The organism is Mucilaginibacter sp. OAE612 (genome assembly GCF_041806395.1).
GTDB classification, from domain to species: Bacteria; Bacteroidota; Bacteroidia; order Sphingobacteriales; family Sphingobacteriaceae; genus Mucilaginibacter; species Mucilaginibacter rubeus.
Genome location: NZ_JBGMUW010000001.1, coordinates 6,170,271 through 6,400,956, shown reverse-complemented (window position 1 = coordinate 6,400,956; position 230,686 = coordinate 6,170,271). Strand labels below are relative to the sequence as shown.

Here is a 230,686-nt window from a genome sequence, read left to right as displayed (position 1 = left end):
TAAAACGCGGTTTTGTGGGTGTAACCTTCACCGAACTTAACCCGGACGTAGCCCAAAAACTCGACGTAACAACCACCAACGGTTTATACGTGAACGACCTTGTACCGGGCGGCGGTGCCGAGCAGGCAGGCTTACGCAAAGGTGACATCATTGTTAAGGTTGAAGGTCAGCCGGTTTATGAATCATCTGATCTGCAGGAACGTGTAGGCCGTTTACAGCCCGGCGATAAGATCAATATTACTGTGCTGCGCGATGGTAAGGACAAAGATTTCGCGGTAACGCTTAAAGGAGATGCCGTAGCACCATCAAACCGCATCGCGGCGTCTAAATCGGCCGAAGAGCTGTTTAACAAACTGGGTGCAAGCTTCCACGCTTTAACCCCTGCCGAAAAAAACAGGCTGCATGTTAACGCAGGTGTATTGGTTACCCAGGTACGTGAAGGCGGTTTATTCGACGCTGCCGAAATACCCGAAGGCGTTGTGATCACCAGCATTAACAAGCTGCCGATCAGCAGTATCGAAGATATTGACAAGGCAATTGTAAAACCGATACAAGGCAACATTATCATTGCCGGTATCTACCCTGACGGTTCGCACTTTAGCAGCGCGTTCCCGGCTCAATAATTTTTAAAAGTGATTTTTGCATGTGAAAGCCCTGGTCTTTTTAGATCGGGGTTTTTCTTTTGGGGGTTATATTGGACTTTAGTAGTTTTATAACTTACATCGTCGCCCTCTTGGCCGGGCGGAGGCCAGTCACTTTTTCCTTGATGAAAAAGTAACCAAAAAATCAAGACAAAAAAATGCTTCCCTGCGCAAGGCCATACTCCCAGGCCCGCTTTTTTGTCGAGCCAGCGCACTTTTGTTTTGGAGATTATAATAACTTTTTCCCCTTATTAAACCCAACGTCTTCATCTTATTTCTTGACTCTTACCGCCTTGCTTCTTTCCCCTTACTGTCTTGCTTCTTTCCCCTTACTGTCTTACTTCTACCCCTTCCCATCGGCGATTGAGCGGGCCAATGTTGGTCAAATACAACTGAGGCCTGTTACCAGCCAACACACCTTAAAACAAATTAACCCCAAAACTCCATCCAACCCACCCGCTCCAGTTCCTTTTATCACGGATAAAAGAATGGTGCAGGTCCCGCACATAAGCATAACCATCAACGGGCGTACGCTGATCTGAATAAAGAAAATTTAACGAAGGCCCTGCGAAAATTGAAAACTTCCGGCTTACTTTATAAGTAAAATCAAGGTTGAACTTGTTAAGCTGATTGGTTTTTAACCAGGTGCCCTGGTACAGGTAACTTGAACCAATTTCGGTGTTGATAGCCAGGTGCTGCCCCAGTCCAAACTCCCGCCCGAAACCCAAACCAAATGAATATAATTTACTGTTGTCATCAACCCGCATACCACCCTGCCAAATGGTGTACAGTTTGCCGTTGCCATTTTTAAAGGCGAGGTTGATATTTTGAGTTTCGTTAGTGGAGATAGCGAGCTTATGGTAACCGCTGTTGATAATATTCAACAGCCCGATACTAAATCCCGAAGAAGTATCGGCTATGTTTACCAGCGCCAGTTGAACACCGGTGAGATGTTTGGCATAGTTAAACAATCCCGCCACCTGCAAGCCGCCAAACTTTTGCTGTGCTATATTACCAATCCCACCCAGTTGTAACGCGTCGGAATTTTTGCCTGCAATATTGCCTATCGCCCCTAACTGAATGCCCCTGACTGATCCGCGGGTATGGTTGTAAAGGGCTGACAGCTGCAAACCATTCATGTTTTGTTTTACGCTGTTATGGAGCAGGGCCAGCTGAATGCCCCGCACGTTACCCAGCACGTTATTGTACAAGCCGCCAAGCTGAATGCCATTTACTGAGCCGCCCACCACATTAAAGATCCCAGCTATTTGTACCGCGCCAACGTCGCCTTTATCTAAATTGAAAATAATGCCCATTTCAAAGCCATCAACCCCGGCATTATAGCCGCCTACGGCGTTGAGAGAAACCACATTTACTACCTGTCCGCTGAAGCTGCCGTGAGTGCTTACGCCCGGTATGGCCGAAGCCTGGAAAGGGGCCTGTGCAATTAACCCGCCGAGGTTGGCCGCCTGGATCTGTTGCTTGGTGGAGAGGAACAACCTGCCCAGCGAAGTATTTTCGACACCCGAATAATCGTCACTAAGGATATACCCCAGCAGGCTGCGTTTTTTCTTCAGGGTGGTGTCGGTGCTTCTTACGTTAACATCTGCTAAAAAAGTAACCGTAGTATCCTTATAAAACTCTTTGCTTATTGTTATGGTGATCGGCTGGCCTTCGTTGCGGACGGTCATATCAAAATGGCCCTCCTTGTCGGTCAATACCGATTGCAATTGTTCGTGCGAGTATACACTGGCATTGGGCAGGTTATGACCGGTTCGCTCGTCGGTTACGGTACCGCTGATGTTGTAATTGTCGCCCTCGGTAGCCGCCTTGTCGGTAACTATGGTGAGTTGGAGGGGTGCATATCTCAGGATAATAAAATTCTTCGATTCGCGGTACTCAAAGCGGTAGCGGAGCATGTGGTCAAGCACTTCTTTAATTGTCCAGTTATCAGCATTAATGGTAACCAGGCTATCGGTTTTTACAATGTTGCTGTTGTACGAAAAGTAGAAGTTGCCTTTTTGTTCGATGGTTTTAAGCACCGTGCCCAGTCGCATTTCGGTTACATGGACGGATATGTTTTTGGAAAGGATGGAATCGGCATGAGCGGTTAAGGCTGTAAGGAGCAGCAGGCAGATGGTATAGTTTAGGTAACGATGTAGTTTATACAACATAAAAAATCTAACGTGTATATTAAGTTATGTCATTGCGAGTGAAGCGTGGAATCCCGCAGCAATTATTCCACCACATCATTGCCTTGACGGCTTCCAACGGGCTGTCATGCTGAGCCTGTCGAAGTATGGCGGGCAGGCCTCTGCGCACGAGTCTTCGACAGGCTCAGACTGACAGGCCCTCTTTGTCATTTCACCTTCAGAGGCCCCGGATTTAAATCACTCAGCATGACAGCGCACCATATACAATATTTTACTTCAACACAATCCCCTTTTTCCCGCGCTCCACTTTGATCTTGAACGTTTCGGAGATCACCAGCAGCACCTGATCTAACGACTGATCTTTAAACACCGTGGTGATGGGCAGGTTGGCAATGGCTTTATTGCCGATAACTATGTGAGCCCCGTACACTTCATTTAATGAGCCAACCAACTCATTTAGCGGGGTTTCATCGCAAACCAGTTCGTGGGTTGCATAGTAGTTATATAAACGCCCTTTGATGCTTTCCTTAGCCTGCAGGCCATCCTTACCGGTAACCAATACCTTTTCGCCGGGATTGAGGTTTACGCTTTTTTTCTTTTCGCTTACGTTAACAATGCCCGTTTCAACAATAACCTGTGTTTTGTCATCGCGGCTCTTTACATTGAATGACGTGCCAACCACCCTAACCGTTACACCGTTCACCCTAATTATAAAAGGTTTTGTTTTATCGGGCGTTACTTTAAAAAACGCTTCGCCCAGCATAGTCACCGGGCGAATCTTGCCGGTAAATTTTTCGGGGTAAATAAGCGTGCTATGACTGTTCAGCGTAACTACCGAACCATCGGGCAGGGTTTGCGCGCGGGTTTTAGCTTCGCTCTCTATTTTAATAAAAGCGATGTTTCGGTTATCGTAATAATGGCTGATAGTTAACCAGGCTACAGTACAAATCAACAGTAATGATGCAGCTATACCCACCCACCAGCTGGTTTTCATTTTGCGAACCCGCGCCGGTTGGGTTGTAATTGGGGCAGCACTATTCAGCCTTTTCTGCAGCCGGAGATAAGCCGCATCTTCATCCAAAGTCTTAGTTGAAGCAATTTGCCGGCTCTCATCCCAGATCAGTTTAAAATTATCATATTCCAGCCTGTTAGCAGGCGAAGCGGCAATCCAGTTCTGTATAGCCTCCACCTCGGCGGGCGTAGCTTCGCCAACCAGGTATTTCACCAGCAAATCATCATCTATGGGCATACCGGTATAGCTCATACAAACCAATTAATTAGTAACAATAAAACAATGGGTAAAAACTCGGCCAGTTTTTGGCGCATTACCCGCAGCGCCTTGCCCATCTGGTTTTCGACGGTTTTGATCGATAAACCCATATGATCGGCAATTTGCTGGTATTTCAACTGCTCAAACCTGCTCAGCTGAAAAATGATACGGCATTGCTCGGGCAGTTCGCTCAGGGCTTTTTCAATGTGCTTCTGCAGCTCGGCCGTGAGCAGTTTTTTTGAGGCCAGTTCATCGCTGCCAACCTGTTCCATTTCATCGGCATAATAAACGCCGAAATTGGCGCGTACCTTCTGATGTTTCAAATAATTCAGGCTTTCGTTATGTACAGAGCGGTACAGGTAGGCCTTGATACTGCCCTCGGTTTTTAGCTGATCGCGTTTTTCCCAAATGCGGCAAAATACGTTTTGTACTACCTCTTCGGCCATTTCATCATCCTTTAAAAAAGTGTAGGCATAGGCGTGCAGACTTTTAAAGTGATCTTTAAAAAGCCGCTCAAAAGCTTTCTGGCTTCCTTTTTTAATTAAACCAATGGCCGTGCTATCGCTGTATTCCACTTTTAAGGTGTAGATGTTAGCGCTAAAGATAGCTTGTTTGGCCGTTAAATTCATAGCTCCCAAATGTTAAAAATAAATCAGGCCAGTTGGATCTGGATGGTGTATAACGAATGATGGATATCCACTTTGCTGCACACCCCATTGGTATAGCTGTAAAAATTGTAATTACCATCGGGCAGATCGATGTGGTACACATGCGGGCTCACCTGTTTAACCTGCAAAAACTGCTGAAAGTTATCGGAGTACACCTGCGACTGGTCGGCCGGTTCATGGCAGTACAGCAGCATGAGGTTGGCGGCTATTTGTTTTTGATCAACCGTTTTGCCGCATTTGCCTTCGGCGATGGTTTGGTAGCCTGAGGCAACAGCTTTGGTTTGGCGGTTGCATTTTTCTGAACCATTGACATTTCTGCACACCTGCGAACTCATGAGCTTGCCATTATTAAAAGTGCTCTCCTCCTGGATCTCCACCTTAATGCTAAAAATGAAGCGCATTTTTACTTCGGAGATCATTTTGAGGTACAGCTCATCACCCTGGCGCTTTTGATACAGGTTCATGTGGCCAACCACCTTGCCGCTGTGCAGCACATTGTATTTAACCGTTTGTTCCTGTGCCAGGGCGCCCACAGCGAGGCACAGCAAGGCCACCACCATAGCCGCCCATTTTAGCGGACCGAAGATATTGAAGGTTGGGAAAGTTTTATTTTGGAGGGCAGGCCGGATATATTTTTTAAATAACCAAATTATTAAAGCGGGTATCATGGGTTGTCATATTAAAGTGATTGAATAAAGCTTTTAACGCGTTTACTTTATTACAACACTCTAAACTTTTACCCCTATGCCTTTGCATTATTTTGTTCGATTAGTTAAATTACTACTATGCCTATATGCATTATATAATTTCAAATATATGTAAAAAAACGGGGGTCCCAATTTTTTGATTCCCCACGAAAAAATGAAAAAAGCACACCGCCCGTTTTTGCGAAAATAAGCGTGTCCCATTTTTTGAGTGTGAAAACGCAGAACATCTTTTTTATGAAACACACTGATAATCAAATAATTAATATTTCGACTGAAACAATGGTAAAACATTGATAATCAATTACTAAAACTTTTAGGAGTAAAATATAACCTTAATTGAGGCAGCGCCGGCAGAGGGATTTTTTTCGGTAATTTTTTGATGTTTTTTAACGAAAATGGCTTTAGGTGGTGTCGACTGATTGGGATGCTGACAATATAGTGCCACCATTTGGGCGAGGTTTAAGAGTTATTTTATAATAACCATTTTGCTGAAAATGATTAGCGGCTATGTGATATTTGCAACCGTTTGAAGAATGTACATAAACGAAGCCAAATCCATCCCACTATCGGCTGCCTCATTTGTATACTCCACACTTCCAAATTCATGAAAGGAATGATCAAGTTCATCATCCCAGGTGCCGAAATGAAGGTCGGGCAGTTGCCACTGATCTGCATAAAACCAGTGGTGGGATATGAGTTTCGAGCGGATTAAATCTTCCAATGCAGATAGCTCAATATTTTGCGGGTTATCAAATACAATACTGTTGAAGTTTTTGTAGCTACCGCCATCACGGTAGAGGTAGTAGAACTTGATGTTGGGCATCCGGCAAGGTATACCGAATGTGGGTGTTTGTCAATCGGAGATAAGTGAACTTTTACAGACTTGCGAAGATCTCGTTATGCAATTTTAAAAACTCCGCTTTGGGATAAAACTTCTTGGGTTCAAGGAGCGGCTTGCCATCTATATCGATAAAGTTTTGTTTGATAGCCGGTGTGTTTTTTTGAGTATAAAACTTGGGAGAAACTTTGATCCTAAAATCTTCTGTAACGGTTATCATGTGCCTATCAAAAGCTTTATCATGCAGCGCGTTTAAGGCGAAACCATTTTGCGGGTTAAGGCGATTGCCCTCGTCTTTACTCCACGGTGCTATGTGACTTGCGACCAACAAGCTTGGAATGGCGATGCCGGTAATACAACATTGGTTATTATAATTGGAAAGTACCGCTCCCCTGAAAATAGATTGATTTAAACGCACCTTAACCGACCGTGTAACTTCCCGCCCTTCACTTTCCTTGTATTCATCAAGGTTAATGGCATATAACTTCTCTACAGTTGTATGCTTCTTTTGGGCCAGCAATACTTCACCTTCCATATATTTTTCATCCCAGCGGTGCATGTACTCGTCCCAAACCTCCTTGTCCAGCTTACTGGCATTACTCATGCCTTTAATACTCCGCTGTTTTAAAACAGGATCTAAACTTGCGAAGTTCACCAACTTTAAAGCCACCGAGCCCGGCGTTCTGCCTATTAAACCGGCAAGTTCTATAATTAAAGGATTGCCTTGATGAATTTGGCCAAATAGCAATTTGGTGTACAGGTTGATGGCTAATGTTAGCTCATCTTTTGTCCAGAGTGTTTGGCCTTGTTTCATGGTTAAAAATTATTCGAGAAGAATTGACTTAAGATATTGGTTTCGTAATAATCTTTCTCTTTTATTATTAACAGCTTCTTTTGCCGCCAATTTATAGTCAGCCGGCGTATTATTTTCGAAATTATCCAGTTTTTCTTTCAGTGATTTTTCATCGAGTTTTTCAACAACATCGATGTTTTTTGCAAATAAGCTAATTAAAGAAAAAGCGTTGGCCTTATTTAGCCAATAAGATTTTTTCTTCAGTTTAAGCTTTAGTATTTTATTTGCTGCTCGTTCGAGACATTCTAAAGCAAGGTTTTTCTTTTCATAAGATTCGGAATATTCATTTAAATACCTTGTGACAAACTCGTTTCTGTTATAAAAATCACCAGTAAAGGTAGCAAGTATATTTAACGTAAACATCAAATGCACTTGTCTCGTCAATTCATAAGGAGTGAAAATCCCCTCGTTTAGAATTAACTCATTATAGTGTTTAACTTTTACACTTTTAGACCATTCAATGAATGAATTCGGTATTGTTGGGTCAAATTGAAGCGGAATATCAATGTCATCATCTTCATCGTCCTTATTAAACTTTATCTCGTTTGTGAGCAGTTTCGCAAGCAACATGAATTCAGAAGGAGCATATTCAGTAGATAACTTTTCAATTGCCGATAATGAGTAAAAAGTTCTGTTTAATCTCTGAAATATTTCTATTATTTCGGGTGCATCATTGTTAATGTCTAAATCAATAATTGGAACTTGGTATTTAAGAAAAGCTTCCTTTATATTTGGATCCAACTCACCAAAGGTCTTGCCTTCAACTTTAAATTCCCCTTTCACATATTCGATAATTGCATTCATTCTTTGTTGACCGTCAACAATACATGAAGTTGTGGACATTGTATTTAAATCAATGCTTCCTTTGGCGATAAAAATTTGGGGGAAAGGATACCCTAATAAAATTGTTTTTATAAAATCAATCTTATGAATTTGTCGCCATACTAAATTACGTTGAAAGTAAGGTGACATTATAAGTCTCCTGCTTTTAATTTCGTTTACAACGTCTATAAGCTCTTTAGACCTTACTTGATATTTTATCATATTTTTCTGTATTTCTTAAATATAGTTCAATGCTTTCAGCTTGTTTAAATTCAAAAAAGTATTCTGAAGCATAAATACAACCGGTTATGTTTTTGAACAAATCAAAATGCTCGTTCGACAGTGAATTGAAAAAATCGATGAGCCAATACTTATAATCGCAATCCGGCATAAAGACTGGATTAATATATCCTCTCATAAAGTTAAATTTAAACTGGTTCATTGAGGAGCGGCCTCTGTATAGAGGAAAGGCAGAAAAATCACTGTAACCTTTTGACACATCGTTAACAACTTCTGAAAATCTGTTGAATAATGGAAGGCTAATGATAGCAATGTCTAAATCCGAGTCTCCTGGAACAAATAACTTCTCTTTAAAAAAACTTATTCCAGTTTTACTTGATCCTGAAACTGCAATGCTTGAAAATGGAACGTCGAATTCTGCAGCAATTTTATCTTTAATATAAAACTCCTTGTCTCCATTATCTTTAAAAATCTCCGTATAATGAGATAAATATAGCTTTCTTGCTATAGCATTTATGTGATCTTTATTTCTTATGCTGGATTTAATTCCATCAATAGCACGCATAATTGAGGTTGGCGGTTATTTCGCCAATATAACAATAAGTATTATCAGTTAATTCTAATATCAAAAAAATGTGTTGGGACTATAGGCACAATAGAATTATGTGTTTTGCATTATCTCTTAAGATAAATTAGTTAATATTATTGTATTCTATATAATATTCAACCACGGCCACATCCGCCTCCGCCCAATCCAAAGCTAATAATTCATCTTTATGCAGCCACTTAAAATCAAGATGCTCTTTTAACACAATTTGCCCCGAAGTAATCCTACAAACAAAGGGAATTAGCTGTATGGTAACGTTAGGATATGGGTGTGTGTTGGCCGGCAAAGAGGCTACTATTTCCACATCCACATGAAGCTCTTCCTTAATCTCGCGGATGAGGCAGGCGCCGGCGGTTTCGCCGGGTTCAATTTTACCGCCGGGGAACTCCCATTTTAACGGTAGACTCATGGTGGCGCTTCGCTGGGCAGCGAAGACAAGTCCGTCGGCATTAACAATAATAGCGCATGTTACTTTGATCACGTTTCTAAGATAAGAGTTTGGGGAAAGAAACAAGACGACAATGTGAAGAAGCAAGACAGTAGAAGGAAAGAAGCAAGACGGTAAGAGTCAAGAAGTAAGATAAGAACCATGACATATTGTTATCAAGCCCTAAACAAAAACGCGCCGGTCCGACAAAAAAGCGGGCCTGGGAGTATAGCCTTGCGGGTGGAAGCATTTTTTTGTCTTGATGTTTGGTTAATTGCATCTAAGGTAAAGTAAAGTACTCCGTCCGGCCAACATAGCCGTTAACTTAACGAAAAACTCTTCAAAAGCAGGGAATGTGCGACTCCCCTCTTGAGAGGGGTGGAGGGGTGTGTTATTCTACGTGCAGCTTATCGCTTGTATAACACACCCCTGCTCCCGCTCTTTCCCACTACGCCCCCTCTCAAGAGGGGATTTTAAAGCGCATGTGCTAAATTAATCTCTTAGGTTAATGGCCCTCGCCCAGCCAGGAGGTCGACGATGTTTGTTAGTTACAACAAGGTTTAAACATAATGATGTATACCAATTTACCACGTCCTTTTCCACCCCACAAAACCAGAACTAAAATATGGAGCTTAGGATGTATGCCCCAAAACACTAAATTATATTCCCCGTTTATACCATATATTTTATTTACCATGGTATAACTTTGGTATCAAATGAATACATCGAAATATGAAAGCAATAATTTTAAAAGACTTTGGCGGGGTTGAAAACCTGGTGCCTGCCGAAATACCTGTACCAACCATAGCTGCCGATGAAGTACTGGTGAAACTGAAAGCCATCAGCATAAACCCCGTGGATGTTAAAACCCGCTCGGGGAAAGGCGTTGCCGGGCTTATTAAGGACGAGTCGCCGATTATATTGGGCTGGGACATTTCGGGCGAGATCACCGAAGTGGGCGCGGATGTTACCGGCTTTAAACCCGGCGACGAGGTTTTCGCCATGATCGCTTTCCCTCAAAGCGGAAAAGCCTATGCCGAATATGTTAAGGCTAAAGCCGATGAACTTGCACTGAAACCTGCCGGCGTCAGTCATGAGGAGGCAGCGGCGGCTACACTTGCCGCGCTTACTGCCTGGCAGGCTTTCCACACCAATGCACCTGTTAAACCCGGCGACCGGGTACTGATCCACGCCGCATCAGGCGGGGTTGGTCATTATGCCGTGCAGATAGCCAAACATTTGGGCGCCTATGTTATCGCCACTTCTTCGGCTGCCAACCGCGATTTTGTGTTGGGCCTGGGTGCCGATGAGCATATCGACTATAAGGCACAGCCCTTTGAAACCGCTACCGGCGATATCGATTTTGTGCTTGACACCATTGGCGGCGAATACATTGACCGCTCGCTGCAGGTGATGAAAAAAGGCGGCACTATTATAAGCATCGTCTCCGGCATGAACGAAACTGTTACGCCCAAAGCCAATGCACTGGGCATTAATGGCCACAACACCCGGGTAAAACCCAATGCCGAAAACATGAGCACCATTGCCGGTTTGCTGCAAAAAGGGATTATTAAATCGCACGTATCCAAAGTATTTCCGTTTGAGCAAATGGCTGAGGCGCATTTGCAGCTGGAAAGAGGGAGGACGGTTGGTAAGGTGGTGCTGACGTTTTAAATAAAAATATGTCATTGCGAGCGATAGCGTGGCAACCGCTTGCTGTACAGAGCCGGGCGTCAAGTCCGCTATTGCTCTTTTAAAAAACCGTAGTTGTATTTAACTAACATCGGCCCGCTCAATCGCCGCGGGTTGGCTGTTACGTTTTTCGCTGTTGTTTGTTTTTTTAAGGTGCTCAAGAGGGCTTCGCCGTCTGTCTTGACACAAAAGCAACCAAAAAGTCAAGTCGGCAGGAAGGCTTCTTTGCCGCACAGCCTTCGCCCGCTTGCCTTTCCTGCCTTTACCCTGCAAACCGGGCAGAACCACGGGCTGCAATTATTTTGCCCTGCTTCGCCCGCTCATGGCCTTCGCTTCTGCAAAAACTTGCTATGCCCCTGCAGCCGCACAAGGCCACCATTGTTCTGCCCGCTTTCGCCCGAAGCTTACCTGCTGACGGGAGGGGGAAAAGAAGCAGGACTGTTAGAATCAAGAGACAAGAAATTAAGGACGCCATCATGCACAACATCATGTCATTGCGAGCGCAGCGCGGCAACCGCACGGAAGCATGGCCGCTCTGTATAGTATGCGATTGCCTCGTCGCGCCTGGACTCATTCCCCTGCTGCTCCTCGCAATGACATATTGTTATCAAGCCCAAAACAAAAGTGCGTCGGCCCGACAAAAAAGCGGGCCTGGGAGTATGGCCTGCGGGGAGAAGCATTTTTTTGTCTTGATTTCTTGGTTACTTTTTCATCAAGGAAAAAGTAACTGGCCCCCGCCCGGCCAAGAGGGCGACGATGTAAGTTATAAACCACTAAAGCCCTTTCCTAACCTCAACGCCCTCCCACCAATGAACTACTGAACAAATGAACCAATCAATCCAGGTCCCCATTGCCAAAAGTATCTCCCTGGTTAATATCCCCGGTGTCGAAACCTTTTTTAAACCAGTACATCCGTTGGGCGCTGGTGCCATGGGTAAAACTATCGGGCTCTACATGGCCCTGTGCTTGTTTTTGTAATCGGTCGTCACCTATGGCGTTGGCCGCGTTCAGGGCTTCTTCAATGTCACCTTTATCAAGCACGTTTTTCATGGTTTTTTCGTAATGTGCCCAAACGCCGGCATAAAAGTCGGCCTGCAGCTCCAGTTTTACAGAAAGCTTGTTGTATGCGCGTTCGCTCAATCGCGACCGTGCCTGATCCATTTTTTGGGAGATCCCCAACAGGTTTTGCACATGATGGCCAACCTCATGCGCTATCACATAGGCCTGCGCAAAATCGCCGGCGGCACCGAAACGGTTCTTCAACTCATCGTAAAAGGAAAGATCAATATATACCCGCGAATCGCCGGGGCAATAAAACGGGCCGCTTGCCGAACTCGCCATACCGCAAGCCGATTTAGTATAATCCCTAAATAAAGTCAATCTCGGTTTTTCATAGGTTTTACCCATATCATTAAACAGCTTCGTCCAGATATCTTCGGTATCGGCCAAAACCACGCGCACAAATTTCTTGCCCTCATCTTCGGGGCCGTTATTAACGGTTTGCTCCTGCCGGGCCGGCTGATTGGTTGCTACCTGGTTAAACAACGCCGAAGGATCGACCCCGGTAAAAAAATAAATAGCGGCCGCTATAATACCAAGTACGCCACCGCCAATGGCTAATCTGCCGCCGCCACCACCACCGCGTTCATCATCTACGTTATCGCTTTCGCGTCTGCCAAACCATTGCATATGCCCCCCGGCCCCCTAAAGGGGGAGCCCCTAAGCACAATAATAAAAAAAGGCCTCGTTTGTTTGAACGAGACCTAAAGTTTTTTCAACCCCCTTGAGGGTACGAGCCGATTATTTTACAATCTCAAATACGGCCTGGATCTGGAAACTTAGTTTGATGTTTTTGAAACTGATATCCGAATCGCCAACATTGCTATCTGCCGAAGCTTTGAATGTCATCATATTGGCGGCATACATGCGCGGCTGCGGGAAGCTGCTGTTATCGCTTTCGGTAATATTGATAGCGCCGCCCAGCTTTTCACCAAGGGCAGCCAACAGGTAAGTTGCTTTATCGCGTGCGGCCAACAGGGCTTTGATTTTAAGGTCGCGCTTTAAATCGGCCATTTTTGAATAGTCGTAGCTTTCAATATTGGTTGATTGGATACCCTTAGGATCAATTTTCGACATGATCTGGTTAAACTTGTTCAGGTCGCGCACACGCAGGCCGTATTGTTTGCTGGCCAAAAAGTCGGGTGCTTTTTTCTTTTGATAGGTATTGTTCCAGGCTGATACATTGTTCACCGTAAAATCTGACGATGGAATGCCGGCATCTTTAACGGCTTTTTCCAGCTGGTCTTCCAGATCGTTAATGGCAATGTGCTTTTTGCCATCCATGTATTCCTGTAGTGATATGGTTATGTTTATAATATCAGGAGTAACCTCCTGCTCGGCAATGCCGGTAACTTCAATTTTACGCCTAAGGTCAACGTTTTGGGCAAATGCGCCAATGGTAGTTGCTAATAGTGCGGCAAGGATAAATAGCTTTTTCATGTGTATTTTATTTGATGTTATGACTAAGGTAACGTATGTTTAGTTTAATGTGTAACAGTAAGGCTACAATTAATTGCTAAGCCACTGGTATGCTTGTAAATAAACCGGCGGGTGGTTTTGTTTGAGGGGTGAAGTTAATTCCCTCCCTGGGGGGCACGTTGAAATGCGCGGTTGCAGGGAAGGGTTTCTTCGCTTTGCGTTAATAAAAACAGTTTAAAGAAATCCCTTCCTACACCTTCCCCTGGGAAGGAATCAAGCAGCCCCCACTTTTGATATATCGCCCCTCCCTTCAAACCCTTTACCTTTTTAATAGTTATACTACAACGCACTAATTTATTTGGTTATGAGATCGATATGGAAAGGTTCGATAGGTTTTGGGTTGGTGAGCATCCCCGTTAAATTATATTCGGCAGTACAAACCAGTTCGCTTGATTTTGATATGCTGGATAGCCGTGATCATGCACGCATCCGTTTTCAGCGGGTAAACGAAAATACCCACAAGGAAGTCCCTTACGATAAAATTGTAAAAGGCTATAAGCTTGATGAAGATTACGTGATCATGGACGAACAGGACTTTGAAGATGCAGCGCCCGAAAAAAGCAAGGTAATTGAAATTGAAAGTTTTGTGGACATTGCCGACGTAAACCCCATGTTTTACGAAACATCATACTACACCGAGCCCGACACCAAAAACAACAAAGCCTATGCCCTGCTTATCCAGGCACTTACGCAATCAAAAAAAGCAGGGCTGGCCCGTTTTGTGCTGCGCAGTACCGAAAGCCTTTGCATCGTTCACCCGCTTAAAAATGTACTGGTGGTAACCCGCATCCGTTTTGGACAGGAAATTCGTGGTACGGAAGATCTTAACCTGCCCGATAAAATTGAGGTAAGTAAAAAGGAACTGGATATGGGCCTCACCCTGATCAACCAGTACGCCGAAGATTTTGATGTGTCCAAATTTAAAGACGAGTATAATGATGAGCTGCTCAGGATCATCGAGGCCAAATCAAAAGGTAAACGCGCCAAAGTTAAAAAGCTTAAACCCCGTAAAACAGGTAGTGACGATTTGTACGACCAACTGATGGCCAGTTTAAAAAGCAAGAAAGGGGCTTAATGAAACCGGAAGTATGGAGTTGAAAGTTTTAAGTCTGTAATTGAATTATTCCTCAAAAAGAGTCAACATGTGTTGTTTTCAGAACTCATAATTGTACTTGTTTCAAAATTTATTCTTTTAGAGATAAAACACCATACTTACTCTCCAATAAATTATCCTAATAATTAATTTTATTTTTAAAAGAATAAATTTTGGCTTTGTGTTTGTAGTGTTTATTTCACAAAAACATTAAAACATCTATCATGGCAACTACTAAAGTAAAAACACCCGAACAAACTAATGATGTGCAGGAATCGGCACTGAATGAATTATTTATTGATGAATTAAAAGACATTTACTGGGCCGAAAAACATCTTACAAAAGCACTGCCTAAAATGGCTAAAGCGGCAACATCCGATGAATTACGCTCGGCTATCGAAAGCCACCTGGCCGAAACCGAGCGGCAGGTGATTCGTTTGGAAGATGCATTTGCTTCCATTGGCCAAAAAGCCGTGGCTGTAAAATGTGAAGCGATGGCTGGCCTCATCAAAGAAGGTGAAGAAATTATATCAGAAACCGAAAAAGGCAGTATTACCCGTGATGCCGGTATTATTTCGGCGGCTCAAAAAATTGAGCACTACGAAATAGCGTCATACGGCACCCTCCGCACGCTGGCCGGCGTACTGGGCTATGACCACGCAGCCGAATTACTTGATTCAACCCTGCAGGAAGAAAAAACCTGCGATAGCCTGCTCACTCAAATTGCCGAAGCCGGTATCAACCAGGCATCAAAAGCCGAAAAAGCTTAACGTTTATTAGTTTTTTAAGAGCGGTCGTGGGGGAATTATTCCTCGCGGCCGTTTTTTATTTGAGCGTGTTGTCGCTAATCGATGAACGTAGCGCACAAGATTTCTCCTCGTTATTCGTCGAGATGACATTTCACGTTATATTAAGCAGCACCAACCGTTAATTACATATTAATTAAAGCATTTCCACAAACAATAAGCGGCAAACACGGTTTACCAACAAAAAACCGACGCCCTATGAAACAATTCCTCCTGGCACTATTCGCCTTTTTATTTTGCTTTTACGATAATGTTTTTGCCCAGGATAAATTAGATGGCGTTTATGCCGGATGCGAGTTTTCGCCAAGTCCGATATTTGGAGGGGGCATGAACAGAACTGACGTTGCTATATTATTCAGACCTGATGGTACTTTCAATTCTTCGCTTAACAGTGCCGACTGGCAAACCAGCGTAAGCGGGCATTACACCATAATTAGAGGGGAAGTAACACTTAAATATACTAAAAGCTCATCTGTTTATGGCATAACCAAATATGGAAGCCTTTCCAATTATGCACATGAACTGTTTAAACTTCAGGGGAACATTATACCTCCGGGCTATTACTCGTTCATCAGCGCTATGGGCGGTGGCGGCGCGGCCTATGGTACAACTTATGTAGGCGCTTTAAGCACACAGGGATTGAATTTCGACGGCAAGGGGCATTTTAGCAATTCGCGCTATTCGGGCTCGGTTGTGGCCGGCGAAAATGTTGGCGGTGGCAGCTCAAGCAGCCGGGACGGCAGCGGAACCTACAAAATAAACAAGGGGGTACTTACGCTTACCTATACCGATGGCCATACCGAGCTACACAGCTTTTTTTGTGATATGGGCGGTAAAACCCGTATGGCTGTAGTTGATGGGCGCGTATTTTTTGTAGACAATGATGACAATACCACCGCTAACAATACAAAATCATCAACCGCGGCTAAAAAAACTCCCGAAAACTCCGCCGCAAATACAAGCAATGCCGCCGTGCCAAATGGAAAAACCTTGCTTTTAAAAGCCAATACCGCCCATGGAGGCGATAAACTGAATGCATTGAAAACCGCCCGGTTAACAGGTTCCGTTTCGGGGTTAAAAGTTGTTGAGCTGATTGATATTCCCAACAGCAAGGTACGCGTTGAAATATGGAAAAACGGCAAACCTGTGTCGGTGCAACAAACCGAAGGCAGTAACGGATGGCAATGGAGCAGCGGCAACAAATCCGATCTTCCGGCCAATAACGTTGCCGAGATAAAAACCGCTTTATACACCGGGGTTATTGGGTTACGCAGATCATCGCTTGATCAAATGCAGGTCATTAATACACAAAAAATCCCCGATAATGATATGTATACGGTTCAATGCAGGTTAAATGGCAACGAATACGTGTTTGCTATAAATAATCAAAACCAACTAATGGCTTACGGCTATAAGGTAGGCGACAAAACCCTGTTCGCTATGCTATCAGATCTTCGGCCGGTACAGGGTATTACCATTCCGTACCGTGAGGCCACAACAAGCGGCCAGCAAAAGCTCAATATTCAATACGAGAGCATGGATGTGAACCCGGTTTTAGACGGGCAAAGCTGGGCGGTACCTGCCGGAAACTAAATTCTATTTCAGGTAGATAATTTATTAGGCTTCAGGTACAGGTAATCATTCTTAAAATCGAGGATCATATTGAACCGTTTTAAAAGACCGTTCCCCAAATAGTTGATTTCAAAACCCATCGGGTTTTTATTGCTCAGCATAATGGCCGGCACATTACTAACAGGGAATCCATTGAGCCTGAATAGTGGTGTTTCTACAATCTTCATTTCATATTTTACCCCGCGCGGATCGCTGATGGTGGATGACTTGATGAGTTTAAGATCCCTGGGGAAATTATTTTTAACAGCCCATTCACTATCCAGGATCAATGACTGTTCGGATCCGGTATCCATAGAAAAATTGCCGGTATATTTTTTGCCGCCTATTTCAAACGTACCGGTAACATATGGGAACGAATGGATAAAACCAATCTTCGAGCGTTCATAACCGTTTAAGTTTTTAGGCATTTTATTACGGATGATGATACGGTTGTTATCATAATCAACCTCTACCTGTTTACCCTCAAACAGGTTCCAGCCAAAACGGCCATCCATTCCAGTCGAGGTTATGTTTGTGGGCAACATTTCCAGGTTATGCCAAACTGATGTGCCGATTTGCAGCTTCAAGGCTTTGCTCATTTCATTAAAATTCGGCTTTGCTTTACCGGCCAAAACATCAGCCTGGTTAGGCAGCAGTTTCGTTTTATTTAATATGGCATCCCTTGTTAAATGAAAGTCAAATGAGCTTAGATCAAAGTGAAGAGATAAAGTGTCGGTATCATTCATCACTGCCTTTACCGCAATGGCATTATAGGCTGTAAGTTTAAAGGGGATGGTGTCGCTTTTGTTGGGATTGATTTGCTGTTCATCCGCCGGCGGTATAGCGCTTGCTATTTGCGTATAACATGAATCCTTACCGTTAAGCAGGACAACGAAGTTATACCTTGTGCCGGGCTTAACCTTTACCCTTATCGAATCGATATCGGTATAAAATGTAACCCATTTAGTTTCCCGGGTCCTATCGGCAGTATAAATGTCCGGTCGTGTTTTTGGCGAAAGCGACCATGCATTTTTATCCAAAAATCCGCCATCATTGATGGCTACTTTTTTAGAAGTGGCTTTGATTACCGGCAGTTTCGACTGGCCAAACACAAGCCCGGCAGGCAGCAGGCAGATAAGCAGCAGAAAATATTTCATCGTTTTTATGAGGTAAGGTGCCTAAAGATACACCGGGAATAAATCTCTACAAAACACAACGTTAAATGAGCTGTATCTCCCCCTAAAAAACACAAAATCTAAAACTTTTCAGTGGTCACAGTTATTATACTAATATCTATGAAAATCATTAATTAAAACAAAGTATTATGAACTCACTCCTGTATATCATTGCAGTCATTCTTATAATAGGATGGGCAATCGGCGTATTTTTTACAACGGTAGGCGGCCTGATCCACATTTTGCTGGTGATAGCTATTATCGCGCTTCTGTTAGGCGTAATCAGGCGGTCAACAGCTATATAATGCTGCTGAAAATATAAAACTAACAGGCTATCTCCAAAGAGATGAGCTATCTGAACCTTGATTCGATTGATTTGCGGATTACCTGATAAAATCAGAAAGTCTTTAAATCAAACGGATCAAGGTTTTTTGTATACTTGTTTAAATCATCAGGGAGAAATTCTTAATCAGGGGAGAATCAAGGTTTGAAAAATATATACATTTTATTATTTATGGCAGTTGTAGCCACCATCAGCGCATGCTCGCCTAAAGTACAACCGTTCGCTGCCACTAATAAAGTATACCACACCCAAACTGATTCATTGGTTGAAGTGATAAGCCGCGAGCAGCCTGCCACGCTGGTTGACAGCGCGGGAGGCGCCATCCCTTCGGAGTGGGTTGGCACCGTGAATTTCAACCTGCGCAAGCCCAACTATGTCATTATACATTACACTGCCCAGGATTCGATTAAACAAACCCTCAATACTTTTACCCTGGTAAAGCCACAGGTAAGCGCCCACTATGTAGTAAGTAAAGACGGCAAGGCTTACCACATGCTTAATGATTACCTGCGGGCCTGGCATGCCGGCATCAGCAAATGGGGCAGTATTACCGATATGAACAGCTGCTCCATCGGCATCGAAATTGACAATAATGGGCATGAGCCTTTTAATGAGGTACAGGTAAAAAGCCTGCTGGCTTTATTGGCCCAATTAAAGAAAACCTACAACATTCCGCAGGCCAATTTTATAGGGCACCAGGATATAGCGCCACTGCGCAAACCCGATCCGGGGCCATTATTTCCGTGGAAATTGTTAGCACAAAAAGGTTTTGGGTTTTGGAGAGAAGAGTTGCTGGAGCTTCCGCCGGATAATTTCGATTATGCTACCGCGCTTAAGCTGATCGGTTATGATATCAGTAACCTCCCGGTAGCCATTGTTGCCTTTAAGCGGCACTTTGTACAAACGGATGAAACACCTGTTATGACCCAGCTGGATTTGAATATTCTTTATAATGTTTACAGGAAGTATTAGCCCGCAGGCTCTAAGGAGGAAGTGGAAATTGCTTTAGAAGCAACCTAACTTTTATCACATAAAATGAAAAAAATCACACCGCAGTTTATTGTGGAATTTATTGCAACTAATAATATTCCTTTTATTCCAACGCAATCCAGATTATCTATACCCATAATCTCAAGAATGTGTAGCAAGATGGAACATCATGTAAAATTTGGCGAGATAAAAATATGCGGCAAATTGATTATAGATGGGCATCACAGATACTTAAGTTCTTTGATCATGAATTTTGAGCTGGGACAAGTGGCGACTAACTTAACGTCGGCAACCAAAGAAACCCCATGGAACCAAATTGAGTTTGATGAAAATGATTGGGATTCTGCTGCAGGAATTGAACACCTAAATAGATTAGACGCGGAGTACAATAAATTAGAATTGGAATTTTTAAGACGAATAACATCTAATGACGAATAAGTAGTAATTTTGTATTATGTTGATTTTATTAGATATAGATGGAGTATTAGTCCCAGCAAACTCGTGGAAGAAACCTGAGTTTATGCCCGACGGCTTTCCCGTATTTAATTCAAGGGCGGTAAAGGCGCTTCAACATATTATAGCGGAAACTAATGCCTCTGTAATATTAACTACTTCACATAAATCGAAGTATAAAGTCGCCGAATGGAAAGATCTATTAAAGACGAGAGGGATTAGCCCTAAAAAGGTTCACCGACTGACGACAAATAGTTTAAAAAAGACACGTACTGAAGAAATATTGGAATGGTATAAAAAGAAACATCAACCGAGTCAAGAGTTTGTGATTATCGACGATGATAAAATGCTAAATGGATTACCTGAAAATATAAAACATAACCTTGTTTTAACCAGCCCATCGGTAGGGCTCACGGAAGATCTTGCAGAAGATGCCATTTCTATTTTAAGGAACAGGAATTTTACTTTTTCTTAATTAAACAATAATATAAAGCCTCGGCGCAATGCACCAGGGCTTTATTATGATCTTTTTTAACATGTCATGGGTGAAAGCTATCGCCTACGGTTCCACATTTTTATTTATTTTTAGGATCTGGCTCAACATCACCATGCAAATAGCACCACATCCTTTGCTTTCGGGTATCGTTAAGCACTATTTAATTATAGCGCATGATCAGCGTGTTCCCATGAATTATCGTCTGTTTTCTGACGGTAACCCAGGGATTGTATTTCATTTTAAAGCCCCCTTACTCCAATATAACCAGCAACATACGGTTACAAGCAAGCAACCCGGCAGTTTTGTTTACGGGCAAATAACCCGCTATAATGATATTATTTCGGCAGGTGAACTGGCTATGCTGATTGTGGTTTTGCAGCCTAATGCTTTGTTGTCTTTACTTGGTGTAGCCGCAAATGAACTAAATGACAATACCGTATCATTAAAAGACCTCTTCGGGCGGGATGCCCTTGATTTGGAAGACCGCATTGCAAACACCATTAACCTCCCTGCTGCGGCTGCAATTGCCGAACAATTTTTGTTGAACAAAATGGCTTCGAAAAGAAAACGTGCAGACATTACAGATCGGGCCATAAACATCATTCACGCAAACAAGGGTATTATTAACGTTAAAAATTTACTTGATGTGATACCCGTAACCGAACGGCAACTTGAGCGCAAGTTCGAGGAAGAGGTAGGTATTTCGCCTAAAAAGTATATTGACGCCGTTAAGTTTCAAACCTATCTTAAACAACTTCAAAAGCTATCTTCAATAAAAGAGCTAAGCTCATTGAGTTATGCCTGCGGATATTACGATCAGGCGCATCTCAATAATTTTTTCCGGCGGCATACTGGTGTTACTCCCCTGCAATACAAAGCCAATCACAATCTGCTGGCTATAAACTTTATGCCTCTTATTTAAATCGCATTTGTCGGTTTTTTACAATGCTTTTCGGTATGGCTCTGGTAGCTTTGAAAAAAAGTTGATCAGCGTATGGAAAACCTAATAATCGCCACTGCCCAGTTCGAAAACAGAAGCGGTGATAAAGCCTATAATTTATCAATTATTAAGCAAATGGCTGCCGATGCCGCCGCACAAGGTGCCAAAGCAATCGCTTTTCATGAATGCTCCATAACAGGCTATACCTTTGCCCGGAAACTTGATAAAGCACAAATGCTTGAGCTGGCCGAAGAAATCCCCGGCGGAGCGAGCATCGCTACATTAACAGAGTACGCCCGGCGATATGACATCGCTATACTGGCCGGTCTGTTTGAAAAGGACAAAGAGGACAACCTGTTTAAAGCTTATGTATGCGTTGATAAAACCGGACTCATTGCCAAACATCGCAAACTGCATCCATTTATTAATCCACATCTTTTACCCGGCACAGCGTATACCGTATTTGATTTATATGGATGGAAATGCGGCATACTGATTTGTTATGATAATAATATAATTGAAAATGTACGGGCAACTACCCTGCTTGGCGCACAGATTATTTTTATGCCGCACGTCACTATGTGCACACCATCAACCCGACCAGGCGCCGGCTTTGTTGACCCGAAATTATGGAAAGACAAAAGAACAAACGAGCAGGTACTTAGGCAAGAGTTCGACAGTCTTAAAGGCCGGCAATGGTTAATGAAATGGTTACCCGCCCGGGCTTATGATAATGCTATCTATACTGTATTTTCCAACCCTATAGGCATGGACGATGATCAGCTAAAAAATGGCTGTTCCATGATCATTGACCCGTACGGTGATATTATGGCCGAATGCAGATCATTAGACAATGAATTAGTTTTGGCCGAACTAACTCCTGACAAGCTAACCAAAGCCGGTGGCTATCGTTACATCCAGGCCAGGAAGCCCGAACTATATAGGGATATCATCGGAGCCGAACACGAAAGCTTTCAAAAAGTGGTTTGGCTTTGATATTGGCGGGGTGGTAGCCATATTATTAAAAACGTCATTGCGAGGTACGAAGCAATCCCAAACTATGCAGGGACGACCTGCTTATCTGGGATTGCTTCGTACCTCGCAATGACGCGTGTATTATTGGCGAATTAAGAAAATTTAATCAATCCACTCAAACTTAGTATAAGGCACAAGTACTTCCGGTACTTTAATTCCTTTTTCGGTTTGGTTGTTCTCTAACAAAGTAGCGACAATCCGCGGCAGGGCCAGCGCGCTGCCATTTAGCGTATGTGCAAATTCATTTTTGCCTTTTTCATTTTTATATCGAAGTTTTAATCTGTGGCTTTGAAATGTTTCAAAATTTGAAACAGAAGACACTTCCAACCATTTCTTTTGGGCCGCACTCCAAGTTTCAAAATCATGAGTTAATGCAGAAGCAAAACTCATGTCTCCACCGCATAATCGCAATATACGAAATGGTAATTCTAATTTCTCTAACAGGTTTTGCACATGAAGACACATTTTTTCATGTGCAATGTAGGATAGTTCTGGCTTTACGATTTGCACAATTTCAACTTTATCAAACTGATGTAGTCTATTTAAACCCCTTACATCAGAGCCATATGATCCAGCCTCTCGTCGAAAACAGGGAGTATATCCACAGGCCTTTATTGGCAACTGCTCGTTTTTTAAGAAAACGTCTCGATACATGTTGGTAATGGGAACTTCTGCCGTCGGAATAAGATATAACTCATCATTACCCACATAGTACATTTGGCCTTCTTTATCTGGTAGCTGCCCAGTGCCAAAACCGGATTCCGTGTTCACCATCAGAGGCAACATAAATTCTTTGTATCCTTCATTTTCTGCTTCGTCAAGAAAAAAGGCTATTAATGCTCTTTGAAGCTTGGCCCCTTTCCCTTTGTAAACGGGGAAGCCGGCACCTGTTATTTTAACACCTAATTCAAAATCTATTAAATTATACTTTGAGGCTAATTCCCAGTGTGGCTTTGCATTAACTGGCAAGATAGGATATAATTCATGTTTAAAAATTTCTTGATTATCATCTGCTGATTTACCAGTCGGCACAGAAATATGCGGTAAATTTGGAAGTAGTACCACTTTTGCATCAAGTTCTGTTTGCAACCTATCGAGACGAATATCAAAATCCTTTTCATCATTTTTTAAAAAAGTGTTATCAATGAGTAACTCATTCGGAGGCTCAATTCCTGCTTTTTTAAATTCCCCAATACGTTTAGCCAGTTCATTCAATCTGCCTCGGGTCTGTTGTAATTTTGAATCTACCTCTTTATATTCTAAATCCAGTTCAATTATTTCATCAACCAGTTGGGGCTGTTTAAAATTTTTTACAGCCAAACGTTCCAAAACCTGTTCCCGGTTATCACGGATATAACTAACTTGCAGCATTATTTTATTTTTTAGGCAAAGATATTTTTTAAGTAGCAGTTTTAAGTGGCAGCGGCAGTTTTTTTTAAAACATGACCAGATAACTGCAACTGCCTGCTGCAACTGCCACTAAAAACTCATGAACAATCCCATAGGCAAACTATATTTAGTCCCCACTCCGATAGGTAATCTGGAGGATATGACCTTCAGGGCTATCCGCGTGTTAAAGGAGGTGGACCTGATACTGGCCGAGGACACCCGTACCTCCGCCCCGATGTTGAAACACTTTGACATCCATCAAAAAGTATTTGCGCATCATCAGCATAATGAGCATCAATCAAGCAACGAGATCATTAAGTTTTTGCTGCAGGGGAAAAATATCGCGCTCATTTCGGATGCCGGTACACCGGCTATTTCCGATCCGGGTTTTTTCCTGGTACGCGAAGCTTTGAAGTTTAATATCGCTGTGGAATGTCTGCCAGGTGCTACCGCCTTTGTGCCGGCCCTGGTAAATTCGGGCTTTCCTACCGATAAGTTTTGTTTCGAGGGATTTTTGCCATTAAAAAAAGGCCGTCAAACCCGGTACAAGTTTTTGGCCGAAGAAGAGCGGACCATCATACTATATGAGTCGCCTCATCGTTTGTTAAAAACACTGGATGAAATGGCCACGTATTTTGGGGCCGACAGGCAGATCTCGATATCTCGTGAACTCACCAAAATGTTTGAAGAAACCGTACGGGGTACTGTTATCGAAGTAAAACAGTACTTTGAAACGCACCCTATGAAAGGCGAGTTTGTGATGTGCGTGGCCGGCGCAGCGGCTAAACCGGCAAAAGGGAAATATGAAAGGGATGAGGAAGAAGAGTAAAACTTCAACGCGCCCGAATGTCATTGCGAGGCACGAAGCAATCGCATGCTATACAGAACGGCTTTGCTTCCGTGCGATTGCCACGCTACGCTCGCAATGACATAGTTTTATACATCATCTATTTAATAAAAAATAAACCCCTCATTGCGAGGCACGAAGCAATCCCCAAACTATACAGAGCGGACCTGCTCATTGGGGATTGCTTCGTGCCTCGCAATGACGACGGAGAATTATACCCTACATGAAAAAAAACCTACCATTAGCCATACTATCTGGCTTGCTTTTATGGATAGCCTGGCCGCCTACTCCTTATACTACGTTTTTACTTTTCATTGGCTTTGTGCCTATGTTGCTGGCCATAGAAGACATCATCAATGATGACAGGCCTAAAAAAGGCAGACGGGTATTTAATGTAACCTTTATTGGCTTTTTTATCTGGAACTCATTATCTGTTTACTGGGTTTATAACGCGCTAAAGATGGTAGGCGAAGTTGTAGCTATTCCTATTACACTTATCCCCTATTCGCTTGGGCCGTTGTTGATGGCAGCGGCTTTCTGGCTGTATTACCGGTTGAGATTGGTTGCCCCTCGCTGGGTTGCACTGATTGGCCTGGTTTGCTTCTGGATCGGGTACGAATACCTGCATCAAAGCTGGGACCTTTATTTTCCGTGGATGACGCTTGGCAACGGCTTTGCCGTATCGCACCAATGGATTCAATGGTATGAATATACCGGCGTTTACGGCGGAACCGTATGGATCTGGGCGGTGAACATCCTGGCTTTTTTAATTTATACAAGTCTTCGCGAAGCTCAAACCAAACGCCACAGAATGGCATTGATCATGGCGATTGTAATTGTTGTAACAGTGCCTCTTGGCTATTCATTATCGGTTTATCATAACTATGTTGAAGAAGTAAACCCATCAAACATCGTTATTGCCCAGCCCAATATAGATCCGTACGAGAAAGATGGTACCATTCCCCCTGCTTCACAACTTGATATCCTGATCCAGCTTTCAAGACAGGTGGCCCAACCCAATACCGAGTTTTTTATATGGCCCGAAACAGCTATCCCCGCACCTGTTTATATTAACGAGGAACAGATAGGCCAAAATGATTTTATTAAGCAGGCCCAGCTTTTTTTACGGAAATATCCTAATGGCAACCTGGTTACCGGCGCCGAAACATACAGGCTATATAACAACAGGGCAACCCCAACGGCGGTTCCCTCACCATGGGGAGGCGACCAGTTCGCAGACTTTTATAGTACAGCCCTCAATATTGAAAATGGCGACAGGATTCAAACTTACCATAAATCACGGTTAGTACCCGGGGCCGAATCATTGCCTTTTGGCGATGCGCTTTCATTCCTGAAACCCGTATTTGAACATTTAGGCGGTGCTACCGGCAACTATGCTCCCGAAAAAGATGCAAAAGTGCTTTATTCGCAAAGCGGTATCGGGGTCGATCCGGTTATTTGTTATGAATCGATATGGGGAGGGTACATTGCCCGCTCAATTAAAAAAGGGGCCCAGTTCATCGCCATTATTACTAACGATGGCTGGTGGGAAAATACCTCGGGCAAGGACCAGCATTTAGATTATGCCAAACTTCGGGCTATCGAAACACGCCGCTGGGTTTGCCAATCGGCTAATACCGGCATCTCGGGATTCATAAACCAACGTGGCGATGTGGTTAAACATACCGAATGGTGGACTAAAACCTCTATCAAGCAAGATATCAACCTTAACAGCGAACTCACGTTTTATGTTAAACACGGCGATTATATCCCGCAAGCCGGCAGTATATTTGCAGGCATTGGCATTGTGTTTTTACTGGGGATAAGATTGAGGAAGAAGCAAACCTTAACGGTTTGAAAACTCAACCCATAAATGGCTAATCAAGTACTGACAGCGTGGTTTTAATAATATCATCAAAAAAAGCCTTGTCGGCGGTGGCTTTGGCTGACACCTGCATGCCCCTTACCGCATTCATAATGAACCGGGCCAGCGCAAGGGAATCCTGGGAGTTACGAATCTCACCGCTTGCCTGTCCTTTTTTTATGGCACTAAGAATCGCGTTTTCAAACTGCTGCTCATTTCGGCATACCACATTCTTAACTTCAGCATCCAGCGATGCCAGTTCAATTTCGGCATTTACCATGAAACAGCCTTTACGTTGTTCATCGTTTAGCAAATCGCGCATGGTAAGCTCTAAAAGCTTTTGTATAGCCTCTTTGGCCGATGCTGAATTATTGATAATATCACACATCTGGTTTCCACCCGCCTTTTGATAGCTATCCAAAGCTTTAATATATAAAGCGTGTTTATCACCAAAAGTATCATACAAGCTTGAGCGGCTTATGCCAAGGCCATCAACCAAATCCTGCATAGACGTGCCATTGTAGCCCTTATGCCAAAAAATGCAAACGGCCTTGCTCAATACCTCGGCTTCATCAAAATCTTTACTTCGTGCCATAACAGAAAAGCTTTACCCGTTTTGCAGGCAAAGCTATTCATTTTTAATTAATTGTTTAGTCTTATACCCCGTTGGTGCTTAACGGGCTTTACCGGCATAATTATCTTACCCCACCACTTGCAAGGATAATTTCGCCGGTTAACCAGCGTGAATCATCAGATGCCAGGAATACGGCAACAGGTGCAATATCATCCGGCTGACCGATACGACCAAGCGGTGTAGTTTTTTCAAGCTCAGCTTGGAAATCGCTGCCTATAAAACCTGCTGTGTGTGTGCCTTCGGTTTCAACCATGCCCGGGTTAATAGCATTTACACGGATCTTTTTAGGGCCAAGCTCTTTTGATAAAACCTGTGTAATAGAATCAACCGCACCTTTGGTACCTGTATAAATAGCACTTTGCGGAGGGGTAATACGGGTTACCGTTGAGCTTATGTTAATTATGCTGCCACCTTTATCGCCAAAGCTATTTACCGCTCCCTGGGTTGCAAGCAATAAGCCCAGTACATTGATATCAAACTGGCGGTGAAATTCTTCTTCGGTTACAACTTCTATCGGTGTAAACTGGTATACACCTGCATTGTTCACCAAAACATCAACACCACCAAAAGCTTCTTTGGTTTCGGCAAAAAGACGGTCAACATCGGCCTTCTTTGCCACGCTGCCTTGTACGGCGATAGCTTTGCCGCCTTCGGCGGTAATTTCGGCCACTACTTTATCAGCACCATTTTTATCTGATGCATAATTTACTACTACTGCAGCACCTGCCGAAGCCAGACTTTTAGCTATACCTGCGCCAATTCCTTTTGAAGCTCCTGTTACTACTGCAACCTTGTTTTCTAATTTTTTCATTTTCTGGAAGATTAATTTAATTTTGGATCAATCGTTCCACAAATATAAACCCATTTTGGAACAATCATTCCTGAATTAATTTTTATTAGGCTGGGATGACAAATGAAGGGGGGGGGGGTAAATATGCTGGCGAGCGTTAAAGACAGACTTGTAAGCCCAACGACACGATTATCCAGGACTGGTGAAATATTGAGTTATTTTAAATCCGGAGGCTCTGAAGGTAAAATAAACGAAAAAGGGCCTGTCAGTCTGAACCTGTCGAAGACTCGCGCGCAAAGGCCTGCCCACTATGCTTCGACAAGCTACCCATGACAAGATAAAAAATGTGGTTTTTCGCAGCAGATCAGCTTCGGGTGAAAACGAGCAGAACGATGCTGGGCGGTGCGGCTGCAGGGGGCATAGCAAGTTTTTGCAGAAGCGGAGGCATTGCGTGCGAATCGGGGCAAAATAATTGCAGCCCGTGGTTCTGTTCGTTTTGCAGGGTGAAGGCCGCGCCGATGGCTATGGGGCCAGGTTGTGCGCAAAGAAGCCTCTCTGCTGCAAGCCTTTTTGGTTACTTTTGTGGCGACAAAAGTAACTGGCCCCGCGCGGCCAAGAGCGCGACGATGTAAGTCAAATACTAATGAAGCCCGTTACCAGCCTATCGGGGATTGCTTCATTCCTTACAGCAATCATGTGACGCAGATGTCATTTTACCTTCAGAGGCCGCCGGATTTAATTTACTCAGCATGACCCGGTTTTAATTTTGTCGCAGGTATAATTCAGCCTACTCCTCCGTTGCCATTTCATTCCTTTTCAGGATAAAGGCCATCAGGTCATTGATGGGGTGTTTGATGATCTTGCCGGTTTTTACGCCGTGCAGGTGGCATAATGAAATAAGTTCTTCGGAGAACGAATAAGCTATGGAGCCCACAAAGTGGCATTTATACTTGTGGTATTCGGGGTACGATTTAATATTGGTTTCAATAAACTCAACCAACCCGTCAACCAGCATGGAATGCCCGTATTCGGTAGTTTTTATTTCGCTTACAAACTTACTGAACGATGCCAGGTACGTGTTGGCATTAGGCTTTTGATACACATTTTTGATCACGATCTCCTTGTTCAGGTGGTAAGCCTTATCAAACTTCTGGCTGATATCATACGGCATATTACCATATAAAAAGTCAGTGATCAGCTTTTTGCCAAACCAGGTGCCTGAGCCCTCATCGCCCAAAACAAAACCAAGGCCATGCTGTCCGTCGTAAATTTCCTCGCCGTCAAAAAAAGAGATATTACTGCCGGTGCCCATTACACAACAAATACCCTTTTCCTGGCCACAGGTTGCATAAGCGCAACCCAGCAGGTCGCTGTCAACGCTGATATAAGCTTTATTAAAATGTGTGCTCAGGGCATTTGATACAATCTCATGCCTGTCGGGGCTGCTGCACCCTGCACCAAAAAAGTAAACCTCCGAAATCTCGGAAGCAAATGCTACCATTTCAGGGGCTTGGTCCAGTACAATACGTGCTATCTCTTTTTCGGTTAAAAAATAGGGGTTTAATCCCGCGGTAAGGAATGAGCGGCTTTCCTGGTCTGAAACGGTCAGCAGCCAATCGGTTTTTGATGATCCGCTATCTGCAACTAAGATCATTGACAAATTTCTTCAAGCGCTTTAACAGTAAGTGGCTTATGAATAAACTGTGTAATATGCTTATTATCTTCCGAGTTCCTGATATCGGTAGGATCAAGCGATGACGATAACATATATATTTTTATTCCTTTTTTAGCAATGTCCAAACCGGCAAATTCGTGCAGAAACTCAAACCCCGTCATCATTGGCATCCTGATATCTAAAAAAATAACGTCGGGGTTTACCGATCCGCTTTTTAACGACTCAATGGCCTCCATTGGCGATTGACGCACAATAATATTTTCGGCAAAGTTGCTGCTTTCCAAAACCCGGCGCGTTATAAAGCTATCAATGTAGTTATCATCAATAAGCATACAGGTTTTGAAAGGCGCGGTCATGATTCAAAAATAAGTTTTTAAACTTACTATTAAAATATTTTTTATTTGATGTTAATACTGTTTGTTATCTGTTTTAACATGATCTCGGCCTGTTTACTTTGGTATTGCGCGGCAAAGAATTTTGATTGCGCGTCAAGATAGTTACGCTGTGCTTCCCTTACCTCAAGCGGGGTAATATTGCCTAACTTATACTTATCAAGCGTAATCTCCAGGTTTTTTTTGTTAAGGTTTACATTGGCTTCTTCCAGCTTTACAAGGTCAAGCCCCGAAAGGTATGCTACAAATAAGCTGTTGATCTGGCTTTCAATATCCAGTTTGGTTTGTTTAGCAGCAATGCCGGCATTATCAATCTGGATCTTGGCATTCTTTTCGCGCCTGTTTTGGTTGAAGCCATTAAAAATGTTAATGCTTGCGGTGAGGCCGTAATTAAAGCCATGTACATTTTGCGACAAGGTAAACCCTGCCGGCGTTTTGCTGTTGGTAAAAGTATATCCCGATGTTACCCCCACCTGCGGATACCGTGTAGCGCGCACCTGTTTAAGATTGATCTCGGCCAGGCGCTGGTTTATTTGTGCCGATAATATCGCCGGATTTTGCAGTTGCGCGTTGTTGAGCACATCGGCCAGTGCCAGTTTTTCATCAACTATAATAGTATCGGCAACAGAAAAATCGGTTTGCAGATCGCGGATCAGTAACTGATTAAGTTGTATTTTGGTTGTCTTGAACTGCTGGTACTGGATCACCAGGTTGCCGGTATCTGTATTTAGGTTTACCTGGGCATTCAACACTTCCAATCGCGAAGCCCTTCCTACAGCAAACTTATCGTTGGCAATGCGCAACTGCGTGCGGGAAATATCAATAGCTCCTTTCAACGCCTTGATCTGTTCGTTCTGGCTGATCAAGTTATAATAGGTATCGATAACGCTGGCCACTGTTCTTTGTACGGTATCCTGTAATTGCAGCACACCCAGTTTATCCATCTGCTTTAGCTGATCATAATTTGCAAACATGGCGAAGCCATCAAAAATTGTCCAGTTAAGGTTTACCCCATAATTATTATTGGAGTTTTTGGCATTGCGGATATTGTTAACCGTACCATCATTACGGGTTTGCTTGGTTGTTTGGCGACTGTTATTGTCATTAAAGTCGCCGGTAACCACCGGCAAAATCCCTGCATTACCAAGTGTAACATTATTTGATGCTATGGTTGAATTGTTTTGCGACAACTTGATATTGTAGTTGTTTTTCAGCGCTATTTCAACCGCATCTTTTAAAGTAAGTAAGGGTGCATCCTGCTGGGCTAAAGCCATGGTTGATATCATAGCGAAACAACAAACCAGGCAGGCTATTTTCTTGATCATCATATTATGTTACAAGTTTTCGATCAGTTTAGGTTCTTGATGGTGCGGGTGACGGGCAGCTTCGGCTATTTCAGCCTCTGCAGCCAGGTCCTCAGGGTCGTGGTCATGGTCTTTACGGGTTTTAGCAGCCAGCAGCAGGTACATCATCGGGATGATGTAAAGGGTTAACACCAATGAAAACAGCATCCCCCCCATAATTACAATCCCTAATGAAACACGGCTTTTTGCACCGGCGCCCAGCGCAAACGCAATAGGTACAGATCCAAGCACCACGGCTAAGCTGGTCATTAATATGGGGCGTAAACGCGCGGTTGCCGCTTCAATAACTGCTTCGTATTTGGCTACGCCCTGTTCCATCCGTTGGTTTGCAAACTCTACGATAAGAATACCGTTTTTAGTTACCAGCCCTACAAGGGTGATGATCCCGATCTCGCTGAAAATATTGAGGGTTTGATTAAACAACCACAGTGATAAAAACGCACCCGAAATAGCCAGCGGAACGGTAAGCATCACGATAAGCGGATCCATAAAGCTTTCAAACTGGGCCGCCAGTACCAGGTAGATTAGCAGCAAGGCAAAGCCAAAAGCAAAAAGAATGTTTGACGAACCTTCGGCATAGTCACGTGAGGGGCCGCTTAACGCGGTACTAAATGTATCGTCAAGTAAGCTTTTGGAGATCCTGTCCATCTCCTTGATACCATCGCCTACAGTATAACCCGGAGCAAGACCGGCCGAAAGTGTTGCCGATTTATAACGGTTAAAATGGTAAATGGCCGGAGGCGTGGCGCCTTCGGATGTTTTAACTACGTTATCCAACTGAACCAACGTCCCTTTTGAGCTGCGCACATAAATTGATTTCAGATCAAGCGGCTGATCGCGGTTAGCGCGGTCAACCTGTGCTATTACCTGGTATTGCTTACCGTTTATCAGGAAGTAGTCGAGCCGGCCTGCGCTATAATATAATTGCAGCGTTTGGGCAATATCATCAACCGAAACACCTAAGTCACGGGCACGCTCACGGTCGGTAACCACGCGCAACTCGGGTTTAGTAAATTTGAGGTTAACATCCGTTCCCTGGAAAACCGGGCTTTTTGACACCTCGGCAAAAAAGGTCGGCAGCACTTTACGGATCTTTTCAAAATCCTGGTTTTGGATAACATACTGCACCGGCAACGATGTTTTTGATCCGGAACCACCGCCACTGATAGTTTGCTCCTGCACCACAATGGCACGCGCATCGGGCATTTTGCGTAGCTTACCATTCAGCCAGTCGGCAAGTTCCTGCTGGGTTCGTTTTCGTTCATCCGGACCAACCAGCCCTACCCTGCCAAAGCCGGTATTTGAAGCACCGCCGCCGCCAAATGATGGCGAAACAATTTCAAGGTTAACATTGGCCTCCGGAATTGAATCTGCAACCAGGTTAGATACCTTATCCATATACCGGGTCATGTACTCATAGGTTGCGCCTTCCGAGCCGGTAACGCTATAACGCAGCAAGCTGCGATCATCAAGCGGGGCAAGCTCGGATGGGATAACTTTTACCAGGATGCCGATAATAACCAAAGATGCCCCAAGAATGGCAAATGATACCCATTTGCGCTTCATGAACTTAATGAGCGATTCGGTATATGAAGTGGTCATATTAATGAAGAACGGCTCCGTTCTTTCATAAAACTTCGATTTCTTTTGGTTTTTGCGAATCAGCTTAACGTTAAGCATCGGTGTCAATGACAGGGACACGAATGCCGATATCAACACAGCGCCGGCTACCACTACCGCAAACTCGCGGAACAAACGGCCGGTGAAACCCTGTAAAAACACAATAGGCAAAAACACAGCTGCCAGCGTAACTGATGTAGATACTACCGCGAAAAAGATCTCGGCCGAACCTTCAAATGCCGCTTTACGGATAGCCATGCCAGCCTCTACCTTTTTATAGATATTTTCTGTTACCACAATCCCGTCATCCACCACCAGGCCCGTTGCCAGTACTATCCCCAAAAGGGTTAAGATATTGATAGAGAACCCGAAGATGTACATGATAAAAAAAGCACCGATCAATGATACCGGGATATCTATCAGCGGGCGGAAAGCTATCAGCCAATCGCGAAAGAAAAGGTAGATGATAATTACCACCAGTACAAAGGCCACGATCAGCGTTTCCTGCACCTCAGATATCGACTGGTTAATGAACCTCGTATTATCCAAAGCCACTTTCACCGAAATATCGGGCGGAAGATCTTTTTTAATCTGCTCTAAACGGGTATAAAAATCCTTGGCTATCTGTACATAATTAGCACCCGGCTGCGGTACCAGTGCCAGAGCAACCATCGGCACCCCCGACTCTTTAAATATGGTTTCCTCATTTGCCGAGCCCAACACAGCATAACCAATATCGCTCAGCCTGATCACCCTGTTGCTGTCGGCACGGATAATGAGGTTGTTAAAATCTTTTTCCGTTGCCAGTTTGCCCAAAGCCCTGATGGTAACTTCGGTATTATTACCCTCAATTTTACCTGCAGGCAACTCTACGTTTTCTTTAGCTAATGCCGCACCAATGTCGGTAGCTGTAACGCCAAGTGCCGAAAGCTTGGCAGGGTCTATCCACAGGCGCATAGCATACTGGCGCTGCCCCTGTACGTTAATGGTACTTACACCGGGGATGGTTTGCAGTCCTTCCAGCAGCACATTTTCCGCATAATCATCCAGCTGGTTGATGTTACGGGTGTCACTGCTCACGGTAAGCGTAATGATCTGGTCGGCGCTGGCATCGGCCTTGGTTACTACCGGCGGGGCGTTAATATCCTGCGGCAACTGGCGCTGTGCCTGGCCCACTTTATCGCGCACGTCGTTTGCAGCGGTTTCCAGGTCGGCATCAAGGTCAAACTCAACAGTGATATTGCTTTGCCCAACCGAACTGGTTGACGATATGTTACGGATGCCCGGCACACCGTTGATAGATTTTTCAAGCGGCTCTGTGATCTGCGATTCAATTACATCGGCGTTGGCACCGGAGTAACTGGTTGACACCGAAATAATGGGTGGGTCGACCGAAGGAAAATCCCTCACGCCCAAAAACTTATAGCCGATAATACCAAATACAACAATAACCACAGACATTACTGTTGCCAATACCGGCCGCTTAATACTTACTGAGGATAAACTCATATTGGTTTATTTAATAACTTTTAAAATTTTCAAAGGCACTTTTGGCCGCATTTGGATCAGGCCCGATACTACCACACTGTCGCCAGGCTTTAAGCCTTCAATAACCTGGATCTTAGTATCGGTACGCAGATCTGTTTTTACCGGTTTTGACATGGCTTTACCATTGTGGTAGATCCAAACCAGGCTGCTTTTCAAATCTGGAATAACCGCCTCTGTTGGCAGCAAAATGGTTTTAGGAATTTGATCAAGCGTTAAATTGATCTTGGCAAAGCTGCCCGCGGTAAGGACCCCTTTAGGATTGGGTGCCTTAGCGCGCACAGTAATAGTGCGTGAGCTTGCATCGATTGAAGGGTCAATGGCATATACCGTACCCACAAAACTCTCCATCGAGCTTTCTGTTTTGAACCTGATCTTACTGCCGGGGCCAAGTATAGAAAGGTACCTTTCAGGCACAGCAAAGGTTACTTTTGCCGGATCGATATTAACCAGATCGGCAATAGGCGATGATGGCGAGAGGTAACTGCCCGGGCTAACATTCCTTAAACCGATAGTCCCCGAAAAGGGCGCCCGGATCTCGGTACGGGCAATCTGCGCCTTAATTACATTTGCAGCAGCTTTTAACGAATTTAATGATGTTAATGAAGTATCATATTCCTCCTGGCTTATGGCTTCTTTTTGAAGCAACTGACGGTTGCGGCTTTCCTGTTGTTTTGCCAATGCCACCTGGTACTGGTTTTGCTGCAACGATGCTTCCAGGTCCTGGTTGTACACTTTAACCAGCAACTGGCCCTTTGTTACTTTAGTGCCTTCATTAAAATAGATCCCGGTAATATTCCCTGCTGTTTGGCTTATCAGGCTTACCTTTTCATTGGCATCAATGGTGCCGGTAATATCAATAATGTTGTTTACGGCGGTATCTTTAACTATCATTACTTTAACCCCTACCGCGCCGCCGCCTTTTTTCTTATCACCTTTACCCGAAGCCATAGCCGCGGCCGATTTCTTTGCCCCTTCGCTAAAAAATTTATTGTAAATTAAATAGGCAACCAGCAGGGCCAGCGCCGTGTAAATAATATATTTCGTTTTCATACTTTGTTTAATCCGTGTGTGATTTAGCTTGTAGGGTTGTTTCGGGTGATACCAATGGTTTTAAATTTTTATGCATGCGGGTAAGTACGCTTTCAAATACCTGCATATCGGCTTCGGATATGCCTTCGGTAATATCCGCGTTGATGGCTTCAAATGTTTCAATGATCTGAGGAACGGCCAGTTTTGCCTTATCGGTAACGCGAAGCAATTGCTGCCGCCTGTCGTTCGGGTTGTTTTCGCGGTAAACAAAGCCTTTTGCTGTAAGCAGGTTAATGATGCTTACCATAGCCGATTTATCCTTGCCCAGCAGATGTGCCAACGCGTTTTGGGTAAGTTGCCCGTCATGAAAGTAAATGAGCGAAAGTATATAGTGATACCGGGTAACATCCAGGTGAACGGTATGCTTTACCAGTACATTAAGGTACAGTTTACCTAAGCGTATCAGCTTGCGCGAAATAGGTTCAATCAGTTCCATTTACTTAAAAATCGATGTAAAACTAATAGCATAATATCAACAATAGTTGCATGTATCAACCATTTTACAACGGTGTTTAGGGCGCTGTAACGCCACATACATAACTGATTATATAATATTTTATAAATTGCGGCCATGAAACTGACCAACCTACGCACGTTATTTTTTCTAACGATTTTTATTATGAGTACTACTATCAGCAAAGCCGCCGCCAGCGCTCAGATTACCTACAATGTTTCGTTTCCTGAAGCCCAGGCCCATTATGCTGATATTGAAATGCATATTACCGGCCTTCAGCAAAACACCCTTGAGCTCAAAATGCCGGTATGGACACCGGGCTCATACCTGGTGCGCGAGTTCGCAAAAAACATCGAATCATTAACTGCTGAAGCTAACGGCAAACCCGTTGCAGCACCCAAAATCAATAAGAATACCTGGCAAATTGTTACAAAAGGAATTTCATCGGTAACGGTAAAATACAGGGTTTATGCCTTTGAGCTCTCCGTACGTACCAGCTTTATAGATGCCTCGCATGGCTTCCTTTCCACTACGGGCATCTTTATTTACCCGGCCAGCATGCTGCATTCGCCCGCTATCATCCACATCAAACCATATAAAAACTGGGATAAAGTTTCAACAAGCCTCGATATGGTGAATAATGATCCGTTTACCCGTTTATCACCAAGCTTCGATATCCTGTTCGATTCGCCAATTGAAGTAGGCAACCAGGATGTTTTTGGATTTGATGCATCTGGTGTTCATTATGAAATTTGCATGTACGGCGGCGGCAATTATGATAAGGAAAAATTAAAAGCCGATATCCACAAAATTGTTGACCAGGAAGCAGCTGTTTTTGGCGAAAACCCCAATAAACACTATGTATTTATTGTACATAACCGCCAACGTAATGGTGGTGGTTTGGAGCACCTGAGCTCAACAGTTTTAGGAGCATCTCGCGATAACTACACCAACGATAAAGGATATCAAAGCTTTTTAGGCCTTGTTGCCCACGAGCATTTTCACTTATGGAACGTGAAACGCCTGCGCCCGATTGTGTTAGGCCCTTTTGATTATGACAATGAAAACTATACTACCAATTTGTGGATAGCCGAAGGTTTTACCGAGTACTACCAGGGTATCATTGTACGCCGTACGCAACTGTTCCCGGTTCAGAATTATTTTGATGTTTTGGAGGGCGAGTTCAATGTTCTGGAAAACCTACCCGGAAAAAATGTACAAACCGTTGCCGAATCAAGCTTTGATGCCTGGATCAAAGCTTACCGCCCTAACGAAAACTCTAACAATACTACTATTTCATACTACAACAAAGGGGCAATCATTGGTATGATGCTTGATCTGGAGATCATCAACGACAGCAAAGGCAAATACTCGTTAGATGATGCCATGAAGTACATGTACACCCAGTATTATAAAATCAAAAAGCGCGGTTATACCGATGTTGAGTTTAAAGCAGCCTTTGAAAAATTTGCAGGTAAAAAACTGGATGATTTTTATGCCAGATACATCAATGGTCTAACCCCTATCGATTATAATAAATATTTAGGTTATGCCGGTTATAAGGTAGAGGATGAACTGGCCGATAAAAACGATGCGGCTTTAGGTATCACTACTACAACAACCGCAGCTAAAAAAATTATTGTTACGAGCGTGCAGCGTGGTACTGCCGCTTATATTGATGGCATTAACGTAAACGACGAGATCACTGCTATTGACGGAACGCCGGTTACTGATGCTGCAACCCTGATCAATGGTAAAAATCCCGGCGATAAAATTGAAGTTACAGTAACCCGCGACGGGCAAGCTATGACCTTACCGGTTACCCTACTGAAAAGCAACCGCGTTAAATACAATATTGTTGCCCTTGATAGCCCAACCGAGCAGCAATTGGCTGTTAGGAAGAAGTGGTTAAGCATATAAAAACTACTATTTACAGGGAAAGGCTGGCTGAGAAGCTTGCCTTTCTTTATCTAAGGTTAATGCCAATTGGTATTTATTAATTAAATTTGTTTATGGAAACATTCATTGTACATCCTGAAAACAAAGAACAATCAGCTGCTGTCAAAGCTTTTTTAAAAGCTCTTAAGATCAATTTTGAGAAGCATGACCAAGGCTCATACAATGCTGAATTTGTTGAACAGGTATTAGCGGGTGAAACAGCACGAAAAGCAGGTAAAAAAGGCGTTAGGGTAAACACCGACGACCTATGGAAATAGACTTATACGAAAAAGCTATCCGGGATTTTGAGTATTGGAAAAAATCTGGAAATAAGTCTGTTCAAAAAAAGATCTCACAAATATTTAATGATATGAAAGCTCATCCCTTTGAGGGAATAGGGAAACCGGAGCCTCTTAAATATAAATTAACAGGAAAATGGTCAAGGCGCATAAACTCCGAGCACAGAATTATATATGACGTTGTTGACGAAACCATTAATATTTACTCTTTACGAGGGCATTATGAATGATCCCATCAATAAGGTCGGCTGAAAAGCTGGCCTTTCTTTTGGCCCCCTATCCTCATTCCGAACTTGTTTCAGCTCAATAAAAAAATAAAATATTAACGCATAAGTTATATTTTTATAGCTTATGCCCGCTGCAACCTCGTTAAAAAAAATACGCCCGATACAGCTTGTTGCTGTTATTTTTTTTACTGTATCCGGTGGCCCTTACGGCCTTGAGCCGCTATTAAGTTATGCAGGCGATCATGGCGCGCTAATTATCCTGCTCATAACCCCGTTAATGTGGGATGTGCCGGCCATATTTACCGTGCTTGAGCTTAACAGCATGATGCCTGTTACCGGCGGCTATTACAAATGGGTAAAGTATGCACTCGGCACACATTGGGGTTTTATTGAAGGCTGGTGGACCTGGCTCTATACTTTTGTCGACCTTGCCATTTACCCGGTGCTTTTTGTGCAATACGCCGGTTTCTTTTTCCCCGGGCTGTTAAACTTTCAAATCCCGGTTTGTTTGGTCATCATCTGGGCATCAGCCGGGTTAAATATTTTAGGCATTATGCCGGTGGGTAGGGTATCGCTGTTTTTAAGTGCTGCTGTACTTGCGCCCATTATATTAATGATAGCGTTAGGTATTTATCACCATAGCGGGCCAATGCACATCCCCGCAACATCATTAAAAGGCCTTAGCTTCCCATCATTTGGTATGGCGTTATATACCGTAATGTGGAACTGCCTGGGCTGGGATAACGTAACCACATATGCCGAAGAAGTTGAAAAACCCGTGCGCTCGTATCTTATCTCAATTTTTGCAGCTTTCGCGCTGGTAATGGTAGTATACTTTTTTGCCATTTGGGTTGCCCAGCAATCGGGCATTGACCACGATACATTAACCGAAAATGGGTTTCCTGCATTAGGCGTATTGATTGGCGGGCACTGGCTAGGCATAGTAGTAGCAGCGGGTGGGATGGCCAGTACGCTGGGGATCTATACCGCTGTATTGTTATCGGTATCACGAGTGCCACAGGTAATGTCTGAAGATAATTTACTTCCAAAAGGAGTTAACAAACTGCACCCGCGTTTTAAAACACCTTTTGTTTCCATCATCATTTGCTCCATAGTAGTGAGTTTTATGGTATTGTGGACTTTTGCCGATCTGCTCATCATTGATGTAACCGTTTACGGCGCGGGGCTTTCTTTAGAATACATCGCCCTCGTAAAACTCCGCGTCAAGGAGCCGATGAAAGAGCGGCCTTTCCGCATCCCGCTTAGCGTTACCGGCCTATGCCTAATAATGCTGTTGCCATTTATTGTTTACAGCGTAGCACTTGGCGGGGCATTAAGCTCAACACCGAAGGCCCTTTCGGCTGCTGTTTTTGCACTGGTTGCATTATCAAGTGCGGAAGTGGCCTGGCAAATTATTAAACTAAGCAAGCCTGAGCTGAAGCAATAATAATACATGAATCAATTGGCCATCTAATACAATTAATTCCAACTTCGCAAATCGTGGTGCAGAAACAGGGCAATCGTTTTTAAACAATTCGATCTGTTTTACAAATCTCACACTGAAAAATTTTCACACAAATGCTTTGCATGCTGTCCACAATTAATCGAATTACACGAATCTCAAATTAATTCAATTCGTGTAACTCGATTAATACGTAAAAATTAGTGTGAAAATTTTCATTTATTGCTTTTCAATATACAACTGGTTAAAGGCTATTTCCCTGAGTGAGGAAAGAAAAATTCGTGCAATTCGATTAATTCGGAAAAATTTGTGGCGATAATTTCTTCAACGTTTCAATGATTGGATAATTGACCGGGATTTGCGTAAATTCGATCCTTTCCCGAAAACTCATATCATATGAAAATCAAACACCGATACCTGATGCTTATTGGTGGCCTTGCTATTTTTGCAGGCTGCCAAAATAATAAAAGCGTGCCCGCCGAAAAGGCCATAACTGCGGCCGAAATAAAAAAATACATCTCGGCTTTAGCCAATGATTCCATGATGGGCCGCAAACCTTTCACCGCCGGCGAAGACAAGGCGATCAAATACATTTCGGAGCAGTTTAAACTGGCCGGGCTCGAACCGGGTAACAATGGCAGCTATTTCCAGGATGTGCCCATGGTGCAGATCACCAGTACGCCATCTCCTGTCATGGAAATAACCGGCGGTAAAACGCCGCTCAGTCTGCATGCTACTACAGATTTCGTAACCTTCAGCCGCCGCGAGGTTGATTCGGTAACGCTTAAAAACTCCCCGCTGGTTTTTGCCGGGTATGGTGTTGTTGCTCCCGAATATCACTGGAATGATTATGCCGGACTTGATGTTAAAGGTAAAACTGTTGTGGTGCTGGTGAACGACCCGGGCTTTAAAAACGGCGATCCTACATTTTTCAAAGGCGATACCATGACCTACTACGGCCGGTGGACTTACAAGTATGAGGAAGCCGCGCGTCAGGGCGCTGCAGGGGTGCTTATCATCCACCAAAAAGAGCCTGCAAGCTATGGCTGGGAAGTGGTATCCAACAGTAACACAGGTGCCAAACTTTACCTGCAGCAAAAGGACAAGCACATGAACCGCTGCAAGGTTGAAGGCTGGATCACCGAAGATATGGGTAAAAAGCTTTTAGCTGAAGTGGGCATAACCGGCGATTTCCGCGCCCTGGCCCGTAAAAAAGATTTTAAAGCCATTCCGCTTAAGCAATCAGTTACTTTAACCATCAACAACCAGTTAAAGTATTCCACATCGCACAATGTGATCGGCACACTTAAAGGCAGTTCACAGCCGGGCGAATATGTATTATACACCGCCCATTGGGACCACCTGGGCATAGGCAAGCCTAACGCCAAAGGTGATAGCATTTACAATGGCGCTGTTGATAATGCCGATGGTGTGGCTGCTATTATCAGTGTGGCTAAAGCATTTAACAAGGCCAAAGAAAAGCCCAAACGCTCTATTGTATTTTTAGCTGTTACAGCCGAAGAGCAGGGTTTACTGGGTTCGGAATATTATGCCACCCATCCCATTTACCCGGTTAACAAAACAGTTGCCGATCTCAACATGGATGCCCTGGGCGATTACGGCGAAACCAAAGACATTGCTGTAACCGGGAAAGGTCAAAACGATTTGGAAGATTATGTTGACGAAATAGTAAAAGCACAAGGGCTTAGCACTGTTGGCGACAGGCACCCCGGCTCTGGCAGCTACTACCGGTCGGACCATTTTAACTTTGCCAAGGTTGGTGTACCGGCCCTTGACATTAACAATGGCAGCATCAGCGCAGTACACGACGGCAGCTACGGCGAAGCTAAACAAAAAGATTATGGCGACAACCGCTATCACCAACAGGCCGATAATTACACCGATACTATGGATGCCACAGGCATGGCACAGATAGCTAATATCCTTTATGAAGTTGGCACTAAGCTGGGTAACGAAACAACCTTCCCCGGCTGGAAAAATGGCTCGGAGTTTAAGGCGATAAGGGAAAAATCGATGAAGTAAAGTCTCTTAGGGGAGACTTGAAAATGGCCTTCTTAAGCCCCCTCCCTTGGAGAGGGTTTGGGTGAGGTTAACAAAAAAATCCACCCCGTAACAGAAGGTGGATTTTTTTTTGATATATAGTGAAACTATACCCTTAAAGGGATTTAGTTGCTCATTTTAGCTATGTTGAAGCTTTCGTAAGCCATTTGCCTGTTGTAATCGTTGGCGATGGTTTTGTAGTTGATCAGGTCGACAATGGTACCGATGAAACAAAAACCGGCTGTGAAAAAGTACAGGATCCCCATCCCAATCTGATCAGTCATGAAACGCTGTACACCTGATACACCAAGGAAACCTGCAAGCGTTGCGAACATGATATCCTGTGGGTTGCGTCTTTTGCTGGCATAAAATGACATAAAAGTGCGAGCCTGGTTTCCTGTTAATGAGGCAGTAGCCTGTTGCAGAAATGTATATTCTTCGGGAGTGATACCGTCGAAAGACATATATGGATTTTGATAAGCGTTCATTTCAGTAAGTTTTAAAGTTTGCGATTGTTTTATGATATAAAGGTACAGTGGTGCTCATAAAACGCCTAAGGGAGATAGGTTAGCGGAGATAAGTAATCGGTGAAATGACAGGTTTTAACGGTGAAAAGTAGCGTGGAAATTTTACCGAGGATAAGAGTAGCAATAAAATGTCATTGCTGTAAGAAACGACCTGAGAAATCCCGGAAAAAAACCGTGATGGCGTATAAAGTATATTTTGGTGATAGTGCGCTGGGGCCGCGTTAGTGATAGGAGCGGATACCGGCCGGTGGCTAATGCCTGCGCAGTATGAGCGGATAGCACGGGCCGCAGGCAACGCCCCAATTTATAATATCGATCAAAAACACACCTGATAATCAAAAACTTACAATCACATCATTATACAGAACGAAGCAATCTCACGGAAGCATAACCAACCTGTATAACATGCAATTGCCACGTCGCGCCCTGCTCATACCCCTCCTGCTCCTCGCAATGACATGATTTATAAAATTTAGGTAAGGCTCTTAAACTGATTCCTCTCCGGCAGCCTTGCTTTGGTAAGCACATAAATCCGGTTAAAGATCACGGCCACCGCAGGAATGCCAAGCCAGTGGGCACGGAAAGAATTGCTGATATCGCCATGAAAAAGATAAATAATACTATGCCCTAAGCCGCAGCCCGGGCACCACCCTATGCCCATCAGCTTAAGAGGGCACAAGGTAAAGTGTGACGCTTCCGTTGGCGAGGCCATCGCCAATGAAAGCATCGCGGCTGTCCAGAACAAGAGTTCAAAATATTTTGAAAAATAACGCTTAATCAAGTTTGTTTGCTTTGTTGGTGAATAATAATGATACCGCGAAGGCGAGCAGTACCCCAACTATTAACGCACCAAAAATCCGTTCAGAAAAATCCTTTATGTTAGCACCGGATGACGATACGTAGCTGATATAAAGTATTGAGCCGAAAACGGCGATGATGCCGCCTACAATTAATATTTTAAAACTTTGAAAAAGAGCTTCCAAAAAGCCCATCTGGCCATTACACTCGTTTTTTCGATAACTCATAATCCCGAAAAAAAGCCCGATAGCCGGTATAATAAATGAAAAGTATTCGACTGGGGCCACAACGTCTTTTTGCGGCATAACGCCAAGCCGTGGCATAGCAAAGATCCAGATGATACTTAATACGCCGATGATACCCCCTGATAACACTGCATTCTTCATAATTATATAATTAAGATTGATTTATAAATCGGTATGCGCGTTTACATACATAAATTTATCATTAAAAAGTAAATAAGCCCTCATATTGTTTGCATTAATTTTTAGCCCAACGCTTTTTTATTTTGGCTTTCCTTTTTTGTTTATCTTTGCCGCGGTTTGAACATCCGTGATATATTAGACAGATATAAGGCTGATGACCGGATAAAAACGTTGGCTACTGCGCTTAACGCATCAAAAAATCCAAGGGTACAGCTACGTGGTTTGGTGGGATCAAGTGATTCGGCCATGGCGGTAGCATTGTATTTTTTGCAGCACAAACACATGGTATTTGTACTGCCCGACCGCGAAGAAGCAGGTTATTTCCAGGCCGACCTGGAAAACCTTACCGGTAAAGAAGCCCTGCTGTTCCCTTCATCATACCGCAAGCCTTTTGAATTTACCCAGCCCGATAGCAGTAATGTACTGGCCCGTGCCGAGGTATTGAATGAGCTTAACCATAGTACAGAATACGGCCAGCTCATTGTTACCTACCCGGAGGCCCTGGCCGAAAAAGTAATTGATCGCTCTTCGCTTGAAAAAAACACCCTTGAAATAGCCGTTAGCAACAAGCTCAGTATTGATTTCATCAACGAGTTTTTGATAGAGTATGATTTTGAACGGGTTGATTTTGTATATGAGCCGGGGCAATTTTCTATCCGTGGCGGTATTGTTGATATCTTCTCTTTTTCGCATATGCTCCCCTACCGGGTTGAGTTTTTTGGTGATTTCATTGAGTCGATCCGTACGTTTGAAATCGAGAGCCAGCTGTCGGTTGAGCATGTTAAAAGCATTACCATTGTTCCCAACGTACAATCTAAATTTCTAACGGAGAATAATATCTCCCTGCTTGAATATGTTGAAGCAGGTACACAGGTGTGGATCAAAGACGTTCAGTTTACGCTGGACATTATCCAAACCGGTTATAAAAAGGCTGTAAATCTTTGGAAAGCCCTCTCTGCAGATGAAAAAGCACAAAACCCTGATTGGATAGATCCCAAATTTGGTTTTACCGACGAAAAACTGATTGGTGATCAATTGCATGATTTCCCTGTGGTAGAGTTTGGAAAGCAGTTCTTTTACCATGATGCTACCGCTATCAATTTTGATATGCGCCCGCAGCCATCATTTAATAAGGACTTTACGCTGCTCATTCACAATTTCAAAAACAACGAGACTGATAAGATAGAGAACTTCATCTTTACCGATTCGGCCAAACAGGTTGAGCGTTTATACGCCATTTTGGACGACCTGGACAAAACGGTAAAATTTACGCCGGTAAGCATCTCCATACGCGAAGGCTTCATTGATCACGAGCAAAAGATAGCCTGCTATACCGATCACCAGATCTTTGACCGTTACTATAAATACAAAACCCGCAAGGGCTACCAGCGTTCCCAAGCTATTACACTAAAAGAGCTCCGCGACCTTAAACCTGGCGATTATGTTACCCATATCGATCACGGTATAGGCAAATATGCAGGTTTGGAAAAGGTTGACGTGAACGGCAAACAACAGGAAATGATCCGCCTGATTTATGCTGATAACGACCTGCTGTATGTGAATATCAACTCACTTAACCGCATTTCCAAATTTAGCGGCAAAGAAGGTTCCGTTCCCAAAATGAACAAACTGGGTACCGACACCTGGGAACGTTTGAAGAAAACAACAAAAAAAAAAGTTAAGGACATAGCCCGCGACCTGATCAAGCTTTACGCCCTTCGTAAAGCCCAGCATGGCAATGCCTTTTCGCCCGATAGCTACCTGCAAACCGAGCTGGAGGCATCATTCCTGTACGAGGACACTCCCGACCAGGAAAAAGCCACTGCCGATTTTAAAAAAGATATGGAATCGCCCCACCCTATGGACCGCCTTATTTGCGGCGACGTGGGTTTTGGCAAAACCGAAGTTGCGGTCCGTGCTGCTTTCAAAGCCGTTGCCGATAGCAAGCAGGTGGCCATTCTGGTACCAACAACCATCCTGGCAGCGCAGCACTACAAAACTTTTACCGACAGGCTCAAAGGTTTTCCTGCCAATATTGATTATGTTAACCGCTTTAAATCAACCCGGCAGATCAAGGATACCCTGGAGAAACTAAAAGAAGGTAAAGTAGATATCATCATAGGCACACATCGTTTGGTAAGCAAGGATGTGAAATTTAAAGACCTTGGCCTGATGATCATTGACGAAGAGCAGAAGTTTGGCGTATCGACCAAAGAGAAGCTGAAACAGATGCGCGCTAATGTGGATACGCTTACCTTAACGGCAACGCCCATTCCGCGAACGCTTCATTTTTCGTTAATGGGTGCACGCGACCTTTCTATTATATCAACTCCGCCGCCAAACCGCCAGCCGGTTGTTACCGAGCTGCACGTATTTAATGATAAGTTGATTAAGGAAGCTGTTGAATTTGAAATAGACCGCGGCGGGCAGGTGTTCTTTATCCACAATCGCGTGGCCGATCTGCCGCAATTGGGCGGCATGATCCGTAAGCTGGTACCGAAAGCCCGTATAGGTATAGCCCACGGCCAATTGGAAGGTGACGATCTGGAAGATGTAATGCTTAAATTCGTGAACCACGAGTATGATGTGTTGGTAGCTACAACCATTATTGAGGCCGGCCTGGACATTCCCAATGCCAATACCATTATCATCAACTACGCCCATATGTTTGGATTGAGCGACCTGCACCAGATGCGCGGCCGTGTGGGCAGGAGTAATAAAAAGGCGTATTGTTATTTGCTAAGTCCGCCTTTGTCAACGTTAACCAGCGAGGCGCGCAAGCGCCTGAGCGCCATTGAAGAATTCAGCGACCTGGGCAGCGGCTTCAATGTGGCTATGAGGGATTTGGACATCCGCGGCAGCGGTAACCTGCTTGGCGCCGAACAAAGCGGCTTCATTGCCGAAATTGGCTTTGAAATGTATCATAAGATCCTCGACGAAGCCATACAGGAACTTAAGGAAGATGAGTTTAAAGGCGTATTCCCAGAGGATAAGCCCCGCCCCTATATTTCTTTTACCCAAATTGATACCGACCTGGAGATCCTCATCCCCGATGAGTATGTAACAAATCTCTCCGAGCGATATAACCTGTATACCGAGCTTTCCAAACTGGAAAACGAGGTGGAACTGCAGGCATTTCAACAAAAATTGCACGACCGTTTTGGCCCGGTGCCGGCCCAGGTTGACGGTTTACTCAATACCCTACGCCTGCAATGGCTGGGCAAGGCCATCGGTTTTGAAAAAATCTCGCTTAAGAAAAACGTTTTGCGTGGTTATTTTATTACTAACCAGCAATCAAGTTACTTTGAAACCGAGGCCTTCCGTAATGTGCTCGACTTTGTGAAGAATAACCCAAGGCGCACCAATTTGAAAGAAGTTAAAAACACGCTCCGATTGGGCATTGAGGGAATTGACAGCGTTGACGAGGCGGTGAGAATGCTGAGCGAGGTGGCGGGGATAATATAACCATCTCTTGTTGTCGTGCCCCACAACAACATAATGTCTTTCTATGCATTGGGATTCCAACAATGGTGAAAAGTTGTGGTGAGGACCTGACAACAGGTATGCAAAGGAAAATAATGATTGCACAGGTGCATCTTCGCTTATAACGATACACCCTTTTCGTAATATCCTTTTATGGTTACGAGCATGATATGCAAAATAGGCAAATGTTATACGTGATCGATTATATCCAATTAAAAAAGCACGACGGGCCAGTATATTTTCTCAAAGCCTCTGCAAACATTTACAAAAGCGGTACCGTCCACCGGCTGCATCCAACCGTAATTTAAGTTCTGTAAGCCCTGGTTATTTTTATCCAGTACTATTCCCGATTCAAAAACCATATGCCCATCCCGTATAAGGTAAAAAGAACTGTTTACTGTAGCCATATCATCATTTTCACGATATTTAAAAACCCAGTTTTTTTTCATTTGAGCCAGTAGGGTTCTGCTATTTGTTTTCCAGCAAATCCTTTTTCTCATAAGAGGATTAAGACCGTCAAAATCTTCGGGCGCAATTACTATATAGGCAGTCCAATCGTCTTTTGAAAAATCACAATTTGAAAAGAGCTGTAACCTTTCGCCCGGCTTTACTTTAGGCAATAAGGGATTGAGCCTATTATTATTAATCTGCGACACCGGAATAGCGAGGTTATAGCCAGTTAATGACATAACAACAACTATTAAAAGCAGGATAGCAACCAGACTGATAAATATTCTTTTCATTAATTGAGAAATGCTGATTGCTTAAAAAAAACAGCCCTTTCTATTAAACAGTAAAGCTACCGATTTTCACCGGTAGCTTTACTATAAAATGAGTCTCTCTGTAAATTAATAAACCGCTAAGCTGTAATTAAGCGTTTGTCCTTCTTGTAAAAACAAATTCGGTGCTTTTGCTTTGTCTGAGTCGTTGATAACGCCATCGTTATTGGTATCTTTAAATTTCACTGAGCCAATTATCGCTGCAGGTGTTTGTTTAGGGCTGCTGTCAATATCGGCCTGGGTTTTAAAAATACCTATCGGAATCAGTCCATTGTAATAGCTTTTTTGGGTTCCTTTTTCAGCAACAATGTAATACTCTCCTATATAGGCAACTACTGCAGTCGCTTTTCCTGACGCATCCGTAGTAAGTGTGTATGAGGGCGCTTCCCCGGTATTGGGTTTATTTACATCATCATACAGTTTTACTGTTGCACCTGCCGATGCAGCGCCGGTCTGGCCATCAGTTATGGTAATAGCAACAGTTGAAGTAGCCGGCCCTTTTTTATCACATGAAGAAAACAAAAACGATGCTGCTATGCAGCCTGATAAAAGTAAAGATGTATATTTCATAAACCCTAAAACGAAACAAGGGAGCTATTGTTTTAATCAGTTGTTAAAAAAATTACCCGTAATGTACTATCCCTCAATAGCAACCGCTACATTTTCTGTTAAGATCTGTTTATTCTTATCCTACTTTTTTATAAATATCTTTTAAATTACGCCCCATTTCCTTGTAATCAAGGCCATAACCTACTACAAATTCGTTTCCTATTTCAAAGCCTACATACTTAAGCTCCTCTATTTTTTTTTGAAGAGCGGCCGGCTTTAATAATAATGAGCATAACCTTAATGAGGCGGGCTCTCTTTCCTTCAGTTTCTGGATTAGATAGTGAGCTGTATTGCCCGTATCAACAATATCTTCAATAATAACTACATCGCGTCCCTTAATATCAACCGTTAAATCAATATCTTCCCGTATTTTTAGCTTACTGGAGGTGCCACCATAGTATGATGCTAATTTGGTGAAGTTAATTTCGCATGGAATGCTCACTTGTTTGATCAGGTCGGCTGTAAAAAGAAAGCTGCCGCTGAGTACCCCTATAAAAACGGGTATGCTATTATTATAATCTTCATTTAATTGTATGCCAATGGCTTTAATACGTTCTTCAATCTTATCGGCAGTTAGTAGTATCTCAAATTCCAGATCGGCTATTTGTTTTGTCATTGGGTTTAGTTTGTGTTTTTTAAAGGCAGTATAATTCCGCCGTTTACATTAATCCCGGCGAAATTGGATTTTAAGCGCCTAAAATACTATTAATCACTTACAATAGCGTGAAAAATAATTGTGACATATAAGCTTATCTTTGCAGCCGAATGATTGACTATCAACTTTATACTTTACCTAATGGTATCCGCATACTGTATAAGCACTGGCCATCGGCAATTACACATTGTTGCTTTATTGTAAACGCGGGATCGCGCGATGAAGCTCCGGGACAGGAAGGCCTTGCCCATTTTATTGAGCACCTGCTGTTTAAAGAAACCGAACGCCGTAACACCAATCAGATCCTCAACAGGCTTGAGCTTGTTGGCGCCGATCTTAACGCTTATACCACTAAAGAATATACCTGCATCCACGCATCGTTGCTTAACCAGCACCTTGACCGCACTATGGATCTTTTTGAGGATATATTATTTCATTCCACGTTCCCCGATGATGAACAGGAGAAAGAGCGCGGTGTTATTTTAGATGAAATAGCTTCCTATCTTGACCAGCCGGAAGAAGCCATACAGGATGACTTTGAAGAGCTGCTGTTTAAGGAACACCCCATGGGGCAAAACATTTTAGGGACGCCCGAAACTGTTGGCAGGCTTAACGGGGACGACATCCGGGGGTTTATAGCGGCAAACTATAATACAACCGAAATGATCTTCGCCGTACACGGCAATTATGAGTTCAGGAAACTGGTGGCTATGTCTGAAAAGTATTTCGGCCATGTTCCTTTAAATGAGCTTCAAAAAAATCGGGTAAAGCCAGTACAAAGTACGGGTAGTATCCATATCGTTAACAAACCTATCTCACAAACGCACTGCATTATAGGCACACAGGCTTATTCATCATCGCATGAGCATAAATGGGGCTTATTATTGCTTAACAACCTGCTGGGCGGGGTGGGCATGAGCAGCCGGCTCAACCTCGAGATCAGGGAAAAACATGGTATAGCCTATACTGTCGAATCAAATTACACCCCCTTAACCGATACCGGCATCTTTTCTATTTATTTTGGTACGGATACCGAAAAAGCAAACAAAGCCTCAAAACTGATTCATAAGGAGCTGAAAAAACTGCGTGAACAAAAGCTGGGCAGTTTGCAATTGCACCAGGCCCGGCAAAAGTTTATCGGACAAATAGCATTAGCAGAAGAAAACCGCATGAGCCTCATTATTGCCATGGCCAAAAGCATGATTGATTTTAACCGTGTTGACACCCTCGAAGAGATCTTTGCTAAAATTAACCAGGTAAGTGCCGAGCAATTGCTGGAGATCAGCAATGAAATTTTTGATAATGACCGCCTGATCACTTTGCTATTTGAGCCTAAGCAATAATCCTTTATTTTTGCAAGATGAAGTATCCTATCATTGCCTACGGTGATCCTGTTTTAAGAAAGAAAGCAACAGCCATTGAGCCCGACGAGTATCCGCATATAAAAGAACTGGTTGACAATATGTTTGAAACCATGTATGCGGCCCGTGGCGTTGGACTGGCAGCGCCGCAGGTAGGCATGTCAATGCGTTTATTTGTAGTGGATGCCACCCCCTTTGATGATGACGAACCGGAGCTAAAGGATTTCAAAAAAGCGTTCATCAACGCTACCATACTGGAAGAAACCGGTGAGGAATGGGGCTTTAACGAAGGCTGCCTGAGCATTCCGGATATTCGTGAGGATGTATACCGCAAGCCGGTTGTACGCATGTCATACTATGACGAGAACTGGAAACATCATGAAGAAACGTTTAAAGGCATGGCCGCGCGCGTTATCCAGCACGAATACGATCACATTGAAGGCAAATTGTTTACCGATAAGCTAAGCCCGTTACGTAAACGGCTTATCGAAAAAAAGCTTAACGATATATCAAAAGGCATGGTTGATGTGGATTATAAAATGAAGTTTCCCAACATTAAAAAAGGAAGATAATACTTTACCCAAAGCATATGAAGAGCCGCCACACAGCGGCTTTTTCTTTTTGTATATTTTTATAAATATTCAGCTAAACCTGTAAAAATTACAATACTATACCTCTGCATTAAACCAATCGGCGTAATTTCGGTCTTTGTTTTGGCATTTTTAATGCGTTATATTTACACAACCAATCATAAAAATCATAAACCAATGACTACCAGACGATCTTTTCTAAAAACTTCGGCGCTACTTTCAGCAGGCCTGTTGGCAGCTCCTAATTTGTTTGCATATGATAAAAAATATATAGGCTTACAATTATATACTGTGCGTGATGCTATGGCTGCCGACCCTGTTGCTGCATTGGCAAAGGTTGCCAAAACAGGTTTCACATCTGTTGAAGGTGCAACTTATACTGGTACCGAATTGTTTTATGGCATGCGCCCTGGCGATTTTGCAAATGTTTTAAAACAAAACGGCCTCATCATGCCGAGCGCGCATTACCGTTTAGGCGAGGAGCTGGTTAACGGCGAACAACAAAAAGGAACCATCATGAACGACTGGAAAAAAGCCGTTGATGACGCTGCCGAAGCTGGTGTGCAATACATGGTTTGTGCATATCTTTCACAATCTGAGCGTGGCAATCTTGACCATTATAAAAACGTGGCCAACATGCTTGATATAGCCGGCGAAACCTGTAAAGGCGCGGGTATCCAGCTTTGCTATCACAACCACGACTTTGAATTTATACAGGAAAACGGTAAATACCCATATGAGATCCTTTTGGAGAACACCGATAAAGACCTTGTAAAAATGGAAATGGACCTGTATTGGGTTAATAAAGCAAACCAGAATCCAATCGCCCTTATTGATAAGCACCCGGGCCGTTTCCCGCTGTGGCATGTTAAGGATATGGACAAAACCCCTGAAAAGAAATTTACTGAAGTTGGAAACGGGGTTATCGACTTTAAAAAGATCTTTACCCAGGCTAAAAAATCGGGCCTCAAATATTTCTTTGTTGAGCAGGATGTTTGCCCGGGCGATCCGTTTGTGAGCATTGCACAAAGTATCAGCTATATTAAAAAGAACCTGGTGTAATATTGCTTTTACACTGATATCCTGAAGGCCTGCATTTAAAACAAATGGCAGGCTTTTTTTATTCTACAAGGGCAATTGTTTTATAACACATTTAACGGCAAAGGAAAATGAGCGCAATCATAATCAAATACGTCATAGTCATTTTGATGGCTTCTCTTCTTTTTGCCTGTGTTGCTGAAGCGCAAACCGATAAACAGCCGATTCAGGCCCCACAGCAACATGTTACCTGCCTTTAAAGGCCCGGCGGGACTTGAAGCTCAATGATGGGAGGTTCTCTTTTTGCCCCTGTTCCTGCGCTCCCTGAACCGGTTAAAGAAAACAAAAGCCAGCAAACAAAGCACACAACCGCAAATGCCGTTCAGGCGCAGTCCATAATCGTTGCCTGGGTCTTTTCCATAAATGGTTAAAAACGCGAACAATGCAATACCCAGTGTTTGGCCCAGTTTTACAAACAGGTATTTAACCGCAAAGAACATTCCTTCCCGGTTCTCACCGGTACGTTTAGCCTCGTTCTGTGCTATTTCGGCAAGTATAGCATTGGGTAAAATACCCAGCGAGGCCAGCGGAAACGACGCACTGATAACCAGCGTATAGATTTGCACCTGCGGTGTAAATGGAAGTTTGCCCAGGAAAAATATCGCTACAAAAATTAAACTCAGTAACCCGAACGAAAAAAGCACGATAGGTTTTTTGCCAATCTTTTGCGACAGGTAATTAACCAGCGGATAAAACAGCAGTGATACCAATACCATCGTAGCCATAAGTTCTCCGCCCATAGATTCGGGCAGATTTAACAACGATTTTAAAAAAAACAGTAAGCCGCTTGATATGATGCTTAATGCCATATAGTACGAAAAATCGGATATTAGGTAATATTTGAAATTCCGGTTTTCAAAGGTTTTTTGAATAGCAGGCAATAGCGGCAAGTGCGATGGGTGACCGTTTGAATACCGTTTTTCGTCAATGGTGAATACAGGCACGAGCATCACCAGCCCGGCAAATATGGCCAGCCCCCAAATGGTGTACTGTACGGCGGTATCGCGATTGAGGGTACCGGCAAAGCGTTGTACCCAGTCGGCAAAGTTATTGACCATGGCCGATAGGATAATCCCTATCACAAAACCCACCTGTTGTAATGATGATAGTTTAACCCTTTCGCTGCCCGTACGGGTAAGCTCCGGCAGCAGGGCGTTGTACGGGATAATATAGGCCGTAGCACCCATAAAAAAGCAAATAAGCGTAAAGGTAAGCCAGTAAGCGTTATGGATACTTTCGCCCTTTACCATGGGGTAAAAGGTTAATCCGCAAAATAAAGCTGCAGGTAAAACAGCCCATTGCATAAAAGGAATGCGCCGCCCACGACGGTTTTCGCTTTTATCACTTAGCGAGGCAATAAAAGGATCAAAAAAAGCATCCACCAACCGCCCGGAAGCTGTAATCACAGACATGATATTGAACAGGCCAAAAAGCAACAATTGAGGTACCAGCGTAGTAAGCCCGGCATTGTTTGGCGGCAGGTAAAAGTAAGGCAGCATCACAATGATAATATTGGTCATAATGCTCCACCCTATCATTCCGCAGGCATAAGCAAGCTGTTTGGAAAGTGGTAGTTTATTGGCCGGCATTTAATGCAATATGCAAATATTACATCAATATATAATGGAGGTTTAACCGGTTGTTTTACAACCCGGCGTAATAATCATACCCCTGCTCAGCCCAGTAATCGCGGGGACGGCTATTGCTGAACGTTATGATGCCTATCCGCTTCAGGTTTTTGATGCCATATTTTACAGGGATAATGAGCCTTAGCGGTGCGCCATGCTTTGGAGGTAAGGGTTTTTCGTTAACCTCATAGGCCAGCAGGGTTTGCGGATGCATAGCGCTTGGCATGTCAACGCCCACGTAATATTCCCTGTCGGGCGTTTCCATGCCTACATACTCAAACCGGGCTTCGGCATCAAGCTTAAAATGAGCTATAAAATCGCTGAATTTTACGCCGCCCCAGTGCGAAATCTGGTCCCAGCCTTCTACGCACTTAAAATCATAAATGATCTCGGTTTTAGGAAGTTTCTTTATTTCATCGATACCGATATTCAATAGCTCACCGTTCTGCTTTTTGACCGACAGTTTCCAGTTGTCTACATCAATCAAACCATCCGAGCCTATATCACTGTTGTGGCGCACCACCTTCGCCGCCATTTCCTTTGGATAGGTTTTTACCAGGTTTTTATTGCTGTATAGCTGGCGAACCACCTTTTCGTTGGCATTAAGCACCGCACGTAATGGCTTGTGGGCATCTCCTGTAATGCCCGGCACCTCATTGGGCGAAGTATAAAGCCAGCGCCAGCCGCCATATGCGGCACCGCCCAATACCAGGAAACTGCCGAAGGAGATAAAATTGCGCCGGCTGATCTTCTGCTCAACTGTAAGCTCCTTTTTCGGGCCTTTATTTTTACTGAAAACTTTATTCAGCTTTTTCGTTAGTTTCATCGTTTTGAATTTGAATAGCGGGTTGTGGTTTTTCATCTATCACCTCAAACCCCGAAATAACCGACCTGAAATTATTCCAGCCGGCAAGTACAACCTGTACAACATGCACCAGGAAAAACAGCACATAACCAATGGTGAGCACAAAATGCCAGATGCGGGCCAGGTGGTACCCGCCGCAGAGCCAGACTAAATAATTAAGCTGTACCGGTTTGTAAATAGCCAACCCGGTTATCAGCGAGCCAAAGCCCATAACAATAATAGCCGTATAGGCAATACGCTGGGCCGCGTTGTATTTATTTTGAGGGGGGGCCATTTTGCGGATATGCAGGTCGTGCAAAATCACCAGCCAGGCCTCTTTAAACGAATATCGGTTTGGCACAAGCTCGCGCCACTGGCCCGATATAATGGTATATGACACATACAAAAAGCCATTAAGTGCGAAAAACCACATGAACAAAAAATGGAAAGCCATACCCTCGGCCAGCCGCCGGGGAATGTGCAGCGCATCATAAAAGCCCTGCGGAAAAAAGTGAATAAAAGTAACACCGAAGAGCGTGAACGTGTAAGTATCATTTGCCCAGTAAATGAGTAAGCCACTCCAGATCATGATGGTGAGGATAGGGAAGTTTACCCAATGCGTCCAACGCATTAACAGGGTGTGTTTTTCTTTAATTACTTTCATCTAAATGCTCTTAATGCTATTCAACACAACTATTGTAAGTTTTTATCTTGTTGCCCAACATCCGCCGATACTTTGAACAGGCTTTTCGATGCTGCCAAAACAGCACCGTTGCTTGTATTTTGCACAAAACCTATTACTTCCCATCCCCGGGCCTCAACCCCGGCAGGTAAAGCAATAGTTGCGCTGCCATTGTTTTTGTTTAAAGGCATGGTTTGCAGGTTTCGGACAATTTGAGCGTGGGCCAATGTTCGGCCGCCGTTTTCACCACGCTCAACTTTTACAATAGCCTGTTTTTGAACCAATGCCAATGATATCACATTAGGTGCGCTCCCGGTATTGCCTTCAACTTTGTATTGTACCGAAGCTGTATTATTTGCACTAAGAGTAACACTTAAGTTCAATTGAACACTGTCGCTCCCTTGCAAACCGCTTTTAATAGCACTGCGTAAACGCTCCTCCTGCGAGCCTACAAACTCGGTTTTACCATTAACCACAATTTGCGGCGTGTAAACCTGCGACAAGTTTAACCAGTGCGCATATTCATTTTGCCGTTTTGAATAATCGGCACTACTGAAAACGTCTTTCCAGCCAAGACGGTTCCAGTAATCAACATGGTAGGCTAAAATATAAACGGGCTTATCGCCAACCTCTTTTTGAACTTTGGCAACCAGTTCGTCGGCAGGCGGGCAGCTTGAACAGCCTTCGGAAGTAAACAGTTCAACAAGGGCAAAACCTTTACCATCAAACTTTAAATTATCGCTGTGGCTGGTTTTAGCCCCGCTTTTGCAATTTATAAATGCGACAGAAACGATTACTGCACCTATAACAAACGGCACAAACGCAAGTATTCTGATCTTTCTCATTTCACTTAGATTAAATGATATACGTTTTTTACTGCTTTGTCGGGTTTATGGGGATAACCTTACAATAATTTCTAACTTTTTTTACTGGTATAAATATCGGCATAATAAGCTCAAATCAAGGCATGTAGCGTAACTTAGTAATCATCAGGAAGGTCTTGGATTAAAATAAATTTGAACTTATTTTGTAAGGATTAAGCCCAGCGCCCGACTAAGCCTGTAATTGTATTAGCATTACCGCATTTCATGTTAACCGAAACTAATGTATTAAACCCACATAAATGGGTTGCCGCCTATGCCGATTACCTGTATATGTACGCCATTGTGCGCATCAACGATGAGGACACGGCCAAAGACCTGGTACAGGAAACTTTTTTGGCAGCCCTTGAAAAAGTGGACCGGTTTGAGGGCAAAAGCACCGAACGAACGTGGCTTACCGCTATCCTTAAAAATAAAATTATTGATGTATACCGCAAAAAGTCATCTGGTTTAGCTATAGCTTCGGCTAATAAAGCAGCTCAGGAGCAAGATGATTTTTTTGAGGAAGACAATGGGCACTGGAAAGCTGAATATGCTCCTCAGCCCATCGCGGCAATGGATGATCAGGACCCTTTGTTAAAAAAAGAATTGAACGGCATCCTGCAAAAATGCCTTCAAAAATTACCTGCCCTGTGGAACGCGGTATTTACCATGAAACACATAGACGATGCGGCTACCGAAAACATTTGTACCGAACTGCATGTTAGCCAGGCCAACTTCTGGGTTATCATTCACCGGGCAAAAGTTAACCTGAGGGCATGCCTTCAAAAAAACTGGAATTAAACTGAAATGAGCTATTTAAAAAAAATTATATATAACTGTAAACAAGCCACTTTTCTCATTGAAAAAAAGCAGCTTAAACGACTTACCTTCCGCGAGGAAATGGAACTGCGCATTCACCTGGCCGGTTGCGGCGTGTGTGTATTATACAATAAACAAAGCCGCGCTATCAATGATATGGTGCAGCAGCTATTTCATGATTCGCTAAAAAATGAGCTGAAACTTGATGATGCTTTTAAAGCAGATTTGCAGGCAAGGATTGAAGAGGGCTTGGCGTAATAAGATTTTATCACGAATGGATTTGCATTATGACTAAAATTTGAGCGAATTACACGAATCCATGTTTGACACGAATCTTTGCTTGGCGTAGATAATAGGATCGAATTATACGAATTGGCGTGGGTGATTAGATAGCCGGATCCTTTTTTAGAAAACAACTCGTTGATATTCAATTGAAGGTTTTCCGAAATTTATTACAAGGCCTAATTTGAGGCCAGAGGCTTTTAAGTAGTTAAGCGTTTGTTTGATATATGGGTCGCCGATGTAATTGCCTATTTTTACTTCGAGAATGATACCGTCATAAACTACAAAGTCAGCAACAAAGAAATGCTTGAGCTTTTGTTCTTTATATGTAATGGTAAATGGTCTTTCTCGTACAAATGGGATATTTAACCTGGCAAACTCAAACTCGAGGGCATCCTTATAAACTGCTTCTTTAAATCCGTGCCCCAATATGTTATGAACCTCAAAACATGCCCCGATAATTTTGTAAGATTCTTCCTTAAATAAGATTTCAACCACGGTTAACAGAATTGGTGACCAAAATATAGAATGATTTTAATTTCATCAATAATTTAATTAACTCTCGCGAGGAGTCGATAAAAAACAATTCGTGTAATTCAAAATAATTCTCTTCAGAGAGCAAGGATTCGTGTCAAACATGGATTCGTGTAATTCGATCTAATTGTAATCGACACGCAAAATATTCGTGTTAAAACTCCCTATCCTTCGTATCCATTATAATAGTTACCGGGCCATCATTTAACAGGCTGATCTTCATATCAGCACCAAAAATACCGGTTGCTATCTTTTTGCCTGTCAAGGTTTCAAGCGTTTGTACCATTTGCTCATACATCGGGATAGCCTTGTCAGGTTTAGCAGCCCTTAAAAACGACGGACGGTTTCCCTTTTTAGTTTGAGCAAATAAAGTAAACTGGGAAATCAGTAATATATTCCCGTCAATATCTGCAAGGGCTTTGTTCATGAGGCCGTTCTCATCTCCAAAAACACGCATGCCGACTATCTTATTGGCCAGCCATTGCAGGTCTTCGGTAGCGTCGGCATCTTCCACTCCTAATAAAACCAAAAAGCCGGCGGCTATTTCGCCGGTAATATTCCCGTCAACAGTACATCTTGCCTGGGTAACGCGTTGTAGTACAGCTCTCATATATTTTTACACCAATTCTTTATATCGGCCACAATTTAGGCGAATTTCACTAATCATCTGCCTTATATAAAGTAATTCGCATAATTCGATAAAATTCAAGTTATCATAAAGCATCAGTGTCAATTCGTTATCATTAGTACAATTAGTGTCAATTCCATTCGTGTAATTAGTGCGTAATTAATTAAGTTCGCAACCGCTATTATGTATATCTAATTAATAGGATTTAAAATGAGTACAAAAAAAGGCTTCACTACCACCATATTACATGCCGACCGGCTTGGTAAACCCGAGCATGGTTCGTTACATAAACCCATCCACACCTCTGTAACCTACGGGCACGAGGATGTGCAGGACCTGGTTGATATTTTCCAAAATAAAAAAAGTGGTTACGCTTATTCACGCCAGGGTAACCCTACTGTTACCGCTCTGGAGCAAAAGGTAACTCAAATGGAACATGGGGTATCAAGTATCGCTTTCTCAACCGGTATGGCGGCAATTTCGGCAACGGTGATGGCCCTTATTAAAGGCACTGACCATATCGTAGCCAGCTCGTTCCTGTTTGGGAACAGCCGCAGTATTTTCCAAACCTTTATTGATATGGGTATCAGTATTGATTTTGTTGATGCTACCTCGGTTGATAATGTACGCGCGGCGGTAAAAGCAAATACCCGCATGGTGTTTGTTGAAACTATTGCCAATCCTGCCACGCAAATTGCCGACCTTAAAAACATTGGCGATCTGTGCGAAGAAAAAGGCATTATGTACGTGGTTGATAACACCATGACCTCACCATACCTGTTTAACCCGGTTAATGTTAAAGCCAGTTTGGTGATCAACTCGCTTACCAAATACATTGGCGGTCATGGCAACGCCCTCGGTGGCGCGGTTACGAATACCGGCTTGTTTGATTGGGCAAACTATCCAAACATTTTCCCCGGATTTAAAGCAGTGGTAAAACCCGAGAACCTGGGCATGACCCAGATCCGTAAGAAAGGCTTACGTGACGCCGGCGGCACTTTATCACCCGAGGCCGCGCACACAATATCTGTTGGTGCCGAAACCCTGGCCCTGCGCCTTGACCGCGCCTGCAGCAACGCTTTGGCACTGGCTAAATATTTCGATAATCACCCAAAAGTTAAAAAAGTATTTTATCCGGGCGTTGAATCGCACCCACAGCACGCATTGGCCGGCGAGTTATTTGCACGCTATGGCGGCTTGATGAGCATCGAACTTGATGAAAGTATCGACTGCCTGGCATTTTTAAATAAACTGAAACTGGTTGTAAAATCAAGCAACCTTGGTGATACACGTACCCTGGCTATCCCGGTTGCGCAAACCATTTTCTTTGAGCTCGGCGCTGAACGCCGTGCCGAAATGGGGATTCCTGAAAGCATGATCCGCCTGTCGGTAGGTATTGAAGACCTTGACGATCTACTTGAAGATTTCAAAACCGCTTTAGGCGAATAAATATCGGGCCTTGTGAATATCACAAGGCCTTTTTTATTGAATAAGATTATCTACCGGAAGGTACAATGTCGGGACGTAAAAAACTTTAACCAACAAATAGGGGTTAATGCTCTCTTTGTTGTAATATAGATATATGAAAATAACCCAAACCTTAAAAACAGTCCTTTTCGGTCTATCTTTTGTGCTTGTATGTAGCGCCCTCAACGCACAGGTTAATGCCGATTCACTTACTATCAAACTGCAACAGGCATTTACGAAGGAAAGCCTGCCCGGCATGTATGTGATCATGACCGATGGTAATAAAGTTAGCTACTCCCATAGTTTTGGCTATGCAGATGAAGCCAACCAAGTACCCTATTTAGCTAATACAATTCAAAACATTGGCTCGGTGAGTAAAACTGTTATTGCCGTAGCGTTGATGAAAGCTATCGAATTAAAGTATTTTACGCTGGAAACAGATATCAACGATGTGCTACCTTTTAAGGTAACCAATCCTAATGACCCAAACGGAAAAATAACCATCAGGCAGTTAACCAACCATACATCAGGGATTGTTGATAACCCTGATGTATATCATTACTGCTATCATTTTTATCCTAAACTAAGGGCCTATGACAGTGTTTCGATTAAAACCCTTAACCAAATGGGGTTTGGTGATAAATTAAAGGATACAACTTTAGCCCAGTTCTTTTACAACTATTTATCCCCACAGGGAGAATACTACAGCAAGGCCAATTTCGGGGAAGGTCCGGCAGGAAGCGTTTCCTCATATTCTAACATCGGCTCGGCACTGGCGGCATATCTGATTGAACTTAAATCGGGCCTTTCTTATGCACAGTTTACCCAAAAGTATATCCTGAAGCCCCTAAAAATGGATCATTCAGGCTGGCATGTTTCAGATATAGATTTAAAGAAACATGCCTATTTATATCTCGATCTAAAGAACCGGTTCCCGTTATATGACCTGGTTACCTACCCTGATGGTGGCCTCAAAACTTCGCCCGAAGATTTGAGCAAATATTTAATGGCCATCGCCAGGCATGACAAAAAACTGCTTACCGAGGCATCATACCAGGCTATGTTCACTCCGCAGTTCAGTAAGGAACATCCGCCTAAAAACATCAACTTAACCTACCGCAACAAAGGCATCTTCTGGAATTTATATACCAACGGCACCATCGGTCATGACGGTGATGACCCGGGTGTTGGTACTTATTTGTTCTTTAACTCCTCGACAGGTAAAGGTGGTTTGTTTTTGACTAATAAATATTTGCCCAATAAACAGGCTATTGTTGATGTGCTGGTGAAGGAAGCGGCGGGGAAATAGGCCGACGAGGTGCAGTCTTAACATTGATAAACCATGTCATTGCACGAAGCAATCGCACGGAAACATAGCCGCCCTGTATAGCATGCGATTGCCGCGTCGCGCCCCGGCTTATTCCCGTTGGGCTCCTCGCAATGACATATTTTATGCTTGTTTTTCTTGTTTCCTGATTCTAACAGTCCTGGCTCTTTCCTCCTGACTCTTTATTCTTGCTGTCTTGCTTCTCTCCCTAAGCTCTTGTATCATTACCATGATAAATGCTCAGATAGCTTTCATAGCGTGATAGGGTTATCTCGCCTTCTTCCAAAGCTTCGAGTACGGCGCAGCCGGGTTCATTGATGTGGCGGCAATTGTTAAAACGGCATTGGTTCATCCGTTCGCGCATTTCGGGGAAGAAATGACCAAGCTCTTGTTTTTCTATGTCGATAACGCCCAGTTCGCGGATGCCGGGGGTATCAATAATAAAACCACCCTGCGGCAGCTCAAACATTTCGGCAAAGGTGGTGGTGTGCATGCCTTTATCGCTCCAGTCGGATACCATGTGTGTGCGCAGGTCCAGCTCGGGCAGCAGCGCATTGATCAGGCTTGATTTTCCAACGCCCGAGTGGCCGGAAAACAAGGTGACCTTATCCTTCAACAAATCCTGTACATGGCTGATATTAGTACCTTCAATAGCCGAAACTTCAAAACAGGGGTAGCCAATATCTTCATAAATAGCTTTATAATCGGCCAAAACCTCCAGGCCTTCATCGCTAAACAGATCGAGCTTATTGAACACCAATCTTGCAGGGATATCGTAAGCCTCGGCAGTTACCAAAAAGCGATCGATGAAACCCAGGGAAGTACGCGGAGAAGCCAGCGTAACTACCAAAATAGCCTGGTCAAGATTGGCGGCAATGATCTGCGCCTGTTTGCTCAGGTTAATAGCTTTGCGGATGATGTAGTTTTTTCGTTGATGCAGGTTGGTGATCACGCCATCTTCCCTGTCGGGCTCCATTTCAAAATCAACCACATCGCCAACGGCAATAGGATTGGTTGTGGTAATACCTTTTATACGGAACTTACCTTTGATGCGGCAATCTATCTTTTGCCCATCGGGGGTTTGTACCTGGTACCAGCTTCCGGTTGATTTTGTTATTAGTCCCTGCATGTTATCGAGCTCCAAAAGTAGCAAATTAATTTTGACACTAATTTTTTCGAATTTGAGCGAATTACACGAATTGCTATTCTACGTCATAATTTGTGTAATTCGGTTAATTGTGAATGGCATGCTGAGCATTCGTGGTAAAAATCTCTCCACGAATTTATTCGAATTAGCGAATTACACAAACTGCCTTTCCGAGCCGTAATTAGGGTCATTCGATCGAATCATACCCCTTGCTCAGCATTAGGTTGAAATAATTCGCGTAATTCGCATAAATTATTGACGCCCTGCAAGCATTCGTGCTAAATAATCAAAATATTTAACTGCATATAGGATCCGCAGTCGTTTCCCTGTACGCTTACAATAATCCGCAATGACAGATAAAACCTTTTACCCATCCCCCTCATTATCAAATCCATCAATCACCCCCTCAATCGCCTTACGATTATTACGAAAATCATAAATTATTAAAAAAACCTTGCAAATCAGAAAATAATCTACTTACTTTACAGACATTATATATGACAATTAACAACACCATTTCTACAATTATTATTACCACCGGTATAAACCTCGGAGGAAGATAATCGTATGGTGTAAAACATAAAATGAAAGCCAAAAGAAAAACCTTCCTCCGCAAAGAGGAAGGTTTTTTTGTTACAGAACGATTACTAACCCATAAATGAAAGTTTTAAAATTCGGAGGTACTTCCGTTGGATCTGTAAACAGCATCCAAACCCTGTTAAGCATCCTGAAGGATGAAGTAAAAAATGAAGAAAAGCCGGTGGTGGTATTGTCAGCCATGGGCGGTGTAACCAACCTGCTTTCGGCCATGGCCGAAGATGCAGCCAACGGTATTGATTTTACCGCCGGGCTTGCCGAACTGGAAAAGCGCCACTTTGATGCGGTAAAGGCTTTGCTCGACGTGCAGAACCAGAATCCCGCCCTCACCCGTTTAAAAATTCACTTCAACCAACTGGAAGAATTGCTGCAGGGTGTACTTACCCTCCGTGAGCTTACGCCTAAAACCCGCGACCAGGTGCTGGCTTTCGGCGAGCGCTGCTCAACACTGATGGTGAGCAAAATTGCAGCCCAGCATTTTGGCGATGTACTTTTTGTTGATGCTGCTGATGTAATTAAAACCGACAGCGCTTTCGGCAATGCTAAGGTAAACACCGAGCTTACCGAAAGGCTGGTACAAGGCCTGTATACCGAAAACAAAGGCAAAACATTGATCGTTACCGGTTTCATCGCCTCAAACGATGCAGGGCAAACTACAACATTAGGTCGCGGTGGGTCTGATTATACTGCAGCCATATTCGGCGCAGCGTTAAATGCTCAGGAGGTTCAAATCTGGACAGATGTTAACGGTATGATGACCGCCGATCCCCGCATGGTGAAAAAAGCGTTCTCCTTAACCGAGCTTACTTATACCGAAGCCATGGAGCTTTCCTACTTCGGCGCCAAAGTGATCTATCCGCCAACCATGATCCCGGCATTTCTAAAAAAGATCCCTATCGTGATCAAAAATACCTTTGAGCCTGAGTTTGAAGGGACGGTGATCCGTCATGATTGCAAGGCCTCTACCCTGCCCATCAAAGGGATCTCATCTATCAATAATATCAGCATCCTCAATTTGGAGGGTAGCGGCATGGTAGGCAAATCGGGCTTTAGCGGCCGCTTATTCTCCTTGCTTGCCCGCGAGCAAATCAACGTAATCCTGATCACCCAATCGTCATCTGAGCACAGCATTACTTTTGCAGTTCAGCCGCAAGATACAGACAGGGCAAAACAGGTTATCGAACAGGAGTTTGAACTGGAGCTTGCCGCCAAAAAATTGGAACATCTGGTTATCGAAAAGAATCTGGCCATCCTGGCCATTGTTGGCGAAAACATGAAACAAACTCCGGGCATGTCGGGCAAGTTGTTCCATGCGCTGGGCCGTAACGGTGTTAACGTAAGGGCTATAGCACAAGGCTCATCAGAATATAACATCTCGGTGATCATCTCGGCGAACGATCTGTCAAAAGCCTTGAACGCCGTGCACGACGCCTTCTTTGTACAGTTGACCAAAACCCTGCATGCGTTTTGCCTGGGTACCGGCAACATCGGCAAAACATTGTTTAATCAATTGAACGCCCATAGCGAATACCTGAAAGATAACAACGGCATCCAAGTTAAAATAGCCGGTATCAGCAATACCCGCAAAATGACGTTCAATAGTGATGGCATCTCTTTAGATACCTGGCAAAATGACCTGCAATCGTCGCCTTATGAAGCCGATCTGCAATCGTTCATCAACCGGATGAAAGAAATGAACCTGCCAAACTGTGTATTTATTGACAACACTGCAAGTCCCGTTCCTATCGGTTTTTACGAGGAGATCTTTAAAGCCAATATCTCGGTGATCACCTGTAATAAAATAGGCAACTCGGGCAGTTATAAGCAGTACCGCACGTTTAAAGATACCGCACGCGCTCATGGCGTTGATTTCTTCTACGAAACCAACGTTGGTGCCGGTTTGCCAATCATCAATACCCTTAAAAACCTGATGAACAGCGGCGACAGAGTGCAGCGTATCGAAGCAATACTTTCGGGCACTATATCGTTCATCTTTAATAACTTTAAAGGCGATGCCAATTTCCACGATGTGGTAAAAGAAGCCCAGGACAAAGGCTATACCGAACCAGACCCGCGTGATGACCTTAGCGGTAAGGATTTTATGCGCAAAATGCTCATCCTTGCCCGCGATGCCGGATATGCTATGGAAGAGGCCGACGTTGAAATAGAAAGCGTGCTGCCAAAAGCGAGCCTTGAAGCTAAAACTGTTGAGGATTTTTATGCAACATTAAAAACCGAAGACGCGCATTTTGCCAAACTTAAAGATGCAGCCGAAAAAGACGGCAAAGTATTGCGTTACATTGGCAAGTTAGAGGAAGGTAAAGTAACTATAACCCTGCAAATGGTTGATGAAAACCATCCGTTCTACATGCTGTCGGGCAGTGATAATATCATATCCTTTACTACCGACAGGTACCGCGAACGCCCGCTGGTTGTAAAAGGCCCCGGCGCAGGCGCCGAAGTAACCGCCGCAGGCGTATTTGCTGATTTAATAAATGTGGGCGCTAATTAGTTTAAAAATCCCCTCTTGAGAGGGGGCCCGGCGGGAATCGCGTTAGCAGGGGTGTGTTGAGGATCGATAAGTCGCATGCAGAATAACACACCCCTACACCCCTCTCAAGAGGGGAATCGCACAGCCCTCGCCTAAAAGCGACATATGATAGTTTGATATTTTGAATAATGGAAGATAATAAGTTACAAGAATTAGCTCCCCCTTTAAGGAGCGGGATGCGCGACAGTATCCACGTTTTTGCTCCGGCAACTGTAGCCAATGTGGTTTGCGGTTTTGATGTGTTGGGCTTTGCGGTTGATGAACCTGGCGATGAGGTAATCATGCGTGTGACGGGCAAACCTGGCATCACCCTCAGCAAGATTACCGGCGATGACGGCAGGCTGCCGCTTGATCCGGCAAAGAATACCGTCAGCGTGAGCGTTCAGCATTATTTACAAAGTATTGGCCGTACCGATATTGGTTTAGATATCGAGCTGCATAAAAAAATGCCTATTGGCAGTGGTTTAGGTTCAAGCTCGGCCAGTACAGTTGCCGGTTTGTTTGCTATTAAAACATTATTAGGCGATGATTCCGACCCTATAAAACTGCTTCCTTTTGCCATGAAGGGCGAGGAAATGGCTTGCGGCCATGGTCATGCGGACAACGTTGCTCCTGCCCTGTTTGGTGGTTTTGTGCTCATCCGCAGTTATGAGCCCCTTGATGTGGTAAGGTTGCCGCATCCTAAAAACCTGTGGTGTGCCATCGTGTTCCCTGATGTTGATGTACCTACAAGAGAGGCCCGCCAAATAATCCGTAAAAACATCCAGATGAAGGATGCCGTTACCCAGTGGGGCAATATTGCCGGCTTAGTAAGCGGTTTATTTATGCAGGATATCGACCTGATTGGCCGCAGTATGAAAGATGTGCTCGTTGAGCCAGTACGCTCTATGCTGATCCCAGACTTTTATAAAATGCGTGAAATGGCTATGGAACTTGGTGCGGTAAGCTTTGGCATCTCAGGATCAGGCCCGTCTGTTTTTGCTTTTACCAAAGACGAAGCCACCGCACGAGCCATCACCCAAAAGCTGCAACAGCACTTAACCGATTTAAAAATCGGATCCAATAGCTACGTATCAACTATAAATGACGCCGGACCGAAGGTTTTGGGGTAGTCTTAAATCCTTCGCAATACAAACCACTATGTCATTGCGAGGTACGAAGCAATTGCACGGAAGTAAATCCGCTCTGTATAGCATGCGATTGCTTCGTACCTCGCAATGACATCGATTAGATGAGCTCCAATAAACTTAAAAAATCCGAAATCGAAAATCCGAATTCCGAAATCAAAAATGAAACTCTACAGTACCAATAATACCCTATCTGAAGTATCTTTCAAAGATGCTGTTTTCAACAGTATGCCGCAGGATAAAGGCCTATACATGCCTTACAGCATCCCCCGTTTGGATGACGACTTTATCAACAACCTTGATAAATACTCCTTACCCGAAATTGCTTTTAAAGTAGCCCAAAACCTGCTTGGCGATTCTATCCCCGAAGCTGATCTGAAAGCGCTGATCGATGATGCTATCAGCTTCCCTGCTCCTATTGTAAAGCTGGAAGACAATGTATATGTCCTCGAGCTTTTCCACGGCCCATCACTGGCATTTAAAGATTTTGGCGCTCGTTTTATGAGCCGCGTAATGAGCTATTTCCTTGAGCCCGGCGAAAAACAGCTTGACGTATTGGTTGCTACCAGTGGCGATACCGGCGGTGCGGTGGCTCTTGGCTTTTTAGGTGTCCCCAATACCCGTGTTACCATCCTTTATCCTAAAGGCAAGGTAAGCGGCGTTCAGGAGCAGCAACTAACTACCAATGGTCAAAACATCCGTGCCCTTGAGGTTGACGGTACTTTTGATGATTGCCAGGCCCTGGTGAAACAGGCATTTGTTGATGATGAGCTGAACGAAAAATTCCGCCTTACATCCGCCAATTCCATCAATATTGCACGTTTAGTTCCGCAAACTTTTTACTACTTCAATGCTTATGCACAGCTATTAAGGCAAGGCATTAAAAAAGTAGTTTTCTCCGTGCCAAGCGGCAACTTCGGCAATATAGGCGCAGGTTTGTTAGCCTGGAAAATGGGCTTACCTGTCGAAAAATTTATTGCAGCTACCAATGTTAATGACACCGTGCCTGAGTTTCTAAAAACCGGCGTTTATCAACCCAAACCGTCGGTAGCAACTTTATCTAACGCAATGGACGTAGGCAACCCAAGCAACTGGGTACGTATTGCCGATCTGTTTAAAAACGATACCGAAGCGCTTAAAGAATTGGTTGTTGGCTTTAAGTACGATGACGAGGAAACTGTAAAAGCCATCAACTGGGTATTTGATAACTATAATTATGTGGTTTGCCCACACACTGCTATCGCATGGCAGGCTTTAACCGATTATAAGCAGGACCATGCCGCTGTTGACACCGCCGGTGTATTCCTTTCAACCGCACATCCTTGTAAATTCCCTGACGTATTTAGCGATGAGGTTGCTGCTAAAATTGAAGTACCGGAACAGGTAAAAGAACTGGAAGCAAAAACCAAGCTCGCAGTAGCCATTAGTAAAGATTTTGCTGATTTTAAAGGCTATCTTTTAGGGGTTAATTAATTTCAGTATTTTTAGCTGCTGGAAAACCAACAACTACCCGTTATTGCAGAAAGCTGGGTAGGCCTGTCAGTCTGAGCCTGTCGAAGACTCGCGCGGAGAGGCCTACCATCATGCTTCGACAGGCTCAGCATGACACCCTTTTTCGGTCGTGGGAAAGCTACGCAATAACAGGCAGTTGAAATATGGCCGACTTCAATACCGAAACATAAAATGCTTAGCAAAACCCTGATATTTATCTGCCTCCTGGCAGTTTGCCTAACCGCCTGCAGCCGTAAACAAAAGTTCGACCGTGATAAATGGGATGATGGAGATGGCCTTACGTTCGCTTATCGCCCGGGTATGGTTAATGACCTGATTGAAAGTAAACAGCTTAATAATCTTAAATATCAACAGGTGATCCATTTGCTCCACCGTCCTCAATTAAGCAGTAAAGACAGCATGGTATACGACCTTGACAGAGAATACAGCAAAGGCAAATTGATTTATACCCAAACGCTTGTTGTTTTTTTGAAAGATTCGGTAGTTACAAAGGCCGAGGTTCATGAAACCCACGCAAAGAAAAAATGATCAACACCATAATATTCGATCTGGGGGCCGTTCTAATCGATTGGAACCCGCATTATATGTACCGCAGCCTGTTTACTGATGAACAGGAAATGATAGACTTTTTGGCTAATATCTGCACTTCCGACTGGAATGAGGAACAGGATGCCGGCCGGTCCTTACAGGAAGGCACAGATTTGCTTGTGGCCCAATTTCCGGAACACGAAGCCAATATCCGTGCTTTTTATTCCCGCTGGATAGAGATGCTTGGCGATCCTTTTCACGATACGGTAGAGATCTTCAAACAATTAAAAGAAAGCGGTAAATACAAAATCTACGCATTGACCAACTGGTCGGCCGAAACTTTTCCGATGGCCATGGCCCAGGAGCGTTTTGATTTTTTAAACTGGTTTGATGGCATTGTGGTATCCGGCACCGAAAAAATGCGAAAACCAACGCCTGCCTTTTATCAAACCCTGCTTGATCGTTACCATGTAAATGCAGGTGAGGCTTTATTTATTGACGATAATTACCGTAATATTTTAGCGGCAGAAAAGATGGGCATCAAATGCATCCACTTTACATCGGCCGAAGCTTTAGAGATAAAGCTGAAGGAGTTAGAGGTGTTGTAAAATCTTGCAAACCGGCCGCGAGAACATCTGTGATGAAGTACTTAACACGGGCTTACATTTCTAACGAAAGCTCCGGTAATGGCGTTACAAACGGGCGCAAGTTTATGAACAATACATATTTATTTCTGCGGGGCAACTATCCATGCTACAATTACCACAGCCAGTATCCCGGCAATAATCAAATAACTTAACGGGTGGGCAAAATTCACTGTCCAGCCATGTACTTAATTCTTTTGGGCACAATGATCCGGCTATCATCTTTATTGTAATAAAATACGCCGTATTTATAATTATTACTATCCTCTGTAGGTTCCATTCGGTATTTATCCAAATAACTCGCTGCTCAAATACCTGTCGCCCCGGTCACAGCAAATAAAAACGATTAGCCCCTCTTCCAGCTCCTGCGCAAGTCTTACAGCCGCAGATAGTGCGCCGCCGCTGCTCATGCCTGCAAATACGCCTTCTACTTTGGCCATCTGACGCGCCATCTGGGTAGCTTCTTCCTGTGAGATATCCATCACCCTGTCAACGCGTTTAGCATCAAAGATCTTGGGCAGGTATTCCTCCGGCCACCTGCGGATTCCCGGGATAGACGAGCCTTCAACCGGTTGGCAACCTACTATCTGTACGTTGGCGTTTTGCTCTTTCAAATATCTTGAACAGCCCATGATGGTGCCGGTAGTACCCATCGCACTTACAAAATGGGTGATCTTGCCTTCGGTATCCCGCCAAATTTCGGGGCCTGTTGTTTTTACGTGGGCCATGTAATTATCCGGGTTGGCAAACTGGTTCAACAGAAAATACTCACCGGTAGCGGCCTTTTCTTCAGCATAATCGCGGCAAAGCTCTATCCCTTCAAGCAACGTAACTTTAGCGCCAAAGGCCTCCATGGTAAGCGTACGCTCGCGGGTGGAGTTGGATGGCATCACCAGCTCTATCTCCAGATCAAACAACCTTGCAATCATAGCCAATGCTATCCCTGTATTGCCGCTGGTAGCTTCAATCAACTTTGTGCCGGGCTTAATATCGCCGCGCTCGATAGCACTCCTGATCATGTTGAGCGACGCACGGTCTTTTACGCTGCCGCCCGGATTATTGCCTTCCAGCTTGGCGAAGATCCGCACTTTTGGATTTGGGTTCAGCTTTTTAATTTCTACCATAGGCGTGTTGCCTATCAGGTCTATCAATGAAGCCATTATATATTTTTTATGGTAAATGTTCTATTTCTTGTGGCCGAACAATTTAATGCTCAATCTTTTCAGTACCCTGTGGTTAGGTGTGTGGTATACCCTCGAATTTGGTGGCAAACTCTTGGTGAGCCAAACGTTTCCTCCTACCACACTGTTATGCCCGATGATGGTTTCGCCGCCTAAAATGGTGGCCCCCGAGTAAATCACCACATTGTCCTCCACCGTTGGGTGCCGCTTGGTATTGGCCATACTTTTATCCACACTTAAAGCACCTAAAGTAACGCCCTGGTACAGCTTTACATGCTTACCTATTTTACAGCTTTCGCCAATAACAATACCGGTACCATGATCTATATAGAAATACTCGTCTATTTGGGCAGCAGGATGAATATCTATCCCTGTTTTAGAATGCGCATATTCTGTAAGGATCCTTGGCAACAGAGGAATATCATCGATATAAAGGCTGTGCGCCACCCTGTAAAGCGAAATGGCATAAAAGCCCGGATAAGTACGGATCACTTCAAATTCGCTGCGAGCGGCCGGATCGCCGTTAAAGATAGCCTGGATATCGGTATTCAGAATGCGGAATAGCTCGGGAAGGCCCTCAAAAAACTTTTTGGCCAGCTTTGAGGTATCACAGTTACTGCAGGCTTTGGTGGCATGCATAATGTCACAAAGTTCATTCTCAAGCCTTAAAAACTCATCCTTCAGCTCCTCAACTGAAGCATACTGTTGCCCGGTTTGTTCGGGGTACAGCAAATGGATCACTTTTAGTGCCCAGGCAGTAATCTCCCTGTTTGAAGGCACAGCCTCCAGCTTTTGCTGTTTAGCAAAAATATGTTGATAAAAATCCTGACTCATGTTTTATGGTGGGGCTGTTTTGGGAAAACAACCAATAACAGTACAAGTTTATATAAAAGATTGTTGTTAATATGTAAAATGAGCTGGATAATTGATATTTGAGTGAATTTAACCTACGCAAAACCATGAAAGAGCAGATAATTGAAACGGTAATAAGGCTGTTTGCCGGAGCTGACGAGCGCGACTGGGGCAAAGTTAAAAATACATTTGCCGAAAATGTCGAGCTTGACTATAGTTCGATGACCGGTAATCCGGCAAGTGTTGTACCATCCGAAGGTATTATTACGGCGTGGCGCGGCTTTTTGCCCGGCTTCGACAAAACCCATCACCAACTGGCCGATTTTTATGTCATGCAAAACGGATCGGCAGCGCTTGTTCATTATTATGGCAAAGCCGATCATTTTATTGGTGACGACCTATGGATTGTTGAAGGCACTTATGATACCGAGCTTATTGAAACTCATGGCAAATGGGTCATCACCAAACATAAGCTTAACCTAATTAAGCAGGATGGTAATATGGACTTACCGGTACAGGCAGCCGCCCGGGTATCTGAACGGGGTTAATAAAAGACCTTGAAGATTTACGAAGTCTTGAAAACTTCGTAAATCTGGGATTATGTAACTCATTACAAATCTGCCCCTGCCCTTTTTCTCCGGCTTAGTCCCGCCTGTAAGATTACGGATATGATGATGATCAACAGGCCTCCATAAAAGGATAAATTGAGCTGCCGGGATTCATTGAATAAAATCATTGCCAGTAAAATACTGTAAACAGGCTCCAGGTTAAAGGTTAGGTTAACCGTAAAGGCAGACATTTTCCTCAAAACCTCGGCCACCATAACATAAAGGCCAACCGTGCAAAAAAGCGATAAAAGCAGCAAATAAATGATATCCAATGTGCCTGGTATTATCGTTTTTGAAGGGAAGAAATAAAGATATAGCGGCGAGGCCAGTATTAGCGCGGCAGATCCAACCAGCATCTGATACAAGTTCATAACGGTTGAATCATACTTTTTAACCAGACGCTCGTTCAATATGGTATAAAGTGATGCCAGGAAAGATGATATTACACCGAGTATGATCCCCGTTCTGAATGAGGTATCAAAATGAAATATCAAACCGATACCGGCAAGGGTAAGCATGCTTAGCAGCAGTTCAGTAATATTGAAAGGTTTTTTGTTGATAAGCGGAGACAGAAATGCAGTAAAAAAACTGGTGAGGCAATAGCAAACTACGCCTACAGAAACGTTGGAATATTTGATGCTGGCATAAAAGAACACCCAGTGAAAGGCAATTAGTAATCCAGCCTTACCCATTTCCGTTATGTTATTCCATGAGTACTTAAATTGTGGCTTTTTGATCCATACCATAATCATCAGGAATAAAAAAGAGAACAGGGTACGGTAACAGGTAAGCAGGTATTCATTTAAAGAAATAAGTTTACCAAACACCCCGGTAAAGCCGGCAAGTATTACGGCTATGTGCAATAGAACAAATGTCTTTTTCATTTTTTGCTAAATTAAGAATCGGTTGGGCAAAGCATAACAATACCTGCAATTGCCCGCATTGAATAAATTGTTTTGAAAATAGTGTTGAAAAAATTCAGACCCGATAGAATAATCGATGATCTGTTAGCAAAAAAGAGCTGGTGGTGAATAATTGAAAAATGGCTCCGACGCAAGGATATTGCGAGTAAGGGATTTTGATGTCCCAACTGTGCCATATTTAATGTTTGCTGTTATCATTTGTTGACGAGCCAAAAATATGGAAAAGTTTTGTTTTAACTAAAGATTTGTGATTGTCTTGTCACTTTGGCTATTACCATTAAATTGAAGGCCATTTTGTTCACAGAGATAACTTCTACCGAAGATAACTTGAGCAGAGACCGGTGCGTCCCCACAAGCCGAACGGCCGGGGCACACAACCTATGTGTATGAGCCGGGACACTTATATAATAAATATTTACAGGCGAGCTGCCTATATTTAGATGGATATAACTATGTATCATTTCTTTTTAAATTTATCGGTGATATAGCAACACAAAAGCCTTACGCTCCGTATCATTGCGTATTGATAAAAGCAGCAATGTTAAATTGATACAAATTATAGAATGCCGCTAAAAAGCCCTTTTTTTAAACTTTTAATATTAACGCTGTTTCTATTCCCGGGCCGGGTATATGCCGACATTCCATATCAGTTAGTTTACCTGAAAAATTATAGCGCCCCTGATGGCCTGCCCAGTTCAAGGGTTAACTATTTAATGCAGGACAGCAGGGGTTTTATCTGGCTGGCCACCGATAAAGGCGTAAGCAGGTTTGACGGCCAGCATTTTAAAAACTTCACATCGGCCGATGGGCTGGAAAACAATGAGTGTTTCCGGATTGCCGAGGATAATTATCACCGGATTTTCTTTTACTGTAATAACTACCGGGTATGTTACTATGAAAACGGGCTTATACATAAGCTTAATTCATCTCAAAAAGTAATCGTTTCACCCTTCGCCAATTTCTTTTTTAACCGTTATAATGAGCTCTGTGTAAATTACGGGCTTAGTACCAAAGTATATCATTTTGAAGAGTTAAAATCGGAAAGACATGCTATCCGGCATTTGAACGGGTACATTTATGGTTCTGACGGAGAAGAGATCGTCCTATCTGAAAATGATCTTGATATCCTCGAAGAAGAGCTTAAGGCCGGCCAGTTAAGTTTTCAAACCGCCAATACCAATACCAAACCTTACCGGTTGGCTTTACAGCAAAATTATTTGTTACTGATAACAAAGGACTGGGTACACGTTTATCGGTATCAAAAAAGCGGCATCATCCCGCTCAATAAGATCTATTTTACCGGCAATGTGACTTCGGTTTACCTTACCGGCAAAAATACGTTTGCCGTTACAACGGTAAAACAGGGCACCTACATTATTAACTATCTTACCGGCGAGCGGAAAAATTACCTTAATAATAACATCACTACCGCCACGGTTATTGACCGGGAAAATAATTTATGGTTTGGCAGCTATGACAAAGGCTTCTTTTTAAGTACTAACCCCGAAGTAAAAATCATTAACAAAGAAAGCGGGCTGGCCAATGAAGATGTTTTAAAACTGGCCATTGCAGGAGGCTACCTTTTTACCGGGCATGTTTTAAGCACACTGAGTTATATGAAACTTGGCGCAAATCAAACGCCTCCGATTGGTACTATAACTATAAATCAAGACAGGTCTGACTTTAACCGGATAACCAATCTGCTTACAATTCCGGGCAACAGGCTCATGATTGGTACCGATAATGGTATATTCAGATTAGATATTTCGAATAAGAACCCGGCGTTATGGCATCCCGAAAGTTATTTTGAAGGCCCTGTAAAATTTGATGGCCCTATAAAAGGAATCACCCATCAACATGATACAGTGTATTTTATTTCACAAAATGCCGTTGTTGTAATATCAAATCAGTTCAAACGTCTAAAAGGTTATAGATTCAAGCCTATACGCATGACATCTCTTACCTGGTATAAAAACAAGCTGCTGATAGGTTCACTTTATGGGTTATACCAGTTAATGCCCACTACTAATGATATTACCTATGTGCGGATATTAGCCAATAAAGGAATAAATGTTGTTAAGAGCCTGGCATCAAATAATGATGTATGTGCGATAGGCACCGAAGCCCAGGGGGTGTTTTTGTGGACTGGGGAAAAAATTGTTCAATTTAGATCTCCTGCTATTTTTTCAGGCGATATCCGTAAACTGGTATGGACAGATGACAATACACTATGGGTCTGCACCGCAAACGGTGTAAGCATTATCAGCTTCTATAATCATTATCAAAATTACCGGATAAGTTTACTCAATACCAGTAACGGGCTCCCCTCGGATAACGTTGCCGATGTGGTACAGAACGGTCATGATTATTATATAGCTACAGATCAGGGCATAGCCGTTACTCAAAATTTAGGGAACACCGCTCTGCCTAAACCGGTGTTGATTAATGATGGGATACCCGGAACTCAAAACAGCTTTACTTACGGCCGGCCTGTTGTATTTAACTGCGTTGCCCTATCCTACAAAAGCATGGGCAAAATACAATACCGCTTCAGGCTTAAGGGGGTTGATAAAAATTGGAGCGTCGCGCCTTCCGGCGAAAAACGGTTCGACCTGCTGCCCCCCGGAAACTATGAGTTAGACGCCCTGGCTGCCGACCGTTTTAACCAGTTAAGCCAGCCGCTCATTTTTAAATTTGACGTTATGCCTTTATGGTACCAGCAGCTATGGTTGCAGGTGCTGGCTGTATTAAGCGCCATAATCATCGCTTTCCTGCTGGTACGGAAATATTATCAATCCATCATCGGCTTACAAAAAAAGGACTATGAAAATGCCCTTGCCCTGCAGCGCGAACGACAGCGGATCAGCAGTGAGGTGCATGATGATTTAGGGGCGAGCATCTCCGGTATTAAGCTCAGGACCGAATTACTCAGCCGCAAAACGGCCGATCAGCCTGCTTTTAAGGAGATTGACGCTATTCATGAAGCCATTACCGATATATCTACCCAGGTAAGGTTAATTATCTGGAGCCTTGATGCCGAAAACGACGAAGTAAGCAACCTGGCCGGCTTTATTCATAAACAAGCCATTAAAATATTTGAATACAGCAACATTGACCTTCATGTAAATGCCTCCGTTAGCGAAACCCCGGTTACCATCAGCGGCGAAAAAAGGCGCCAGGTATACCTCCTTGTTAAGGAAGTATTAAACAATATTGTCAAACATTCGGAGGCACAAAACGCGTTTCTGGAAATCAACCTTTACAAAAACCGGCTGCAGATCAGCATCCGTGACGACGGGCGCGGATTTGACCCTGATATGCGCAAACACGAAACCATGGGCATCCGGAATATTCACACGCGGGCAAAAAGATTGAACGCCGAACTGAAAATTGATACCGCCCACGGTAAAGGCACATCCATCGGCCTTAAACTAAACCTTTAGCGTATACCCCATAATAGGTATAAAGAAAGCCGGGATAAAAACCCTTTAACTTTAACAACCTTATAGTCCTCCTCCCTTGTACATTATAAACACCTTTCTAAGATCAATCTCGCGTTAAAAGAAAAGGGCAAACAACCAATTGGTTGTTTGCCCTTTTAACTTTATTCAAAACGATCTTGTGCACTGCACTAAAGCCGGTACGACACGCCTTAAAAAGCTATATCTTAATTTAAATATTTAGTAATATCCTCAGACAGCGGTGTAGTTTGCGACCTGAAACGGTGGATCAGTTTACCGTTTTCGTCTATCAGAAATTTTTCGAAATTCCATTTGATGTCACCGGTAAAATCAGGATTTGGAGCGGTTGTTAAATATTGGAATAAAGGATCTATATCCAAACCTAAAACGCTTACTTTACCGCTCATCGGGAATTTTACGTTAAAGTTCTCTTTGCAAAAGGTTTTAATGTCCTGGTTGGTACCCGGCTCCTGGCCGCCAAAGTTATTGGCCGGGAAACCTACTACAACCAGCTTGCCTTTGTATTGCTCAGATAATTTTTCCAGGTCGGCGTATTGCTTGGTGAAGCCGCATTTTGAAGCTGTATTTACGATCAATACTTTTTTGCCTTTGTATTTAGCCAGGCTAAAATCTTTGCCATCAATAGTTTTCAGTTTAAAATCATATACTGAAGAAGGCGCGGTGGCAAATAATAAGGCGATGATGAGTGCCAGTGTTTTCATGGTTTTTACAATTGATTTTTATAATCCACTATAAAAGTAAGGCTAAAAATTTCTTTTAGCTAAGTACTCATCTTCTTTTTGTGTCATTTTTTGTTTTGTAACAACACTTTTATCCGTATAGCCCAACAAGTGCAACGCGCCGTGAATAATAACACGGTGCAACTCATTGGTTTCGCCTGTTTTAAATTTGGCGCCATTTTCACGGATGCGGTCTATCGAAATAAAGATATCGCCAACTATCTCTACCTCCACTTCCGAATTATCAAAAGTTACTATGTCGGTAAAAGTATCATGATCAAGATATTGCTGGTTTATTTGCAGCAGGTATGCGTCTGAGCAAAAAATGTAGTTAAGCTCTTTCAGTTTAAAGCCCTCGGCAATTACCGTTTCCTTTATCCATTGTCTTAATTGCGCTTTTTGTTTTGGCTTAAAGGTTGTGTCTTCTTCAAAAAAGTTAATAACGGGCATCAGATCTTAAAGTGAAGTTCAATTTCATTACCCGATGCGTTAAAGATGCACTGATCGGCAAGGTGTTTAATGATAAACACGCCGCGGCCAGTGAGGTTCTCGAGGTTTTCGGGAGCTGTAGGATCAGCAAGGTTATTATAGTCAAATCCCGGGCCTTCATCTGTAACAGTCCAGATGATACGCTTCGGCTCGACTTCGGCATTAACAATCACTTTTTTTGTTTCGTCCTGTTTGTTGCCATGCATGATGGCATTTATAACCGCTTCATTGAGGCAGGTCATCATGTTGGCGAAGGTATCTTCTTCCACATGATATTTATCAGCAATTTCTTCTATCAGCTGCTCAAGCAACGTTATGCTCTCCGGTTTTGACGGCAGCTGCAACGTATATAGCTCGCTGGTTTGAACATTTGCCTCTTCCATATTATTTGGCATTAAGTTGATCAAAGTAAGATTTTATTTTTTGTTTATAATACAAATTAAGTGCCGGAGATACCGTTCTGATCTGCTCCGTCTGCTTTGCTTTTTGTTGCTGGTACCCCTGCAGTGCCTTTATATATCCCGGTGGCAAATCCTTACCCGCATTGCTTTCTCTTTGCTGGTCCTGATCTCGTTGCTGCTCGGCCTTTTCCGCCTCCAACAACCGGGTTTGTATCTGCTGCTGCCTTTTTAGCGCATCATCTGTTATCTTCCTGTTTACGAGATCACGTTCGGTTTGTTCCATTTCTTTCGAAATTTTATCCAAATTGCCCAATCCGCCTGTCCCGTCTTTATTTTCGTCCCTGTCAATTTGTTGCAAAGCCTGCCGTATCATCTGCTGCTGACGTGCCATTTTAGCAAACTGCTCGCTCATATTGCCATTATTACCTTGCTGGCTTTTGCCCTGGTTTCCTTGTTGCATCTGCTCCCGGGCCTTTTGCATATTTTGATTGAGCTGCTGCTGCATTTTTGCCAATTGTGATATGGATTGCTGCTTTCCCTTGCCTCCTTTACCACCCTTGTTCATCATTTTCTGCATTTGCTCAAGCGCTTCGCTCAACATCAGGGCAAGGTTGTTCATGGATGTCATGGCGTATTGCTGATTGCGGTTTGCTTCCAACGTGCGTCTGTCGCCTAAAAATTCAAGGGCCTGGTCAATATGCTCGTTGATACTGGTAATCTCCTTATTAACTGTCGACTGGATCTGCGGTACCCTCCTGCTGATAGCATATAGGCTGTCTTCGGCCGTTTTCAAGTTGTCTTTAATATCCTTTTGATTTTGCGATAGCGTAACATATGACGGATCTGTAGGATTGGTGTTTTTAAGCGTTTGCATCAGCTTTTCCTGGTTAAACGAGCTGTTAACTAAGCTCTTTAACAACTCTCTCAGCTGCTGTGCGTCAACGGCATTTTCTTTTGATTCGCCTTCGTCGCTATCCTTTTGCATTTTGGCAGCGAGATCTTTCATTTGCTTTGCTGCCTGCTGCTGCGATTTTGATGCCTTTGCATTATCCTTTTTTTGCAGATCGCCGGCGCTTTGATCCATCTGCTGCTCAATATCTTTAGTTTCTTTTTCAGGGTTTTGATAATCGGATTTACGTTCGGACTGCTCATTGACCTTCTGCAACTCATCGAAGCCTTCCTTCACATCCTGAAAATCCTGCTTCAGTTTATCCTGCTGTTGCTGCAGGTTCTTCTGGTCGGCACCGGGCTGTTTGGTTTGATCAGATAGTTTTTGCTGCTCGTCGGCCAGCTTATTCAACTGATCGAGGTTTTGGTTAAGCTTTTGTTCAAATTCCAGCTTTTTGTAAAGCTCCAATACCCTGTCCAGTTCTTTCTTAAGCGATTTATTATCCATTTGCATTTTGGACAGCTCATCGCGGGTAGCATCTTTTTGTTGCTCGTTTAACAGTTGTTGCAGGTTTTGCAGCAATTCTTTTGTTTTTTGATCAAGCACGTTATTAAATAGATTTTCAATCTGCTTTTGCTTAGCCATGATCTCTTCGGTTTGCTGCTGATTTTCCTGCCGGTTGTATAAATTCTTTTTATTGTCGGCCTGGATATCTTTCACCATGTCTTCCAGGTCTTTCCTTTTTTGCATCAGGTCTTCCACCTGCTTTTTCTCATCGAAAGAGAGCGTGTTTTTGTTCAGCAGGTTTTGATTTAGCTTTTGCGCGTCGCTCTCAACCTGTCCGGCCAGTTTAATAGCCGATTGCATTTTTTCTTTTATGGCCTTTGATCCGGCATTTAACTGCTGGTTAATCTCCTTGCTGTCAGGGACATTTAGTGTATGCTTTGCTGTACGGGCAGTTTTGCGGCCGGCCACTTCGTCGTTATCGGCAACCTCAAAATAGTAACTTACATGATCGCCGGGAGTAATGCCCATGTCCTTGAGGTTCCAGTAGTAAAAAAAGTCGGCCTGTGTTTGAGACAGATCTGCATTAACTTTTTTGGTAAATTCCCTTTCCTTGCTGTTGCCTGTAGCCTCGATGGTATAATGAAACGTGAGCGATGAAAAACCGTGATCGTCCTGGATTTTACCGTTAAAGTAAAATGCTTTCATACTTACCGAATCCGGCTTTTCATCAATAGTAATGGATGGCGCTTCGTCAGTAACAACGTTGATGCGATATGTAGCCGAATCACTTTGGTTCACCTGGGCATTAACCGGTAAAAGCTTATAGACCGAATTTTTCAATACCCGTTCACGATGTTCAAACAAATCGGCGTTGCTTTGCACAGCCGGATGGCTTTGTCCATTTATATCGAACATCAACGTACTGGCATATTGGGTATGCAATTGCCAGGTTACAGTTGTACCGGCAGGAATGGTCAAATCGCCGGCATTGAGCAGCCTTTCATTTTTTTTATGGAGGTAGGCCGGATAATTTAGGTCAACGTCAAAGTGTAACAGTGCCGGCTTTTGATTTACCTTTATTTCGTAAACAGCCGAACTAAAGCCATTGCCCGAAAACTTAAAGCGGGTATTTTGCTGCAGGTTGCTAAATTGGTAATGAAAACGGCTGATGTTATCCTTATCCAATTTAAACGTATTCTCCCCGGTTTCAACATAAACATCTGCGGGCAGCTTATCGCCTTCCAGTTTAAGGTCGAGCTTTAAATCACTCCCCTGCACAACGGAAAGTGTTTTGTTCAATACAATAAACCTGAACGGAGCAGCAGGAACAAAATATTCGTTATGCCGGATCAATCTTTTAGTACTTTCGGTTAATACAGAAGGCGCAGCTAAAGCAATAATGATAATTACCCCCAGCGGACCAAGCGCCCATTTTAAATATTTGGTGTTTTCTTTAAGGTTGATAGCCGACGGGAAGCTTACCGGTTTAAGCGCCTCTATCTTTTGGTCGATACTGGCCTCGATGAGTGCACGGTGGCTTTCATCTTCGGCAGCAAGTTTTTTTAGCTGCAGGGTATTGAGCAGTTTATCATGAACATCGTTAAAATGCCTGCCAATAATTTCGGCAGCTTCATCATGCGTTAAAGTTTTGCCCAGCTTAAGCCAGGCCAGCAATGATGGCAAAACCAGCCAGCAAACCAGTACAGTATTAAGCAGGATAAAAAAGTAAAAAAGAATGGTACGCAGCAGGATACTGAAATTGCCAAAATACTCGCTCAGGGTAATAACAACGTAGGCAGAGAAAAGGCCGGCACCTAAAAATATCAATCCGCGCAGAAAATTATTGAAATAATACTTCCGGATGAAAGTATTGATTTTGCCAAGCAAAAGTTCATAATTTTCTGTCGAGGCCATACTACATGTGGAAAACGTTAAATAAACACGCCTTATTAAACGCAAAAGCCATGTATTATATATAACACGTGTTGGTTTAAGTTAAAAATTAAAGCAATAATAATAAAATGTTAATTGTTTATGACAATTAAAATTGAATCCCCCCTTTATTGGGAAATACATGGTTTTAAACAATGATAATAGGCAAAATTGGGAATATCTTATTCCCGCTCTTCAACTGTTTCTTCCTCAAAATCTGGAGATTCCAGCTTATGCAGCCAAATACCGGCTATCCCCGTAATTGAATATGGAAATATAATTACTGCTATAGAAGATACAGCCGAAACCTTTTTCTCAAAAAGTAATTCAAAAAACGGGAGCATAGTAATTATCAATATAGCTATGGTTAAAACCTGTTTTACATAAAACGGCTCTCTCTTTTTTGATAAAGAGTATACGGCCACCCAAAATACAAAGGCGAAAGGAATAGTAAGCAGCAGAACCATATCTGCAAAAATGATATAGTCTTTTTGGATCTCCGCGATAAGGCTTATTTCAGGGTTCTCGATAATAAACCATGACAGCACAAGATGGAGCAATGGTGCTATGATCACCATCAGCAACCAAACTTTTAAACTATATATAAATGACCGGTTCATAATTTATTAAGGAAGTCAACAAGATACAGAGCCGTCAATAAAATAACAATAGTAGCTTTTGCTATAAATGCCCACATATCCGCTCAACGCGGGATTATAACTACATGATTTTTTTTTATACCATTTTCAGCGTCGATACGTTAACTCATACGCACCGATAGTGAATATTTTTAATGGTTTACAGGTAGAATATAAACTGATTTTTTATATAAAATATTATATCCTGCCCGCCGAATTTTTCTTAGGCACATAACTTAGTCGGCCGTTGGTGTTATAAATAAATTATAAAGGTTTATTACAAAATAGCGGATACAATACGCCATTGGTTTTTTTAATCATAGATTAATCATTGCTGTGTAAATTAGCGCAGAATAGGTGTTTTCACGGATTGTTAAGCGTATAGTTAATTATTACCTTGCATTAATTTAGCCACAGCCCTATCATGACCACTCCGATCCAACTCGATAAATCCATATTTGACTACTTTAGTGTAGGTGGCGTTTGGCAAAATATTTTATTTTATGCCGCAATATTTTGCCTTTTATATATTAACATTTTGTTAACCCGTCGAAAGAAAAGTTATAAGCTGCAGCCAGTTGGGGACTTACCTGAAGAAAAAGACGAGTCTGCGCTGACGACGGCAGATAGCGCCGGGCTCAAAACAAACGCCGCTTTAAATAATGAAATAGCTACGCTAAGAAACGAGCTTTTGGCTCTGGGCGAAAAATTGGAGCTTTCGTACATGAAATCGGAAAGACTTAATGGCCAGTTATCAGAAATATTGGATAGTGTTGAATTAACAATGGTCTACGATCATACCCTTTGGGATTGGTCGCTTGATTTTAGCAGCAAAGAGATTACGCTTTCCGAATATGGTTTAAAGCTCTTCGGCTTTCCGGAAAATACAAAGCCCGTTTTAAATGAGGCCATCCATATTGTTGATCCCCGGCACCAGGCCGCACTTATGGATGCTGTTGAAAAATCATTTAACACCGGTGCCGACTTTTCAATAACCTGTCTTGTTCATCCATTAAACGGCAGCCAGTCGAAAGAAATAAAGGCAGCAGGCAGGGTTTATTATAACGAGTACGGAACACCCCTAAAACTATCCGGGAAATTTTCAATTATGCATACCGAGCCAGTGGCGAAGAGGTGATTGTGCTTCACAGCTTCCGTTCCCTGCCAAATTTACAAGTGTTCAATTTTTAAAAGTGTGAACACTTGCTTTTCTTTTGCAAAAGAACCCTCATTGACTATCAGCCACTTATATTTTGTCTAAAATACATTAAAAGGAGATTTGAACAAACAAGCGCTGGAAATCAACGGGTTACAAATTTTCATTTTCAAACATTGAACACCCGTTTTTTAAAATTGAACACTGACAAGATCCTGTCAGTTTATTGGGAGGGATTAGCCCGTTAAGTAATCGCCCGGGCAGGGGTTTAAAGTTCATTTTATAACGATATAGCTGTTTTGGAAACAACAGCTCTGGTTAAGGCATACGTTGGGGAGTTGCAATGTTTGTATCGTTAAATAGCAAACTAACTTATTACATTTGAGAATCAATTATAAACCAATATGTCACGTACTCGAATGGCAGGGCTACTTATCTTTCTTTTAGGGATAGGGATGTTAATCTGTGGCGCGGGCATGTTCACCTATCAGGGAGAGGCCTTGACCCCACTCGTTTCTAAACTTGGAGAGTTTTCATTTATATATTGGGTTCCGACTGTAATAATAGGTATTGCTCTGTTTATTGCAGGGAGAAAGAGTAAATAGCTTTATTTACATTTTGATTTATCCCTGCAACAATTATATTTGCAGCCCGGCCATATATTTATTTCGGGATGTAGCGTAGCCCGGTATCGCGCCAGCATGGGGTGCTGGAGGTCGTGGGTTCGAATCCCGCCATCCCGACTTGAACACAAGCATTAAAGAGCATGTCTCAAAGGTAGTTTTACTGATGAGGTATGCTCTTTTGATTTCTTATTGCCCTGAAGCTTCGTCCTTACCGCTGTCCTCAAGGTTAGCTTTACGGGTTATAAAAACTCCTGATAATGATTTCATTCACAATTTCCAATATTCAATACTTTGCATGCTGGCCACAAGGCACAGCCTTGCGGCAGCGGGGGGCACTTTGATTATGCATTTAGCTAAAAACATAGAGGCAATTATTTAGCCTGATTATCTCTTACAAACCTCACCGATTTGGGAGAGTCGATGTTATGTCCGCCGTCCACAAAGCAACCAAAACATTGCGTATAATCATCACTGGAAGTGGTTCCATACAGCCTGCTTAAAATAAACGAATAATAAGTGGCATGAAAATTAACTTTTGCAGCCGGCAATGGAGTGGAGGTTAAAAACAACGCAAGGTTTCCTGGGGTTTCGTTATATGGGCTGGCATAATATCCCGCCGGATAAGCATTAAACCCAGAAGTATTAGTTCCCTGTTTATCAGATGCCCCACGCACCTCCCATCCCGACGTAGATTTAAGCACGAGGGCCTCATTGTAATCCATTACAAAATTGCCCTCAGTATCTTTCTTGCTGGTAAAATTGCTCATTAGTTTATTAAAATCGGCAACAGTCGGTATACGCCAGCCAGAAGGCAGTTTTAAGTTCGCTAAATCGGCTTGAGTATAAAATTTCTTATAATTGATATTGGGCACATAAAAAGTACCCTCTATACCTCCCTGTCCGTCATAGTTGACGGCCGTCCATTCTTGTTGCCCAATTTTAACAGTTGGATACACAGTGCCTGATATGATCACTCCTGAAGCTTCCTCTTTTGTTGTGCTATCTTTTTTACAGGCGGCAAATAGCAGTAAAAAAGATAAAAACAAAAGCAGAAGGAGTTTCATTGGTAAGGTTTTATCCAAAATTAAACAAAAACTTAGATATTCAAAACGACACATTTTTGGGTTCGAATCCCGCCATCCCGACTTAACCACAACGTTAAAGAGCATATTTGAGCAGTTTTTTACTGATTGAATATACTTTTTGATTTTGTTTACGATCGTGTTTACAGGGGCGTTTACGGTTTACCTCTCAACAGTAAATATCAACAATTGGTGATCTCTTACCCCGGAGGTAATTGAATACGAACTTATATTCTTCCATTTTTTTAACCCCGAATTAATTTTAATAATCTGCAACCCCCATAGAAAACATTTCAATCAGGCATATATTATTAAATAAAAAAAAGATCTTTTTTATAGCTTAGCGTTATATTTTTAAAAACACAACGATGGTCGAAAACAAACCGACATGTCAAAAAACACGATCATTCTATGAAAAAAGCTTTCCTTACCTTTCTCCTTTTCTCGTTACTTACCCATGCTTTTTCCCAATCAACCGGCAATATTAAAGGTAGCATCACCGACAATTCAAAAGCCCCGTTGGAGCTGGTGAATATTATTCTTTACAAAACAAATTTCAGCGCCACCACAAATAATAAAGGCCAATACAGCATCAATAATATTCCTGCCGGAAATTACCTGGTCATTATTTCGCACATCGGCTATAAATCTGTTAAACAGCATATACTCGTAAAAAACAATGACACTACTGAATTTTCCTATACGCTTCAGGCCGGCGTTATTAAGATATCTGCTGTTGAAGTACAAGGCGAAAGAGGCGTAGGAAGCATCAAAGCGTTACCCGAGAGCGGCGGAACAAATATTTATTCGGGCAAAAAAAATGAAGTTGTTTTGGTTGACAGCGTCAATGCAGATATCGCACAAAATAAAGCCCGCGATGTGTTTGCAAAAGTACCGGGTATCACGTCGTGGGAGTTGGATGGTTCGGGCACTCAAACCAGTGTAGCGGCAAGAGGATTAAGTCCGCACAGATCATGGGAGTTCAATGTGAACCAGAATGGCTACAATGTTAATAACGATCTGTATGGTTATCCCGAGGCCATGTATAACCCGCCATTGGAAGCCGTACAGCAAATTGAGCTCATCAGGGGATCAGCCGCTCTTCAATATGGCCCTCAGTTTGGAGGAATGCTCAATTATGTAATTAAACAACCTGATACCACGAAGTCGTTAAGCATTGAAACCGAACAAACGTATGGCTCGTTCAATACCTCAAATTCCTTTGTTTCGGTAGGTGGAAAAAAAGGCAAGTTCACTTATTATGCTTTCTTTAATTACCGTAGCAGCGATGGATGGCGTCCTAACTCCGACTATAATTTCCTGAATGCTTATGCAAGTTTGCACTATAAGCCAACAGCTAAAATGGATATTGGCCTTGAATACTCAAGAGAAAACTATATGCAGAAATTTGCTGGCGGGCTTACCGACGCGATGTTCGCTGCCAATCCGCGCCAGTCAACCAGGAGCAGAAATTATTTTAACCCGATAATCAACCTGCCCGCTTTGCTTTTTAATTACGCCATCAATAGTAAAACATTATTGAATATAAAAGCCTATACTTTGTTCGGGCAAAGGAACATGGTTATTGCCAGCCCGAATTTAGCCACCAATGCAGATACCATCAGCAAAACTACAGGCTCCTACGCGCCAAGAGAGATAAACAGGGACTTTTATAACAGCTATACTGTTGATGCAAGAATGATAAAAAAATACGATCTGTTCGGCCATGAGAGTGCCCTATCGGGCGGCTTAAAATATTCCAACGCTGCTACAAACAGAAAACAAAACGGGGAAGGAAGTACAGGAACTAATTTTGACCTTACCCAAACCGGCAATTACGGTATCGCCCTGCTCTTTAAAACAATAAACTACGGGGCGTTTCTTGAAAACCTTTTCCGCATCACCGATAGGCTATCCGTTACCCCCGGCATCAGGTATGATAACCTCAAATCAACTTTAAACGGAACGGAATATAAAGTATATAAAAATTTTAACCCCGTATCGCTTTCAACCTCCAGGAACATCGTGCTGGGTGGAATCGGTGCGCAGTATAAGATCACTGAAAGCATTAATATTTATGGCAATTACTCGCAGGCATACAGGCCTATTCTTTATGCAAATCTTATCATCGGATCGAGCACAGCGGTGATCGACCCGAATTTGAAAGATGCGAGCGGCCATAATGCAGATATTGGCATTAGGGGAAAGGTTAAAAAGATATTGACTTTTGATCTAAGCGCATTTGAACTGAAGTATAACAACAGGATAGGAAATATAACGCTGACTGATGGCAACGGAAAACCGTACACCTACACTACCAATGCAGGCAATGCGCTCACCAGGGGAGTGGAAGCTTTTGTTGAAGTTCACCTGCTTAATTTCAATACCGAGGACACTAACAATGATCTTTCCATATTTTCTTCTTACGCTTATAATCACGCCAGGTATTTGAATGGCAAAACAGGCGTGGTTAATCTGACTGGAAAAACGTTGGAAGACGTTCCTCAATTTGTTAGCCGCTCGGGCATAAATGGCTCTGTACATAACCTCTCCGCTACCTTTTATTATTCATATGTTGGCGGATCATGGTCGGATGCGAATAATACAGCTGCTACCAAAACAAGTCCCAATATAGGCTATGTCCCACGATATCACGTGGCCGATTTTGCCCTGGGCTATACGTTTTCCGACAAGTACAACATCAGGATCGGCATCAATAACCTGACAGATAATAAATACTTTACCCGCCGAACAGAAACGCTTGTTTACCTTGGCAATGGTATATTACCCGGCGACGGAAGATCATGTTATGTTACATTAGGTGCTAAATTCTGACAGCAGGATATCAATCCTGTTTTTGCACAATGGCTGTTCAACCTATTTCCGCCGACTAATAGTTCGTCTGCCTGCTTGCAAGATTGCTAAAATGCGAACCATATAGTTTAGACCGGCAGGGCGCCATTGTTGTTTCCCTATTCACCAATTTAGCGAGTTTAGCTCACCGCCGGGATAAAAAGTAAGGTTCAATTGCATCTCCGGGGAGCCATAACTACAAAATCTTTTATTTGTAACAGACATTCATTATGTTTTATAACAAGTTCATTGATTATCAACTATAGCATAAATAGCATCAAAGGCCATCAAGCCGAAGCACAATATATGTGTCCTATACGGCGCCCGTCTTGAATATCATAGATATAAATGCCGGGGTAATCGTCTCCTCATCCCGACTTGAAAACAACAAAAAAAGCATACCTGCACAGTAGTCTTACTGATTGGATATGCTTTTTTTTATTTAACAAATGCTTATATGCCGTAATTGATAATTAGAAATTTACAGAATCATCTACTGCTTGTAATTTTAAACGCTTCCGGTCTTTCCAGCCTTTTATCCAATCTTTTGCTGGAATTTCAATGAAAAAATAACAGGCAATTGAAATACAAATAAGCGCAACCAAAAAGGTATAAAATTGCAGTTCGGGGTTTACAACCCGTATTTTTTTGAAGAAAAAGCTAAGGAAAGATTTTATTGGATGTTGAAGGATGTACATACTATAGCTTGCTTCGCCCAACAGTATCAAGTATTTGTTTGAGAAAACCCTTGTGATTTTTCCGTTATTTAAGGCCAATAATAAAATGAGGGGAGCAAACAATACGGCCATTAACCCATCATGAAAGCTTAAGTAATTATTAACGGATAATACGACTAATAAAGCAATAACAATAAATGTAATGTGCAAGTCATAGTTCGCCTGCCTTTTTGCCGACTTTAAATAAACAAAGCCGAGAATATTGCCAATCATAAATTCATTAATATGCATTAATGGAAAATAGAATAATAGGTCATGAATGGTAGATGGCGGAGCTGCGTAATATGGCGACCGGTAAAGAAAGTTTAGTAGCACCTGGGTTGTAAGCCATAAACACGAAACCAATATGGCGACAGACTTAAACGAGAATTTACTATAGTAATAATTGAAAAGCAATGGAAACGCTACATAAAACAAAGCCTCAACGGATAATGACCAGCCAGGGGCATTAACCTTGCTGATATAACCAGGGAACCATGATTGAATGGCAAACAGCTGTAATATAAATTCCTTAACAGGTAGCGTATCAATTATCAATAATCTGACAGCTGCCAATATAAGCGCAAAAAGATATACCGGATATATCCTGGCTATTCTGTTCAAATAATAATTCCACGGCTTAACTTTAACGGCTTTTTGCTGGCCATAGGCAATGATCATTACAAATCCGGATAATATAAAAAAGTAACTCACACCAACATTTGCCTTGCTGAAAACATTATGTAAAACCGGCAAATTAAATGGCCAAATATCACTCTTGGCGTGGTATATAACAATAGCGACCGCTGCAAGAAACCTGGTAAAAGTAAGTTGGTTTAATTTCATATAAGGCAGAGTATGTTAAGCTGAACAACGAGACAACTTTTTAACCAACTGTCAGCAAGAACCGCGTTTTAATTAAATAAATGCCTCAGAGTTTAATTCAATTTCAGCATACTACAATTTGTTTCCCATTTTGTTTGGCCCAAGTAAATTTTAATTAAAAAATGTGCCGGGTGCTGGAAATCTCGCACCGATTCACATTAACCCTTCAAACTAAAACTCCTTAATAATTTCGATTAACCTTGCCATGTCGCCGGCAATGTTATTGTAAACAGCATCGCATTGATTGTACTAATCAAAACTGTTATATTAGGATTGAACTATTAACATCTGACTAAATGCTCAATTCTTCAACTATCACTATTGAAACAGAAACAGGGGAACAAGAAATTTATATAAGTCCTTTTTTATTGCAATCCAAAGAGCCGCCCAATCTTAAGTCTGGAACTATTGAGAAACTTTATTTTTATAAAGATTTAAATGACGATGCTTATAAAGCAACCTTGGCTCTTGAGCCGATGAGGCACCTGTTTAAAACAGATGATTACATACTTAACCTGGGGCAGAATTTTGAAAACTATTATTTGGGTAGTTTTCATATTGATTTTAAAAACCGGCGCTGCTGGCAATGGGAGGGCAAACCCAATATGCTTACAGAACACAACGTAAAAAGCCTGGGCGAAAACCTTTTTAATCCAAATGTTAAATCCCGGCACTTTACTTTATTTACACCTACCCGCCCTTCTGATTTTAACACCGGAAGATTAAAATATAAGATATAGATAAGGCCAATCATTTAGATCCAGCCGGTATCGATTATGGCTAATGTACTCAAACCCTCAACGCCCCTCTAAACCCCCTGGCAGCATAATATGACTCCGCACCGTTGTGGTAAATAAATATGGTATCATAACGGAAATCGGCAAAAATGGCCCCGCCGAGCTTCCTGATATTGGCAGGGGTTTTGATCCAGCTTGAGGTTTTGGTATCAAACTTTCCAAGCTTTTGCAATTCGCGGTATTGTTCTTCGTTTAAAAGTTCAATGCCCATATCCTTCGCCATTTCAACAGCGCTGTTTCCGGGCTTGTGTTCTTTTCTGGCTTCCAGCGCTTCATGATCGTAGCAAACACTTCTGCGGCCTTTGGGGCTTTCCGCAGCACAGTCGAAAAAAATATATTCGCCCGTATTTTTATCGTAAGCAACAACATCGGGTTCTCCGCCGGTTAATTCCATTTCATTAAGTGACGATAGTTTTTCGGTGTCGGCTTCCAGCTTTGCCTGTACCCAGGCCCATTCTATGCCGGTGTGGCGGTTCATGTTTTTTTCAAAACGCGTTTTCAGTATGCCGATAAGTTCTTTCTGTAGTTCTGGTGATAGCTTCATATTTATTGCAGGTTATGGTTTATTGGTTTTTAGGTGATTTTTCAATTCCCCTCTTGAGAGGGGGCGCGTAGGACAGCGTGGCGGCAGGGGTGTGTTTATGCGATTGCCTTTTCAAAGCAGAAACACACCCCTACCCCCCCTCAAGAGGGGAATCGCCAGGCCTCCGCTTTTTTTCTTCAAAACGGCCTGTACTACAAATCATTCAACCCTTTACCGTTAAGGATTTGCGGCATCCATTTTTCAACTCTCGCCTCGCGGGTTGAGGCTTGTTTGGGTTGGGAAAAATGAAGGAGATACGCTTTTTGCCGTCCGGGTGTTAATGCTTCAAATGCGGTTTTAAGGGCGGGTATGGTATTTAATTTTTGTTGAAACTCGTGAGCGACGGCAAAATCTTCCGTCTGCTTTAAATTTACTTTTAGTCCTGCCTTTTCCACCTCAATGGCTTCATAAATATAGGCTTTCAGGATACTTTTTTGCCCGGCTATTTCCTCGGCATTGGTAAACCTGATCTGTCGCGCAGCTTGTACGTTTTCGGTTTGCTGAATAAGGATGTTATGGGTATCACTTAATAAAGCTCCCTTGAAAAATAAAAGCGCGCAATATTCTTTAAATACATGGATCAAAACAATGTTGCTTTCCCGAAAGGTATAACAGGGACAGCCCCATTTTAATTCTTCGGTCAATCCGCAATCAAGAACAATTGATCTCAATTGCTCTACTTCTTCCTGCCACTTCCCGGCTTTATTAAAATAAAAATCAACTTTGGGGTTCATATCGTTCATTTATTGGTTTCCCGAAATTACTTTTCTTTCGGCGGGTCTGAAATACCATGATATTACAGTAAGTACCAGTAATAGCAGCGCGGGAAATATCTCAGCTACAGCATTCCCAGCTGCAATATGCGAAAAAATTGCGCCCGACATAGCAAAGAAAAAACCCGCGTACGCCCATTCCTTTACCACCGGAAATTTAGGAATCAATACTGCTATAACGCCCAAAACTTTCCAAATGCCCAATATAGTTAAAACATAACCCGGATAGCCTAAATGCGCCAAGCTGTCGGCCCCTCCTGCCCCGGCCTTCGCTTTTAATAGTTGTACCGTTCCTGTTGATATCATCCCTAAAGCAAGCCAGATAGTAGCAATCCAATAGATAATTTTATTCCGTTTCATGATGCTGTATTAATCAATTTGTTTAATACTTCCTGTAACCTGTTGTGTGCCATGTTTATGCCATACGCAAAAGGCAACTTCAGCATCCGGTCCCTCAGTTCGGGCGTCCGGTAAACCACATGCATATTGAGCCTGCTGGTATCGTCGGTAAGTTTTTCAAACTCCAGGAACTCGAGTTGCACATCAAACGGCGCGTTATCCATTTCAAACGTACGGGTGATCTTTTGCCCGGGGATAAACTCATGAATTGTTCCGTTGGCTTTAAAAACAACGTTACCATGCGGGTCTTTTGTTTCAAATTGCCAGCTGCCGTGCTTTTTATTTTCAAGCTTCAGCACTTTTGTTCCCATCCATTGCTCAACAATTTCGGGCTCCATATAGGCTTTAAAAAGCAGTTCCACCGGTAAGTCAAACACTCTTGTAATGGTTAAATCCTGTTTGCCGTTTTCAGCATCTATTTTTGTTTTTTGTTCCATGTTATTTGCCTTTATAATTTTTCATAATAGTTTCTAATTTGTTGAACCTGTCTTCCCACATTGCGCGGAACGGTTCAATGAAGTCGGCCACATCTTTCATTTTTTCTGCATTAATATGATAATAGATCTCCCTGCCGTTTTGCTCCTGTTTAAGCAATTCGCACTCGGTAAGTATTTGCAAGTGTTTGGAAACGGTAGGCCGGGCGGTGTCAAAGTTTGATGCAATTACACCAGCGGTCATCGCTTGTGTGGCAACCAGTAAAAGAATGGCCCTTCGGGTTGGGTCGGCTATGGCTTGAAATACATCTCGTCTTAAATTCATCGTGTAGCTATTTGACTACAAATATAAATGTAGCCATTTAACTACGCAAGTGTTTTTGTTTATTTTTTTTCTGGAACCTTTATCTGATGGCCCTGAATATCAAGCCCGAATATCTGTCAAAAGCACATTAATTTATTTTCTGAACGTAATAAAACGAGCCCATTGCTTATTTTGTAATACATTCTTAACACGCCTTCGCTTAAAAAAGTGTAATTTTAGACCTTCTTAGCAAGGTTATACTACTGGTAGCAGTAAACTATAATAATTTAATGGGTATGAATGCCATTCACAATAAAGATATTGGGACCAAACAAAAAGCGCTGGCCATTAATCTTAACCCCGAAATTTATGGCTCATTTGCCGAAATAGGTGCAGGACAGGACGTAGCAGCAAACTTTTTTAAAGCCGGGGCATCATCCGGCACCATAGCCAAAACCATGTCGGCCTATGACATGCTTTTTTCAGATGCTATTTATGGGGTACAACAAACCCGCCGTTATGTAAGCGAACCGCGGCTGATGGCCATGCTTGGTCATGAATATGGGCTGCTCATTGAACGCCTTGGTACGCAGCGTGGCGATACTTCAACTTTTTTTGCTTTCGCGGATACCATATCGGCCCTCAATTACAATAAAACAAATGAAGGCCACGGTTGGATGGGCGTACGCTTTCAGCTGGAGCCGAACGGGCAGTACAATGATGTGGTGATCCACGTTAAGCTGCTGGATAATGACAATAACCTGCAGCAGCAGGCTGTAGGGATATTGGGTGTAAACCTGATGTATGCCTGCTTTTATTATAATGAGATTCCACCGGTATTCCTGCTTTCGCTGATGGATAACCTCTCGCGCGACAGGATCCAGATAGACATGATCCGCTTTGAAGGCCCAAACTTTACCAAAGTTGATAACCGGCTCATGAGCCTTCACCTGGTAAAATACGGCTTTTCGGATGCGGCACTGTTTGGGCCCGACGGTAAAAACCTGCAACCATCCGAAGTTTTATACAAAAAGCACATCGTAATGGTGCGCGGCCGTTTCCGCCCGGTTATCAACGTGCATATGGATATGCTGAACACCGGTGTTAAACAGTTTTTACAGGAATCGGATGTTGATAAGGAAAACGTTGTTGTTGTTACCGAGCTTACCCTCCAGGCCCTGAAAGAACGTAACGCCGATATCAATGCCGATATAGACGAGAAGGACTTTCTTGACCGCGTAGATATCCTCGGTTCGTTAGGCCAAACGGTGATGATCTCTAATTTTCACGAGTATTATAAACTGGTGGCCTATCTTTCAAAGATCACCAAACTTAAAATGGGCGTGGTACTTGGTTTCCCTAACCTGGAGTATATTTTCTCGGAAGAACATTATAAAGATTTGCCGGGCGGCATTTTGGAATCGTTCGCTACGTTGTTCAGTCGTAAGGTAAAATTGTTTATATACCCTACCCTTCGCGATGGTGTGATCTGGAATTGCCTGCGTTTTTACCTGCCGCCACACCTGATTGACTTGTACCGCTACCTGATAGCCAACAATAAGATAGAAGACATCAGGCATTATAACGAAAATAACCTTAACGTTGAAACCGACAATGTGCTTGAGCTGATAAAACTGGGCGCCGATGGCTGGGAAGAGTTTGTGCCGCCCGAGGTGGCTACGATAATCAAAGAACGCCGCCTGTTTGGATATGCCTCCGGGTTAGAACCGGTAAAAACACTTGAAGCACCACCTCAAGACGGTGATCGGACTGAAATTGATATAGCTTAAAGCGTAAGGCTTTTTAAATCCCCTCTTGAGAGGGGGGGATGAGCGGTAGCAGGGGTGTGTCTTTGCGATAGACTTATCAAAACAGAAACACACCCCTCCCCCCCTCTCAAGAGGGGAATCGCACGGCCCAAAACTGTAAAAAGCTCATTCTATTGCTACGGCAAAACAGAAGGCTTTTGCCCAAGAATATATTTAATCCTTTCAGACTGGCCCGAAGTATCTGCTTTCAAATCGAGAGACTTTCCATTAAGTTGTTGATAATTAACAGCTACGCTATTACCAGACGATGTAGTTTTAATCACTTCCACCGATTCAACATCCGAAGGGATCTTCGCGCCAAACCAATGATCGTCATCCTGTTGCTTCCAGGTTACTAATGTAAATACTTCATTAGCGCCAACTGTTTTGTTTCCATCAATTGCCGATTTCAAAGCCAGGTCATTCCCGTAAAGTGTTGAGGCTGTACCTTTGGTCTTATTAACAAATGAGGTAATTACCTTCAAACCATCGAGGTTATATTTCGGGGATGATGGCAGCGCGGCTTTGGTATTGTATAATTCAACCGGTTTGTTATCGGAGCAGGCCGCAAACATTAAGCTGCATACAGCAAATAAACTATATAATGCTTTCATGGGGTTAGTGTTTAATTGGTTGGGTAAATACAAAATCTTCGGCAGCCATCGGCTTATGGCAATTCGTACATTCTGTGGTAAACATGACATTTGCACCGCCGTACGGCACCATCTTCGGGGTCTTAAACCTCGCCCATCCCCAGCCAAAGGTAGATGCATATTTTTTATCGTCTTTTATCATGTACTCCACCTGCTTAAACTCGCCGGTATGGGTGGTTTCGTCTTTATCCTGTAGTTGTGCCCAGGCCACTTTAGCAAATATGGCGCCGTTTGGCCATGGGTGGATCTTGTTTTCTTTGATCGCTTTTACGGCAATATCATTACCGAAGATTACACGAAGGGTGTTATTATCAAAACGCTCAGTAGTACTGATAGGCTGCCAGTTTTTATAATCGGGGATGTAAGAGATGCCGTTGGCCGCTGTCGGCAATTTGGTGATGGCAGTTTCGTTTTTTTGCCAATGTTGGTATTGCTTATCAGCCGCATTTATAGCAGCAGTATCAGCAGGTTTGTTGTGCACCATCCCTGCAAGGTAGTTTTTTAATACGGCAAGGTCTGCAGGCGATACTTTAGCATTGGTATGAACTGCCGTGTAAGCTGGCAAAGGCATTGCTCCGGCTATTATTTGATTTACCGACTCCCAGAGTTTGCCTTTCTGATCGGCCGGCGCAAGCTTATTCCATTCGGAAAAATTAAGGTCGGCCCTGCCCTGTTTGATATGGGATGCCACCCCCCAGTAAATGGGAACTATTTTATCGTACCAGCGTAAATTGGTGTTGTTTGAATGGCAATCATAACAGGCACGTTGAATAATAGCCTTAACATCTGCCGGGGCTTCCAGGTCGCCCGTTACCGGCGGGTTAGGAACATCCGGGCGCACAAACTGGATGCACAAAAAGCCTGCAAATAAAATCAGGATGATAAGGAACGCTTTTCGTTGATACAAGGGTTTTCTGTTGGTTTTCATAGCCATTCGGTTTGCAATGCAAAGAAAACTACAATCCTTTATAATAAATGTAACAATTAGTTAGGCGGGTGCAAATAATCGTTGAATAAGGAAAAAAGGAAGTTGAGACTACAAAACACGCTGCTTTTGCGCGTGTCGCCATCAATATAATCAGCATGTATGAATAAACTTTAAATTAGCGTAGCAGTCAAACGAACGCATCAATCACCCTCAAAAATGAAAGCAAGATCTATCTTACTACTAATGCTTATTTCCTTTAGCGTTATTAAAGCCAGTGCTCAATACAATTTTACCAAAGTTGATAACTGGCTAAATGACCACGCATCCGAAATGGGTGGCCGGGTGGTGCTTATTGTTTATAAAGATGGCAAGGTAGTTTATAACCGCGCAGTTAATGATATGAACATGAGGCAAAAATTTGTTGGCCGCATGATAGCCCGCAAACAAGGCAAAAAGGCTGATCTGGATGACTATACGTCCACCTCAAAGGTGGCTATTGCCAGCTGCAGCAAATGGCTTAGTGCCGCTTTGGTGATGACCTTTGTTGATGAGGGAAAGCTAAAATTGACCGATACAGTTGGCAAATACTTGCCTGTACTATCGCAACACGGCAAGGGGGGCATCACCATTGGTCAATGCCTGTCGCACCAAACCGGGATCAAGACGCCGCCATTAAAAGAAAGTTTAGAAGATATGCGCCAGGACAACTCGATGGATGATGCAATAGCCGATATAGCAGCCTTACCGATGGAAGGTACACCCGGCAAGGTTTTTCACTACAGCAATGCCGGCTTGCAAATTGCCGGGGCTATCATCGAAAAAATCAGCGGCAAAAACTTTGAAACCTTATTTGCCGAACGTATTGCCAGGCCGCTTAATATGCAGCATACTGATTTTGGAAATGCCAAAGTAGCCCTGCCCGCGGGCGGGGCGTACAGTACTTCCGAGGATTACCTGAACTTTTTGACCATGATCATGAACCGGGGCATTTTTAACGGGAAGCGTATCCTGAGCGAAAATAGTATAGCCCAGATGCAGGAAAACAGGATCACCGCTGACGTTAAGATCGCCTATTCACCTGCCGAGGCTGGAGGTTTAGGTTACGGTTATGGCGAGTGGGTGTTTGATGCCCATACCGTAAGCAGCCCGGGGTTGTTTGGGAGCTTTCCGTGGATAGACAAGGATAAAAAGTACGCCGCCTTTATGATGACTTTTTATATTAAAAGCGATGGCAGGCAACAGCGTTATCGCGAACTGAAACAACTGGTGGATGAAGCAGTAAAATAGTAGTTTTGCAGCCATGAAGCTGTACATAAAAAACATGGTTTGCAGCCGCTGCAAAATGATGGTGAAAACCGAGCTGGAAAAAGCCGGGCTGCAGCCTGTTTCCATTGATCTTGGTGAGGTGGAGATTAAAGAAGCCCCTACCCCGGCTCAGCTTAAACGATTGGAGACATCGTTAAATGCCCTTGGGTTTGAACTCATTGACGATCAAAAAAGCCGTATTATTGAACAGATCAAAACCCTCATCATTGAGCATGTGCACTACGCCGAAACACAATCGCCCTTGAAGCTTTCGGCGCTGCTTACTTCAAAACTTAATTATGATTATGGGTACCTGAGCAACCTTTTTTCGGCTGTAGAAGGCTCAACCATCGAAAAATACTACATAGCCCAGCGAATTGAAAAAGTGAAGGAACTCCTTGTTTATAATGAACTTAGTCTTTCCGAAATCGCGTTTCAATTAAGCTATAGCAGCGTTGCCTACCTATCCAGCCAGTTTAAACAGATAACCGGGATGACGCCATCTGCCTTTAAAGCCCTTCAGGGCAGCAAACGCACAAATCTGGAAGATATATAAAGCACAAATTTTATTCTGCAATGGTTCGTGTAACCCGATCAAATTGTGGCCGGCTTGCTGAGTGATTTAAATCCGGGGCCTTTGAAGGTTAGATGACAAAGAGCACCTGTCAGTCTGAGCCCGTCGAAGACTCGTGCGCAGAGGCCTGCCCGCCATACTTCGACGGGCTCAGTATGACACCCATTTTTTTTGTTGTCATGGGTAGCACTCGTGTCGACCTGTAAATCTTATAAATCATACCCATAATACCGTAATGCTTCCCTGCAGGCCCATGGTAATTTTGTATCAGCAAATACAAATTATCATGACACATACCTATAATATCACCGGCATGACCTGCACCGGCTGCCTGGCTAAAGTGCAGGGCCTGTTACAGCAGGTTCCCAACATTGAAAAAGTTGAGATCTCTTTAGCCGAAGGTACTGCCGACATCACGATGAAAAAGCACGTGCCGACTGCCGACCTTAAACAGGCACTTGCCGCTTATCCTAAATACCAGCTTAGCGAAGAAGAGGTACATCATCACCATATGAGCACGACAGATGCTGCTGAAAACCGCACCTGGCTGCAAACCTACAAGCCGATCCTGCTCATTTTTGGTTATATTTTAGCAGCAGCAATAATTGCCGGACGCTATACAGGCGGATTTAACATCACTACGGCCATGCGCGTTTTCATGAGCGGCTTTTTCCTGGTATTCTCCTTTTTTAAACTGCTGGATCTTGCGGGCTTTGCCGATAGCTATGCCATGTATGATGTGGTGGCCAAACGCTGGCGTGGATGGGGTTACGTTTATGTTTTTGTTGAACTGGGTTTAGGCCTTGCCTTTGCGCTTAATATTGCACCGGTAACGGTTAACGCCATTATGGTTACGGTAATGAGTATAAGCCTGATTGGTGTGCTGCAAAGTGTTTTCAGCAAAAGGCAGATCCGTTGTGCATGCCTCGGCGCGGTGTTTAATTTGCCCATGAGCACAGTAACCATTATTGAAGATGGACTGATGATTGCAATGGGGATAATGATGCTGGGGTTAATGTAAGAGACCTTCAACAGGGTGTCATTTCGATTGAGCGGAAGAGGCATGAGCACCGGGGCGAAAGAGAAATCTTATACGCTGTGAAAGTTCGCTATAAAAGTTTGCAAGCAGGGTGTATAGGATTTCTCCTCTCTCCCATTACAATTCCCCGTCTGTTCGTCGAAATGACAACTTTAATAAGAAATTATTAAGCTCCTACATCCTAAACCGCAAGGCAACCGAGCGTCCCAAAGCTTGCGCAAATTCGGGGTCAATTACCGGGCCTTCACCTTTTTGTACCCATACACGGCGGGCGTCTTTTTGAAGGATTATTTTCTCGCCATTTAACAGGATCTCAAGTTCGCTGGTGGTTGGGGTAATTGGCGAGGTATTAATTTGATACACGTGGTCGGTATCGTTAAAAGTTATTCTTAGTGGCAATCCCATCTTTATCTTCTCTACGGTAAACATACGTATCCCATGTTACAAAAGCAACAACAGGCGGCGGGCAATAACAAATTTCTACATTAACAGGTTAATTTACAGATCATTATTTTGCACATTTAATCAGGCCGCCAGCTGCAACTGAACCTTATGGATCAGGCTGTTCATGCCAAACGGCTTGTGCAAAACATCATCCGGCGCTCCTTTTTGCGGTTCATGTGCTTCGGTTTCCTCATTTTCTGAACAAACAATTACACGAAGATTTTTAGTGGCCCGGTTCAATTTAATGAGCCGGCATAGCTCACGGCCGTCCATGCTTTTATTAACAATATCCAGGATCACAAGGTCAGGGTGGCATGCTTTTATAGTCCTGAAAAGTTCATGGGCATGGGTTGACGAGGCTACTTCGTAACCTTTACCAAGCAGGATGTAGGTCATTACCTCTATCATCAGCTCGCTATCATCAACTATCAAAATTCGTTTTGCCATAAACCAGGTCCTGCTTTTTGTACTTATGTCATGCAAACCGCATGCCACTGATTAACTTACAGTTAACCTCTTGTCGTCCAGGCAGGGAGCTATTCCCGATAGAGCTATCTTTTGTAATGATATTTTGACAATTATGGCCTTAATGTTTAAACACAATTGATCTGTTTTATTACATTTGGCCTATAGGAAATAGATTTAGCGAGCGAAAATGGACAATATCAATATCAAAAAACTGGCAAAGGAACTCAATATCTCCACATCAACCATCTCGAGGGCCTTTAATGGAAATACTGATATTAATAAAGACACCAAAGAGCGGATTTTAGCATACGCCAAACAACATAACTATTTGCCCAACCATTATGCCAGTAACCTCCGCGATAAAAAGACCAAAACCCTGGCTGTTATCGTTCCCGAAATAGCTAACGACTTTTTTTCGCAGGCAATCAACGGCATTGAAGAGGTTGCCCGTAAAAAAGGGTTCTACATTTTGCTTTACCGCACCGACGACGTTTTTGAAAAGGAAGTATCATTTGTAAATTATCTTAACAATGGCAAAGCCGATGGCATTATCATGTCGGTATCCGGCGAAGCCAGCGACCACAACTATCTGCGCCAGCTGGAAAAAAAACATGTGCCTGTTGTTTTTTTCGACCGCGTTTATGAGGATATTGAGGCCGCCAAAGTAACTACTAACGACTATGACGCCAGTTTTGCAGCAACTGAACACCTTATTAAAACCGGGTGCAAAAAGATAGCTTACCTGGTGGTTAACAAAAGTATTTCGATAGGTAAAGTGCGGATGCAGGGTTATATGGATGCGCTGGCTAAGCACAAGATCGTGTTTGATGATACCCTGGTTATTGATTGCAGTAACGATGAAAAGGAAAATTATAAGATTTTGAAAAAGGCCTTACAGGTAATCAAGCCTGATGGTATTTTCAGTTCGGTTGAACGTTTGGCCTTTGCTACCTACTACGTTTGTAATGACCTTGGCATTTCGATACCTAACGATCTGAAAGTGATTAGCTTTTCAAGCCTCAGGGTAGCCCCGCTCCTTTCTCCCCCTCTTTCAACCATAACGCAACCCGCTTACGAAATGGGCGTAAAGGCAGCAACTTTATTATTCGATGTGCTCGAAAACAACGGCTCGGCTCCTAAAAAGCAACATGTGTTGAAATCAAAGCTGTTCATCAGGAAGTCGTCGTCGGGTTCATAGATCATGGTTGATGGTTTATAGCATGCAAGAAACAAAGCCATAGAAATAAAGTCTATTCCCTTGTTTCTTGCATGCTGCTATGAACTATGAACCATCATCTATGAGCCAATAAAACCTTACGCTTCAATAAAAAGCTCGCTTTGCGGCCTGCGTACTTTTAGCATTTTGCTGTAAGCGTCGTCTTCGGCACGGAAACCTACTGCGGCAATTACCGAGGTAGTTAAGCCTTTTTCTTTCAAGCCCAGGATCTCGTCGAATTTCGCAGCGTCAAAACCTTCCATTGGACCCGCGTCTACCCCAATTTCTGCCGCTTCAGCCAATAAAACCCCTAAAGCAATATAAGCCTGTTTGTGTGACCATTCAACTTTTTGCTCATCGGTACGGCTGGCCAGGGTGCCTAATACCATTTGCTCATAACCGGCAAGGCTTTCACGGGCAATGCTGCGGGTTGAAGCAACAAGGTCAATGAATTTTTTGCCAAAATCCTCATCAAGGTTAGTTAATGAAGCAAATACAAACAGAGCCGATGAATCGGTAATCTGCGGTTGGTCGTACCCAACGGCACGTAATTTCTTTCTTGTTTCTGCATCCTGCACAACAATCACCTTATATGATTGCAGGCCTAATGATGATGGTGCTAACTGAATGGCTGTTTTTAAAGCCTCTAACTGTTCTGCGCTTATTTTTTTGTTGGGATCGAATTTCTTAACGGCCGATCTCCATTGTAATTTTTCTACTAATGACATGATTATTTTAAAATGTTGAAACAAATATAGATGTTTAAACATATATGTTTAGCCACACAATTGTAAATAGATCATTACTCCCCCAATCAAGTGGAAATAGATGTCATGCCTGTAGCTTCCTTACATATAACTTTGGGTGATTTCGCCTGACTTTATCCTGCTGTTAAGCATTCGTGTCGATCACTAATTTACTCCACCCTTTATTTCCCGCGTTTTTGATCTCTTTTTTACGCTGCTCCATTACTTTTTTTATGCGCGAGCTGTAAGCCCAGCAAGTGCTTTGACGGATAGAAAGAATTTCGGAAAGTTTATGTGATGAGATCTTACCCTTGGTTGAATACATCAGGAAGATCATATAAAAAGCTTTATTGATAGGGATCCGGGTATTTTGCAGTATGGTATAAGCTATTACCGACTCCTCATAACCACATTTTGAACACCGGCGGCTGTAAGGGAGGTGCCCGCTGCCGTAATGTGTATTGCTGCATTTGCGGCAGGCATAACTATGCTCCCATTTCAGATCAGACAGGAATTTGAAGCAGGTTTCCCTGTCGGGATAAATGCGGCTAAACTCTTCAAAGTCAACTTCGGTGAGCATTACCCTATCGTGTGTTACTTTTTCAATATCATTATGCAGGATAATGTTGTCTTTTTCGAGGAGTACATTCATGCGCGAGATCTCTTCGGCCTGTTGCTGCAGCAGCTCATTAACTGATTTTAGCTCCTCATTTTGTTCCGCTATCATTGATGACTTTTCAACCAGCTCGCGGGTGCGTTCCTGCACCTGGGCTTCAAGGCTGCGGTTCAGGGTATCTTTCAGCTCTTCGTTTTGCTTCATCTGGGCTATAATATCCTGCTGGGCAACGTCCTTTTCTTTTTTAAGGATCCGCACTTTATCCCCTATAGCAAAAGAGATGAACAGCATCTCCATAATAAAACAAATACTAAGGCTGTAGTAATCAAACTCGGTAACAGGCAGCCACCAGACATTTAGTGCTATACAGCTTTTAATAACAAAGCCGGTAAGTAAAAAAGTGTACCCAATAACAAAGAACCGCGCGGGTTTATACCCTTTTACCAGCACATAACAACCCGCATAAAAAGAAATGCACAGCGGCAAAAACTCGATGATCTTGTAGTTAAACCAGGCCAAATTAATGGTAATGCAAGCCAGGAAATAAATGCACCTGAAAATGATCACCCACTTGATCACTTTATTTAAACGCGGGGCATTAACTTTTAAATTGAGCAGGCTTTGAGCAAAAAGGATGGCAAAAATACTGGCCGAGAACAGGGCGATACCATACGCATAATTGTTCCAGCCGGGATAGTTTGGCCAGATGTACTGGTAAGCTATGCCATCGGCACACATTTCATAAAGGCCAATACTTAAGTTATATATGATGTAATACAGGTATTGCACCTGGCGCATGGCTATGAACATCATGAAATTGTACAGGCCAAAAACCAGGATCATGCCGTAAAAAACACCAAAGAAAAAATATTCATCGAGCGCGTAGCCAATAAAGCGGCTTACGGTGCGCAACACCATGATCACGTTAACCGAATGCCCCGAACGGATGCGGATATAATAAACATCATCGGGCCCCTGGCTGCTGTTGATATTAAAGCTAAAGTTTTTGTGTTTGTAAAAGCGCGCGGCAAAAGGGCGGCTACTGCCAAGCGACGTTGCCCGGTAAGTATTTTTAACGGGCGAATAAACCGTAATACTGTCGATAGTTTGATCAAAAAACTCCAGGATCCAGTTGTTGCTGCTGGCATTGGCCTTGCCAATTTTTATGCGGTACCAGTAAGCCGAATTGTTGTGATGGGTAACCGGGGTAGGTTCCAGGTTAACTGCGAATTTGCCTGCTAAGTAAGCGTCGCGAATATCATCGAGGCTGAGTTTTCCGGTTGTATCCTCAAAATATACTATCTGCTTATATTCAAAAATGTGCTGGTTTACTTTGTCGTTTATTTGAACCGTGGTTTGAGCTATGCCTGTTGAAAAGCATAAGCAAAACATTATAATACCGATAAAAAATCTCAGTAAAAGTTTAAACATAGGCTTGGGAAATGGATGTATTCCGCACCTGTAATGGTGGTTTCACTACAGGCGCGAAAAAAATGGTTGTTTGGTTAGCGTCAGGCCGGATACAATTATAATATTTTTATTTTTCTATTCCTATTAAAAGTACATTAAACAGTGATTTAAAATGTTAATTTTTAGCCATTTGTTGTTAATATCCGGGAATTACTATATATAAATAGTCACAGGCCCATTTACTAAAGTGTCCGAAGCGGTTTTTCCATCTATTTCATATTAAAAGGCTACGCCTAAAAAACAACGCTGGCATTTCTCATCAGGCGTATTTTTAAAGCCGGCGCACGCGGCGCCCGACCGTTTTATCATTGTTAAAATTTGATTTATCAGATAACTTAACATGACTAATATATGAACCGCTATTGGTTATAACAAGCGTATATTTGTAGTGTTAGGCATCAAAACATCGCTTTTCAAAAATCACGATGTGCTTCATTACCAAAACGAAAACTGTTGCCTGAAAGCTAAAAACTATAAAACCGATGCAAAGCGAACATTACAATACCGGGCTAAAAAAAAGCATTCTTTTTTTATTCGCCCTGCTATTTACAGCAAGCTTAACCGTAAACGCCCAAAATATCCGGGTGGCGGCTGCTGCTAACCTGCAGCCGGTAATGGAGGTTTTACAAAAAGATTTTAAGCAAAAAACAGGAATTACTATTGATGTTGTTATAGGCTCATCGGGTAAGCTGGTAGCTCAGATCAGTAATGGAGCTCCGTTTGATGTGTTTTTATCGGCAGATATGACCTTTCCCGAAACACTGTTTAAAAATGGTTTTGCAAAAGAAAAACCGGTAGTGTACGCCTCGGGCAGCCTGATCATCTGCAGTACGCAAAACATTGGCTTTGAAAACTGGGAACGCCTGCTGCTTTCGGCAAGGATAAAAAAAATCGCCATAGCAAACCCGGCTATAGCACCTTATGGCAAAGCCGCCGAGCAATCGCTCAGGGATAAGGGGATTTTGGATGATGCCAAATCGAAGGCCGTTTATGGAGAAAGCATATCGCAGGTAAATACTTACATTACCACAGGCGTGGCCGATATCGGTTTCACTACCCAATCGCTGGTAAAGGAACTGGGAGATAAAACACCTCTGTTTTATACGGTCGTCGATCCCAAAACCTACGACCCCATACTTCAGGGCATCGTGATCCTGAAACACGGAGCGACTAATCCTGCGGCCGGAAAATTTTACCGGTACATTTTAAGCCCGGCCGCTAAAAGTATTTTTAAAGCCTATGGTTATAGGGTGCAATAATTTGTATTTTTATCGATGGACCTATCGCCCATATGGCTCACATTAAAATTAGCAGGCATCACCACGCTTTTGCTACTGCTTATCGGGCTACCATTTGCCTGGTGGCTTTCAAGGGGAAAATCGTTTATCAAGATCATTTTCGAAGCAATTATTACTATGCCTTTGGTGTTGCCGCCATCGGTACTGGGCTTTTATCTGCTGCTGGCTTTTAGTCCGCAGCATGGTTTAGGGAAATGGCTGCATGACACTTTTGATGTACAACTGGTTTTTTCCTTTCCGGGGCTGATCCTGGCTTCGGTAATTTATAGTGTGCCTTTTATGGTGGGGCCGGTAAAATCCGCTCTGCAGCAATTGCCGGTTTCATTAGCCGAAGCGTCATACACATTGGGTAAAACCGAATGGCAAACGTTCAGGTATGTACTGCTGCCCAACATCAAACCATCATTATTAACCTCCGCGGTTTTAACCTTTGCCCATACGCTGGGTGAGTTTGGTGTTGTGTTGATGATTGGCGGCAATATCCCCGGTGTTACCCGTGTAGCTTCTATTGCGGTATATGATTCGGTAGAGAAGATGGACTATGCCTCGGCCAATAATTATTCGTTGATTTTATTCTCCATTACGTTCGTTTTGGTGATAGCTGTTTTTATATTCAATAAATACCAGGCGAAAGGTCCTTTAGCATGATCAGCGTAGATATTGAAATAAAACAGAAAGCCTATCATGGCGGGCAATTGCTGAAGATAAAACGGCAGTTTGTTTCCGGGAGCGTTACCAAAATTTGGGGGCCTTCGGGGTCCGGAAAAACTACATTGCTTAAAATGATAGCCGGTCTGTCATCGCCCCGAAAAGGGAAGATCATAGCGGACGGAATTACCTGGTTTGATGATGAACAACCGATCAATTTATCGCCGCAAAAAAGGCATATCGGCTTCGTATTTCAAAACTATGCCCTGTTCCCAAACATGACGGTGCAGCAACATCTGGAGTATGCCAGCAATGATACCGGCTGGATAAAACGCCTGCTGCAATTGGGACAACTGGATAATTTTACCACTCACAAGCCCGATCACTTATCCGGCGGGCAACAACAGCGGCTGGCCATTTTGAGGGCATTGGCTACCAAACCAAAGCTGCTTTTAATGGATGAACCGTTTTCGGCACTGGATAGCAAGATGAAAACTTTGCTGATTGCTGAACTTAAGCTTTTACTTAAGCAATTAGGGGTTACTACTATTGTAGTAAGTCATAATTTGCAGGAGCTGGAAGATTTTGAAGGGGAAGTGATGGATTTTGATGATGAGGTTTAAATCTCTTATAAATATTTTTCGACTTGCGCTCGTTTTTAACGAGTGCTTAATGTGGTTTGGCGTTTGCAACGCCATTTCCGGCGCTTACTTTACAAACGTAAGCCCATTTTAAGCACTCATCACAGATAAGCGCAAGTTGTAGGATTAACAACCAAAATCTTAATGATTATTTACTACTACTCTTATCCCCATCAGATATCGACTTGATGAGGCTACCCCATGCCAGCGGATTTAATAGTGGATTGGGTGTAAGCGAGTGCGAATTCAGTATGCTGGTGTGCATGGCCTGCGCATTGGCCGATTGTATTTCCTGGGCATCGCGGGGCAAAGTATTGTACAGGGCCGATAGGGTTGCCTTGCTGATATTTTTGCGGGCAATCTCCAAATCGTCATCAGCAAGTTTTATAGCCAGGAAATCTTTTTTAAACTCATCAGTGGTGGCCCATGGAAACACGTGAAATGTGGGCAGGTTGATGATCTGCGCTTTCAGGGATACCTGGGTAGTATAACTTTCATTTGGCAGATTGGACGGGATAACCACAGTAACCGGGGCATAGCCAACGCATGTAAATCGGAGGGTATCGCGCTCATGTACTACAAATGAAAAGTATCCCTTATAGTTAGATACGTTAATGATATTATGTGCCGAAGTATTGGTAATGGTTACATAAGGGATAGTGATCTTTACGCTATCGGCATTATGTGTAATACCGGTAAATTGCACAACAGGGCGGTCTTTGCTTTGTGCAAAAGCGCCTATTGAAACAAATAACAGCAGCAAACCAAATAAATATTTCATAAAACCATTAACTACTTAGCTCAACATATATTACGCTGCGAGCGCCAAAATAGTTTTTAAACTTCATCAAAAATAAGTCATATCCCCCAATTGAACCGGGGATTTAACAAATCTTAACAACTACCTTAAATTTTCGGGAAGCACGGCATTGGGGTCATCAATGTCCGTTAGGTTTATGGCCTCAATGGCAGTAATTTCGGGCACAGCTTTTTTAATAGCCTGCTCAATACCTGCTTTAAGGGTCATGATACTCATTGGGCATGATCCGCATGAACCCAACAGCTTTAATTTAACAACATTTTCAGGAGTTATCTCCTCAACAGAAACATTCCCCCCATCAGCCTCCAAATACGGACGGATAGTATCTAAAGCTGCTTCAACCTGATTTAATAAACTCATTTTTATTAATTTATAACGTTATGTAAAGTTATTAATTATTTACAATATTTTCTGCACTCAATGCTTTGGCATTTGATATGGCCACCTGCTGGGCAACACGCTCGGCCATTTTCACAAAAGCAGCGGTCATCGGGCCATCTTCTTCAAGCACCGTCGGCTTGCCGGCATCGCCCGAATCACTGATGCCTTTAATCAGCGGGATCTCGCCCAGGAACGGAACATCAAGTTGCGCCGCCAGTTTTTGGCCCCCTCCTTTACCAAATATGTAATACTTGTTTTCGGGCAGTTCGGCAGGTGTAAAGTACGACATGTTTTCAACCACCCCCAGTATAGGCACATTAATAGCCGGCATCATAAACATACCAATACCTTTTTTAGCATCGGCAAGGGCCACGTTTTGCGGCGTGGTAACAATTACAGCGCCCGTTACCGGGAAGCTTTGCGTTACCGTGATGTGAATATCGCCTGTACCCGGCGGCAGATCGATCACCAGGTAATCCAGCTCGCCCCAGTCGGCATCATTGAACAGTTGTTTTACAGCGGTAGATACCATCGGTCCGCGCCATGGCACCGGCTGATTAGGATCGGTAAAGAAACCTATCGACAGTAATTTGATCCCGTATTTTTCAATCGGTTCAATTCGGGTTTTGCCATCAACCTGGCTGGCCATTGGGCGGGCACCCTCCAGGCCAAACATAATGGGCACCGAAGGACCGTAAATATCAGCATCGATCATTCCCACCTTTGCGCCCGATTTTGCCAGGCCCAAAGCAAGGTTTGCCGCTACAGTTGATTTACCAACCCCGCCTTTGCCCGAAGCTACGGCAATAATATTTTTTACGCCCGGAACCCCGGTATTTTTTTGAGTAGTTACACGCGAGGTCATGTTGATATTGATAACGGCCTCTTTGCTTACAAAATGCAGGATAGCATTACGGCAGGCATTCTCAATCATGCCTTTAAGCGGGCAGGCCGGCGTAGTCAGGATCACCGAGAAGCTAACGTTGTTGCCATCAATATGAATATCCTGGATCATGTTGAGCGTTACCAGGTCTTTTTTTAGATCCGGCTCTTCAACATTGCCCAGTGCCTGTAAAACTTGTTCTTTAGTAATTGTCATAATATGAGGCAAATTTATGAAAACAGGTGGTTGATTAAGTTTATCAGGAAACAATTTGCAAAAACAACCGTTTGCAGGGGATAAGATTTAGTTTAGTTTTGGATAAAATTAACAAATGAAGCGCCTTAATCCTAAATATATACGCATAGCCGCATACATTCTCGTTCCCTTAATTCTTATTCTGCTTATCGGCGGATATGTTGCCTACTCAAAACGTGGAGCCCTGCTCGAAAAAGCCATTGACAAAGCTAAATTAAAAGCAAAGAGGGATTATAATTTAGATGTAAAAATAGGATCGGCAAAGTTTACGGGCCTCAGCACCGTTTCATTCTCGGATATCAGCATCGTACCGGATGGCCGCGATAGCTTGCTGAACATCAAAAATTTTGTGGTAAGTGTACGGATAATGCCCCTGGTGCTTGGTGAGGTAAAACTATCAGATGTGGTATTGCAGGATGGCTTCATTAGCCTTGTTAATAAAAACGGGGTTAAGAATTTCGATTTCCTTTTCAAAAAGAAAAAGGACTCGACAGCCACCGATGCCAAAGCCGATTTGAGCCACCTTGCCGATAACCTGATCAACCAGTTGCTTTATAAGATCCCGGATAACTTATCGCTCCATAATTTCAGGATCAGTTTTAAGAGCGACAGCGATCAACTTAAACTTTTAGCGCAAACAGCCCTAATCAAAGACGGGCAACTGAGCTCAACCATAAAAGTTAATGACGGGGAAGCCACCTGGCATTTCGCCGGCAAAATGCATCCGTCCGATAAGGATATCGACGTAATGCTTTATGCCGATGGCAAAAAAGTAGAGCTGCCTATCATCGAAAAGAAATTTAACCTGAAGCTTAATTTTGATACGCTGCAAACCAAACTTACAGAGGAGGATCACAGTAGCGGGGAAACCAGGATCTCGGGTTCATGGTCGGTTAAAAACCTGCTTATTCGCCATCCGGGCATTTCGTCTACTGATATTGTATTACCCGAGGCTGCTATTGATGCCGATGTTAAAGTAGGCACTAATTATATATCTATTGATAGTACTTCGCTTATCCATATTAAAAAATTAACGGCGCACCCATACGTTAAGTACACACTTAACCCGGTAAAAATTTATGAGCTGAAGCTCAATACCGGCTGGCTTAATGCGGCTGATATTTTCGATTCGTTTCCTACGGGGATGTTTGACGCCCTTGACGGCATCCAGGTTGCGGGCAAGCTGAATTACCACATGAATTTTTACATGGATTCATCAAAACCCGACGATTTGATATTTGACTCGGGCATGGATAAAGATAATTTCCGGATCCTGAAATTTGGACGTACCGATTTAACCAAGCTTAACAGCCCGTTTGTTTATACACCATATGAAAAGGGCAAACCAATGGCCCCGCACCTGATAGGCCCCGAAAACCCGGAATTTACGCCGCTGCAGCAAATTTCGCCCAATTTGAGAAACGCGGTAATGACAGCTGAAGATCCATCTTTTTACACCAATCATGGCTTTGTAATGGAGGCCATCCGTAAATCAATAGCTACCGATTTTAAAACAAAAAAATACAAACGCGGCGGCAGCGGTATATCACAGCAGCTGGTTAAAAACGCCTACCTGAGCCGGGAGAAAACCCTGTCGCGCAAAATAGAGGAGATCCTGATTGTATGGCTTATTGAAAATAACCGCATCATGACCAAAGACAGGATGCTGGAGGTTTACTTTAACATTATTGAATGGGGCCGTAATATTTACGGTATCGGCGAGGCTTCGCATTATTACTTTGGCAAATCGCCGTCTGAGCTTAGTTTGGGAGAAAGCATTTACCTGGCCAGCATTGTCCCCTACCCTAAAGGCGGTTTGTACGCCTTTCAGCCTGATGGCACCTTACGACCGGGACTGCATGGCTACTTTAACCTGATTGGTAAACTGATGGCTATGAAGGGTTATACCGCCCGGGATACCAATGCTTACGGATTTTACGAAGTGCGGTTAAGGGAAGGCCTGCGCCGTCAGATTGCCCCTGTTGATACTGCTACTGCCGATAGCCTTATGAAACAAGGCGGAGCAGATGACGATGGTATTTTACCAGTTGTTGAAGAGCCTGTAAAAAGGCCTAACTTTTTCCAGCGCCTTTTTGGTAAAAAAGATACCACCGAAGAAAAAGCCGAGGAAAAATTGAAACAAAAAGAACAAACAATAAAGGAGCAGCTCAAAGCCCAGATAGAAGCACTGAAAGCCGAATATAAACTCAAGATTGAAGCTGTTGATACCACCGGCGGCCGGACACGAAAAGAAGTACGGCAGGAAAAACGGCGGCTGAAGGACGAAGAACGGGAAAAGGAAAAAGAATTGAAAGATAAGATGCCATAAGTGAGCGTAAACGAGACGCAAAAACGGACGTTCTGCTTGGCAGAATGTCCGTTTTTGCGTCTTCCCCTTTTTGACGCAAGTCTCGTACGGCTGGCATGAGAGATGATGACTTGTGCTTTTTGGAAAAGTTAAAATTAATATGATACCTCAACCAGCAACGGTACAGTCCTAAAAGGTTTGCAGACTAATTCATATCTAAATATATCCGCGCATATATAGTCTGAGGCTACCCTTCCCTCTCTTTTTTACTTAAAATTAATTGCGAAGTAAGCGTATCACAAAAAAAATCTCATCGCAACAGAAACGTTGCACAGGCTATTTAAACTAATTTTTGCCCTCTTTAACACTGTGATGCAAGCGTATTAAATTATACATAATACACTATAAATCAATTAATTATGAACATTTTTCTTGATTGATCCGTTTAAATTACTGTAGATTTGTAATGCCAATTTTAAGCTACGCATAAACCTGCTTCATGGAAAACAGTAACGGTCGGGCGTATTTACCCTGACCAATGCTTTGATATTCTTAAGCAACAGTTAAATATTGTTACAAATATTAAATTGTTGCATAGGGGCTTATGTGATATTTTTTTGAATATCAATCAACTAATAAACAACTCAATGAAAATCAATTACCAATTAAAGCGGTTCGCAGTCCTCACCCTGCTCTCCACCGCTGCTTTTTACTCTTGTAAAAAGAATGTGAACAACAACGAAGCACCCAATCAAAAAACAAGCGGCACCGTAGCACGGGCCGCTAACGAAGTAGTGAATGCCTGGGTTACTACTGCCGATCAATCAAAGCTTTTACAGGCACAAGCCAGCTTTAATTTTGGTGCCGATGCCGGTACTAATGCAACAACTATTACAGTAGACGAAAACCAAACCTACCAGGGAATAGACGGTTTCGGCTTTACTTTAACCGGGGGCAGTGCCGGACTACTTAACGGCCTTGGCGCCAACCAAACCAATGTGCTTAACGAGCTTTTCGGCACAGCTAACGGCCAGATCGGGATCAGCTATATCCGGATCAGCATCGGTGCTTCCGATCTTAGCTCAAGCGATTTCACCTACAACCAAACCGCCGGCGATTTTAACATGAACAACTTCAGCATCAGCGCCGAAAACCAGGACCTGCTACCGATCCTGAAAAAGATCATCGCCATAAACCCATCTATCAAAATTATAGCTACCCCATGGACAGCCCCTACCTGGATGAAGGTAAACACCACGGGCAATAACGGCTACACAGGCGGCAGCCTCAATACAGCAGCAGGTTATTATGACGCCTATGCCCGATATTTTGTAAAATACCTGCAGGCCATGCAGGCACAGGGGATTACCATTGATGCCATTACCCCTCAAAATGAACCGCTTAACCCATACAATAACCCCAGTATGGTAATGCAGCCGAACGAGCAGGCCAATTTTATTAAAAACAACCTCGGCCCACAAATCAGGGCGGCAGGCTTTCAAACCAAGATCATTGCCTATGACCACAACACCGACAGGATTGATTATCCCGAAACCGTGTTAGCTGATGGCGGCGCTAACCCTTATGTTGACGGATCGGCCTTTCACCTGTATGCGGGCAATATCAGCTCACTAACTGATGTGCACAACGCCTATCCCAACAAAAACGTTTATTTCACCGAGCAATGGGTTGGCGCACCAAGCAATTTTGGCGGCGATCTGTCATGGCATGTTAATACACTCATTATTGGTGCTACCCGCAACTGGAGCCGCAATGTTTTGGAATGGAACCTGGCCTCCGACCCAAACAACAACCCGCATACACCGGGCGGCTGCAGTACCTGTTTGGGAGGTATCACTGTTAGCGGTACTTCTATCACCCGAAATGTTGGCTATTACATTATCGGTCATGCATCGCGGTTTATACGCCCGGGCGCTGTGCGGATTTCTTCCAATTTATCGGGCAGTATCCAAAACGTGGCCTTCAAAAATTCTGACGGCAGCAAAGTACTTATCGCCCTTAACAATGGCTCATCAAGCGTAAGCTTTAAAGTTAAATGGGGCGCGGAATCTTTTACTTACACTTTAGCGGCGGGCGCTGTAGCAACCTTTAAATGGACCGGCACCCAAAGTTCAGCATCAGGCCCGCCCATAGGTTCAATAATTACCTTTAAAGGCTTTAATAACCTGTACGTAAGCAGCGAAAACGGCACGCAGGCCATGAATTGCAACCGGTCTACCGCCTCAGCATGGGAACAATTTACCGTTGTTGATGCCGGTGGGGGCAAAATAGCTTTGATGGCCATGAATAAATACGTATCGTCAGAAAACGGGACACAGGCCATAACCTGCAACCGCACAACTTTTGGCGACTGGGAAAAATTTGACTGGATCCCCACAACCGATGGCAAGGTTACCCTCCGCGGCAATAACGGCAAATTTATATCCAGCGAGAACGGTACACAACCCATGACCTGCACCCGTGCAACGGCGTCAGGCTGGGAGGCTTTTGGTGTAAACCAGTAATTACCTGCAAAACCAATTAATTATTCACCAATACTATCATTATGAAACAACTTTTAAATTTTGCGAAGAGTGCCGCTACTGCATCGGCATTAATGCTTTTAATTTCGTCCTGCAGCAAGGACTTGAACAGACCATCACCTTCCATTAAAACAAACGATGAAAAAACAGGCAGTTCAAGCACCACACCAAGAGCAGGCACATTGCTTTGGAGCGACGAATTTAACGGCACCAGCGTTAACACCGCCAACTGGAACATTGATAACGGCAACCCCGGCGTTAATAACGAAAAGGAATATTACCAGTCGGCAAACGCCACGGTATCAGGCGGTTTCCTTACCATTACTGCCCGCAAGCAATCCGTTGGAGGCCAGCCTTATACATCGGCCAAACTGACTACAGCAGGTAAATTCCAGCCTACCTATGGTCGTATTGAGGCAAGCATTAAGCTGCCGGCAGTACAAGGTACATGGCCCGCCTTCTGGATGCTGGGCGCAAACATCGGTACGGTAAACTGGCCGCAATGCGGCGAAATTGACATTATGGAGCAGGTAAACACCTCCAATACCATCTTGGGCACTATGCACTGGTACAACAACGGCGGCCACGTACAATATGGCGGCAGTACCACCACAACGCCAACAGGTTTCCATACCTACGCGGTTGAGTGGGATACCAATTCTATTCGCTGGTATGTGGATAATACGCTGTATGTAACCGGTAATATTGCCAATAATATCAACAATACCGGCGCATTTCATAATCCGTTCTTTATTATCCTTAACCTGGCCATCGGCGGCGATTTGCCCGGTAATACCATTAACGATGGCGCCTTACCTTGCAACATGGTGATTGATTATGTACGGGTTTATGACCTGTCGGGCAGCAGTACAAACCCTCCTATTGGTCAAACTATCACTTTAAAAGGTTTTAATAACCAATATGTTAGCAGCGAAAATGGCACACAAGCCATGAATTGTAACCGTGCTACTGCATCAGCATGGGAGCAATTTACTGTAGTTGATGCCGGGGGCGGTAAAGTTGCTCTTCAGGCGATGGGTAAATACGTATCAAGCGAAAACGGTACACAAGCCATTACCTGTAACCGTACTACTATAGGCGACTGGGAAAAATTTGACTGGGTGCCTACCACCGATGGTAAAATTACATTCAGGGGCAACAACGGCAAGTTTATTTCCAGCGAAAATGGTACGCAACCTATGACCTGTAACCGTGCAACGGCATCGGGCTGGGAAGCTTTTGGCGTAAACCAATAATTTAAAATGATATATTTAGCCTGCTCTTTTTAAAAGGGCAGGCTTACTTGCTATATAAACCTGCCATGAAAAAATTTACCGGCTTTTGCTTTCTGTGGTTAATAATAGGCCTGCGTACATTATATGCCCAATCGGGCAGAAACAAATTGGAGTTTAATCTTACCGATAGCTATCAGAAAGAGAATTTTCACTGGTCGATAGCCGGCAATAGCAATGGTCAAAGCCCCAATGTTTTTTCGGAACTGAAATGGACAAAGCTGAGCGGGCAAAGCATTGCTGCTTCTTTACAATATAATGTATATCAACGATTTAACATTTATGCAGATTACGCCCGGCAGTTTATCACCTCGGGCTCGGTAAATGATTCGGACTATAGCACCGATAACCGTACCGGTAATACCTATAATGAAACATTTGATGCTGGCAAGGGGAGCACACAGGGTTGGGCGCTTGGTGCAGGTTACAAATTAGTTGATAATGAACAATTTAGCTTTATACCTTACGCAGGATACAGCGATAACCGGCAATCCCTTTATTTATATGGTAGTGGTAACCGCTTTCCGAACTTGAACAGCAGCTACCAAACTAAATGGAAAGGCGTATTCATCAAAGCCCTTGCATCTTTAAAACTCACTGAAAAGCTGAAGGTTAATGCCGATATCACCTACAACCAGGTAGGTTATAATGCCCAGGGCAACTGGAACCTCATCACCACTTTTCAGCACCCGGTTAGCTACCGGCACCATGCTAATGGATATGGGTTAAATATGAGCGGCGCGTTGGCGTATTCAATCACAAATCACGTAGCTATCCAGGCTGGTGGTGGATACCTGCACTGGCAAACAGGTAATGGTACCGATGAACTTTATCTCAACAGCGGCGAGGTGGATAAAACACAGATGAACGGTGCGTATAGAAATGGCTTTAGGGTGTTTGGGGGAATAACATTCAATTTATAAGTGTTCCACGTGGCACATTGAAGCGATGACCAATTGGGATAGTCATTTAATTTGAACAGCCTATATCCCGTCCTTAAGTGAGGCACTTACAAGGTAGTAATTTTCGAAGATGATATCAACGCCAACCGGATTAGCATTAAATTATAAAATATTTTCCAAAAAAGTTTTCTTTCAATCGAGCATAAACCATAAGAAATTATAAATATAAAATATTTACAGTCAAATATTTATGAATAAAAACCCGCAATTCTATTCTTAAAAAGAGGCATATTCATCAATAATTAATCAAGGATTAAATATATTATTAACTATTGTGAAATATGAATTTTATAATATAAGTTTGCGCCAACTTAAACATTATAATAAATATGAAAAAAAACCTAAATCTCAAGCTGTTAATTACCTGCTCTGCGATTGCGATCACTTCAACCTTCACCAGCTGCAAGAAAAACGATTTTAGCCTTAATCAATCCACTAAACCTAAAAAACTAACAACTCAATCAGCAGGTGATCCCCTATATGATTTGTTGGGTTTTGGCTACGATGTGACCGGTGAATATGCAAGTTCAAACTCAACCACCTATCAGGTTGTAGATATTGCAAAAATTGCACAGGCAGAATCAAACAGGGTCGTGACCGACTTAAATGTTACACAATACTCAGAGTCTCATTCGGGTTCAACTGCAGAAGATTATTCACAAAACCTTTCGTATTCTACTGGTGCATCCTTAACAGTGGGCGCATTTAGTGGTACAGTTAGTGAAAAGTTTCATGAATTCAGTTCCTTATCTTCGAAGTATTCATATGCAGACGCCTCATTAATAATCAGACAAAAACGGCTAAGATTTGATGCTCCATTAAGCCTGATAAAGTCAACTTATTTAACTCCTGTATTTAAATCTGATGTGAATAGCATGACTCCTCAGCAGCTTGTTACTAAGTATGGTACACACGTTTTAACAGATATTATTTTAGGTGCTAAATTGAGTTTATATTATCGTTCTCAAACCACCATTAAAGACAGAGCCTTGTCTGTAAAAGCAGGTGCAGAAGCTAAAGGTTTATTTGGAATTTTTGGAGCATCTACTAATATATCTTACCAAGATTCGCTGATAAATTCAAATTTTGATCAAACAATATATTATGAAACAGTCGGAGGCGATGGTACTAAGGGGCTATTCGGCGAAATTGTGCTGGATAATTCAGCTCCAAAAATCAGCATAGCAAACTGGCAAAGTAGCTGTACTCGAGAAAATGCTGCTTTTATTCAATTGGGTAACAGTGCAACAAACATAATTCTGTTATCCGATCTTATTGATGATCCTGCTAAAAGTACTGCGGTTAAAAACTATATTGACCAATATTTAGCAAACAAACATGTTCATTTATCAAATACGCTGGCAACCGTTAAGTCGAACGCCTTTTACAATGTGTATTTAAGATTAAATGGTACAAATTACGTTTCGAGCACCTCTGGTAGCGGTACTGTCAATTGTCAGTTCACTGCCGCACCTTTTGAAAAAATGTTGTTTGCAAAACAAAGTGACGGAACTTACACTATTGAATCAAATGCATTTGCTGGCTTGTTCTTAAGAATGGATGGCTCAGGTGTACCAACCGGCCCTCAGGGTGGAGGCATTGTAAATCTTCAAAATTCAGTTGGTCCGTATGAAAAATTCAATGTAATAAAACAGAGTGATGGTACATATGTTATCCAATCAGTGGCCTTTCCTGGCACTTACTTAAGAATGGACGGTACAGGCGTTACTTCCGTTTTGGCAAACGGTGGCGGAAAAATTAATTGCACGAAACAAGCCCCTGGTCCGTGGGAAAAGTTTGTTATAAAACCAGATTTATACTAATTCTCTATTTGGAAACTACTTAAAATTCAATTCCTAATAAAAAGGCGGCGTTAGAGAAATCTTTAATGACGCCTTTTTTATTAAAACTTAACTGCCTTTCTATATCATCAATTACCATCCTTCTGCTTATCAGCAGCTTCCTTAGCTGCTTTTTCCTTTTGCTTTTGGGCTTCTTTCGCTGCTTTTTCCTTATCCTCTTTAATCTTCTCCTGGGCTTTTTTAATGCTGTCCTGCCTTTGTTGTTCACGCTTCTTCTTCTTGTTAAAGAAACCTCTTAACAAAAAGTTATGCTGGGCCGCGGTAAGGTCCTCATTAAGCGTATTGGTTGTAGTATGGACTGTTTTGATAGTAGTACGGGCCTGTTTAACAGTGCCTTCCAGGTCGCGCGCCATTTTGTCGCTGTTCAACAGGCGGCCAATACTGCCCTGCCCATTATTAATCTTGGCGACTATGCCGGTTAAATTTTCGGTTAATGATTCGGCGTTATCGGCCACGCGGGTAAGGTTATTAATGATCTTGTCTACGTCGACCGGGTTTATCGAACTTAAACGGCCGCCATCTTCAATCTCCTCGTGGCTAACAATACCGCCGGGTGCAATTACCACCAGCTTATCCCCCATCAAACCATCACTGCCTATGCTCAGCTTCGAATCTTTTTTTATAAACTTTTTAACGCTTTTATTCAGTGTAAGGTCCACCCGTACCGAGCTATCGGTCACGATATTAATAGATTGTACCACTCCCACATTAATACCCGCGAAGCGTACATTATTACCTACCTGCAGGCCGCTCACATTTTTAAACCGTCCATAAACATGAAAGGTAGAATTGAACAGGCTTTTTTGGTTACCTATTAAAAAAATAGCTACCAACAGCACTGCCAATCCTAAAAAGGTGAACAGGCCTATTTTTATTTTTTGAGATGATGTGGTTTTCATGCTGATACGTTAAAAAATGATCTGACCATTTCGTTGTCTGATTTTTCGAGCTCTTTGTACGAGCCCTCGGCTATATATTTACCATCATCCATTACCAGGATCCGGTCGGCCGTAATGCGGGCACATTCCATGTCGTGGGTAATGATGACAGATGATATTTCATACTTCCGTTGCAGCCGGTTAATCAGTTCACTGATCTCGCGGGATGTTATGGGATCAAGCCCGGTAGTGGGCTCGTCATACAACATAATTTCGGGGTTAACGATCAGTGTACGGGCCAGTCCTACCCTTTTCCGCATCCCGCCCGACAGATCTGACGGCATTTTATCTATGGCATCGAGCAAACCAACTGCATCCAGTACACCTTCAACCTTTTTATTAATTTCTTTCTGGTCTTTGAGCTTCAATACCCTGGTAAGCGGAAACTCCAGGTTATCCCTTACCGTCATGGAATCATACAAGGCACCGCCCTGAAAAAGGAAGCCTATCTTTATCCTAAGCTGTTTAAGCTCATCATCGTCCATCGTGGTAATATCTTCACCAAATACTTCCAGGCTGCCGCCATCGGGCTGTAACATACCTACAACGCACTGAATAGTAACCGATTTTCCCTGCCCTGATTTCCCCAGTACAACGATATTTTCACCCTTTTTTAAGTCAAAACTGATATCCTTAAGCACCTGCTTTTTACCAAAGGATTTTTTGATCCCCTTAGCGCGGATCACCACTTCTTTTTTTTGAGCTGATAGTTCCTTTTCGTCTTCAGTATGTTGGTTTGTTTCTTTCATCTCATTTATAAAATAACAAACTGGTGATCTGAACGGCTATCGCATCAATAATAAAAATCCACAACGAGGCAGTTACCACGGCCGAGTTTGCAGCTATGCCTACACTTTCAGTGCCTTTATCAGAGTGATAACCTTTATAACATCCCACAAAACCAACCGCAAACCCAAAAAGCACCGTTTTGGCAACTGCAGGCAGCAGATCCGAAAAATCGAGCGAGGCTATACATTTATTGAAATAGAGGGAAAAACTAATGCTATCGGTGAAGTTGAGCGCCAGGAAACCACCAAAAAGCCCAATAGCATCGCCTATAACGGTTAATAGCGGAATCATAAAGCTGGTTGCCAGTATGCGCGTTACTACCAGGTATTGGACGGGGTTTGCACCTGATACTTCCATAGCATCAATCTGTTCGGTAACTTTCATACTGCCCAGCTCGGCGCCAATACTCGATGCTATTTTGCCGGCACAGATAATAGCCGTAATAACAGGCCCAATTTCGCGCACAAGGGCTACCGAAAGGGTTTTAGGCAACATGCTTTCGGCGCCGAGATCTACCAGCGACGGTCTGAGCTGCAAAATAAGCACCAGGCCCATAATAAAGGAGGTAATGCCCACCAGCATCATAGACCGGTAGCCTATTTCATAGCATTGCCTTACAAACTCCGACCATTCAAAGCCGCCGGTAAATATATTGCGGAAAAAACGTGAGAAGAACACCACATAGTCGCCTATGCCTTCCAGCCATTTTCTCCATCCGCTTAGTTCCTGCTGTGCTTCCATCAGTGAATCTTAAATAATTGTAAACAACAACAAAGCAATGCTCAATTGTTTTTGAACTTTCAATAATATTCACTTTATGGATTCAGGCTAAATACTGATTATGACATCGGTACATCAATGATCAGGAAACGGGAGGGCTCTTCGGTTATAATTGTAAGTGAACTTGTATCATAAACGCCCAGCGCATCTTTTTTGTTTAAAACCTGGCTGTTTATTTTAGCCGCTCCATCCAACACAAAAATGTAAGCGCCATTGCCTTTTGTTTTAATATCATAATTTATTGTTTGCCCTGCCTCAAACTCACCCAGCGAAAATGTGGCATCCTGGTTTATCCAAAGGGTGTTTTCGCTTTTTTCCGGCGAGATCAGCGTAGTGAGCTCATTCAATTTAAAACGGTCTTTAAAACTCATCTGATCGTAACGGGGCTGGATATTTCTTGCTTTAGGAAAAAGCCAGATCTGCAGGGTATTTGCTTCCTCTGTATGCGAGGCATTATACTCTGAGTGGTATACACCGGTACCTGCCGACATTACCTGTACCTCACCCGCATTAACTACCCCGGCATTGCCCATACTATCTTTATGTTGTAACCCTCCTTTTAAAGGAATGGTGATAATTTCCATATTATCATGCGGATGGCTTCCAAAACCGCGGCCCGCAGCAATAATATCATCATTCAAAACGCGCAGCGCTCCGAAATTCATTTTCTCAGGATTATAATATGATGCAAAGCTGAATGAGAAGTTTGCTTTTAACCAGCCTATATCATTGTGTCCCCGTTCTGATTCGGGATAAAATATTGTTTTCATATTGCTTATATAATTACATGTTTAAACACACAACATTTATTCCACAATTTAATTATGCGTATTTTTGCAAAAAATCAATAAGTAATGGCAAAAAAAGCTGTTATTGCAGGCTCAAGCGGACTTATTGGCAGTCATCTCCTGCAAATTTTATTGGAACAAGCCTATTATGATGAAGTATTGATCCTGGTAAGAAAAAAATTACCACTACAACATCATAAATTAAAACAGCTTGTTATTGACTTTGAGCAGCCCGAAACATATAAAAACGAGCTGAATGGCCACGCTTTGTTTTGCTGTTTAGGATCAACTAAAAAGAAAACTCCTGATTTGGCTGTCTATCGCAAGATAGATCATGATTATCCGTTATTACTGGCACAATTGGCTAAGCAAAACGGGCTTGAACAATATCATTTGGTGTCCTCCATTGGAGCCGATATAAATGGTGTTAATTTCTATACGAAAACTAAAGGAGAAACTGAAGCTGATATCACAGCTACGGGTATCCCCGCTATTCATATTTACAGGCCATCTTTTTTAGCCGGCGACAGGCAGGAAAGCCGACCAATGGAAAAGTTTTTAAACGGCTTAATGAAAGTTATAAATCCATTGCTTTTTGGAAACTGGAAAAAATACCAAAGCATTGATGCCTCAACCGTTGCCATGGCCATGTATCTACAATCAACAAAACAAACGACTGGTGTATTTATATACGAGTCGGATAAAATAAAACAAATATCGTGAGTACTTATCTTTCTGCCGAGAACCTTGGCCATCAATTTCATGACAACTGGTTATTTAAAAATGTAACCATAGGTATTAACCGTGGCCGTAAGGTTGCGCTTGTAGGCGTTAATGGTGCCGGCAAATCTACCCTTCTAAAAATATTAGGAGGCACTATAAAACCTACCGAAGGTAAAGTAGTGCAAGCGCGTGACCTTAACATGGGTTACCTTGAGCAGGACCCAAACTTTAAAAACGCGGTTACCATCAGCGATTATATTTTTCATGCCGATGATGTGCAGCAGCAACTGATCCGCAGGTATGAGGAACTGATGGAGAATGATCCGGAAAATACCAAAGCCATTGAAAAGGTAATGGAAGAGATGAGCGAGGTTGATGCCTGGGAGTATGAGTACAAAATCAAAACTATTTTAGGCCGGTTAGATATCCACCACCTCAATCAGCATATCACTACCCTATCGGGCGGGCAAAAGAAACGTTTAGCTTTAGCCAAGCTGCTTATTGAAGACCCGGAAGTTTATATACTGGATGAGCCTACCAACCACCTGGATATTGATACGATAGAATGGCTGGAGAAATTACTGACCGAAGGCAACAAAACCATATTGATGGTTACGCACGACAGATATTTCCTGGATAACGTATGTAACGAGATCTTAGAGATTGATCGTGGCAAGATCCAGCCTTACAATGGCAGCTACGGTTATTATCTTGAAAAGAAAGCCGAGCGTGAAGCAGCAGATGAAGCGGCATTTCAGAAAAACTCCAACCTGTTAAGGAAAGAGTTGGAATGGATGCGCCGCCAGCCGCAGGCACGTGGTACTAAATCAAAAGCCCGCATCGATGCGTATTATGACCTGGAAGAAAAGACGAAGAATGGTGGTATCCGCGATAAGGTTGAACTAAGTGTTAAAACATCACGCCAGGGTAATAAGATCATGGAAATGGATCACCTGTACAAATCATTCAATGGTAATACTTATATCAATAACTTCAGTTATATATTTAAAAAAGGCGACAGGATTGGTTTAGCCGGAAAAAACGGCAGCGGGAAATCAACCCTTTTAAATATCATCACAGGCGCTTTACAACCCGATAAAGGCACTGTAGTAAAAGGAGAAACAACTGTAATAGGTTATTTCCATCAGGCAGGCATTACTTTTAAGGAAGACGAACGCGTAATTGATATTGTAAAGAACGTTGCAGAATTTATTACCATGGCCGATGGCAAAACCATTTCAGCCTCTGCTTTGCTTACCTTGTTTCTCTTCCCTCCTGCCAAACAGTATGGTTTTATATCCAAACTAAGCGGTGGTGAAAAGAAACGCTTGCAGCTAATGAGCATCCTGATGAAGAACCCGAACTTTCTGATACTGGATGAGCCCACCAATGATTTGGATATCGACACTTTAAATGTATTGGAAGAGTTTTTAACCAACTACGGAGGTGTATTGATGATGGTATCGCACGACAGGTATTTGTTGGATAAACTAACCGACCAGCTTTTCATCATGGAAGAAAAAGGTCACGTGCGCATCTTTAATGGAAACTACTCATCGTACAGGCTTGAACTGGAAGAAGCCAAACAACAAGCTAAAAAACCTGCTGCTGTAATGCAAACACAAGCACCTGCAGCTAAAAAGAGCAAGTTAAGCTATAAAGAAGCCAAAGAATTAGAAAACATTGAAGATGAGATCAACGCCATTGAGGCAAGTATAAAAGATAAAAACGAACAACTGAACGCTTCGGGCATCGACCCTAAAAAGCTTGATGATTTATTAAAGCAAATAGAGGTTTTAAACAAGCAACTGGACGATAAAAGCGCCCGTTGGATGGAATTAACCGAACTAAACGAAGGATAATGAAGGCGTCGGATATTATAGCATCAATAGGAGTAATTATACTTTTAATAGCATTTCTGTTAAATTTAACTAAGAAACTACCTACCGAAAGCAAGCTGTACAGCCTTTTAAACCTTATTGGCGCAGGCACCTGTTGCTATGCATCATATATGGTAAATTTCTACCCTTTTGTGGTGTTAGAGGGCGTTTGGGGGTTTGTAGCTTTAATATCATTATTCAGGGTTCCACGTGGAACATCTGTTTAATTGAGGGAATTTTGCAGTTAAGTCTGAAATTCTAAACAGTAAGTTGAAAGTACCAACGAGAAAATCAACGTAAATAAAATTAAAGTTCCACGTGGAACAAACTTGAATTGAAGTACCATTAAGTCAACATAAGACTTAAAACCTGCAACTCAAGACTTACCAAAAGTGGAACAAGGAGGATAAAATGTTTAAGAAATATAATGTAATAGTGGTAGGTGCCGGGCACGCAGGCTGTGAAGCTGCCGCTGCCGCTGCCAACTTAGGTTCATCAGTTTTGCTGATAACCATGAATATGGGTACCATTGCACAAATGAGCTGCAACCCCGCAATGGGCGGTGTTGCCAAGGGACAAATAGTGCGGGAGATAGATGCTTTGGGTGGATATTCGGGCATTATAACTGATAAAACATCTATCCAGTTCAGGATGCTTAACCAGTCAAAAGGCCCCGCAATGTGGAGCCCGCGTGCTCAAAGCGACCGTATGCGCTTTGCCGAAGAGTGGCGTTTATCATTAGAACGTACCCCTAACGTTGATTTTTGGCAGGACACCGTCACCTCTCTGCTTGTAAAAAACAATACTGTAGCAGGTGTTCGTACCTCCATAGGTATCGAAATTGAAGCGGATGCTGTTATATTAACTAACGGAACCTTCCTGAACGGCGTGATCCATATAGGCGAAAAAAGATTTGGCGGAGGTCGCACAGGTGAAAAAGCAGCTACAGGTTTAACCGAGCAATTGGTTGAATTAGGCTTTGAAGCAGGTAGAATGAAGACCGGTACCCCACCCCGTGTGGATGGCCGAAGCCTTAACTACAGCTTGATGGAAGAGCAATGGGGCGACCCAGTACGAGGCAAATTTTCCTTTACCGACGTACCATTTATAGAAGAACAACGTTGTTGCTGGATTACCTATACCAATACCAATGTACACGAAACCTTGAAAGAAGGCTTTGAAAGATCACCCATGTTTACAGGTCGAATCAAAGGTTTAGGTCCACGCTATTGCCCTTCAATTGAAGATAAAATTAACAGGTTTGCTGAGCGCGATCGCCACCAGATTTTTGTTGAACCGGAAGGTTTAAATACTGTTGAGATCTACGTAAATGGTTTCTCCACCTCCTTACCTGAGGATGTACAATACAAAGCACTCACCAGGATTCCGGGTTTTGAGAACGCTAAAATGTTCAGGCCGGGTTATGCCATTGAGTACGATTTCTTCCCTCCTACACAATTAGGTTTAACCTTAGAAACTAAACAGATCAGCAACCTATACTTCGCTGGGCAAATCAATGGTACTACCGGTTATGAAGAGGCAGCTTCACAAGGCTTCATTGCAGGCATCAACGCTCACCAAAAAATTAATGATAAACATGAATTGATCCTGAAAAGAGCAGAATCATATATCGGTGTCTTAATAGATGATTTGGTAACCAAAGGTACCGAAGAGCCTTACCGCATGTTCACTTCAAGGGCTGAACATAGACTTTTATTACGCCAGGATAACGCCGATATCAGGCTCTCTCCTATGGGTCATGAATTAGGATTGATCAGCGACGAGCGTTTAGAAAAAGTAAATCAAAAGATTAAAAACTCTGATGATATTGTAGCTTATACCAAAAACAAGTCCATCGATCCATCAACAGTTAACACCCTGATGGAAGAGTTGGGTACGAGTCCGCTTGCGCAAAGCACCAAACTATTCAATTTATTGAGCCGCCCGCAGGTAACCTTTAATGATCTTAAAACTGCCGACGCTCCTTTAGCCGAGTTACTTTCGGCCTACGATAAAGAAACTATTGAGCAGGCTGAAATAAAAATCAAATATGAGAGTTATTTCATCAAGGAGATGGAGATAGTTGATAGGATGAAAAAAATGGAAGACCGCGAGATCAATCCAAATTTTGATTATCACACATTGGTATCGCTCTCCAAAGAAGCGCGCGAAAAATTGATGAGGATAAAACCACGCACTTTGGGCCAGGCTTCCCGAATATCCGGCGTTTCACCCTCGGATATTTCAGTTTTGATGGTTCATGTATCGAGATAAAACGTAAATATCTGATAATTAATTAATTATAAAAAGTCATTTAAAATCAATTATTTTTAATTTTTAATAGTACTTCTCATAAAAACATAAAAATCGCTTATATCGCCTAAAAACTATGTTAAACACAAAAACGGCTATTTTTTACAAAAATTCAATACTGATTTTTATTGTTTTGTTCATTTTTGGATGCGCAGCCCAACAACCACCGCAAGGAGGGCCGCGCGACCAGACCCCGCCCAAATTGGTGAAGGCAATTCCCGGAAATAAAACCCGGAATTTTGCTGCCAAACAAATCGACCTGGAATTTGACGAATTCATCAAACTCACTAATGCTTACCAGGAGATCAGCATGAGCCCAGCCATGGAGAAGCCACCCGAGTATTCATCAAACAAAAGAAAATTAAAAATTGAGTTTAAAGACAGCCTTCAAAAAAATACTACCTACGTTATCAACTTTGGAAAGTCAATACAAGATGTGAATGAAAGTAACATCCTTAAAAATTTCACTTATGTTTTTTCTACCGGCAGCCACATCGATTCACTGAGCATCAGCGGTACGGTAACCAATACCCTCACCCAGGAAAAAGAGAAAGATGTACTGGTATTTATTTTCCCGGTGAAGCAGGACACACTCTTCGGAAAAAAAAAGCCATCTATTTTTGCCCTCACCGATTCGTCAGGAAATTTCGCTTTGAATAATTTAAGGGAAGATGACTATCGCATCTATGCCTTAAAAGAAGCAAGCCCCGATAAAATTTTCAACCGCGATGAAGAGCTGATCGCTTTCCTGAAAAAACCAATTCATCTCCGGGCCGATACTTCGAACGTCCAATTAAACTTATTCAAGCAAGATCCTGAAAAATTCAGGGTATCCGAAAAACGCTTTGATACTGATGGTAAGTTATTACTGGTATTTAATAAAGGGCTAACACAGCCGGCTATCAAAGTAATTTATCCTGCCAATGTGGATGATAGAAAACAGGTATCGTTTTCACGTACAAAAGATACAGCATCTGTTTATCTGCGTAATATGAACTTCGACTCCCTGCGTGTGGCCATATTTGACAAGGGCAAGCCTATAGATACCATCTATCAGCTTAAACGTAAAAATGAAAGCTTTACACGTGTTGTAACAACAAGCTATAACATGGGTAATGACAGTAAATTAAAACCCGGCGGCAATTTGGTGATCACGGCAAGCATCCCTATCGAAAACTTCGACCAATCGCAAATTACCCTAAACGAAGATTCTGTAGCTACAAGTGATTACACCATCCAAAAAGATACAGGCAACTATAAACTGCTCAATTTAAAATACCGATGGCGGGAAACCAGTAAATATGAGCTGATACTCAATGAAGGTGCATTGACGGATATTTATGGCGATAAAAACAAACGCTTATCTAAAAAATTCCAGATCAATAAGCTGGATAATTATAGCCAGCTTACAGTGAAGTTAACTGTGCCCGATACCGCCAAGGCCTATGTGGTTGAATTATTAAGTGAAGACAAAAAATTAATTCAAAGCGACCCTATTACCAAAAATACCTCATTGGCATATAAAGGGATCCTGGCCGCTAAATATTATGTTAGGATCATTTACGACGAAAATAAAAACGGCAAATGGGACAGCGGGAACGTAAGGTTGAAGCGACAACCCGAAAATATCTGGCTAAATGAAAAGCTCATCACCCTGAGGCCAAACTGGGAAGCGGAGGAGCCCGTGACTATTCCGAAGGAAAAAGTTACTCCTTAAACCAGCCCGAATACATGATATAATTTTGAGGCAGCTGCTTCAGCATAGCCCTTTGCTCATCAGTAAGGGGCTTTATTTTTTTTGCAGGGATGCCGGCATACAGATAGCCCGATTCGCAAATGGTGTTTTCCAGTACTACAGCGCCTGCAGCAATGATCACAAACTCATTTACAACCGCATGATCCATCACAATAGCGCCCATGCCTACCAACGTATGATCATGTAAAGTACAGCCGTGTACAAGCGCGTTATGCCCAATAGAAACATGATTACCTATATTAGTTGGCGCTTTTAAATAAGTGGCATGAATTACTGCACCATCCTGGATATTGGTATTATTTCCAATCTTGATATAATGCACATCACCACGGATCACCGCGTTAAACCATACCGAGCAATTATCACCCATCACTACATCCCCTACTATAGTGCAGTTTTCGGCAATAAAACAATCCTTACCCCAAACCGGGCTTTTATCTTTTACGGGCAGTATTACTGGCATATCTTTAATTAGTGAATTATTGATTTAATGGATTAGTGATTTGAATAATTTTATTTATGTTTGATTATAAATAAGCGAAAATAGCTCAGTCGGTAGAGCGTCAGTTTCCCAAACTGAAGGCCGCGGGTTCGAATCCCGTTTTTCGCTCACTCACTAAAGGCTCTTTTTCATGTCATTGCGAGGAGGAACGACGAAGCAATCTCGTAGCTATGCTTGTCGAATATGCATTGACTACGAGATTGCCACGCTACGCTCGCAATGACATATTTTATACTAAAACACCGTATCCTGCACCTGCTCAGCATGCTCAGGATAATCAGTAGTATAATGTAATCCCCTGCTTTCTTTACGCAACATAGCCGATTTTACGACAATAAACGATACCTGGATCAGGTTACGCAGCTCGCAAAGTTTAACCGATAGTTTAGTTTTCTTGTAGAAATCTTCAGTCTCTTCGTATAATAATTTTAACCTCCGCAGAGCCCTATCGAGTCTGAAATCCGAACGAACGATACCTACGTAGTCATTCATCAGCTTCTGCATTTCGCGTACGTTGTGGGTAACCAGGATATCTTCGTTTGACAGCTGTACCCCCTTCTCATCCCAATCCGGGATATTATCGGGGATTACATTATTTTCGAAATTCTTAATTGCGTCCTCGTATATCCTGTGTGCAAAAACCAACGCCTCTAATAAAGAATTTGAAGCCAAACGATTAGCGCCATGCAGGCCTGTTGATGAACATTCGCCGCAGGCATACAACCTTAATATAGACGACTGCCCAACATGATCAACCATTATACCGCCGCACATATAATGACAAGCCGGCGCAACGGGAATCATATCTTTGGTCATATCGATACCAATCTCCAGGCATTTAGCATAAATATTAGGAAAATGGTTCAGGATATCTTTTTTACTGCGGTGCCTTACATCTAAATAAACAAAGTCTTCGCCCGATTTTTTGATCTCGGCATCAATAGCCCTTGCCGTTATATCACGTGGCGCCAATGATTTACGCTCATCGTATTCGTGCATGAACTCCTCGCCATTCGTGCGCTTTAACACGCCGCCAAAACCTCGCACAGCCTCAGATATGAGGAAAGAAGGATACTCGCCGGGATTATACAAAGCTGTTGGATGGAATTGCATGAACTCCATATTACGTACTTTACCTTTAGCACGATAAACCATAGCAATACCATCACCGGTGGCGATTGTTGGATTTGTGGTAACCGCATAAATATGTCCGGCACCACCAGCAGCCATTACCGTAACTTTAGATAAGATCTTTTCAACAATCTTAGTTTCGGTATTAAAAGCATAAATCCCGAAACAGGTGATATCGGTACTTGATTTACCTACCAGCTCGCCCAAATGGTGCTGCGTTATCAAATCAACCGCAAAATAATGCGTAAGTATCTCAATATTAGCGTTTTTATGAATTTCCTCCAAAAGTGAACGCTCTATCTCCCAGCCAGTTACATCTTTATAATGTAACACACGAAACTCGGAGTGCCCCCCCTCTTTAGCAAGGTCATAAACACCCTCGTTTGTCTTATCGAAATTAGTTCCGTAATCAATAATTTCATTGATGCGCTCGGGCCCTTCTTTAACAACTGCTTCAACAACTTCGCGGTCGCAAAGCCCATCGCCACTTATTAAGGTATCCTGGATATGCTTTTCAAAAGAATCTTCTTTTTTATCCACAACCACCGCAACGCCCCCCTGGGCATATTTGGTGTTGGATTCGTCTTCGTTAGATTTTGTAACTATCAGTACCTTACCATGCTTCGCGGCTTTGAGCGCAAAACTTAATCCGGCTATCCCTGAACCCACTACAAGGAAATCAACATTTCGGGTCATATTTTAGATAAATGTGTGTAAAAGTAGTACTAATGTTAATAACAGCTGTATAACCTGTTAAGTTTATGTAAACAAAAAGTGAAAAATAGTTTACAGTGTGTATAACTCCCTTTCTCAGGTCGAATATCAATATTTTTTGAGCGACTTTTACGACGCTTTAGTCATAAAGCTAACATTTTGTCAACCCTGAAAATATTAACATAAAACTTTTTTAAATAAAAATTGATTGTCATACCTATCTAAAAATCAGCGCTATTTTTAGTGGAAAAATGTGTATAAGTGTTAATAAATTGTGAAAACTAACTTTTAAAACAAAAATTACTCCGACTTTTGCACATTACCAACACCCTAATAAACAATAGTTCTTTTTAATTTAAAAATTAGTTGTTATTAATTGAATTGTGGAAATGAATACCTTCGAAGAAATAAATCTGAAAGGATACGTGGATGAAGAAATTGATCCGACGCTTGATCTTTTCGCGGAAATTGAAAAATTAAAAAAGCAAAAAAATGCGGTGATCCTGGCGCACTATTACCAGGATGGCGATATCCAGGATATTGCCGATTACATTGGCGATAGTTTAGGATTATCTCAACAAGCCGCCAAAACGGATGCCGATATCATTGTTTTTGCAGGTGTACATTTCATGGCCGAAACTGCCAAGATCCTGTCGCCAACCAAGAAGGTTTTACTGCCGGATATGAAGGCAGGTTGTTCATTAGCAGATAGTTGTCCGCCACACTTGTTCAAAAAGTTTAAGGAAAACTATCCCGATCACCTGGTGATCACTTATGTAAACTGTACGGCTGAATTGAAAGCTTTAACCGACATTGTTTGTACATCAAGCAACGCTGTGCAGATTGTAGAGAGCTTACCGAAGGATCAGAAGATCATTTTCGGACCTGATAAAAACCTTGGCGCGTACGTAGCCAAAAAAACCGGCCGCGACCTGGTATTGTGGAATGGGGCCTGTATGGTTCATGAGATATTTTCGAGAGAAAAGATCACCAAACTAAAGGAACGTCACCCGGGTGCAAAGCTGTTGGCACATCCTGAATGTGAGGATGTTATACTGGAAATGGCCGATTATGTTGGTTCAACAACCGGAATTTTAAAATATGCCGGCAGCCACCAGGACAAGGAATTTATTGTAGCGACGGAATCGGGCATTTTACACCAGATGCAAAAGGAAAACCCGGATAAAATATTTATCCCGGCGCCACCAAATAACAACTGCGCATGCAACGATTGCCCGCATATGAAGCGTAACACACTGGAAAAGTTATACCTGTGTTTGAAAAATGAAACGCCTGAGGTAACTGTACCACAGCATATCATTGAAAAAGCAGTAAAACCGATTGAGCGCATGCTTGAAATTTCGGCGCAGCTTGGATTATAGTTCTTTGGGATTACACCGATTACAAGTTGACTTCACCGATTTTTTATCAGTTGGATGGCCTTGATCAGGAAGTTATAAACCGGGGAATTGTGGAAAACCGGGAGCTATAAAATTGAAGGTATTTTTAGTGTAAAAGTGCCTTCTTGCTTGTAAAAAGGCTAAAAATCGTAAAAAATTTTTCCGCCAAAGGCGGATATAAGGTATAAAGGTTGCGGCCCGAGAAATTGGGTTATCCACATTATTGTTAAGAAGTATAAAAGCTAAAGGGAAATTCGAGTATATATATTTGTCGTCCGTTTTTGGAGGTGAGAAAAATTTGGTTGGTACGTGACCGAAAGTGTAAAAAAAATTTCCCGCCTTCGGCGGAAGATGTGAAACCGGGTTGCGGCCCGAAAAATAAAATCGGTGAAATCAAAGGTCATCGGTGAAATCGCAAAAACTATGTTTGAAAATCAGGATAGAACCAATTTAGAGGAGCTTGGCGAATTTGGCCTTATCGGTCACCTTACAAAAAATATTAAGCTTACTAACGAAAGCTCAAAAAAAGGAGTCGGCGACGATGCAGCTGTACTTGATTTCGCCGGTAAAAAAGTGCTGGTGAGTACCGATATGCTGTTGGAAGGGATCCATTTTGATTTGGCGTACACGCCGCTTAAGCATTTGGGTTATAAAGCGATACAGGTAAACCTGAGCGACATTTACGCGATGAATGGAATAGCGTCGCAGGTTACGGTGTCTATCGGCATGTCGAGCAAATTTCCGCTCGAGGCCATTGAGGAGCTTTACCAGGGGATCTATATCGCCTGCGAAAAATATAATGTGGATTTAATTGGTGGTGATACAACATCATCCAAGCAAGGTTTGGTAATCAGCGTAACTTCAATTGGCTACGCCGATGAAGCTGATATTGTATACCGCAATGGTGCTGAAGAAGGGGACCTGATCTGTGTATCCGGTGATTTGGGAGGTGCTTATACCGGCCTGCAACTGCTGGAGCGCGAAAAGCTGATCTACCTGGAAAATCCTAATATTCAGCCGGACCTTGAAGGAAAAGATTACATTGTTGAGCGTCAGTTGAAGCCCGAAGCCCGTCGTGATGTGGTTGAACTGTTGAAAAGCATAGAGGTAAAACCAACCGCTATGATCGATGTATCTGACGGTTTGGCTTCCGAATTATTACACATCTGCAAGCAAAGCAACAAAGGCTGTAACTTGTACGAGGAAAAAATTCCGTTGGACCCGATGACTTTTGAAACGGCCCGCGAATTTAACCTCGACCCTACTATTTGCGCTTTGAGTGGTGGTGAAGATTATGAATTGTTGTTCACCGTGAAGCAGGCCGATTATGATAAGATCAAATTTAAAATGGATATCAGCATCATCGGCTATATCACCGAGGCTTCGGCCGGTTGTAACCTGATCACCAAAAGCGGTACTGTACACGAATTGAAAGCCCAGGGCTGGAACGCGTTTAAAAAAGCCGAGTGATGCTGCAGGATATTTTCGATAAATTTTACCTCAACAATCATCCCGATGGGAAACCGCCCGGGGCTTTTGTGAAGGGAATTTTATTGCTTTACCTGGGCTTGCTGATCCAAACGTTGAATAATTACCTGGACGGGTTCAATTTTTCGGCCATCCTGTTTGTATTCGTCGCTGTCGGCTTTTTGATCTTTGTTACCGGCGAAGGAAAGAAATGGGCCCGGATCATCCTTTCGGTTTTGGTATTGCTGAATGTGTTTTTCCTGGGATCATCATTGTTATACAGTTTTGGAATTTTGCATGATAGTTCGGCTCAAAAAAAAGCTATAGAAATGCCGGTTTATCTCATCATTTTAACCCTCGTCGAGATCATTGTTGAACTATGGGGATGGGCGCTGATGTTTACCAAACAGGCCGATTGGTGGTTTAACAGGAAAAACACTAATAGATAAAAACTTTATTTTTAAATCAAACCTAAATCTTTTAAAATGAAAAAATACATAATCTCATGTGTTTTATTATTCACTATAGCTAAAAGCTTTGCTCAAAACTCAACCATTTTTAAGATAAAATATAAGTCGCTTCATAAATATCATGTGAAAATGGTAACTGATCTTAAAATGGAGATAGACGCCGTAGGTGATGAAGCAAGTATAGCCGAAATAAAGAAAAATACGAAATTGCCGGCGACCATAACCGGGCATAATGGTCATGATTTAGATTTAGTTACAGGAAAACTAAATAGCGATAATTCTTTTCCTTTTACGATGACATTTTGGGGGATGCCATCGGTAATGAATTTTAATGGGAAGCAGATTGAAACCCCGGATCCTTTGAAAGACCGAATTTTTTATGGAACGGGGTCGCCGGAGGGCAAAATACATATCGATTCGGTATCCGGAAAAAATACAGACGAAAAGATAAAATCAGCTGTTACTGCTATTATCAATAACATCAGTAACAAACTACAATTTCCGGATAAGCCAATGAAAATTGGCGAGACTTTTACGCAGGAAATACCCATGGCAATGCCCGTACCCGGCTTTACCAATATGCAAATGAATATAAAGCTTGTTTATAAACTCATATCTGTTAATAATGATATAGCAAATTTCGATATAGATCAATCGATGGCTATGGATTTGAAGACTACTACAAACGGAGCAGAGGTAGCTATTAGTGGTAACGGTAAAGGAAGCGGCAAACTTGTTTATAGTATCAAACAAAATTACATGAGTAGCATGGTTAGCAATATAAATTTTAATCTGTCCATGATAATGGAGGGGATAACTTTTAAAGCAAATGCATCCGCCAACGCATCATATCTGGCAGTTGTTAACGAGCTTTAATTACTCATCCCCAATATATTTTTGATCTATTTGCTTGTCCGCTTTTGCTCCCAACTTTTTGATCTTTTCGGCGGTAGTAGTAAGGTTGCCCCTACCCTCCGATAATTTACTGATGGCGTTATTATAAGCCGATTGTGTTTGGTTGATATTTTTGCCAATGCTGTCCATATCACTTAAAAAACCAACAAACTTATCATACATATCGCCGCTTAAACGGGCTATTTCCAATACATTACGGTTTTGGCGTTCCTGTTTCCACATGCTGGCAATGGTACGCAGAGTAGCCAGCAAAGTCGACGGACTAACAATTACCACTTTCCTGTCCCAGGCATAATTAAACAGTTCGCCATCCAGTTGTACGGCAATACTGAATGAGGATTCTATCGGCACAAAAAGCAGCACAAAATCGGGCGAATTGATCTTATATAAATCGTGATATTTTTTGGCTGAGAGGCCGGTAACATGCCCGCGGATGGATTCCACATGAGCTTTAGCAAACAGTTTTCGGTCGTCTTCGGTATCGGCGTTAACCAGTTTTTCATAGGCTATCAGCGATACTTTGGAGTCGATAATCAGGTGTTTTTCATCGGGTAGGTCGATGATCACATCTGGTTGATATCTTGTGCCGTCGGTGGCCTGCATGGCGGCCTGGATGCGGTATTCCTGATCTCTGACGAGGCCTGAACGTTCCAGTACCCGCTCCAAAATTACCTCGCCCCAGTTGCCTTGTTTTTTGTTATCCCCTTTAAGCGCTTTGGTTAGGTTTTGAGCTTCATCACTAATCTGTTTGTTGAGATCCATCAGTTGGGTGATCACGCCTTTTAGCGTATTCCGCTCGGCCGCTTCCATGTTGTAAACTTTCTCAACTTTATCCTCAAATGCTTTCAAGTTTTCCTTTAATGGGTTAAGGATAACATCTAAATTGCTGCGGTTGATATCGGTAAATTCCTTCGATTTTTCTTTAAGCAGTTTTTCGGCCACATTTTCAAATTCCCGCTGAAATTGGGTGCGAATCTGCTCTATCTCGGCCTTTTGCTCCTGCAGTTTTTCCTGCTGCGATTTATAGTAGGCCCGGGCACTTTCTAAGGATTGATTGGCCTGTGCAAGTTGGGTACGCTCGTATAAAAGTTCGTCAATCAGGCGGTTCTTTTCCTCCTTTAAAAAGTTGGTAATGCTTTCTTTTTCAGCAGCTAAGCCATTAGATTTTTCTTCGGCTTTAGCCAATAAAATTTTAAACTGATCATGCTCATACCGGAGTTTGCTCAACTCCTCGGCAGAGATCAGCTCAACTGCTTTTGGTTTTTTCAGGAATAGAAAAACTGCAATCAGTAGGATGATCAGGGATACAAATACTAATATAATACCAGTCATTTATTGATAAAAATATTAGTAAAGTAAAGCATAAATTTTTATAAATACTAATAAAGTTAATCAGGAAAGGCAAGTGAATTAAGGGATGGGACTATTTTCTGTTTTAAAATTCAGGATATAGTTTTGTACAGCATAGCCATCGCTTGCCCGCATCATACCGCCGGCAATATTTATCTGGTATTCGGTATTGGGCTTCAGGCTAACTTTCATAATAATGCTTTTGTTATCATTAGCAAAGGTAAATTTTGCCGACTTAGGATAATGATCTATACCCTTGGCTCCCGGGCCAAAAAAGTACTTTATGCCATCCAATTTTTTATCAAAATCAAATATAATTTCAGTTGTGTTGGCTCTTATTGTAGTATCGCCGTTTTTGAAAGGCCTTACTGCTATTACCCGGGCACAATGTTGCTGATAGTCGTCATCGTAAAAACTGATATTTGGCGCCAATTTATTGTAAAAGACGACAATAGCAGGCATAAAGCTTTCAAGTGCAGGATAAGTTTTTCTGTTTGATTGATATTGACCAAGTAAATTAACCAATGGCCGCATCCAAACAAAACCTCTGGCCAATTGCTGCTTAAGCTCTTGTTCGGCCACCAATGTATCGGTATTATGGGTTTTCAGGTAACTGATTACCGATGCCCTTACTAACGCTTCGTTTATCATTGTTTTCCACTCGCCATAAGCTTGTTTCCGCATTTTTGTGCGCTCTTTTTCGTAAATAAGCGCACCCGCGTCTCTCAATTGGTTTTCATAATTATCGGTAAGATAATTGATAAATGAATGGTTAAACTCGTGGATCAATGTAGGCAGATAAGATGCCGCGTCATAAGTAGGTAAGCCTTGCTCATCAAAAGTACCAGAACCAATAATTGCATATACTTTTTTGGTATGATCGTTTAAATAAACATGTGGCCCGTAGTTTCCTCCGCCATTTCCAAATCCTATGATGATATTGAAATTTTCGGCCGGCGCTTTACCATAAAATTTATAATACCAGGATACATCCAGCTTTTTAAACAGGACATTAAAACGGCTTTCGGCTATAGCATAATCAGCTAAATGGGTATGGAAAAACCCATCGAAGTCGGCGTCTTTATAAAATTGCTTTAACAGGGCAGTGAATTTTACAGCGCTTTCCAGGGTCCACCTTTTGTCTGGTAAAGAGACTGAAAAAGGTACTAATGGTTCTAATGCCGGTGGTTCATTTAAGTGAACGGCCATTGACATAACAGCATCGTAGCTAACGCCGCTGCTGTCCCTCAGTTCCTGGGCGTATTTAATGAGCGGATGGTCAATAAATTTATCAAAATGCTTATGAATATCTGCAACGTATTTAACATTGTCAGGGGTATTGTATTCTTCGTTACCCGCTAAACGGAAAACAATGCTCAGCAATTCTACACGTTTATCAATTCGGGGCGTTGCTATAGTATTATTAGTTTGGGCTGATAACATTAAGGGAAAAAAGATGATAAGAAAAGATAGGTTTAGGTATTTCATTTAATAAAAAGGTTAAAGGCAACAAAAAAGTAAACTCCTGAAGGTAGACTGATCAGCTAATTCTTAGTTTAATCATGAACAAAAGAAATAGTGATCAGCCAGCATTAATGCACCGGATGCACAGCAGAATCAGTATCACCATGAAGACTGGTTGTATCCGACGAATTTGGTGCAACAGCGCCATTGCCCGGAGCCGAACTTTTAGCCGAATCGGCAGGGCCGCCGCTGCCTTGGGTCGCGCTGGTATCGTTTTGACGGTTATTTTTATCGGCGCTATGACAGGATGCAAAAGCTATTGAAGCAGCTACAAATGTAAGGATGGTTAATTTTTTCATGGGTGATGTTTAAGGCTTAACGGGTAGTTATACGTTTCAGTTTTATTATTAAGATTTTGTTCGCTGGTATAAATTAAGCATATTCACAAATAAAAAACAATGATGAAGCAACTGATTTATGGGATATTGATAAGCTTGCTGTTTGTGTCCTGCTCAAAGAAAAGCACAGATCAGCCTCCGCAGCCCCATACCATAAAAGTTACGGTAAGCGGGGCAGATGCCTTTAACGTTTCATTATCTGAATATAAAACAACGGATAGCAGCCCTAAAATAGTTGATGCGAAAGCTGTTGCAAAAGGATCATCATACAGCTATACTGCTACATTGAATCAAAACGACCAGGTAACCCTGGTTGTTGCCTCAGACGTTAGCAATACCGTTACCTACAGAATTTACGACAATGACAAAATAGTTGTACAGGATACCGACAGAGAGGTACTGACGCATGGCTCGGTTACCGTTACCTATAATATACCTTAGTGTAAATTATTGGGCTTTCTCTATCCTTAATCCCACATCGCTGATCTCATGAAGGGGGTTATCGCGCATGTTTTGTTCTATCTGAAAACGGTAAACGCCTTTTGTGGGGAAATGATAATCTTTACGTAAAAGCACCTGGTAGCTGTAAAGGTTGCCTGATCCCTTGCCCAGCCATTCGCCATCAGGATTGGCCAGCTTTACTTCAAAACGCGTAATATGCGTTTTTTTATCGGGCGAAATTTGACTAACCAATACAAATATGTTGGAGTATTTATAGTTGCCCGTAACCCGTAAATTAAGGTATTGGTTATAGGCAACTTTTTCATCATCAACTTTAACATCAAAGTTTACGCGGTTAACGTACGACCAGTTATGATCGGCAATTTCGGTGTTGGTATCAATGATCCTGTTCGGATCGGTACAGGAACCGGCAAACAGGGTTACCAATAACAATACTGCCGGGTAAATGATATTTAAAGCCCGTTTCATTCAGGTTTGGCCTGTTGATTATTATTGTTATTATTATTCCGGTTTGGGCGGTTTGGCCTGCGGCGCCTGTTGTTATTACCGCTTCCCTCACCCTGTGGTTTTCCTTCGCCTTGTGGCCCCGGTTCACCCTGTGGTCTCGGTTCTCTTTGAGGTTTGGCTTCGCCCTGAGGCCGGCCTTCTCCCTGCGGTCTGTTTTGCTGCGGAGGCCTGTTACCCTGGGGCTTGTTATTGTTTTGCTGCTGGCGGTTTCCTTCAGGACGCGGCTGCTGGGCCGGTTTTTCCTGCGGATTACCCGATCCCTGCTGAGGCTGCTGATTGGCCGGTTTGCCCTCGGCTTGCGCCTGGCCTCCGGGTTTCTGGTTTTTATTGCGGTTTTTGTTCTTCTTTTTATTGTTGTTGCGTCGTTCGTCGAGGCGGGTAAGACTATCCTGGCCAACCACGTTTTCGTAATCGAGCGCTTTTGCCGCAGGTGTTTCAACTTCAACAATTTCGCCAAGGTCTTCAGGGATCACACCATCTTTATTCTGCTGCTGAATCTCTTTAACCTTTTTTATTGGCAACGGAACCCATGATTCTTCTCCCGGGTAGCTAAACCACATTATTTTTTTAAAGATGTCGGTTTTTTGCAGGCGGGCATCCCCTTTTTGGGTTTTAAGGGTGTTTACATTATCAGGGATGTATTTTAAGGCATCCATGTAAGTATCCAGCTCGTAGTTAAGGCAGCATTTCAGCTTGCCGCACTGGCCGGCCAGTTTCAGCGTATTTAACGAAAGGTTTTGATAGCGGGCTGCCGAAGTAGATACCGTTTTAAAATCGGTAAGCCAGGTTGAGCAGCAAAGCTCGCGGCCACATGAACCTATGCCGCCTAAACGGCTTGCTTCCTGCCTCATACCAATCTGCCTCATCTCGATACGGATGCGGAAAGTTTCGGCCATTTTCTTGATCAGTTCCCTGAAATCAACGCGGCCTTCGGCAGTATAATAAAATGTTGCCTTGGTTTTATCGCCCTGGTAATCCACATCGCTCAGCTTCATGCTCAGGTTAAGGTCAAGCGCCAGCTTGCGCGATTTGTGCATGGTTTCCCATTCCATATCCTTGGCAGCTTTCCATTTGTCAACATCGGCAACGGTAGCTTTACGGTAGATCTTTTTTACAACATCAGCTTCCTTTACATGGCGTTTTACCATCTGCATGCGTACCAGTTCGCCGGTAAGCGAAACATGGCCAATATCATAGCCACCAGTGGTTGCTTCAACAGCCACAAGTTCGCCGGCTTCGAGGTAAATATTATCGTTGTTTAAATAAAACTCCTTGCGCGAGCCTTTAAACTTAACTTCAATAACCTGGAACGGCTTATAGTTAGTCGGCATGTCCATATGCGACAGCCAATCGTAAACATCTAATTTGCTGCAACCATTAGTAAGGCAACTGCCGTTACTTTTGCAGCCCGCAGGCGAACATCCGCCACCTGTTGAGCAACTTCCACATCCCATAATTAACTTGGCATATATTGATTCCCCGCAGGGACATTTTTATTTATTAGTATTTTAATAATTTGTAAAGATACATCTAAAAATAAGATTTTGGGATTAGCGTTGCGCTCCACATGATAATGTGCTTTTTCCAGCTCATCAATAATCATTTGCGATTTGCCAATGCTCAGCACGTTACTCATTTTTTGAGCCGTGTCCAGTTCCTTTGGCGGTAAATGTACCAGGCTACCCGCCCCGGCAATGAGTAAACAGCACTCGCGGATAAAGCTGGTACCGTAACGCAAAAAGTTTTTTTGGTTTTCGCGCCCCATTTTGGCAAATTGCTCCACAAAAGCCATCACCTCTATGCCTTTATTGCCAAAGCAATAGCGCAGCCATTGTACAAACAGCTCGTGGTAGCTTTTGTTGTCCTGCTGCAGCATGGCCAAAGCTTCGGTCATGTTGCCATTGCTCAAATAAGCTATTTCGGCAGCGGCTTCCTCGGTTTGGTGATGGGCACTTATTAAATGTTCCTTAATTTCGTCGTACTCCAAAGCGGGTATTTTAACCAGCTGCGTACGGGATAATATGGTGTTCAGGATCTGATCCTGGTTTTGGGCTACTAATAAAAAAAGCGTATTGGGCTGCGGCTCTTCAATAATTTTAAGCAGTGCATTCCCCTCTTTATCCAGGTATTCGGGCAACCAAAGGATCAGGATCTTATATTCCGACTCAAAAGGTTTAAAGCTTAGTTTTTTAATGATCTGGTGACATTCGGCAATATTGATATTGGCCTGTTTGTTTTCGGCATCCAGGTATCCGCGCCATATGTCCAGGCTTAAATATGGATTAGCCGTTAAAGCGCCGCGCCATTGCTCAATAAAAGTAAGCGCTGTATCATCTTTATGTTTTGCAAAGAAAGGGTAAGAAAAATGCAGATCGGGATGCATCAGTTTCTGGTACTTCCGGCAGGAAGAGCATACCCCGCATGAGTCGCCGGGCTGTTTATCCTCGCAGGAAAGGTACTGGGCATAGGCAACAGCAAGCGCCAGGCTGCCCGAACCTTCGGGGCCTAAAAATAGTTGCGCGTGGCTTACCCGGTTCTCGCTCACCGTGTTAAGCAATCGTTGCTTTGTTGCTTCCTGTCCTACTATTTCTTTAAACTGCATTTGGTGCAAAATAGTAATTTGATTTTAGATGTGAGATATGAGATGTGAGATTTGAGACAGGAATGGCATAGCAGAGCGTCCTTACTTGATGGAAAGTAAAGAGTGACTATCATCATATTCAAAAAATCTCACATCTCATATCTCGCATCTCATATCTTTACCAAATGAGAGTAATGGCTTTTGATTATGGTACCAAGCGCATAGGTATTGCGGTTACCGACCCTTTGCAGATCATCGCGACGGGCCTCGATAACATCCACCCCAATAACATTATTGAGTTTTTAAAAAAATATCTGCAAGCAGAACAAGTGGAGCGGTTCATCGTAGGCGAACCAAAGCAGATGGACAACACCCCCTCGCAATCGGCCATTCATGTAAAAGGTTTTGTGAACCTGTTAAAGAAAACATTCCCCGAAATCCCTATCGAAATGGTTGATGAGCGCTTTACCTCAAAAATGGCATCAGCAACTATCGCTCAGAGTGGCATGAACAAGAAACACCGGCAAAATAAGGAGTTGGTAGATACGATATCGGCGGTGATTTTACTGCAGAGTTGGATGGGGACGAGATTTTAAGCTGATTCTGAACCATGATTTGCTTGATTGAAGGATTTCATGATAGAGGGTTGAACCTTGATTTTCCTGATTAGATGATAGCCTGATATCTGCTTCAAACTAATAGATTGTTATTATGAACGCGTTTAAATTGTAAGCTTTTTGATCCGAAATTTATTAGTAGTCCTATTTCCATCTTATAGGCTTCAAGATAGTTCATGGCTTGTGCCAAATGTACATCTTCAAGGGATATGATGGCTTTTATTTCAACCATGATTGATCTTTCAACGAAGAAGTCAACGCGTCGTTTTCCTATGCCAACGCCATCATAATAGATAATCATTTCCAATTCCTGGGCAAACTTCAGATCTCCTTTTGCTAATTCCAAAGCCAACGCGCGCTGGTAAATTAATTCCTGAAAACCATTTCCGAGAGTATTATGTACACGCATTGCACATCCTATTATCTTTTCAGTAAGCTCTTTATATTTCATGTTAAGGTTTAAATCCAGCTAAAGATATCGTATTAAAAACAAATACAAAACCATCATCAAAAGTCCTTTAATCAAGTGAATCAAGGTTCAAAAGGAAGGGACATATAGCATCGGGAAATCCTTCAATCACGAAAATCAAGGTTTTTGTGTATCTTTGCCCCATGGATATTCTCCCTAATGCCTTACTGGCTTACTTAGATGACCATTGCGACCCGGAGCCGGAGGTGCTAAAAAAACTCAACCGCGAAACGTATATCAAGGTGTTAAAACCTAACATGCTATCGGGGCATTATCAGGGCAGGCTGCTTAGTTTTTTAAGCAAAATGGTGCAGCCTAAGCGCATCCTGGAGATAGGTACCTATACAGGCTACTCGGCTATTTGCCTGGCCGAGGGTTTGGCCGACGACGGCATCCTCCACACCATTGAAGTTAACCGCGAAATGGAGGAGATCATCACTTCACATCTTAAACTAACAAATGTTGAAAACAAAATAAAGCTGCATTTTGGGCAGGCAGAGGCCGTTATTGCTGATTTACAGGAGGATGTTTTTGATTTGGTGTTTATAGATGCCGATAAAAAGAATAATTATACTTACTTTCAATTAGTTTTTGACAAAGTCAGATCCGGAGGATTAATAATAATTGATAACGTTTTGTGGAAAGGAAAGGTGTACGGCACCGAAAAAGATGCCGATACTGAAGGAATCCGCAAACTAAATGACCAGATAGCTGTTGATAGCAGGATAGAAAAATTGATCCTGCCGGTACGCGACGGGCTGCTGGTTATCAGAAAAAAATAAATTATGAAGAAAATCTTACTGATTACAACACTGTTGATTTCAACATTAGCTGCTTCAGCACAGAAAAATACCTCACAATCTTACATTGAAAAGTTCAAAGATGATGCCATTAAGATCATGCACGAAACCGGGATCCCGGCAAGCATCGTTTTAGGTGTAGCCATGCATGAATCGGGCTGCGGCAACAGTACCATAGCACAAAACCTTAATAATCAATTTGGAGTAAAAGGTTACAATACCGTAGTTTATACCAAACACAACAAAAAAGTTCGCACCTCTTATAAAAGATACGATTCGGTTTTTGATTCGTTTCAGGACTTTGCACGCATCATGACCGAGCGCAAGCAGTTTAGCCACCTGGCCGACGCGCTTACCCATTATGATTATAAAGGATGGGCAAAAGGTATTCAACGTGCCGGTTATGCCGGTAGCCGCAAATGGGCATCGCAGGTTTTAGGTATCATTAACAGGTATAACCTCAATGACCTGGATGAAAATCCGGCAAACCAAACGCAATTGGCCGACGCAACAACTAAACAGCAATAATTACGTTTATAAAATCTTAATTTGGCCCCTGGTTATATGCCACATAATAAGATTTAAGCCTCATGCGAAAAACCATATACCTGTTCATTGCTGTAGTTTGCCTCAATTCATGCTCTGCCCGCAAAAAAACCACTACAGTATCAAACCGCGATGCCAAACGCAATAACAGTAATATCCAAAAGGCCAATAAGGATGCTATTGCCAACTACCGGTCGTACAATTCGTTAGAATATATTGACCGCTTTAAGGCCATCGCCATCCAGGAAATGAACCAGTATGGTATCCCGGCCAGCATCACCCTGGCGCAGGGCTTGTTTGAATCGGGTGCGGGCAATAGTGACCTGGCCAAATACGCCAACAACCACTTCGGCATAAAATGCACCAGCGACTGGACCGGCAAAAGTTATTATAAGGATGACGACAACGTGAATGATTGTTTCCGCGTTTATGATAATCCGGAAGACTCCTTCCGTGACCACTCGGCGTTTTTAAAACGTAAAAACTATGCTAAACTTTTTGAACTGGACAAGAACGATTATGAAGGCTGGGCTTATGGGTTGAAAAAGGCAGGTTATGCCACTAATCCTAAATATCCGCAGTTGCTGATCAATATTATTGTAAAATATAACCTCGATCAGTATGACCGCCCCGAAGGCGAGATTGCTAAAATTAAACGGGAAGACCGTGTATTATCGCAGATCAACGATAGCATTGGTAAACCCGTTCAGGATACCCTTTCCAAAACCCCGCCCGACGATAAGATCTACACCGTAAAACAGGGCGATACACTATACAACATATCCAAACGTTTTGGAATAACTGTTGATGACCTGAAAGCGTTAAACAGTATGAGCGACAATGGCATTAAAATTGGCCAGAAGCTTGTGGTTGTTAAGTGAGAAACAGAGGCAAGACAGCAAGAGTCAAGAGCCAGGACAGAAAGAAATGACCTCTAAATCTATCTTGATTCTTGACTCCTGGTATCTTGGCTCCCTCCCCCAAAGGTTAATTGTTGTTAAATTGTATGATCGCCCGCTGTACAACACGTATTTTTGCCCCCGCAATGAAATTGTGGATGCTCCTGATATGTTTTGCCCTGCCCGCGGCCCGGGTTTTTGCCCAGCAAAAAACCGTGGATGGGGTTGTGTTTGATAAAGACAGCAAAGACCGCATTGCCAAAGTTAATGTACAGAACATCACCACCGGCAAATCTATTTACAACACTTTTAAAGGTGAATTCAAGATAGAAGCCCAGCCGGGCGATGTGCTTGTTTTTACAAAATCAGATCATCATCCCGATACATTGAAAGTGCAAGGCGGCGAATCACTTGCCGTTTATATGAAGCGCACAGCCATACAGCTTAAAGAAGTTATCGTGCGCGACACCCTGCTTAACCCCCAAAAACGGCTTGCTGCAACCAAAAACGATTATACCAAAATCTTCGGCCCACTTAACAATAAAGATTTATTGAGCTTTGGGCCGGGCGGTGCTGGCTTAAGTATCGATGCGCTTTACAATTCATTAAGCCGCAGCGGCCGCAATGCTGCCCGCCTGCGCGAAACTATTGAGAAAGACTATCAGCAAAGTGTTATTGACTATCGTTTTAACCGAACTTATGTTGGCGCCATAACCAATTTAAAAGATCAGCAGCTTACCGACTTCATGTTGCGGTACCGCCCCGGTTATTACCTGGTAAAAACCGCTAGCGACTATGAGTTTATAGCCTCCATCAAAACCAACCTCAATCGTTTTTTAAAGTATAAGAAACGCCCGTATTCCCTCACCCCGCTTGTTACGCCCGAAGACAGTAAGAAGGATCTTGGCCGCGAATAAGGTTGATTAACCTTAATACAACGTTCATTTTAATATCCGGAAATCCCAATATTTTTGCCCAAAAGTCGTTTGCCAGACTAAACCCTGAAGCAACATTTTTGTTTATTGTGGGTAAAAAAGGAGATTTTTGCTTTAATTTGTTTACTATGTTAAAAACAAAACCGGGATTACTAATACTCGCATTATCAGTCACGTGCGTTTTATCAGCAAAAGCACAAACAGATACCCTGAAAAAAGATAGTGTTAAAATAGACACTGCCGTACTTAATAAATACCGGATAAATTCCCGCAAAAATGCCATCCCCACGCGGGTTCGCCCCATACAGATCCAGCGCGAAATGGTACCTGTTACCATGCTCGATTATAAAGTAAACTACTGGAAAAAGGTAATCACATTCGGGCTGAACTTTAGCCAGTCGGCTTTTAGCAGTAATTATGCGGCGGGTGGCGTAAGTGCGGTGGCATTGGGTTCAAATTTTATTTATCATACCGAATATAACAAAGCGCCTTTCAGTTATGTATCCGAGCTTAACCTTACTTACGGCGTATCAAAGAATAAAGGACAGGGCAAACGCAAAACGCAGGACCGTATTTATTTTGACAACAAAGTAGCTTCGCAATTATCAAAAAGCTGGTACTTTTTCGGTGCCTTAACCTTCGAGTCGCAGTTTGATAAAGGGTTTAATTATGTCGATCAAGGCAATGGCAAGTTCGAGCAGCAATATATTTCAAACTTTATGTCGCCGGGTTATCTTACCGAGTCTGTCGGTTTTGAGTATAAGCCAAAAAGTTGGTTCGATTTGCGTTTGGGTACCGGTACCGCACGACAGACTTTTGTACTTGATCACACCATCCATAAATATCAAAAAGATAACTACGGCGTGGATACGTTAAAAACCGTAAAAAATGACCTCGCGTTCCAGGTTGTGGCGTTGCTGGATAAAGATATAGCCAAAAACATTCACTTAAATACCCGTTACGCGTTGTTTATCCCTTATGCCCAATCGCCAAAATTTATTACCCACCGTGTTGATTTAACGCTAACAGCCAAGGTGAACAGGTTAATTAGTGCAACGGTAAACGGAACGCTGTTGTATGATAAACATACATCCGATAGCGCGCAGGGTTATGAAGGCATTGGATTGGGGATGCTGTACCGGTTCCCGTAGTGCAGTCTTGAACAAATAATACAATTGAACCGGCCTTATTAAAAACAGGGCCGGCTTTATTTTGGAATAAACAATGGGATGAGACAAGTTAATATAGTTCAAAATCATACCTTTGTATCCTTATAAAAAAGATTAAAGTTTTTTAATATAATGTTTGAAAATCTTTCGGATAAACTCGACAGGGCGTTCAAGGTCCTGAAGGGTCAGGGAACTATTACTGAAATAAACGTGGCCGAAACCATGAAGGAGATCCGCAAGGCCCTTCTTGATGCCGACGTTAATTATAAAACTGCCAAAGCATTTACCGATGATGTGAGGCAAAAAGCGCTTGGTAATAATGTATTAACATCCATTTCGCCGGGCCAGTTGCTTACCAAGCTCATGAACGATGAGCTTACCGCGTTGATGGGCGGTACCACAGCCGATCTGAATTTTCCGGCTACACCCACCATCATCCTTATTGCCGGCTTGAACGGTGCTGGTAAAACAACCTTCACCGGTAAGCTTGCCAATTACTTAAAAACACAACGCAATAAAAAACCATTACTGGTTGCTGATGATATTTACCGTCCGGCGGCTATCGATCAGCTGGAGGTTTTAGGCCAGCAGATAGGTATCCCTGTTTATGCCAATCGCGACTCGAAAGACCCGGTTGCTATTGCCCGCGAAGGTATAGCCCAGGCTAAGCAGAACGGTAATAACGTGGTGATTATTGACACCGCCGGCCGTTTGGCTATTGACGAGGCCATGATGGTGGAGATTGAGCAGGTAAAAGATGCCGTAAAACCACACGAGATCCTGTTTGTGGTTGACTCCATGACCGGTCAGGATGCCGTGAATACCGCTAAAGTGTTCAATGACCGCCTTGATTTTACCGGTGTGGTATTAACCAAGCTGGATGGTGACACCCGCGGTGGTGCGGCCCTTTCTATCAAATCGGTTGTTAATAAGCCTATCAAGTTTATTGGTACCGGCGAAAAGATGGAAGCGCTTGACGTTTTCCACCCCGATCGTATGGCATCGAGGATCCTGGGTATGGGCGACGTGGTGTCTTTGGTTGAACGCGCTCAGCAGCAGTTTGACGAGAAAGAGGCTGCCGAGCTACAGAAGAAGATCCGCAAAAACAAGTTCGACTTTAACGACTTTTACGGCCAGATCCAGCAGATCAAGAAAATGGGTAACATGAAAGATCTGATGGGCATGATACCGGGCGTGGGCAAAATGATGAAGGATGTTGAGGTTGATGATAATGCGTTTAAAGCGATAGAGGCTATTATTCAATCTATGACCCCGTTTGAAAAAGCTAACCCTGAAACCATTAATCAAAGCCGCCGTAACCGCATAGCCAAAGGTTCGGGCACCGATTTACAGGAAGTTAACCGCCTCATGAAGCAGTTTGATGATATGAAGAAAGTGATGAAGCAAATGAGCAATCCCGCTGCTATGGCCAACATGATGCGCAGGATGCCTAAAATGTAAGGTAGGTATAACTTATAAAAGAACGTCTCTTGCTAAAAACAAGGGACGTTTTTTTTGCTCCTTTGCTGACGAACAAAATAAACATATGTATAATTTATTATACACAATTTCACACTTTTTGGGGGCGGAAGTCATTAAAATGTCATTTACTGTGCAATGGCACTTGCTTTGTTTTACTACAGCGAACAGATGAGGGCTTAAGTTTACCCCTCCCTCACATATTAATAACTAAAAAACTAATCATGAAAAAGTTAATTAAACCCGTTTTATTGACCGCCGCGTTATTTGCTTTTAAAGTTGGTTCGGCCCAGGTTAATCTTGGAGCAACTACCGCTACTAAAATAGCTACGCGGGTAGCTACGCCAACTGTGAATGCTGCATCAATAGCGCAAAAAGCGGTTAACACAACCTCAACCGTAACCAACCAGGCTGCAACACAGGCTCAAAATGTAGCAGCGCGGACAGCTACTCAAACCCAGGCTACCACCAACCAGGCCGTAACAGGCGTTGCCGCCAGTGAGGCCGCTAATGTTAACAGCAACGTTGCCTCAACCGTAAATGCTACCGCAGGGACAACAGCTGCACAGGCCGGCGTTAGCAGCAATACCTCAGCCGTAGGTACTGTGAATGCAACCGGAGTAACAGCAACAGGCGAAAAAACATTAGCCACAACCGAAGGTGTTGCCGCTAACACTACCGAAAAAGTAAGCAGCAATGCTGCCGCTTTAAGGGCCGGCGCTACAACAACTACAGGTAAAACAGCAGTGGCCGCGGGTAATAGCGCCGATGCTGTTAGCAAAAATGTGAGTGTTACCTCGTCCGGTAACCTGAACAGCACAGGTAATGTGGCAGCGGGTTCTAAAAAGCTAAATACCGGGTTCTCAAATAGCAGCGCTTCCAGTACAGCTGTAAAGGCGGGAAAGAAAAGCGTTACTGTTAAAACTTCGGGCAAGAGTTCAGCCAAACTAAGCGCTACCAAACAGTAATAGTATTTACATACATTAAATCAAAAAGGCCGGTACCGGCCTTTTTGATTATCCGCACTTTTTTTATTCAACATTAGCCATGAAAAAACTTAAACTTATCCTGCTGCTGGCTTTGGCCGGCCCTGCGGTTTGTGCCCAGCAAAAACCTGATACCGCGGCAAAAACAAAAGAATTGTTTGTAAATGCGGGTTTGCAATATCTTTCAAACCTTACCTATGCCGGCCGGCGCGATGAAAGCAGTGTCCCGGTACTTCTTCCCTCGGTTACATTAGTTAGCAAGCAGGGATTTTTTGTAAGTGCTATCGGCTATTTTGATCTTAATGGCTCCAAATCTGGCACCGAGGGCCTTAGCGTTACACCGGGCTATGTTTTCGCGTTTGATGCAAAACGGTATTATGGGGGCAATGTATCGGCCACCAAATATTTCATCACCAAGAGCAGTCCCATTATACTTTCTTCGTTTAATGCCACGCTCGACGGGCAGTTGTATGCTAATCCGGATGATATTGTAAAATTTACGGCGGGCATCAGCTATAGGTTTAATAAAAATAACAGCAACGACGTTGTTAATACGGCCGAATTATCAAAAGAAATTTTTGCCCTGAAAACAGGCGCGGATAAAAAAAGCGGGCTAAAAGTTACTCCTACCGCCACGCTTTATGCCGGTACACAATCTTTCTACCAAACTTATTATACCGAATCGCAGGTTACCCGCTCGATAGAGCAACCCCAGCAGCAAACACCTATTAATATCCTGTTTCCCAGCCAGCCAAAGCAAACTATCATAACGCAAACGGTAACGCAGCAAAACCAGCGCGAGGTAAGGCAATATAAGCTGCTTGCTTTCAGCGGATCGTTGCCTTTAACCTATACTATTAACAAGTGGCAAATCCTCTTTACGCCCTACCTCATCAAGCCATTTAACCAGGTTGATTATGTAAAAAACACCAAAATGAACGGGCTTTACTTTTTGTTCACCACAGGGGTTAATGTAACGTTTTAGCAATGTAAAAATGTGATTAACCATATGGCCGGGAAGGGCGGATAACAGCTTGTTTTTATTAGCTTTGTTGCAGTACAAAACAAACTGAACCAAGGCTATGCGCAGGATATTTTTTGTTCTTTTATTGTTACCGGCCCTGTTTACCATGCCGGCATTTGCCCAGGTTCCAGGGGCGCAGATTGATGTTAAACATTATACGTTTGATATTAAACTTAATGACGCCGATAATAATATAGAGGGAAAGGCCACGGTTTCGGTAAGGTTTTTGAACGGCGCAGAAGGGTTCAGCCTCGACCTGGTGAAAAAGAATGCTGAGGGTAAAGGCATGCTGGTATCGGCAGTGACCGAAAACGGGAAGCCGGTAAAGTTTACCCAGGACGATGAGCAGCTAAAGATCAATACCCGCGCCTATAAAGGGAACACCCGCGATTATACGATAAGTTATAGCGGCATCCCGGCCGATGGGTTGATCATCTCGACCAATGCATTCGGGCACCGTACTTTTTTTGGTGATAACTGGCCTAACCGGGCCCACAACTGGCTCCCCTGCGTTGATAATATTGCCGACAAAGCCACGGTTGATTTTATTGTAACCGCGCCCGATCATTACCAGGTGGTATCAAACGGCCTGCAAACCGAAGAGAAGCAACTCGACGGAAAGCTCAAACTAACCCATTGGGTTGAAGCCGTTGCGCTGCCTACCAAAGTAATGGTTATAGGCGTAGCTGAGTTTGCGGTTGACCGCCCCGGTGATGTTAACGGAATCCCGGTTTTTACCTATGTTTTTCCGGAAAGTAAAGAGGTTGGGTTTAAAAGCTATGCTGTAGCTAAAAATATTCTCCCCTACTTTATAAAAAATGTTGGCCCTTACAGCTACGAAAAATTGGCCAACGTGCAGTCGAAAACCATTTTTGGCGGCATGGAAAATGCCAGTGCCATATTCTACTTTGAAGAATCGGTTAAAAGTCCGGATATAGAGGAATTAATGGCGCATGAAATTGCCCACCAGTGGTTTGGCGATGGCGCCAGCGAGAAAAGCTTTGGCCACCTTTGGTTAAGTGAAGGCTTTGCTACTTATATGACCAATCTTTATCTCGAAAATAAATACGGGGCCGATACCTTAAAAACACGCCTTTTCGGTCAGCGTAAAAAAGTGCTGGATTTTGAAAAAGAGCGTTTAACGCCCGTGGTTGATACCGCTGTTAAAACAAAATTTATGCAGCTGCTTAATGCCAATAGCTACGAAAAAGGCGGTTGGGTACTGCACATGCTGAGGCGCAAACTGGGCGATGATGTTTTTTGGAAAGGGGTAAGAAATTATTATTCAAAATACCAGGGCAGCAATGCCAATACCGATGATTTGAGGCGGGTAATGGAACAAACCAGCGGTAAGGACCTGAAACAGTTTTTTACGCAATGGCTGCGCAACGCCGGGCACCCAAATTTGGCGGTTAGCTGGAAGTATAATGAAAAGGATGGTTACATTACCATAAATGTAACCCAAAACCAGGCCTATGTTTACAATTTGCCGCTGGAGGTGTCTGTTGACGGGCAACTGTTAACTGTGCCGGTAAAAGAGAAATCGACAACAGCCCGTTTCCGGGTAAAAGCCAAACCGGCAGATGTTAAGGTGGACCCGAATATAAACCTGCTGGCATCGTTTGAGGAAAAAAGATAGAAGCGGTTTTTAAAGAGGGCTGTCATTGTTTGACCCTCTTTTTTTGTTACGGATAGTTATAAATTAAATATATTTTTTGATCGGTATGAAAAATATAGGCGTTGCTTGCGGCCCGTGCTATACGCTCATACTGCACAGGCATTAGCCACAAGGCCGGTATCCGCTCCTATCACTAACGCAGCCCTTTGCACTATCCCCAAGATAAATTTATGGCATAATAACTAACCCTCCTACGCGGCTATCACCCTGTTGATCACCTTTTCCAGGTCTTCCAGATCAAATGGTTTGGCTAAATAGCTTTGGGCGCCGGCATGATTGGCCAGGATCTGGATATCGCTGTTTGCTGAAAAGTAAATTACCGGTATTTCTTTAAGCCCCTCGGTTTTTTTGAGGGTTTGCGTGGCAATGATCCCGCCCGAATCGGGGATCCAGTTATCCATCATGATCACATCAGGCAAAATGCCCGAAACTTTCTCAACAATGTTATTGCAGTCGCTAAATGTGTGCACTTCCCACCCTTGTTCCTCCAAAATGTAACTGCAAATAGAAAGTATGTCCTCGTCGTCATCAAATATGACAATTTTTTTAGATGGAGTATTCATTGGATAGTTGTATGTGAATTTATAGAAATCTTTTCATACAAACAAATGTTTTAAATTGAAAATTAAATTTGCCCGTTTAAACAAGACTTTATATCGCCCTGCTTTAAATTAACCCCATGGGTAAACTACTTCTTAACCACTACAAAATCTAATTATTGACTTTGTAACCGATTAATTACTACGTTTTATTAAAAACAGTAATATTTTTACTTATCCAATTTTAACAGCCGTATTAATTCCTGTTGTCCAACAAATAAACCTGTAAATCCTGTTTCATGAATACGCAAATCAAATCGATTTTATTGGGCGCCATGCTGCTTGGCCCGGCTGCTGCAATAAACGCGCAAACAAAGGCAAGCTTGTGGCTTACCAGGGCCGACAGATCGGCACTTTTTGAGCAGCAAAAAGTGCCGCTTACTTTTAAAACCGGGAACGCCGGCGGCACTACTATTACTGTTAATGATAAGCAACATTACCAGCCGATAGACGGGTTTGGATTTGCATTAACCGGGGGTAGTGCTATGCACATCATCCGTATGAGTGCCGACAGCCGGGCCGCGCTGCTTAAAAATCTTTTCGCGGTTACAGGGAATGATATTGGTATCGGTTATTTAAGGCTGAGTATTGGTGCATCCGATCTCAACGAGAAAGTATTCTCCTATGATGATATGCCCAAAGGCCAGACAGATCCAACGTTAAAACATTTTAACCTTGGCCCGGATAAAACCGATGTGATCCCGGTAATGAAACAGATCCTGGCAATTAATCCGGCAATCAAGGTATTGGGTTCGCCATGGTCGCCGCCGGCCTGGATGAAAACCAATAATGATACCCGCGGCGGCAGGTTAAAACCCGATTGTTACCCGGTGTATGCTAACTACCTGGTTAAATATATCCAGGCGATGAAGGCCAATGGAATTAATATTGATGCCATCACTATTCAAAATGAGCCATTGCACCCAGGCAATAATCCCAGCTTGCTGATGGTTGCGCCCGACGAAGCCGACTTTATCAAAAACAATCTTGGTCCGGCGTTTAAGGCTGCAGGCATCAAAACAAAGATCATTGTTTACGATCATAATGCCGACAGGCCCGACTACCCTATTTCGATATTGAATGACCCGGCTGCCCGTAAATATGTGGATGGTTCGGGCTTTCACCTGTATGGCGGCGATATCTCGGCCCTTACCGATGTGCACAACGCCCATCCTGATAAAAACATTTACTTTACCGAGCAGATGACCGTTGAGCCCGAAAATCAAAGTACTATCAACATTGCCTGGCCGGTAAAAAGCCTTATTATTGGCGCAACCCGTAACTGGAGCCGCAATGTACTGGAATGGAACCTTGCCGCCGACCCTGAATATAAGCCCTACACCGACAGGGGTGGCTGCCCAATGTGCCAGGGCGCCGTTACCATTGATAAAAACCAAGTAAAGAAAAACATCGCTTATTATTCAATTGCTCACGCTTCCAAATTTGTACGTCCGGGTTCAGTACGTATTGCTTCAAACAATATGGATACTTTACCTAATGTGGCTTTCAAAACCCCCGATGGCAAAAAAGTGCTTATCGTAGCCAACACCAGCGATGGCGCGCAGGATTTTAACATCCAGTACCAGGGAAGAGTATTAGCTGTTAAACTTGATAAAGGTTCGGTTGGAACGTATATCTGGTAATATAAAACGGTTCAGGAAAAATTTAAATGCACAACAACATGTTAACATCGTTAATAAAAAACATAAAGGTAAGGTCTGGGATTAAAGCTTTGCTGGCCGCGGCTCCTGCATTATTTGTCTCGTTACAAGGCAATGCACAAACTGGCTTTTTAAAAGCCGAAGGCAAAAAAATAGTTGATGAAAAAGGGCAGAATGTATTGCTGCGTGGTATGGGTTTAGGGGGATGGATGCTGCAGGAAGGCTATATGCTGCACATTAACAAAGACAGCCGGCAGTACCGCATTCGTGAAAGGCTGGAAGAGCTAATGGGCCCGGCCGAAACCAGGGAGTTTTATGATACCTGGCTGGCCAATAATACCCGCAAAATTGATGTAGACTCGATGAAACGCTGGGGATTTAATTCTATTCGTCTGCCAATGCACTACAACCTTTACACCTTGCCAGTTGATAAGGAGCCCGTTGCCGGTAAAAACACTTGGCTGGATAAAGGGTTTAAAATGACCGATGACTTATTGGCCTGGTGTAAAGCGAACCACATGTACCTGATCCTTGACCTGCATGCCGCGCCCGGCGGACAAGGCAACGACCTGAACATCTCCGACCGCGACCCGGACAAACCATCACTTTGGGATAGCGAGGCTAATAAGCAAAAAACCATCGCCCTTTGGCGTAAACTGGCCGAACGGTATAAAAACGAACCTTACATAGGCGCTTATGATATTATCAACGAGCCAAACTGGGGTTTTGATGATCCTCAAAATGATAAAAACGGACTGAAGGAAAAAACAAACGGTCCGCTAAGAAAACTGATGGTTGATATTACTGCTGCCATTCGTGAGGTGGATAAAAAACACATCATTATTATTGAAGGCAACGGCTGGGGCAATAACTATAACGGTATTTTACCCCAATGGGATAAAAACATGGTGCTGAGCTTTCATAAGTACTGGAATTTTAACGATCAGAAGTCTGTTGATCATATCGTAAAAACCCGCGAGCAGTATAATATCCCCGTATGGTTGGGCGAAACCGGCGAAAACTCAAATACCTGGCTTACCGAAGCTATCGGCTTATTAGAAAAAAATAACATTGGCTGGTCATTATGGCCATTAAAAAAATTGGGCATCAACAACCCGATGGAGATCCGTTCAAATCTGAACTATGATGATGTGGCGAGGTACCTGAACACCGGCAGGAATAAACCTAACGAGAGCAATACGTATAGCGGCACCCTTGAGCTTGCTACGTATGCTAAATTAGAAAATACCATTATCCATCATGATGTCATCGATGCTATTTTCAGGCAGCCGCATACAAGCGTTACCAAGCCCTTTAAAGCCAACAGGATTGGCAACGGCACCGTGATCAATGCTGTTGATTATGACCTGGGCCGCAACGGTTACGCATATTTTGATACCGATACCGCCGACTATCATACTTCAGGCAAACCCGGTGTAGGCAACAAAGGCCATGTTTATCGAAATGACGGCGTTGATATCAGCAAAGATTCTACGAAGTATGACAGTTACTATGTAGATCATATTGAAACCAATGAATGGACACAGTACACAATACAGGTTAAAACACCGGGCAGATACTCCCTAAGCCTCAAAGTGGCATCCGCCACCGATGATGCCAAACTATCTGTTTTAGTTAATAATATAACCCAGGCAAAAGAAGTGGCGGTTCCCAACACCGGCGGGTTAAAAAAATGGCAGGTTATTGCTGTAAAAAACATTGTTTTAAAGGCCGGGAGCAACAAAATAAAGGTATTAGCTAACAACGGAGGGTACAACCTGCATTACCTGCAGTTTTGGAAAGGGAAGTAAATACAGGTACGCTATACTTATTTAAACAGCCGGAGTATATATTATTTGCTCCGGCTGTTTATTTATCTAAGATGCCAAAAATGATTTTTTCCTTTACCGGCGCAAATATGCAGGGCTTGCCTGCGGGCAAAAGCTACTTGCACCTTCGGGTTTAACCCGTAATTTTTTAATATTATTTTCTGATAAAAAGGTATTGTAAATAACTGTTTTTATAGTTAAATTTATTATATCAATTATCAATGTCACCTAACATAGGGAGAAGTCGTTATGAAAAAACAAGCTACGATAGTTTGTCAGCCTGATAAGACTGAAACTACCCAACCACTACAGGTAAATTGCCCGCCATCTCATCAAAAAATGTATCGCGATCATACACATTGCGATCATGTGCATGGCAGGGTTAACAAATTTCCAATTGGCAGCAACCGCGGGCCATGCTTTTTTTAAGTTAACAGGCTATTTAATATAATAGTACAGTTGGCTGTATGGCTTAAAGTTTTGCAGGTAAACTGCTAAGCTGCATAACCCAATTTGCCCGCGCCGGGTATCAGCCCCGGCTTCGCCGGCAAATGATTGTTTTGTATTGACCGCTATTAAACTCCAAATCAGCTGTTGTGTAGCCAGCTTTATTTTGGCCTACTGGTTAATGTATTTGTATTTTTTTCGCCCATCCTGTACTTCAATTATTTTAATAGTGCTTACCGGTATTGCTTTTTTCAGTGAAAGAATCTTTGATTGGATCCCGATAACAGAATCCTGGATAACCCAGGTCCGGTCGAAGTAAAAGGTTGATCGCCTACCATTGATATCTGTAAAACGTATTTCAATAGATGGCCCGTTCTTTAGCTTGTAAGGAGTTCCGTTTTTATCGAAGCATTTAATCGAATCAATAGGGTAAACACTATAGGTATGCTTATGCCCAAGAGGGTCCTGGGCGGTAACCGGCCTTAAATTCACCGTTTCCAGGGTTGGCACCTGTTCCAGGAAAGTACCAACAGGCATGTAATAGGTTTTGCAGGAGCTTGAAAAGATTGTTAGTGCTGCGATAGTGATAAGGGGTAACGGTTTGGTTGTCATGTAGTTTATAAGATAAAGGCTTCTTAAGGCTATAATTTTTTCAGCACTGTTTTCAGCAGTTTCAATTGTCGTTATTACTTTACTGGCGCAAGTATGAAGGGCAGGCAAAGAGAGGGTGGGTACTTGTGCCTTCTTTGTTTTCTATAATCTAAGCCAGTAACGGATCGACTAATAAAATATCAACCAAGCCTGGTAAATCATAGTAATCCCGTGCGCTGCTGTATAAATAATCTTCAGGTTTTTCGACAAATCCGGCCTCTACTGGGTTGTTATGAATGTAATCTAATTTTTGATGCAATACTTTATGGTTAAACAGCATAATGGGATGATTGTCCTGTTGCCATAATTGAAACTTTTCGTTATTGCTATTTTTCGTTCCGGCGCGTTTCATCATCCATAAAAGCCATTCCTTTCGGCTTTCAATCGGATTGTTTTCAATTGTACTTCGTAATATGGCTGCGGTGTGTTTTTTCATATCACGCAATATATCCTCCAGTTTATTGCCGCTGCTTCCAATAATCATATGAACGTGGCTGGTCATGATACACCATCCATATATTTCAAGACCCTTATGCTTTTGACAATGCCTCCAGCTGTCAAGCAATACCTGTTTGTATTCATTTCTTATAAAAAGGTCTATCCAATACACAACAGAAAAGCTTACAAAGTATAATTTATCCTGATCGTGAAATTTGTATTTGGTACTCATATTTTCGAATATTTGGCACAAGTAGCCTTTTCACACATTGCCACCCCTTCATACTTGCGCCAGTGGGGGGGGGGAGATTCTTGTTATGCTGTTATGAACAATCAAGGACTATGTCATTTTTATTGAATGTACTTCCGTTTTATCTTATGCAATGGATATGTCGTTTCTATCCCGCCCAATCCTCTCTATCCAAGCTCCTGAAATGAATAGCTTCAGTTAAATGCTCCGGTTTAATCTCCTCACTCACTGAAAGATCTGCGATAGTGCGGGATATATGGTAAAGGTACAAATCGCCAGATTTTCATACTTGTGCCGGAGTGCGTTGAGCAATAATTCTGGTTAGTTCTTTCACGACTTTGTCAGAGGAGTTTCCGTTAAACAAATACCGACTACCATCAATAAACTCCAATTTCATTCTGTTTATCAGGAGCCAAGAGGTTGTTAAACGCATGCATTGATTTACATCTTTTGTAATATCTTTCCCGAAAATGCTCTGAATAATTATTGAATTTTTAGTTAAAATTATAGTCTTTGAGATATATGAGATTGCTGTAAAAAGTATCACAAATCCCAAAAGGCACCAAATCAATTCAATAAAATCCCTGCAAAAAAATCCGATAATGATCACGCAGGACACGGATATCCAATAAGCCATGCGATTATCGCTCTTATTTGTTACACTTGAAATGGATTTGTTGCTAATCATTTATTTTTGCCTTTATACTTGTACTTATTCTCGGAACAAGAATAAAACTAAAGGACGCTACCCTTGCTGTCCGAAGTTTCCGGCTTCGGATTACTCTTTCCCGAGACATTGTCTCGTTGTACCTTACCCAGCCCAGCCCTCTCTATCCAAACTCCTGAAATGTATAGCCTCGGCTAAATGCTCCAGTTTAATTTCCTCACTCCCGGAAAGATCGGCAATTGTGCGGGATACTTTAAGGATGCGGTCGTACGCTCTTGCCGAGAGGCCGAGTTTTTCCATGGCTTTTTTGAGCAGGGTTTGGCCGGCCGCGTTGATCTTGCACAGGTCGCGAACCATTTGAGGGCTCATTTGTGCGTTGGCGTGCAGATCGGGACGGTTGCCGAAACGCTCTACCTGGATTTCCCTCGCCCTGATCACCCGCTCGCGGATGAGCTCACTTTTTTCGGCAGCACGGTCAGATGATAGTTCGCTGAAGTTAACCGGTGTTACTTCCACATGCAGGTCTATCCTGTCCAGCAGCGGGCCTGAAATTTTGCTCAGGTATTTTTGCACCATACCCGGCGGGCAGATGCATTCTTTTTCGGGATGATTATAATATCCGCATGGACAGGGGTTCATACTTGCCACCAGCATAAAACTGCTCGGATAATCTACCGTAAATTTAGCGCGTGATATGGTTACCCGGCGCTCTTCGAGCGGCTGGCGCATTACTTCCAGCGCGCTGCGTTTAAACTCCGGCAATTCATCTAAAAATAAAACGCCGTTATGGGCCAAAGAGATCTCGCCGGGGGCAGGGTTGCTTCCCCCTCCTACTAAAGCTACATCGCTAATAGTATGGTGAGGGCTCCTGAACGGACGAATGGTTACCAGGGCATCGGCAGCGGCAAGTTTGCCTGCCACCGAATGGATCTTGGTGGTTTCTAACGATTCATATAAACTCAATGGCGGCAAAATAGAGGGCAGTCTCCGGGCCAGCATGGTTTTACCAGCTCCGGGCGGACCAATCAGGATCACATTATGGCCGCCGGCCGCGGCAATCTCTAAGGCACGCTTAATATTTTCCTGGCCCTTTACTTCGCTGAAATCGCTGTCGTAATTGCATAGGCTGTCGTAAAACTCTTCACGGGTGTTTACTATTTCGGGCTTAAGCTCGGATGTGCCGTTAAAAAAGCCAACGACGTCTTTAATGCTTTCAACACCGTAAACTTCCAAATCGTTTACAATGGCTGCTTCACGGGCGTTTTGTTTAGGGAGGATAAACCCTTTAAAGCCATCTTTTCGGGCCTGTATGGCTATGGGCAAAGCGCCTTTTATGGGCTGCAGACTTCCATCGAGTGAAAGCTCGCCCATGATGATGAATTTATCAAGGGTTTCGGGTTCTATCTGGCCGGATGCGGCTAATACGCCGGTAGCAATAGTAAGATCATAGGATGAGCCTTCCTTTTTGATATCGGCCGGGGCCATATTAACCACTACCTGCTGGCGGGGCATCCTGAAACCGCAGTTTTTTAGCGCCGATTCTATCCTGAAATAACTTTCTTTTACAGCCACATCGGGCAGGCCCACAATGAAATATTTTGTGCCCGAAGCAATATTCACCTCAACTGTTATGGTAATAGCCTGTATCCCATAAACCGCGCTTCCAAAAGTTTTAACCAACACAGTGATAAAAGTTTAATTGAAGCGAAAGATATAGAATTTTGATGAAGTGATAAAGCGGGACCATATAAAACAAAAAACCCGCCGGTACCGGCGGGCCTTCTTATAATCACATTGTTTAATCTCATCTTAAAAATGTTCCGGCCTGGCAAACAACCAGGAGCATGGTGCAGGAAACAATCACACAAACCATCAGCATTATTGACCATGTATTGGGATTGTGTTTGCTGATGCGCGCAAAAGCGGCATTCACCTTTTTAAAGTAGCGGCTGTTCAGCAATACAAAATAATTAAGTACAAACGCGCCTGTGGCCCCCAGTAATATCATTAAGCCGGATACCGGACTTAACTGAAACCAGCCGGCGGTTAAAAATAACTGTGCAACACTTACTAAAATGGCCAGCAAAATGATCATCAAAAAGCTTGCTCCAAAAAGGGCGTTGGCTTTTGGCAATCCGCCGTGACCAAAGTTTTTAACATTCCACCTGTAAAACGTTACATAAATGGACTTGTAGGTTTCTGCTGCTTTCATAATGTTATGGTTTTAGGTAATTAATTCGGTACAAAATAATATTACTTGCACAATATTAGTTTAAAAACGGGATTGGCAAAATTTTATTGCGGCCATGCTTTATTTTTATCGCATTTATATTCATTTATTTGGTTTGATGTTTATATCGCAAAAAAACAACGCGGAGAAAGAAATAATTTTATTCTGCATGGCTCCGGGAAAAAGAACACTTTGGTAAAATCAATGTTACAATACCCAATATCTCCCCTTTTTGTAGCGTATCAGGCAATATTTAATGCTGCTTTCATGTTATTAGAGCACATTTATAGCATATAATGCTGCCTACGGGGTTATGGATGTAGTGGTTAAGCTGGGTGAGCTGTTTTTATGCTTTAAAAGTTTAAGTTTGATATTTGTCGAATACGCGTCTATCAAAAAAATTAACCAACATGCTAACATCTAAACCCTATGAAACCTCATGATTTAAGTTTCCCTATTTACCACGGCCCTACATCACCTATAACACAATTTAATTAACCTTACCTGTCTGCACCTAAACCTGGATGAAAACCATCTTTCTTTCATTAATACTGTTATGCCTGTTTTCCGGGGCCTTTGCCCAAAAGGCCACAATAAAAGGGAAGGTCACCGATTCCCTGAATAAGCAAGCTCTTGAGTTGAGTACTGTTGCCGTTGTCGACCTGAAAGATACCTCGCTTATAGCTTATACCCTCAGTAAAAAGAACGGGGATTTTGAATTACAGCGCCTACCGGTTGATAAACGGGTACGCCTGGTTATTTCCTATGCCGGGTATCAAAACTATATCCATAATTTTAATTTTAAAAAAGGCGATATAGTTGATCTGGGCAATGTTACCCTCAGCAGTAAGATGCTTAAAGAGGTGGTGGTACGTGCAGAGCGGGTTCCAGTCAAAGTAAAAAAAGATACCATTGAATTTGATGCTGCCGCTTTCAAAACCCGCCCCAATGCCGCCGTTGAAGAATTGCTTAAAAAGCTTCCCGGCGTACAAATAGATGGCGACGGAACTATTACCGTTAACGGGAAACAGGTAAGCAAACTGTTGATTGATGGCAAGCAGTTTTTTGGCTCGGACCCTAAGATCGCTACCAAAAACCTTGACGCGGCCATTGTTGCACAGGTTCAGGTTTATGACGACCGGGAAAACGATCCCGATCATTTGGTAAGTGAAACCCAGGTACAGAAGATCATTAACATCAAACTTAAAAAGGCCATTAAAAAAAGTGTTTTCGGTAAGGTATTCGGAGGTGTGGGTTCGCGCGATAGGTACGAGGCCGGGGGATTGTTCAATATGTTTCGGGATACGCTGCAGGTAAGCCTCATTGGGTTAAGCAATAACCTTAATCATACAGCTTTTTCTCGCGATGAGCTTAATGCCGAGGGTGGTTTTGACCGCAGCGGGGGTAACACATCCTTTAACGGCGGCCGAAACTGGGGCGGCGGCATTGAAAAAATTACGTCCGGAGGGTTTAACCTTAACCAAAACTATGGCGAAAAGCTAAAGCTTAACCTGCAATATTTTTATACACAGCGGAACAACAAAATTGAATCAGCCAATTTTCAGCAGCAGTTTCTGAAGGATACAACGCTGTTAACCCGTGCTTCAAGCAGCAGGTATGCAAACAATCATACGCACACTATAAGCGGACTTGTAGAGTGGAAGCCTGATACTATCCGCAACCTGCGCTATAATCCGTCATTAAGTTATAATTCTAACAATAGCAGCTCCTCGTCGTTGGGCAATACTTCAAATAATTTTGATATGCCAGTGAATAAATCGGTATCAGGCTCCGTGGGCGACTGGCATTCAACGCAATTTAACCAAAGCTTTTATTTTCATAAACGATCTAAGAACAAAAGCAAGGAGTCGTTCACTATCTCGCATAACCTGAGCATTAATCCTAACCACAATAACAATTTCAATAATAATGATGTGGTTAATTACCAACGCCCGGAATTATCAGATAGCTTGCATAGGTTATCTACCCGCACATCAAACAATGCTTCGGGCAATCTCGATTTTAGTTACCGATACCCGCTAACCAAAAAGCTTATTGTCGATGTTATCACATCGGGCATATATAATAAAACCAGCGACCAGGTTTTTACCTTCGACCGTAAAACAGGCGACTTTGATTCGCTGCTCACTAATCAAAGCTCCGACCTTAAACGGGATCTGTGGACCGAGAATATTAAACCGGGGATCACTTATCAGCTTAATAAAAACGCACAAATCATCGCCGGGCTTAACACTCAATGGCAGCAGATCAATAACAATTTCGCGACCAGCAGGCTTGTTCAAAATTATTTTTTCCTGTTGCCAACAATCCGTATCGAAGCTTATGGAATATTCTTGAGTTATGAGCGCCGTGTTAACCAGCCGGGGGTATCAAACCTGCAGCCTATTACTATTGTTTATAGCCCGTTGTACAGCTACACCGGTAATCCAAATTTGAGGCCCGGCATAAGCAATACCTATTACTTTAATTTTTTCAAATACTTTAATAACAGTCAGCTGGGTATTTACTCGTACGGCAACATTTCTTCGCAAAAAAACATGGCAGTTTCACAGCAAACCATTCGCTCAGACGGGGTGCAAAATAGTACTACCGTTAACCGCGATGGCAGGCCAAGCTATAATTTTTCAGTTGGTGTCTCTAAAGGGTTCAAAAAGATAAAAGACTGGCAGCTCGGCACATCAGCTAATTTTTACGGCAACTATTACCAAAACCTTAATTTGCTGAATAATGTGGAAGGCTGGCAAAATACTGTTGCATACGGATTGCGCGAAAATATTAATGTTAACTGGAAAGATGTGATTGACCTAAATACCGCCGTTGGTTTTAACCAATCGAACTCCAAATATCATTATGACGATTTCAGGAGTATCAGGGTAGCTACCTACAATATAAGCAACAGCCTGGTGGTAAGGTTTCCTAAAAAAGTCATCTGGGAAACCAGGCAGGATTTTAATTATAACAGCCAGGTTGCGGCAGGTTTTAAAAAAGGGGTTAACGTAGTGAGCTCGTCCCTGACCCTGCAAATGCTTAAAAAAGACCGGGGAGAACTTAAACTTTCCGTTTATGATCTCTTTAATCAAAACGTGAGCGTGTACCGTTACATTAACACCAATTCGGTTAACGATGTGCAAAACAATACACTGAAGCGATATTTCCTGGTTACTTACAGTGTCAAGTTCAATAAGCTAAGCACTAAATAAATGTCGGAAAAAAATAAAGGAACTGTATTAAGCTATATAGCGTCTAATAATTCAAGTAATTAAACAGTGTTAATAATCAGCGAATTAAGATTTAGGCTTTGTGCATTCTGCTTTTAGCTATGTAAAAAGAGCCAGCCGCTGTTTTTTGCCTGCTTTGTGTAACTATCCTTACTAAGGTATAGTCTTACCAGTAATCAAAGCCTCCCCCATTATGAAAACCAGGACCTACCTTTTTTTATCCATTACTATTGCAGTAATAGTTAGCTTGTCAGGACGCGCTGAGGCGCAGGACCTGCCCGGTAAACGCGATTCCATCAATTCGGTTATATTAAATGAGAAACGCGTTATCCAGGTAATATTGCCCGATGGTTATAAAGCCGGTTCGGCAACCAAATATGATGTATTGTACATCATTGACGACTGGAATATAAAATTAGGGCGCGATATCCAGCATTTTATTTTTGATGAGCACACCATGCCGGCAATGATAATCGTCGGGTTACTGAATGTTGACCGTGATAGAGATTTTTTGCCGACCCATAATAACGGAAATAAAACATCGGGCGGGGCTGACAAATTTCTAAAGTTTTTTAAAGAGGAGCTGATCCCTTATATTGATAAAACCTATCCTTCTGATGGTGATAATACCCTTTTCGGCCACTCTTTCGGCGGCGTGTTTGTTACGTATGCTTTACTGAACGAGCCGCAGCTCTTCAGCAATTATATTGCCGGCGACCCAAGTTATTGGTGGGATAATGGCGTGATGCTTAAGCAGGTTAAAGAGAAGTTGCCTTTGCTTGCAGGTAAGGGTAAGGCTCTTTATATCGGCGGGCGTGAAGGACAGGGCATGAAGGAGATGAACATAAACGCAATGGATAGCCTGCTGAAAAAAGATGCCCCGAAGGGTTTTGAGTGGGTGGTTAAAGCGTATCCAAAGGAATCGCACGGGACCGTGAGGTTGAAAAATATGTATGATGGTTTAAGGTTTGCTTATAACGACTATGGCGGTAAGCCACTGGAGTTTCACCCATCCCGCGGAATTGTACTTAAGGATAAGCCAATAAAGATCTGGTACTTTGACGATACCACAAAAGTGCACTATACATTTGATGGCTCGCAGCCGTCAGTGGCATCGCCGGCTGTAAGGCCCGAAATAGAGTTATCAGGCGCCGCAAGTGTTACCCTGCGGAAGATAGCCGACCGGGCGAAATTTGACAAGAGCACCAGCGGCGATTTCAGGGTGGGTACTTATCTGTCTGCAACACGGCTCAGGAAAAACTACAAGCCGGGCGGCCTTCATTACGCTTATTACGAAGGCCAATGGGATAGGCTACCCGACTTTAAGACTTTAAAACCAGTTAAAGAGGGCGTAGCCGATAGTACTTTCAGTATCAATAAACTTCCCCGCCAAAACAATTTCGGCGTAGTGATGGATGGGCAATTTGAAGTTAAACAGGATGGCTATTACATTTTTGGGTTAGGGAGCGACGATGGTTGCAAAGTGTACCTGAATGATAAGCCGATCATTGACCTTGATGGGTTGCATGACGGCGATATTGAACGTTCGTACATCGTTCCTTTGAAAAAAGGCTTTTATCCGCTGCGGATAGAGTACTTTCAGAAAGAAGGTGGCCGTAAGCTTGATTTTGTTTACGTAACCCCCGATAATATCGCCAAAAAGAAGATCTCGCCAATTCCCTACGCATTGCAGTATGGGCCCAGATAGGTTGCTTACCGTAGAGGCCGTTTAAAAACGACAGTTTTTGAATGTAGAGACGCATAATTGCGTCTCCCGCCTGCAATTTACGGTAGCTAAGACGCTTTTGAAATCGCTTGTCCTGCGGAAGACGCAATATGCGTCTCTACAAAAATATTATCCCTTAGAAAGAACCCGGACCGCCCGGGCCACCTCCTCCTGGACCACCGCCCGGTCCACCCGGACCTCCGCCATCGCGGTTAAACCTGCGCTGGCCGGGTTGCTGATCCGGGGCCTTGCCTGCAAATTTTTGTAAACGAAGTGTGAATGTCAGCAAGTAGTAACGCCCAAGCCTGTTTACAGTAGATTGCGTAGTTATATTGCCATTTACAACCGATGTATAACCTGTGTTTTGGTTGAAAAGATCATACGCTGCCAAACGGATGGTGGCGCGGTGATCTTTCAAAAAGCGGCGTTCAACGTAAGTATTCAGAATGTTAGGGTTTTTAATACCAAGACTTGGGTCATATCCATAATTTACAGTACGGGTAAAGTCATAGCTCAGGGTCCAGTCTTTCCAGAAATAATTTTTGCCGGCCAGCCCTAAATTTAACGTGCGGAAGTTTGAGCTGCCATCAATAAGCGTACTATGGATAGAGTTGGTTGTTTTATTGATGCCATAGCTGCTGCTTGCTTCTGCATCAATAACATCAACAATATTTACCCTGAATTTTAAACCGGGGGTAAAGTTGAGGTTTTTGGCTATGTTTTTTAATGGAGCAGCTGATGCGGCAACATTATTACTATCGATGCTGTTTGAGAATGCCACACCATTGGTGTAAGTTAAGGCGCTATTAAATTGCAGGGTAAATTTGCGCTGGGCCCACGGTTTGGCGTATACCACATTGGCAGTGCCCGAATAGTAACCATCCGCATTTAAATAGTTGGTAAGATTAGTGCCCTCAAAGCTTTTTAACGATGGATCTGCTGCTAACACCGCCTTACTAAATTTGCGGGGATAAGAAATAGTGTTTTGTACTATTTTATTTTGTGTTGCGGTAAAGTTGAAATTGGTAAAGAAAATATTGCCGGTTTGGAAACTGAAATTATTATATCTCAATGAAAAGTTATTGGCAAGTTCCGGCTTTAGGTTAGGGTTACCCTGTACCGGGTAAAGCGCGTTTGTGAAATCAATAACGGGCTGCAGCTGGCTAAATGTAGGCTGGTTGCTTGATCCGTTATACAGGAAGTTTAAAGCTTTTCCTCTCGAAAAATTATAGCTGAAACGAGCGGTTGGGATCACGTTAAACGTGGTTACGTGCGTAGCCGAATCGTTTTTAAGGTTTAATCCGTTTAATGCGGCCGGTTGTACGCCAATACCTACAGTAACGTTGTATTTCTTTTCGATAAAGCGGTAGTTCAGGCCAACGCGGTTGGTGGTAAAATTGTATTTATAGTTATTACTCAACCTGTCGTAATGGTCATATGTATTGGCGGTACTCAGCGTATCGGTTTCCCTGTCGCTTGTGGTGTTTGAGCGGTTAAAGGCATAATTTAACTCCAGGTACCCCCGTTTACTTAGAGGCTCAATGTAGGAGATGTTTGTACCAAAGCTGGTTACGCGGCTATCGGTATAGGTTTGCTGATTGGCAGGCGCCTGGCGGGGTGCGCCATCGGCATAATCATAAGTCGGATTATCGAACTGCGATGTTTTTGACGTATTAGCGCTGATGTTAATACTTAGGTTACGGCCATGCCCGTTGAAGCGGTGGTTATACAAGGCGTTAATACCATAGCTTGGTGTTGTGCCGTCGGTATGAGATAGCGAGGTATATGAGGGATGTGTTATACCATCAATAGTTGTTGATAAGGATTCGTTAGCGTCTGTATTAGTGCTCGAATAGGTGAAGTTTGGTACAACTTTTAAGTAATTAATGGTATCAGGTTTCCACTCAAGGTTAAAGTTAAAGCGATGGTTAATGGGATTATCTGTTTGATCGCTTTTTTGCGTACTTATACTTGGCGACTGAACGTTGTTGGTTTGGATAGATGAGCTAATGGTGTTGGTAGTATTATCAGTATAGCTGTAACTTCCGTAAACAGAGAGTGTTTTACCCCACTGATCGCGGAAGTTGGCACCAATGGCGTGCGCGTTGGTGATACCGTTTGCGCTGGTTGTGGAGCTGCTTGAGCCACGCAACGCATTCCCCCGGCCGCCGCCCCCGCCGCCAAAACCACCACCACCTCCGCCACCCGATGATGGGCTACCGTAAGTAAATGTATTTACGTTGGTATTGTTAATGGTACCCAATACGGCTATTTGTTGTTCATTATTGAAGTTGAAAAATTTCAGATCGCCTATATAACGGTTGGCATTGGTGACGCCTGGGTCTTTAGGTAAAAAATCCTCGCCGTCGCCGGCTGTGGCTTGTCCAAAATAGCCATGGTTCTTGTCCTTGCGGATGGTGATGTTCAGGATCTTATCCGGTTCGCCGGTTTTTATGCCGGTAAGGTTGGCCTGATCGCCGTAGTCATCAATTACCTGGATGCTTTCAACCACATCGGCAGGCAGGTTCTTGGTTGCTGTTTTAACATCACCCCCAAAAAAATCCTTTCCGTTAACCCTTACTTTGGTCACCGATTTGCCCTGTGCGGTTACATTACCGTCTTTATCCACATCAACGCCGGGCAGTTTCTTTAACACGTCTTCAACAGGAGCATTTTCGCGTACAGGATATGCGCTTACTTTATATTCGGTTGTATCCTCTTTTAATATCACCGGGTTAACGCCTACAATGGTAACCTGGTTAAGCATATTGGTTTCGGTTTTTAAAACTATCGGGCCAAGATCAACCGGTTGGGTCCCGGCATCAAGCGAGTAATGTTTTTTAATTGCGGTGAAACCGATTGATGAAATGGTAAGGGTTAGTTTGTTGCCCTTTACTACCGGGAACGAAAACTTACCTGTAGCGTCGGCAATAGCTATGGTGCTGTCGCCGCCGTTTGAAACCAGTTTAACACTGCTGCCGGGTAATGAAAGTTTCGTGGAGTCGACAATAGTTCCCTTTACTTCCCGCCCTGTTTGGGCGTAGGAACCAAAGGCAAATAAAAGGGTAAAACTTAAAATAAGAAATAGGGGTTTCATAAACGTTTTTTCGGCGTACAATTATTGTTTTTTTGTGTATATAGACGCAATTGAACTGCAAATGTTCAACTTAAAATCTGCTAAAAGCCCTATCAATATATTATTGTTACACATTAGGCCTGTAATTGCTTATCAATCATATTATTGTTACAAATTATTACGCAAAAAAGGCCGGGGTCTCCGGCCTTGTGGTTGTTATAAAGATCAGTCAGTCAATTATAAGCGGCGGGTTGTGCTCAGTGAGTTCCGTTTGGAGGTCTTAAGGTTTATTACGAATATGTGAATAATTAGTTTCAATATTTGTTGCTTCAAATACCAAATAATGCTATTGATGCGTTAATAATCCACACGAGAAATAAACTATTGTTTAAAATGAATTTATATGATAGTAACATTGTGGCATGAAATTTCGTTATACTTAAACCAAACATTAACCTATGAACAATATTAGAAACTCGCTGCATTCAAAAGTGCACAAATGGATTGATACGATCGGTTTTAGGCTGAATACATCACAAACAAACAGCAAAAGTCAGGTTACAACCAATCATTATTTTTTTGAAACCTTTAATTTTTTCGAAAAATCGAAGAAAAACAGGCCCGAGTTAACAAAATTTTTATGCTTTGATGCTTACGGCGAAAAAATAAACGTTAAGTCGCTGCTTGATTTGCAGATTGCCTTTTTTGAAAATATAAGCCAGCTTAAATAGGCAAAGGGCTTTTTACACCCGGCCGAATAATTGTTTTAAGTCATCAGCATTTTGTTAAAACAAATCCATAAAATAAAAATCCCACCCTACAAATAGGGCAGGATTTTAAGAAGGATTTTTAAGAGATGTGCCAGATTAGTTTTCAACATTGGTACGTGGCCAGCAGTTCATACTTCCTGTTTTCTCATTCAGTATATCCTGGTTGGCGGTGTTTATACCCCTAACCATTCCCCCTTCAATATTTACAACCGGCCTCGTCGGATTAAGGGCTTCCTTTATCCTGAGGTGAAGGTCGGCATAATGAGCTGCTGTTATTGCATCGCCGCCCTTGGGCAGGCCGGTGTCAATTTTCTTTAATTCGGCACGTACCATGGGCCTGATATCAGACAATGCGATGTTGATTGGGGTAAAGCCCCAGCTTGCCAGCTGCGCGCTTGATATACCCGGGAACGAAAAGCTTGCATCTGTATTTAACAGGTTCTTCAGGTTTTCAATATAGCCCCTTTGCAGGTTGCGCTGGTAGCCGTCGGGTTTGGTTGTGCCGAATATGCCCGTATGCAAATCGGTTAATAACTGCGCAACGGTATAGGCATTAGCGCCATTTTTGGCCTCGTTATCATACATCCGCGCCAGCCTTGAGGGGTTTAACTCATTGCCCAGCAATGAAACCTGCATGGCTTTAATACGGTTTATCATAACACCGTTATCAAACTTGGCCAATTCGGCTTTGTTAATTAGCCATAACGGGGTTGTGTATAATTGCTGGTTTAAAAATAAAGCGGCTTCGTGCTGGCGTTCTTTGCTCACAAAATCATAAACGGCGCCTTTTTGATCATATGTTTTAAAGTTTTCGTTCATGCCGCCAATGTTGGTGGTAACATGCCCCATGTAACGGTAATACTGACCTAAAACTTCGTTATATAATTCATTAAGATCGGCATAGCCTTCATCTTTTTTGTACGACCATTTTTCGAGGTTTGGCAAAATCCGTTTCAGGTTGGCAATACCATAAGCGCTGGCCTTCATGGCATTATCGCCCAAATCTTCATTTTGAAGGCGGGGATCGATAGTAGTGCCCTGGCGACCGAAATAATAAACCGGGTTGCCTGCGTTTTTGTTGGTCCACACGGCTAATGTTTCTTTTTCCTGCTCCGGCGTTTTATTGCCCGGGAACCAGGTATACCCCCATTTTATTGCCCAGTTATCGTACTCGCCAATTTGCGGATACAGGTGCGTAACGCCATCGCCGGGTTGGGCTATATAGTTAAAGCGGGCATAATCCATAATGGAGGGCGCTGTACCATGTTTATCGGTGAAGGTTTTTGAGCGTAGTGAATCAACAGGGTAAGCGTAGCTTGAGCCAAAGTTGTGTGGCAAACCTAAAGTATGACCAACTTCATGCGATGATACAAAACGGATCAGCTCGCCCATTTGATCGTCAGCAAATTGTGCATGGCGGGCTTTGGGGTTTACCGCTGCTGTTTGGATCAGGTACCAATCGCGCAAAAGCTGCATCACGTTGTGGTACCAGCCAACATGGCTTTCCAGGATCTCGCCGCTGCGTGGGTCGGCCACGTGGGGGCCATAAGCGTTTTCAACATCCGATGCAAAATACCTGATCACGCTGTAGCGGGCATCTTCGGTGCTAAACTGTGGGTCCTGTTTTGCCGTTGGGGCTTCTTTAGCGGTTATGGCATTTTTAAAACCGGCAGCTTCAAACGCTTTTTGCCAGTCGTTTACGCCCTGTATTAAATAAGGCACCCACTTTTTAGGTGTAGCCGGGTCAATATAAAACACAATTTGCTTTTTAGGTTCAACCAGCTCGCCTTTGGCATAGGCAATGGGGTCTTTAGGCTCTAACCTCCAGCGGTGAATATAGGCGGTAACCAGGGCTTTTTGAGCATTGGTGCCGTAATCTGTTTGGCGCTGGCCAAAAAAGCCCACGCGCGGGTCCATGATGCGGGCTTTCATCGGGACTTTGGGCAGTAAAAGCATGGAGGTGTTCAACTCAAATGTAATGGCCGCATTACTGTTATCAGTTGGCGACTCGCCGGCCCGGTAGGTTTTTAGGGTGCGCGCTTCAATATTTATCGGGAAGCTTTTAATGGTGTCGATATAGGAACGTGAGTTATCAACCCCCATGGTTTTATAAGCCTTTTTGATATCATCAGACAAACCAATAGCGGCAATATCGCCATTGTAAAAATCGGTAACATCAATTAAAACGCCGGTAGTGTCTTTGTTAAAGGCTTTTACCTCAAAGGAGGCCAGTATAGCATCAAGGTTTGAGTTTTTAACCGATTGGTACATATCGCTGGTGCTATCGGCACGCAACGAATAGCTGGGCACCCTAATAAATACCTGCTTATCGTGCTTTTCCCATTTCCAAACCTGGTTGTTAATTTCTTCGCCGCCATATTGCTGGCCAAATGTTTTGAGGCCGCCCGGTGTTTTTACAAAACGGGTAACTACAAGCATCTCGCGGTTAATTAATGAATCGGGTATTTCGTAGTAATATTTGCCATCAACTTTGTAAGTATTAAAAAGGCCGCTATCAGCCTTTGTTTTAGCGGGGATAAGGTCGCTAAACTTTTTAATACCTTCTTTTTTGGGGGTTCCGGTTGTTGCTGTCGCAACGGTTCCGCCGGGTGTGGTAGTAGTTTTTAGGGTAAGGCTTTGGTTTGCAGCTTGCTTCCTGGCAGCGCAAGAGCCCGCCAAAACCGCAAGTGCCAATACTGAGCCGCGTAAATAAATACCCGGCAACGGATGTTTTTTCATTTATTAAAAATAGTTTAAACCGTAAACTTATATAAAAAACAGGTTTTTTTTAGCTGTAAAGTGTTTTATCAATAATAATTTTACAGGTATTACTAATTATATCCTGCGTTTCAATGTCAGTACAACTTTATCAACCCTTTTGTCATGGTACACCTCAAGCAGCAGGCTTCTATCATCCTTTGATTTGAATATTTCATCAATATCCTGGAGGTTCATTTTTGAAACGGGTTTAAAATTTACCGATATGATCTCGTCGTCGCGCTCAAGGCCAATTTCATCGGCTGCCGAACCTGGCTCTACGCGGCTGATAACGATCCTGTCGAGGTGGTCGCCCGCGGCATAATACTCAAGGCCGCTCATGTCATGCTCAAACGGATCGTTATAGGTTGGACCGGGTTTTAAATACATGGCACTATCCGGATAATCAAGAATAACGGTAAATCGCTTTAAGATCCCGACGCCGAGGTTTCCATCGCGCTTCACCGACAGATTGGTTTGGTTATTGCTGTCATCAGGAAATGAAGCTATTACCCTTTTCATCCTGAATTTTCCTAAACTAAATTCGTCCATCCGGCTTATAAAGCCGTTTATGGGGCCGTTTAGGCCGATGCCAAGGTTGGCCGAAGCAATAAATTTTTGCGGGAGGCCATAGGTTTTGATATAACGTTCAATTGATACCGGGTGCCCGGCGCCAAGGTCAACAACCAGCTTGGTTTTAATAGGTGCTATGCCTGGCATTATAACCCGCGCATCCACATAGGCTTTCCTGTCTTCGACAGACATGGGGATCTTATTCGCTTTTCTGAAAGGTTTGAGGTCTTTGGGCCTGCAAACGGTAACTACGCTGTCCTGGAAACTGATCTTTACAGCCAGGTTGTTAAAAAACTCGTAACCCAGCAAACCATGAATGGGCATGCCCGCGTAACCCGAAAGGTTAAAGAGATCCTTTTTTAATATGGCAGCCGCAACATCATAACTAACCAGCCCCGGTATGGCAACATCTAAGGTTGAGGTTACATAAGCTTCAGAATCCTCCCCTTCGCCAAGTCCCGGGATTTTTAATGTACGTTTATTAGGAATACTGATAGAATCGACTAATTTAGGATCGGTTATGATCATGAGGCCTACGCCGGTATCCAATATAAAGTTAAAGGGCCCTTTGTGGTTGATCTTAAGTTGAATGATCATCAGGTTTCGTTCCAGCTTAAACGGGATATTCACCTTTTTTTTATGTACATCAAGATCAAAGTACTGGGCCCGGGCTGTGGTTATAAGGCAAAATGTTAACACAAATGCCAGCCACAATGCTCCCGGATGGCGTATTTTATAATATAGCTTGTGTAACAAAGTGGTTATAGTTGGTATATTAAATTTACGAGATTTATTTGTTAAAAAATTATTTTATTATGCGAAAGTCAACAATTTCATTTTTGTTAATTGTTTGTGTTTTATCCCTTTGTTGTGATATTGTTTATGCCCGTTCCATAAAAAAACGAAAGGTTAAAAAGCTGTTTAAGCATTCGCAGATTGTTAATGATCATTTTACCGGGTTCGCCCTTTATGATTTGGACGAGCATAAAATGATATATGAATTAAATGCCGATAAATACTTTACACCGGCATCCAATACCAAGCTTTTTACTTTTTATACCTGTTTGAAAATGCTTGGCGATTCTATCCCGGCATTGCGTTATCAAACCCGCGGTGATTCGCTGATATTTTGGGGTACGGGCGACCCTTCTTTTTTGCACAGCGATTTGAAGGGGGTAAACGGGCTTAACTTTTTGAAGAGCAGCAGTAAACACCTTTTTTATTCGCCCGGCAACTATACCGGTGAGCCTTTTGGTGCAGGATGGGGCTGGGACGATTACAATGATTATTACCAGGCCGAAATAACCGCCCTGCCAATTGAGGATAATGTTGCTCAGCTGTATGCCGATAATGACGGTAACATGCAGGTAATGCCCCAATATCTAAAACGGTTTTTAAACGCGGATATTAATTATCGCCCGGCTCAGTTTAAAGTTAAGCGCGATTTTATCAGCAATAATTTTGTGTACCCTGCCGGGGAGATCCCCAAAAACTACAAACAGGAAATCCCATGGAAAACAAGCCTGCAGCTTACCATGGCCCTGCTGCAGGATACGCTTAAAAAGCAGGTATCCTTATTGCAGGAGCCAATGGCTGCCGATGCGCGGGTTATTTATAACACCAATGCCGATTCCGTTTACCGGCGGATGCTGCAGCCGAGCGATAATTTTATTGCCGAACAATTGCTGCTGGTGTGCTCGTCGGTAAAGTTTAATACCCTCAGTACCGATTCGGTGATCAATTACTCAAAAACACATTTTTTGAATGACTTGCCCGATGTGCCGCAATGGGTTGATGGCTCGGGATTGTCGCGGTATAATTTGTTTACCCCCAGAGACCTTGTAGCCCTGCTACTCAAAATTCAGGATGAGGTGAAAGATGAAAACCTGTTACATAGCATGATGCCGGTAGGCGGCGTAGCAGGTACAATTAAAAGCGCCTATAAAACCGATAACGGGCATCCTTTTGTTTGGGCAAAAACAGGGTCGTTAAGCAACAATCATAACCAAAGCGGCTACATAGTTACCCGCAAAGGCAAACGCCTGGCTTTTGCATTCATGAACAATAATTTTACCCGGCCAACCCGTGAAATAAGAGATGAGATGGTTAGGATAATGACGTATATACATGATAAGTTTTAACCCCTCTATAATTATCCCGAAACAAGTACGGCATGGACGGGGATAAAACCAGGAAGAGGTTTCGTGAAAACGAAACCTCTTCCTGGTTTATATCTGTTCCTATCCTTTAAGGGCCGGTGGATTAACCTTTTACACGCTCAACGTAAGCGCCGGTAGCGGTATCAACTTTAACTTTATCGCCAATGTTGATGAACAACGGTACACGGATCTCCGCGCCGGTTTCAACGGTGGCATTTTTCAAAGCACCGCTTGAAGTATCACCTTTAACGGCTGGCTCGGTGTAAGTGATTTCCAGCTCGGCCGAGCCCGGGATAGAACCCATGATGGGCTCATCACTTTCGAAAGCAACAATTACGTTCATGCCTTCTTTCAAAAATTTAACCGCCGGGCCAAATAATGCCTTTGGTACGTTATGCTGATCGTATGTAGTGTTGTCCATTACTACTAATGAATCACCTTCGTCATACAGGTATTGATAATCATTGGTTTCAACGCGGGCTATGTCAACCTCTTCATCGGTACGGAAACGGTATTCAACCAGTTTACCTGATTTAACGTTGCGCATACGGGCCTGGTAAAACGCGCGTAAGTTGCCCGGGGTACGGTGTAAAAACTCCTCAACCTGAACTAATTCGCCGTTGAAGCGAAGTACATTTCCATTTTTAACATCTGATGCCTTAGCCATAAAATAATATTGAGGCGCAAACTTAGGAATTTGATTTGAGATTTGAGATGTTAGATTTGAGATTTTCTACTCTGCAGCCACATTTAAAGGGTTATGTATAAAATAGATATGAGATGTTAGATATGAGATTTGAGACTAAGCGAGTCGGATATCCGCTGTGTAGATTATCCAAACAACCTAACGAATTGGAAATCTCAAATCTCATATCTAACGTCTCAGATCTACACTTTGTAATCCACAATACTCAACCTGTGCGTACAGAAGCCGTACTCGTGCTCCTGGTTGGAGCATACTATAGTAAGGCGACCGGCGGCAAATTGCTGCACAAGGCTTAAATACCAGTCAACACCCTGGGTATCCAGGTTGGAAGTTGGCTCATCCAGCATAAGCATGGGGGTATCGGCACAAAAAGCAAGGGCAAGCTTAAGGCGCTGTTTCATCCCCGATGAAAAGTATTTGATAAGCTTGTTGGCACTTTTAGGCAGGTTAAGCAGCGCGATAACCGTTTCTTTATCTATACCCGGTTTAAAGTTTTTGAATTTGAAATGAAAATCGATCATCTCGCTCATGGTAAACTCTTCTATCAGCTCAAGATAGGGAGCAGCCAGGCTTAAATGAGTAAAAACGGTATCTATTTCAACCGGCTTACCTTCGTTAGCAAATTCAATTTTACCTGTAGAAGGCGAAAGGCTCCCGTTTAAAACCTGCAGTAAGGTTGATTTCCCGGAGCCGTTGGGACCGAGGATAGCATAAGATTCGCCGGAAGTAAAGGTATAATCCACTCCCCTGAAAATCCAGTCGCGGTTAAAGCGGCGGCCGATGTTTTTGAGGGTGATGATCATAGAGAGCTTATGGTTGATGGTTCATAGTTCATAGCCAAAGAACCTGATTTGTAGCTTATGGTTGATGGTTCATAGTTCATAGCCAAAGAACCTGATTTGTAGCTTATGGTTGATGGTTCATAGTTCATAGCCGAAGAACCTGATTTGTAGCCTATGGTTGATGGTTCATAGTTCATGGCCGGAGAACCTGATTTGTAGCTTATGGTTGATGCAATACAGAATCAGACAAGTGCGCGGCTATGAACCATGAACTATAACCCATCAACCATTTAAGTATTCCCAAACCCTTTCATGATACCGCGTTGCGAGTTTTGGAGGAAGTTGATGATCTCATCGCGTTCTACACTTGGGGTAAACTCGGCCTCGATGATATCAAGCGCTTTGGTTACGTTATATTTTTTGAGGAATATGATCCGGTAGATCTCCTGGATTTCGGCTATCGTAGCAGCCGAAAATCCCCTGCGGCGCAAGCCTACAGAGTTGATACCTACATATGACAGCGGTTCGCGACCAGCCTTGGTAAACGGGGGAACGTCTTTACGTACCAATGAACCGCCCGAGATCATGCTATGCGCGCCAATTTCAACAAACTGGTGCACGGCAGATGAGCCGCCGATGAAAGCGTAATCATAAACCGTAATGTGGCCTGCCAATTGCACGGCGTTGGCAACAATTACGTTATCGCCGATAACACAATCATGCGCTACGTGTACATAAGCCATCAGCAGGCAGTTGCTGCCAATGGTGGTGGTGTTTTTATCAAGGGCGGTACCACGGTTAAGGGTAACACACTCACGAATGGTTGTGTTATCACCTATGGTTACGGTGCTTTGTTCGCCTTTATATTTTAAATCCTGCGGTGGGGCGGATACTACCGCGCCGGGGAAGATCCGGCAATTTTTACCTATGCGGGCGCCATCCATAATTACGGAGTTGGAGCCGATCCAGGTACCTTCGCCAATTTCAACATCCTTATGGATGGTAACGAATGGTTCAATTACCACGTTATCGGCAATTTTGGCCTGTGGATGGATGTATGCTAATGGCTGGATCATGCTTCAGATTCTTTTACTTTTACAATTTGAGCCATCAGTTCGGCCTCAACAACAACACGGTCGCCCACCATGCCTATACCTTTCATGGTAGCTATGCCGCGGCGGATGGGGGCAATCAGGTCGCAAATATAAATAATGGTATCGCCGGGAACTACCTTGCTTTTAAAGCGGGCGTTCTCGATTTTCAGGAACAGGGTAAGGTAGTTTTGCGGATCGGGAACAGTGTTTAAAACCAGGATCCCTCCTGTTTGTACCATCCCTTCAATTTGTAATACACCGGGGAAGATTGGCGCGCCGGGGAAATGGCCTTTAAAAAACTCCTCGTTAATGGTTACGTTTTTGCAACCAACAACGTGGCTTTTAGTAAGCTCCAGGATCTTGTCGATCATCAGGAATGGCTGGCGGTGGGGCAGCATGCCCATAATTTCCACCGTATCAAAAACCGGCTTGGCGTTCAGGTCATAAGTTTTTACCTGCTTACGGCTTTTTTCCTTTTTGATGAGCGCTTTGATCTTTTTAGCAAAGGCAACGTTAGCCGCATGGCCCGGTCTTGCGGCCATGATGTGCCCTTTAAGCGGTACGCCAACCAGCGCCAAATCGCCTATCATATCCAACAGCTTGTGGCGTGCCGGCTCATTTTGATGGCGAAGTTCAATATTATTTAAAATGCCCTGCGGGGCAACATTGATATCCTTGCGGTTAAACAGCTTGGCAAGGTGGTTAAGTTCTTCCTGGTCAACATCTTTATCAACAACAACAATGGCATTGTTCAAATCGCCACCTTTGATGAGGTCATGCTTTAAAAGCATTTCCAACTCATGCAAAAAGCAAAAGGTACGGCATGAAGCAATTTCCTTTTTGAACTCGCCAATGGTTGAGATACTGGCATGCTGGCTACCCAGCACCTGCGAGTTATAGTCAACCATACAGGTAAAACGGTAATCATCCAAAGGCATGGCAACCATTTCAACCTTACGCTCAGGTTCAGAGTAATGAATGTTATAGGGAATATGATAGTATTCGCGGTCGGCATCCTGTTCAACCAGCCCGATTTCGGTTATTACGTCAACAAACTGTATCGAGCTGCCATCCATAATGGGAGTTTCGGGGCCATCAAGATCAATCAGCAGGTTATCAACTTCAAGCCCAACCAAAGCGGCCAGCACGTGCTCAACAGTATTTACTGTAGCGCCGTTCTGGCTTATAGATGTTCCGCGTGAGGTATCACTCACGTTATCAACATCGGCATCAATAATTGGCGCACCGGGAATATCAATCCTCCTGAATTTATACCCGTGGTTTTCAGGGGCGGGATTAAAGGTCATTGTAACGCTTTGTCCGGTGTGTAAGCCTGTTCCTGATACCGAAACCGGCGCTTTAATAGTTCTTTGTTTAACGTTCATATTTAAATTTACAGGCTAAGGCTATTCGCTTGCCTTGCCTTTACGTAGTTCTTCAATTAATTTTTCAAGCTCGTACACTTTACGGTCGAGCTCGGGTAGCTTTCGCAGCTTAGCGTGGGCACGAAGGTAATCTTTATATGGCATATTTGGAGAGCCACCCCATACCTTACCTTCTTCTGTTACAGAGCCGTTTATCCCCGTCTGGGCCGAAAACTGCGATCCGTTAGCAATATTGAGGTGACCGGCAAAACCAACCTGGCCGCCAATTACAACCCTTTCGCCAATTTTGGTACTGCCTGAAATGCCCGACTGTGCTGCAATTACAGTATGCGCACCAATTTCCACATTGTGGGCTATCTGGATCAGGTTATCAATTTTAGCCCCTTTGCGCACTATGGTCGAACCCATGGTTGCCCTGTCGATAGTAGTATTTGAACCCACTTCAACGTCGTCTTCCAATATTACGTTACCAATCTGTGCAATTTTGGTATAAGTGCCGTCGGGGTTGGGCGCAAAGCCAAAGCCATCACTGCCTATTACCGCTCCTGAATGCACTATCACGTTGTTGCCGATAACGCAATCAAAGTAAACCGTGGCCCCTGCAAACAGCGTTACATTATTGCCAAGGGTTACATTATCGCCAACATTAACGTTTGGATAGATCTTACAATTATCGCCGATGCTTACATTTTGGCCGATATAGGCAAACGCGCCGATATAAACGCCCGCCCCTACCTGTGCTGTGGGATGGATAAAGCTTGGCTGTTCAATTCCTTTTTTATCAAGCCTGAAAGTGTTGTACTTATCAAGGAGGACAGTGAACGCGCTGTAAGCGTTCTCAACCCTGATCAGGGTTGCCTTTACCGGTTCCGTTAACTGCTGATCATTATTAACAATAACAATGGAGGCGTTGGTAGTATACAAAAACTGCTCATACTTAGGGTTGGCCAAAAAAGAAAGGCTGCCGGCTCCGGCTTCCTCTATCTTGGCAAGCTGGCTAACAGTTGCCGAAGGATCGCCTTCTACAGTTCCGTTGAGCAGTAAACTTATATCATGAGCGGTAAATTGCATCGGGCAAATTTAAATGTTAAAATTGAAGCAACAAATTATTAATGAGTTATGAACTCGCGTTAAAAAGTTTTGACTGTCAACGCGTTTTATTTTTCATCATTTCTTCATTTGTCGCAAGTGTGTACCTGCTTTGTTTTAAATTTTGTTTAAACCATTTTTATGTAGAGACGTATCACATGCGTTTTCCGCAGGACAAGCCTACTTTTAAAGGTGCTTAGCTTTCTTAATTTGCACGTGGCAGACGCATGTGATGCGTCTCTACGTCAATGGCGGTCGTCAACCTTAAACGGCTTCCTGATTCAACAACTCCTTATTATAACAAAGAATATATTTTTTCACCGTTTTGGCCAAAGCTACCAGGTTTGAGTTATCACTCGCGGCAGCAATATCCTTTACCTCTCCATTCTTCATTAATATGCCAATATTGCCATCGTTTTGGTTGTAAGCGTTATTACGGATAGATGTAGTAAATACAAAGTAAGCCGCAGCTTCTTCATAACTAACGCCATACTTTTCCATCGCCTTTTGGCGGAGGCTTTCAACAAAAGCTTCATCGGGGCATTCGTTGGTAATATCAACCCTGAAAAGGTTACGCTGCACCAGGTTTTTGCAAAGATGGGAAAGTACCTGATCGGGATGATATGCCCACACTTTTACCGATGCCATAATATCGGTATCATCCAAACAGGCAAACGTTTCCAGGTGATGGTCCTCGTTCATGAAAGCATCACGGCTAATGCGGTTCTTTAAAAAATGCAGCAGGGCCGGGGTGGCAAACAATTCCTTACCCTGCGAAATCAGTTCGCGGCCGCGCCTAAAGATCTTGGTTAATACCTCTTCGCCCGCTATTACTGTTTTATGCAGATAAACCTGCCAGTACATGAGGCGGCGGGCAATTAAAAATTTTTCTATCGAGTAAATGCCCTTTTCATCAACAACTACGTGGTCATCCTTAACATTGAGCATCTTAATGATCCGTTCGGAACTGATCACCCCTTCGGATACACCGGTAAAGAAACTGTCGCGGTTAAGGTAATCCAGCCTGTCCATATCCAGTTGGCTGGATACCAACTGGTGCAGGAACTTACGCGGGTAGGTATCATTAAAAATATCAATGGCCATGGTAAGCTTGCCCTCAAACCGGGCATTAAGCTTATTCATCAGCATTGATGAAATATCCTCGTGTGCGATCCCGTCGATAATGGTGTTTTCCAAAGCGTGCGAAAATGGCCCGTGACCAATATCATGCAATAATATGGCAATGGTAACCGCCTCCTCCTCTTCGGCAGAAATTTGATGGCCCTTGTTTCGGAGGGTTTCAAGCGCTGTATCCATCAGGTACATGGCGCCCAAAGCGTGATGAAAACGGGTGTGCAATGCTCCGGGATATACCAGGTGGGTCATGCCCAGCTGTTTAATATAACGCAGCCGCTGAAAGTATGGATGGGATATAAGGTCAAAGATCAGTTCGGTAGGGATGCTGATAAAACCATAAACCGGGTCGTTAATTATTTTCTTTTTATTCAATGCCGCTTCTAAATAATTTCAAAAATGTAAAACAAAGGTAAAATAAGAGCGACAGGTTTGTTAAATTTTGTTAATACCTTTACTGTGTAACAACAAAAGCATCTATTTGGGGTTTACTGTCTGAATCAGAATTCATAGAATTTTAGGATTCACAGAATTTAATGGTAAAAAATTGATATTTGAAAAGCATTTAACCTTATACCGGATCATTCTGAAAATTTTTAAATTCTGAAAATTCTGATTCAGAAATTTAATATACATACTATGCAAGACACCACCATTTTATGGGCCGATGACGAAATTGACCTGTTAAGACCACATATACTTTTCCTGGGCGAAAAGGGCTACAAAGTAACCACGGTTACCAATGGCTATGACGCCGTCGACTCTTTTAAGAACAATTATTTCGACCTGGTTTTCCTTGACGAAAACATGCCCGGCCTTACCGGCCTGGAAACGCTTCAGCAGATCAAGAACATTAACAACGATGTACCCATTGTACTGATCACCAAAAATGAGGAAGAGTACCTGATGGAAGATGCCATCGGCTCAAAGATAGACGACTACCTGATTAAGCCGGTACACCCTAAGCAAATCCTGCTTACTATAAAAAAACTGACCGAAAACAAACGCCTCGTTACCGAAAAAACCACCATGGCCTACCAGATGGATTTCCGTACACTCGGCATGACGCTTAACGAAAACCTGAGCCACCAGGAATGGGTTGATGTTTACAAGAAGCTGATCTACTGGGAGCTTGAGCTGGAAAAGCTGGAAGATGCAGGCATGCACGAGATCCTGACACTGCAAAAAGCCGAAGCAAACATGCAGTTTTGCAAGTTTGTGGAGCGCAATTACCTTAACTGGATCAAAAACCCGGATTTGGCACCAACTTCATCGCCCCAGTTATTTAAAAAGAAGGTATTCCCAAAGCTGGATGGCAAAGGCCCGCTGTTTTTTATTTTGATAGATAACCTGCGTTATGATCAGTTTAAGATCATTAACCCTATTATTTCCGAATATTTCAGGCTGGAGGAAGAGGACACTTATTATAGTATCCTGCCAACAGCTACGCAATATGCCCGTAACTCCATTTTTTCGGGCCTGATGCCTTTGGATATGGAACGCCGCTATCCATCTATGTGGCAAAACGACGAGGACGAAGGCGGCAAGAACTTGTACGAAGCAGACTTTTTAGCCGATCACCTGAAGCGCGTGTTGCGAAAAGACTGCAAACACTCTTACCACAAGATCCTGAATATTGACGAAGGCCGGGCGCTGAACGAGTCGGTGAATAACCTCATGAATAACGAGCTTAATGTAGTGGTATACAACTTTGTGGATATGCTTTCGCACGCCCGTACAGATATGCAGATGATCCGCGAGCTGGCAAGTGACGATGCCGCTTACCGCTCATTAACCCTGTCGTGGTTTGAACACTCGCCCTTGTATGACCTGTTGAAATACCTGGCTCAAAAACAGGTACGCGTTATCATTACTACCGATCATGGTACCATCCGGGTAAAAAATCCAAGCAAAATTGTGGGTGACAGGAACACTAACACTAACCTGCGCTATAAACAAGGCAAAAACCTGAACTATAATGCTAAGGAGGTTTTTCATATCCGTAATCCGCATGATGCCATGCTGCCGAGACTGCACATCAGCTCAAGCTTTGTTTTTGCCAAGGAAGATAGCTATTTCGTGTACCCGAACAACTACAACCACTTTGTGAATTTCTATAATGAAACTTTCCAGCATGGAGGGATCTCGTTAGAAGAAATGATAGTGCCGGTGGTTACTTACGGGCCAAAGTAAAGACCCCACCCACCCCTCTCCAAAGGAGAGGGCTAAAAAACTTTCTTAAAAGTCTCCCCTTCAGGGGAGATTTAGAGGGGTTAAAACTCCAATTCCAGCAACACCGGGCAATGGTCAGAGTGCTTTGCCTCGGGCAATATAGCCGCGCGGCGGATCTTATCTTCAAGCGGGGTACTGGCCATGGCATAATCAATACGCCAGCCTAAGTTTTTACCGCGTGATCCGGCGCGGAAGCTCCACCAGGTGTAGTTATGCGGTTCTTTGTTCAGGTGGCGGAAGGTATCTATAAACCCTCCCTCAATAAAGTTCTCCATCCATTCACGTTCCTCCGGCAAAAAGCCCGATGAGTTGGCGTTTGATTTTGGATTGTGAATATCAATAGGGCGGTGACAAATGTTATAGTCGCCGCAAACCACCAGGTTAGGGTGCTCTACTTTAAGCAGGGTAAGGTACTTGCCAAACTCATCCAGAAAACGGTATTTAAAAACCTGCCGGTCATCACCGCTTGAGCCTGACGGGAAATAAACGCTCATCACCGAAACCTCATCAAAGTCAACCCGGATGCAGCGCCCCTCACGGTCAAAATCAGGAATACCGCAGCCGTATTCAATATGGTTGGGCAAAATTTTAGTAAAAATGGCTGTGCCGCTATAGCCCTTCTTTTCTGCCGGGAACCAGTAATGCTGATACCCCATTTGGTCAACCAGGCCAAGATCGGTCAGCACATCAGGTGTTGCTTTAATTTCCTGCAAACAAACAACATCGGCGTCAGTAGCCTGCAGCCAGGCCAGCCAGCCTTTATTAATTGCCGAACGGATACCGTTAACATTATATGTAATTATTTTCATGCCCCCTAACCCCCTAAAGGGGGAATTTTCTTTTTAAAGTTTAAACTATCTGCCGCGGGGTTTCACCCCGTGGTGTACCATTGTTTCAGCTTTCAGCTGAATTTGTGTAAGCTGAAAGCTTACATTATGCCAACCACGGGTTACGCTATCGCTAAACCCGCGGCAGTTTGGTTTATTTCTTCCCCGGAAAAAGAATGGCATCCAGCTGCTTACATTCTTTTTTGCTTAGCAACTCAACGGTCATAGGCACATCGGTATTAGGACGATCATTTGCATCTTTTTTTACAGCAGCAATCCTGTCTACCATATCAATCCCTGAAACAACTTCGCCAAAAACGGTATAATTTTGATCAAGGTGTGGCGAACCGCCGACTGATTTATACCAATCGCGCTGCCATGCCGGGATTTTGCGGCCTTTAAGCCGGGTGTTTTCCAGTGTATCCAGTTTGCCGTCGGTAAAGCGCTTGCCTTCCACAATATAAAACTGGCAGCCGCTTGATTCTTTTTTAGGGTTATCATTCCGCGCGGCAGCAAGTACACCGCGTTTATGAAACAAGCTGTCGCGAAACTCGGCAGGGATGGTATAACCCACATCGCCATTGCCCAGTTCCGCGCCAAGTTTTGCTTTTACCGGGTCTTTTGAATCCGGATCGCCGCCCTGGATCATGAAATTCTGGATCACGCGGTGAAACAGCGTACCATTATAAAATCCCTTTTTGGTTAGCTTGATAAAGTTATCGCGATGCAATGGTGTTTCATTATACAGGCGAATGATGCAATCGCCATATGCCGTATGGATCCGCACATACTGGTTTTTAGGCGGCTCGGCAAACGCGGCTGTAAGGGTTAATAAAAGAATGCTTAGCGTAAAAAATTTCTTCATAGACCGTTGATTTTTTTGATTTTTTAATTCCCCTCTTGAGAGGGGGCGTGTTGGATTTGTGCCTGGCAGGGGTGTGTTAACCCGCGTTCCTTATCGCATTGAAGAAACACACCCCTACACCCCTCTCAAGAGGGGAATCGCACAAGGCCTTATTCAACGCACACTCACTACTCAGCCCCCTCCATCTCCTCAAAGTAATTTACAATGAGCGATTTCATCATCATTTCCTGTTCAAGCAGGGTATAGTTCGGGATTACTTTTACGCGTTTCCAGTGTGGCCAGCCATCCTGGTCAAGGCCTTCCAGCTCGTAAAAGCCCATCATACTCATTAAGCGGCAGGTGGCGATATGCATCAGCTCTTCTTTTTGGCGCTTGCTGAACTTACGCGGCCCCTGGCCCAACTCCTGTACCCCGATCAAAAAAAGCATCACCTTTATATCGGGCTTTTCGTTATCAAAATCCTCAGCTATCCGCTGCTGCAGCACATCCCATTTTTTATTGATCTCGGCAGGTGTCATATTTGGCAAAGATAGATTAGTTCATGGTTCATAGTTGATGGTTCATAGTAAAAATCTGGCAAATGGCTTTTTCCTAACAAACGCCAAAGCCATGACCTATCATTTTATGTTTGTTCATGGTTCATAGATGATAGTTCATAGTAAAATGTGCAATGTGGCCTTTTTCTATCAAACACTAAACCATGAACCATCATCTATGAACTATAAACACCACATTATTGTTACAATGTTGCATTAATATTCCCGTTTTAATACTTATTTTTGCCGTATTCCGTTAAAGGGATGTTGACTGTGAAAAAAAACCGCTTACATATTGTATTTGCGTGGCTGCTGCTTGTTTGCTTTGCGGCCGGGCAATATATGGTTTATTCGCACCAGCATACGCTTATTAAAGGTATCACCAAACACAGCCACCCGGCACAGGGGCAGCAAATTGTTAAAGAAAAATGTTTGCTGTGCGATGCCATGCACCATACCGATGCTGTGGCCGTTAGCAATAGTTCATTTTTTATCCCTCTTGTAACATCTGATCATTTTTTTAAACCCGGCGATTATGATTTTGTAAGCCTTGCGCTTATCCTTGCGGCCGGCCGGGCCCCTCCGGTAACTGCTTAACGTTACTTTACTCTTTCTTCAAAACATAGCCGTTGATAATAACGGTATTTATTGATTTTCTTAATCTTTCATCATGAAATTAAAGCTTATAAGCTTCATTATATTGCTGTTGGTGCAGGTTTCTGCATTTGCAGATGTTGTTATTGTTAAAGGCCGTGTGGTTGACGCGCAATCAAAACAAACCTTACCGGGTGCTGTGATCACGATCCCCGAATTGAAAATATCTGCCATAACTGATCCTAATGGCGAGTTTTCCTTTAAATCATTACCCAACAGGGGCAGGTTCCTGTTCTCGATAGAATATGTGGGTTATAAATCCCTTACCAAAATAGTAGATCTTTCGGCCGGCACCCCGCTGATTTTTGAATTGCAGTCGAGCATTATCGAAACCCACGAAGTGGTTATTACCGGTACGGCTATCAGCGCTAATAATAAACAGAACAGCACATCAGTATCGGCTGTGGGGCGCGATGGCTTGTTAAGACAGTCAACCAACCTCATCGACGCGCTTGCGCACCAGGTGCCGGGCATGTCGCAGATCACTACCGGTCCTTCTATTTCCAAACCGGTTATCCGTGGCTTAAGCTATAATCGTGTAGTTACTTTGAGCGACGGGGTTAAACAACAAGGCCAGCAATGGGGCGATGAGCACGGTATCGAGATTGATCAATACAGCTCGGACAGAGTAGAGGTGCTTCGCGGGGCGGCTTCACTGCTATACGGATCAGACGCGCTGGGCGGTGTTATTAACCTGCTTGAACCACTTACTCCGCCCGACGGGCAGATCAAAGGTGAGTTTTTAACCAACTACTCCACCAACAACGGCCTAACCGGAACTTCTTTGATGCTTACCGGTAACGAAAACGGACTGGTATGGCGTGCCCGCGGCAGCTACAAAAACGCCTACTCCTTTAAAACGCCCGACTACTATTTCCCTAACTCCGGTTTTAATGAAACCGACCTGAGCGGTATGATCGGTCTTAACAAATCATGGGGGTACTCGCACATCAACCTTAGCTACTTTAAAAACAATATCGGTTTTTACGATCCGGAGCCTGCTAATGGCCTCAACTTTTTGCATGACGATGGCACACCATTTACGCAGGATGAATATAAAAGCCGCACGCTTGAATACCCTAAACAGGATATCCGCCATTATAAAATAAACTGGGATAACAACTTCATTACCGAAGGGGGCAACCTGAAAGTGAACCTCGGCTACCAGAAAAACCAACGCCGCGAGCTCGACGGACCGGATCCTTCCCTGTTCTTTGATTTGAATACTTACTCGGGCGATGTAAAATATTATGTTACCGAAGCAAATGGATGGCAGCCTGTTTTTGGCGCGAGTTCGGACATCGGCCATAGTTTAAACAAAGGCTCGGAGTTTTTGATCCCTGCTTATGATACTTATGGCGTGGGCGCTTTCGCATACATCAAAAAAACCTGGGATAAAAACACCTTTAATGCCGGTATCAGGTATGATTATCGTAAAAACAAGGGCAAAGGCCTGGTTGAGGATGGCGAAACCAAATTTACCCCTTTTACCAACAAATTTTCGAACATAAGCGGAGCGTTGGGTTATACGCATGAGTTTAATGACAATTTGAATTTCAAGGCCAACGCCGGCTCGGCTTTCCGTGCGCCAAACCCGGCCGAACTTGGCTCCAACGGTGTACATGAAGGTACTTTCCGCTATGAAATAGGCAATCCTAACCTGGCGCCCGAAAGAAGTTACCAGGTTGACGCTACCCTGCAATACGACGACAAAATTGTAAGTGCCAGTTTAGGGATCTATGAAAACTACATCCACAACTATATTTATGCGTCGCACAAACAGGGGGATGTAGCACAGGCCGAAAACGAAAGCGGCAGCCTGAGCCAGTTTGATGTGTACCGTTACAACCAGGTTAATGCTAACCTGTATGGTGTTGAAGGTAACTTTACCCTGCACCCGTTAAGCTTCATCCATTTTGAAAATACCTTTGGCTACACTTATGCCCGTAACAACACGCTCGACAGGCCGCTGGCGTTCATCCCCGCCGGTACGCTGAAAAACACGCTGCGTTTTGAGCCAACTATTAAAGGGTTGAAACAATCATACATTTCGGTAGGTATTGATAACTTCTTTAACCAGTATCGTTATGATTCCGCCTTTGAAACCGGCACCAAAGGCTACACGCTGTTAAATGCAGGCCTGGGCACAACGGTTAACTTTGGCAAACAGCCTGTTAAACTATATGTGTCGGGGAATAACCTGGCCAACATCAAGTACTACGATGCGCTTAGCCGCCTCAAGCCCGGCCGGATAAGCTCGGAAGATCCGGAATTTGGTATTTACAACATGGGGCGCAATATTACCTTCGGTATTTATTTGCCATTGTCCATCAATTAATCATTAATGATGCCTCAGATAAAAAGTCCAGCCATCCGGCGGGACTTTTTTATTTTCCTGCCCCTCGCCCGACTGGCGCACGTATGTGCGGCTGCCCGTTCAGGGATCGCTTGCGCCTTCCTGGTCATCACCAGGTCAAACTCGCCCTTTGGCAGGCCGGGGGTCAAACATTTACTTCTGTCTTCTGTATTTTTCTGTATGCGTAAAATACTAATGCTTTTACTCCTGATATCCACGATCATCGCGGCAAATGCCCAAACCGATACGCTTTCTATTACACTCGAAAATGTAAAATACCCCTACCCGGTAAACTTTATGCCCATAAAAGTTGAAGGGCAGGATCTGCGCATGGCCTATATGGATGTAAAACCAGCTGCTCCCAACGGCAAAACAATAATGCTTTTTCACGGCAAAAACTTTGGCGGCTATTATTGGGCAGATGTAATCCGCGTGCTCAGTAGCAAAGGCTACCGGGTGATTGTGCCGGACCAGATCGGCTTTGGCAAATCATCAAAAGCAATCATCCATTATAGCTTTCATCAACTGGCAAGGTTTAACAAAAACCTGCTGGATAGCTTAGGGGTTCAAAAGGTTACTTTAATGGGCCACTCCATGGGCGGGATGCTGGCCACCCGGTTTACGCTCATGTATCCCGGCAGGGTTGAAAAATTGCTGCTTGAAGATCCGATCGGCCTGGAAGATTACCGCACATTTGTTCCGTATGCAAGTGCCGAAGACGATTACAAAACCGAATTGAAAACCAGCTACGAAAGTGTTAAGAAGTATTATCAAATATCATATTTCACCACCTGGAAACCCGAATACGATTATTTGGTTGCGATTGGCGCCGGCGTAAGTAAAAGTGCCGATTTTCCCCGTTATGCCAAAGTAGCCGCGTTCACTTTTGAAATGATTTACGAGCAGCCGGTTTGTTACGAATTTGGGCTCATTAAAGTGCCTACCGTGTTGTTTACAGGCAAAGAGGATAAAACCATAGTAGGCAAGGCCCTGCTTAGTGACGAAGAAAAAGCCAAACATGGCCAATATAAAATATTAGGGCCCGAAACGGCTCGAAAAATCCCCGGCTGCAAACTCATCGAGTTTGATAATTGCGGGCATATCCCACATATAGAGGTTAAGGAGGCTTTTTTTAAAGCTCTGACGGCTAATTTATAATTTAGGGATTTTGAGTATTTTTGAACAACTAAAAGGGTGCCATGGCGGGTAACCACTGGGCGGGTTACTAAAAAACCGTGATGGCGTATAAAATGGATTTTAGCGATCAGGTGCGGGGGCGCGTTAGTGATAGGAGCGGATACCGGCCTTGTGATTAAGGCCTGTGCAGTATGAGCGGATAGCACGGGCCGCAGGCAACGCCCATATTACTATCGATCAAAAAATATATTTAATAAACAATAATTTACGATCTCGTCATTATAAAATAAAGCAATTACATGGAAGCAAAGCGGCCTTGTATAGCATGCGGTTGACACGCTGCGCTCGCAAAATGACATGGTATAGAACAACATTATAACACGTGCAACTATCTGTAAATTCAACAACTCAATTACCGCAGGCTGCCGAAGCCATCCTGGCCAACTCGGCGGGGAATAAAATTTTTCTTTTTTATGGCGAAATGGGGGCTGGCAAAACAACGCTCATCAAAGCTTTATGTGAAGAGCTCGGCGTAACAGAACAGCCAACCAGTCCTACGTTTTCTATCGTAAACGAATACACAGGCCGCGACGCCAGGATCTTTCATTTTGATTTCTATCGTCTTAAAAATCAAACAGAAGCATTGGATATGGGCTATGAGGAATATTTTTACAGCGATGCCTACTGCTTTATTGAGTGGCCCGAAAAAATTCCCGACCTGCTCCCGAACCGTTACACCAACATCCGGATCCGGGTTTTGGACAGCACCTCGCGCAGCATCAGCATGGAAAATATTTAGTTTTATCATACATCGTTTTTTCTTATCTTCAACAGCCTTAAAAAAACACATCATGAGTTCAGGGATATATAGCGGGTTTTCGGATATTGCCAAGCAAGCAATGTTGCAGCCCCAGGAGTCGTTGCTGGAGGTAAAAAGCAAAAAAAACAAGCTATACATCGGCATTCCCAAGGAGGTTTCCTTCCAGGAAAACCGTGTGCCCTTGACCCCGCTGTCGGTAGCGCTGCTGGTTAATAACGGCCACGAGGTGATGCTGGAGAGTAATGCCGGGCAGGCCGCCAATTTTTCGGATAAGGATTACAGTGAACAGGGCGCCCAGATAGTATATGATACCAAAAAGGTTTACGAGGCCGATATCATTATCAAAATAGCCCCTCCTACCACTCATGAAATTGAGCTGATGAAACCCGGGCAGCTCCTGATCTCTACCCTGCAAATCGCTACGCTCAAGGCCGAAAGCATTCAGGCGCTGATGGCCAAAAAGATCACCGCGCTAAGTTTTGAGCATTTGCGCGATGAGGGCAATACCCTTACAGTGGTAAGGGCGATGAGCGAAATTGTGGGCGCTACCTCCATACTTATTGCAGCCGAATATTTAAGTAACGTTTTTGAAGGCAAAGGCCTGATGCTGGGCGGCATAACCGGCGTTCCGCCAACCGAAATCGTGATTCTGGGTGCCGGAACCGTGGGCGAATACGCGGCACGCACCGCCATATCATTGGGTGCCGAGGTTAAGGTATTCGATCCGTCGATATACAAGCTCCGCCGCCTGCAAAACAATATCGGCAACCGCGTTTTCACATCGGTGGTACAGCCTATTGTATTGGAAAAAGCCATTACCACCTGCGATGTGGCCATAGGGGCGCTCCGTGCCGAAGATGGCCGCAGTCCCTGCATTATCTCTGAAGCTACCGTTAGCCGCATGAAACGCGACTCGGTGATCATTGATGTAAGTATTGACCAGGGCGGCTGTTTTGAAACATCCGAAGTTACCAATCATACCCACCCCGTTTTTCGCAAATATGATGTAATTCATTATTGTGTGCCTAACATCGCATCGCGTGTGGCCCGTACCGCTACCTATGCGCTCACCAATATTTTTGCACCGATACTGCTTGATATTGGCGATATGGGCGGCATCAAAAACCTCATCTGGCAAAAATCGGGGGTGCGTAACGCGGTTTATATTTACCAGGGCCAGCTTACCAATAAACACATTGGCGAGCGTTTCTCGATCCCCTGCAAAGACCTCGATTTGCTGATCGTATCGCACAGGTAAACAGCTAATATGAATCACCGATATTTGATATTGCTGATATTTGTAGCGTGTACCTTGCGTGTTAATGCGCAGCAATATAAATATATCGACAGTACAAAAATTTATGGTATTGCCCGCTATAAACTACAGGTTAAAGCAAACCCGGATAAACAGCTGGTGGAAATAAAGAAATATATCCCCGAAATTATCTTAGACCTACGGTATGCTACAACCAACAATTTCATGCACCGCCGCATGTATGCAACGGCCAAAGCTTATGCAAGGATCCCGGTTGTAAAAGCGCTTCAGCAGGTTGAAGCCGAATTGAAAACGCAGGGCCTCGGCCTTAAAATTTACGATGCTTACCGCCCGTATTCGGTTACCGTTAATTTTTATGAAATGGCCCCCGATACCAATTTTGTAGCCGACCCGCGCAAAGGCTCAAAGCATAACCGTGGTTGCGCTATTGACCTTTCCCTTATCAACATTAAAACCGGGAAAGAACTGGATATGCCAACCGGCTTTGATAGCTTTAGCCGTAAGGCGGGGGCAAACTATATGGATTTACCGCCGCAGCAAATTACAAACCGCGAATTATTAAAAACGATAATGGCCAAATACGGCTTCAGGGTGATCTCAACCGAATGGTGGCATTATGACTTTACGGGCTGGGAAAAATATGAGCTGTTGGATATTCCGGTACAGGCCCTCTAAATATTTTAAACCCATCCAAAACTCACAACTTTTATTTAAATAGCCCTACAAAAGGCATCAATATTGCTTAACCATTCACGAATAAGCATTAATCTACAAAAACACAGGCATGAAGTTTTTAAGCAAAGCATACTTTAAACAACTATGGAAGGTGTTGCTGGCATCGTTCACGGGCTTTTCAAAAGATAATGGCTTAAAATTAAGCGCCTCGCTGGCTTATTACACCGTTTTTTCAATTGCCCCTTTATTAATTATAGTAATATCTGTAGCTGGCCTGGTTTTTGGACAGGATGCCGCAACCGAGCGGTTGTACCCCGAAATTGTTCGTTATGTTGGCAAAACACCGGCAGCACAAATTCAGGATGCGTTAAAGCACCTTGCGCTATCCGGGAAATCGGGCATAGCAGTTGTTATTGGCGTGGTTACGCTATTATTGGGCGCAAGCAGTATCTTTATCGAGATCCAGGATTCGCTTAATATGATCTGGAGGGTTAAAGCCAAGCCTAAAAGCGGCTGGATGCAATTGCTAAAAAACCGGTTTGTGTCCTTTTCGCTCATCATCAGCCTGGGCTTCCTGCTGTTGGCATCGCTTATTATCAACCTGGTCATAAGTGCCCTGAAGGATCAGATCCAGCATTTTTTCCCCGGTATCGATTCTTTTACGAAAGTATTTGTTCAGGCGTTAAACCTGGGCATTACCCTGGTGGTGATCACTACCTTGTTTGGCATCATATTTAAGTTTTTGCCCGATGTTAAAATCAAATGGCGGGATGTGCGCAGCGGCGCGGTATTTACAGCCATCCTGTTTATGATAGGGCAGTATCTGATCAGTCTTTATATCCAATATACAGCACAAGGGTCGGCATACGGTGCTGCGGGTTCTATTATTGTGATATTGGTTTGGATCTATTATACATCGGCCATATTGTACATTGGTGCCGAGTTTACCCAGGTATTTGCTGAAGCCAGCGGTAGCCATATCGAGCCCGCAGATTACGCCGTTCATGTTCAGCAAACCGAGGTTGAACATCGCGTAAAAACCCTTCCACCTCAAAACCCGCAGCTTGAAGGGCATTTGAAAAAGAATGAGGGAGAGAAAAAGGGGTAGGAAACATTAGGGAAAAAACAGGTGTTATGCTGAGCTTATCGAAGCATGGCGGCCAGGCCTCTGCGCACGGCTCTTCGGTAAACTCAGGGTGGCGCGTCGCCACACGAGGAGAAAAAGGGCTGTCATGCTGAATGATTTAAATCCGTTGGATTCTGAAGGAGCAATGACATCTCCTCCACGTCATTGCTGAGTTACGAAGCAGTCTCTTATAGCCAGACAAGGTGCTTAGTGGTATCGAACTTGCATCGTCGCGCTCTTGGCCGCGCGGGGCCAGATACTTTTGTCTTGACACAAAAGTATCCAAAAAGTCAAGTCAGCAGATAGGTTTCTTTGCGCTCACCCACTCCACAGCCCCGCCGGCCTTTGCCCTGCAAAACGGGCAGAACCGCGGGCTGCAATTATTTTGCCCCGCTACGCTCGCGCTTTCCCAATGCTTCTGCAAAAACTTGCTATGCCCCTTCCTGCGCTCAAGGCCACCATTGTTCTGCCCGCTTTCACCCGAAGCTTACCTGCTGACGGGAACATTCTTTATTTATTATGTCATGGGTTGGTTCTCGAAGCATGGTGGGTAGGCCCCTGCGTACGACCCTTCGATTGGCTGACATGAGGTGTTGTAGAATCCAGACTAACGTAGTTTAAAAACTTCGTTAGTCTTCCCCGGCTTTGTTATTTGTTCTGAACTATAAAAGGAAATGAAAATAAGACGCGTACAAATCAAATTCCGCCAATCCAAAAAATCCGTTTAATCCCGGTTTAGTTTTGCTACGATCTCATCCGCCGTTAATTTTTCCTGGCCCCCGCTTGCCATGTCTTTAAATGTCAATAACCCGGTTTGCATTTCATCACCGCCGACAACCACCACAAAAGGGATGTTTTTGTTGTTGGCATATTCCATCTGCTTTTTAATTTTCGCGCCTGCCGGGTACAATTCCGTGTTAATATTGCTGCGACGGAGTCGCTGTAATAGAGGTAAGCTATAAAGTTCGCCTTCTTTATCGAAATTGCATATAAGTGCCTGCGTGGTTTGGTTGCTGCCGGCCGGGAACAGGTTTAGCTCTTCCAGTACGTCATAAATCCTGTCGGCCCCGAAAGAGATTCCTGCACCGGTGAGGCCTTTTAATCCGAACATGCCGGTAAGGTCGTCATACCTGCCGCCGCCGCCTATGCTGCCCATATTTACCTCGTTGGTTTTCACCTCGAAGATGGCGCCGGTATAATAGTTTAAGCCGCGCGCAAGGGTAATATCCAATTCAAGCTTTGCGGTTTGAAGCGGACAGCGTTCTATATAGCCGAAAACGGTTTCTATTTCGTCGCAGCCTTTTAAGCCGATCTCTGATTGGGCTAATGCTTCACGGAGGCTTGCCAGCTTTTCGGTGTTGTTGCCTTCCAACAGGATAACAGGTTTTAGTTTGTCGATATCGGCATCGGTAAAACCTTTTTCAAGCAGTTCTTTAGTCACGCCATCAAGGCCGATTTTGTCCAGTTTGTCAATGGCTACGGTCAAATCAATGATGTTATCAGCTTTGTCTATAACTTGCGCAATTCCTGATAGTATTTTTCTATTATTGATTTTAATGCTGAAGTCTTTGAGGCCAAGCTTGGTTAAAGCTTCATCATAGATCATGATAAACTCGGCTTCGTTCAGTAGTGAATCAGAGCCTACCACATCCGCATCGCATTGGTAAAACTCACGGTAACGGCCACGCTGCGGCCTGTCGGCACGCCAAACCGGCTGCACCTGGAAACGTTTGAACGGAAAGGTGATCTCGTTTTGGTGTTGAACTACGTAACGGGCAAAAGGCACGGTTAGGTCGTAGCGCAGGGCTTTTTCGGAGATAGCGGACGCAACAGAATTAGAATTGCGTTCAATAAGTTTTTGTTCGTCAACCTTGGCCAGATAATCACCGCTGTTAAGTACTTTAAATATCAGCCTGTCCCCCTCTTCACCATATTTCCCCATTAAGGTTGATGAATTTTCCATGGTCGGTGTTTCTATCTGCTGATAGCCGTATTTGCGGAAAACGGATTTAATAGTATCAAAAATATAATTGCGTTTCACCATTTCGGCCGGTGAAAAATCGCGGGTGCCTTTGGGTACGGATGGTTTAATGGATGCCATGCGGCAAATGTACAAAAAAGAGGGTTATGCGATGGATTGTCGTGTCGGTTACTAAGCATGCGGGCCACAAGCCGGGAGGCTTGCGGCAGCGATTAAAAAAGAAAAGCGGTTTTGCCTGTGAAACCGCTTTTCTTTTCCCCTTTTGCTAACGCCCGGCTCTTGCCGGGTGTTGACTATCAAACGGCCTCTGGCCGCCGAAGCCCGTTGTACAGGCCAATGGCCTGGAAATAGTTGCCACCCGGCTGGAGCCGAGCGGCGGCTTAGTTTTTTTACTTATGCGTATGAAAGCTTAAGCTCGTTGCAAAGCCAATGGTAACATAACCATAGCTATCTTCAAAAAACTGGTTGTAATCATCCTGTCCACGGTAGCCACCGCCAATCATAAGGGCGGCATCTGGCATAAACGGAAACTGGTAATAGTATTTCAGGCTCACGTTCAGGCGTTTCTTGAAATCAAAAGTTGAGTAATTATCGTACTTATCGGCGATATAAGTGAAGTCGAACCGGATGCGCTGCCAGTTTTGGTATACTTTTTTGTTTTTATCAATAGGGTCGGTATAGGCTTTGGCGAAATTATACATGCGGCTGCCGTTGATGCGGATAAAGCCATAATGATCTTTCAAGCCTTCGGACAGGCCAAGGTTAAACAAACCGGCGTGAACTTCTAAACCCAAGTTATCATAGCGGTTGATGATCAGGTCTTTTTTATCAAAGCGTTTGCCGCTGTAATAAGTTAAAGTATAAAAGTTGGTGGTGAACTTGCCGCTGTCCCGGTTAAAGCTGCCGTCGGGATTAAGTGATGGTCCGCGTACGCCGTTGGAATGATGCGAGTAACCGAACGAAAAGAACTTTGGATTGTAAGTGTCCTCGTTCACCCTGAAATACACCGTACCGCCCGGCATAAAACTCGGCGATTTTACCGGCGCCCCGTGTGAGGCCAGCAGGCGGATCTTCACCCGTGGGGTAAACACAAAAAAGAACCGCGACTTTGGCGTGCTGAATAAAACAAAGTTCGGCGCCAGATCGGCAGTAAGCTGGGTTTTTACCTTGTTAAAGTAATCGTTCCCTCCTTCTGATACGCGCAGGTTTTGCTCATAAATGTGATCGAAAGCCTGGTTGATGAGGCGCTTTTTCATTAGTGCGCTATCGGCCAGCGAATCGGTCGGAGTAGCTGTGCGGGTATTCGCGGCCGCTGTTAAATTGTCAACAGTAATAAAAATAAAAAGTATGCAAATTGCTTTTAATGCAAACGTTAAACCAGATTTCTTGAAACCAGGTTTTATAAAATAAAAATTGATCAATGTAGTAAGTGTTAATTACCGATAATGCTTGGGTTATAGTTATTTATGGATAATCTTATGCGTTAAGATAAGGTTAACCACAACGGCGCAATATTACCTATTATAAGTTTTTTTGCAATTGGGCATATGTCAGCATTAAGTAAATGTATCGGTAATCGGCATCTTGTGACATTAACCGGAAATTATGGGCACTTGTTGGCTGTTTTGTGGTAGATTTATCAAATCGGCGCGGTTGCGCCACAGAAAAATTGTATAAAAAAATATATGCTGTCGGGAGGCGAACGAATAAGAAATTTTTACACTAATTTTTTCAAATTAATCGAATTACACGAATTTTTTACTTGCATAAATTTGAAATTCGTGTAATTCGATTAATTGTGTTTAGTGAGAAAAATAATTCGTGTGAAAATTTCTAACCGCGATTTTTTTTTCGCGAACCGGCACAAGTACATGGCGCTGGCTTGCAGGCCGGGTACCCGTGACTTCTTGATCAACGAAGATTATCAATCGTGTTTTGCTCAACGCAGGCTTATTTTGTCCTTTGGGCAAAACAACACATATCAATCTGAAAATATGGTGGTGCTATTTTGTCAGTGCTTAGCATTGCTCAATCCGCTGATATGGAAAAACTTAAAAAACGGATAAAAAATCGCTGAAATATTCGCTGCCTCCTGTTCTGCATTTGAAACACCTTTGATTATTCCTTTAGGTTTTACTTATTGATAATCAATTGTTTAATGTTGTTTCGCTTTGTTTTTTAGGTGGCTGATTATCAATGTGTTTCATAAAAAAGGCGTTTCGCTGTTTCACTCTCAAAAAATGGAACATTACTGTTTTTTAAAAAATACCGGCCGTCGGTTTTTCACTTTTTTGTGGGGAATCAAAAAATTGGGACACCTCATTTGTTACAATCAGGTACCCTTTCTGTGTTATCCATCTACCATAAATTATCCATTGTAACCAAGCTTTTACCTCGGTTTTCGCAGGCTTATACTTTATTTTTGCGATAATCGTTTTAGCATTAAAAAAAAGCCGATATATTTAACCCGACCTAAAAAAATGTTCACTTAATTTGCAATTAAAACGTTTTATCAAAATATGCCCTTAAACAGTTTTATACTTTTTAAGTCAGATACCTTGTACAAAGCAAAACAATGAAACCAACAGGAGCCGCCGCAACCAACCAACGCTATTTTAATGGCGGTTCTGATACTATAAAAACAACTATAATTTTATGAAAAAAATCATGCTTGGCCTGATGGCCATCCCGGCTTTTTGCCTGTCGGTATCGGCACAAACCAAACTGTTCGATGGGAAAACCACCAATGGCTGGCACACCTACTTAAAAAAGGAAGTTGTGGGCTGGAAGGTTGTTGACGGTGCTTTGCAACTCGATCCGCAGGCAGCAGAAGGCCATGGCGATCTGGTTACCGATGGCGAGTACGAAAACTACGAACTTACCTTAGAGTGGAACATCAGCAAAGAGGGTAACAGCGGTATTATTTTCGGGGTGCATGAAGACCCTCAATTTGGCGCAACTTACTTAACTGGCATGGAAATGCAGGTGCTTGATAATAAAGATGCCAGCGATAACAAAAAAGCCAACCACCTTGCGGGTTCATTGTATGATATGATTGCCCCTTCAAAAGATGTATGCAAACCGGCCGGCGAATGGAACAAAGTGAAATTACGCAAAAAAGATGGTCAGCTTACTTTCTGGCTTAATGGTACCCAAATTGTTGATGTAAAAATGGGCAGCGACGAATGGAACAAAGTATTAGCTGATAGCAAGTTTAAAAACTGGAAAGGTTTTGCCCAATATCCTAAAGGCCACATTGCTTTGCAGGATCACGGTCACCTGGTTAGCTACCGTAACATTAAATTGAAAGAGCTTTAATATTTTTTTTGAACAGGGTACGGATATAGTACCCTGTTCATATCTTTATACCATAACTTAAATTGTGTTAACATGCTCCAGGCATGTATAATTTCTCTTCGTATAAGAAAGAAGGATACTTTGATATAATATGAGCGATCTGCAAATTAAAAAATCATCAGCCACCTATGATGTGGTGATTGTTGGTTCGGGTGCCGGCGGGGGTATGGCCGGTTACGTATTGGCCAACGCCGGGATAAAAGTTTTAATGCTTGAGGCCGGTGCTTACTTTGACCCTGCTAAAGATTCACAACAGTTAAAATGGCCATGGGAGTCGCCGCGCCGCGGTGCCGGTACTACCCGTCCTTTCGGCGATTTTGACGCTGCCTATGGCGGTTGGGAAATCGACGGCGAACCTTACACTACCAAAGATAAAACCGAGTTTTTCTGGTTCCGCTCGCGGATGCTGGGTGGCCGTACCAATCACTGGGGCCGGATCTCATTAAGGATGGGCCCGCGTGATTTCCAGGCCAAAGACGGCCTTACCGACGACTGGCCAATCACCTATGACGATGTAAAACCATACTATGATAAGGTTGACCGTATGATAGGTGTTTACGGAACCAAAGAGGGTTTGGAGAATGAGCCGGATGGTATCTTCCTGCCTCCGCCAAAACCAAGGCTTAATGAGCTTTATATAGTAAAAGGTGCTCAAAAAGCAGGTGTTAAAATTATTCCGGGCCGTGGTTCGGTATTAACAGAAGCTTTACCGGGCAATAAAGACCGTGGCGCATGTTTCTTCTGCGGGCAGTGCGGCCGCAGCTGTAAAGTTTATGGCGATTTCTCGGCATCATCATGTTTGGTGATCCCTGCTATCAAAACCGGTAACTTAAAGGTGATAACCAACGCTATGGTGCGCGAGGTGATAACCAACGCTGAAGGCCTGGCTGTCGGTGTATCATACGTTAATAAAGAAGATTTGCAGGAGTACCAGGTTAACGCCAAAACAGTTATCCTTGGTGCAAGCGCAGGCGAATCGGCCAGGATCTTGCTTAACTCAAAATCGGCCCAGCATCCGGGCGGTTTGGCTAACAGCAGCGGTGTTGTAGGGCATTATCTGCATGACTCAACCGGGTCAAGTGCCGGTGGTTTCCTTCCTGAATTAATGGACCGTAAGCGTTACAACGAAGACGGTGTTGGCAGTGTGCACATCTACTCGCCATGGTGGCTGGATAATAAAAAACTGGATTTCCCTCGTGGTTACCACATTGAATATGGTGGTGGCTTACACATGCCGTCATACGGTTTTAGCGGTGGTATCCAAAACATGAACGGTGTAGTTCCAGGCCGCGACGGTAAAATGAAAGATGGTGGAGGCTATGGTGCATCATTAAAAGATGACTATCGTCGTTTTTATGGTACCCAGTTTGGTATGGCCGGTCGTGGTACTGCAATTGCCCGTTATGATAATTATTGCGAAATCGATCCTAACGTAGTTGATAAATACGGGATACCTGTATTGCGTTTCCACTATAAATGGGCCCCTGATGAAATTAAACAGGCCAAACACATGCAGGAAACCTTCCAGGAAATTATGCATAACATGGGTGGTGCAATTTATGGTGGTCCGCAAGGCCCTGAAACCAACTATGGTTTGGAAGCTCCGGGTAAGATCATCCATGAAGTAGGTACTATCCGTATGGGTAACGATCCTAAAAAATCGGCCTTAAATAAATGGTGCCAGGCACATGATTGTAAAAACCTGTTTGTAGTTGATGCCGCTCCGTTTGTACAACAAGGCGATAAAAACGCGACCTGGACAATCCTTGCATTATCAATGCGTACCGCAGAATACATTATTCAGGAAAGAAAAAAATTAAACGTTTAACAAGCTAACATAACAATTTTATGAACAGACGTGACTCCCTCAAAGCCCTTGGCTTGAGTACACTTTCGGCAGGATTATTACTGGAGGCCTGTAAAACCGATACTAAAAAAGGCGCAGAAGAAACAACTACCACAGCAGCCGGTGACGAAGTAGGTCGCCAGCCGTTTGAGGTTGAGCGGGATAAAAAACTGCATGCCGACAAGTTTTTCACCACAGCAGAGATGGCAACCATCACTGTGCTTGCCGACATCATTATCCCTAAGGATGATAAATCGGGCAGCGCATCTGATGCCAAGGTGCCGGATTTTATTGAGTTTATTGTAAAAGATATGCCCGATCATCAAACTCCGATGCGCGGTGGTTTACGCTGGCTCGATTTGCAATGCCTTAACCGTTTCGGCAAGCCATTTACCGACTGCACTAAAGATCAGCAGATCCAGCTAATTGATATGATCGCTTACCCTAAAAAAGCCAAACCAGAAATGGCCCAGGGTGTAGCTTTCTTCAACCGCATGCGTGATCTTACCGCTTCAGGCTTTTTCACCAGCGAAATCGGGGTGAAAGATATTGGCTACGCAGGTAACCAACCCGGCAAGTGGACAGGTGTACCTGAAGATATCCTGAAACATTACGGCATGGAAAATGTGAAAGCTTCGGCTTCGATGTAAGCAGCCCCACCCAAACCCTCCCCGGATGGGGAGGGCTTAAAAAAAGCTATTCTTGCGCTCGTTTGCAAACGAGCGCAAGTTTTTACCTCAACTCCCAAGCCCCCACCCCAAACGCCGGCAAATTAACCGTCAACTTTCCTCTCTTTGCTACCGGTTTTGCATCCCCAATAATATTAAGCGTATTTCCATTGGCATCAATGTTGGCACTGGTTTCCTTATCCGATAGGTTTATTGCCACCAGTATAGTTTGTCCGGCATCCTTCCTTATAAAGCTAAATAAATGCTCATTATCGTTGCCGATGGTTTTATAACTGCCGTCAGCAAAAGCGGGATTTGCTTTGCGGATGGCGATCATCTGTTTATAGTAATGCCATAATGAGTTTGGATCCTGTTTTTCTTCTTCGAGGGAGATACCATCATTAGGCTTATCGTTATTAAACTGATCTTTCCAGGGGCCGGTTTGTTTATACCACAGGGCCATGCCTTTGCCTGTATCGCTTCTGTACCATTCAAAAGCTTCCCTGTCGGGAATTTCATTGGCATCGGTAGCGCCAAAATTTGTCGTAGTGCCGGTCATGCCCAACTCCTGGCCATAGTAAATGGACGGGATGCCGCCCATTAACAGGTTAAATGCACAGCCGGCTTTTAGTTTAGCCAGATCGCCTTTAACCGCATAGCTAAACCTCGGCACATCGTGGTTCTCAATAAAAACTACCTGTTGTTTACCGGGCGGCAGCATAGCCAGCGTTGAATCGGCATTGGCCAACAGCAGCTTTTTATCAAACGACCGGATAGCAAAACACAGCCGTAACCCAAATACCCGGTCAACACTGCCGTGTTCCAAGTATTCGGTGCCAAGGCTGAACCAGTTGGCTTGTTCGGCTACTATTTTAATTTTAGGGTTGATGGCCCTTAGCTTGGTTAGTAAAGGGTTCCAGAAAGTATCAAATAAATGCGGGAGCCGGCCTTTATTATCCAGGTCGTCCATCATATGGTCAAGCCGGAAACCATCTACCCCATCATCAAATTTGCCATCGCCGTTGGGGTCTATCCAGTAGCTGAACAGTTTGAGGTTGTAAGCTTTTGAGGCCGCGCTGTTAAGATTTGCGGTAGTTATTTTGCGGGATACGCTGTCGTAACCTGTCAGCCCGGTAAGGTTATATACTATGGTTGACGGCTTTTTGTTGTCCTTGTCGTCCCATAAAATATAATCGCTGTACGGTGATTTTGGATTTCCGAAAGCCTCCTTCCACCAGCGGGAATCTTCGGTTACATACTGGGTTTCCATATCCATATAAAATTTCATGCCCCGGCGGTGCAAGTCTTTGATCAATTTGAGATAATCGGCAAGGGAGCCGTATTTCGGGTCGATCTTTTCAAAATCAACGGCAAAGTAATTATGATAAAAAGCAGATTCGTAAAGCGGTGTAAGCAGTATGGATGTTACGCCAAGTTCCTGCAAATAATAAAGTTTTTGGCGGATGCCATTCAGGTCGCCGTGATAATCGCCATTGCTATCGTAAAAACTTCGCTGGAATATATGGTAAATAATTTCGTTGTTGCCCGGCGCACCCGTTTGGGCTTTAACACCGGAGGGAATTAAGCCGAACAATAAACGGCCCAAGATAATAAGCTTATTTAGTTTCATGGTTGTTATAATTGGAGTTTAAAGTAACCTAAAGGGTTGATTATTAACAATAACTACAAGTGTGAAAAACTGGTGTATTTTATCCGGGGATCCTTTAAAAATATTGTCAAATGCTATAAAAAGCGCCTGCGCGGATAATATAGGCTACTTTTTGGACAATTTGCTAAAGTTTTAGAATCATAGCTTAACCTATTTTTGTTGCATTCAGCACTGTTAATATGGCAAGCTATCGTGATTGCTATTATTTGCTCAACTGGTTTAACGGCGTATGAAAAGCGTTTAACATATCCCCCAATTATGGCTATAATATGCAAGGCGGCTATTGCCAATGGAAAGGGTGGTTTTTCGGTACAGGATATAGTGGTGAACGAACCGAAAGATGATGAAGTGCTGGTTAAAATAAAAGCAGCGGGACTTTGCCATACCGATCATGACTCGTTAAGCTGGGGAAAGCAGCTCATTATAGGGCATGAAGGTGCTGGTATTGTGGTTTCGGTTGGGAAAAATATTAGCAGTGTACTACCCGGCGATAAGGTGATCTTAAACTGGGCCATGCATTGCGGCAAATGCTTTCAGTGCATGGAGGGTAATCTGCATTTGTGTGAAGTAGCCTCGCCGGTTGCAGCCGGCGGGAATGGCTACACTCCGGGCCATGCCGGCCTTGACGGAACAACGCTTAATGGCGATCCCATTTTAAGGTCTTTCAATATCGGCACCATGGCCGGATATACTTTGGTAAAAGAGTCGGCAGTGGTAAAAAACACATTGGAAACCATGTCATTCCCTGCTGCAAGTATCATCAGCTGTGGGGTGATGACAGGCTACGGCTCAGTTGTAAATGCAGCCAGGCTAAAAGCAGGTTCATCGGCAGTGGTGCTGGGTACCGGCGGTGTTGGCCTTAATGCGATACAAGGTGCAAAAATTGCCGGCGCAGAAAAGATTATCGCCATTGATATTAATCCCCATCGCCTTGAAATGGCTGTTAAGTTTGGTGCAACCCACACCATTCTGGCTGCCAAAGATGATGCCGGCTTGCTTAAAGCCGCCGAACAAGTAAAAAAACTTACGAGTGGGCGCGGGGCAGATTACGCTTTTGAATGCACCGCCATTCCCGAATTAGGAGCAGCCCCCTTAGCAATGGTGCGCAATGCCGGTACGGCCGTACAGGTAAGCGGAATTGAACAGGAAATCACCATTGATATGCGCCTTTTTGAATGGGATAAGATTTACATTAACCCGCTTTATGGTAAGTGCCGCCCGCAAATTGATTTTCCGGATATAGTACAACATTATACCAGCGGGCACTTATTACTTGAAGAAATGATTACACGTACATATTCTATAAACGAACTTGATAAAGCTTTTGACGACATGCTGAAAGGCAGGAATGCCAAAGGGGTTATCGTGTTCGACTAAAAAAGCTCATGCCATTTAAAACAACAGAAATTTCCAATCCGCAATATGAAAGTAATCAGCTACGGTTTATAACTGTAAAAACGCCCAATTTAAAGGGCCGGGGTGATATTTGCGTATACGTTCCGCCCGGAGCCAATAAAAACGAGGTTTTACCTATTGTAATATTACTGCACGGGGTATATGGCAGCGCCTGGAGCTGGGCCATGAGCGGGGGCGTTCATTTAAAAGCCAATGAGCTGATTGAAAAAGGCGAATTGCCAAGAATGATATTAGCCATGCCGTCAGACGGGCTTTGGGGCGATGGTTCAGGTTATTTGCCGCATAGCGGCTTTAATTTTGAACAGTGGATAGCGGAGGATGTGCCTACGGCTGTAATGGAGAATATTCCGGGTGCAAAAGAAAATTCACCGCTGTTTATAGCTGGCCTCTCTATGGGGGGATTTGGCGCTTTGAGGATCGGCGCAAAATACGGGCATAAATTTAAGGCCATTGCCGGCCTGTCGTCTATAACAAGCTTGCCGCAAATCAAACTTTTTGCCGGTGAGCCTTTAAAAACCTATGCTCAGGATATTGTGGCCGATGAAGATGTGTTTGCAACATTTAAAAAATACAGGGCACAACTGCCGCCTGTTCGGTTTGATTGCGGTATCAATGATTTGCTGATTAACTATAATCGTGACCTGCATAAAAAGCTGGATAAGGAAAAGATCCCTCATATTTATGAAGAAAACCAGGGTGGACACGAGTGGTCATACTGGGCAAAACATATTGTTTCAACTCTTAAATTTTTTGCCGGTAAGCTGTAGATAAGGCAGTTAATATAAACGAACGACCGGCTTGTAATGTGCGAATATCATTATTTTGTCAGTTTTAATTAGGCATACATACCATTATTGCACTTCGTAACGTTTATCTACTTTGTAGGTTAACGCCTGCAAATAGTGATAAGGTTTAGGTTTAAAGCCCCCAAGCAGCGAGTGCAAGGGGGCTTTTATTTTTGCTGTGAAGCTTCTATTCTGCAAAATTGTCTTAACAAATCAAGTTTATCTGCAAGAAGATTATATTTTCTTGTCCTTTTATCAAGGTCAAGCGTTGGCTTTAAAACTTTAGTCAACTCGCTTTCTATTAGTCTCAACTCCTCATAACTTAAAAATCGGATGGGTAGCCAATATCCTATTTGAAGATTAGAAATCATCCAATCTGTTAGCTCCTGTTCGTTTATAAATTTGTAATTGAGAAATCTTTTAGTGTCATTTACTCCTCCCCTTGGTATAGCTTTAAGTTTTAATTCTTCTTTTAGAATAGCGCCGATAGATCGCCTTAAAGTCGAACTTCCCGTTTTTTTAGAATTAAAATGCTGTTTAAAATCTCTATCATTTAGGCTGTGCTTTGCAATTCCTATGTAAATTAATTGCCTGCCGATTCCGAAGATCGAAAAGTTGGCGGCTTCTGAGAGGTAAAAGGCATAAATGCCGGGTTTGACGGGGTAATTAATATGATCATTGATAAATTGCTTGGTATCCTCAAAAGATTTGACTATTTCCTCAATCATGATTAGTAGTATGGGTTTTTATAAAAATATGGAAAGCAATCAAGAAAAAATAAACAAAAGCCCAAATAGGAAAATCGCTTTTAAACCGCAGTCGATTTGAAGACGATAAATGATAAATTTTTACACTAATTTTTACATATTAATCGAATTACACGAATTGAATCAATTTAAGATTCGTGTAATTCGATTAATTGTGGAGGACTTGCAAAGTATTTGTGTGGAAATTTTTCAATATGAGAAAAAGCGGATCGAGTTATTTCATACGTGATTTCTCTAATCCCAATGTTATTTTACCTGGTCTTTTTCCCTACTTTAGTTTTTTGTTTATAACCTTAATGAACGATTTGAAGAAAGAATTACACCAGTTATGTGTTAATCACGTGCGTAAAATTATGGAAGCCACAGAGCTTGCCATAGCCGATGCACAAAAGTCGTCGACTGATGATACTAAAAGCAGTGCCGGCGATAAATATGAAACCGGGCGCGAAATGGCGCAGCAGGAAACCAACCGCAATATGGCGCAGCTAAATGAGGCAAATAAGCTGTTGGTAGCCTTAAACCGGATTGGTACCACCGGTGCTCCGGTACATGCGGAACCTGGTAGTGTGATAATTACCAATAACGGCAATTTTTACCTGGCCATTAGCGCCGGTGTTTTGACACTCAATGGCAAAACATTTTTCGCGGTTTCGCCCGCATCTCCAATAGGCAATTTACTTAACGGTAAAAAAGCCGGAGATGAGTTTGCGCTAAATGGAAAACGCTATAAAATTGAGTCGGTTGTTTAGGTTTTTAATACCGATTTATCTTCGGAAAATAACTTTATGTTACTTTAATATTAAAAAAATACGGGCGGCCCATTCTTTCTATATTTATTTTACGAAAACACTATATTTTCAAAACAAAACGGATTGGCCTTTGTATTAATGGGTTGGCTTTCACCATTTATTTCCTCAAAAGGGTCAAAAAAATATTTTTTTTTAAAATAAAAGCATTCATTCACATAAACATGCAGTAATCATCAAATATCTATTACTATATTTGATGTTAACAAAACGTGGGTAATTAACAAAGCATGCCCATTAAAAACTAAATATTAATGAACATATTCGTAGGAAGTCTTCCTTTTTCTTTAGGGGAAGCCGATTTAAAGCAGCTTTTCGAAGCTTATGGTGAAGTTAACTCCGTAAAAATTATTATTGACAGGGAATCAGGAAGAAGCAAAGGGTTCGGATTCATTGAAATGGCAGATGATGAGGCAGCACAACAAGCTATAAGCGGCCTAAACGGTTCTGAAGTTAAAGGTAGATCAATTGCAGTAAGCCAGGCAGAAGAGAAAAAACCAGGCGGCGACCGCAGAAGCAGTGGCGGTGGCTACGGTGGTGGTAACCGTGGCGGCGGTGGTTACGGTGGCGGCAACCGCGGTGGCGGTGGCGGCTATTCAAGAGATAACCGTGGCGGCGGCGGCAAAAGCTGGTAAAAATATAATCTAAGGTAAAATACCGGGCTTTTAGGCCGGTATTTTACCTTAAGCATTGCATCTATAATCTACCTTCAGGAAAACAACTTATTTAGGGATTTTTTTTGCCTACGCAAATCTTTATGCCCTATTATCCTCCGGACAGGTTCTTTTATGATTGCATTTTTTGCGGCAGCCTTACCTCAAATACAGTCCCTTCGCCAGGTTTTGAGTAGATACTGATTGTCCCTTTAAGGGTTTCAATCAGATGTTTTACTAATGCCAGCCCAAAGCCAAAGCCGGCTTCGCCAGTTGTGCCTGCTGTTGACGCTGCATTGCCTTTCAGTATTTTTTCGATACCTTTTTCATCTATGCCAACACCACTGTCCTTCACCTGGATTTGCAGTATGTGGGTATGGTCGTTCAGTTCGAGACTCAGGTCTGCATTAACATAACCGCCGGCCGGAGTAAATTTTATGGCGTTTGAGATGAGGTTCCCCGTTATTTGTAACAGTTTATTGCGGGCAAAGGGAATCCGCTCCGATTCAGATGAGGTTGTAACCGTAAGCATAATGTTTTTATTGCGGGCTTGCGGAATAAAAAGCCGTTCAATTTTATCTTTAAATACCAGCAGGTTAAATTCCGCCCCATTGGATATGGGTTTATGATCATTTTTATCAGCGCTCAGGATCTCATCTGCAAGCTCAAGTATTGATCGCCCGCTTTTATGGATCAGGTTGGTAAACTCCAGCACCTCTTCTATCTGGTTTGACTCTCCCTGTTCGCTGATCAGCTGGGCGAGGCCGATGATCCCGCTTAACGGCCCGCGGATATCATGAGCCACCTTTTTTTGAATTTCGCCGGCTTCAGCAAGCTTACTTTTTAATTTGTTAATTACTTTCAGATCTTTTAACCTGCTTAGTATTTCATTAGCAATGATCTTTAAAAGTTCAACCTTTTCGGGAGTGAGTTCTTTAACGTTTTTATCAAGCACACATAAGGCCCCGATATTATGATCGTCGCCTACCTTTAGCGGTATGCCATAATAATATCTTAATTTGGGTCCGTCGGTTACATAAAATTTATCCCGGAAACGTTCGTCATTCCGTAAGTCTTCAACCTCAAAATACTCTCCGTCTATAATAGTATACTGACAAACCGAATCCTCACGCGGCATTTGTTCGATTTCTAAACCATGGCCACTGATGCTCCATTGGGTATAGGAGTCGATAAGGTTAACCAGCGAAACCTCCGTACCGGCAACCTTGGCTGCCAGCTTGGCCAGGTCCTTAAAACTGTCTTTGTGTTCGGTATAATCAAGATCAAACTCCGAAAGGCTTAAAAGCCTTTCCATTTCATTATCAGGAATTGGCGGGACAGGCATATTAATATATATTGATAATTATTATATACGTGCTTTTACCCACATAAGATTCAATGGATAATAAACAGGCGTGCATTAAATTTTAGGTAATTGTGTATGCATTATCGTAAATTTATGCCGGTTAATCACATTAACCCCCGCAACTAAAACTATATTATCAACGTAATTGTTTTAACGCACATCAGCGTTAATTAACATAAAATTGAACCCTATGAAAAAACTGCTCTTATTTACATTATTTATCGGCATAGCCACTATAACTTCTGCGCAGCGCAAAATAGTTTGCTGCAGTAATCCATCGGCAACACAGCAGTTTGCCATGCTGGCCTCCGATACCCGGTTCAAATTGTCGCACAAAAATCCTTTGCCAATCCGCTTTCAAAGCAGTATAGGCGAGGTCATCACCTACAAAACATCCGACGGGAAACAGGCATCAGCATTTTTTATGAAAGCTAAAAAACCTACTAATAATTATTTATTGGTGATACATGAATGGTGGGGCCTTAATGACTATGTAAAAAAAGAATCAGAAAAGCTTTATAATGACCTGGGTAACGTCAACATCATTGACCTTGACTTATACGACGGCAAGGTAGCTGCCACACGCGAAGACGCGGGGAAATTTATGCAGGCGGTAAATGACGACAGGGCCCGTGCTATAGTAAACGGAGCCATAGCATATGCCGGCCCCAAAGCACATATTGCTACTATTGGCTGGTGCTTTGGCGGCGGGTGGAGTTTGCAAACCAGCTTACTTGCGGGTAAAAAGGCGGTAGCTTGCGTAATGTATTATGGCATGCCCGAGCAGGACGTAAATAAACTAAAAACCTTAAACGCCGATGTGCTGGGGAACTTCGCCAATAAAGATCAGTGGATTAACCCTAAGGTTGTAGCTAAATTTGATGCTGATATGAAAGCCGCCGGAAAAAAGGTTTACCTGCACCAGTACGATGCCGACCATGGTTTTGCAAACCCGAGCAATCCTATTTATAGCAGCGATGCTACGAAGGACGCGTATGCAAATACGCTGGAGTTTTTAAAGGCGAGATTGAAGTAAACAAAATTAACCGTGCAGTGTTGTATGGGGCAAGCTTTAGCATGCCCCATTTTTTTGTAACATTGCATAAAATTTATCTATTTGACACGCTCTGCTAAAAAGGTTGTTTCGTATCTTCTTAAGGCCGGTATATTGATAATTGCAGGGTGGTTTATTTACCGGCAGTTCAACAAAAAGAATAACGACCTAAAGCAGTTTGAACATTTCGCATCGCAAATAAGTACTACCCATGTTGTTATTGTTATGGGGCTGGTGGTTATATTGATGTTTTTGAACTGGTTTCTGGAAGCGCTTAAATGGCGCTACGTAACCAAAACATTAATCAATATTTCATTATGGGAAGCTGTTGAGGCGGTTTTTTGCGGCCTTACCTGGGCAGTAACCACACCAAACCGGCTGGGCGAATATGGCGGCCGCGTTATGTTTTTGCCGCCCCGCAAACGTATTCCGGGTATTTTTGCTATGGGCGTAGGTTCATTTAGCCAGGGTTCGGTAACCAATGTTTTGGGCGTAATAGCCATGACCTGGTTCGTAGTCAATTTTATTCATGCCAATTTATTGCTGGCCTGGGGGGTAGTTGCTATCGGCGTTGTAATTGCAGCTATGCAGCTGATATTTTATTTTCATATCAAGTGGGCGGTTACTTTGCTTGACAGGGTTCCGTTCATCAAAAAATATCACCGCTTTTTTGAAGTAATGGGCCGGTATCACACCCACGAGCTTATCAACATCATGGGTTTTAGCATTGCGCGGTATATCACGTTTTCAATGCAGTATTTCCTGGTTTTTCAGTTGTTAATGCCGCATATGGTTGTTGTACCCATGATGCTCATGCTGATGCTTTTTTTCGTGGTATCATCAGCTATCCCTTCGCTTGATCTTTTTGATATTGGTGTACGCGGCTTTACTGCTTCGCACCTGTTTGTGTATGTGACCGATCAAAATATCGCCGTAATAGCCGGTGTATCGTCAATATGGCTTATTAATTTATTTATTCCTGCTATTTTAGGATCGTTTTTTGTTTTAAAACTCAAATTCTTTTGACCGCGCTGATTAGTATTATTTCATTATTTTCCATAGGGCTTTATGTGCTGTTGCTCATCTATCTCCGGATAGGCTGGGCAAAGGTCACCACCCCTCCGGTTATCGCCCAAACATTTAGCACCAAAGTTACTGTGCTTATTGCGGCTCGTAACGAGGAAGAAAAGATTCACCTTACCATTGAAGATATTTTGGCCCAGGATTATCCCAAACACCTGGTGGAGGTCATTATTGTTGACGACCATTCAACCGATAATACCGCAGCTATTATTAGCAGTTATGCGGCACAGGGCGTAAAGCTGTTGCAACTTAAGCTTGGTGAAACACTTAACTCCTATAAAAAGAAAGCAATAGCCGAAGCCATTAAACTTTCAACAGGCGACTTAATGGTAGCCACGGATGCTGATTGCCGTATGGGTAATCAATGGCTGCGTACTATAGTTGGCTTTTATGAGCAGCACGACCTGGTGATGATTTCATCGCCGGTAACTTATTTCCAGGAGCAATCGGTATTTGAGCGCATGCAAACGCTTGATTTTTCATCGCTTATAGGTATGGGAGGCGCGTTTTTAGGTCATGGTTTTGCTGCCACCTGTAACGGGGCAAATTTTGCTTATCGTAAAGATGTATTTTATGAAGTAGGCGGCTTTGCCGGCATCGATGATCTGGCCTCGGGCGATGATGAACTTTTATTGCACAAGGTTGGAGAACGTTATCCCGGCAGGATAGCCTTTTTAAAACGGCGCGAGGCAATTGTATATACCCACGCAAAGCCTAATTTAAAAGAGTTTATGCAGCAACGGCGCCGTTGGGCATCAAAATCAACCAAGTACAAAAATAAAAAGATGGTGGCTTTTGCGCTCAGTATCTGGCTGTGTAATTTTATGCTATTGTTAACCGCCGTGCTGGGTATTTTCGATAGCTGTTTCCTGAAATTGTTTTTGCTTACTATCGGAATTAAATATGCGATAGACTTGTTATACATGACACCGATCATGAACTTCTTAAAACGGCGCGAACTACTTTGGTATGTAAGTTTCGTTTTGCCGCTTAATATCCTTTATTTCGTTATTATCGGCTTTTTAGGGAAAAATAAGAAGTATGCCTGGAAAGGCAGAATCGTTAAATGAGCTAAAAGCCATAATTAGGAGCTCAAAGCATAAAGCTGAAATTGGGGCTTAACCAAAGCAGATTGGATGTACTTGATTTAGTCATGCCAGGCGGCTCGTAAGCTTTATGCTTTCGGCCTTCAGCTTTGAGCTTTCAGCTATCTAAATGTAAAGAAAGCCGTCCTTATTGCTAATTGCACCTATTTAAGCGATATTTAGCCAGTACACATGAACTATTAACACATTGGCCGAAATTACACCAGCAAAACGCACCTGGCGTGTTTTTAAGCGTAATAAAATTGCTGTAGGCGGGCTTGCATTTATCCTGCTCACCCTGCTTGTTGCGATACTGGGCTACCTCATTATGCCCGATGATACGCCCCTGGCCAATAATATGGTCATACAGCTCAGTATAAAAAAGCCAGGCTCAACCTATATGATGTTAAAGCTCAGGAAAGCGGAGGCTGTTGATACTGTAAATTTGTTCAGCAGGATACTGTATGGGCAGCCATCGTTTTATAAAGAAGTTCCTGTTACGGGGTATCATTTCGTTAAAGATTCTATTTACGTTAACGGATATATTGGCGATGAAGATAAGCCCGAGAAAAAGGCCTACAATATTTTTGAGGTAATGACCGGGCAAAAGCCGGTTTATAAAAACGGGAGGGTTACTTTTAATTATAACGGCCAAATTGTTGCCCTGCCTGCAATCCCGGCTGTTTATCAAAAGTTTGAAGCCCGCTTACGGGAGGAGAATATCGGGGCTAAAACCTTTTTACTTGGTACTGATGGCTATGGTAGGGATATGCTAAGCCGCCTGTTGCTGGGCACACGGATCTCGCTCGCTGTTGGGTTAATGTCGGTTATCATCAGTATGCTGCTGGGCGTAACAGTAGGTGCTGTAGCGGGTTATTTTGGAGGATGGGTTGATTCATCATTAAGCTGGCTGATGAATATTTTATGGGCGCTGCCTGCCCTGTTACTGGTGATCGCCATATCATTTGCGCTGGGTAAAGGACTATGGCAAATATTTATAGCCGTTGGCCTTTCCATGTGGGTTGAAGTGGCGCGCCTGGTGCGCGGTCAGGTAATGGGCCTTAAACAGGTGGAGTACATCGAGGCCGCAAGGGCATTGGGTTTTAGCAACAAGCGTATTATAGCGAAACATATTTTGCCTAACATAACCGGGCCAATACTGGTTTTGGCCTCCTCAAATTTTGCCTCGGCTATACTTTTAGAGGCGGGGCTTAGCTTTTTGGGTTTTGGCGCACAACCGCCTATGCCAACCTGGGGCGGCATGATCAAGGAACATTATGGATATATTGTTATGGATTCGGCTTTTTTGGCTATCATTCCGGGTATGGCCATTATGCTGCTGGTTTATGCTTTTAACCTGGTTACTGTTGGCTTGCGCGATGCCTTTGATATAAAATCACAAAGTACTCGTATTTAAAAATTATTTCTTCTATTTTAGTCAGCGTACTTATATCAATATGCTGAATATAGACGACGGTTCCGGCGAAGACGAATTGATCAGGCTTTTGCTCAAACGGCAGTCGGAATTAAATTCTTTATTGGAAATTACGCGGGCCATAAACAAAAACACCGCTACTCCTATCCTCATTCAAATGCTGGAAGTTATCCTGCAAAACTATTTGCAGGTAGGTAAACTCAGGTTTTTGATTGAAAAAGATGATAAATTTGCCTGTATAGCCAAGTATGGCGGCGACGTTGAATCGTCGGTAGTGCTGGCCCGTGCGTGTAAAAAGCTGAGTAAGGTTAAAGCGCCTATAGCTATTGCCGGGCACCGCGACCCTGTCCTTAAAAAATATAATTACTTTATCCCGGTATATCACAAAAGCAAGGCACTTGCCTACGCCCTTATCGGCGATTTTAATACCTCTGGCGAGATGCTTAATAATGATCTCAATTTCATCCAAACGCTGATGAACGTGATCATTGTGGCACTTGAAAATAAAAAACTTTTCCGCGAACGGCTGCAATCAGAACGTTTTTTGCGCGAGATGGAGCTTGCCGTAGAAGTGCAGAATATGCTGATTCCCATGCGTGAACATAAAGACGATAGTGTGGAGATCGGGGCTAAGTATCTTCCGCATCAAAACATAGGCGGTGATTATTTTGATTTTATCCGCCTTAATGAGCATGAGTTTTTATGGTGTATTGCCGATGTATCGGGTAAGGGTATTTCGGCTGCTTTGCTGATGGCCAATTTCCAGGCCAGCCTGCATGCCTGGGCGGCGGTTGAGGATGATTTGACCAATATTATTGACCGTTTAAACAAGATCGTGCTCAGCAATACCAAAGGCGAACGGTTTATCACCCTGTTCCTTGCGCGATATAATCAAAAAAAACGGCGGCTTAATTATATCAATGCAGGGCACAACCCAACTATACTTTATTCAGAAGGCGGGGCCATTCCACTTAAACTGGGTACCACCATGATTGGGGTTTTTGAAGATCTGCCTTTTTTAAACGAGGGCGAAGTTGATGTGGAGCCCGGCAGCCTGATCTTTAACTATACAGATGGGCTCATGGATTTTGAATCGCCCAGCACCAAAATATGGAATGAGGATAAATTACTTGATTTTGTGCTTGCGCATGGCGAGCTATCGCCCGATAATTTTAACCAGGCGCTGTTGGATTATTTGAGCAACGTTTATAAAAGCAAGCCTATTGATGATATTACCCTGCTTACGCTAAAAATTTTTTAAGCAAAGGATGCGTTAACCACATGTTGAAAAACTCATCATACTAATTGTTTTACTAACACGTTTACAACTCTTATTATATTTGCCGGATGTTATCAGCCAGGTACCAGTACGAATTTTTGGAAGCAGGATGCGATGAAGCGGGACGCGGATGTTTGGCCGGGCCTGTTTTTGCCGCCGCAGTTATTTTACCGCCTGATTTTGATCATCACCTGCTAAACGATTCTAAGCAAGTTACTGAAGAGATAAGGTACCAGCTTCGGGCCGAAATTGAGGAAAAAGCGGTGGCTTATGCCGTAGCATCTGTTGATAATCTGGAGATAGATGAGATCAATATTCTCAACGCGTCATTCCTGGCCATGCACCGGGCCATCGAAAAATTACATCTTGAACCCCAGTTTCTGATCATCGACGGCAATCGCTTCAAAAAATACCGGAACATCCCACATGAGTGTATTATACAAGGCGATGGAAAATATTTCAGCATAGCGGCTGCATCTATCCTAGCCAAAACCTACCGCGACGATTATATGATGCAAATAGCGGCCGAACACCCGGAATATGAATGGCATACCAATAAAGGCTATCCAACCATTAGGCACCGCGAAACCGTAATGAAGATTGGTTTTACGCCCTATCACCGCCGCACTTTCAGGGTTACCGATCCGCAGTTAAGTATTTTTTAATGAAGTTTTGAATACCACGTTCAGGATGGTATTTTTGTTAAAAACCAAATCCACCGTTTGAAGATCCTAATTTTAACACATCGTGTCCCATTTCCGCAGAATGGCGGTTACGCTATTGTGGTTTGCAATACCATAAAAGGGCTGATTGCACTTGGGCATGAAGTTGCATTGGTGGCTTTAAACGGGAAAAGATATCATGGTAGTGTACAAACAGACGAAGATGAGCTAATGCAGAAGATCAGGTACACATCATATGACATTAACATTAATATATCTGTACTTGATTCCATAACCAATCTGTTCAGCAAAAAATCAAACGACGTTGATCGTTATTACAATGCCGAATTTGAAAAACTCCTGCTACGCGAATTGCGCCAGACATCATACGATGTTATCCAGTTTGAAGGCCTGTTTGTAACGCCTTACCTGGCCGCTATGCGTAAGCATACCAAAGCCAGGTTGATTTACCGGTCGCATAATATTGAACACCAGGTATGGATGAGGCTGGCACAACGAAAAAGCGACCTGTTTAAGAAGTGGTACCTGCATTTGCTGGCCCGCCGGGTTAAAGATTATGAACTGCAGCAGCTTAATAAATTTGATGCCATTGCTGTATTTACCAATGAAGATAAAAAAACGCTGTTATCATACGGGGTTACCATCCCGGTTGATATTTTTCCGGTAGGCATTTCCCTGACCGATTATAAGCCGGATTATAATAAAACGGAGTTCCCAAGTTTGTTTTTCTTAGGTTCGTTGGATTGGATGCCCAACCGGGAGGGGATTGAGTGGTTTATTGAGAATTTTTATAAAGACCTTACCGAGGGCGATCTGCGCGTAAAATTTTATGTTGCCGGACATAACATCCCCGATAGCTTTGATGATTATGAAGCGATGGGAAAGATCTTTATCCAAGGTGAGGTTGACGATGCATCTGAGTTTGTGAATAGTAAGGCTATTATGGTAGTGCCCTTGCTTTCAAGTGGTGGCATGCGGGTTAAAATAGTAGAGGGCATGGCCATGGAAAAATGTATTATCTCTACCTCATTAGGTGCCGAAGGCATCAATTTTACCAATGGCACTAATATCCTTATTGCCAATAATCGGCAGGAGTTTTATGATGCCATTGAACGCTGTATTACTGACGAAGAATTTTGCCGTAGCATTGGCCTCAACGCCCGCCGTTTAATTGAAGAACAGCATGATGTACATGTAATAGCACCAGGCCTGGTTGCTTTTTACCAAAGCCTGAACCTTGATTTACCTGAGTGAGGGATTCCCTATGCCGTTGTTGGTGTGAAACGACTTCTACACTGCTACTGAAAACTGCCACTGCCAACTAACCTACTGCTGCTGTTGTTGCTGCTGTTGAATGATCTCCATATATCGCTGATAGCTGTTTTTAGGAAATTCGGTTACCACGTGCATGGCAGGCGATTCGTGGGTTTTATCCTCAAAAACGATGGTGTCGGCATCATCAACAATTACTGATACTTCCAGTTTGTGGCCGTAGGCACCTTTATAAACACCTTTAACCGGCGAACAATCTGAAAAATTGCGGCCCACGGCCAGGCGTACGTGGGTTTCATTAGCAATACAGTTATTTGTAGGGTCGATGCCAAGCCAGCCGTAGTCGGGCACATACACTTCGGCCCAGGCATGGGTTGCACCTTCGCCGCGCATAGCGCTGCTATGGGTGCAGATATAGCCACTTACATAACGTGATGGTATTTTAAGCTGGCGAAGCATCACCATTAAAATATGGGCAAAGTCCTGGCAAACGCCGGCTTTAAGCTTCCATACTTCGTCCAATGTCGTTTCAACCGTGGTAACGCCTTTGATGTACTCAAAGTTTTTGTAAACCCAACCGCAAAAACGAAGTGCTATCTGAAAAGGAGTTTCATCTTTACGCCGTTCCTGCTCAACTATTGTCTGTAGCTCGGGTAGGCCTTCAAAATATTCCTGCTTTAAAAAATCAATATAGGGCACCATGTATTGAAGCCGTTTAAGATCCTCCCATTGCTGCTCCGGAAAAATATCATTAACCGGAAGGGGGCGCTGGCGGGTAATAACAACCAGTTTTGAGTTAATGACCAGCATATTGTGCTGGTCGCTGTAGGTGAAACTGCCAACCTCGTTGCCATAGTAATCGGTATGAGTATCAACTACCGGGTTGCCGGTTATGCTCAGCTCCTGTTTTACCACTTCCTGGTATTCATCTTTTATCGGGAACAGGATGATTTGGTTGGCGCTGTCACGAACAGGGCCTTCATAAGTGTATTTGGTGATATGTTGGATCTTAAATTCAGGCATTTTTTTAATTTTTTAATTTGAGGATTTGAAAATTTGAAAATGAAAAGATAGACTGGCATTTTCAAATCTTCAAATCAAAACATCTTCAAATTGTGATCATGAATTAGCAAAGTAATGCTGGTTTAATGAATTGCCTATGCCGTATAGCTCACTCCTGATCTGGGTGAGGAACAAGTGCAAGCCCTCCTGCTTGATACTTTTTACCGAACTATACTTTATGCGGCTTTGCAACCGGCCTATCTGAAACGACATTTCCCTGTAGTCATCGGCATTGCTGTCATTCTTCAATCTGTCGAAATAACGCTGAATATTATTTACCGAATAAATAACCGAGCGCGGAAAATCGTTGTTCAGAACAACCTGCTCCAAAACATTTTCGGCCTCAAACCCCTCACGATAGGTTTTTAAATACAGTTCGTACCCACCCAATGAAAGCAGCAGGTGTTTCCAGTAAGTGGTATCCGTAAGCAGATCGGGGTTGTCACTTATCGAGCTGAATTTAGTATCCAAAATATCAACCGACTGGATGGCCCGCTCCAGGTATTTGCCAATGTTCATAAATGCACGGCCTTCGCCGCGCTCCATAGTAATCTCCACTGTGCCGTAATAAAGCATTACTTGTTTTATCAGCACGTCCAGTACCCCTATCGGGTCTTCCCGGTGCAGGGCGCGTTCCAGTCGCGGATCTTTTACGGTGTGGTAATATTCATTCAGGCATTGCCAAAGGTCTTTGGTAATGTGCTCCTGTACGCCGCGTGCATTTTCACGCGCCAGTGTGATGATATTGAGTATGGAATTAGGGTTGTTTTTCCCGGTAACCATATACTTTAAAACCGACCGGCTGTCGTTGTCCAGCTTTTCGGCTTCACCGGCGTTTAGTCCGGCAAAGATCCGCATTACGGGTTCCCAGGTAAATTCCTGCACCGTATCCTGCGATGACGCATAATTAATTTTGAGCATCCGCAGCATACCATCGCTGCGTTCAATGTAACGACTTAACCAATAAAAACTTGCTGCAACCCTGCTTAACATATGATCTGAATTTCGGAATTCGGATGTTCAATTTCGGATTTACTTAGCTCCGCATCCTTCTTGTTTTTTATTTTGATTTAAAAGCCTTTTACCTCTCAGGCTAACACCCACGTATCCTTACTTCCTCCACCCTGCGAGCTGTTTACTACCAGTGAACCTTCTTTTAAAGCCACACGGGTTAAACCGCCGGGGACTATTTCAATGCCATCGGGGCCGTACAGCGCGTATGGCCTTAAATCAACCCTGCGTGGCTTCAGTTCGCCCTGCATGTAACATGGCGCCGCCGAAAGACTGATGGTTGGCTGTGCTATGAAGTTACGCGGATCTTTCAGGATTTCCTTTTTATACTCGTCTATTTCCTGCTCGCTTGCCGCATGTCCCATCAGCATCCCGTAGCCGCCGCTGCCATTGGTTTTTTTAACCACCATTTTATTGAGGTTTTTAAATACCATTTCGCGTTCATCCGGATTGCCTAACTGGTGTGTTGGTACGTTTTTGAGTATGGGTTCTTCGTTCAGATAATAGCGGATCATATCCGGTACATACGCATAAACCGCCTTATCGTCGGCCACGCCAGTGCCTGTTGCATTTACTATGGCTACATTGCCTTTGCGATAAGCGCCCATAAGGCCTGCTACGCCAAGCATACTTGCCGGGTTAAATACCAGGGGATCGAGAAACTCATCGTCCACCCGGCGGTAGATCACATCAACCTGTTGCAGCCCGGTGGTGGTTTTCATGTACACTTTATGGTTGTTCACTACCAGGTCGCGTCCTTCTACCAATTCAACCCCCATCAGGCGGGCCAGCGTGGTATGCTCAAAATAGGCCGAATTATAAATACCCGGCGTAAGTAAAACAATAGTTGGGTTATGGATTTGCCGGGGTGAAAGCGCCAGCAGGTTTTTATATAGTATTGACGGATATTCAGTAACGCTGCGCACACTGCATTGCGGCAGCAGGTCGGGAAACAAGCGTTTGGTGATCTCCCTGTTCTCGAGCATATAACTTACGCCCGATGGGGTGCGCAGGTTATCTTCGAGCACGTAAAAAGTGCCGTCTTCATCACGGATAAGGTCGATGCCCGAAATATGTACATAAATATCATAAGGCACCTGGAGCTGGTACATCTCGCGCAGAAAGTGCGGACACGAATAAATAATATCAATAGGTACTATGCCGTCCTTTACAATAAACTGATTGTGGTATATATCCTTCAGAAATAAATTAAGCGCGTTAAGGCGCTGCTTGATGCCACGCTCAACAAAAGCCCATTCATCGGCAGTGATGATACGGGGGATAATATCAAAAGGAAAGATCTTTTCGATGCCTTCGCCGCTGTTATAAACGGTAAAGGTGATGCCCTGGCTCATGAAAAGGCGCTTGGCAAGCTCCTCCTTTTTGTTCAGGTCGTCGGCCGATTCCTTCGAAATGTAGTCAATAACTTTACGGTAATGTTCCCGAACATTAGCGTCCAAGCCATACATTTCGTCCCAAACATTATCAATTGGGCTGTATTTGTCAAAATAAGCTGATTCTTCCATGAAAAAATTACAATAAATTAAAAATTGACAATCAGTTATCTTTCAGAATTGTAATTTATGAAGTGTTTTTGATAAAAAAGCAAATTATTTTGAAATTTTTGAAGATATTTTAATCAAATTTTCAATTCATGGTGATTTTTAAAATATAATTCTTGTGTTTATTGGGGCGTTAATATAAAAATGACGGGCTTTAACGTATTAAACAAGGGCATTCAATTCTCCTTCCGCTTTCCTAAAATCCGAAGGGTTCATACTTCTGTATTTTTTAAAAATGCGGTTCAGGTGGCTTTCATCATTAAAACCAAGCTCATTGGCAATTTCAACCATACGCATGTTGCTGTGCAGTAAACGGTTCTCAATCAGCTTCAGTTTGTAATTGATGATATACTGCTGCATAGTTTCGCCGGTATGTTTTTTAAAATACTGGCCAAGGTAGTTTTCAGAGATTCCGGCTTTATCGGCTATGACTTTAGCTTTTAGTTTTTCGGGGAAGTAGATATTGGCCTGGATGTATTGCAGGATATCAAGTGTTTTTTCTTCGGTGTTCTCACCAACATCATCGGGCATGCTCATAGCCACATTACGGGCGGCGATTACTATAACCGTATTGATATATTGTTGAAGGAGTGCCTTACTGTAAAGCCCGTTTTTTTCTTTTTCACTGATGATGGCCTGCATAATGGGTTTTACAACAGCCTTATCTTCATCGGTCTTTAATATGCATCCCGGTGCCTGGCCTGCGTTTTTTAGCAGGAAATCGAGATGCTGGGCTGTTTCGCCGCTAAGGCCGCGATCTTTAATGTAAAGTGGGTTGAAGCGGATAAACAGGAACTGTGTTTCGGTCAGTATCTCAAAATAATGTGAATCATCAGGTGTAAGTAAAAACAGGTGACCGGGTTTATAGGTAAACTTGCTTTTGTTTATGCACTGCCTTCCGGTGCCGCTTACGATATAAATAAACTCGAAAAAGCTGTGTGAGTGTTCGCTGCGGGGACAGGCGCTGAGTGGTTCGCGCAAAACAACTTCAAAAGGCTGGTATAAATTATCTTTTACCATAGTGTAAATGTACAAATGTTACGAGGGATTGTACAAGGAATATGGCTGCCTCCTTGTATAATTTTGTATTGTAATTAAACAACAACACAAATGGAAACTCAAAATACAACAATGCAGGCCCTTATCGCTCCTGAAGCAAATGCGCCTTTCACAATAACCGTAGTTGACCGCCCAATTGCCTCCAGGGGCCAGGTACTGGTGCGTATTATAGCCAGCGGCGTCAGCGTATTGGATAATAAGATCCGTACTGGTAAAGGCGGGCATGCCAGGCAGCCCTTACCCGCTATTTTAGGGATGGACTTTGCCGGCATAGTTGAAGCTGTTGGTGCAGATGTAAATACTTTTAAACCTGGCGACGAAGTGTATGGACTTGCAGGCGGTATAGGCGGTTTGCAGGGTACCTACGCTCAATACGCAGCTTTTGACGCTGAGTTGCTTGCTGTAAAGCCATCTAATTTAAATATGCGCCAATCGGCTTCCATGCCGCTTAACTTTATCACTGCCTGGGAAGGCCTTGTAGACAGGGCAAATGTACATGAGGGACAAAAAGTGCTGGTACATGGTGGTGCCGGAGGCGTTGGCCATTTAGCGGTTCAGGTAGCGAAAGCTTTTGGCGCGGATGTATATGCTACCGGCAGCGCGGCCCAGCAGCAATATATTGAAAGCATTGGCGCTACTTTTATCGATTATCGTGCCACAACCGTTGACGAATATGTGAACAATTATACTAACGGCGAAGGGTTTGACATTGTATATGATACCCTGGGCGGAGCCACTTTAGATGCATCATTTAATGCGGTGCGTTATTATACTGGTCATGTGGTAAGTTGCCTGGGCTGGGGAGAGCATAAGCTGGCTCCCTTATCATTCCGGGGAGCTACATACTCAGGAGTGTTTACTTTGATGCCGATGCTCACCGGTAGAGGCCGCAAACATCATGGTGAAATTATGCAGGAGGCTACAAAACTTGCCGAGGCCGGCAAAGTTGTTCCGCTGGTGGACGGGCGTACATTTACATTGGCTAACGCCAATCAAGCCCACGAGATATTAGAGAATGGTAAGGCAAGCGGTAAATTGGTGATTGACGTTGCTGAGTAAGGTGATTCGCCCTAAAATAAGTTGACCTCTCCGTTTTCAAGGCCCAGGCTTTTAAAACGGCCTGAATAACGGGCGGCTGATCAATGGCGAAAACGACCAGGGGATGGAACTTAAAATAACCAGCAGGGCAATGGTTAGCCAAATGGCCGTGATTTTAAATTTGTCCTTATCAAGTGTTTTTCGTTTGGCTTTTGATGAGGCAATGGTGATCAGCGTAATGCCGATCAGCATCATGGTAACGTGTTCCATACCAAAAAACCTGATCTGCCGCTCGTGCACCGCCTCTTTAAAATGACTGATGAAGTAATTGGCTATCGGGCTGATGAAATACAACCAAAGCCCAATAGTTAGCTGGATATGAGCAATATTGGTGGTAATAACCCGCACGCGGTCGTCGAATTTTGAATAGCTTTTGTTAATAAGCCATCCACTGTAAGCGCGATAAAGGGCAAAAAGCAGGCTGGCCAAAACAAACCAGCGTGTAAGAGAGTGTAATGCTAAAATAAAAGCGTACATATATTAATGTATGACGACGGGCAAAGGAAAAGATTTTATCCGAAATAAAATTATTTTGATGCCGATCCCCTTATATAAATTTCACCGGGTTTATCAGTTGGGCGCCTTCCGGCAACAGGGCCTTTGCGGGCTTCAGGCGCCAGCATCCATATGTTGATTGTTACATCCGGCGCCCCATCTTTATTCTTTTTCCAGGTTAGGTTTATTTCGTTGATGTCCTGCGCCGAAATGAGCATACTTTCATCGTCAACAAAATAGCCGTCAACAGCAAACCTCACATTACCACTTACTCCAAACCTCCTTTTTATATCGTCAAAAGTATTTGTTTCAATTTTCACTCCTTTTTTAAGGGTTATCATTATTATACCAAACCTGCTCAGGTTGGCGACGTTTGCCGGAACATCCTTGTCTTTAAAAACTGTCAACCAGGTAACATCATTTGGATTTATATGGCCAAGACCAGTAATGATTTTGGAGTTAACAATAATTAATGGCTGCCGTTCCTTTGCATCAGGTAAATGGCGGTATAAGGAATCGGCGGGAGACTTAGACTGGTAGCTTTTATATGCATTAGTTGTGTCTTTAAACGAGGAGCTTTGATTAGGGTTTAACAAAGCTTTGCCGGTATCTGGCTTTGCCTGCAAAGGTTGAGCTGATTTACTTTGCGGCGGTGGCGTTTGAGGTAGGGTTGCCTGGGCAAAAGCAGTAATTCCATAAAACAAACACACTAAAACAGTTAAGAGATTTTTCATGTTGTGATTTTATGGATAAGATGCAGGCGTTGTGTAATTTCCATAAATTATTCAAATTATTTATAACGGGTTAGTAATCCACCATGTATTTCCGAACGGGTCTTTTACCCCTGCGCTCCTGCCGTATGGTTGATCGGCCGGCGGCATGATGCTTTCGGCTCCGTTATCAAGGGCCTTCTGATAAGTTTCGTCACAGTTTTCTACGTATACAAACATACCTGCATTTTGCTGTTGGTAAGTATCGGTACAATCGGCAAACATGATGGTGCTGCCGTTTATATTAACCTCGGCATGCATAATGGTGTGTTCATCGCGCATGGTTTTAAATTGTTCGGTTGCGTCAAAAACCTTTTGGGTAAACCCGATAAACTGAGCGGCGCTTTTAACAATGAGGTAAGGCATGACAGCCTGGTAATTTTCGGGGATGTTTATTGTTGCCATAATTTGTTTTTTTCTCAAAATTAGCTGTCCCCCTGTTCTCAAAATTGTAAAAACCAGACATTATGCATTCCGGTATTCAGTTCCCTCAGCCTTGCCTGAAAAATAAAAGCCCGGATGATAGCCTGTAAACTCCTTCACGTCATGAATAAAGTGCGACTGGTCGTAATACCCGCATTCCAGCGCTATTTGGGTTAGTGTTTTATCAGCATTATATTGAGTCAGGGCATCCTGAAGGCGCACCAGCCGCATATACGTTTTAGGGCTAAAGCCCGCGGACTCCTTAAATTTACGGTCGAACTGCCGTGAAGACAGGTTATAGGCATCGGCCAGCTCGCCAACTGTTCTGTACTGTTTATTGTGGATCACATCCCTGATAGCGATCGCCATCCGTTCATCTTTTAACACATTTTGACGTAACCGGGCTATTAAAAAGGCAGACAAGCTCTCTGCCCGTTTATGGTTATTTGCGGCTACCATGATCTGCTCTTCCAGCTCCCGGCCGGGCCGGCTTAAAAATGTATCGAAATCAAATGCGAGGTTACTGGTTTGGCTGCTTGGGATATTGAAAAAATAAGGCACGGCAAAAGGATATAATATAAGCGCCAAAAATGCCAAAGCTTTCGGTTGTTATAAACCTGCGATATTGTGTAGTTTGAAATTGAATGCCTGATAAGCTTGGGCTTTGCTCATTCTTCTTATTTAATTCATTAAACGATGAACGGTAGTGAAATACCAATTCGGTACAACCATCAGCAACAGAACGATAAATATATGACGAATGATCCGGCTCCAGTTCATGCTCCAACACCCAGTAAAATCTTACATAAGGTTTAAGCTCGGCCGGTGGCTGGATTGTGAAATAGTGCATCGTTTTGATTGAGATTTCGGAATCATATAAATTTAGAATTTTTAGTTCGATATTGGACTGGAGTACTTACTATTAAAAAAATAAACATGGCGCTTATTTTAGTCGGCAAGTCAACATGCTTTTTATGCGACAAAGTGATTACCGAAGATACTCCTTTTAGAGGGTTCCCGCATTTTGTTCCTAATCGGAATGATGAACTATTTGTGTTTTCTGATAGCCCTGTTCATATTGATTGTGTAAATGTCACCCCCAATGGAGAAAAAGCTAACAGGTATGCTAATGAATTTGTAAAATTTACCAGGCCCGAAAATCGTAAATGTGTGGTAACCGGCGAACTTATCACCAAGTATGAAGACCATGTAATTATTGGGTATCTTACTTCCGATGAAACCTCACCATTACATCAGTTTAATTTTACGCATATCCATCGAAATAATCTTGCACAGTGGGAAAGCCGCCTTCAATTATTGCCATTGCTTTTGGCTCTTAAAGAGTCGGATAGTTGGAGACATCATTATGCACAACTCCATTTATCTGCATTGATAAATAGCATTACGATATAACATTTGTAAAAGGAAGCAAATAAGGCCAAAACTGAAATCGAACTTTCGGTGTTCGAAATCAAAGACCCTTCGCAATTGCTTCATAAACAACATCCTGAATCCTCGGCCTGATATTAAGGCTCAGCAGCTTGCTGGCTACCGATGGGTTCACCCTGTTTGACAGGAATACATATACCAGGTTGTATTTAGGATCAACCCAGATACAGGTGCCGGTAAAACCAGTATGTCCAAAAGCCTGGTCTGATGCCAGTTTTGAAGGATAATGTCTTTCGGCTATCGGATCCCAGCGGTCAAAACCCAGTCCGCGGCGGCTCACCGGCGATTGTTTGGACGTGAACAGGTCAACAACCTCCGGCTTAAAATATTGGGCACCGCCATAACTCCCCTTGTTTAAAACCATCTGGTATAATATAGCCACATCATTGGCACTGCCAAACAGACCGGCATGCCCGGCAACACCGCCCAAAAGCGCCGCTGTTGGGTCATGTACATATCCATCCAGTAATGACATGCGGTACTCCTTATCGTTTTCGGTAGGGATTATCCTGTCGGGCGTAAAGCGGTATAAGGGTAAAAAGCCTGCGGTTTGCATCCCCAGCGGGGTATAAAAATGCTGCTGTACATAAACGTTGAGCGGTACGGCAGTAATGTTTTCAACAACCTCCTGCATAAATAGCATGCTTACATCACTATATACGTACTGCCCCCTTGTTTTCAGCGGCGAGTTCAGCATGTCGGGCAGCATTACATCTTTGTAATAGTCTTTACGCAGGTAATAATGATCAGATACTTTTGTCGGGTAAGCGGCAGACGAATCTGTACTGTGATCAGTTGGCTTTACCTTCTCAAACGACTGGATATCGGGGATCAGGCCCGCCTGGTGCAGCAGCACTTCGCGGATCCGGATATCGTTTTTATTGCTTTTACGGGCAAGGGGAATATAATCGCCAAGGGTTTTCTCCAGGCTTAATTTACCCTGGTCGGTAAGCTGCATGGTTTCCATAGTGGTTGCCGATACTTTGGTCATGGAGGCAAGGTCAAATATATCGGTCAGCTTGTCGGGTATTACATTATCATAGGTATGATAACCGTAAGCTTTATTAAATATCACCTTGCCATCTTTGGCAACCAACACCACGCAGCCGGGGGTGGCATGCTCACGGATGGCTTCCTGTGCTATTTTATCTATTCCCTGCAGGTTGGCAGTATTTATGCCAGCTTCTTCAGGGACAGTATATTGCAGTCTCGTTTTCTCGGTAGCAAAACCCATCCCGGTTTTATAAACGGGACTATAGTTTTTTGCTAATTTTTGAGAGATACTTACCCCGCCAAATATTGCTTCGGCACTGTACATGGCCGATACCTGAGATACCCGTTCCGCCCAGATCACGGGGGCGGTTATAACATCAAGCTTGCTCAATAGCGAACCGCTGCCAAAAGCCGCGACAATTATGTTCTTGTTTTTTTGATTGGTGCTGATAAAGTCAATCACATCCGGATTGCTTAAATCGGCATCATTTACCTGTACTATAATGGTGTTGTAAAACTTCAGGTCGGAAGTAAGATTGGCCAGCGTTTTATTACCCGAATAAGCGGCACCATCAAACAGCTGTACATTGTCATATTTATTAAGTAAGCTATCAAAAACGGCGGCGTACTGGTTATTGAAATGTACACTGGCAATTTTCAAATCCTCCAGCTTTTGCAGCGGCACCAGGTATGAGGCATTGTTAAGCAACACGGTAGAGTTGCCAACCAACCTTTCTTCGGCAATGAAGGCCTGTCCTGTTAACGGCGGATTTTGCGCGCAAGCGGTATTAAATAAAGCAAATCCTAATAGTACTAAAGGAACACGGCCCCACTTATTTTTTATCATATACTTTAACTCCGTTTATATAGGTCTTTGTCACTTTGGTTGCCGGGATCTCGCTGCCTTTTATCTTCATAATATCCTTATCCAGTATCACGAAGTCGGCGTATTTACCAGGCTCGATGCTGCCTTTTTCCTTTTCTTCAAAATTGGCTTTGGCAGCCCATATGGTCATACCTTTTAACGCTTCAACCCGGCTCAGAGCGTTTTCAGGTTGAAAACCACCTTCCGGAAAACCTTTCAAATCCTTGCGCTCAACCGCTGCATAGAACGTATAAAGCGGATTAATGTTCTCAACCGGGAAATCGGTACCCAAAGGGATCCAACCGTTTTGCTTTAACAATTGTTTATAGGCATAAGCCGTTTTAAGCCGTTCGCGGCCCAGTCTTTTACCGGCCCAGTACATATCTGATGTCGCGTGTGTAGGCTGTACCGATGGGATAATACTGTATTGACCAAACATGTCCAGGTCTTGCGGTGATACTATCTGCGCGTGCTCGATACGCCACCTCAGGTCGTTTTTACCTTTTAAGTTAGCAGCATAAATCTTAAGCATTACCCGCACTGCCGAATCGCCGATGGCATGGGTACACATCTGAAAACCGCGGGCCGCTATTTTGGGAGCTATTTCTTCAAAATGTTTTGGGTTACTCAGTAAAAAGCCGCTCCATTTGGCCGAGTCGGCATAAGGTTTTAGCAGGCAGGCCCCTCTTGAACCGAGGGCGCCATCGGCATAAACTTTAAAAGCCCTTACATTTAACCGGGGTGTTTTAACAACTCCCTTCTTAAACAGGTAATCATAATTTTCCTGCCTGTCGGCCAGCATCACATACAGGCGCATTTTCAGGTCGCCTTTATTTTGCAGCTCGGCAATGGTGTTTACCATTGTATAAGGCAGCCCGCAATCATCAACGGTAGTTAAGCCAGCGGCAAAACAATTTTTTTGTGCCGATAGCAAGGCTGTATCTATAATAGCGGCTGTAGGTTCCGGAATTTTACGGGTAACTATACCTACCGCGTTATCAACCAAAATGCCGGTAAGTTTCCCGTTACTGGTTTCTATTTCGCCGCCATTAATGGTTTGCCCCGGTTTAACACCGGCAATGTTCAGTGCGGCCTGGTTGGCTATTGCGGCGTGCCCGTCAACGCGGCTAAGGATCACCGGCCTCATCGGGAACAGCGAATCCAGCTTTGCCTTATCGGGGAAATGTTTATTAGTCCAGTCGTTTTGGTCCCAGCCATTACCGATGATCCAGCCATCGGTATTACGTTCGGCATAAGCTTTTACCGAGTCAATAATTTCGGGCCAGCTGTGGGTGCCTACCAGGTTTACTTCCTGCAGGCCCATACCATATTCATAAAAATGGGCGTGGGCGTCAATAAAGCCGGGATAAACCGCGGCGCCCTGCGCGTCAACTACTTCGCGGGCGTTGTATTTTTGTTCAAGGGAATCGGCATTGCCTACTGCAAGTATCTTTCCTCCGCTTACTACAAATGCGCCTGCTGTTGTAAAATTGCTATCTACGGTGTACACAACCGCGTTTTTTACCAGCATATCGGCATTGTATTCCTTTTGTTTGCAGGCCGCTGCCAGTAATAGCAGCGCGGGCAATAGTCTCTTCATAAAGTAATTGTATGTTTATTGTAATTGTATTAAACTACAAAAGTATATACAACTATCAAATCATAAAGTTATGCCTTCAAATATTTAATTTAGCATCGAAATAGAAATTGGAGGGAGTTTTTTTTGATGTCAGACATTATTCAGCTTTTACCGGATGCCGTTGCCAACCAGATTGCCGCGGGCGAAGTAGTGCAACGACCGGCTTCTGCGGTAAAGGAATTGGTTGAAAACGCTATTGATGCAGGTGCAGATAAGATCCAGCTTATTATTAAAGATGCGGGTAAATCACTGATCCAGGTTATTGATAATGGCTGCGGCATGAGCCTTACCGACGCCCGCATGTGCTTTGAGCGCCATGCAACTTCAAAAATACGCAAGGCCGAAGATCTGTTTGCTATCCGTACCATGGGTTTCAGGGGTGAAGCCATGGCGTCTATCGCCGCTATTGCCCAGGTAGAGCTGAAAACCCGCCGCCATGAAGACGAACTGGGCAGTTGTATAACTATTGAAGGCTCTGAAGTGATAAGCCAGGAGCCATGTGCCGCTAACGCGGGCTCATCCATCTCCATAAAAAACCTGTTTTATAATACCCCGGCCCGCCGTAATTTTTTAAAGAGCAACCCGGTAGAGATGCGCCATATTATTGACGAGTTTCAACGTGTGGCCTTAGCACATCCCGAAATCTTTTTCACCCTTCACCATGATAGCCAGGAAGTTTATCATTTGCCTGGCACCACGCTTAAACAAAGAATAGTACACCTGTTTGGCAATAATTATAATCAGCGGCTGGTACCTGTTGAAGAAGATACAACGATTATTAAGTTGCGCGGTTTTGTTGGCAAACCGGAGTTTGCACGTAAAACCCGGGGCGAGCAGTTCTTTTTTGTAAACAACCGCTTCATCCGCGATTCGTACCTTAATCATGCTGTAACAACCGCGTTTGAAGAACTATTGCCTGATGATTGTTTTCCGTTTTATGTGTTGTTCATCGATATCGACCCTTCAAAAATTGATATCAACGTACACCCTACCAAAACTGAGATCAAATACCAGGATGAAAAGGCTATTTATGCCATTATCCGGTCGGCAGTGAAGCGGTCATTAGGCAGATATAACATTACGCCCAGCCTGGATTTTGACCAGGAAAACAGTATCGAGCACCTGATAACCCCCAAACCATTTGAGGAGATCATCGCCCCTACTATTTCCTTCAATCCAAACTTTAACCCTTTTGCAGATAAAGCAGAAAAACCCAGGCAGGAGCACCCATTTTTAAGGGAGAGCGGAGGGTATAAAAAAGACCCTATTCCACAAAACTGGGATACTTTGTATGAGATCAGTAAAAAGGAAACCCTTTTTCAGCACGAGATCCACGAGGAAAAAACCATAGCGGTTGATGAGCAGGATGTAAGTAAACCAAGCGAGCGGCAGCTGTTCCAGATCCATAACCGGT

The 230,686-nt window shown here is 43.3% G+C and carries 205 protein-coding genes and 2 tRNA genes (2 of these 207 only partly in view); 101 read left to right on the top strand and 106 right to left on the bottom strand.

All coding sequences use genetic code 11. From position 1 onward, the window contains the following. Nucleotides 1-623: the 3' end of a Do family serine endopeptidase gene (locus ABID99_RS26830; RefSeq protein ID WP_188834157.1), read on the top strand. 907 nt of this gene lie to the left of the window's left edge; only the last 623 of its 1,530 coding nucleotides appear in the window; its start codon lies off the left edge, out of view; the stop codon is at nucleotides 621-623. A gap of 437 nt (nucleotides 624-1,060) precedes the next feature. On the opposite strand, the gene ABID99_RS26825 is transcribed toward ABID99_RS26830, so the two are convergent. The 9 genes from ABID99_RS26825 to ABID99_RS26785 form a co-directional block, all read right to left on the bottom strand. Then, complete coding sequence (locus ABID99_RS26825; protein ID WP_373615673.1) at nucleotides 1,061-2,815, bottom strand: carboxypeptidase-like regulatory domain-containing protein; 1,755 nt, start codon at nucleotides 2,813-2,815, stop codon at nucleotides 1,061-1,063. A 250-nt stretch (nucleotides 2,816-3,065) separates the two neighbouring features. Then, entirely contained in the window at nucleotides 3,066-4,058 is a 993-nt protein-coding gene (locus ABID99_RS26820; protein WP_373615672.1) for a FecR domain-containing protein, read from the bottom strand. Next, the gene (locus ABID99_RS26815; protein WP_373615671.1) at nucleotides 4,055-4,693 is read right to left on the bottom strand and encodes an RNA polymerase sigma-70 factor; all 639 of its coding nucleotides are present in this window, start codon (nucleotides 4,691-4,693) and stop codon (nucleotides 4,055-4,057) included. The genes ABID99_RS26820 and ABID99_RS26815 overlap by 4 nt, the downstream gene beginning before the upstream one ends. A gap of 23 nt (nucleotides 4,694-4,716) precedes the next feature. Beyond that, on the bottom strand, nucleotides 4,717-5,400 hold the full coding sequence (locus ABID99_RS26810; RefSeq protein ID WP_373615670.1) for a DUF6134 family protein: 684 nt from the start codon (nucleotides 5,398-5,400) through the stop codon (nucleotides 4,717-4,719). Between the two features lie 544 nt (nucleotides 5,401-5,944). After that, nucleotides 5,945-6,262, bottom strand: a complete 318-nt coding sequence (locus ABID99_RS26805; RefSeq protein ID WP_373615669.1) for a hypothetical protein — start codon at nucleotides 6,260-6,262, stop codon at nucleotides 5,945-5,947. A 52-nt stretch (nucleotides 6,263-6,314) separates the two neighbouring features. Continuing rightward, nucleotides 6,315-7,091, bottom strand: coding sequence for an HNH endonuclease (locus ABID99_RS26800; RefSeq protein ID WP_373615668.1), 777 nt, complete (start codon nucleotides 7,089-7,091; stop codon nucleotides 6,315-6,317). A 9-nt stretch (nucleotides 7,092-7,100) separates the two neighbouring features. Then, complete coding sequence (locus ABID99_RS26795; RefSeq protein WP_091173207.1) at nucleotides 7,101-8,174, bottom strand: DUF262 domain-containing protein; 1,074 nt, start codon at nucleotides 8,172-8,174, stop codon at nucleotides 7,101-7,103. Further along, nucleotides 8,149-8,757: a hypothetical protein gene (locus ABID99_RS26790; RefSeq protein WP_091173203.1), complete on the bottom strand. Its 609-nt coding sequence runs from the start codon at nucleotides 8,755-8,757 to the stop codon at nucleotides 8,149-8,151. Before ABID99_RS26790 ends, ABID99_RS26795 begins: the two co-directional genes overlap by 26 nt. Before the next feature lie 127 nt (nucleotides 8,758-8,884). Further along, nucleotides 8,885-9,280 carry a (deoxy)nucleoside triphosphate pyrophosphohydrolase gene (locus ABID99_RS26785; protein WP_373615667.1) on the bottom strand — a complete coding sequence of 132 codons (396 nt, stop codon included), beginning with the start codon at nucleotides 9,278-9,280 and terminating at the stop codon, nucleotides 8,885-8,887. Nucleotides 9,281-9,958: 678 nt separating this feature from the next. Between ABID99_RS26785 and ABID99_RS26780 the strand changes: the two genes are divergently transcribed. Continuing rightward, complete coding sequence (locus ABID99_RS26780; RefSeq protein ID WP_373615666.1) at nucleotides 9,959-10,900, top strand: NADP-dependent oxidoreductase; 942 nt, start codon at nucleotides 9,959-9,961, stop codon at nucleotides 10,898-10,900. 852 nt (nucleotides 10,901-11,752) lie between these two features. Here ABID99_RS26780 and ABID99_RS26775 read toward each other — a convergent pair. Further along, nucleotides 11,753-12,607: a neutral zinc metallopeptidase gene (locus ABID99_RS26775; protein WP_354485350.1), complete on the bottom strand. Its 855-nt coding sequence runs from the start codon at nucleotides 12,605-12,607 to the stop codon at nucleotides 11,753-11,755. Nucleotides 12,608-12,718: 111 nt separating this feature from the next. Continuing rightward, complete coding sequence (locus ABID99_RS26770) at nucleotides 12,719-13,417, bottom strand: SIMPL domain-containing protein (RefSeq protein WP_373615664.1); 699 nt, start codon at nucleotides 13,415-13,417, stop codon at nucleotides 12,719-12,721. Nucleotides 13,418-13,760: 343 nt separating this feature from the next. Here ABID99_RS26770 and ABID99_RS26765 point away from each other — a divergent pair, with 343 nt between their 5' ends. The 3 genes from ABID99_RS26765 to ABID99_RS26755 all read left to right on the top strand — a co-directional run bounded on the left by ABID99_RS26765 (nucleotide 13,761) and on the right by ABID99_RS26755 (nucleotide 16,948). Beyond that, nucleotides 13,761-14,531 carry a Ku protein gene (locus tag ABID99_RS26765; protein WP_373615663.1) on the top strand — a complete coding sequence of 257 codons (771 nt, stop codon included), beginning with the start codon at nucleotides 13,761-13,763 and terminating at the stop codon, nucleotides 14,529-14,531. Nucleotides 14,532-14,773: 242 nt separating this feature from the next. Next, complete coding sequence (locus ABID99_RS26760; RefSeq protein ID WP_091173178.1) at nucleotides 14,774-15,319, top strand: ferritin-like domain-containing protein; 546 nt, start codon at nucleotides 14,774-14,776, stop codon at nucleotides 15,317-15,319. 234 nt (nucleotides 15,320-15,553) lie between these two features. Continuing rightward, complete coding sequence (locus tag ABID99_RS26755) at nucleotides 15,554-16,948, top strand: hypothetical protein (protein WP_373615662.1); 1,395 nt, start codon at nucleotides 15,554-15,556, stop codon at nucleotides 16,946-16,948. An 8-nt stretch (nucleotides 16,949-16,956) separates the two neighbouring features. Here the strand turns inward: ABID99_RS26755 and ABID99_RS26750 are convergent, their stop codons facing one another. Next, nucleotides 16,957-18,123 carry a hypothetical protein gene (locus ABID99_RS26750; protein WP_373615661.1) on the bottom strand — a complete coding sequence of 389 codons (1,167 nt, stop codon included), beginning with the start codon at nucleotides 18,121-18,123 and terminating at the stop codon, nucleotides 16,957-16,959. Between the two features lie 167 nt (nucleotides 18,124-18,290). Between ABID99_RS26750 and ABID99_RS26745 the strand changes: the two genes are divergently transcribed. From ABID99_RS26745 to ABID99_RS26720, 6 genes are all read left to right on the top strand, one after another. Then, a complete protein-coding gene (locus ABID99_RS26745; RefSeq protein WP_139160049.1) occupies nucleotides 18,291-18,446 on the top strand; it encodes a lmo0937 family membrane protein in 156 nt (51 codons plus the stop codon). Nucleotides 18,447-18,655: 209 nt separating this feature from the next. Beyond that, nucleotides 18,656-19,456: an N-acetylmuramoyl-L-alanine amidase gene (locus ABID99_RS26740; protein WP_373615660.1), complete on the top strand. Its 801-nt coding sequence runs from the start codon at nucleotides 18,656-18,658 to the stop codon at nucleotides 19,454-19,456. 63 nt (nucleotides 19,457-19,519) lie between these two features. Continuing rightward, on the top strand, nucleotides 19,520-19,912 hold the full coding sequence (locus tag ABID99_RS26735) for a hypothetical protein (protein WP_090533501.1): 393 nt from the start codon (nucleotides 19,520-19,522) through the stop codon (nucleotides 19,910-19,912). A gap of 16 nt (nucleotides 19,913-19,928) precedes the next feature. Further along, nucleotides 19,929-20,402 carry an HAD domain-containing protein gene (locus tag ABID99_RS26730; protein WP_373615659.1) on the top strand — a complete coding sequence of 158 codons (474 nt, stop codon included), beginning with the start codon at nucleotides 19,929-19,931 and terminating at the stop codon, nucleotides 20,400-20,402. Nucleotides 20,403-20,463: 61 nt separating this feature from the next. Continuing rightward, nucleotides 20,464-21,345: a DUF6597 domain-containing transcriptional factor gene (locus tag ABID99_RS26725; protein WP_373615658.1), complete on the top strand. Its 882-nt coding sequence runs from the start codon at nucleotides 20,464-20,466 to the stop codon at nucleotides 21,343-21,345. Nucleotides 21,346-21,417: 72 nt separating this feature from the next. Beyond that, on the top strand, nucleotides 21,418-22,359 hold the full coding sequence (locus ABID99_RS26720) for a nitrilase-related carbon-nitrogen hydrolase (protein WP_373615657.1): 942 nt from the start codon (nucleotides 21,418-21,420) through the stop codon (nucleotides 22,357-22,359). A 141-nt stretch (nucleotides 22,360-22,500) separates the two neighbouring features. On the opposite strand, the gene serS is transcribed toward ABID99_RS26720, so the two are convergent. Next, nucleotides 22,501-23,769, bottom strand: coding sequence for a serine--tRNA ligase (serS, locus tag ABID99_RS26715; protein WP_373615656.1), 1,269 nt, complete (start codon nucleotides 23,767-23,769; stop codon nucleotides 22,501-22,503). A gap of 118 nt (nucleotides 23,770-23,887) precedes the next feature. Here serS and rsmI point away from each other — a divergent pair, with 118 nt between their 5' ends. Both rsmI and lnt read left to right on the top strand, forming a co-directional pair. Continuing rightward, nucleotides 23,888-24,616 (top strand): 16S rRNA (cytidine(1402)-2'-O)-methyltransferase, encoded by a 729-nt coding sequence (gene rsmI / locus ABID99_RS26710; protein WP_373615655.1) that lies wholly within the window; start codon nucleotides 23,888-23,890, stop codon nucleotides 24,614-24,616. Nucleotides 24,617-24,857: 241 nt separating this feature from the next. Further along, a complete protein-coding gene (lnt, locus tag ABID99_RS26705) occupies nucleotides 24,858-26,492 on the top strand; it encodes an apolipoprotein N-acyltransferase (protein ID WP_373615653.1) in 1,635 nt (544 codons plus the stop codon). Between the two features lie 19 nt (nucleotides 26,493-26,511). On the opposite strand, the gene ABID99_RS26700 is transcribed toward lnt, so the two are convergent. The 8 genes from ABID99_RS26700 to ABID99_RS26665 form a co-directional block, all read right to left on the bottom strand. Continuing rightward, nucleotides 26,512-27,093, bottom strand: coding sequence for a TetR/AcrR family transcriptional regulator (locus ABID99_RS26700; RefSeq protein WP_176626406.1), 582 nt, complete (start codon nucleotides 27,091-27,093; stop codon nucleotides 26,512-26,514). Between the two features lie 100 nt (nucleotides 27,094-27,193). Beyond that, nucleotides 27,194-27,943 (bottom strand): glucose 1-dehydrogenase, encoded by a 750-nt coding sequence (locus tag ABID99_RS26695; protein WP_091173618.1) that lies wholly within the window; start codon nucleotides 27,941-27,943, stop codon nucleotides 27,194-27,196. A gap of 766 nt (nucleotides 27,944-28,709) precedes the next feature. Continuing rightward, complete coding sequence (locus tag ABID99_RS26690) at nucleotides 28,710-29,576, bottom strand: N-acetylglucosamine kinase (protein ID WP_373615652.1); 867 nt, start codon at nucleotides 29,574-29,576, stop codon at nucleotides 28,710-28,712. Then, nucleotides 29,573-29,953 carry a response regulator gene (locus ABID99_RS26685; RefSeq protein WP_373615651.1) on the bottom strand — a complete coding sequence of 127 codons (381 nt, stop codon included), beginning with the start codon at nucleotides 29,951-29,953 and terminating at the stop codon, nucleotides 29,573-29,575. The genes ABID99_RS26690 and ABID99_RS26685 overlap by 4 nt, the downstream gene beginning before the upstream one ends. A 41-nt stretch (nucleotides 29,954-29,994) precedes the next feature. Further along, a complete protein-coding gene (locus tag ABID99_RS26680) occupies nucleotides 29,995-31,317 on the bottom strand; it encodes a TolC family protein (RefSeq protein ID WP_373615650.1) in 1,323 nt (440 codons plus the stop codon). 6 nt (nucleotides 31,318-31,323) lie between these two features. Further along, nucleotides 31,324-34,482: an efflux RND transporter permease subunit gene (locus ABID99_RS26675; protein WP_373615649.1), complete on the bottom strand. Its 3,159-nt coding sequence runs from the start codon at nucleotides 34,480-34,482 to the stop codon at nucleotides 31,324-31,326. A gap of 6 nt (nucleotides 34,483-34,488) precedes the next feature. After that, nucleotides 34,489-35,571 (bottom strand): efflux RND transporter periplasmic adaptor subunit, encoded by a 1,083-nt coding sequence (locus tag ABID99_RS26670; protein ID WP_373615647.1) that lies wholly within the window; start codon nucleotides 35,569-35,571, stop codon nucleotides 34,489-34,491. A gap of 7 nt (nucleotides 35,572-35,578) precedes the next feature. After that, nucleotides 35,579-36,046, bottom strand: a complete 468-nt coding sequence (locus tag ABID99_RS26665) for a MarR family winged helix-turn-helix transcriptional regulator (protein WP_090533476.1) — start codon at nucleotides 36,044-36,046, stop codon at nucleotides 35,579-35,581. A gap of 183 nt (nucleotides 36,047-36,229) precedes the next feature. Here ABID99_RS26665 and ABID99_RS26660 point away from each other — a divergent pair, with 183 nt between their 5' ends. From ABID99_RS26660 to ABID99_RS26640, 5 genes are all read left to right on the top strand, one after another. Further along, nucleotides 36,230-37,984 (top strand): M61 family metallopeptidase, encoded by a 1,755-nt coding sequence (locus ABID99_RS26660; protein WP_373615645.1) that lies wholly within the window; start codon nucleotides 36,230-36,232, stop codon nucleotides 37,982-37,984. 92 nt (nucleotides 37,985-38,076) lie between these two features. Continuing rightward, nucleotides 38,077-38,280, top strand: a complete 204-nt coding sequence (locus ABID99_RS26655; protein ID WP_188834176.1) for a DUF2683 family protein — start codon at nucleotides 38,077-38,079, stop codon at nucleotides 38,278-38,280. Further along, nucleotides 38,271-38,531: a Txe/YoeB family addiction module toxin gene (locus ABID99_RS26650; protein WP_188834177.1), complete on the top strand. Its 261-nt coding sequence runs from the start codon at nucleotides 38,271-38,273 to the stop codon at nucleotides 38,529-38,531. Before ABID99_RS26655 ends, ABID99_RS26650 begins: the two co-directional genes overlap by 10 nt. A gap of 121 nt (nucleotides 38,532-38,652) precedes the next feature. Next, entirely contained in the window at nucleotides 38,653-39,975 is a 1,323-nt protein-coding gene (locus ABID99_RS26645; RefSeq protein WP_373615644.1) for an APC family permease, read from the top strand. Between the two features lie 411 nt (nucleotides 39,976-40,386). Beyond that, nucleotides 40,387-42,033 (top strand): M28 family metallopeptidase, encoded by a 1,647-nt coding sequence (locus ABID99_RS26640; protein WP_373615643.1) that lies wholly within the window; start codon nucleotides 40,387-40,389, stop codon nucleotides 42,031-42,033. Nucleotides 42,034-42,176: 143 nt separating this feature from the next. On the opposite strand, the gene ABID99_RS26635 is transcribed toward ABID99_RS26640, so the two are convergent. The 3 genes from ABID99_RS26635 to ABID99_RS26625 all read right to left on the bottom strand — a co-directional run bounded on the left by ABID99_RS26635 (nucleotide 42,177) and on the right by ABID99_RS26625 (nucleotide 43,762). Further along, the gene (locus ABID99_RS26635; RefSeq protein WP_373615642.1) at nucleotides 42,177-42,539 is read right to left on the bottom strand and encodes a TM2 domain-containing protein; all 363 of its coding nucleotides are present in this window, start codon (nucleotides 42,537-42,539) and stop codon (nucleotides 42,177-42,179) included. Nucleotides 42,540-43,050: 511 nt separating this feature from the next. Beyond that, complete coding sequence (locus ABID99_RS26630; protein WP_229701720.1) at nucleotides 43,051-43,359, bottom strand: DUF2752 domain-containing protein; 309 nt, start codon at nucleotides 43,357-43,359, stop codon at nucleotides 43,051-43,053. Further along, entirely contained in the window at nucleotides 43,352-43,762 is a 411-nt protein-coding gene (locus tag ABID99_RS26625) for a DUF4199 domain-containing protein (RefSeq protein WP_090533467.1), read from the bottom strand. Before ABID99_RS26625 ends, ABID99_RS26630 begins: the two co-directional genes overlap by 8 nt. 156 nt (nucleotides 43,763-43,918) lie before the next feature. On the opposite strand from ABID99_RS26625, the gene mfd reads away from it, so the two are divergent. Beyond that, nucleotides 43,919-47,266: a transcription-repair coupling factor gene (gene mfd / locus ABID99_RS26620; protein WP_373615641.1), complete on the top strand. Its 3,348-nt coding sequence runs from the start codon at nucleotides 43,919-43,921 to the stop codon at nucleotides 47,264-47,266. Nucleotides 47,267-47,496: 230 nt separating this feature from the next. Here the strand turns inward: mfd and ABID99_RS26615 are convergent, their stop codons facing one another. From ABID99_RS26615 to hpt, 3 genes are all read right to left on the bottom strand, one after another. Beyond that, nucleotides 47,497-48,027: a hypothetical protein gene (locus ABID99_RS26615; RefSeq protein ID WP_090533463.1), complete on the bottom strand. Its 531-nt coding sequence runs from the start codon at nucleotides 48,025-48,027 to the stop codon at nucleotides 47,497-47,499. A gap of 105 nt (nucleotides 48,028-48,132) precedes the next feature. Continuing rightward, a complete protein-coding gene (locus tag ABID99_RS26610; RefSeq protein WP_090533461.1) occupies nucleotides 48,133-48,633 on the bottom strand; it encodes a hypothetical protein in 501 nt (166 codons plus the stop codon). Nucleotides 48,634-48,748: 115 nt separating this feature from the next. After that, nucleotides 48,749-49,288, bottom strand: a complete 540-nt coding sequence (gene hpt / locus ABID99_RS26605) for a hypoxanthine phosphoribosyltransferase (RefSeq protein ID WP_354485320.1) — start codon at nucleotides 49,286-49,288, stop codon at nucleotides 48,749-48,751. A 152-nt stretch (nucleotides 49,289-49,440) separates the two neighbouring features. Between hpt and ABID99_RS26600 the strand changes: the two genes are divergently transcribed. The 3 genes from ABID99_RS26600 (at nucleotide 49,441) to ABID99_RS26590 (ending at nucleotide 52,340) form a co-directional block, all read left to right on the top strand. Beyond that, nucleotides 49,441-50,670: a M16 family metallopeptidase gene (locus ABID99_RS26600; protein ID WP_373615933.1), complete on the top strand. Its 1,230-nt coding sequence runs from the start codon at nucleotides 49,441-49,443 to the stop codon at nucleotides 50,668-50,670. A gap of 17 nt (nucleotides 50,671-50,687) precedes the next feature. Then, nucleotides 50,688-51,260, top strand: a complete 573-nt coding sequence (def, locus tag ABID99_RS26595) for a peptide deformylase (protein WP_373615639.1) — start codon at nucleotides 50,688-50,690, stop codon at nucleotides 51,258-51,260. Between the two features lie 195 nt (nucleotides 51,261-51,455). Continuing rightward, nucleotides 51,456-52,340: a sugar phosphate isomerase/epimerase family protein gene (locus ABID99_RS26590; RefSeq protein ID WP_373615636.1), complete on the top strand. Its 885-nt coding sequence runs from the start codon at nucleotides 51,456-51,458 to the stop codon at nucleotides 52,338-52,340. Between the two features lie 257 nt (nucleotides 52,341-52,597). Here the strand turns inward: ABID99_RS26590 and ABID99_RS26585 are convergent, their stop codons facing one another. The 4 genes from ABID99_RS26585 to ABID99_RS26570 are packed head-to-tail and all read right to left on the bottom strand — an operon-like array spanning nucleotide 52,598 to nucleotide 56,375. Then, the gene (locus ABID99_RS26585) at nucleotides 52,598-53,965 is read right to left on the bottom strand and encodes an MFS transporter (protein ID WP_373615634.1); all 1,368 of its coding nucleotides are present in this window, start codon (nucleotides 53,963-53,965) and stop codon (nucleotides 52,598-52,600) included. A gap of 55 nt (nucleotides 53,966-54,020) precedes the next feature. Then, nucleotides 54,021-54,830: a molybdopterin-dependent oxidoreductase gene (locus ABID99_RS26580; RefSeq protein ID WP_373615632.1), complete on the bottom strand. Its 810-nt coding sequence runs from the start codon at nucleotides 54,828-54,830 to the stop codon at nucleotides 54,021-54,023. After that, a complete protein-coding gene (locus tag ABID99_RS26575) occupies nucleotides 54,805-55,512 on the bottom strand; it encodes a cytochrome b/b6 domain-containing protein (RefSeq protein WP_373615631.1) in 708 nt (235 codons plus the stop codon). The genes ABID99_RS26580 and ABID99_RS26575 overlap by 26 nt, the downstream gene beginning before the upstream one ends. A gap of 29 nt (nucleotides 55,513-55,541) precedes the next feature. Continuing rightward, complete coding sequence (locus tag ABID99_RS26570) at nucleotides 55,542-56,375, bottom strand: DUF1223 domain-containing protein (RefSeq protein WP_373615630.1); 834 nt, start codon at nucleotides 56,373-56,375, stop codon at nucleotides 55,542-55,544. A gap of 243 nt (nucleotides 56,376-56,618) precedes the next feature. Between ABID99_RS26570 and ABID99_RS26565 the strand changes: the two genes are divergently transcribed. Then, nucleotides 56,619-57,194 carry a sigma-70 family RNA polymerase sigma factor gene (locus ABID99_RS26565; RefSeq protein WP_090533446.1) on the top strand — a complete coding sequence of 192 codons (576 nt, stop codon included), beginning with the start codon at nucleotides 56,619-56,621 and terminating at the stop codon, nucleotides 57,192-57,194. A 6-nt stretch (nucleotides 57,195-57,200) separates the two neighbouring features. After that, nucleotides 57,201-57,470, top strand: a complete 270-nt coding sequence (locus tag ABID99_RS26560) for a hypothetical protein (protein ID WP_090533444.1) — start codon at nucleotides 57,201-57,203, stop codon at nucleotides 57,468-57,470. Between the two features lie 147 nt (nucleotides 57,471-57,617). On the opposite strand, the gene ABID99_RS26555 is transcribed toward ABID99_RS26560, so the two are convergent. Together ABID99_RS26555 and dtd are read right to left on the bottom strand one after the other, a co-directional pair. After that, a complete protein-coding gene (locus ABID99_RS26555; protein WP_091176114.1) occupies nucleotides 57,618-57,992 on the bottom strand; it encodes a GxxExxY protein in 375 nt (124 codons plus the stop codon). A gap of 190 nt (nucleotides 57,993-58,182) precedes the next feature. Next, nucleotides 58,183-58,638, bottom strand: coding sequence for a D-aminoacyl-tRNA deacylase (gene dtd, locus ABID99_RS26550; protein ID WP_090533441.1), 456 nt, complete (start codon nucleotides 58,636-58,638; stop codon nucleotides 58,183-58,185). Between the two features lie 228 nt (nucleotides 58,639-58,866). Between dtd and ABID99_RS26545 the strand changes: the two genes are divergently transcribed. Continuing rightward, on the top strand, nucleotides 58,867-60,105 hold the full coding sequence (locus ABID99_RS26545; RefSeq protein ID WP_373615625.1) for a cystathionine gamma-synthase family protein: 1,239 nt from the start codon (nucleotides 58,867-58,869) through the stop codon (nucleotides 60,103-60,105). Between the two features lie 133 nt (nucleotides 60,106-60,238). Beyond that, entirely contained in the window at nucleotides 60,239-61,432 is a 1,194-nt protein-coding gene (locus ABID99_RS26540) for a serine hydrolase domain-containing protein (protein ID WP_373615623.1), read from the top strand. Nucleotides 61,433-61,658: 226 nt separating this feature from the next. On the opposite strand, the gene rsgA is transcribed toward ABID99_RS26540, so the two are convergent. Continuing rightward, on the bottom strand, nucleotides 61,659-62,579 hold the full coding sequence (gene rsgA, locus ABID99_RS26535; protein ID WP_373615932.1) for a ribosome small subunit-dependent GTPase A: 921 nt from the start codon (nucleotides 62,577-62,579) through the stop codon (nucleotides 61,659-61,661). 676 nt (nucleotides 62,580-63,255) lie between these two features. On the opposite strand from rsgA, the gene thrA reads away from it, so the two are divergent. From thrA to ABID99_RS26510, 5 genes are all read left to right on the top strand, one after another. After that, entirely contained in the window at nucleotides 63,256-65,706 is a 2,451-nt protein-coding gene (thrA, locus tag ABID99_RS26530; protein WP_188834189.1) for a bifunctional aspartate kinase/homoserine dehydrogenase I, read from the top strand. Between the two features lie 167 nt (nucleotides 65,707-65,873). Then, nucleotides 65,874-66,857 (top strand): homoserine kinase, encoded by a 984-nt coding sequence (locus ABID99_RS26525; RefSeq protein WP_373615622.1) that lies wholly within the window; start codon nucleotides 65,874-65,876, stop codon nucleotides 66,855-66,857. 177 nt (nucleotides 66,858-67,034) lie between these two features. Next, nucleotides 67,035-68,345 (top strand): threonine synthase, encoded by a 1,311-nt coding sequence (thrC, locus tag ABID99_RS26520; RefSeq protein ID WP_373615620.1) that lies wholly within the window; start codon nucleotides 67,035-67,037, stop codon nucleotides 68,343-68,345. Between the two features lie 210 nt (nucleotides 68,346-68,555). Continuing rightward, nucleotides 68,556-68,912, top strand: coding sequence for a hypothetical protein (locus tag ABID99_RS26515; protein ID WP_091176136.1), 357 nt, complete (start codon nucleotides 68,556-68,558; stop codon nucleotides 68,910-68,912). Next, nucleotides 68,909-69,520: an HAD family hydrolase gene (locus tag ABID99_RS26510; RefSeq protein ID WP_373615618.1), complete on the top strand. Its 612-nt coding sequence runs from the start codon at nucleotides 68,909-68,911 to the stop codon at nucleotides 69,518-69,520. The genes ABID99_RS26515 and ABID99_RS26510 overlap by 4 nt, the downstream gene beginning before the upstream one ends. Nucleotides 69,521-69,843: 323 nt before the next feature. Here ABID99_RS26510 and cysM read toward each other — a convergent pair whose 3' ends face one another. Together cysM and epsC are read right to left on the bottom strand one after the other, a co-directional pair. Beyond that, the gene (gene cysM, locus ABID99_RS26505; protein ID WP_090533424.1) at nucleotides 69,844-70,716 is read right to left on the bottom strand and encodes a cysteine synthase CysM; all 873 of its coding nucleotides are present in this window, start codon (nucleotides 70,714-70,716) and stop codon (nucleotides 69,844-69,846) included. A 24-nt stretch (nucleotides 70,717-70,740) separates the two neighbouring features. Further along, a complete protein-coding gene (gene epsC / locus ABID99_RS26500) occupies nucleotides 70,741-71,571 on the bottom strand; it encodes a serine O-acetyltransferase EpsC (RefSeq protein WP_090533421.1) in 831 nt (276 codons plus the stop codon). Nucleotides 71,572-71,696: 125 nt separating this feature from the next. Here epsC and ABID99_RS26495 point away from each other — a divergent pair, with 125 nt between their 5' ends. Beyond that, complete coding sequence (locus tag ABID99_RS26495; protein ID WP_188834194.1) at nucleotides 71,697-72,137, top strand: nuclear transport factor 2 family protein; 441 nt, start codon at nucleotides 71,697-71,699, stop codon at nucleotides 72,135-72,137. Between the two features lie 62 nt (nucleotides 72,138-72,199). Here the strand turns inward: ABID99_RS26495 and ABID99_RS26490 are convergent, their stop codons facing one another. Next, nucleotides 72,200-73,081: a DMT family transporter gene (locus tag ABID99_RS26490; protein ID WP_188834195.1), complete on the bottom strand. Its 882-nt coding sequence runs from the start codon at nucleotides 73,079-73,081 to the stop codon at nucleotides 72,200-72,202. A gap of 602 nt (nucleotides 73,082-73,683) precedes the next feature. Here ABID99_RS26490 and ABID99_RS26485 point away from each other — a divergent pair. Continuing rightward, nucleotides 73,684-76,563: a two-component regulator propeller domain-containing protein gene (locus ABID99_RS26485; protein WP_373615617.1), complete on the top strand. Its 2,880-nt coding sequence runs from the start codon at nucleotides 73,684-73,686 to the stop codon at nucleotides 76,561-76,563. Nucleotides 76,564-76,787: 224 nt separating this feature from the next. Here the strand turns inward: ABID99_RS26485 and ABID99_RS26480 are convergent, their stop codons facing one another. From ABID99_RS26480 to ABID99_RS26460, 5 genes are all read right to left on the bottom strand, one after another. Beyond that, a complete protein-coding gene (locus tag ABID99_RS26480) occupies nucleotides 76,788-77,303 on the bottom strand; it encodes a glutathione peroxidase (protein ID WP_091174940.1) in 516 nt (171 codons plus the stop codon). Nucleotides 77,304-77,345: 42 nt separating this feature from the next. After that, on the bottom strand, nucleotides 77,346-77,771 hold the full coding sequence (gene ybeY / locus ABID99_RS26475; protein WP_373615616.1) for an rRNA maturation RNase YbeY: 426 nt from the start codon (nucleotides 77,769-77,771) through the stop codon (nucleotides 77,346-77,348). Then, entirely contained in the window at nucleotides 77,771-78,193 is a 423-nt protein-coding gene (locus ABID99_RS26470; RefSeq protein WP_091174936.1) for an ATP-binding protein, read from the bottom strand. Before ABID99_RS26470 ends, ybeY begins: the two co-directional genes overlap by 1 nt. A 1-nt stretch (nucleotide 78,194) precedes the next feature. Continuing rightward, on the bottom strand, nucleotides 78,195-81,521 hold the full coding sequence (locus tag ABID99_RS26465) for a hypothetical protein (protein WP_373615614.1): 3,327 nt from the start codon (nucleotides 81,519-81,521) through the stop codon (nucleotides 78,195-78,197). 200 nt (nucleotides 81,522-81,721) lie between these two features. Continuing rightward, a complete protein-coding gene (locus tag ABID99_RS26460) occupies nucleotides 81,722-82,159 on the bottom strand; it encodes a hypothetical protein (protein ID WP_373615612.1) in 438 nt (145 codons plus the stop codon). A 442-nt stretch (nucleotides 82,160-82,601) separates the two neighbouring features. On the opposite strand from ABID99_RS26460, the gene ABID99_RS26455 reads away from it, so the two are divergent. Further along, the gene (locus tag ABID99_RS26455) at nucleotides 82,602-83,315 is read left to right on the top strand and encodes a hypothetical protein (RefSeq protein WP_373615611.1); all 714 of its coding nucleotides are present in this window, start codon (nucleotides 82,602-82,604) and stop codon (nucleotides 83,313-83,315) included. Nucleotides 83,316-84,002: 687 nt separating this feature from the next. Continuing rightward, nucleotides 84,003-84,076: transfer RNA gene (locus tag ABID99_RS26450), tRNA-Pro, on the top strand. Between the two features lie 254 nt (nucleotides 84,077-84,330). Here ABID99_RS26450 and ABID99_RS26445 read toward each other — a convergent pair. Beyond that, nucleotides 84,331-85,023 carry an FISUMP domain-containing protein gene (locus ABID99_RS26445; protein WP_175490075.1) on the bottom strand — a complete coding sequence of 231 codons (693 nt, stop codon included), beginning with the start codon at nucleotides 85,021-85,023 and terminating at the stop codon, nucleotides 84,331-84,333. 429 nt (nucleotides 85,024-85,452) lie between these two features. Between ABID99_RS26445 and ABID99_RS26440 the strand changes: the two genes are divergently transcribed. Beyond that, on the top strand, nucleotides 85,453-87,876 hold the full coding sequence (locus ABID99_RS26440) for a TonB-dependent receptor domain-containing protein (protein WP_373615610.1): 2,424 nt from the start codon (nucleotides 85,453-85,455) through the stop codon (nucleotides 87,874-87,876). Between the two features lie 491 nt (nucleotides 87,877-88,367). Here ABID99_RS26440 and ABID99_RS26435 read toward each other — a convergent pair whose 3' ends face one another. Then, nucleotides 88,368-89,456 carry an acyltransferase gene (locus ABID99_RS26435; protein ID WP_090532804.1) on the bottom strand — a complete coding sequence of 363 codons (1,089 nt, stop codon included), beginning with the start codon at nucleotides 89,454-89,456 and terminating at the stop codon, nucleotides 88,368-88,370. A gap of 335 nt (nucleotides 89,457-89,791) precedes the next feature. On the opposite strand from ABID99_RS26435, the gene ABID99_RS26430 reads away from it, so the two are divergent. Further along, nucleotides 89,792-90,235, top strand: coding sequence for a hypothetical protein (locus ABID99_RS26430; protein ID WP_176626335.1), 444 nt, complete (start codon nucleotides 89,792-89,794; stop codon nucleotides 90,233-90,235). A gap of 49 nt (nucleotides 90,236-90,284) precedes the next feature. Here the strand turns inward: ABID99_RS26430 and ABID99_RS26425 are convergent, their stop codons facing one another. The 5 genes from ABID99_RS26425 to ABID99_RS26405 all read right to left on the bottom strand — a co-directional run bounded on the left by ABID99_RS26425 (nucleotide 90,285) and on the right by ABID99_RS26405 (nucleotide 92,806). Next, nucleotides 90,285-90,836, bottom strand: a complete 552-nt coding sequence (locus ABID99_RS26425) for a DUF4256 domain-containing protein (protein WP_090532800.1) — start codon at nucleotides 90,834-90,836, stop codon at nucleotides 90,285-90,287. A gap of 191 nt (nucleotides 90,837-91,027) precedes the next feature. Continuing rightward, entirely contained in the window at nucleotides 91,028-91,618 is a 591-nt protein-coding gene (locus ABID99_RS26420) for a YdeI family protein (protein ID WP_090532797.1), read from the bottom strand. After that, the gene (locus ABID99_RS26415; protein WP_217633201.1) at nucleotides 91,619-92,008 is read right to left on the bottom strand and encodes a DoxX family protein; all 390 of its coding nucleotides are present in this window, start codon (nucleotides 92,006-92,008) and stop codon (nucleotides 91,619-91,621) included. Then, entirely contained in the window at nucleotides 92,005-92,484 is a 480-nt protein-coding gene (locus ABID99_RS26410; protein WP_090532794.1) for an SRPBCC domain-containing protein, read from the bottom strand. The genes ABID99_RS26415 and ABID99_RS26410 overlap by 4 nt, the downstream gene beginning before the upstream one ends. Before the next feature lies 1 nt (nucleotide 92,485). Continuing rightward, entirely contained in the window at nucleotides 92,486-92,806 is a 321-nt protein-coding gene (locus tag ABID99_RS26405; RefSeq protein WP_090532792.1) for a helix-turn-helix transcriptional regulator, read from the bottom strand. A 275-nt stretch (nucleotides 92,807-93,081) separates the two neighbouring features. Between ABID99_RS26405 and ABID99_RS26400 the strand changes: the two genes are divergently transcribed. Next, a complete protein-coding gene (locus tag ABID99_RS26400; RefSeq protein ID WP_090532790.1) occupies nucleotides 93,082-94,575 on the top strand; it encodes a nicotinate-nucleotide adenylyltransferase in 1,494 nt (497 codons plus the stop codon). A 155-nt stretch (nucleotides 94,576-94,730) separates the two neighbouring features. Here the strand turns inward: ABID99_RS26400 and ABID99_RS26395 are convergent, their stop codons facing one another. Together ABID99_RS26395 and ABID99_RS26390 are read right to left on the bottom strand one after the other, a co-directional pair. Beyond that, the gene (locus tag ABID99_RS26395; RefSeq protein ID WP_373615608.1) at nucleotides 94,731-95,207 is read right to left on the bottom strand and encodes a hypothetical protein; all 477 of its coding nucleotides are present in this window, start codon (nucleotides 95,205-95,207) and stop codon (nucleotides 94,731-94,733) included. A 4-nt stretch (nucleotides 95,208-95,211) separates the two neighbouring features. Next, nucleotides 95,212-96,174 carry a heme-binding domain-containing protein gene (locus ABID99_RS26390; protein WP_373615607.1) on the bottom strand — a complete coding sequence of 321 codons (963 nt, stop codon included), beginning with the start codon at nucleotides 96,172-96,174 and terminating at the stop codon, nucleotides 95,212-95,214. A 216-nt stretch (nucleotides 96,175-96,390) separates the two neighbouring features. On the opposite strand from ABID99_RS26390, the gene ABID99_RS26385 reads away from it, so the two are divergent. From ABID99_RS26385 to ABID99_RS26375, 3 genes are all read left to right on the top strand, one after another. Continuing rightward, nucleotides 96,391-97,461, top strand: a complete 1,071-nt coding sequence (locus tag ABID99_RS26385) for a serine hydrolase (protein WP_090532786.1) — start codon at nucleotides 96,391-96,393, stop codon at nucleotides 97,459-97,461. Between the two features lie 13 nt (nucleotides 97,462-97,474). Next, on the top strand, nucleotides 97,475-98,035 hold the full coding sequence (locus ABID99_RS26380) for an AraC family transcriptional regulator (protein WP_373615605.1): 561 nt from the start codon (nucleotides 97,475-97,477) through the stop codon (nucleotides 98,033-98,035). 304 nt (nucleotides 98,036-98,339) lie between these two features. Next, nucleotides 98,340-99,074, top strand: coding sequence for a heavy-metal-associated domain-containing protein (locus ABID99_RS26375; protein WP_373615604.1), 735 nt, complete (start codon nucleotides 98,340-98,342; stop codon nucleotides 99,072-99,074). Nucleotides 99,075-99,266: 192 nt separating this feature from the next. On the opposite strand, the gene ABID99_RS26370 is transcribed toward ABID99_RS26375, so the two are convergent. Then, entirely contained in the window at nucleotides 99,267-99,497 is a 231-nt protein-coding gene (locus tag ABID99_RS26370) for a hypothetical protein (RefSeq protein WP_090532876.1), read from the bottom strand. Nucleotides 99,498-99,617: 120 nt separating this feature from the next. Continuing rightward, a complete protein-coding gene (locus ABID99_RS26365; RefSeq protein ID WP_188833770.1) occupies nucleotides 99,618-99,983 on the bottom strand; it encodes a PleD family two-component system response regulator in 366 nt (121 codons plus the stop codon). A gap of 208 nt (nucleotides 99,984-100,191) precedes the next feature. On the opposite strand from ABID99_RS26365, the gene ABID99_RS26360 reads away from it, so the two are divergent. Further along, a complete protein-coding gene (locus ABID99_RS26360) occupies nucleotides 100,192-101,202 on the top strand; it encodes a LacI family DNA-binding transcriptional regulator (protein ID WP_090532776.1) in 1,011 nt (336 codons plus the stop codon). A 116-nt stretch (nucleotides 101,203-101,318) separates the two neighbouring features. On the opposite strand, the gene ABID99_RS26355 is transcribed toward ABID99_RS26360, so the two are convergent. Continuing rightward, nucleotides 101,319-101,948: an NAD(P)H-dependent oxidoreductase gene (locus ABID99_RS26355; protein WP_090532874.1), complete on the bottom strand. Its 630-nt coding sequence runs from the start codon at nucleotides 101,946-101,948 to the stop codon at nucleotides 101,319-101,321. Between the two features lie 163 nt (nucleotides 101,949-102,111). Further along, on the bottom strand, nucleotides 102,112-104,013 hold the full coding sequence (locus ABID99_RS26350; protein ID WP_217633200.1) for a 7TM diverse intracellular signaling domain-containing protein: 1,902 nt from the start codon (nucleotides 104,011-104,013) through the stop codon (nucleotides 102,112-102,114). Nucleotides 104,014-104,534: 521 nt separating this feature from the next. Between ABID99_RS26350 and modA the strand changes: the two genes are divergently transcribed. From modA to ABID99_RS26335, 3 genes are read left to right on the top strand one after another with little or no spacing between them, the layout of a single operon-like run. Beyond that, nucleotides 104,535-105,311 carry a molybdate ABC transporter substrate-binding protein gene (modA, locus tag ABID99_RS26345; RefSeq protein WP_090532774.1) on the top strand — a complete coding sequence of 259 codons (777 nt, stop codon included), beginning with the start codon at nucleotides 104,535-104,537 and terminating at the stop codon, nucleotides 105,309-105,311. A 15-nt stretch (nucleotides 105,312-105,326) separates the two neighbouring features. Then, the gene (gene modB, locus ABID99_RS26340; protein WP_373615602.1) at nucleotides 105,327-105,998 is read left to right on the top strand and encodes a molybdate ABC transporter permease subunit; all 672 of its coding nucleotides are present in this window, start codon (nucleotides 105,327-105,329) and stop codon (nucleotides 105,996-105,998) included. After that, on the top strand, nucleotides 105,995-106,621 hold the full coding sequence (locus ABID99_RS26335; protein ID WP_373615601.1) for an ATP-binding cassette domain-containing protein: 627 nt from the start codon (nucleotides 105,995-105,997) through the stop codon (nucleotides 106,619-106,621). The genes modB and ABID99_RS26335 overlap by 4 nt, the downstream gene beginning before the upstream one ends. Nucleotides 106,622-106,787: 166 nt before the next feature. Here the strand turns inward: ABID99_RS26335 and ABID99_RS26330 are convergent, their stop codons facing one another. The 3 genes from ABID99_RS26330 to ABID99_RS26320 form a co-directional block, all read right to left on the bottom strand. Next, nucleotides 106,788-107,420, bottom strand: a complete 633-nt coding sequence (locus ABID99_RS26330) for a hypothetical protein (RefSeq protein WP_373615600.1) — start codon at nucleotides 107,418-107,420, stop codon at nucleotides 106,788-106,790. A gap of 120 nt (nucleotides 107,421-107,540) precedes the next feature. Then, entirely contained in the window at nucleotides 107,541-107,819 is a 279-nt protein-coding gene (locus tag ABID99_RS26325; protein WP_090532767.1) for a NifU family protein, read from the bottom strand. Between the two features lie 31 nt (nucleotides 107,820-107,850). Next, a complete protein-coding gene (locus ABID99_RS26320; protein WP_373615599.1) occupies nucleotides 107,851-108,939 on the bottom strand; it encodes an Mrp/NBP35 family ATP-binding protein in 1,089 nt (362 codons plus the stop codon). Between the two features lie 115 nt (nucleotides 108,940-109,054). On the opposite strand from ABID99_RS26320, the gene ABID99_RS26315 reads away from it, so the two are divergent. The 5 genes from ABID99_RS26315 to ABID99_RS26295 all read left to right on the top strand — a co-directional run bounded on the left by ABID99_RS26315 (nucleotide 109,055) and on the right by ABID99_RS26295 (nucleotide 117,906). After that, nucleotides 109,055-111,307 carry a transglycosylase domain-containing protein gene (locus ABID99_RS26315; protein ID WP_373615598.1) on the top strand — a complete coding sequence of 751 codons (2,253 nt, stop codon included), beginning with the start codon at nucleotides 109,055-109,057 and terminating at the stop codon, nucleotides 111,305-111,307. A 626-nt stretch (nucleotides 111,308-111,933) separates the two neighbouring features. Continuing rightward, complete coding sequence (locus tag ABID99_RS26310) at nucleotides 111,934-113,811, top strand: glycoside hydrolase family 30 beta sandwich domain-containing protein (protein ID WP_373615597.1); 1,878 nt, start codon at nucleotides 111,934-111,936, stop codon at nucleotides 113,809-113,811. 41 nt (nucleotides 113,812-113,852) lie between these two features. Further along, nucleotides 113,853-115,085, top strand: coding sequence for a family 16 glycosylhydrolase (locus ABID99_RS26305; protein ID WP_373615596.1), 1,233 nt, complete (start codon nucleotides 113,853-113,855; stop codon nucleotides 115,083-115,085). Between the two features lie 65 nt (nucleotides 115,086-115,150). Continuing rightward, a complete protein-coding gene (locus ABID99_RS26300) occupies nucleotides 115,151-116,044 on the top strand; it encodes a hypothetical protein (RefSeq protein WP_373615595.1) in 894 nt (297 codons plus the stop codon). Nucleotides 116,045-116,412: 368 nt separating this feature from the next. Then, complete coding sequence (locus ABID99_RS26295; RefSeq protein ID WP_188833763.1) at nucleotides 116,413-117,906, top strand: MAC/perforin domain-containing protein; 1,494 nt, start codon at nucleotides 116,413-116,415, stop codon at nucleotides 117,904-117,906. Nucleotides 117,907-118,013: 107 nt separating this feature from the next. Here the strand turns inward: ABID99_RS26295 and ABID99_RS26290 are convergent, their stop codons facing one another. From ABID99_RS26290 to ABID99_RS26275, 4 genes are all read right to left on the bottom strand, one after another. After that, nucleotides 118,014-118,844, bottom strand: coding sequence for an MlaD family protein (locus ABID99_RS26290; RefSeq protein WP_373615594.1), 831 nt, complete (start codon nucleotides 118,842-118,844; stop codon nucleotides 118,014-118,016). Continuing rightward, nucleotides 118,841-119,632 carry an ABC transporter ATP-binding protein gene (locus tag ABID99_RS26285; protein ID WP_090532752.1) on the bottom strand — a complete coding sequence of 264 codons (792 nt, stop codon included), beginning with the start codon at nucleotides 119,630-119,632 and terminating at the stop codon, nucleotides 118,841-118,843. Before ABID99_RS26285 ends, ABID99_RS26290 begins: the two co-directional genes overlap by 4 nt. 1 nt (nucleotide 119,633) lies before the next feature. After that, entirely contained in the window at nucleotides 119,634-120,413 is a 780-nt protein-coding gene (locus ABID99_RS26280; protein ID WP_090532750.1) for an ABC transporter permease, read from the bottom strand. Between the two features lie 98 nt (nucleotides 120,414-120,511). Continuing rightward, complete coding sequence (locus tag ABID99_RS26275) at nucleotides 120,512-121,222, bottom strand: pirin family protein (protein WP_090532748.1); 711 nt, start codon at nucleotides 121,220-121,222, stop codon at nucleotides 120,512-120,514. An 84-nt stretch (nucleotides 121,223-121,306) separates the two neighbouring features. Between ABID99_RS26275 and ABID99_RS26270 the strand changes: the two genes are divergently transcribed. The 4 genes from ABID99_RS26270 to ABID99_RS26255 all read left to right on the top strand — a co-directional run bounded on the left by ABID99_RS26270 (nucleotide 121,307) and on the right by ABID99_RS26255 (nucleotide 127,873). Next, nucleotides 121,307-121,963: an oxidoreductase gene (locus tag ABID99_RS26270; protein WP_373615593.1), complete on the top strand. Its 657-nt coding sequence runs from the start codon at nucleotides 121,307-121,309 to the stop codon at nucleotides 121,961-121,963. Then, a complete protein-coding gene (locus ABID99_RS26265) occupies nucleotides 121,960-123,825 on the top strand; it encodes an ABC-F family ATP-binding cassette domain-containing protein (protein WP_373615592.1) in 1,866 nt (621 codons plus the stop codon). Before ABID99_RS26270 ends, ABID99_RS26265 begins: the two co-directional genes overlap by 4 nt. 429 nt (nucleotides 123,826-124,254) lie before the next feature. Further along, nucleotides 124,255-126,117, top strand: a complete 1,863-nt coding sequence (gene mnmG / locus ABID99_RS26260) for a tRNA uridine-5-carboxymethylaminomethyl(34) synthesis enzyme MnmG (RefSeq protein WP_373615591.1) — start codon at nucleotides 124,255-124,257, stop codon at nucleotides 126,115-126,117. A gap of 115 nt (nucleotides 126,118-126,232) precedes the next feature. After that, nucleotides 126,233-127,873 carry an Ig-like domain-containing protein gene (locus ABID99_RS26255; protein WP_373615590.1) on the top strand — a complete coding sequence of 547 codons (1,641 nt, stop codon included), beginning with the start codon at nucleotides 126,233-126,235 and terminating at the stop codon, nucleotides 127,871-127,873. On the opposite strand, the gene ABID99_RS26250 is transcribed toward ABID99_RS26255, so the two are convergent. Then, entirely contained in the window at nucleotides 127,863-128,375 is a 513-nt protein-coding gene (locus ABID99_RS26250) for a gamma carbonic anhydrase family protein (RefSeq protein WP_176626284.1), read from the bottom strand. The two genes, ABID99_RS26255 and ABID99_RS26250, sit on opposite strands and share 11 nt — an antisense overlap. 74 nt (nucleotides 128,376-128,449) lie before the next feature. Here ABID99_RS26250 and ABID99_RS26245 point away from each other — a divergent pair. Continuing rightward, nucleotides 128,450-128,522, top strand: a tRNA-Gly gene (locus tag ABID99_RS26245). Between the two features lie 126 nt (nucleotides 128,523-128,648). On the opposite strand, the gene nadB is transcribed toward ABID99_RS26245, so the two are convergent. Further along, nucleotides 128,649-130,241, bottom strand: a complete 1,593-nt coding sequence (gene nadB / locus ABID99_RS26240) for an L-aspartate oxidase (RefSeq protein WP_354485250.1) — start codon at nucleotides 130,239-130,241, stop codon at nucleotides 128,649-128,651. A gap of 407 nt (nucleotides 130,242-130,648) precedes the next feature. On the opposite strand from nadB, the gene nadA reads away from it, so the two are divergent. From nadA to ABID99_RS26220, 4 genes are all read left to right on the top strand, one after another. After that, entirely contained in the window at nucleotides 130,649-131,641 is a 993-nt protein-coding gene (nadA, locus tag ABID99_RS26235; RefSeq protein WP_090532733.1) for a quinolinate synthase NadA, read from the top strand. 441 nt (nucleotides 131,642-132,082) lie between these two features. Next, nucleotides 132,083-133,129: a thiamine-phosphate kinase gene (gene thiL / locus ABID99_RS26230; RefSeq protein WP_188833756.1), complete on the top strand. Its 1,047-nt coding sequence runs from the start codon at nucleotides 132,083-132,085 to the stop codon at nucleotides 133,127-133,129. Next, nucleotides 133,129-133,575, top strand: a complete 447-nt coding sequence (locus ABID99_RS26225) for a hypothetical protein (protein ID WP_090532729.1) — start codon at nucleotides 133,129-133,131, stop codon at nucleotides 133,573-133,575. The genes thiL and ABID99_RS26225 overlap by 1 nt, the downstream gene beginning before the upstream one ends. 36 nt (nucleotides 133,576-133,611) lie before the next feature. Continuing rightward, nucleotides 133,612-134,472, top strand: coding sequence for a DUF6263 family protein (locus ABID99_RS26220; RefSeq protein ID WP_090532727.1), 861 nt, complete (start codon nucleotides 133,612-133,614; stop codon nucleotides 134,470-134,472). Here ABID99_RS26220 and rmuC read toward each other — a convergent pair whose 3' ends face one another. The 3 genes from rmuC to ABID99_RS26205 all read right to left on the bottom strand — a co-directional run bounded on the left by rmuC (nucleotide 134,473) and on the right by ABID99_RS26205 (nucleotide 137,684). Beyond that, nucleotides 134,473-135,843, bottom strand: a complete 1,371-nt coding sequence (rmuC, locus tag ABID99_RS26215; RefSeq protein WP_090532725.1) for a DNA recombination protein RmuC — start codon at nucleotides 135,841-135,843, stop codon at nucleotides 134,473-134,475. Between the two features lie 78 nt (nucleotides 135,844-135,921). Next, nucleotides 135,922-137,349, bottom strand: a complete 1,428-nt coding sequence (locus tag ABID99_RS26210; RefSeq protein ID WP_373615589.1) for a DUF4932 domain-containing protein — start codon at nucleotides 137,347-137,349, stop codon at nucleotides 135,922-135,924. A gap of 104 nt (nucleotides 137,350-137,453) precedes the next feature. After that, the gene (locus tag ABID99_RS26205) at nucleotides 137,454-137,684 is read right to left on the bottom strand and encodes a hypothetical protein (protein WP_090532719.1); all 231 of its coding nucleotides are present in this window, start codon (nucleotides 137,682-137,684) and stop codon (nucleotides 137,454-137,456) included. 99 nt (nucleotides 137,685-137,783) lie between these two features. Here ABID99_RS26205 and ABID99_RS26200 point away from each other — a divergent pair, with 99 nt between their 5' ends. After that, nucleotides 137,784-138,164, top strand: a complete 381-nt coding sequence (locus tag ABID99_RS26200) for a hypothetical protein (protein ID WP_090532717.1) — start codon at nucleotides 137,784-137,786, stop codon at nucleotides 138,162-138,164. 6 nt (nucleotides 138,165-138,170) lie between these two features. Here the strand turns inward: ABID99_RS26200 and ABID99_RS26195 are convergent, their stop codons facing one another. The 3 genes from ABID99_RS26195 to ABID99_RS26185 are packed head-to-tail and all read right to left on the bottom strand — an operon-like array spanning nucleotide 138,171 to nucleotide 141,294. Continuing rightward, nucleotides 138,171-138,653: a gliding motility lipoprotein GldH gene (locus ABID99_RS26195; RefSeq protein WP_188833754.1), complete on the bottom strand. Its 483-nt coding sequence runs from the start codon at nucleotides 138,651-138,653 to the stop codon at nucleotides 138,171-138,173. Then, the gene (gene ricT / locus ABID99_RS26190; protein WP_188833753.1) at nucleotides 138,650-140,146 is read right to left on the bottom strand and encodes a regulatory iron-sulfur-containing complex subunit RicT; all 1,497 of its coding nucleotides are present in this window, start codon (nucleotides 140,144-140,146) and stop codon (nucleotides 138,650-138,652) included. Before ricT ends, ABID99_RS26195 begins: the two co-directional genes overlap by 4 nt. Before the next feature lie 2 nt (nucleotides 140,147-140,148). After that, nucleotides 140,149-141,294, bottom strand: coding sequence for a DNA polymerase III subunit delta' (locus ABID99_RS26185; RefSeq protein WP_188833752.1), 1,146 nt, complete (start codon nucleotides 141,292-141,294; stop codon nucleotides 140,149-140,151). 164 nt (nucleotides 141,295-141,458) lie between these two features. Here ABID99_RS26185 and ruvX point away from each other — a divergent pair, with 164 nt between their 5' ends. Next, nucleotides 141,459-141,869: a Holliday junction resolvase RuvX gene (gene ruvX, locus ABID99_RS26180; protein ID WP_112653146.1), complete on the top strand. Its 411-nt coding sequence runs from the start codon at nucleotides 141,459-141,461 to the stop codon at nucleotides 141,867-141,869. Between the two features lie 94 nt (nucleotides 141,870-141,963). Here the strand turns inward: ruvX and ABID99_RS26175 are convergent, their stop codons facing one another. Continuing rightward, a complete protein-coding gene (locus ABID99_RS26175) occupies nucleotides 141,964-142,341 on the bottom strand; it encodes a GxxExxY protein (protein WP_373615588.1) in 378 nt (125 codons plus the stop codon). A gap of 161 nt (nucleotides 142,342-142,502) precedes the next feature. Between ABID99_RS26175 and ABID99_RS26170 the strand changes: the two genes are divergently transcribed. The 9 genes from ABID99_RS26170 to ABID99_RS26130 all read left to right on the top strand — a co-directional run bounded on the left by ABID99_RS26170 (nucleotide 142,503) and on the right by ABID99_RS26130 (nucleotide 151,836). Continuing rightward, on the top strand, nucleotides 142,503-143,141 hold the full coding sequence (locus ABID99_RS26170) for an O-methyltransferase (protein ID WP_354485239.1): 639 nt from the start codon (nucleotides 142,503-142,505) through the stop codon (nucleotides 143,139-143,141). A gap of 3 nt (nucleotides 143,142-143,144) precedes the next feature. Further along, nucleotides 143,145-143,687: a glycoside hydrolase family 73 protein gene (locus tag ABID99_RS26165; RefSeq protein WP_090532703.1), complete on the top strand. Its 543-nt coding sequence runs from the start codon at nucleotides 143,145-143,147 to the stop codon at nucleotides 143,685-143,687. A 62-nt stretch (nucleotides 143,688-143,749) separates the two neighbouring features. Then, nucleotides 143,750-144,586 (top strand): glucosaminidase domain-containing protein, encoded by an 837-nt coding sequence (locus ABID99_RS26160; protein WP_090532701.1) that lies wholly within the window; start codon nucleotides 143,750-143,752, stop codon nucleotides 144,584-144,586. A gap of 125 nt (nucleotides 144,587-144,711) precedes the next feature. Then, complete coding sequence (locus ABID99_RS26155) at nucleotides 144,712-145,521, top strand: hypothetical protein (protein ID WP_188833750.1); 810 nt, start codon at nucleotides 144,712-144,714, stop codon at nucleotides 145,519-145,521. Between the two features lie 146 nt (nucleotides 145,522-145,667). Then, nucleotides 145,668-146,690, top strand: a complete 1,023-nt coding sequence (locus ABID99_RS26150) for a DUF3078 domain-containing protein (RefSeq protein ID WP_090532697.1) — start codon at nucleotides 145,668-145,670, stop codon at nucleotides 146,688-146,690. Between the two features lie 150 nt (nucleotides 146,691-146,840). Then, a complete protein-coding gene (gene ffh / locus ABID99_RS26145; protein ID WP_090532696.1) occupies nucleotides 146,841-148,169 on the top strand; it encodes a signal recognition particle protein in 1,329 nt (442 codons plus the stop codon). A 242-nt stretch (nucleotides 148,170-148,411) separates the two neighbouring features. After that, entirely contained in the window at nucleotides 148,412-149,155 is a 744-nt protein-coding gene (locus ABID99_RS26140; RefSeq protein ID WP_373615587.1) for a hypothetical protein, read from the top strand. A 79-nt stretch (nucleotides 149,156-149,234) separates the two neighbouring features. Next, nucleotides 149,235-150,158, top strand: a complete 924-nt coding sequence (locus ABID99_RS26135) for a hypothetical protein (protein ID WP_373615586.1) — start codon at nucleotides 149,235-149,237, stop codon at nucleotides 150,156-150,158. A gap of 97 nt (nucleotides 150,159-150,255) precedes the next feature. Next, nucleotides 150,256-151,836 (top strand): M1 family metallopeptidase, encoded by a 1,581-nt coding sequence (locus ABID99_RS26130; RefSeq protein ID WP_373615584.1) that lies wholly within the window; start codon nucleotides 150,256-150,258, stop codon nucleotides 151,834-151,836. 230 nt (nucleotides 151,837-152,066) lie between these two features. On the opposite strand, the gene ABID99_RS26125 is transcribed toward ABID99_RS26130, so the two are convergent. After that, the gene (locus tag ABID99_RS26125; protein WP_090532688.1) at nucleotides 152,067-152,438 is read right to left on the bottom strand and encodes a response regulator; all 372 of its coding nucleotides are present in this window, start codon (nucleotides 152,436-152,438) and stop codon (nucleotides 152,067-152,069) included. A 275-nt stretch (nucleotides 152,439-152,713) separates the two neighbouring features. On the opposite strand from ABID99_RS26125, the gene ABID99_RS26120 reads away from it, so the two are divergent. Together ABID99_RS26120 and ABID99_RS26115 are read left to right on the top strand one after the other, a co-directional pair. After that, nucleotides 152,714-154,117, top strand: a complete 1,404-nt coding sequence (locus tag ABID99_RS26120) for a glycoside hydrolase family 30 beta sandwich domain-containing protein (RefSeq protein ID WP_373615583.1) — start codon at nucleotides 152,714-152,716, stop codon at nucleotides 154,115-154,117. 38 nt (nucleotides 154,118-154,155) lie between these two features. Then, nucleotides 154,156-155,946: a cellulase family glycosylhydrolase gene (locus tag ABID99_RS26115; protein WP_373615581.1), complete on the top strand. Its 1,791-nt coding sequence runs from the start codon at nucleotides 154,156-154,158 to the stop codon at nucleotides 155,944-155,946. A 636-nt stretch (nucleotides 155,947-156,582) separates the two neighbouring features. Here ABID99_RS26115 and ABID99_RS26110 read toward each other — a convergent pair. The 5 genes from ABID99_RS26110 to ABID99_RS26090 all read right to left on the bottom strand — a co-directional run bounded on the left by ABID99_RS26110 (nucleotide 156,583) and on the right by ABID99_RS26090 (nucleotide 160,629). After that, nucleotides 156,583-157,023, bottom strand: a complete 441-nt coding sequence (locus tag ABID99_RS26110) for a hypothetical protein (RefSeq protein WP_373615580.1) — start codon at nucleotides 157,021-157,023, stop codon at nucleotides 156,583-156,585. 148 nt (nucleotides 157,024-157,171) lie between these two features. Further along, nucleotides 157,172-157,732 carry a transposase gene (locus ABID99_RS26105; RefSeq protein WP_373615579.1) on the bottom strand — a complete coding sequence of 187 codons (561 nt, stop codon included), beginning with the start codon at nucleotides 157,730-157,732 and terminating at the stop codon, nucleotides 157,172-157,174. A 166-nt stretch (nucleotides 157,733-157,898) separates the two neighbouring features. Then, nucleotides 157,899-158,021, bottom strand: coding sequence for a hypothetical protein (locus ABID99_RS26100; protein WP_176626234.1), 123 nt, complete (start codon nucleotides 158,019-158,021; stop codon nucleotides 157,899-157,901). A 540-nt stretch (nucleotides 158,022-158,561) separates the two neighbouring features. Beyond that, nucleotides 158,562-160,100 carry a YifB family Mg chelatase-like AAA ATPase gene (locus ABID99_RS26095; protein ID WP_090532677.1) on the bottom strand — a complete coding sequence of 513 codons (1,539 nt, stop codon included), beginning with the start codon at nucleotides 160,098-160,100 and terminating at the stop codon, nucleotides 158,562-158,564. Between the two features lie 121 nt (nucleotides 160,101-160,221). Continuing rightward, nucleotides 160,222-160,629: a hypothetical protein gene (locus tag ABID99_RS26090; RefSeq protein WP_176626232.1), complete on the bottom strand. Its 408-nt coding sequence runs from the start codon at nucleotides 160,627-160,629 to the stop codon at nucleotides 160,222-160,224. A 542-nt stretch (nucleotides 160,630-161,171) separates the two neighbouring features. Here ABID99_RS26090 and ABID99_RS26085 point away from each other — a divergent pair. Beyond that, the gene (locus ABID99_RS26085; RefSeq protein ID WP_373615577.1) at nucleotides 161,172-163,868 is read left to right on the top strand and encodes an outer membrane beta-barrel protein; all 2,697 of its coding nucleotides are present in this window, start codon (nucleotides 161,172-161,174) and stop codon (nucleotides 163,866-163,868) included. Nucleotides 163,869-164,079: 211 nt separating this feature from the next. Next, nucleotides 164,080-165,594 (top strand): PA14 domain-containing protein, encoded by a 1,515-nt coding sequence (locus ABID99_RS26080; RefSeq protein WP_373615575.1) that lies wholly within the window; start codon nucleotides 164,080-164,082, stop codon nucleotides 165,592-165,594. Between the two features lie 154 nt (nucleotides 165,595-165,748). Here the strand turns inward: ABID99_RS26080 and ABID99_RS26075 are convergent, their stop codons facing one another. Then, nucleotides 165,749-168,709 (bottom strand): outer membrane beta-barrel protein, encoded by a 2,961-nt coding sequence (locus ABID99_RS26075; RefSeq protein WP_373615574.1) that lies wholly within the window; start codon nucleotides 168,707-168,709, stop codon nucleotides 165,749-165,751. A 437-nt stretch (nucleotides 168,710-169,146) separates the two neighbouring features. On the opposite strand from ABID99_RS26075, the gene ABID99_RS26070 reads away from it, so the two are divergent. Continuing rightward, nucleotides 169,147-169,419: a hypothetical protein gene (locus ABID99_RS26070; RefSeq protein WP_090532667.1), complete on the top strand. Its 273-nt coding sequence runs from the start codon at nucleotides 169,147-169,149 to the stop codon at nucleotides 169,417-169,419. Nucleotides 169,420-169,554: 135 nt separating this feature from the next. Here ABID99_RS26070 and ABID99_RS26065 read toward each other — a convergent pair whose 3' ends face one another. Together ABID99_RS26065 and ABID99_RS26060 are read right to left on the bottom strand one after the other, a co-directional pair. Further along, complete coding sequence (locus ABID99_RS26065; protein WP_373615573.1) at nucleotides 169,555-172,197, bottom strand: zinc-dependent metalloprotease; 2,643 nt, start codon at nucleotides 172,195-172,197, stop codon at nucleotides 169,555-169,557. A 96-nt stretch (nucleotides 172,198-172,293) separates the two neighbouring features. Then, nucleotides 172,294-173,544, bottom strand: coding sequence for an aspartyl protease family protein (locus ABID99_RS26060; RefSeq protein WP_188833733.1), 1,251 nt, complete (start codon nucleotides 173,542-173,544; stop codon nucleotides 172,294-172,296). Nucleotides 173,545-173,603: 59 nt separating this feature from the next. On the opposite strand from ABID99_RS26060, the gene ABID99_RS26055 reads away from it, so the two are divergent. Continuing rightward, nucleotides 173,604-174,929 carry a D-alanyl-D-alanine carboxypeptidase/D-alanyl-D-alanine-endopeptidase gene (locus tag ABID99_RS26055; RefSeq protein WP_373615572.1) on the top strand — a complete coding sequence of 442 codons (1,326 nt, stop codon included), beginning with the start codon at nucleotides 173,604-173,606 and terminating at the stop codon, nucleotides 174,927-174,929. A gap of 121 nt (nucleotides 174,930-175,050) precedes the next feature. On the opposite strand, the gene efp is transcribed toward ABID99_RS26055, so the two are convergent. The 7 genes from efp to ABID99_RS26020 all read right to left on the bottom strand — a co-directional run bounded on the left by efp (nucleotide 175,051) and on the right by ABID99_RS26020 (nucleotide 181,512). Then, nucleotides 175,051-175,614, bottom strand: a complete 564-nt coding sequence (gene efp, locus ABID99_RS26050; protein WP_090532660.1) for an elongation factor P — start codon at nucleotides 175,612-175,614, stop codon at nucleotides 175,051-175,053. A 221-nt stretch (nucleotides 175,615-175,835) separates the two neighbouring features. Further along, nucleotides 175,836-176,456, bottom strand: coding sequence for an ATP-binding cassette domain-containing protein (locus ABID99_RS26045; protein WP_373615571.1), 621 nt, complete (start codon nucleotides 176,454-176,456; stop codon nucleotides 175,836-175,838). Then, nucleotides 176,453-176,632 (bottom strand): hypothetical protein, encoded by a 180-nt coding sequence (locus tag ABID99_RS26040; RefSeq protein WP_373615570.1) that lies wholly within the window; start codon nucleotides 176,630-176,632, stop codon nucleotides 176,453-176,455. Before ABID99_RS26040 ends, ABID99_RS26045 begins: the two co-directional genes overlap by 4 nt. Before the next feature lie 93 nt (nucleotides 176,633-176,725). Beyond that, complete coding sequence (lpxA, locus tag ABID99_RS26035; protein WP_090532656.1) at nucleotides 176,726-177,511, bottom strand: acyl-ACP--UDP-N-acetylglucosamine O-acyltransferase; 786 nt, start codon at nucleotides 177,509-177,511, stop codon at nucleotides 176,726-176,728. Then, the gene (locus tag ABID99_RS26030; protein WP_373615569.1) at nucleotides 177,508-178,914 is read right to left on the bottom strand and encodes a bifunctional UDP-3-O-[3-hydroxymyristoyl] N-acetylglucosamine deacetylase/3-hydroxyacyl-ACP dehydratase; all 1,407 of its coding nucleotides are present in this window, start codon (nucleotides 178,912-178,914) and stop codon (nucleotides 177,508-177,510) included. Before ABID99_RS26030 ends, lpxA begins: the two co-directional genes overlap by 4 nt. A 21-nt stretch (nucleotides 178,915-178,935) precedes the next feature. Next, entirely contained in the window at nucleotides 178,936-179,985 is a 1,050-nt protein-coding gene (gene lpxD / locus ABID99_RS26025) for a UDP-3-O-(3-hydroxymyristoyl)glucosamine N-acyltransferase (protein WP_373615568.1), read from the bottom strand. 282 nt (nucleotides 179,986-180,267) lie between these two features. Beyond that, nucleotides 180,268-181,512 (bottom strand): HD domain-containing protein, encoded by a 1,245-nt coding sequence (locus ABID99_RS26020; protein WP_373615567.1) that lies wholly within the window; start codon nucleotides 181,510-181,512, stop codon nucleotides 180,268-180,270. 264 nt (nucleotides 181,513-181,776) lie between these two features. Between ABID99_RS26020 and ABID99_RS26015 the strand changes: the two genes are divergently transcribed. Continuing rightward, nucleotides 181,777-183,330, top strand: a complete 1,554-nt coding sequence (locus ABID99_RS26015; protein ID WP_176626215.1) for a bifunctional response regulator/alkaline phosphatase family protein — start codon at nucleotides 181,777-181,779, stop codon at nucleotides 183,328-183,330. A gap of 80 nt (nucleotides 183,331-183,410) precedes the next feature. Here ABID99_RS26015 and ABID99_RS26010 read toward each other — a convergent pair whose 3' ends face one another. The 3 genes from ABID99_RS26010 to ABID99_RS26000 all read right to left on the bottom strand — a co-directional run bounded on the left by ABID99_RS26010 (nucleotide 183,411) and on the right by ABID99_RS26000 (nucleotide 185,579). Further along, entirely contained in the window at nucleotides 183,411-184,178 is a 768-nt protein-coding gene (locus ABID99_RS26010; protein ID WP_373615566.1) for an exodeoxyribonuclease III, read from the bottom strand. Between the two features lie 172 nt (nucleotides 184,179-184,350). Next, nucleotides 184,351-185,061: a peptidylprolyl isomerase gene (locus ABID99_RS26005; RefSeq protein WP_373615565.1), complete on the bottom strand. Its 711-nt coding sequence runs from the start codon at nucleotides 185,059-185,061 to the stop codon at nucleotides 184,351-184,353. A 167-nt stretch (nucleotides 185,062-185,228) separates the two neighbouring features. Further along, nucleotides 185,229-185,579 (bottom strand): hypothetical protein, encoded by a 351-nt coding sequence (locus ABID99_RS26000; protein WP_373615564.1) that lies wholly within the window; start codon nucleotides 185,577-185,579, stop codon nucleotides 185,229-185,231. Nucleotides 185,580-185,870: 291 nt separating this feature from the next. On the opposite strand from ABID99_RS26000, the gene ABID99_RS25995 reads away from it, so the two are divergent. The 7 genes from ABID99_RS25995 to ABID99_RS25965 all read left to right on the top strand — a co-directional run bounded on the left by ABID99_RS25995 (nucleotide 185,871) and on the right by ABID99_RS25965 (nucleotide 193,623). Further along, the gene (locus ABID99_RS25995) at nucleotides 185,871-186,194 is read left to right on the top strand and encodes a hypothetical protein (protein WP_373615563.1); all 324 of its coding nucleotides are present in this window, start codon (nucleotides 185,871-185,873) and stop codon (nucleotides 186,192-186,194) included. 73 nt (nucleotides 186,195-186,267) lie between these two features. Next, complete coding sequence (locus ABID99_RS25990; RefSeq protein ID WP_373615562.1) at nucleotides 186,268-188,589, top strand: TonB-dependent receptor; 2,322 nt, start codon at nucleotides 186,268-186,270, stop codon at nucleotides 188,587-188,589. Nucleotides 188,590-188,787: 198 nt separating this feature from the next. Then, nucleotides 188,788-189,765 carry an alpha/beta fold hydrolase gene (locus tag ABID99_RS25985; protein WP_373615561.1) on the top strand — a complete coding sequence of 326 codons (978 nt, stop codon included), beginning with the start codon at nucleotides 188,788-188,790 and terminating at the stop codon, nucleotides 189,763-189,765. 361 nt (nucleotides 189,766-190,126) lie between these two features. After that, on the top strand, nucleotides 190,127-190,543 hold the full coding sequence (gene tsaE / locus ABID99_RS25980; protein WP_373615560.1) for a tRNA (adenosine(37)-N6)-threonylcarbamoyltransferase complex ATPase subunit type 1 TsaE: 417 nt from the start codon (nucleotides 190,127-190,129) through the stop codon (nucleotides 190,541-190,543). Nucleotides 190,544-190,595: 52 nt separating this feature from the next. Continuing rightward, entirely contained in the window at nucleotides 190,596-191,822 is a 1,227-nt protein-coding gene (locus tag ABID99_RS25975; RefSeq protein WP_090532635.1) for an alanine dehydrogenase, read from the top strand. Between the two features lie 9 nt (nucleotides 191,823-191,831). After that, nucleotides 191,832-192,515, top strand: coding sequence for a M15 family metallopeptidase (locus tag ABID99_RS25970; RefSeq protein WP_373615559.1), 684 nt, complete (start codon nucleotides 191,832-191,834; stop codon nucleotides 192,513-192,515). A 109-nt stretch (nucleotides 192,516-192,624) separates the two neighbouring features. Continuing rightward, on the top strand, nucleotides 192,625-193,623 hold the full coding sequence (locus tag ABID99_RS25965) for a YihY/virulence factor BrkB family protein (protein ID WP_091176607.1): 999 nt from the start codon (nucleotides 192,625-192,627) through the stop codon (nucleotides 193,621-193,623). Nucleotides 193,624-194,365: 742 nt separating this feature from the next. On the opposite strand, the gene hisS is transcribed toward ABID99_RS25965, so the two are convergent. After that, nucleotides 194,366-195,742 carry a histidine--tRNA ligase gene (gene hisS / locus ABID99_RS25960; RefSeq protein WP_373615558.1) on the bottom strand — a complete coding sequence of 459 codons (1,377 nt, stop codon included), beginning with the start codon at nucleotides 195,740-195,742 and terminating at the stop codon, nucleotides 194,366-194,368. Between the two features lie 269 nt (nucleotides 195,743-196,011). Continuing rightward, the gene (locus ABID99_RS25955; protein WP_373615557.1) at nucleotides 196,012-197,043 is read right to left on the bottom strand and encodes a hypothetical protein; all 1,032 of its coding nucleotides are present in this window, start codon (nucleotides 197,041-197,043) and stop codon (nucleotides 196,012-196,014) included. Nucleotides 197,044-198,277: 1,234 nt separating this feature from the next. On the opposite strand from ABID99_RS25955, the gene ABID99_RS25950 reads away from it, so the two are divergent. The 3 genes from ABID99_RS25950 to ABID99_RS25940 all read left to right on the top strand — a co-directional run bounded on the left by ABID99_RS25950 (nucleotide 198,278) and on the right by ABID99_RS25940 (nucleotide 201,475). Further along, nucleotides 198,278-198,940: a DUF1080 domain-containing protein gene (locus ABID99_RS25950; protein ID WP_373615556.1), complete on the top strand. Its 663-nt coding sequence runs from the start codon at nucleotides 198,278-198,280 to the stop codon at nucleotides 198,938-198,940. Between the two features lie 130 nt (nucleotides 198,941-199,070). Continuing rightward, on the top strand, nucleotides 199,071-200,807 hold the full coding sequence (locus ABID99_RS25945; RefSeq protein ID WP_091169100.1) for a GMC oxidoreductase: 1,737 nt from the start codon (nucleotides 199,071-199,073) through the stop codon (nucleotides 200,805-200,807). 20 nt (nucleotides 200,808-200,827) lie between these two features. Continuing rightward, complete coding sequence (locus ABID99_RS25940) at nucleotides 200,828-201,475, top strand: gluconate 2-dehydrogenase subunit 3 family protein (RefSeq protein ID WP_373615555.1); 648 nt, start codon at nucleotides 200,828-200,830, stop codon at nucleotides 201,473-201,475. A gap of 82 nt (nucleotides 201,476-201,557) precedes the next feature. On the opposite strand, the gene ABID99_RS25935 is transcribed toward ABID99_RS25940, so the two are convergent. Beyond that, entirely contained in the window at nucleotides 201,558-203,123 is a 1,566-nt protein-coding gene (locus ABID99_RS25935; RefSeq protein ID WP_373615554.1) for an alpha-amylase family glycosyl hydrolase, read from the bottom strand. A 297-nt stretch (nucleotides 203,124-203,420) separates the two neighbouring features. Between ABID99_RS25935 and ABID99_RS25930 the strand changes: the two genes are divergently transcribed. Continuing rightward, nucleotides 203,421-204,539, top strand: coding sequence for a Zn-dependent alcohol dehydrogenase (locus tag ABID99_RS25930; protein WP_373615553.1), 1,119 nt, complete (start codon nucleotides 203,421-203,423; stop codon nucleotides 204,537-204,539). An 8-nt stretch (nucleotides 204,540-204,547) separates the two neighbouring features. Then, nucleotides 204,548-205,345: an alpha/beta hydrolase gene (locus ABID99_RS25925; RefSeq protein WP_373615552.1), complete on the top strand. Its 798-nt coding sequence runs from the start codon at nucleotides 204,548-204,550 to the stop codon at nucleotides 205,343-205,345. A gap of 185 nt (nucleotides 205,346-205,530) precedes the next feature. On the opposite strand, the gene ABID99_RS25920 is transcribed toward ABID99_RS25925, so the two are convergent. Next, a complete protein-coding gene (locus ABID99_RS25920; RefSeq protein WP_373615551.1) occupies nucleotides 205,531-206,091 on the bottom strand; it encodes a GIY-YIG nuclease family protein in 561 nt (186 codons plus the stop codon). Between the two features lie 335 nt (nucleotides 206,092-206,426). Between ABID99_RS25920 and ABID99_RS25915 the strand changes: the two genes are divergently transcribed. Further along, on the top strand, nucleotides 206,427-206,879 hold the full coding sequence (locus ABID99_RS25915; RefSeq protein WP_176626185.1) for a 3-oxoacyl-ACP synthase: 453 nt from the start codon (nucleotides 206,427-206,429) through the stop codon (nucleotides 206,877-206,879). 311 nt (nucleotides 206,880-207,190) lie between these two features. Then, entirely contained in the window at nucleotides 207,191-207,571 is a 381-nt protein-coding gene (locus tag ABID99_RS25910; protein ID WP_090532614.1) for an RNA-binding protein, read from the top strand. Between the two features lie 151 nt (nucleotides 207,572-207,722). On the opposite strand, the gene ABID99_RS25905 is transcribed toward ABID99_RS25910, so the two are convergent. Continuing rightward, nucleotides 207,723-208,934, bottom strand: coding sequence for a sensor histidine kinase (locus ABID99_RS25905; protein WP_373615550.1), 1,212 nt, complete (start codon nucleotides 208,932-208,934; stop codon nucleotides 207,723-207,725). Nucleotides 208,935-209,145: 211 nt separating this feature from the next. On the opposite strand from ABID99_RS25905, the gene ABID99_RS25900 reads away from it, so the two are divergent. The 7 genes from ABID99_RS25900 to ABID99_RS25870 all read left to right on the top strand — a co-directional run bounded on the left by ABID99_RS25900 (nucleotide 209,146) and on the right by ABID99_RS25870 (nucleotide 216,828). Then, entirely contained in the window at nucleotides 209,146-209,991 is an 846-nt protein-coding gene (locus ABID99_RS25900) for a dienelactone hydrolase family protein (RefSeq protein WP_373615549.1), read from the top strand. An 81-nt stretch (nucleotides 209,992-210,072) separates the two neighbouring features. After that, nucleotides 210,073-211,035 carry a hypothetical protein gene (locus ABID99_RS25895; protein ID WP_354485173.1) on the top strand — a complete coding sequence of 321 codons (963 nt, stop codon included), beginning with the start codon at nucleotides 210,073-210,075 and terminating at the stop codon, nucleotides 211,033-211,035. After that, a complete protein-coding gene (locus tag ABID99_RS25890) occupies nucleotides 211,032-212,162 on the top strand; it encodes a glycosyltransferase (RefSeq protein ID WP_176626177.1) in 1,131 nt (376 codons plus the stop codon). The genes ABID99_RS25895 and ABID99_RS25890 overlap by 4 nt, the downstream gene beginning before the upstream one ends. Nucleotides 212,163-212,385: 223 nt before the next feature. Further along, a complete protein-coding gene (locus ABID99_RS25885; protein WP_373615548.1) occupies nucleotides 212,386-213,594 on the top strand; it encodes an ABC transporter permease in 1,209 nt (402 codons plus the stop codon). Between the two features lie 40 nt (nucleotides 213,595-213,634). Next, the gene (locus ABID99_RS25880; RefSeq protein ID WP_090532604.1) at nucleotides 213,635-214,873 is read left to right on the top strand and encodes a PP2C family protein-serine/threonine phosphatase; all 1,239 of its coding nucleotides are present in this window, start codon (nucleotides 213,635-213,637) and stop codon (nucleotides 214,871-214,873) included. A gap of 86 nt (nucleotides 214,874-214,959) precedes the next feature. Then, a complete protein-coding gene (locus ABID99_RS25875; RefSeq protein WP_090532602.1) occupies nucleotides 214,960-215,556 on the top strand; it encodes a ribonuclease HII in 597 nt (198 codons plus the stop codon). Between the two features lie 57 nt (nucleotides 215,557-215,613). After that, nucleotides 215,614-216,828 (top strand): glycosyltransferase family 4 protein, encoded by a 1,215-nt coding sequence (locus ABID99_RS25870; protein ID WP_354485167.1) that lies wholly within the window; start codon nucleotides 215,614-215,616, stop codon nucleotides 216,826-216,828. A gap of 72 nt (nucleotides 216,829-216,900) precedes the next feature. On the opposite strand, the gene ABID99_RS25865 is transcribed toward ABID99_RS25870, so the two are convergent. From ABID99_RS25865 to ABID99_RS25850, 4 genes are all read right to left on the bottom strand, one after another. Beyond that, complete coding sequence (locus ABID99_RS25865; protein WP_373615547.1) at nucleotides 216,901-217,869, bottom strand: transglutaminase domain-containing protein; 969 nt, start codon at nucleotides 217,867-217,869, stop codon at nucleotides 216,901-216,903. 96 nt (nucleotides 217,870-217,965) lie between these two features. Continuing rightward, nucleotides 217,966-218,901, bottom strand: coding sequence for an alpha-E domain-containing protein (locus ABID99_RS25860; RefSeq protein ID WP_090532596.1), 936 nt, complete (start codon nucleotides 218,899-218,901; stop codon nucleotides 217,966-217,968). Nucleotides 218,902-218,996: 95 nt separating this feature from the next. Next, nucleotides 218,997-220,445, bottom strand: a complete 1,449-nt coding sequence (locus ABID99_RS25855; RefSeq protein ID WP_090532594.1) for a circularly permuted type 2 ATP-grasp protein — start codon at nucleotides 220,443-220,445, stop codon at nucleotides 218,997-218,999. 198 nt (nucleotides 220,446-220,643) lie between these two features. Next, the gene (locus ABID99_RS25850; RefSeq protein ID WP_188833713.1) at nucleotides 220,644-221,501 is read right to left on the bottom strand and encodes an AraC family transcriptional regulator; all 858 of its coding nucleotides are present in this window, start codon (nucleotides 221,499-221,501) and stop codon (nucleotides 220,644-220,646) included. A gap of 90 nt (nucleotides 221,502-221,591) precedes the next feature. Here ABID99_RS25850 and ABID99_RS25845 point away from each other — a divergent pair, with 90 nt between their 5' ends. Next, complete coding sequence (locus ABID99_RS25845; protein ID WP_229701674.1) at nucleotides 221,592-222,599, top strand: zinc-dependent alcohol dehydrogenase family protein; 1,008 nt, start codon at nucleotides 221,592-221,594, stop codon at nucleotides 222,597-222,599. Between the two features lie 51 nt (nucleotides 222,600-222,650). On the opposite strand, the gene ABID99_RS25840 is transcribed toward ABID99_RS25845, so the two are convergent. From ABID99_RS25840 to ABID99_RS25820, 5 genes are read right to left on the bottom strand one after another with little or no spacing between them, the layout of a single operon-like run. Beyond that, nucleotides 222,651-223,115, bottom strand: a complete 465-nt coding sequence (locus ABID99_RS25840; protein WP_373615546.1) for a hypothetical protein — start codon at nucleotides 223,113-223,115, stop codon at nucleotides 222,651-222,653. Between the two features lie 50 nt (nucleotides 223,116-223,165). Further along, nucleotides 223,166-223,867 (bottom strand): hypothetical protein, encoded by a 702-nt coding sequence (locus ABID99_RS25835; RefSeq protein WP_373615545.1) that lies wholly within the window; start codon nucleotides 223,865-223,867, stop codon nucleotides 223,166-223,168. Nucleotides 223,868-223,927: 60 nt separating this feature from the next. Beyond that, nucleotides 223,928-224,308, bottom strand: coding sequence for a VOC family protein (locus tag ABID99_RS25830; RefSeq protein WP_373615544.1), 381 nt, complete (start codon nucleotides 224,306-224,308; stop codon nucleotides 223,928-223,930). A gap of 60 nt (nucleotides 224,309-224,368) precedes the next feature. Further along, nucleotides 224,369-224,887, bottom strand: coding sequence for a helix-turn-helix domain-containing protein (locus tag ABID99_RS25825; RefSeq protein ID WP_373615543.1), 519 nt, complete (start codon nucleotides 224,885-224,887; stop codon nucleotides 224,369-224,371). Next, nucleotides 224,847-225,176, bottom strand: coding sequence for a DUF6597 domain-containing transcriptional factor (locus ABID99_RS25820; protein ID WP_373615542.1), 330 nt, complete (start codon nucleotides 225,174-225,176; stop codon nucleotides 224,847-224,849). Before ABID99_RS25820 ends, ABID99_RS25825 begins: the two co-directional genes overlap by 41 nt. Nucleotides 225,177-225,262: 86 nt before the next feature. On the opposite strand from ABID99_RS25820, the gene ABID99_RS25815 reads away from it, so the two are divergent. Next, nucleotides 225,263-225,739 carry a hypothetical protein gene (locus tag ABID99_RS25815; RefSeq protein ID WP_373615541.1) on the top strand — a complete coding sequence of 159 codons (477 nt, stop codon included), beginning with the start codon at nucleotides 225,263-225,265 and terminating at the stop codon, nucleotides 225,737-225,739. Nucleotides 225,740-225,797: 58 nt separating this feature from the next. On the opposite strand, the gene ABID99_RS25810 is transcribed toward ABID99_RS25815, so the two are convergent. Together ABID99_RS25810 and ABID99_RS25805 are read right to left on the bottom strand one after the other, a co-directional pair. Next, nucleotides 225,798-227,615, bottom strand: coding sequence for a serine hydrolase domain-containing protein (locus ABID99_RS25810; RefSeq protein ID WP_373615540.1), 1,818 nt, complete (start codon nucleotides 227,613-227,615; stop codon nucleotides 225,798-225,800). After that, a complete protein-coding gene (locus ABID99_RS25805) occupies nucleotides 227,602-229,233 on the bottom strand; it encodes an amidohydrolase (RefSeq protein WP_373615539.1) in 1,632 nt (543 codons plus the stop codon). The genes ABID99_RS25810 and ABID99_RS25805 overlap by 14 nt, the downstream gene beginning before the upstream one ends. 126 nt (nucleotides 229,234-229,359) lie before the next feature. On the opposite strand from ABID99_RS25805, the gene mutL reads away from it, so the two are divergent. Next, nucleotides 229,360-230,686, top strand: partial view of a DNA mismatch repair endonuclease MutL gene (mutL, locus tag ABID99_RS25800; RefSeq protein ID WP_373615538.1) — the 5' portion only. It continues 533 nt past the right edge of the window; 1,327 of the gene's 1,860 nt are visible here — the first part of the coding sequence; it begins with the start codon at nucleotides 229,360-229,362; the stop codon falls past the right edge of the window.

Coding starts and splice junctions, on each gene's coding strand:
- ABID99_RS25805 (WP_373615539.1), bottom strand. CDS start 229,233: ATGAAGAGACTATTGCCCGCGCTGCTATTACTGGCAGCGGCCTGCAAA.
- ABID99_RS26115 (WP_373615581.1), top strand. CDS start 154,156: ATGTTAACATCGTTAATAAAAAACATAAAGGTAAGGTCTGGGATTAAA.
- ABID99_RS26380 (WP_373615605.1), top strand. CDS start 97,475: ATGAAGCTGTACATAAAAAACATGGTTTGCAGCCGCTGCAAAATGATG.
- ABID99_RS25815 (WP_373615541.1), top strand. CDS start 225,263: ATGGCGCTTATTTTAGTCGGCAAGTCAACATGCTTTTTATGCGACAAA.
- ABID99_RS26295 (WP_188833763.1), top strand. CDS start 116,413: ATGAAAAAAAACCTAAATCTCAAGCTGTTAATTACCTGCTCTGCGATT.
- ABID99_RS25875 (WP_090532602.1), top strand. CDS start 214,960: ATGTTATCAGCCAGGTACCAGTACGAATTTTTGGAAGCAGGATGCGAT.
- ABID99_RS26220 (WP_090532727.1), top strand. CDS start 133,612: ATGAAAAAATACATAATCTCATGTGTTTTATTATTCACTATAGCTAAA.
- ABID99_RS26430 (WP_176626335.1), top strand. CDS start 89,792: ATGCTCAATTCTTCAACTATCACTATTGAAACAGAAACAGGGGAACAA.
- ABID99_RS26465 (WP_373615614.1), bottom strand. CDS start 81,521: ATGGCCTCGACAGAAAATTATGAACTTTTGCTTGGCAAAATCAATACT.
- ABID99_RS26185 (WP_188833752.1), bottom strand. CDS start 141,294: ATGCAGTTTAAAGAAATAGTAGGACAGGAAGCAACAAAGCAACGATTG.
- ABID99_RS26135 (WP_373615586.1), top strand. CDS start 149,235: ATGAAAAAACTTAAACTTATCCTGCTGCTGGCTTTGGCCGGCCCTGCG.
- ABID99_RS25930 (WP_373615553.1), top strand. CDS start 203,421: ATGGCTATAATATGCAAGGCGGCTATTGCCAATGGAAAGGGTGGTTTT.
- ABID99_RS26515 (WP_091176136.1), top strand. CDS start 68,556: ATGCTTAGCAAAACCCTGATATTTATCTGCCTCCTGGCAGTTTGCCTA.
- ABID99_RS26585 (WP_373615634.1), bottom strand. CDS start 53,965: ATGCCGGCCAATAAACTACCACTTTCCAAACAGCTTGCTTATGCCTGC.
- ABID99_RS26305 (WP_373615596.1), top strand. CDS start 113,853: ATGAAACAACTTTTAAATTTTGCGAAGAGTGCCGCTACTGCATCGGCA.
- ABID99_RS25810 (WP_373615540.1), bottom strand. CDS start 227,615: ATGATAAAAAATAAGTGGGGCCGTGTTCCTTTAGTACTATTAGGATTT.
- ABID99_RS26010 (WP_373615566.1), bottom strand. CDS start 184,178: ATGAAAATAATTACATATAATGTTAACGGTATCCGTTCGGCAATTAAT.
- ABID99_RS26110 (WP_373615580.1), bottom strand. CDS start 157,023: ATGACAACCAAACCGTTACCCCTTATCACTATCGCAGCACTAACAATC.
- ABID99_RS26000 (WP_373615564.1), bottom strand. CDS start 185,579: ATGACACCTGCCGAGATCAATAAAAAATGGGATGTGCTGCAGCAGCGG.
- modA (WP_090532774.1), top strand. CDS start 104,535: ATGCAAAGCGAACATTACAATACCGGGCTAAAAAAAAGCATTCTTTTT.
- ABID99_RS26320 (WP_373615599.1), bottom strand. CDS start 108,939: ATGACAATTACTAAAGAACAAGTTTTACAGGCACTGGGCAATGTTGAA.
- ABID99_RS26680 (WP_373615650.1), bottom strand. CDS start 31,317: ATGATGATCAAGAAAATAGCCTGCCTGGTTTGTTGTTTCGCTATGATA.
- ABID99_RS26725 (WP_373615658.1), top strand. CDS start 20,464: ATGTCATGGGTGAAAGCTATCGCCTACGGTTCCACATTTTTATTTATT.
- ABID99_RS26750 (WP_373615661.1), bottom strand. CDS start 18,123: ATGAAATATTTTCTGCTGCTTATCTGCCTGCTGCCTGCCGGGCTTGTG.
- ABID99_RS25985 (WP_373615561.1), top strand. CDS start 188,788: ATGCGTAAAATACTAATGCTTTTACTCCTGATATCCACGATCATCGCG.
- ABID99_RS26695 (WP_091173618.1), bottom strand. CDS start 27,943: ATGAAAAAATTAGAAAACAAGGTTGCAGTAGTAACAGGAGCTTCAAAA.
- ABID99_RS26810 (WP_373615670.1), bottom strand. CDS start 5,400: ATGATACCCGCTTTAATAATTTGGTTATTTAAAAAATATATCCGGCCT.
- serS (WP_373615656.1), bottom strand. CDS start 23,769: ATGCTGCAAGTTAGTTATATCCGTGATAACCGGGAACAGGTTTTGGAA.
- ABID99_RS26125 (WP_090532688.1), bottom strand. CDS start 152,438: ATGAATACTCCATCTAAAAAAATTGTCATATTTGATGACGACGAGGAC.
- ABID99_RS26615 (WP_090533463.1), bottom strand. CDS start 48,027: ATGAAAAGAATATTTATCAGTCTGGTTGCTATCCTGCTTTTAATAGTT.
- ABID99_RS26280 (WP_090532750.1), bottom strand. CDS start 120,413: ATGGAAGCACAGCAGGAACTAAGCGGATGGAGAAAATGGCTGGAAGGC.
- ABID99_RS26635 (WP_373615642.1), bottom strand. CDS start 42,539: ATGAACGCTTATCAAAATCCATATATGTCTTTCGACGGTATCACTCCC.
- ABID99_RS26625 (WP_090533467.1), bottom strand. CDS start 43,762: ATGAAGAATGCAGTGTTATCAGGGGGTATCATCGGCGTATTAAGTATC.
- ABID99_RS26275 (WP_090532748.1), bottom strand. CDS start 121,222: ATGAAAACAATATTTTATCCCGAATCAGAACGGGGACACAATGATATA.
- ABID99_RS26735 (WP_090533501.1), top strand. CDS start 19,520: ATGAAAAAAATCACACCGCAGTTTATTGTGGAATTTATTGCAACTAAT.
- ABID99_RS26780 (WP_373615666.1), top strand. CDS start 9,959: ATGAAAGCAATAATTTTAAAAGACTTTGGCGGGGTTGAAAACCTGGTG.
- ABID99_RS26225 (WP_090532729.1), top strand. CDS start 133,129: ATGCTGCAGGATATTTTCGATAAATTTTACCTCAACAATCATCCCGAT.
- ABID99_RS26395 (WP_373615608.1), bottom strand. CDS start 95,207: ATGAAAGCATTATATAGTTTATTTGCTGTATGCAGCTTAATGTTTGCG.
- ABID99_RS26310 (WP_373615597.1), top strand. CDS start 111,934: ATGAAAATCAATTACCAATTAAAGCGGTTCGCAGTCCTCACCCTGCTC.
- ABID99_RS26390 (WP_373615607.1), bottom strand. CDS start 96,174: ATGAAAACCAACAGAAAACCCTTGTATCAACGAAAAGCGTTCCTTATC.
- ABID99_RS26730 (WP_373615659.1), top strand. CDS start 19,929: ATGTTGATTTTATTAGATATAGATGGAGTATTAGTCCCAGCAAACTCG.
- ABID99_RS26150 (WP_090532697.1), top strand. CDS start 145,668: ATGTTAAAAACAAAACCGGGATTACTAATACTCGCATTATCAGTCACG.
- ABID99_RS25920 (WP_373615551.1), bottom strand. CDS start 206,091: ATGATTGAGGAAATAGTCAAATCTTTTGAGGATACCAAGCAATTTATC.
- ABID99_RS25915 (WP_176626185.1), top strand. CDS start 206,427: ATGAACGATTTGAAGAAAGAATTACACCAGTTATGTGTTAATCACGTG.
- ABID99_RS26670 (WP_373615647.1), bottom strand. CDS start 35,571: ATGAAAACGAAATATATTATTTACACGGCGCTGGCCCTGCTGGTTGCC.
- ybeY (WP_373615616.1), bottom strand. CDS start 77,771: ATGCCCGTTATTAACTTTTTTGAAGAAGACACAACCTTTAAGCCAAAA.
- dtd (WP_090533441.1), bottom strand. CDS start 58,638: ATGAGAGCTGTACTACAACGCGTTACCCAGGCAAGATGTACTGTTGAC.
- thrC (WP_373615620.1), top strand. CDS start 67,035: ATGAAACTCTACAGTACCAATAATACCCTATCTGAAGTATCTTTCAAA.
- ABID99_RS26685 (WP_373615651.1), bottom strand. CDS start 29,953: ATGACCGCGCCTTTCAAAACCTGTATGCTTATTGATGATAACTACATT.
- ABID99_RS26460 (WP_373615612.1), bottom strand. CDS start 82,159: ATGAACCGGTCATTTATATATAGTTTAAAAGTTTGGTTGCTGATGGTG.
- ABID99_RS26805 (WP_373615669.1), bottom strand. CDS start 6,262: ATGCCCAACATCAAGTTCTACTACCTCTACCGTGATGGCGGTAGCTAC.
- ABID99_RS25945 (WP_091169100.1), top strand. CDS start 199,071: ATGAGCGATCTGCAAATTAAAAAATCATCAGCCACCTATGATGTGGTG.
- ABID99_RS26690 (WP_373615652.1), bottom strand. CDS start 29,576: ATGATCTTAGTTGCAGATAGCGGATCATCAAAAACCGATTGGCTGCTG.
- hisS (WP_373615558.1), bottom strand. CDS start 195,742: ATGGCATCCATTAAACCATCCGTACCCAAAGGCACCCGCGATTTTTCA.
- ABID99_RS26640 (WP_373615643.1), top strand. CDS start 40,387: ATGAAAATCAAACACCGATACCTGATGCTTATTGGTGGCCTTGCTATT.
- ABID99_RS26525 (WP_373615622.1), top strand. CDS start 65,874: ATGGAAGATAATAAGTTACAAGAATTAGCTCCCCCTTTAAGGAGCGGG.
- ABID99_RS26610 (WP_090533461.1), bottom strand. CDS start 48,633: ATGAAATATACATCTTTACTTTTATCAGGCTGCATAGCAGCATCGTTT.
- ABID99_RS26355 (WP_090532874.1), bottom strand. CDS start 101,948: ATGTCATTAGTAGAAAAATTACAATGGAGATCGGCCGTTAAGAAATTC.
- ABID99_RS25880 (WP_090532604.1), top strand. CDS start 213,635: ATGCTGAATATAGACGACGGTTCCGGCGAAGACGAATTGATCAGGCTT.
- ABID99_RS26405 (WP_090532792.1), bottom strand. CDS start 92,806: ATGAATTTAAGACGAGATGTATTTCAAGCCATAGCCGACCCAACCCGA.
- ABID99_RS26540 (WP_373615623.1), top strand. CDS start 60,239: ATGAAAATAACCCAAACCTTAAAAACAGTCCTTTTCGGTCTATCTTTT.
- ABID99_RS26285 (WP_090532752.1), bottom strand. CDS start 119,632: ATGAAAGAAACAAACCAACATACTGAAGACGAAAAGGAACTATCAGCT.
- ABID99_RS25975 (WP_090532635.1), top strand. CDS start 190,596: ATGAGTTCAGGGATATATAGCGGGTTTTCGGATATTGCCAAGCAAGCA.
- epsC (WP_090533421.1), bottom strand. CDS start 71,571: ATGAGTCAGGATTTTTATCAACATATTTTTGCTAAACAGCAAAAGCTG.
- ABID99_RS26700 (WP_176626406.1), bottom strand. CDS start 27,093: ATGGCACGAAGTAAAGATTTTGATGAAGCCGAGGTATTGAGCAAGGCC.
- ABID99_RS26565 (WP_090533446.1), top strand. CDS start 56,619: ATGTTAACCGAAACTAATGTATTAAACCCACATAAATGGGTTGCCGCC.
- ABID99_RS26330 (WP_373615600.1), bottom strand. CDS start 107,420: ATGAAATATTTATTTGGTTTGCTGCTGTTATTTGTTTCAATAGGCGCT.
- ABID99_RS26365 (WP_188833770.1), bottom strand. CDS start 99,983: ATGGCAAAACGAATTTTGATAGTTGATGATAGCGAGCTGATGATAGAG.
- ABID99_RS25970 (WP_373615559.1), top strand. CDS start 191,832: ATGAATCACCGATATTTGATATTGCTGATATTTGTAGCGTGTACCTTG.
- ABID99_RS26195 (WP_188833754.1), bottom strand. CDS start 138,653: ATGAAACGGGCTTTAAATATCATTTACCCGGCAGTATTGTTATTGGTA.
- ABID99_RS26675 (WP_373615649.1), bottom strand. CDS start 34,482: ATGAGTTTATCCTCAGTAAGTATTAAGCGGCCGGTATTGGCAACAGTA.
- ABID99_RS26250 (WP_176626284.1), bottom strand. CDS start 128,375: ATGCCAGTAATACTGCCCGTAAAAGATAAAAGCCCGGTTTGGGGTAAG.
- ABID99_RS26770 (WP_373615664.1), bottom strand. CDS start 13,417: ATGAAAAAGCTATTTATCCTTGCCGCACTATTAGCAACTACCATTGGC.
- ABID99_RS26790 (WP_091173203.1), bottom strand. CDS start 8,757: ATGCGTGCTATTGATGGAATTAAATCCAGCATAAGAAATAAAGATCAC.
- ABID99_RS26440 (WP_373615610.1), top strand. CDS start 85,453: ATGAAAAAAGCTTTCCTTACCTTTCTCCTTTTCTCGTTACTTACCCAT.
- ABID99_RS26140 (WP_373615587.1), top strand. CDS start 148,412: ATGAAAAAGTTAATTAAACCCGTTTTATTGACCGCCGCGTTATTTGCT.
- ABID99_RS26665 (WP_090533476.1), bottom strand. CDS start 36,046: ATGGAACTGATTGAACCTATTTCGCGCAAGCTGATACGCTTAGGTAAA.
- ABID99_RS26155 (WP_188833750.1), top strand. CDS start 144,712: ATGATCGCCCGCTGTACAACACGTATTTTTGCCCCCGCAATGAAATTG.
- ABID99_RS25830 (WP_373615544.1), bottom strand. CDS start 224,308: ATGGCAACAATAAACATCCCCGAAAATTACCAGGCTGTCATGCCTTAC.
- ABID99_RS26815 (WP_373615671.1), bottom strand. CDS start 4,693: ATGAATTTAACGGCCAAACAAGCTATCTTTAGCGCTAACATCTACACC.
- ABID99_RS26545 (WP_373615625.1), top strand. CDS start 58,867: ATGAGTACAAAAAAAGGCTTCACTACCACCATATTACATGCCGACCGG.
- mnmG (WP_373615591.1), top strand. CDS start 124,255: ATGTTTAAGAAATATAATGTAATAGTGGTAGGTGCCGGGCACGCAGGC.
- ABID99_RS26065 (WP_373615573.1), bottom strand. CDS start 172,197: ATGAAAAAACATCCGTTGCCGGGTATTTATTTACGCGGCTCAGTATTG.
- ABID99_RS26175 (WP_373615588.1), bottom strand. CDS start 142,341: ATGAAATATAAAGAGCTTACTGAAAAGATAATAGGATGTGCAATGCGT.
- lnt (WP_373615653.1), top strand. CDS start 24,858: ATGAAAAAAAACCTACCATTAGCCATACTATCTGGCTTGCTTTTATGG.
- ABID99_RS25840 (WP_373615546.1), bottom strand. CDS start 223,115: ATGTACGCTTTTATTTTAGCATTACACTCTCTTACACGCTGGTTTGTT.
- ABID99_RS26655 (WP_188834176.1), top strand. CDS start 38,077: ATGGAAACATTCATTGTACATCCTGAAAACAAAGAACAATCAGCTGCT.
- ruvX (WP_112653146.1), top strand. CDS start 141,459: ATGAGAGTAATGGCTTTTGATTATGGTACCAAGCGCATAGGTATTGCG.
- ABID99_RS26660 (WP_373615645.1), top strand. CDS start 36,230: ATGAGTACTACTATCAGCAAAGCCGCCGCCAGCGCTCAGATTACCTAC.
- hpt (WP_354485320.1), bottom strand. CDS start 49,288: ATGACAAAACAAATAGCCGATCTGGAATTTGAGATACTACTAACTGCC.
- lpxD (WP_373615568.1), bottom strand. CDS start 179,985: ATGCAATTTACCGCTCATGATATAAGTTTACTGCTCAACGGAACTGTA.
- ABID99_RS25855 (WP_090532594.1), bottom strand. CDS start 220,445: ATGGAAGAATCAGCTTATTTTGACAAATACAGCCCAATTGATAATGTT.
- lpxA (WP_090532656.1), bottom strand. CDS start 177,511: ATGATCCAGCCATTAGCATACATCCATCCACAGGCCAAAATTGCCGAT.
- ABID99_RS26040 (WP_373615570.1), bottom strand. CDS start 176,632: ATGAACTATGAACCATCAACCATAGGCTACAAATCAGGTTCTTCGGCT.
- ABID99_RS26205 (WP_090532719.1), bottom strand. CDS start 137,684: ATGAAAAAATTAACCATCCTTACATTTGTAGCTGCTTCAATAGCTTTT.
- ABID99_RS26005 (WP_373615565.1), bottom strand. CDS start 185,061: ATGAAGAAATTTTTTACGCTAAGCATTCTTTTATTAACCCTTACAGCC.
- ABID99_RS26070 (WP_090532667.1), top strand. CDS start 169,147: ATGAACAATATTAGAAACTCGCTGCATTCAAAAGTGCACAAATGGATT.
- ABID99_RS26080 (WP_373615575.1), top strand. CDS start 164,080: ATGAAAACCAGGACCTACCTTTTTTTATCCATTACTATTGCAGTAATA.
- ABID99_RS25940 (WP_373615555.1), top strand. CDS start 200,828: ATGAACAGACGTGACTCCCTCAAAGCCCTTGGCTTGAGTACACTTTCG.
- thiL (WP_188833756.1), top strand. CDS start 132,083: ATGTTTGAAAATCAGGATAGAACCAATTTAGAGGAGCTTGGCGAATTT.
- ABID99_RS26765 (WP_373615663.1), top strand. CDS start 13,761: ATGAGATCGATATGGAAAGGTTCGATAGGTTTTGGGTTGGTGAGCATC.
- ABID99_RS26775 (WP_354485350.1), bottom strand. CDS start 12,607: ATGCAATGGTTTGGCAGACGCGAAAGCGATAACGTAGATGATGAACGC.
- ABID99_RS26255 (WP_373615590.1), top strand. CDS start 126,233: ATGTTAAACACAAAAACGGCTATTTTTTACAAAAATTCAATACTGATT.
- ABID99_RS25965 (WP_091176607.1), top strand. CDS start 192,625: ATGAAGTTTTTAAGCAAAGCATACTTTAAACAACTATGGAAGGTGTTG.
- rmuC (WP_090532725.1), bottom strand. CDS start 135,843: ATGACTGGTATTATATTAGTATTTGTATCCCTGATCATCCTACTGATT.
- ffh (WP_090532696.1), top strand. CDS start 146,841: ATGTTTGAAAATCTTTCGGATAAACTCGACAGGGCGTTCAAGGTCCTG.
- ABID99_RS26420 (WP_090532797.1), bottom strand. CDS start 91,618: ATGAACGATATGAACCCCAAAGTTGATTTTTATTTTAATAAAGCCGGG.
- ABID99_RS26820 (WP_373615672.1), bottom strand. CDS start 4,058: ATGAGCTATACCGGTATGCCCATAGATGATGATTTGCTGGTGAAATAC.
- ABID99_RS26650 (WP_188834177.1), top strand. CDS start 38,271: ATGGAAATAGACTTATACGAAAAAGCTATCCGGGATTTTGAGTATTGG.
- ABID99_RS25905 (WP_373615550.1), bottom strand. CDS start 208,934: ATGCCTGTCCCGCCAATTCCTGATAATGAAATGGAAAGGCTTTTAAGC.
- ABID99_RS26290 (WP_373615594.1), bottom strand. CDS start 118,844: ATGAAAACCACATCATCTCAAAAAATAAAAATAGGCCTGTTCACCTTT.
- ABID99_RS26455 (WP_373615611.1), top strand. CDS start 82,602: ATGACCACTCCGATCCAACTCGATAAATCCATATTTGACTACTTTAGT.
- ABID99_RS26090 (WP_176626232.1), bottom strand. CDS start 160,629: ATGAAAGCAGCAGAAACCTACAAGTCCATTTATGTAACGTTTTACAGG.
- ABID99_RS26570 (WP_373615630.1), bottom strand. CDS start 56,375: ATGAGAAAGATCAGAATACTTGCGTTTGTGCCGTTTGTTATAGGTGCA.
- ABID99_RS26800 (WP_373615668.1), bottom strand. CDS start 7,091: ATGAAACAAGGCCAAACACTCTGGACAAAAGATGAGCTAACATTAGCC.
- ABID99_RS26825 (WP_373615673.1), bottom strand. CDS start 2,815: ATGTTGTATAAACTACATCGTTACCTAAACTATACCATCTGCCTGCTG.
- ABID99_RS26490 (WP_188834195.1), bottom strand. CDS start 73,081: ATGAAAAAGACATTTGTTCTATTGCACATAGCCGTAATACTTGCCGGC.
- ABID99_RS26325 (WP_090532767.1), bottom strand. CDS start 107,819: ATGAGTTTATTAAATCAGGTTGAAGCAGCTTTAGATACTATCCGTCCG.
- nadB (WP_354485250.1), bottom strand. CDS start 130,241: ATGACCCGAAATGTTGATTTCCTTGTAGTGGGTTCAGGGATAGCCGGA.
- ABID99_RS26350 (WP_217633200.1), bottom strand. CDS start 104,013: ATGTTTAAACTTTTACTGAGATTTTTTATCGGTATTATAATGTTTTGC.
- ABID99_RS26410 (WP_090532794.1), bottom strand. CDS start 92,484: ATGGAACAAAAAACAAAAATAGATGCTGAAAACGGCAAACAGGATTTA.
- ABID99_RS25900 (WP_373615549.1), top strand. CDS start 209,146: ATGAAAAAACTGCTCTTATTTACATTATTTATCGGCATAGCCACTATA.
- ABID99_RS26075 (WP_373615574.1), bottom strand. CDS start 168,709: ATGAAACCCCTATTTCTTATTTTAAGTTTTACCCTTTTATTTGCCTTT.
- ABID99_RS26720 (WP_373615657.1), top strand. CDS start 21,418: ATGGAAAACCTAATAATCGCCACTGCCCAGTTCGAAAACAGAAGCGGT.
- ABID99_RS26385 (WP_090532786.1), top strand. CDS start 96,391: ATGAAAGCAAGATCTATCTTACTACTAATGCTTATTTCCTTTAGCGTT.
- nadA (WP_090532733.1), top strand. CDS start 130,649: ATGAATACCTTCGAAGAAATAAATCTGAAAGGATACGTGGATGAAGAA.
- ABID99_RS26270 (WP_373615593.1), top strand. CDS start 121,307: ATGGCAAAAAAAGCTGTTATTGCAGGCTCAAGCGGACTTATTGGCAGT.
- ABID99_RS25845 (WP_229701674.1), top strand. CDS start 221,592: ATGGAAACTCAAAATACAACAATGCAGGCCCTTATCGCTCCTGAAGCA.
- ABID99_RS26740 (WP_373615660.1), top strand. CDS start 18,656: ATGGCAGTTGTAGCCACCATCAGCGCATGCTCGCCTAAAGTACAACCG.
- ABID99_RS25820 (WP_373615542.1), bottom strand. CDS start 225,176: ATGCACTATTTCACAATCCAGCCACCGGCCGAGCTTAAACCTTATGTA.
- ABID99_RS26015 (WP_176626215.1), top strand. CDS start 181,777: ATGCAAGACACCACCATTTTATGGGCCGATGACGAAATTGACCTGTTA.
- ABID99_RS26795 (WP_091173207.1), bottom strand. CDS start 8,174: ATGATAAAATATCAAGTAAGGTCTAAAGAGCTTATAGACGTTGTAAAC.
- ABID99_RS26425 (WP_090532800.1), bottom strand. CDS start 90,836: ATGAAGCTATCACCAGAACTACAGAAAGAACTTATCGGCATACTGAAA.
- ABID99_RS26400 (WP_090532790.1), top strand. CDS start 93,082: ATGAATGCCATTCACAATAAAGATATTGGGACCAAACAAAAAGCGCTG.
- ABID99_RS26315 (WP_373615598.1), top strand. CDS start 109,055: ATGAAGCGCCTTAATCCTAAATATATACGCATAGCCGCATACATTCTC.
- ABID99_RS26105 (WP_373615579.1), bottom strand. CDS start 157,732: ATGAGTACCAAATACAAATTTCACGATCAGGATAAATTATACTTTGTA.
- rsmI (WP_373615655.1), top strand. CDS start 23,888: ATGAACAATCCCATAGGCAAACTATATTTAGTCCCCACTCCGATAGGT.
- ABID99_RS26170 (WP_354485239.1), top strand. CDS start 142,503: ATGGATATTCTCCCTAATGCCTTACTGGCTTACTTAGATGACCATTGC.
- ABID99_RS26560 (WP_090533444.1), top strand. CDS start 57,201: ATGAGCTATTTAAAAAAAATTATATATAACTGTAAACAAGCCACTTTT.
- ABID99_RS25925 (WP_373615552.1), top strand. CDS start 204,548: ATGCCATTTAAAACAACAGAAATTTCCAATCCGCAATATGAAAGTAAT.
- ABID99_RS26130 (WP_373615584.1), top strand. CDS start 150,256: ATGCGCAGGATATTTTTTGTTCTTTTATTGTTACCGGCCCTGTTTACC.
- ABID99_RS26480 (WP_091174940.1), bottom strand. CDS start 77,303: ATGAAAACACTGGCACTCATCATCGCCTTATTATTTGCCACCGCGCCT.
- ABID99_RS26370 (WP_090532876.1), bottom strand. CDS start 99,497: ATGGGATTGCCACTAAGAATAACTTTTAACGATACCGACCACGTGTAT.
- ABID99_RS26165 (WP_090532703.1), top strand. CDS start 143,145: ATGAAGAAAATCTTACTGATTACAACACTGTTGATTTCAACATTAGCT.
- ABID99_RS26445 (WP_175490075.1), bottom strand. CDS start 85,023: ATGAAACTCCTTCTGCTTTTGTTTTTATCTTTTTTACTGCTATTTGCC.
- ABID99_RS26435 (WP_090532804.1), bottom strand. CDS start 89,456: ATGAAATTAAACCAACTTACTTTTACCAGGTTTCTTGCAGCGGTCGCT.
- efp (WP_090532660.1), bottom strand. CDS start 175,614: ATGGCTAAGGCATCAGATGTTAAAAATGGAAATGTACTTCGCTTCAAC.
- ABID99_RS26085 (WP_373615577.1), top strand. CDS start 161,172: ATGAAAACCATCTTTCTTTCATTAATACTGTTATGCCTGTTTTCCGGG.
- ABID99_RS25935 (WP_373615554.1), bottom strand. CDS start 203,123: ATGAAACTAAATAAGCTTATTATCTTGGGCCGTTTATTGTTCGGCTTA.
- ABID99_RS26030 (WP_373615569.1), bottom strand. CDS start 178,914: ATGAACGTTAAACAAAGAACTATTAAAGCGCCGGTTTCGGTATCAGGA.
- ABID99_RS26160 (WP_090532701.1), top strand. CDS start 143,750: ATGCGAAAAACCATATACCTGTTCATTGCTGTAGTTTGCCTCAATTCA.
- ABID99_RS26120 (WP_373615583.1), top strand. CDS start 152,714: ATGAATACGCAAATCAAATCGATTTTATTGGGCGCCATGCTGCTTGGC.
- ABID99_RS25835 (WP_373615545.1), bottom strand. CDS start 223,867: ATGAAAAATCTCTTAACTGTTTTAGTGTGTTTGTTTTATGGAATTACT.
- def (WP_373615639.1), top strand. CDS start 50,688: ATGAAGTATCCTATCATTGCCTACGGTGATCCTGTTTTAAGAAAGAAA.
- ABID99_RS26755 (WP_373615662.1), top strand. CDS start 15,554: ATGAAACAATTCCTCCTGGCACTATTCGCCTTTTTATTTTGCTTTTAC.
- ABID99_RS26335 (WP_373615601.1), top strand. CDS start 105,995: ATGATCAGCGTAGATATTGAAATAAAACAGAAAGCCTATCATGGCGGG.
- ABID99_RS26360 (WP_090532776.1), top strand. CDS start 100,192: ATGGACAATATCAATATCAAAAAACTGGCAAAGGAACTCAATATCTCC.
- ABID99_RS26375 (WP_373615604.1), top strand. CDS start 98,340: ATGACACATACCTATAATATCACCGGCATGACCTGCACCGGCTGCCTG.
- ABID99_RS26580 (WP_373615632.1), bottom strand. CDS start 54,830: ATGAAACTAACGAAAAAGCTGAATAAAGTTTTCAGTAAAAATAAAGGC.
- ABID99_RS25990 (WP_373615562.1), top strand. CDS start 186,268: ATGAAATTAAAGCTTATAAGCTTCATTATATTGCTGTTGGTGCAGGTT.
- ABID99_RS26485 (WP_373615617.1), top strand. CDS start 73,684: ATGCCGCTAAAAAGCCCTTTTTTTAAACTTTTAATATTAACGCTGTTT.
- ABID99_RS25910 (WP_090532614.1), top strand. CDS start 207,191: ATGAACATATTCGTAGGAAGTCTTCCTTTTTCTTTAGGGGAAGCCGAT.
- ricT (WP_188833753.1), bottom strand. CDS start 140,146: ATGGGATGTGGAAGTTGCTCAACAGGTGGCGGATGTTCGCCTGCGGGC.
- ABID99_RS26590 (WP_373615636.1), top strand. CDS start 51,456: ATGACTACCAGACGATCTTTTCTAAAAACTTCGGCGCTACTTTCAGCA.
- ABID99_RS26470 (WP_091174936.1), bottom strand. CDS start 78,193: ATGGAAGAGGCAAATGTTCAAACCAGCGAGCTATATACGTTGCAGCTG.
- ABID99_RS26300 (WP_373615595.1), top strand. CDS start 115,151: ATGAAAAAATTTACCGGCTTTTGCTTTCTGTGGTTAATAATAGGCCTG.
- thrA (WP_188834189.1), top strand. CDS start 63,256: ATGAAAGTTTTAAAATTCGGAGGTACTTCCGTTGGATCTGTAAACAGC.
- ABID99_RS25860 (WP_090532596.1), bottom strand. CDS start 218,901: ATGTTAAGCAGGGTTGCAGCAAGTTTTTATTGGTTAAGTCGTTACATT.
- ABID99_RS26745 (WP_139160049.1), top strand. CDS start 18,291: ATGAACTCACTCCTGTATATCATTGCAGTCATTCTTATAATAGGATGG.
- cysM (WP_090533424.1), bottom strand. CDS start 70,716: ATGGCTTCATTGATAGACCTGATAGGCAACACGCCTATGGTAGAAATT.
- ABID99_RS26415 (WP_217633201.1), bottom strand. CDS start 92,008: ATGAAACGGAATAAAATTATCTATTGGATTGCTACTATCTGGCTTGCT.
- ABID99_RS25850 (WP_188833713.1), bottom strand. CDS start 221,501: ATGGTAAAAGATAATTTATACCAGCCTTTTGAAGTTGTTTTGCGCGAA.
- ABID99_RS25950 (WP_373615556.1), top strand. CDS start 198,278: ATGAAAAAAATCATGCTTGGCCTGATGGCCATCCCGGCTTTTTGCCTG.
- ABID99_RS26575 (WP_373615631.1), bottom strand. CDS start 55,512: ATGAAAGTAATTAAAGAAAAACACACCCTGTTAATGCGTTGGACGCAT.
- ABID99_RS26045 (WP_373615571.1), bottom strand. CDS start 176,456: ATGATCATCACCCTCAAAAACATCGGCCGCCGCTTTAACCGCGACTGG.
- ABID99_RS25865 (WP_373615547.1), bottom strand. CDS start 217,869: ATGCCTGAATTTAAGATCCAACATATCACCAAATACACTTATGAAGGC.
- ABID99_RS26510 (WP_373615618.1), top strand. CDS start 68,909: ATGATCAACACCATAATATTCGATCTGGGGGCCGTTCTAATCGATTGG.
- ABID99_RS26645 (WP_373615644.1), top strand. CDS start 38,653: ATGCCCGCTGCAACCTCGTTAAAAAAAATACGCCCGATACAGCTTGTT.
- ABID99_RS26210 (WP_373615589.1), bottom strand. CDS start 137,349: ATGAAATACCTAAACCTATCTTTTCTTATCATCTTTTTTCCCTTAATG.
- ABID99_RS26760 (WP_091173178.1), top strand. CDS start 14,774: ATGGCAACTACTAAAGTAAAAACACCCGAACAAACTAATGATGTGCAG.
- ABID99_RS26055 (WP_373615572.1), top strand. CDS start 173,604: ATGCGAAAGTCAACAATTTCATTTTTGTTAATTGTTTGTGTTTTATCC.
- rsgA (WP_373615932.1), bottom strand. CDS start 62,579: ATGCAGGGACTAATAACAAAATCAACCGGAAGCTGGTACCAGGTACAA.
- ABID99_RS26495 (WP_188834194.1), top strand. CDS start 71,697: ATGAAAGAGCAGATAATTGAAACGGTAATAAGGCTGTTTGCCGGAGCT.
- modB (WP_373615602.1), top strand. CDS start 105,327: ATGGACCTATCGCCCATATGGCTCACATTAAAATTAGCAGGCATCACC.
- ABID99_RS26200 (WP_090532717.1), top strand. CDS start 137,784: ATGATGAAGCAACTGATTTATGGGATATTGATAAGCTTGCTGTTTGTG.